Here is a 230686-nt window from a genome sequence, read left to right as displayed (position 1 = left end):
GAGTTTTAGCGGTTTGAAGACGCGCGTAGTCATCGCCTCTTCGTAATTCATTCCAGAAGGTTTAACCGCCAACGCGCCAAACAAGCCGATGCTGGCATTGGCATACAGACGCTTGCTGCCCGGCGTCCACTCCGGCTGCCAGGTTTGATAGTAGTGAAGCAGCGAGGCTTCATCCGTCACGCTATCCGGCACCTGAAGCGGTAAGCCCCCTGCGGTATAGGTCGCCAGATGTAGCAAGCTGATGCCCTGCCACTGCTTAGTGTTCAACGCTGGCCAGTATTTTGTTGCCGGATCGCTGAGTTTGATTTCACCGCGAGCGACAGCATCGCCCGCCAGCACGCCGGTGAAGGTTTTACTCACGGAGCCGAGTTCAAACAGGGTTTGTGGGGTGACGGGCCGGTTTTTGGCGATGTCGGCATTACCCCAGGTAAAGTATCTTGGCGTGCCCTGGTAAATCACCGCAACCGCCATGCCCGGAATCGCCTGCTCTTTCATTAAGGGTGCAATGGTGCGGTTTACAACATCAGCGATCTGTTGCTCAGTGTGCGGCGTGGCAAGCGCTGAACCAGAGGCAGTAAGGAGTAACATACTGCAGAGGATTTTGTTCATCATGGCGTATTTCCGTAACAGAGAACCCGAGGGATGTCCGGGGCAGATTGCGGCAGTAGATTACACTATTTGCGATGATGGCAGGGAAAAGAGGCGGTAGAAATAAAACGGCCCGCCAGTGGCGGGCCGGAATAACGATGGTACTAATCAGAGCGAGACGATAGCAATCAGCGTCACAACGGTCAGAATAGCAGCCAGACCGTAGAACACCCACTTGCCAGCCGGCACGTGGATTTTCAGGTCATGCATTGCGTGGTGCATACGGTGTAAACCACACCACAGCGGCAGAACGATCATCAGGAACATGAACGCGCGGCCAATAAAGCTTTGCGCAAAGGCCAGAACACGTTCAAAGCTCAGAGCATCGCCCGGAAAAAGTCCCAGTGGCAGCATAATGCCGACCAACAGAACCATGACCGGCGCAATGATCGCGCCCCACATACCACCTGCACCAAACAGTCCCCAGAATACGGGTTCGTCAGAGCGTTTTGGATTTGGATTAATCATCCCGGACTCCTTACCAGTACAGGGCAACATACAGAATAACTACAGTCGCAACTGCAGTAACCGCCCAGAGACCTTTGATGATCGGCTCTGGCCCCATTTTTTCGTCTTTTACGATGATATTGGCAGCTTTTGGCGCCAGCTCAAACCAGGTCTTGGTATGCAGCAAGGCTGCAGCCAGGGCGATCAGGTTGAGGATCACCACCACTGGGTTTTGCAGAAAACCAACGAATCCCATCCAGGATTCTGCGCCGTGTTTGAGGGCAAACAGGCCGAAAATCAGTTCAATGCTGAACCAGACTGCCGGCACCGCTGTGCCTTCGCGCAGCATGTAAAAGCGATAAAACGGCAGCTTTTTCCACCAGGTGGACGTCATTGGCCGCACATAGGCTTTGCGTTTAGTCGTCATGTTGCACTCCTTAGCGTGGTTTCAGGGTAGCGATAAGAAAGTCTTTCGAACTTTCTACTTTACCCTGCTGGATGGCCGCAGCCGGATCGACGTGTTTCGGACATACTTCGGAGCAGTAGCCCACGAAAGTACAAGACCAAACGCCGTTCGGGCTATTCAACTGAGCCATACGCTCTTTCTTACCGTGGTCACGGCTATCTTCGTTGTAACGATGCGCCAGCGTAATCGCTGCCGGGCCGATGAACTCAGGGTTCAGGCCGAACTGCGGGCACGCGGCGTAACACAGACCACAGTTGATGCAACCGGAGAACTGGTGATACTTCGCCATTTGCGCCGGAGTCTGGGTATTTGGACCCTGATCCGGTGTGCGCGGGTTACCGATGATGTACGGTTTGATGGCTTCCAGGCTTTCGATAAAGTGCGTCATGTCGACGACCAGATCGCGCTCAATCGGGAAGTTGCCCAGCGCTTCAACCTTCATGCCGTTGGTGTATTCACGCAGGAAGGTTTTGCACGCCAGTTTTGGTACGTTGTTGACCATCATGCCGCAAGAACCACAGATAGCCATACGGCAAGACCAGCGGTAGCTCAGGTCTGGTGCCAGGTTATCTTTGATGTAGCCCAGCGCATCCAGCAGCGACGTTGTTTCATCATAAGGTACATCATAGAAAGCACTGTGCGGCGCGGTATCCACTTCCGGGTTATAGCGCACCACCTCAACTTTCAGATTTTTCATCTCAGCCATTCGCCTTCTCCTTCTTATCGGCTGCTTCCGCTTCGCCACCATATACACGTTTTGCTGGCGGCAGAGTGGTGATTTTCACGTCGCTGTAGTCCAGGCGTGTGGTGCCATCAGCATCGCGGAAGGCGAGGGTGTGTTTGAGGAAGTTGACGTCGTCACGCTCGGTGCAACCTTCATCCAGACGCTGATGCGCGCCGCGCGATTCTTTACGCGCCAGCGCGGAGTGCGCCATACATTCAGCAACATTCAGACCGTGGCCCAGTTCGATGGTGTACAGCAGGTCGGTATTGAAGACGCTGGAGGTGTCGGTAATACGCACGCGCTTGAAGCGTTCCTGCAGTTCAGCCAGCTTATCAACCGTTTTCTGCATGAGTTCTGGCGTACGGTAGATACCGCAACCTTCTTCCATGGACAGACCCATTTCATCACGGATCTTCGACCAGTTTTCGGTGCCTTCCTGATTCACCAGATTTTTCAGACGCTGTTCAACGCCTGCAACCTGCGCATCAAGCGCGGCGCTGTTGGCAGCACCTGCCGTAGAAGCACGTTCCATCGCTTGCTCACCCGCCAGACGGCCAAAGACCACCAGTTCTGCCAGGGAGTTAGAGCCCAGACGGTTGGCGCCATGCAGACCCACAGAGGAACATTCGCCAACGGCAAACAGACCTTTGATGCGGCTTTCGCAGTTTTGATCGGTTTCGATACCGCCCATGGTGTAGTGCGCGGTCGGACGAACCGGGATCGGCTCTTTAACTGGATCAACGCCGACATAGGCTTTTGCCAGTTCGCAGATGAACGGTAAACGTTCGAGCAGTTTTTTCTCGCCGAGGTGACGCAGATCGAGGTGAACCACATCGCCACGCGGAGTGGAGATGGTGTTGCCTTTACGCCATTCGTGCCAGAACGCCTGAGAAACTTTGTCGCGCGGACCCAGTTCCATGTATTTGTTCTTCGGCTCACCCAGCGGGGTTTCCGGGCCCATGCCGTAGTCTTGCAGATAACGGTAACCGTTTTTGTTAACCAGAATACCGCCTTCACCACGGCAGCCTTCGGTCATCAGGATACCAGAGCCTGGCAGACCGGTCGGGTGATACTGAACGAACTCCATATCACGCAGCGGAACGCCGTGGCTCAGCGCCATGCCCATACCGTCACCGGTTACGATGCCGCCGTTGGTGTTGTAACGGTATACGCGGCCAGCGCCGCCCGTTGCCATCACCACCGCGTTAGCACGGATTTGCATCAGCGTGCCTTCCATCATGTTCATCGCTACCAGACCACGGGCATGACCGTCGTCTACCAGGATGTCCAGAACGAAGTGTTCGTCAAAACGCTGAATTTGCGGGAACTGCAGGGAAGTCTGGAACAGAGTGTGGAGCATATGGAAGCCGGTCTTATCCGCGGCGAACCAGGTACGCTCAATTTTCATCCCGCCGAAGCGACGTACGTTGACGCTTCCGTCTTCACGACGGCTCCACGGGCAACCCCATTGCTCCAGTTGCGTCATTTCAGTTGGGCAGTGGTGAACAAAGTAGTCCACGACATCCTGCTCACACAGCCAGTCTCCGCCCGCTACCGTATCGTGAAAATGGTAGTCAAAGCTGTCATGATCCTGCGCGACAGCAGCAGAGCCACCTTCGGCAGCAACGGTATGGCTGCGCATTGGGTACACTTTTGAGATCAGTGCGATTTTAGCGTTGGGATTTGCTTGTGCGGCAGCAATTGCAGCACGTAATCCCGCGCCACCGGCGCCTATAATGGCAAGATCGGCTTGAAAGGTTTGCACGACATTCCTCCAGATTGTTGTTATTTCGCCCACCACGCAGTCAGTTTAGTCTCTGAGGTATGCGGATGGCGAATGCGATTCCACTGCTCCTTTATAGGTACAGTAGTATAGTCGCAGGTATAGAAGGGAAATTTGACGTGTTCGATTTTTTTAGCGTATCAATGGCGCTAATTATCATTGATTTTGATTAATTTAATTACTAAAGCATCTATCTCCAGTTTTTTAACCCTCGATTCAACATAAGTCGCTCCCGCACAAAATTTGTCTCCCTGACAGGTTACGAGTAGACTTCGTGCCCTTGTCATATATCGGAGAAAGAACCATGAGCGAAACGGCCACCTGGCAGCCGAGCGCGTCCATCCCCAATCTGTTAAAACGTGCGGCAATTATGACGGAAATTCGTCGTTTCTTTGCCGATCGCGGAGTGCTTGAGGTTGAGACGCCTTGCATGAGTCAGGCGACGGTAACAGACATTCATTTGTTCCCGTTTGAGACGCGTTTCGTTGGACCTGGTCATTCGCAGGGGATGAACCTCTACCTGATGACCAGCCCGGAATACCACATGAAACGCCTGCTGGTGGCAGGATGTGGCCCGGTCTTTCAGCTATGCCGTAGTTTTCGTAATGAAGAGATGGGGCGTCACCATAACCCGGAATTCACCATGCTTGAGTGGTATCGTCCTCACTACGATATGTACCGCCTGATGAATGAAGTGGATGATCTGCTGCAACAGGTGCTCGATTGCCAGCCCGCAGAGAGCCTCTCTTACCAGCAGGCGTTTCAACGCCATCTCGAAATTGACCCGCTGTCAGCCGATAAAACCCAGTTACGTGAAGCCGCGGCTAAACTGGATTTAAGCAATATCGCGGATACAGAAGAAGACAGGGACACGCTGCTGCAACTGCTGTTTGTCATGGGCGTCGAGCCGCATATTGGCAAAGAGAAGCCTACGTTTGTGTACCATTTCCCGGCAAGTCAGGCATCTCTGGCGCAAATCAGCACTGAAGATCACCGCGTGGCTGAGCGCTTTGAGGTGTATTTCAAAGGTATTGAGCTGGCGAATGGTTTCCATGAGCTGACGGACGCTCGCGAACAGCAGCAACGCTTTGAACAAGACAACCGTAAGCGCGCGGCGCGCGGCCTGCCGCAGCAGCCTATCGACACGAATTTGCTCGAAGCCTTAAAAGTGGGTATGCCGGATTGCTCCGGTGTGGCGCTGGGTGTGGATCGTCTGGTGATGCTGGCATTAGGGGCTGAAAGCCTTGCCGAGGTGATTGCTTTCACCGTCGACCGCGCATAACAGCCTTTTTGCAAGGCGGCGGCTAAATCGCCGCTTTGCAGCTTCTATGTTCATTTTACCTCTAATAGCCACAATTGGGTTCTGGATATCTGCTATCGTTCCGGCCTTAATCCTGTTTTGATTTACGTATTGCTGACCTCTACAGGGGACAGCGCAAATGGGTGAGTGACGTTTGAAAAACGTTCTCCCCGGTGAGGAAGATTTTAATGCCCCAAACAATAAAAAAAATGAGCCTGATTGGCCTCATTCTGATGATATTTACGTCAGTTTTTGGTTTCGCAAATAGCCCCTCCGCTTTTTATTTAATGGGGTATAGCGCCATCCCGTGGTATATTTTTTCTGCATTATTATTCTTTATTCCCTTTGCCTTAATGATGGCAGAGATGGGTTCCGCGTATCGAAAAGAAGAGGGCGGTATTTACTCGTGGATGAATAATAGCGTTGGGCCACGCTACGCATTTATCGGCACCTTTATGTGGTTCTCCTCCTATATTATCTGGATGGTGAGCACCGCCGCCAAAATTTGGGTTCCTTTTTCGACATTCTTATTTGGCGCAGACATGACGCAGCACTGGCAGTTTGCCGGGCTTGAACCTACCCAGGTCGTTGGACTGCTCGCCGTGGGATGGATGATTCTGGTGACGGGCATTGCCGCCAGAGGGATCAATAAAATTGCACGTATTACCGCAGTAGGCGGTATTGCCGTGATGTGCCTTAATTTAGTTTTGCTGTTGGTGAGTGTCGCTATTTTGTTATTAAATGGTGGGCATTTTGCGCAAGATATTAATTTTGTTGCCTCACCGAACCCTGGATATCAGTCCGGTCTGGCAATGTTATCGTTTGTTGTTTTCGCTATTTTCGCTTACGGCGGTATTGAAGCCGTCGGCGGGCTGGTCGATAAAACTGAAAAACCGGAAAAAAACTTTGCCAAAGGAATTGTCTTTGCGGCCATTGTGATTTCAATTGGCTATTCTCTGGCGATATTTTTGTGGGGTGCCAGCACGAACTGGCAGCAGGTATTAAGTAATGGTTCTGTGAACCTCGGTAACATTACGTATATTCTGATGGAAAGCCTGGGGATGACGCTGGGCAATGCGCTACATCTCTCACCAGAGACGGCAATGACGCTGGGCGTCTGGTTTGCCCGCATTACCGGGCTTTCGATGTTTCTTGCTTATACCGGCGCTTTCTTCACATTGAGTTATTCACCGCTGAAAGCGATTATTCAGGGGACGCCAAAAGCGCTGTGGCCTGCGTCTGTCACGAAACTGAATTCGACGGGGATGCCCGCCAATGCGATGTGGGCGCAGTGTCTGCTGGTCAGCCTGTTTATTCTGCTGGTCTCTTTTGGCGGCGATACCGCGTCGGCGTTTTATAACAAACTGACGCTGATGGCCAACGTATCGATGACGCTACCGTATCTGTTCCTCGCGCTGGCATTTCCCTTCTTCAAGTTTCGCGAGGGGCTGGAGCGACCGTTTGTTATCTTCAAAACGAAGGTTTCTACACTACTGGCAACCGGGACGGTTGTGCTGGTGGTGGCGTTTGCCAATGTGTTCACCATCATTCAGCCAGTGATTGAAGCAGGGGACTGGAATAGCGCCTTATGGATGACAGGCGGTCCGGTGTTCTTCTCGTTACTGGCGATGATGATTTACCAGAACTACACGCGTCGGATGGAAAAACTGCCGCAGTGGGTGACGGAGTAATCGGGATGCCGGGCCAGCATTAGCGCCGCCCGGCATCGTTAACGCTTACAAACTCCCCGCCGGACGTCCCTTCTTACCTGCAGACGTCAGCGTTTTACCTGTCCTCGTACCGTTCAAACTTTCCAGGCGCATCTGGAACGGTGGGAATGGCATATCAATACCGTGTTCATGGAAGCCCGCCAGAATTAACTGGTGGATTTCATGGCGCAGCGGCATACGGTGCCCCATCTCTGCGGCATAGATACGCAGTTCGAAGATCTGAATCCCTTGCTGGAGATCGACCAGGAACACTTCCGGTGCCGGGTTATCGATAACCAACGAGCAACGTTGCGCCGCCGTCAGCAGAATTTGCGTGACCTCTTCGCTGTTCGCGCTGGAAGGCGCCGGAATGGTCAGCACCACACGCGTCACGGAGTCAGAGAGCGACCAGTTAATAAACTGCTCGGTGATAAACGCTTTGTTGGGCACGATGATCTCTTTACGGTCCCAGTCGCTGATGGTGGTCGCTCGAGTATTGATTTTCGTCACGCTGCCCGTCAGGTCACGAATGGTCACCGTATCGCCAATACGAATCGGCTTTTCGAACAAAATGATCAGGCCCGAGATAAAGTTGGCGAAGATTTCCTGCAAACCAAAGCCCAGACCGACACCGAGCGCCGCAACCAGCCACTGTAATTTTGACCACTCAATCCCAATCATTGAGAAACCGACCAGTCCGCCAATCAGCATCAGCAGATATTTGGTAATGGTGGTGATGGCATAACCCGTGCCCGGGGTTAAATCCAGATGCTGAAGCAGCGCCAGTTCCAGCAGCGCGGGCAAATTACGAACCAGTTGCGTGGTGATGATAAACACCAGAATCGAAATTAATACGGCGCCCAGCGTGATCGGCTCCAGGCTCTCTACACCCTGCACCGTGGACGTGACATCCCACAGCGAAATATTTTCAAGGAACCCAAAGGCGGAATGGATTTCTGACCACAACACGATGACGGATAACAGGGCGATGAGCATCAGAATCGAACGCACCAGGCGCAGCGACTGGGCGCTGATGGTGTCGAGATCCACTTCGCTTTCATCGACCTCAACGGTTCCCTCAAGGCTGGTGGAATGCGCCTGTTCTTCTTCACCCCGCGCACGCTGCGCTAGCATTTCAGCGCGGCGGTGTTTGGCGCGATCAAAGGCTAACCGGCGGCGCTGAATCAGCATCCAGCGGCGGATGACGTGATAAATCACCAGCAGCAAGAACCAGATGGCGACCGAGGTTTCCAGTCGCGCCAGCAGCGCCTGCGCGGTCGCCAGATAGCCCACGACGGCAGCAAAAATCGCGACCAGCGGCGCGCCCATCAGCAGGTTCCACAGCATTCTGTTGACCATGTTTTCGCCGCTGCCCTCTTTATCGAGATACAGCGGGATACCGGCACGTTTCAGGCTGAGGGTCACTATCGCCAGCGCTCCGCAAATGAGCATGAAGCAGAGACGTCCCAACGAGGCGGAGAACTCCCGGTCATTGAGATTATCAAACATAATCAATGCCATAATAAGCGGCACGATGAATCCGATACTCATCAGGTAATAGCGCATCGCGCGCGCCACGCGGTGACGTGGCCAGCCAAAGTGCGCCACAAACAACCCGTTTGGACGCGCGAAGGCGGCGCAAATCATCACCACCCACAACAGGGGAACGGTCGCGGTGACGCCATCGCCTATCGCAACGGCCAGCGGGTAAGGCCACGCTTCCCGCAGCCCAAACCCTAATGTGGCCCACAGCACCGGAAGCGGCGAGGCGACCAGTATTGACCAGAACACGGTGCGCAGTGTTAGCCAGAAGTGATCCTGGGTGACTTTTCCAACGCGGGCGGATGAACGCTCCAGGAAACGGGTGAAATGCTTACGCGAGTAAAGACTAAAGCCCACCAGAATCAGTGCGCCAAACAGTGGCAGCAGCGTCTCTTTACTGGTCAGCATCATGATGCTGGCCTTGCCAAGTTGGTTAAAGGTATCCAGTGAAATCAGCCGACGCAGATCCTGAACGAGCTCTATCGGCCAGGTGAGCGACATCGGACTTACATCGGAAGTCCAGAACAGGTAGCGGTGCGTCGCTTCGTTGACTTCTTTGAGCGCATCTTCCAGTTGGCTGTTGGAGACTTTCAGCTTGGTCAGCTCAAGGATCAGCGTATCTCCGCCCTGTAGCAGGGAATTCAACAGCTCGCGCTGGGTGCGAAGCTGCGCATCCAGAATCCGGTTTTGTTCGGCGGTGAGCGGCTTGCCGTCAGCCTGATGGATCTGGCGCAGTTGAGGCTGCTTATTAAGCAGGTCTTCGTAGCGCATACGGTGCACACGTAGCTGCGCCATTTCTGTATCTAACTGCTGCGGTTTGGGCATTTCCGGCAGGCGTGAAACCTGAGCACGTAGCGCTTCGCCAAGCATATTGGAAACGCCCAGCCATTGTGCCTGTTCCCGCAGTGTATTGAGCGCCTGGCGTACCTGCAGGGTTTGGCTGGTGGCCTGACGCTGCTGTGAGGCCACCAGATCCATGCGCTGCGCTTGCTGGTTGAGCGCTTGCGACAATTCCCGGTTTACTTTGAACTGTTCGACGATACCCGTGGGCAGACCATCACTGTTTTCCGCCAGCAGTTCGGTACTCTCCAGCGCGCGCTCGGCTTCACGTTGGCGCTGGCTGTTTAATTGATTGCGTAAGGCTTGCAGATAAGCGTCAAGTTGTTGGCTCTGCTTTTCCGCCAGTTCTGAGCGCATACGCGCCAGTTCCTGACGATTGTTTGCTGAAAGCTGCGCCAGTTCGAGTTCATCCACCTGGGCTTTGAGTTTGGCGGATTCGGCCTGCATACCAAAAATTTGCGCCTGATTCAGCGGGGTATTGCCGCTAACGGTGCCGAGTCGTCGTTCAATATCATTCAACTGGCGGCGGGCATCGGTTTGTTGCTGCGGAAGTTGACTCAGTGAGTCGGCAATTTCCCGGGCGCGTTCCTGCTCCTGCTGGGCCTGGCGGCTTTTATCCAGCAATTGACTACTGACCTGGAGGATCTCCTGATTCAGCGCCTCGGTGGACATCCCCGGTGGGACGTCGCGTGGTTCGTCGCGCAGGTTATTAAGCTGGGCGCGTAATGTCGCAGACAGCTTCGGGAAATTGTCGATAACTTGCTGGTATTGCTGGGCGCGCTCGAGGGAGCCTTTACGTTCCTCAAGCGCGTTCAGGGCAGACTGGAGTGCCTCAACGGCCTCTGGCTGGGCGGGTTTCGCCGCTTTTGCCTGCTCCAGTTCCTGGGTGATTTGTTTGGCGTCGGGGGCCGTCGCGGCGTACGCCCCCTGGCTGAGGCACCAGGCCATCAGAAAAGTGATAATCAGGCGCACGTCAGTCTACCCTTGTCGTTAGCTTTGTTCTGTCTTGTCGTCAACCGGCGGGTTGGCGTCGTGTTCTTCGGCGATCTCCGCTTGTGCAACCGGCGCAGTTGCCGCGTCTGACGAGGTGAAAATCTCGGTAGAGGTGGCCAGTGGTTGACCAATTTTGGTCGCGGACAGACTTTGCAGTTGCTCGACCAGATTCACTTTACCTGGCGCAAACAAGTTGATGACGGTGGAACCCAGCTTAAAGCGGCCCATTTCCTGGCCTTTCAACAGCGCAACGGAACCTTCGCTTTCGCCCGCAGGCCATGTCCAGCGTTTGATGACGCCTTCACGTGGCGGCGTGATGGTTCCGGCCCACACGGTTTCAATGCTACCGACGATGGTTGCGCCGACCAGGATCTGCGCCATCGGACCAAATTCGGTATCAAACAGACAAATGACTCGCTCGTTACGGGCAAACAGGTTTGGGACGTTTTGCGCGGTCAGATGGTTGACGGAGAACAGATCGCCCGGCACGTAAATCATTTCACGCAGAATACCGTTACACGGCATGTGTACGCGGTGATAGTCACGCGGGGAGAGGTAAGTGGTGACAAACGAACCGTTACGGAACAGGTCTGCCATCAGATAGTTGCCAGCCAGCAGCGCCTCGAGGCTGTAGTTATGTCCTTTGGCTTGCAGAATTTTGTCTTCTTCGATACGACCTAACTGGCTGATTACGCCGTCAGCCGGCATTACCAGAATATTCGGGTCAGTATCTACCGGGCGCACATCGTCACGCAGTGGACGTACAAAGAAGTCGTTAAACGTGCGATAGCTGGCGGTGTCCGGCTTCTGTGCTTCATTCATGTCGACCTTGTAGCACTTCACGAACAGGTCGATAACCAATTTGGTCAGCCATCCCGCCCGTTTGCTTGCGCCCCAACCCGCCAGGCGAGTGAGCCATAGTTTCGGCAGAATGTACTGTAGCGAAAGTTTAAATGAGTTTAACAAGGTAGCCTCCAGGCCATTGTTTTGTCGTTCCTGATCCGGCATATGAGCCGGATCCTGAAAAAGGGGGACGATTCTAGCGACGCTTAGCTTAGTTGTCAGTTATCCGAATCAGAAAAGTTTTTACGCGTTTTTACCTGCGCCATGCTTTCGAGGATACGGTGATAATTTTCGAAGCGGGTCTCGGCGATCGTCCCTTTCTCTACGGCTTCACGGATAGCACAGCCTGGATCCGCATCATGTTTGCAGTCGCGGTATTTGCAATGCCCTAAATAGTCATGAAATTCGACAAAGCCGTGCGTGATTTGTTCCGGCTCAAGATGCCATAACCCAAACTCACGCACGCCGGGGGAATCGATGACATCGCCACCGTGCGGGAAGTGGTACAGGCGAGACGCGGTGGTCGTGTGCTGACCAAGACCGGAGTTGTCGGAGACATCGTTGGTCAGGATCTCTTTTTGCAGGCCGAGCAGGTTATTGAGCAGACTGGATTTCCCTACGCCTGACTGACCGGCAAAAATGCTAATACGATCGGTCAATGCCTCTTCAAGCGGTTCCAGCCCATTTTTCGTATGGCTTGATACCATCAATACGCGATAGCCAATGTTGCGATAGATATCCATCTGTTCGTTAACGAAGGCCATGCCTTCATCGTCCAGCAGATCGATCTTGTTGAGTACGATAATCGGTTCAACCTCTAACGTTTCGCAAGCCACCAGATACCGGTCGATAATATTGAGCGACAGCTCCGGCAAAATGGCGGAGACAATGACGATTTGGTCGATGTTGGCGGCAATCGGTTTTACGCCGTCATAAAAGTCAGGGCGCGTCAGCACCGAGGTACGTTCATGCACTGCTTCGACAATGCCTTTAACGTTTACGCCTTCCGCCGCCGCTTTTCCTGGACGCCAGACCACGCGATCGCCGGTGACCAGCGAACGGATGGTTCGACGAATATTGCAACGGTGTACTTCACCGTTGGCGGATTCGACGTCGGCATGCATACCAAAGCGGCTGATGACAATACCTTCAGCGGTTTCACCAAACAGATTGTCATCGTAATCGGCCTTCTCCGTGGACGTTTTAAGACGACGCTGGTGATTGGCGTTCACGCGGCGCTGTTGGCCTTTGGAGAGTTTATTTTTACTCAATCGTACTGGCTCCTGGTCGCCCATTGTGGGCAAAACATCTATGATACACGCTATTTTAGATGAATATAGTCACACTGAACGTGACCTCTGAAGGGTGGAAAATAGCATGAGTGCCAATGAAAACAACCTCATTTGGATAGATCTTGAAATGACGGGGCTGGATCCCGAGCGCGATCGCATCATTGAGATCGCGACACTGGTGACCGATGCCAACCTGAACATCCTGGCAGAAGGGCCGACGATTGCAGTGCATCAGTCCGACGAACAACTGGCGCTGATGGATGACTGGAACGTGCGTACCCATACCGGAAGTGGTCTGGTGGATCGTGTGAAGGCAAGTACCGTGGGCGACCGTGAAGCGGAACTGGCGACGATTGAATTTTTGAAAGCGTGGGTGCCCGCCGGAAAATCGCCTATTTGCGGTAACAGTATCGGACAAGATCGTCGCTTCCTGTTTAAATACATGCCGGAACTGGAGGCGTACTTCCACTACCGCTATCTGGATGTGAGTACGTTAAAAGAGCTGGCGCGTCGCTGGAAGCCGGAAATTCTCGATGGTTTTACCAAGCAGGGCACACACCAGGCGATGGATGATATCCGTGAGTCGGTGGCGGAACTGGCGTACTACCGCGAGCATTTTATTAAGCTGTAATTGTGTGGGCCGGATAACGCAGATATCCGGCCAACGAACTTGCGCTATGGCTTTTTTGCCGCTAAATTGTGCGCTTTGGCGAATAATTCGGCACTTGAACGAAAAAATAAAAAAATCGCTTTTAGGGGGGTTGCAGCTGGAAGGATTTCTCGTATAATGCGCCTCCCGTAACGACGCAGAAATGCGAATTACGACAGCAACAAATTTAATCGAAGAGTTTCGAGTTGCAGCAAGACGGCAGCTAGGAAAACGAAGATTTTGCGGGAATAGCTCAGTTGGTAGAGCACGACCTTGCCAAGGTCGGGGTCGCGAGTTCGAGTCTCGTTTCCCGCTCCAAAATTTGAAAGTATCGCAAGATACGCGCAGCATCAGCTTCACCTAAGCGGGAATAGCTCAGTTGGTAGAGCACGACCTTGCCAAGGTCGGGGTCGCGAGTTCGAGTCTCGTTTCCCGCTCCAAAATTTGAAAGTATCGCAAGATACGCACCACCCAAGCGGGAATAGCTCAGTTGGTAGAGCACGACCTTGCCAAGGTCGGGGTCGCGAGTTCGAGTCTCGTTTCCCGCTCCAAATTCTTACCTCAATAAAATTATCCACAACGCGTTATCACGTTGGGGACGATTTCTTTTGCTTCTGACATACTCTTGTAAACAGACTTATCCACAGGACAGGGCATTATTCCTGGAATGCGAAAAACTTCGCCGGGTGAATAGTAACTTTGCAATTTGTTGAAAATATTGGATTAATTATCATTTTGAATTGCTAGTGCGATCACTTGACGATTTTTTCCCTCTTGAATCACAATGCATTTTTATTTTTATACACAAGCTGTGGATGATTCAGGCGTCGCGTGGCAGACCTTTTTCAACCACTCTGATCAGTCGTTGTTTCTTCGGTAATTGCACCTCTACCACACACGCGTTGCGCCTCTCAATTTGCCGGGCGACCGCCCATTCTATGTGCTCATCAAGAAGTGGGTGCTCACCTCGGCGACTTTCCAGCGCCTGAATCACCGCGTCATCCCACGGCGCATTTCCGAGTGCGACAGCAATATTTCGCAGCCAGCGTAAGTGACCAATGCGCCGGATTGCAGAACCCTCTGTGACTTTCAGAAATTTGGCTTCGTTCCAGGTGAACAGTTCAATCAGTTCCGGGGCGTGTAGCGGTTTACGCGGACTGAAATCATCCTCGACGGTCAGTTGCGAGTAGCGATTCCACGGGCAAATAAGCTGACAGTCATCACAACCATAGATTCGGTTGCCTATCAGTGGGCGAAGTTCTTCAGGGATCGCACCTTCCAGTTCGATGGTGAGATACGAGATACAGCGGCGGGCATCGACGGTGTAAGGTTCTACAATCGCACCGGTCGGACAGATAGTCATGCAGGCCACACATTTTCCACATCCCTCTTCCTGAGGGGCGTCGATGGGCAGAGGCAAATCGATCAGTAGCTCGCCAAGGAAAAAGAATGAACCTGCCTCGCGATTAAGTGTAAGTGAGTGCTTACCTGTCCAGCCGAGACCGGCTTTTTCAGCCAACGGGCGTTCAAGAATGGGCGCAGAGTCGACAAACGGTCTAAAATTCAGCGAAACACAATGTTGCTGAATCATCTCCCCCAGCTTTTTGAGGCGGTTACGTAAGAGTTTGTGGTAATCGCGGCCCAAAGCATAACGGCTGACGTAGCCCAACCGGGGATTTTTCAGCGTGCTGGCGAAGGCGGCGTTAGCGGGCAGATAGTTCATGCGTACGCTGATCACGCGCAGAGTACCGGGCAATAATTCGTGTGGCCTGGCGCGCATCATGCCGTGGCGGGCCATCCAGTCCATCTCGCCGTGGTATTGTTTGTCCAGCCATGCCTGCAGTTTGGGTTCGGCTTCGCTAAGGTCGGTATCGGTAATACCAACCTGCTGAAAGCCCAGTTCCAGCCCCCACTGTTTGATATTGTGCGCTAACTGATTGAGATCGAGGGGCTCTGACATGACGGACCATACAATGAAGAAATACCCCACAAGTATACCACACTCCATTTGGCCCGCCGATGACATCAAGAGCGTGGAGCGCGAAGCGGCAGACGCTTTCGGATTGACGCTGTACGAACTGATGCTGCGTGCGGGCGAGGCGGCGTTTCTGGTTACCCGCAGTGCGTACCCGGAGGCCCGCCACTGGCTGGTGCTCTGCGGGCACGGCAATAACGGCGGTGATGGCTATGTACTGGCAAGGCTTGCGAAAGCCGCAGGCATGACTGTCACGCTGTTGGCACAAGAAAGCGATAAACCGCTCCCCGAAGAGGCTGCGCAGGCTCGCGAGTCCTGGCTAAATGCGGGTGGCGTTACCCATGCGCCAGATATCGTCTGGCCTGTGGGAATTGACGTCATTATTGATGCGCTGTCAGGTACTGGCCTTAAGCAGGCCCCGCGCCAGTCTCTTGCCGCACTGATTGAACATGCCAATGCGCATCCCGCTCCCGTGGTGGCGGTGGATATACCTTCTGGCCTGCTGGCGCAGACAGGCGCGACGCCTGGCGCGGTGATTAACGCCGCACATACGGTCACGTTTATTGCGCTGAAGCCCGGCTTGCTGACGGGAAAAGCGCGGGATGTCACCGGGCATTTGCATTTTGATGCGCTGGGTCTGGAGAACTGGCTGTCGAGGCAGGAAAGGCAAATCCAACGCCTTGATGCTTCGCAACTCAGGTGCTGGTTGACGCCGCGTCGCCCGACGTCGCACAAAGGCGATCACGGTCGGCTGGTGATTATTGGCGGGGATTATGGTACTGCCGGGGCGATTCGTCTGGCGGGCGAGGCGGCGCTACGAACCGGCGCCGGGTTAGTCCGGGTGCTGACGCGCGGTGAAAACATCGCGCCGCTGCTGACGGCCCGGCCAGAGTTGATGGTTCATGAACTGACCCCGCAATCTCTTGAGGAAAGCCTGGCATGGGCAGATGTGGTGGTGATTGGCCCAGGGCTTGGACAACAGGCGTGGGGTAAACAGGCGTTGCAGAAAGTTGAGAATTTTCGCAAACCAATGCTCTGGGATGCGGATGCGCTCAACCTGCTGGCAATCAATCCCGATAAACGTCACAATCGCGTGATCACTCCGCATCCGGGGGAAGCTGCCCGGCTGCTGGGCTGTTCTATTGCAGAAATAGAAAGTGATCGCTTACTTTCAGCACGCCGTCTGGTAAAACGGTACGGTGGTGTTGTGGTGCTAAAAGGCGCGGGAACGGTTGTTGACGCAGAGTCAGCGGTGCCAGCGATTATTGATGCCGGTAATGCGGGAATGGCCAGCGGCGGTATGGGCGATGTGCTCTCCGGGATGATTGGCGCATTGCTCGGACAGAAGCTTACCCCGTATGATGCAGCGTGTGCGGGATGTGTTGCCCACGGCGCGGCAGCGGATGTGCTTGCTGCGCGTTTCGGCACTCGCGGCATGCTGGCGTCCGATCTCTTTTCCACGCTCCAGCGTATTGTTAACCCTGATGTGATTGACGTAAACCATGATGAATCGAGTAATTCCGCTACCTGATGAACAGGCGACATTAGACCTGGGACTGCGGGTCGCTAAAGCCTGTACGGGTGCGACTGTTATCTATTTGTACGGTGATTTAGGCGCGGGTAAAACCACCTTTAGCCGTGGGTTCCTGCAGGCGTTAGGCCATAAAGGCAACGTGAAAAGTCCAACCTACACGCTGGTGGAACCTTATTCACTCGATAACCTAATGGTATATCACTTTGATTTATACCGTCTTGCGGACCCTGAGGAGCTGGAATTTATGGGGATCCGTGATTATTTTGCCAATGATGCCATCTGCCTGGTGGAATGGCCGCAACAAGGTAAAGGTGTACTGCCTGACCCGGATGTCGAAATACACATAGATTACCAGGCGCAAGGTCGTGAGGCGCGCATTAGCGCGGTCTCCTCATCAGGTAATTTGTTGCTGGCGCGTTTAGCCGGTTAACCTTAAGGGTGGCGGGATGATTTTTCGCATCAGAAATTGGTGGGTGGCTACGCTGGTCTTGCTGTGCGCGCAGGTCGGGGCTGCCAGCCTCTCCGATATTCAAGTTTCCAACGGTGAACAACAGGCGCGGATTACGCTGAGTTTTATCGGCGATCCGGATTATACCTTTTCGCAGGACAGTAAACGTACCGTTGCGCTGGATATCAAACAGAGCGGTGTGATTCAGGGATTACCCCTGCTGTTTAGCGGCAATAACCTGGTGAAGGCGATCCGTTCGGGAACGCCGAAGGATGCGCAGTCACTGCGACTGGTTGTGGATTTAACCGAAAACGGGAAAACCGACGCCGTGAAGCGGCAAAACGGCGGTAATTATACCGTCGTCTTTACGATTAACGCCGATGCCCCGCCTCCACCTCCGCCACCCCCGCCGCCGGTGGTGGTAAAACGCGTTGAGACGCCGGAGATTGCGCCACGCCCGAGTGAGCCTGCACGTAACCCGTTTAAATCCAGTAACGATCGCACGACGGCGGTGGTGAGCAGTAACACGCAAACGCGTCCTGCGACGCGCGCTCCGGTGAGTAATGGCGACAAAGTCGTCATTGCCATTGATGCCGGTCACGGTGGGCAAGACCCAGGGGCTATTGGCCCCGGCGGTGTCCGTGAGAAGAATGTCACAATCGCCGTCGCCCGCAAACTGCGTACGCTGCTCAACGATGATCCGATGTTCAAAGGTGTCTTGACGCGTGACGGAGACTACTTCATCTCGGTGATGGGGCGTTCGGACGTCGCGCGTAAGCAAAATGCCAATTTCCTGGTGTCTATCCATGCGGATGCCGCGCCAAATCGCGATGCGACAGGGGCGTCGGTGTGGGTATTGTCAAACCGACGCGCCAACACAGAAATGGCGGGCTGGCTGGAGCAGCATGAAAAGCAGTCCGAACTGTTAGGCGGTGCGGGCGATGTACTGGCAAACAGCCAGTCCGATCCTTACCTGAGTCAGGCGGTGCTGGATTTGCAATTCGGTCATTCACAACGCGTAGGGTATGATGTGGCGACCAATATGATCAGTCAGTTACAGCGTATTGGTTCGATGCATAAACGTCGTCCTGAACACGCCAGCCTCGGCGTATTGCGCTCACCAGATATTCCCTCGGTGCTGGTTGAGACTGGTTTTATCAGCAACCATAGCGAAGAGCGTTTGCTGGCAAGCGATGATTATCAGCAGCAACTGGCTGATGCCATCTATAAGGGGCTGCGTAACTACTTCCTGGCGCATCCGGTGCAATCCGGGCCGCAGGGAACGCCTGCGCAAACGGCCAGCGCGACTGCGCCGGGCGAGACGCTAACAAACTAAGGAATAGTCATGCCGATTCAGGTTCTTCCGCCGCAACTGGCGAACCAAATTGCCGCAGGTGAAGTGGTGGAACGACCTGCGTCGGTGGTCAAAGAGCTGGTAGAAAACAGCATTGATGCTGGCGCGACGCGAATTGATATCGATATTGAACGCGGCGGCGCAAAGCTTATCCGTATTCGCGATAACGGCTGTGGCATTAAAAAAGACGAACTGGCGCTGGCGTTAGCGCGTCACGCGACCAGTAAAATCGCCACGCTTGACGATCTTGAGGCGATTATCAGCCTCGGGTTTCGCGGTGAAGCGCTGGCGAGTATCAGTTCGGTGTCGCGGTTAACGCTCACCTCCCGCACCGCAGAACAGCCCGAAGCCTGGCAGGCGTATGCTGAAGGGCGTGACATGGACGTGACGGTTAAACCCGCCGCGCATCCGGTGGGCACGACGCTGGAAGTGCTGGATCTGTTCTACAATACCCCGGCGCGGCGCAAGTTCATGCGCACCGAGAAAACCGAATTTAACCATATTGATGAGATTATCCGGCGCATTGCGTTGGCGCGTTTTGACGTCACGATCAATTTGTCGCACAACGGCAAAATGGTGCGTCAGTATCGTGCGGTAGCGCAGGACGGGCAGAAAGAGCGTCGACTGGGCGCAATATGCGGTACTCCGTTTCTGGAACAGGCGCTGGCGATTGAGTGGCAACATGGCGATTTGCTGCTGCACGGTTGGGTGGCTGACCCTCGTCATACGACGGCGGCGCTGGCGGAAATTCAGTACTGCTATGTGAACGGCCGTATGATGCGCGATCGGTTGATCAATCATGCCATTCGTCAGGCCTGTGAAAACAAACTTGGCGCCGATCAGCAGCCTGCGTTTGTGTTGTATCTGGAAATCGACCCCCATCAGGTTGATGTCAACGTGCATCCCGCCAAACACGAAGTGCGGTTTCATCAGTCGCGCCTGGTCCATGATTTTATCTATCAGGGGGTTCTCAGCGTGCTGCAACAGCAGCTTGAGGCTCCGTTGCCGTTGGCTGAAGACGATGAGCCGACGCCAAGGCCTATCCCCGAAAACCGTGTGGCGGCTGGACGCAATCACTTTGCTGAACCCGCCGTCGCGCGTGAACCGGCGACACCGCGTTATTCGACGCCTTCTCCGGAGAGTCACACTGGCCGTCAGGCAACCGCACAGTGGCCACAGGCTCAACCGGGTTATCAAAAGCAGGAGGGGGAGGTTTATCGTCAATTGCTACAGACGCCTGCTCCGGCACAGAAAAAACAACGTCCTGATGCTGTCGAGCCTGCGCTGGCCGGACACAGCCAGAGTTTTGGTCGCGTACTCACCATTATTGGCACCGATTGCGCGTTACTCGAAAGCGAGGGTCGCATCCAGTTACTGTCGCTGCCAGTGGCTGAACGCTGGCTGCGACAGGCACAACTGACGCCCGGAAAAGCGCCGGTTTGCGCCCAGCCGTTGCTGATCCCGCTGCGCTTAAAAGTGGCGGTGGATGAAAAAACGGCGCTGCAAAACGCGCTCCCCTGTTTGGCGGATTTAGGGATTGAATTTCAGCTGGATGCGCAGCATGTGACCATTCGAGCTGTGCCTTTACCCTTACGCCAACAAAATTTACAAATCTTGATTCCTGAACTGATAGGCTACCTGGCGCAGCAATCTGGCTATGAGGCAGACAATATTGCCCAGTGGATTGCGCGTAATCTGATGAGTGAACATCCGCAGTGGACTATGGCGCAGGCCATTACCCTGTTGGCTGATGTTGAGCGGTTATGTCCGCAACTTGTGAAGACGCCACCGGGTGGTCTATTACAACCTGTTGATTTACATTCGGCGATGAACGCCCTGAAACATGAGTGATATCTGTAAGGCAAGCCTGCCAAAGGCGATTTTTTTGATGGGGCCGACGGCCTCCGGCAAGACGGCATTAGCAATTGAATTGCGTAAAGTTTTGCCAGTAGAGTTGATAAGCGTTGATTCCGCCCTTATCTATCAAGGGATGGATATTGGTACGGCCAAGCCCGACGCTGAAGAGTTAAAGGCCGCTCCGCACCGATTGCTGGATATTCGCGATCCTTTGCAGGCGTATTCCGCGGCGGATTTTCGTCGTGATGCCCTGGCGGAGATGGCTGACATCACTGCGGCGGGACGTATTCCGCTGTTGGTGGGCGGTACGATGTTGTATTTCAAGGCGTTGCTTGAGGGATTGTCGCCATTACCGTCGGCGGACCCAGAGGTCAGAGCCCGAATTGAGCAACAGGCGGCAGAGCAGGGATGGGACGCGTTGCACCGACAGCTTCAGGAGATTGATCCTGTTGCGGCCGCGCGAATTCATCCAAATGATCCGCAAAGACTTTCCCGGGCACTGGAAGTTTTTTTCATTTCGGGTAAAACTTTAACGGAACTGACGCAAACGTCAGGAGACGCTCTACCGTACCAGGTGCATCAGTTCGCCATCGCCCCGGCGAGCCGTGAACTGCTCCATCAGCGAATTGAGCAGCGTTTTCATCAGATGTTAGCTTCAGGTTTTGAAGCAGAAGTGCGGGCGCTTTTTGCCCGTGGAGATTTGCATACGGATTTGCCTTCCATTCGTTGCGTGGGATACCGCCAGATGTGGTCATACATTGAAGGCGATATATCATACGATGAAATGGTTTATAGAGGTGTTTGCGCCACGAGGCAGTTGGCGAAGCGTCAGATAACCTGGTTACGAGGTTGGGACGGTGTGCACTGGCTTGACAGTGAAAAGCCGGACCAGGCGCGAAACGAAGTATTACAGGTTGTTGGTGCTATCGCAGACTGAATGTGTACAATTGAGACGTATCGTGCGCAATTTTCAGAATCGAAAGATTCAAAGTACAAATAAGCATATAAGGAAAAGAGAGAATGGCTAAGGGGCAATCTTTACAAGATCCGTTCCTGAACGCATTGCGTCGGGAACGTGTTCCGGTTTCTATTTATTTGGTGAATGGTATTAAGCTGCAAGGTCAAATCGAGTCTTTTGATCAGTTCGTGATCCTGTTGAAAAACACGGTCAGCCAGATGGTTTATAAGCACGCGATTTCTACTGTTGTCCCGTCTCGCCCGGTTTCTCATCACAGCAACAATGCCACCGGCGGCACCAGCAGTAACTATCATCACGGTAGCAGCGCGCAGGGTTCTTCTGCGCAACAGGACAGCGAAGAAACCGAATAAGGTTTGTTGCTGTTTATCCATGTCGGGGGCGCCATAATAGCGGCCCCCGCTGGTTATTTATGAGGGTTTACGCTTGTTTGACCGTTATGATGCCGGTGAGCAGGCGGTACTGGTACACATCTATTTTTCGCAAGACAAAGATATGGAAGACCTACAGGAGTTTGAATCTCTTGTCTCTTCCGCCGGTGTCGAAGCAATGCAGGTGATTACCGGTAGCCGTAAAGCACCGCACCCGAAGTATTTTGTTGGTGAAGGTAAGGCAGTTGAGATTGCGGAAGCCGTGAAAGCGACTGGCGCTGCGGTCGTGATTTTTGATCATGCTTTAAGCCCTGCCCAGGAACGAAACCTGGAACAGTTGTGCCAGTGTCTTGTTATCGACAGGACCGGTCTGATTTTAGATATTTTTGCCCAGCGTGCGCGTACCCATGAAGGTAAGTTGCAGGTTGAGCTGGCGCAGTTGCGCCATCTGGCCACACGTCTGGTTCGTGGCTGGACCCACCTTGAAAGGCAGAAAGGCGGGATTGGTTTACGCGGTCCAGGGGAAACCCAGCTCGAAACCGACCGTCGTTTGCTGCGTAATCGTATTTTGCAAATACAGTCGCGCCTGGAGAAAGTTGAGAAGCAACGTGAGCAGGGGCGGCAGTCGCGCAAGAAAGCGGATGTCCCAACCGTATCTCTGGTGGGGTATACCAACGCCGGAAAATCCACCCTGTTCAACCAGATAACCGAAGCCCAGGTCTATGCAGCAGATCAACTGTTCGCGACCCTGGACCCGACGCTGCGTCGCATTGACGTTGCGGATGTCGGTGAAACCGTGCTGGCGGATACCGTTGGTTTTATCCGTCATTTACCGCATGACCTGGTGGCAGCCTTTAAGGCGACTTTGCAGGAGACACGTCAGGCCACGCTGTTGTTGCACGTAGTGGACGCGGCTGACGTACGCGTACAGGAAAACATCGAGGCAGTGGATACGGTGCTCGAAGAGATCGATGCTCACGAGATCCCGACTCTGATGGTGATGAACAAGATCGACATGCTGGACGACTTTGAGCCGCGTATCGACAGAGATGAAGAGAATAAACCAATCCGCGTCTGGCTTTCCGCACAGACCGGTATTGGCATACCACAGCTTTTTCAGGCTTTGACTGAACGGCTTTCTGGTGAGGTTGCGCAGCACACGTTGCGTTTGCCGCCGCAGGAAGGTCGCCTGAGAAGTCGGTTTTATCAACTTCAGGCAATAGAAAAAGAGTGGATGGAGGAGGACGGCAGCGTAAGTTTGCAAATTCGTATGCCGATCGTTGACTGGCGTCGCCTCTGTAAACAAGAACCGACCCTGGTAGATTACGTAGTCTGACCAGGACGAAAGGCCTGAAGATTTTTGCCCAATACTTATCGGATTTTGGGGTGCAGGACGGCGGCAACGCCCCTGTAGTGCAAAAAACGGGGTATATCACCGCATAACAAATATGGAGCACAAACATGGCGTGGAATCAGCCCGGTAATAACGGACAAGACCGCGACCCGTGGGGGAGCAGCAAACCTGGCGGCAACCCTGAGGGAAATGGAAACAAAGGTGGCCGCGATCAGGGGCCTCCTGATCTGGATGATATCTTCCGCAAACTGAGTAAAAAACTCGGTGGTCTGGGTGGCGGTAAAGGTACTGGCTCTGGCGGCGGCAGCTCATCGCAAGGCCCGCGCCCGCATTTGGGTGGTCGTGTCGTCTCCATCGCGGCGGCAGCTATCGTCATTATTTGGGCGGCCAGTGGTTTCTATACCATTAAAGAAGCGGAACGCGGCGTGGTGACACGCTTCGGTAAATTCAGCCATTTGGTTGAGCCGGGTCTGAACTGGAAACCGACATTTGTTGATGTTGTCACCCCGGTGAACGTTGAAGCGGTGCGTGAACTTGCGGCGTCCGGCGTGATGCTGACGTCTGACGAAAACGTCGTCCGTGTTGAGATGAACGTGCAGTACCGCGTAACCGATCCGCAGCGTTACCTGTTTAGCGTGACCAGCGCCGACGACAGTTTGCGCCAGGCAACCGACAGCGCCCTGCGTGGGGTTATCGGTAAATACACCATGGACCGCATTCTGACCGAAGGCCGTACCGTGATCCGTAGCGATACCCAACGTGAACTGGAAGAGACGATTCGTCCTTACAACATGGGTATCACGCTGCTGGACGTCAACTTCCAGGCTGCACGTCCGCCGGAAGAGGTGAAGGCCGCGTTTGACGATGCTATTGCAGCGCGTGAAAACGAGCAGCAATACATCCGTGAAGCAGAAGCGTACATCAACGAAGTTCAGCCGCGTGCAAACGGTCAGGCGCAGCGTGTTCTTGAAGAAGCGCGTGCTTATAAGACACAAACCATCCTGGAAGCGCAGGGTGAAGTGGCTCGCTTTGCCAAGATCCTGCCGGAATATAAAGCCGCACCGCAAATTACTCGCGAGCGTCTGTATATCGAAACGATGGAAAAAGTGTTGAGCCATACCCGCAAAGTACTGGTCAACGACAAAGGCGGTAATCTGATGGTTCTGCCATTGGATCAGATGCTGAAAGGTGGGAACACCTCCGGGGCAAAGAGCGATAACAGCGGGGCGAACAACCTGCTGCGTCTGCCGCCGGCGTCTTCCTCCAGCAACAGCGGAGCAAGCAACACCTCGTCCACCAGCCAGGGCGATATTATGGACCAACGCCGCGCTAACGCGCAGCGTAACGACTACCAGCGTCAGGGGGAATAACGATGCGTAAGTCAGTTATTGCGATTATTATCATCGTGCTGGTAGTGCTGTACACGTCTCTCTTTGTGGTTAAAGAAGGCGAGCGCGGGATCAAGTTCCAGTTCAGCAGCGTCGTGCGCGACGGCGACAAGAAACCGCTGATTTATGAGCCGGGCCTGCACTTCAAGGTTCCGTTCATTCAGTCGGTTAAAATGCTCGACGCGCGTATCCAGACCATGGACAACCAGGCCGACCGTTTTGTCACCAAAGAGAAGAAAGACCTGATCGTCGACTCTTACATCAAGTGGCGCATCAGTGATTTCAGCCGCTACTTCCTGGCAACAGGCGGTGGTGATGTTTCTCAGGCCGAAGTGCTGCTGAAACGTAAATTCTCTGACCGTCTGCGTTCTGAGATTGGTCGTCTTGACGTGAAAGATATCGTCACCGATTCGCGTGGTCGTCTGACCCTGGAAGTGCGTGACGCACTGAACTCCGGTACTGCGGGCACCGATGACGAAGTGGCGACGCCAGCCGCGGATAACGCGATTGCCGAAGCCGCTGAGCGCGTGACCGCTGAAACTAACGGTAAAGTGCCGGTCATCAACCCGAACAGTATGGCGGCGTTGGGTATCGAAGTGGTCGATGTGCGTATCAAGCAGATCAACCTGCCTGCTGAAGTGTCTGAGGCGATTTACAACCGTATGCGCGCTGAGCGTGAAGCGGTCGCGCGTCGTCATCGTTCGCAGGGCCAGGAAGAAGCGGAAAAACTGCGTGCAACCGCGGATTATGAAGTGACGAAAACGCTGGCGGAAGCCGAGCGCCAGGGCCGCATTATGCGCGGTGAAGGCGATGCCGAAGCGGCGAAACTGTTTGCGGACGCCTTTAGCCAGGATCCCGATTTCTACGCGTTCATCCGTAGCCTGCGTGCTTACGAGACGAGCTTTGAAGGAAATCAGGACGTCATGGTGATGAGCCCGGACAGTGATTTCTTCCGCTACATGAAGACACCGAGCACCACGGCACGTTAAAATAACGTCAGGTTATAGATGAGTAAAACCACCGGCATCTCCAGGGATGCGGTGGTTTTCTTTTTTTAAGGATAACGGATGAACTCAACAATTTGGCTGGCGCTTGCCCTGGTTTTGGTGTTTGAAGGTCTGGGGCCGATGCTTTATCCCAGGGCCTGGAAGAAAATGATCGCTGCCATGACGCAATTGCCCGAAAATATTTTACGCCGTTTTGGTGGAGGTCTTGTGGTTGCGGGCATTGTTGTCTACTACATGTTGAGGAAAACGATTGGCTGATCAAAAAGTGGGCTGATTACCCGATTTTAGCCCGCAAAAAGTGCTGTATATATAAAAAAGCGATGGTAGAATCCATTTTTAAGCAAACGGTGATTTTGAAAAATGGGTAACAACGTCGTCGTACTGGGCACCCAATGGGGTGACGAAGGTAAAGGAAAGATCGTCGATCTTCTGACTGAACGGGCTAAATATGTTGTGCGCTACCAGGGTGGTCACAACGCAGGCCATACTCTCGTAATCAACGGTGAAAAAACCGTCCTCCACCTTATTCCATCAGGCATTCTTCGCGAAAATGTTACCAGCATCATCGGTAACGGTGTTGTGCTGTCTCCGAGCGCGTTGATGAAAGAGATGAAAGGACTGGAAGACCGTGGCATTCCTGTTCGTGAGCGCCTGCTGCTGTCTGAAGCCTGTCCGCTGATCCTGGATTATCACGTTGCGCTGGATAACGCGCGTGAGAAAGCTCGTGGTGAGAAAGCGATTGGGACTACAGGTCGCGGTATTGGGCCGGCGTATGAAGATAAAGTTGCTCGTCGCGGTCTGCGCGTTGGCGACCTGTTCGACAAAGCCACCTTCGCTGAAAAACTGAAAGAAGTGATGGAATATCACAACTTCCAGTTGGTGAATTTCTACAAAGTTGAAGCGGTTGACTACCAGAAAGTGCTGGATGATGTCATGGCGATTGCCGACATCCTGACTTCGATGGTTGTTGATGTTTCCGACCTGCTGGATCAGGCGCGCAAGCGTGGCGATTTCGTCATGTTCGAAGGTGCGCAGGGTACACTGCTGGACATCGACCACGGTACTTATCCGTACGTAACTTCCTCTAACACCACTGCGGGTGGCGTCGCGACCGGTTCCGGCCTGGGTCCGCGTTTTGTGGATTACGTTCTGGGTATCATCAAAGCTTACTCCACGCGTGTGGGTGCGGGTCCGTTCCCGACAGAACTGTTTGATGAAACTGGCGAGTTCCTGTGCAAGCAGGGTAACGAATACGGTGCGACCACCGGTCGTCGTCGTCGTACTGGCTGGCTGGATTCCGTTGCTGTGCGTCGCGCTGTACAGATCAACTCCCTGTCTGGCTTCTGCCTGACCAAACTGGACGTACTGGACGGTTTGAAAGAGGTGAAAATCTGTGTGGCTTACCGTATGCCGGATGGCCGTGAAGTCACGACCACTCCGCTGGCAGCTGACGACTGGAAAGGCATTGAGCCGATCTACGAAACCATGCCTGGCTGGTCTGAAACCACGTTTGGCGTGAAAGAGCGCAGCGGTCTGCCGCAGGCAGCGCTGAACTACATCAAGCGTATTGAAGAACTGACCGGTGTGCCGATTGATATTATTTCTACCGGCCCGGATCGTACTGAGACCATGATTCTGCGCGACCCGTTCGACGCGTAATCTATGGCAATGCCCGGTGGCGCTGTGCTGGCCGGGCCTACGGTTTATCCGTTATCCCAGGCCGGATAAGGCGCATAGCGCTGCCATCCGGCTTAATTATTTGCAAGATCCTCGCTTTTTTCCTTCCCACACTGAAATAAATTAGCGGCCTGGCTGTTGGCTGGTTTATCATCAATATAATTAATACTACCAGGTCTATCCCGTTTTCCCCTTTTCCTGAGGTTGATGTGCAGTTAACAAGTTTCACCGATTACGGATTACGCGCGCTAATCTATATGGCGTCGCTACCGGATGGACGTATGACCAGTATTTCTGAGGTGACAGAAGTCTACGGCGTGTCCCGTAATCATATGGTCAAAATAATTAATCAACTTAGCCGGGCGGGCTATGTGACTGCTATTCGAGGAAAAAATGGCGGTATACGCCTGGGCAAACCCGCTGATAAAATTCGTATTGGTGATGTGGTGCGCGAGCTGGAGCCCCTGTCGCTGGTGAACTGCAGCAGCGAATTTTGCCACATAACCCCAGCCTGTCGACTCAAACAGGCACTTTCTAAGGCAGTGCACAGTTTTCTCACGGAACTGGACAACTATACGCTTGCCGATTTGGTTGAAGAGAATCAGCCACTTTATAAATTATTGCTGGTGGAGTGACGTAAAACTCCACTGGAGCTGACTACGGAGGAACCGAGATGTCACATGATCCTTTCCAGGAACGCGAAGCTGAAAAATACGCGAACCCTATCCCGAGCCGGGAATATATCCTCGAACATTTAACGAAACGCGAAAAACCGGCCAACCGTGATGAACTGGCCGTTGAACTGAATATTGAAGGCGAAGAGCAGTTGGAAGCCCTGCGCCGCCGTCTGCGCGCTATGGAGCGTGACGGACAGCTGGTCTTCACTCGCCGCCAGTGTTATGCGCTGCCGGAACGTCTCGACTTACTGAAAGGCACCGTTATTGGTCATCGCGATGGCTACGGTTTTTTACGCGTCGAAGGGCGTAAAGATGATTTGTACCTTTCCAGCGAGCAGATGAAAACCTGCATCCATGGCGATCAGGTGCTGGCGCAGCCGTTGGGCGCTGACCGTAAAGGTCGTCGTGAGGCGCGTATCGTGCGCGTACTGGTGCCGAAAACCAGCCAGATTGTGGGTCGTTACTTCACCGACGCTGGCGTGGGATTCGTTGTGCCGGACGACAGCCGCCTGAGCTTTGACATTCTGATCCCACCTGAAGAGGTGATGGGCGCGCGCATGGGCTTTGTGGTGGTGGTGGAACTCACGCAACGCCCGACTCGCCGCACCAAAGCCGTGGGTAAAATTGTCGAGGTTCTGGGTGACAATATGGGCACCGGCATGGCTGTCGATATGGCGCTGCGTACCCATGAAATCCCTTATATCTGGCCTGCAGCGGTTGAAAAACAGGTTGCCGGGTTGAAAGAAGAAGTGCCGGAAGAGGCGAAAGCGGGCCGTGTCGATCTGCGCGACTTACCGTTGGTGACTATCGATGGTGAAGATGCGCGTGACTTTGACGATGCCGTCTATTGCGAGAAAAAACGCGGCGGCGGCTGGCGTTTGTGGGTCGCGATTGCTGACGTTAGCTATTATGTGCGTCCGCCAACACCGCTGGATCAGGAAGCGCGCAATCGCGGAACGTCGGTTTACTTCCCGTCGCAGGTCGTGCCAATGCTGCCGGAAGTGCTCTCGAACGGTTTGTGTTCGCTGAACCCGCAGGTTGATCGCCTGTGTATGGTCTGTGAAATGACCGTCTCTACCAAAGGGCGTCTGACCGGCTATAAATTCTATGAAGCGGTGATGAGCTCTCATGCGCGACTGACCTATACCAAGGTTTGGCACATGTTGCAGGGCGATCAGGATCTGCGTGAGCAGTATGCGCCGCTGGTGAAACACATCGAAGAGCTGCACAACCTTTACAAGGTGCTGGACAACGCGCGTGAAGAACGCGGCGGTATCTCTTTTGAGAGTGAAGAAGCGAAGTTTATCTTCAACGCCGAACGCCGTATCGAACGCATTGAGCAGACGCAGCGCAACGATGCACACAAACTGATTGAAGAGTGCATGATTCTGGCAAATATCTCAGCGGCACGCTTTGTTGAGAAAGCCAAAGAACCTGCGCTGTTCCGTATCCACGACAAGCCAACGACGGAAGCGATCACCTCTTTCCGTTCGGTACTGGCGGAACTGGGGCTGGAACTGCCTGGCGGTAACAAACCCGAACCGCGTGACTACGCGGAGCTGCTGGAGTCGGTCGAAGGCAGACCCGACGCAGAAATGCTGCAAACCATGCTGCTGCGTTCAATGAAGCAGGCGATTTACGATCCGGAAAACCGCGGGCACTTTGGTCTGGCACTGCAACAATATGCGCACTTTACGTCGCCTATCCGCCGTTATCCTGATCTCTCATTGCACCGTGCAATCAAGTATTTGCTGGCGAAAGAGCAGGGCCATAAAGGTAACAGCACCGAGACGGGCGGCTACCATTACTCAATGGAAGAGATGCTGCAACTGGGCCAGCACTGCTCCATGACCGAACGCCGTGCAGATGAAGCCACGCGTGACGTTTCTGACTGGCTGAAGTGCGACTTTATGCTGGATCAGGTTGGTAATGTCTTTAAAGGCGTGATTGCCAGCGTGACAGGCTTTGGGTTCTTTGTCCGTCTTGATGAACTGTTTATTGATGGTCTGGTGCACGTCTCTTCCCTGGATAACGACTATTATCGCTTCGATCAGGTTGGGCAACGTCTGACCGGCGAATCCAGTGGTCAGATGTATCGTCTGGGCGATCGCGTGGAAGTGAAGGTCGAAGCGGTCAATATGGATGAGCGTAAAATCGACTTTAGCCTGATCTCCAGCGAGCGCGCACCGCGCAACGTTGGGAAAACGGCGCGTGAGAAAACCAAAAAAGGCGATAACGGAAAACCTGCGGGCAAACGCCGTCAGGCTGGCAAAAAGGTGAATTTCGAGCCGGACAGCGCCTTCCGTGGTGAGAAGAAAGGCAAACCCGCTAAACCTAAAGCTGAGAAAAAAGGCGATAAAAAAGCGAAAAAGCCGTCGGCAAAAACGCTTAAAATCGCTTCAGCCACCAAGGCAAAACGCGCGGCAAAGAAGAAAGTCGCTGAATAACGATATGACACTGTAGGCCGGGCGCGCGCATCGCCGCCCGGCGTTACATGCCGATGACGGCAACATTAACCATTAACGAGTACATTCATGAGTGAAATGATTTACGGCATCCACGCGGTGCAGGCCCTGTTGGAGCGTGCTCCTGAGCGTTTTCAGGATGTCTTTATTTTGAAAGGCCGTGAAGACAAGCGCCTGCTGCCGCTGATCCATGCTCTGGAAGCGCAGGGTGTTGTCATCCAGTTGGCGAACCGCCAGTTCCTGGATGAGAAAAGTGAGGGTGCGGTACATCAGGGAATTATTGCGCGTGTGAAGCCTGGCCGTCAGTATCAGGAAAACGATCTGCCGGATCTGATTGCCTCACTCGAACAGCCGTTTCTGTTAATTCTTGACGGCGTGACCGACCCACACAACCTGGGTGCGTGTCTGCGTAGCGCCGATGCGGCTGGCGTCCATGCGGTGATTGTACCGAAGGATCGCTCCGCGCTGTTGAATGCGACGGCCAAAAAAGTCGCCTGTGGTGCAGCCGAGAATGTGCCGCTGATCCGTGTGACTAACCTGGCGCGCACTATGCGCATGTTACAGGAAGAGAACATCTGGATCGTCGGTACCGCTGGTGAAGCTGACCATACGTTGTATCAGAGCAAAATGACCGGTCGTCTGGCGCTGGTCGTGGGCGCGGAAGGCGAAGGTATGCGTCGTCTGACCCGTGAGCATTGCGATGAGCTGATCAGCATCCCAATGGCGGGTAGCGTCTCGTCACTTAACGTTTCCGTTGCGACGGGGATTTGCCTGTTTGAGGCCGTACGCCAACGCGGTTAAGGCTATTTTTGCAGAAAAACCATCCAAATTAGGGATGGTTTTTTTTTATCTGAAACGGATAATGTGAGGCGTAAATTCGAGCTTTATCGTATTCATCATTAAATAGTCAATTTATGGAAGAATATATGGCATGGACAGCACCGGCGCGAATCGAGGCGCTACGGAATTTCCCTTCTAAGAATATGGTTACAGTAAATAATGAGCATGCTTTACTTATTATAATAAGTCATTGCGGCAATCGCCTTGCGTAGCTAACGCCCGGTAACGAGACGTTGAGAGAGTAACGATAGTGGAAAATCAGGTGTGAAATCTGTCTGTCTGTCTGCTGTTGTTATCTTATTGATATTAAAGCGTGTTATTGATTAATTTCAGGAAGAATATAATGCATATACTGGATTCATTAGTGGCTTTTTGCGCGTATTTTTTTATCGGTGCAGCCATGGTGATACTTTTCCTTTTTATCTATTCAAAAATTACGCCTCACAATGAATGGCAACTGATTAAAAACAATAATACGGCAGCAGCGCTGGCGTTTAGCGGTACGTTGCTCGGCTACGTCATTCCATTATCCAGTGCGGCAATCAATTCGGTCAGCATACCGGACTATTTTGCCTGGGGTGGAATTGCGCTGGTTATCCAACTGATGGTTTACGGCGGCGTGCGGTTGTATATGCCGACACTGAGCGAAAAAATAATTAATCACAATACTGCGGCGGGAATGTTCATGGGCACGGCCGCGCTGGCAGGGGGAATTTTCAACGCCGCCTGCATGACATGGTAATGGACGATCATGGCGAAAAAACGAAAATCCAGGCAGAAAAAAACGGCGGCGGGGCGTATTGATACTCTGCAAAGCGGCAATCCGGTTAGCGCCTCCCAGCCAAAACAGAACCGCTATGGGGGCAAATTTCTGACGCTGGCGATCATGGGTGGCGCCGCATTTTTCGGCCTCAAAAGCTGTGGTGATGAGGGGAGTGCGGATGATGATGGCGACGGCGTTTATTACTCTACAGTGAGCGATTGCATCGATGACGGGAATAGCGCCACCGTGTGTGCAGATGGCTGGAATAACGCAAAGGCCAGCTTTTACGCGGATGTGTCCGCGAACATGAGCCAGGAACTCTGCCAGTCACTCTATTTAAACTGCTATTTTGACAGCGTTGATCATAGCTGGCTCCCCGTGATCTCCGGTTTTCTGCTCAGTCGTTCGATTCGTAATGAACGCGATGAACAGTACGTTTACAGCAGCGGCGGTTCCTCGTATGTCTCTCGCCCAGCATGGCGGGTTGCCTCGGGTAATTATGTCTGGAGCGGTAAAAGAAATGCCACCAACTATCGTGATACCTCCCACCATGCCATAGCGCCGAGGGTCCCGACGGAATCTCGTGGGGGATTTGGCCGCTTCTTTAGCTCACATGGTTCCAGGGGAGGTTAACCATGCTGCGACATGCTGTCCCTGTGCGCAGAGATCTGGACAAGATCGCCTGCGATCACGGTTTCGATTTTCATATTATCGACAACGAAATTTACTGGGATGAGAGCCGGGCATACCGGTTTACCCTGCGGCAGATTGAAGAGCAGATCGAAAAACCGACCGCTGAACTCCATCAGATGTGCCTGGACGTGGTCGAGCGGGCGGTGAAGGACGAACACATTATGCAGCAACTGGCGATCCCGCCGCTGTACTGGGATGTTATCGCCGAAAGCTGGCGCAGCCGCGATCCTTCGCTGTACGGGCGGATGGATTTCGTCTGGTGCGGTAACAACGTCCCGGTCAAACTGCTGGAATACAACGCAGATACGCCAACCTCGCTGTATGAGTCTGCCTATTTCCAGTGGCTGTGGCTGGAAGATGCCCGGCGCAACGGCATGATCCCGCGCGATGTCGATCAGTACAACGCGATTCAGGAAAGGCTTATCGCCCGCTTTGGCGAGCTTTACAGTCGGGAGCCGTTCTACTTCTGCTGTTGTCAGGAAAGCGATGAGGATCGCTCCACGGTGCTCTATCTGCAGGATTGCGCGCAGCAGGCGGGGCAGGAGACGCGGTTTATCTATGTTGAGGATCTTGGCCTTGGCGTCGGCGGCGTGCTGACCGACCTCGACGATAACGTGATTAAACGTGCTTTTAAGCTCTACCCGCTGGAGTGGATGTTGCGCGACGATTACGGCCCACTCCTGCGTAAACGCCGTGAACAGTGGATTGAACCGCTGTGGAAGAGTGTTCTCAGTAATAAAGGGTTGATGCCGCTGCTGTGGCGCTTTTTTCCCAACCATCCCAACCTGTTACCGGCCTGGTTCGACGGTGAAAAGCCGTGTATTCAGCCCGGTGAAAGCTACGTGCGCAAACCCATCTACTCCCGTGAAGGCGGTAACGTCACCCTCTTTGATGGCAAGAACAACGTGCTTGAACACGCTGATGGCGATTATGCCGACGAGCCGATGATCTACCAGGCGTTTCAGCCATTGCCGCGTTTTGGCGAGAGTTACACGCTAATCGGCAGTTGGATTGTCGATGATGAGGCGTCAGGTATGGGAATCAGAGAAGATAATACCTTGATTACGAAAGATACTTCGCGTTTCGTCCCCCATTATATCTCGGGGTGATCCCGCTTTTGTGATCTCCCTCCGCAGTCGCTGACGTGGTACTGACCATACTTACAGTCACTGCCACTGGAGGAGGGAGACATCATGCACTGGCAAACGCATACCGTTTTTAATCAACCCGTTCCACTCAATAACAGCAATTTATTTCTGTCTGATGGCGCGCTCTACGAAGCCGTCGCCCGGGAAGGCGCTGGCTGGGATAGCGATCTGCTCGCCAGCATCGGCCAACAGCTAGGCACCGCAGAATCGCTGGAATTGGGGCGTCTGGCCAACATGTATCCGCCTGAATTATTGCGCTACGACCCACAGGGACAGCGTCTTGATGATGTGCGTTTTCACCCTGCCTGGCACCTGCTGATGCAGGGATTGTGTGCGAACCGCGTCCATAATCTGGCCTGGCAAGACGATGCCCGCGCAGGGTCGTTTGTCGCCCGGGCGGCGCGCTTTATGCTGCATGCTCAGGTGGAAGCGGGGACGCTTTGCCCCATTACGATGACCTTTGCCGCGACGCCGCTGCTGCGACAGATGTTGCCCACGCCCTTCCAAAACTGGCTGACGCCTCTTGGTAGCGATCGCTACGACTCTCATCTTCTCCCCGGCGCGCAAAAGCGTGGTTTGCTGATTGGCATGGGAATGACGGAAAAGCAGGGCGGTTCTGATGTTCTGAGCAATACCACTTTTGCGGAACGCCTTGACGATGGCGCATACCGACTGGTGGGGCACAAATGGTTCTTTTCCGTTCCGCAAAGCGATGCGCATCTTGTTTTGGCGCAGGCAAAAGGCGGACTCTCTTGCTTCTTCGTACCGCGCTTTTTACCTGATGGGCAGCGAAATGCCATCCGTTTTGAACGGCTGAAAGACAAGCTGGGCAATCGTTCGAACGCCAGTTGCGAAGTCGAGTTTCAGGACGCAATTGGCTGGCTGTTAGGCGAAGAAGGCGAGGGGATCAGGCATATCCTGAAGATGGGCGGGATGACCCGTTTTGATTGCGCGCTGGGCAGCCATGGAATGATGCGCCGGGCATTTTCTGTCGCTATCTATCACGCCCATCAACGGCAGGTATTTGGCAAACCGCTGGTTGAACAGCCCATGATGCGTCAGGTGCTGAGCCGTATGGCGTTACAACTTGAAGGCCAGACGGCGCTGCTGTTTCGACTGGCACGCGCGTGGGATCGTCGTCGCGATGAGAAAGAAGCGCTCTGGGCGCGTTTATTCACGCCTGCCGCGAAGTACGCGGTGTGCAAAAGCGGTATTTCATTTGTCGCGGAGGCGATGGAAGTGCTCGGTGGAATAGGGTATTGCGAAGAGAGCGAGTTGCCACGTTTGTACCGGGAAATGCCGGTGAACAGTATTTGGGAGGGGTCTGGCAATATCATGTGCCTTGACGTGCTTCGGGTGTTGAGCAAACAAAGCGGCGTATACGAGTTGTTGGCCGATGCTTTTGCCGACGTCAAAGGCCAGGATCGCTATTACGATCGCGCAGTGCGTCAACTCCAGCTACGACTGCGCAAGCCTTCAGAGGAACAAGGGCGGGAGGTAGCGCAGCAACTCTTTCTGCTTGGCTGTGGGTCGCAAATGCTGCGGTATGCATCTCCGCCGGTGGCACAGGCCTGGTGTCAGATGATGCTGGACACGCGCGGCGCGGCGCGTTTGTCCACTCAGGTACAGAATGATTTGCTGCTGAGAGCAACAGGGGGATTGCGTTAGAGGCGAGACTCCCAGGCCGGGTTAAGCGCAAACGCTGTCACCCGGCATACAGGGACAATCAGGCGTACAGTATGGCTTGTACGCGCCAGTTATCTGGCTGCTGATCTTCGTACATCTGAATAATGCGGTACCAGGAGGCGCCTTGCTCATCGGCTTTTAACGCCACGATACGTTCCACATCCTGCGGGTTCCCTGCAATATTGCTGACGGAAATCTGGCCAATTTCATTCAGGCCTGTGACGCAGTCAGCACTGGCGAATTCGGCAGACTGAGCCGTGGTACTCACCAGTCCGGCAGGAACCAGCAGTGAGGATAAGGCAAGTGATTGTTTCATCGTCAGCTCCATTATACGTTTCCCCACCTGGGTAGGGCATTCCGTCGCGGTAATAAACCTCCAGCACCCTGCTGTCGGTTTATTGTGCACAGGTAAACGCATAGGCACGCAAAGCAATGTAAAACTGACTAAAAATCAATCTACTGTTATTTACGATATAAAATGGCCTGTGAATACCACTGACCTGTCACGATGGTTTCATCGACCAACACAATAACGTAATAATCTGCTTTGGCGGCGATGGCCTTTGCTCTGATTTCCGCCACGGCGTCATCCGGGGAACCCCTAACCAGGGCACTCACCGCCCCCATTCGTTGCAACCCATGTGACTGGTCGCGGCGAATTTCCTGAGGTTGGTCAGTGACGGGTGGTGCAGGTTGCGGCGTACCCTGAAGTACACTGCAGCCGCTTAAGAACAAAACCAGCATCAAAGAGGCAAACCGGCGCATAACTCTATCTCGTTTCCTGATAGCCATAGTGTAGTGCCTTATTAATTTCCCTTTAGGGGGAATGTTCCCGAATTGTTATCTCTCACGCGATTTTCGAATGAAAATGTTGCGAAAGCGTAACCCAGTTCTCAACATTGTGAATCACTGTCGAACACATAAACTTGTGCTATGAATTTTGCCGTGGCATACCAGAATAAAAGAGGTGTAAAAATGATAGAGATTGAAACACGGTATCTGGCAGAGAATCCCGTTCTACATGCGTTTCCGCAGGGAAAACGTGAGACACCGCTACCTTGTCTCATTTTTTATCATGGCTTCACCTCTTCCAGCCTCGTGTATAGCTACTTCGCTGTTGCACTGGCACAGGCCGGGTATCGGGTTATTATGCCTGATGCGCCGGAGCACGGCGTGCGATTTACTGGTGATGCACAGTGGCGAACCTGGCAATTCTGGCAAATTCTGCAGCAAAATATGCAAGAATTCGCTGCGTTACGTGCGGCGGCGCAGGCGGAAAACTGGATTCTGAACGAACGCCTGGCGGTGGGAGGGGCGTCGATGGGCGGCATGACGGCGTTGGGCATTATGACGCGTCATCCGGAAGTGAAATGCGTCGCCAGCCTGATGGGATCGGGGTATTTCACCCAACTGGCACAGACGCTCTTTCCCCCGTCCTCACTGGAAACACCTTCGCAGCATGCCGAATTTGACAAGATCCTTGCCCCGCTGGCCGGGTGGGAAGTGACCAGTCAACTGACTCATGTGGCAAATCGACCGCTGCTGCTGTGGCATGGGCAGGAAGATGATGTGGTTCCTGCCTCGGAATCATTACGCTTGCAGCAAGCATTGAGCCAACGGGGGCTGGATAAGAATCTGACCTGTTTATGGCAAGCGGGAGTACGCCACCGCATTACGCCAGAAGCGCTGGCAGCCACGGTCTCCTTTTTTCACCAGCATCTTTAAACACGCAGAACGTTAACCCCTTATGCTCCAGGTTATTGCAGGAACATGGGGGCGACAGCGCCCAAAAAAAGCCCCCTCAAGAGGGGGCAAATCAAACTATGGCAATGTTCTCGTTGGTTGTTACTGAATGGCTAGCGATAAATGTCTGCGCTGGCATGCATGTTACCGTTGCTACCTGGCTCCCGGATCAGGATGACGTGGTAGTACGTTGCGCCTTGCGCATCTGTTTCTTCGTTCAGAGCTTGATCTGCTTCACTTTCAGTGGCGAAGTTATGGTTAATGTAAATCACGCCTAAGCTCTGCACATCATCCATATTCCTGGCTTGATGATTATCGATTTTAATGGCTGCCGTCGCATTTGCACTGAGCAAAAGTGCAGCCAGAAGGGTAAAAACACGGGCTCGCATACTGTACCTCCTCGACTGCTGTGTCTGGTCGGCGATATCTCCTGTGAATGGATAACGTCTGATTTAATTCTAATCGCTACTTGAGAAGGGGATGGCGACCATTTCTGATGCAGTTGTTCAAAAAATTACCGCATTGCCTTCTTCACCTTCATTTATAAGCCACTTGTGCATGTCGTTACGCTCAAAAAAATACCTGTTTTTTAAGAATGAACTCTTACGCAATAATCAATTTTAATGCAGAAATCCGCCCCTTATAGTGATCGCCAACATAAAGATAACTTTATGATATTAAGGCAGAAACTAATGGATACTTCATTCATGGATTTCAGCTATTTCACGATCATGTTTATGGTTGCGCTAATAGCCGGTTTTATCAATGTGGTTTCAGGCGGCGGTGGTTTTCTCTCCATCGGCGCGTTGCTGATTTCCGGTTTGCCGCCCGCCAATGCATTAGCGACGAATAAACTTCAGGCACTGGGCAGTTCACTCACCTCTGGTATTTACTTTTTGCGTCAGGGCCATATTAACGTTCAACAACATAAATATGTGTTTTTATCCGCTTTTGCCGGTTCAGCAGTGGGAACCACGCTGATCCAGTTTATTGAGCCGGAGTTACTGAGAAAGCTGTTGCCGGTGTTAATTATCGCCGTTGCCATTTATTTCATTTTTGCCCCCAACCTGAGTGAGCCAAAACAGCGGCAGAAAGTATCGCTGTTTCTCTTTTCGTTGGTGTGCGGTGTCGGCGTCGGATTTTATGATGGGTTTCTCGGGCCGGGGGCCGGTTCGTTTTACACGCTGTGCTACATCCTGATGTGGGGATACAGCATTGATAAGGCGCAGATCCACTCTAATTTCATTAATCTTGCGTCTAACATTGCCTCCATTCTGTTCTTCATCGCCGGAGGGAAAATGATTTGGTCACTCGGGTTGGTGATGTTTGTCGGGCAGTCTCTCGGCGCTCGCCTGGGCGCGACGGTTGTGCTGACGCGCGGTAAGAAAGTCATCAGGCCGATGATTGTGATTGTCTCCATCTGTATCAGCGTCAAGATGCTGCTGGACATGTACTGACGGCACTGTCATGACGCGCTGATAAATAATCGTACAATCACCTTGAGTTTACCGGCCACCGCCAGTATTATGACGCGTCATTTTTCAGCCGACCTTTAACACGTTCCTTGCCTCCATGGGCCTCGGCTGACCCAGACAGGAGGCTGAATAATCCGTAAGGAGCAATTCGATGCGTCATTACGAAATCGTTTTTATGGTCCATCCTGACCAGAGCGAACAGGTTCCGGGTATGATCGAACGCTACACTGGTGCAATCACTGCAGCAGAAGGCACGATCCACCGTCTGGAAGACTGGGGCCGCCGTCAGCTGGCTTACCCGATCAACAAACTGCACAAAGCTCACTACGTTCTGCTGAACGTTGAAGCACCGCAGGAAGTGATCGATGAGCTGGAAACAAACTTCCGCTTCAACGATGCCGTTATCCGTAGCATGGTAATGCGTACTAAGCACGCTGTTACCGAAGCATCTCCAATGGTTAAAGCGAAAGACGAGCGTCGTGAACGTCGCGATGATTTCGCAAACGAAACCTCTGATGATGCTGAAGCTGGGGATTCTGAAGAGTAATTTCTGATGACCAACCGTTTGGTGTTGTCCGGCACAGTGTGCAGGACGCCGCTTCGCAAGGTCAGCCCATCAGGAATTCCTCATTGCCAGTTCGTGCTTGAGCATCGTTCTGTGCAGGAGGAAGCCGGTTTTCACCGGCAGGCGTGGTGTCAAATGCCCGTTATTGTTAGCGGACACCAAAACCAGGCCATTACTCACAGTATAACGGTCGGTAGCGCAGTGACCGTTCAGGGGTTCATCTCTTGCCATAAGGCAAAGAACGGCCTGAGCAAAATGGTTCTGCATGCCGAGCAGATTGAATTGATAGATTCTGGAGACTAGCCATATGGCACGTTATTTCCGTCGTCGCAAGTTCTGCCGTTTCACCGCGGAAGGCGTTGTTGAGATTGATTACAAAGACATCGCAACGTTGAAAAACTACATTACCGAAAGCGGTAAAATTGTCCCGAGCCGTATCACCGGTACTCGTGCAAAATACCAGCGTCAGCTGGCTCGCTGCATCAAGCGTGCTCGCTACCTGTCCCTGCTGCCGTATACCGATCGTCATCAGTAATCGGCCGCTGTCTATTAACGACTTTAAGAGGATAAGGTAATGCAAGTTATTCTGCTTGATAAAGTAGCAAACCTGGGTAGCCTGGGTGATCAGGTTAACGTTAAAGCGGGCTACGCTCGTAACTTCCTGGTACCACAGGGTAAAGCTGTTCCTGCTACCAAGAAAAACGTTGAATTCTTCGAAGCGCGCCGCGCTGAACTGGAAGCTAAACTGGCTGACGTTCTGACCGCTGCTAACGCACGTGCTGAAGCAATCAACGCACTGGAAACCGTAACCATCGCGTCTAAAGCAGGCGACGAAGGTAAACTGTTCGGTTCCATCGGTACTCGCGACATCGCTGACGCTGTTACTGCAGCTGGCGTTGCCGTTGCTAAGAGCGAAGTTCGTCTGCCGAACGGCGTTCTGCGTACCACTGGTGAGCACGAAGTTGACTTCCAGGTTCACAGCGAAGTCTTCGCTAAACTGGTTGTAAACGTTGTTGCTGAGTAATTAATTACTCATCACCACGACAAATCGCCGGCCTTGTGCCGGCGTTTTGCTTTTCAGAAAACCCCTCTGTTTCTCTCTGGCTATTCTCTATCCTTTTCGGGATAATCAAAAAATAAAACATAATTTCAAAGTGATACTGGAATGGACGTTACCCACCCACAGCCTCTGTTTGCCCGCAAAAATGTGGTTTACCTGAGTGCCGCCTTGTGTTGTTTGCTATGGGGAAGCGCGTACCCGGCGATAAAGAGCGGGTATGAGATCTTCCAGATTGCCACGGATGATATCCCCTCAAAAATTGTTTTTGCTGGTTACCGATTTTTATTTGCGGGCGTGTTACTGCTGTTGCTGGCGATGATGCAGCGAAAACCTATCGCCCGCTTAAGCCCACGACAGTTTGGTCAGTTAACCCTGCTGGGGCTGACGCAAACGTCGCTGCAATACATTTTTTTCTATATCGGCCTCGCCTTCACGACGGGCGTAAAGGGGTCGATCATGAATGCGACGGGCACCTTCTTTAGCGTGCTGCTGGCGCACTTTATCTATCAGAATGACAAACTCAGCTACAACAAAACGGTAGGCTGTATTCTGGGCTTTGCTGGCGTAATGGTGGTCAACTTCAACAGCGGTCTGATGGACTTTAACTTTAGTTTGTTAGGCGATGGCTCGGTGGTGATGGCGGCCTTTATTCTTTCCGCCGCGACGCTTTACGGTAAACGTATTTCTCAGACGGTAGACCCGACGGTCATGACGGGCTATCAGTTAGGGATAGGCGGCCTGGCGCTGGTTATTGGGGGTTATGCTTGCGGTGGCTCACTGACCGTACACGGACTCTCTTCCGTGGCGATCCTCGGCTATCTGACGTTGCTCTCATCGGTGGCATTTGCGCTGTGGAGCATTTTGCTCAAATACAACCGCGTGGGAATGATTGCCCCGTTTAATTTTCTGATCCCCGTTTCCGGCGCGGTTTTGTCGGCGACCTTCCTCGGCGAAAATATCCTCGAGTGGAAATACGCGCTGGCGCTGGTGCTGGTGTGCTCGGGGATTTGGTGGGTGAATAAGATTCGTAAGGGCTGAACGTTATAGGCCCGGTAAGCGCTAGCGCCACCGGGCACGCATTTACCGTACGCGTATAAAACTGCCATTTGGCTGACGGGTAAACAGAACCTGCTGGTTATTACCGGTATCAATGGTTAAGCCCGTGACCACGCCGTTAGCATTCTGGCGGATCTGCACCATCTGACCATCTTTAAGGTTGCTGAGTGGTTTACCTGCGCCCTCTGCCTGCGCCATGGCGTAGACATCCGTTGGCGGCAGGCCATGGTCGCGAAACACTTGCGCCAGCGTTTTACCTGAATCCACGCGATAAGAACGCCACTGCTGGTCAATCCCGCTATCCTGCTGGAAGGGTTGGGATTGCGTCGGTGCTTGTGTCTGCGGCGGCGTTTGTTCCTCTGGCTGCTCGTCCTGAATAGGTTCAGGGGCGACGGGGGCGACTTGCCCGGGATCATTTTGCGGGGCAACTAACTGCGCCTGAAGCTGGGCTTCCGTGGGCGGTTGTGACTGCGACTGGAGATCCAACTGGGCATTTCGCGTGACGACTGGCGTCTCGCGGGTGTCATTTGAAGGAAGCAGGAAGCCAATCACCAGCACAATGGCTGCGGCGATGATGCCACGACGATGCATAGGTGGCAGTGGGTCCATGATGCGAAAATTGTCCGGTGCATGCCAGATTTTCGCCAGGGTTGGTTTTAGTTCAAAGCGCCCGGGCATGGCTTTCCTCCTGCTCCGCTTATCGTTCCTCGATCATAGAGTATAGATGGCTAACGCTATGATGTTCGTCATAATGCCCGCTTTCGTGACCTCAGCGCGGGATACACCTATTGTTTATGTTTCCCTGCGATTTGTCATCTCTTCCCGAGACAAAGTTTTACCGGATGCGGTGTGGCTGATATGCTTCCCGCTTCTTGAAATCCGATGAAAGGAAATATGATGGCAACCCCGACTTTTGACACTATCGAAGCGCAAGCAAGCTACGGCATTGGTTTGCAGGTAGGCCAGCAACTGAGCGAATCTGGTCTGGAAGGGCTGTTGCCTGAAGCGCTGGTTGCAGGTATTGCTGATGCGCTGGAAGGCAAACACCCGGCAGTGCCTGTCGATGTGGTTCACCGTGCGCTGCGCGAGATCCACGAACGTGCTGATGCGGTACGTCGCGAACGTTTCCAGGCCATGGCCGCTGATGGTGTGAAATTCCTGGAAGAAAACCGTGAGAAAGACGGCGTGAACAGTACTGAGTCCGGTCTGCAATTCCGCGTGATCAACCAGGGTGAAGGCGCAATCCCGGCGCGTACCGATCGTGTACGTGTGCATTACACCGGCAAACTGATTGACGGTACCGTGTTTGACAGCTCTGTTGCGCGTGGCGAACCGGCTGAATTCCCGGTAAATGGCGTGATCCCAGGCTGGATCGAAGCGCTGACGCTGATGCCGGTCGGCTCCAAATGGGAACTGACTATTCCTCAGGAACTGGCATACGGCGAGCGTGGCGCTGGCGCGTCCATCCCGCCGTTCAGCACGCTGGTGTTTGAAGTGGAACTGCTGGAAATCCTGTAAGCAGTGACTTCTGTTCCCCTCTTCATTGAGGGGGACAGAAAAAAGAGTGAAAAACCTTCAGTTAGCGAGAAGTCGACATTTTATTTTGCAAATGTGCCCACAGCGTGTATTTTTGTGAACTGATTCTCGTTGTCAGAGTGATATGACACTCACTTTAAACATAAAATTAACATTATATTTAAATCTTAGTATTCATCCCGCCAATTCTTACCTAATATCGATGAGTCCCGATAACGGGTTCGTCGTAGCATAGATGTACGACAGACGCATTAAAGGCCGTAGAGCCTAACAACACAGACAGGTACAGGAAGAAAAAAACATGGTAGATCAGGTAAAAGTCGTTGCCGACGAAGAGGCATCGTCTGAACAGTCGCTACGGCGCAATCTTACAAACCGCCATATTCAGCTTATCGCCATCGGCGGCGCTATTGGCACTGGCTTGTTCATGGGGTCCGGTAAAACCATCAGCCTTGCAGGGCCGTCGATCATTTTCGTTTATATGATCATCGGTTTTATGCTCTTTTTCGTGATGCGCGCAATGGGAGAATTGCTGCTCTCGAATCTCGAGTACAAATCATTTAGTGATTTCGCCTCCGACTTGCTCGGGCCGTGGGCGGGATATTTTACCGGCTGGACCTACTGGTTCTGCTGGGTGGTCACCGGAATGGCCGACGTCGTCGCCATTACGGCTTATGCGCAATTCTGGTTCCCTGGGCTATCTGACTGGGTGGCCTCGCTGGCGGTGATTGTCCTGCTGCTGAGCCTCAACCTCGCCACCGTAAAAATGTTCGGCGAGATGGAGTTCTGGTTTGCGATGATCAAAATCGTGGCCATCGTGGGGCTGATCGTCGTCGGTCTGGTGATGGTGATGATGCACTTCCAGTCGCCAACCGGAGTAGAAGCCTCGTTTACTCACCTGTGGAATGACGGCGGCTGGTTCCCGAAAGGCTTAAGCGGCTTCTTTGCTGGTTTCCAGATAGCCGTATTTGCCTTCGTGGGTATTGAGCTGGTGGGGACGACGGCTGCGGAAACTAAAGATCCGGAGAAATCCCTGCCGCGAGCAATCAACTCGATTCCGATTCGTATCATCATGTTCTACGTCTTTGCGCTGATCATCATCATGTCAGTGACGCCGTGGAGCTCAGTCGTACCGACCAAGAGCCCGTTTGTGGAACTGTTTGTGCTGGTCGGTTTGCCTGCTGCTGCCAGCCTGATTAACTTCGTGGTACTGACGTCTGCCGCATCTTCCGCGAACAGCGGCGTGTTCTCCACCAGCCGTATGTTATTCGGTCTGGCGCAGGAAGGGGTTGCACCGAGCGCGTTTGCGAAGCTGTCTAAACGTGCTGTTCCGGCAAAAGGGCTGACCTTCTCCTGTATCTGCCTGCTGGGCGGTGTGGTGATGCTGTATGTTAACCCGAGCGTGATTGGTGCATTCACCATGATCACCACCGTGTCGGCCATTCTGTTTATGTTCGTCTGGACTATCATTCTGTGCTCGTACCTGGTGTACCGCAAACAGCGCCCGCAACTGCATGAGAAATCAATTTACAAGATGCCGTGGGGCAAGGTGATGTGCTGGGTGTGCATGGCGTTCTTCGTGTTTGTACTGGTGCTGCTGACGCTGGAAGAAGATACCCGTCAGGCGCTGATCGTCACTCCGCTGTGGTTCATCGCGCTGGGTCTAGGCTGGCTGTTTATTGGCAAGAAACGTATGGCTGGCGTGCGTTAAGTCTGTTGCCGGATGGCGCTATCGCTTATCCGGCCTGGAAAGGCTCGAAATGTAGGCCCGGTAAGCGGTAAGCGCCACCGGGCTTTTTTTTATTCCCCGGAAAGAGCGCGCGGGAACAGTACGTTGTTTTCCAGACTGATGTGTTCCATCAGATCGTCAATCAGTTCGTTAATACCGTTGTACATGGCTTTCCATGTCGTGCAGGCTTCCGGCGGTGGCGTCACGTTGTTGGTGGTGTGCTTGATCACTTCCAGCAGTTCACCCGCGTCATCGTGCTCGCTTTCCATGACGCTTATCGGGCCCATCGCCTGGCTTCCCATTCCCTGTTTGATCATCGGGAACAGGATCTGTTCTTCTTTCATCATGTGGCTGGACAGTTCCTGATGCAGCATCGTCAGATATTTCGCCAGACCTTTCGGTACGCTGGGTTTATCTGCGTGTACGCGTTCGACTTTGCTCGCCTGCAGAATAAGTTCCGGCAGTTGCTCACGGTGGCGATCATGATAACGCACGATGATGTGGTCGATGATGTCGGGGAGTTTTGCGGTACGCCAGTCTTTCTCAATCGGCTGTTCAGCAAGCGTTGCCAGTTGCGCTTCGATAGCGTCGACATCCAGCTCTTTACGCGCGGCTGCGCGCGCCAGCGTCTGCTTACCGCCGCAGCAGTAATCCATATCGTACTTACGAAACAGCGCCGAAGCGCGAGGGATCGAGAGCGCCAGTTCACCTAAAGGTTGATCGCGATAAGACATAGCTGTTACCTCATTCTCAGTAATATAAAGTGCATTTTAAATACATCTTTAAGGCGAAGCTATACCTCTTTCGAGTCACAACGAAACGTGATGACTGTCACGAAATTTTCTTATTCTCTTAAGGTGCTGAATCTTATTAAAAAGAGCTGAGGATCTGCGTTAGTCGTCGACGGCTGGATTAAATAAGCTGGCGGCACTGCCGATAGTTAGACCTCAGGCAATACTTGCATAAGAAAAGGCAACAGATGTTCAAACGGATCAAAGTCATCACCTTACTGATTATCGTGCTACTCGCCCTCGGCGCGATGCAGATCATTTCCGCAGGCGTTTTTATCGGCGCGCTCAACCACGACAAACAAAACTTCACCGTGTCACAGCTTTCCAGCCAGAACGTGGCTGAATTTACCGACGCGTGGATAAGCCTGAACCAGGCGCGCGTGACGCTCAACCGGGGTATGCTACGGCTGCAAGGTAACATGGCCAATCAGATCAATGGCGGGCAGTTGAATGAACTGGTGAATGCTGCGAACCGTATGCTGGCAGAGGCAAAGCGCCATTACGACAACTACTACGCATTACCGGAAACGCCGGGCCTGGATGAACACCTGGCCGACAGGCTGGAGGAGCAATATGGCCTCTACTCGGCAACGCTGGCGAAAATGAACGTACTGCTGGCTGAAGGCAAGCTGGAAGAGATGTTCAGGCAGAATGCCGAGCAAAAACAGACTGCTATGCAGGCAGTTTACCATGAGTGGCGTACCGCACAGGCTGAACTGGCGAATGCAGGAATGCGGGATAACGAAAACGACTATCAGCGTATCCTGTGGATTATGACCCTCATTATGCTGGCGGTTGTGGCGATTATCGTCATCAGTTGGATTGCTATGCAGCGTGTATTATTGAAACCGCTGCATGATGTGATGGCGCACATTCGCCATATTGCGGCAGGCGATCTGACCCACCGTATTCAGACGGACGGCAGCAATGAAATGGCACTGCTGGCGCGCAATCTTCACGAGATGCAGCAGGCGCTGGCGACCACCGTCAGCGTGGTACGCGACGGGGCCGATACCATCTACACCGGTGCTGGTGAAATTACAGCGGGTAGCAACGATCTCTCTTCACGGACAGAACAGCAGGCGGCATCGCTGGAAGAAACGGCAGCCAGTATGGAGCAGCTTACCGCGACCGTGAAACAAAATGCGGACAATGCGCGTCAGGCGACTAATCTGGCGCGAAATGCTTCTGAGACGGCGCAGAAAGGCGGCAAGGTGGTGGATGGCGTGGTGCGTACCATGGATGAAATTGCTACCAGTTCCAGCAAAATTGCCCAGATAACCAGCGTGATTGACGGCATTGCATTCCAGACCAATATTCTGGCGTTGAATGCGGCCGTGGAGGCGGCGCGGGCGGGAGAGCAGGGGCGTGGGTTTGCGGTGGTTGCGGGTGAAGTGCGTACCCTGGCACAGCGTAGCGCGCAGGCGGCAAAAGAGATAAAGGCGTTAATTGATGACTCGGGCAATCGGGTGAGCGCAGGCGCGGCGCTGGTGAATGAAGCCGGTGAAACCATGGCCGAGATTGTGAGTGCGGTCAGCCGTGTCACCGACATCATGGGCGAAATTGCCTCTGCTTCCGATGAGCAAAGCCGGGGCATCGATCAAGTCGGTCAGGCTGTTGCAGAAATGGATCGCGTGACGCAACAGAACGCCTCGCTGGTGGAAGAATCGGCCTCCGCTGCCGCGGCGTTGGAAGAGCAGGCTGCGCGTCTGAACCAGACGGTAGCGGTGTTTAACGTCTCGCGCCAGACGGCGGCGTAAACATCTTATACGGCCTGCACGCTATAACGTCGTAGGCCGTATATACGCAGCACCCTTTTGGTAACATCACGACTCTGTAACCGCGACAATACCTGGCTTCTCTGGTTTTGCCCGCACCGCAATCACCACTCCAACCACCAGCAGAGCAATCCCGCTCAGTGTCAGCAGTGGGGGCATTTCTTCACGCAGAATAAAGGTGTACAGCAGGCCTGCCAGCGTCTCGAAGACAATCAACGGGCCGAGGATAACCGTTGGCAAACGCTGGCTGGCGACGTTCCAGCATAACGCGCCTACCCACGAACAGAGGATCGCGATGGCCACCATCAGGCAAAGAAACACTGCCGGGCGCGGCCCAAAGGGCAGATCAAACAGGGGCGTTTGTCCCTTCAGCCAGAGGCAGGCGGCGACATACCCAAGCAAAGAAACCGGCAGAGTGACCAGCGCCTGCGCCGTTGCCCACATCATCGGGTGTTTATCCGGATTCTCGCGCAACCAGCGGGCGTTACGCAGCGCATACCATGCCCAGCACACCACGGAGATTAGCGCCAGTGCGATGCCTGAACCATAGCGCCAGCCGTTAAAATCGGGAATTCCCTGATCAAGCTCCGCAACATTCACGCAGAGCAGCCCAATGGCGATGAGTACCAGCGCGGGCGTTAAGCGTAGCCAGGATAATTTGCCGTCGCGCTGACTGTAAAGCAGGTTGGCAAATACCGGGATCACCACCGGCAGCGTTCCGATGATCATCGTTGAGACGGGGGCGCCGGTGCGCTGGATCGCGCTCGCCAGGCAGAAGTAATAAATCAGATTGCCCATCATCGTCAGCGCCAGCGCAGTCAGCCAGTCTTTACGCGTTAACTGGCGAAGCCGCACGCGCCCAAGCCAGGCCACGGGTAACGCGATCAACCCGAGTGCCAGATAACGCCCCATCGCCTGCAATACTGCCGGGTATTCCGGCACGATCAACGGCCCGACAAAAATCAGTCCCCACATCAGCCCCGCCAGCAGGGCATACAACACACCGCTAATCATTTTTACATCCACATTATTGAACGTAATGAGAAGTGTAGGCAGGGAATCCACGCCCGTATTGTATGAGGTTGCTGATTAACCGGAAAACACCTGCTTTTGGTAGCGTACCGGGGTGATGCCGTAGCGATGGGTAAAGCTACGGGTGAGATGGGATTGATCGGTCAATCCGGTGGCCGCCGCCACTTCTGCTGCAGGCATACCGTGGGTGAGAAACGTCTTTGCCCGCCACAGTCGAATCGCCATCAGCATTTGATGCGGCGTCACGTGGAAATGGGCTTTGAACTGACGCTGAAAATGCCAGGGGCTTAGCGACGCGACGCCCGCCAGTTCCTCCAGCGTGACAGAATGCATATAGTTATCATGCAGATACTCGCGCACGCGATCAAAACGGTGTGCGCCTTCGCGCAGCGTCGGGGCATGACGCGCCAATGGCTGGAACGTGTCGATAAGAGAGAGCAGCAGACCTTTTTGCGCCAGCGGATCGTCCGCGTGCCAGAGTCCCTGGATCAGCGAACAAATTTGACTCTGTCGTAACGGATCGTGGCGCGTAACGTCCTGAAACCACCAGTGACGGATCCCGGTCACCTCTTCCAGCAGGTCGGGCTCGAGATAGATCATTCGGTAACGCCAGCCGTCGGCTGTTTCGGCCTCGCCGGTATGCAACTCATCGGGATTCATCGTGACGACGGACTGGGCGGGAGCAACATATTGCGTACCGCGATAGCGAAAGCGTTCGGCTCCGGCTTCTATCGCACCGATCCCGAACGCTTCATGGGTGTGGGGTTCAAAGGCGTAACGCGAAATATGGGCATGGTAAAGTTCAACGCCGGGAACCTGCGCCAGATGGCGAAAACGGGCGCTGTCTTTCTCATCAATAAACTGTTCGGGTACGCCTTGCACGGTGTCTCTCCCCTGGAACCATCGTTTCATTATCAGAGATGACTCCCGGGGATGCCACTGCAATTAACGAATTTTTAACACCTACAGGATGCTTTTGACGCTCTCTGCCAGCGGGGTGGTCGAACGTCCAGTCAGTTTGCTCAATGTCTTGCTGTCGTCAAACAGGCCACCGTTTGAGGCGCCCACATCGGAATCCGCCAGCATATCCGCCAGCCCTGCAGGCAGACCTACGCTTTTTAGCGCTGAGGCAAAATCCGCCTGGCTCAGATTCTGATACACCACATTTTTCCCGCTCTGTTTTGCCAGTTCGGCGGCCAGTTGGCTGAGTGTCCAGGCTTCATCGCCCGCCAGTTCGTAAACCTGACCGGCATGGCCCTCTTCGCTTATCACGCGTGCAGCCGCGGCGGCATAATCAGCACGGGTGGCGGAGGCGATTTTGCCTTCCCCTGCGGCACCGATAAACACGCCGTGTTCAAGCGCTGCGGGCGCACTGGCCAGGTAGTTTTCGGTATACCAGCCGTTACGCAGCAAAGCGTGGGGAATGCCGGAGTCTGCCAGCATTTTTTCGGTTTCAACGTGCTCGACATGCAGTCCCAGCGGGGAGCTATCGGCATGAAGAAGACTGGTGTAGGCGATGAATTTTACATCGGCTGCCAGCGCGGCATTAATCACATTGCGATGCTGCGCGCTACGTTGCCCGACTTCGCTCGACGAAATCAGCAGCAGTTTATCGATACCCTGTAGCGCGGTGGTGAATGCCGCTTCGTTGTTGTAATCCGCCTCACGCACGGTAATGCCTTGCTGACGCAGGGCCGTGGCTTTCGCCGCGTGACGAACGATTGCCACAATCTGGCTGGCAGGAACGGTTTTCAGTAAGGATTCGATAACATGGCGGCCCAGTTGGCCGGTTGCACCGGTAATTGCGATCATGAGAAGTCTCCATCGGTTTGTCTTGTGTTTGACTACGCTAACACCTAAACTTACTTTTAGTAAGTACGCACAAAAAGGTAAGTATAAAAATGACAAACTCAACGCTTTCTCAGCAATTGCGCGAGGGGAATTTGTTTGCCGAACAGTGCCCGTCCCGTGATGTGTTAAAGCACGTGACCAGTCGCTGGGGGGTATTGATTCTGGTGGCGCTGCGTGACGGAACGCACCGCTTCAGCGATTTGCGCCGCAAGATGGGCGGCGTGAGCGAAAAGATGCTGGCGCAATCGTTACAGGCGCTGGAGCTGGACGGTTTTGTCAATCGGGTGTCGTACCCGGTGGTTCCACCACACGTAGAATACAGCCTGACGCCGTTGGGTGAGCAGGTCAGCGATAAAGTGGCCGCGCTGGCGGACTGGATAGAACTGAATTTACCGCAGGTTCTGGCGATACGGGATGAGCGTGCGGCGTGAGTATTTGCAGGATGGCGGCTGACGCCTTTCCGGCCTACAATTTCGCATTGACCCGTAGGCCGGATAAGACGCTGTGGCGTATTATCCGGCAATGAAGGGCGCGTTATTGACGCAAATCCACCTGATAAATCGCAAAACCAATCTCATCGGTGGCGACGTTCTTCAGCGGATACTGTCCTTTCTCTTTGATAAACGCGGCGGCTTTATCGGTCGGGGATGTCTCAAAACGGATATCCAGCGTCGTTTTACTGCTGATGGGCGCCAGACGCCAGTTATTGTCCGCCGCCGGATGGATTGCGCCTGCGCGCTTCGTTTCTGCGCCTATCCAGGCGGCCAGCACCGAACGGTTCTCATCCGGTGAAGCAAAAGCAATGTGATTTTCGCCGGTGCCCGCAAACTTGCCACCGTAAGCGCGATAGTTATTGGTGGCGACCAGGAACGTCGCGTTCGGGTCAATCGGTTTGCCGTTGAAGGTCAGATTCTTGATACGTTCTGCGTTGGGGTTGATGGTCTGACATTCGCCGTCATAGCGAGCGGGCTGCGAAACATCCACCTGGTAATTAACCCCATCAATCACATCGAAGTTATAGGTGCGAAATCCCTCCCAGTTAATCAGCGACTGCGGCTTGCTGCTGTGGATATCAATCTGGTTAAACTGCCCTGCCGAGCATTCCAGCCACTCTTTTACCTCTTTGCCGCTGGCTTTGACGACCACCAGAGTATTGGGATAAAGGTAGAGGTCGGCGGCGTTACGGAAGGTGAGTTGCCCTTTTTCCACCTCAACAAAGCTGGCGGGATCGTTTTTACGACCACCGACTTTAAACGGCGCGGCGGCAGAAAGCACAGGCAGTTTTGCTAAGTCCGGATCGCCCTGAATAAAGTGTTCAACGTAGGCTTTTTGCGCCATATTCACGACCTGCACGGTCGGATCATCTTGTACCAGCGCCAGATAGCTGTACATGTTATCTGCGGATTGACCAATCGGTTTACCGACAAATTTGCGCGTAGCGTCATGATCGGCTTTCAGGATATCGACCAGCTTACGGTCTTCCGCTGCCAGCGATTTTTTCGCCGCCGCGTCATAAATCGGGCGCGCTTCGGCTTTCGCCTGTGTCACCTGCCATTTCCCGCTGTCGTTATTCAGCACCAGATCCACCACGCCCAGATGATCGCCCCATATGCCCGGCATAACGGCCGGCACACCGTTAAGGGTGCCTTTGGCGATATCCGCGCCTTTAATGCTGGCGAAATCTTTGCCCGGGAAGACGGCATGCGCGTGGCCAAACATAATGGCATCCACGCCCGGAACTTCGCTGAGGTAGTACACCGAGTTTTCCGCCAGGCTGTGGTACGGGTCGGCTGAAAGACCGGAGTGCGCAATCACGACTACCACATCGGCGCCGTTGGCGCGCATTTCGGGGACATACTTGCGGGCGGTTTCGGTGATGTCATTCACCGTCACTTTGCCGCTGAGGTTGGCTTTATCCCAGGTCATGATTTGGGGCGGCACAAAACCGATATAGCCGATTTTGAGCGTTTGCTTATTTCCGTCCTTATCGATGACGTCTGTCTCTTTGATAAGATAAGGGGTAAACAGCGGTTTCTGGGTTTTAACGTCGATGATATTGGCGTTAACGTAAGGGAATTTCGCGCCAGACAGCGCCGCGTGGAGATAATCCAGACCATAATTGAATTCATGGTTGCCAAGGTTTCCGACGGCATAATCCAGCGTATTCAGTGCCTTGTAGACAGGATGAATATCGCCTTTTTGCAGTCCTTTGTCTGCCATGTAATCGCCCAGCGGGCTCCCCTGAATCAGATCGCCGTTATCGACCAGCACGCTGTTTTTCACTTCATTTCTGGCGGCATTAATCAAACTTGCCGTGCGTACCAGGCCGAATTTTTCCGTCGCGGTATCTTTGTAATAATCGAAATCCATCATGTTGCTATGCAAATCAGTGGTTTCCATGATTCGCAGATCGACGGTCGCCGCATTCACGCTGGCAGCGATCAGCGTGGCCAGGAGCGTTGCGCTAAACTTAATCATCAGGGGCATCCTTTTAAGATCTAAGCCACAAAAGAAAATGTATCTAAATCTTCTTGCTTACAGAATCGTGAATCATGCCATGAATTTACCCGCCAAAACCGCAGTCATTATCACAGTTAGCGGATCCCCTGACGATCGGGTATAAGTAAAACAACGAGTTAACGCCACGGCCACAAATGAGGTGGAGAATGTTAGAACATGTATGCCAGCTTGCACGGAATGCGGGTGATGCCATTATGCAAATTTACGATGGAGTCAAACCGATGGAGATCACCAGCAAGCAGGATGATTCTCCGGTCACTGCGGCGGATCTTGCCGCGCATGCCGTGATACTCGAAGGATTACAGGCACTGACGCCAGATATTCCGGTTCTTTCGGAGGAAGACCCGCAGGGTTGGGACGTGCGCCAGCACTGGCAGCGTTACTGGCTGGTAGACCCACTGGATGGCACGAAAGAGTTCATTAAACGTAACGGGGAATTCACCGTTAATATTGCGCTGATCGACAAAGGCAAGCCGGTATTGGGCGTGGTTTACGCACCCGTCATGAAGGTGATGTACAGCGCGGCGGAAGGAAAAGCCTGGAAAGAAGAGGGCGGTACGCGCAAACAAATTCAGGTACGCGACGCCCGCCCGCCGCTGGTGGTGATTAGCCGCTCACATGCAGATAACGAAATGAAAGAGTATTTGCAGCAGTTGGGCGAGCACCAGACAACCTCGATTGGGTCTTCCCTCAAGTTTTGCCTGGTGGCAGAAGGGCAGGCGCAGTTGTATCCACGCTTTGGCCCTACTAACGTCTGGGATACCGCTGCGGGCCACGCGGTTGCCGCTGCCGCCGGGGCGCATATTCACGACTGGCAGGGTAAACCACTGGATTACACGCCGCGCGAATCCTTCCTTAACCCCGGCTTCCGGGTCTCTATTTACTGAGTAATTTATGCAGCAGGGCGATCACCTGCTGCACCTCTTCCTGCGTTAATGCGCCATCTTTTGCCCACTGAATTCGTCCTTCTTTGTCGAGTACGGCGATCGCTGAACTCTCTTCATCCAGTTGCCAGGTTTTACGCGCAATGCCGTCGCTGTCGACAATAAACTGCGACCACGGGTAGAGCTTCTTATTACTCTCAAGGCTACTGCGCACGAACATACCGGAGCCAGGAATGGCGTCATCCGTGTTGACGATAGTGGTGGTCTGGTATTTGTCGTGCGGTAATTTTGCCGCTTTGATGGCCTCGATCAGCGTCGCGTTTTTCTCTTTGGCTGAAGTGCGTCCGGCGATGTGTTGCAGCACGCGAACTTTTCCAGTCAACTGCGCGCTATTCCAGCTTTTGTAGCTAAACTTATCATTATCAAGAATCAATTCACCGCGATCGGCGATCCCCACGGGCGACACGCGCTGGTGCGTTTCGAAGTTATGGGCGGAGGCCATCATCGGCAGTAACAGGCATGAGAGCGCCAGAAGCTTACGTAAGGTCATGGTGTTTCCTTATTAATTGCAGGTGATCCGACCACTTGGGTCTGAGATTTAATCATATGTGCGAATAATGCTTTTTCCCGCAAGCGCAATGCCAGTTTGCGGACGGGCGCACAAATCCTGCGAAAAATGAAGGCTTATACTGAATCCAGCGTATCAGTGAAGAGATAATTCTGAATAAGTGTAACGGAAAGGTAAATAAACTTATACGCGCTGGAAACAGCGTCGAGATAGTCTATAGTCATATGGCATTAAAATTTGCGCCTTAGAACAGTTGGGCTGATTGTGGCACCGCAAAGGCGTAATGCTCAGCAGGAGACAACAATGAAAATTTTCCAACGGTACAACCCGCTGCAGGTGGCGAAGTACGTGAAGATCCTGTTTCGTGGACGGTTATATATCAAGGACGTAGGCGCTTTTGAGTTTGATAAGGGTAAGATTCTTGTCCCAAAAGTGAAGGACAAACAGCACTTTTCTGTGATGTCCGAAGTTAACCGTCAGGTTTTGCGTCTGCAAACTGAGATGGCTTAACCGAAGTGCTATGCGATAGTTAAAGCAGTATAAAAAACGGCTCCTGAAACAGGGGCCGTTGATGTTTCTGAGGCTTACTTATCTTGATGATTCGGTGCAGGACGCTCACGGACTTTTTGTTCCAGTTCTTTGCTGACTCTGTCCAGCACATCCGGGATGAAACGCTCAGAGAAGCCACAGGCGATGGACAGTAGAATAAATTCAGCGACATCTTTGAGTGAGTTAAATTTCAGGTCATAGATTATCGACATTGTTGTGCTCACATTCGTGGGTTTGCTGCCCAGACATTTTTCAAATGCGCTTTCAATTTGTGGGAGAAGATTAAAGTCGCCAATCTTTAGCGCCGTGTTTTGAAACATGATTAACAGGAGTAATAGAACGAACGGCGCAAGCGTACCAAGAATAATCGATAAGAAAATCCCCCACTTCCCGTTAACGAGTTTCAACAGCAAGTCTTCCCGGTCAACACCATCCACACTTTTTTCTGCAATGCATTGAATACGCCTGACAACGCTGATTACCGCGCCAAAATATCCGGCACAGATCATCGCAATGACGAGCATGACGGCATTGCTGGTCATGGCGATTCTTGAACACTCGAGAAATGTTTTGGCAACAACGGAGAAAGCAAAAGAAATCGCTGAAACTGCAAACATAATGAGAAGGAGTAAGATAAATAGCATTTTGTATTTTGCTATAACCTTCTCTTTATTATCGAGAAAATGATAATACTTGTGCAGCAACCCTGAAATATAGAGCGTCTCTTCCCTTAGATGCAATATTTCAGTGGCATTGAGTATTTTACCAGAAAAAAAGTCTTCTTTACTTAGGTACTTGCTTGATTCTTTAGGTAAAATTTCTTTGTAGCGTGATGTTAGCTGGAGATAATACTTTTTCAGGCAAACGTCTGGTGCAATGCCAATCAGTTTTTTTTCGATATAACATAAATCTTCGAGCGTATCGTTGTGATTGAGAAAATGGATTTTTATGTCCCTGACTTTCTCCAGATACATTCGACTGGTATTTTGCTCTGTTGCATAAAGATCAACGAGTTGCAGGAGTTGATTTATCTTAAATCTGAACTCATCAACAATAACGTTTTTATGGGTACAGAACGCCATGATGACTCTCTCCTGAAAACCCGGTAGGTAAAGAGATCATTGATTACGGTATTAATGTTATCACTACTTATTTATTCGTATTTTAATCATGCTAAATGCAATGCCAGGTTGCCTGATGTTTTTTATAGAATAAATTCAGTGAATTATGTCAACATCAGGTAATAAATGCTGGTGATGGATGAAAATCAGGGGCAACGCAGGGCCGCCCCTTGAGGGTGCTTATTCCGCGTGCTCTTCTTTGGCGTCGGGCAGCTTCGGCGTCAGCGTCGTGGGTTTGGTGCCGAGTCGCGTGACCAGCAACTGATCGATACGGTAGTTATCAATATCCACCACTTCAAACTTGTAGCCGGAAAACTTCACCGAGTCGGTACGTTTCGGGATTTTTCGCAGCATAAACATCATAAAGCCGCCGATGGTTTCGTAGTTACCCGACTGTGGAAACTCGTCGATATCCAGCACGCGCATGACGTCGTCGATAGGCGTACCGCCATCAACCAGCCATGAATTCTCATCACGGGCGACAATCTGTTCTTCCAGACCCTGGCCCACCAGGTCGCCCATTAATGTCGTCATCACATCATTGAGGGTGATAATACCCACCACCAACGCGTACTCATTCATGATAACGGCAAAATCTTCGCCCGCGGTTTTGAAGCTTTCCAGCGCTTCAGAGAGGGTTAAGGTGTCCGGAACGATCAGCGTATTGCGGATCTGGACGCCGCTGTTTAGCGCCATGCTCTGGTTCGCCAGCACGCGGTTGAGCAGGTCTTTTGAGTCAACGTAGCCAATGATATGGTCGATGTCTTCGTTACAGACCAGGAATTTCGAGTGCGGATGCTCCGCCACTTTGTTTTTCAGACTTTGTTCATCTTCATGCAGATCAAACCAGATCACGTTTTCACGCGAGGTCATGGAAGACGGCACGGTACGAGATTCCAGTTCGAACACGTTTTCAATTAATTCGTGTTCCTGTTTACGCAGCACGCCGGCTAATGCACCGGCTTCAACGACGGCATAAATATCATCAGACGTAATATCGTCTTTACGTACCATCGGCAGTTTGAAGATGCGAAAGATGGTGTTTGCCAAACCGTTGAAGAACCACACCAATGGGCGAAACACAAACAGGCAGAAGCGCATCGGGTTGATGATACGCAAAGCAACAGCTTCTGGCGCAATCATACCGATGCGTTTCGGGGTTAAATCTGCGAACAAAATAAACAGACCGGTGACCAGCGAGAAAGAGAGAATAAAGCTCAGTTGCTCGGACAGCTCCGCTGAAAAGTAGCGAGAGAACAGGGAATAAAATGCCGGAGAAAAGGCGGCGTCGCCCACGATACCGCCGAGAATGGCGACCGCGTTCAGGCCAATTTGCACCACGGTAAAGAACATCCCCGGGTTTTCCTGCATTTTCAAAACGCGCTGGGCGTTGATATTGCCATCATCAGATAACAACTTAAGTTTAATTTTACGTGAGGCGGCAAGCGAGATCTCGGATATCGAGAAGAACGCACTCACAGCGATCAAGCAGAGTATGATTAAAATACTGTTTAACATATCTTATCCGGCGTTATGCCAGATCCTCGGAAGGGAGAAGAGTATAAATCCATATGAAATACACATTGAAAACCGGCCCGAAGGAAGTGAGCCGGTAATTTCAGTCGCTAGTATAGCGTAAGGTACTGTAATGCCGCCAGAGGGTCAGATTTCGACACTCCCGAAGATCTGATACGCGTCGTGCCATCAGGCCATCAAATTAACTGCCTGCGAATAAAATCATGCATCAGGCGGCAGACATACCCCAATTCCGCCAATGCCGCAGTAGCCGTACGGATTTTTGTGCAGATACTGCTGGTGGTCATCCTCGGCGTAGTAGAACGGGGTGGCGTGGCTAATCTCGGTAGTAATGTGGCGATCGTCATTTGCTGCGGTCATCGCCGCCTGAAAGCGTTCAAGACTGGCGCGGGCGGCGGCGTCCTGTTCCGGTGTTAGCGGATAGAGAGCGGAACGATACTGTGTCCCCTGATCGTTGCCCTGACGCATACCCTGCGCCGGGTCGTGGTTCTCCCAAAACACCTGTAGCAACTGCTCATAGCGGATGACCTGGGGATCGTAGACCACACGAACGGCTTCGGCGTGACCGGTTTGCCCGGAGCAGACTTCCCGGTAGGTGGGATTTGGCGTATAGCCGCCGGTATACCCCGCCGCCGTGCTATATACCCCGGGTAATTGCCAGAACAAACGCTCAACGCCCCAAAAGCAGCCCATGGCAAAGAGGGCAATTTCCATCCCTTCGGGCACATTTGTCATGGAGTGTTCGTTTACCGCATGAAGAGTGGCTACCGGCATCGGGGTATTGCGCCCGGGTAGTGCATCTGCTTGAGTAACCAGATGCTTTTTATCAAATATGTTCATGGTGCGGGCCTCCCAAAAACTGTCATTTGGTTTAAGGTTGTAACAAGACGCTTCTTTGCACACAATAACTACCGTGAATGTGTCTAAAGTAAACATAAGAAATATTTGGGTTGTCGTCTGTTTTTCAACCTTTATTGTTGAATTTTTGTTAAGCCATTGGATGGTGTAGTGTTCTTTTTCCAGGGCCAGGAAAAAAAGGATATTCAGGAGAAAATGTGCCACATATCCGTCAGTTATGTTGGGTCGGCTTGCTTTGCTTGAGTGGCTCTGCCGTCGCCGCGAATGTCCGTCTACAGGTTGAAGGTTTGTCGGGAGCGCTGGAAAAAAACGTCCGTGCTCAACTGTCGACGATTCAGGGTGACGAAGTCACGCCGGATAGACGTTTTCGCGCGCGCGTTGATGATGCTATCCGCGAAGGGTTAAAAGCGCTGGGCTATTACGAGCCGACCATTGAATTTGATTTGCGTCCGCCTCCGGCGAAAGGGCGTCAGGTATTGATTGCCAAAGTCACGCCGGGTCAGCCGGTGTTGATTGGCGGTACTGAGGTCATTTTACGCGGTGGCGCGCGGACCGATAAAGATTATCTGACCTTGCTGAAAACGCGGCCAGCGCTGGGAACCGTGCTGGATCACAGTGACTATGATGACTTCAAAAAGTCGTTAACCAGCGTCGCGTTGCGTAAAGGGTATTTCGACAGCGAATTCAAAAAGAGCCAGTTGGGTATCGCGCTGGATCGCCATCAGGCGTTCTGGGACATCGACTATGATAGCGGCGAACGTTACCGCTTCGGGCATGTCACGTTTGAAGGTTCGCAGATCCGTGACGAATACCTGCAACATCTGGTGCCGTTCAAAGAGGGCGATGAGTACCAGTCAAAAGACCTGGCGGAGCTGAACCGCCGCCTCTCCGCCACCGGATGGTTTAACTCCGTCGTGGTTGCGCCGGAGTTCGATAAGGCCCGCAAAACGAAAGTTCTGCCGCTGAAAGGCGTTGTGTCACCGCGTGTAGAAAACACCATCGAAACCGGTGTGGGCTATTCAACCGACGTTGGGCCGCGCGTGAAAGCCACGTGGAAAAAACCGTGGATGAACTCATACGGCCACAGCCTGACGACCAGCACCAGTATTTCAGCGCCGGAACAGGTGCTTGATTTCAGTTATAAAATGCCGCTGCTGAAGAACCCGCTGGAGCAATATTATCTGGTTCAGGGCGGCTTTAAGCGCACGGATCTCAACGATACCGAATCAGACTCCACCACGCTTGCCGTCTCCCGCTACTGGGATCTTTCCAGCGGCTGGCAGCGCGCCATCAATCTGCGCTGGAGCCTTGACCACTTTACCCAAGGGGAAGTCACTGACACCACCATGCTGCTTTATCCTGGGGTGATGATAAGCCGGACGCGCTCACGCGGCGGTCTGATGCCGACGTGGGGGGATTCGCAGCGTTACTCTATTGATTATTCCAATACGGCCTGGGGTTCCGACGTCGATTTCTCGGTCTTTCAGGCGCAAAACGTCTGGATCCGTACGCTCTACGATCGCCATCGTTTTGTGACACGTGGCAATTTCGGTTGGATCGAAACGGGTGATTTTGACAAAGTGCCGCCGGATCTGCGTTTCTTCGCCGGGGGCGACCGCAGTATTCGCGGTTATAAATACAAATCTATCTCGCCAGAATACAGCAACGGCGACCTGAAAGGGGCCTCGAAGCTGGTGACCGGCTCGCTGGAGTACCAGTACAACGTTACCGGGAAATGGTGGGGCGCGGTGTTCGTTGATAGCGGCGAAGCGGTCAGCGATATTCGTAAAAGCGACTTCAAAACGGGTGCTGGCGTGGGTGTACGCTGGCAATCTCCCGTCGGGCCAATCAAGCTCGATATCGCTGCTCCCGTCGGCGATAAAGAAGAGAGTGGTATGCAGTTTTACATCGGTCTGGGGCCAGAATTATGAGTCTATGGAAGAAAATAAGCCTCGGCGTACTGATTTTTATTCTGCTGCTGTTGGGAACAGTGGCGTTTCTGGTGGGAACCACCACGGGTCTGCATCTGATCTTCAATGCGGCGAATCGTTGGGTGCCGGGGCTGGAGATCGGTCAGGTCACGGGAGGCTGGCGTGATTTGTCGCTGAAGAACCTGCGCTATGCGCAGCCCGGTGTGGCGGTGAATGCGGGCGAGGTGCATCTGGCCGTCAAACTCGACTGTCTGTGGCACAGCAGCCTGTGCGTTAACGATCTGTCGCTGAAAGACATTCGCGTTGCCATCGACAGTAAAAAAATGCCGCCTTCTGAAGCGGCGGTGGAAGAAGAAGACAGCGGCCCGCTGAACCTTTCCACGCCTTATCCAATCACGCTTTCACGCGTGGCGCTCAATAACATCAACCTCAAAATTGATGACACAACAGTCTCGGTGCTGGATTTTACTTCCGGCCTGAACTGGCAGGAGAAAACCCTGACCCTGAAGCCGACATCGCTTCAGGGACTGCTCATCGCCTTGCCAAAGGTGGCGGAGGTCGCGAAGGAAGAGGTGGTTGAGCCGAAGATCCAGAACCCGCAGCCCAATGAAAAACCGCTGGGCGAGACGCTGAAAGATCTCTTCTCCAGACCGGTGCTGCCGGAAATGACCGATGTGCATTTACCGCTCAATCTTAACATTGAAGAATTTCGCGGCGAGCAGGTGCGCATTACCGGTGATACCGATCTGACGGTAAACACGATGCTGCTGAAGGTGAGCAGTATCGATGGCAACATGAAGCTGGATGCGCTGGATATCGACTCCAGCCAGGGGAGCGTCAACGCTACCGGTAGCGCGCAACTGAGTGACACCTGGCCGGTAGACTTCACCCTTAACAGCACGCTGAATATCGACCCGCTCAAAGGCGAAAAGGTGAAGCTAAAAGTGGGCGGCGCGCTGCGCGAGCAACTGGAGCTTGGCGTTAATCTTTCCGGCCCGGTCGATATGGTTCTGCGCGGTCAGACGCGTCTGGGGGAAGCGGGATTACCGCTGAATCTGGAGATCGTTAGCCAGCAACTCGCCTGGCCGTTTACCGGCGATAAGCAGTTTCAGGCAGACGATCTTAAACTCAAGCTCACCGGCAAGATGACCGACTATACGCTGTCGATGCGTACGGCGGTGAAGGGGCAGGATCTTCCACCGGCCACCATTACTCTGGACGCGAAAGGTAACGAGCAGCAGATCAATCTCGATAAACTCACCGTCGCGGCGCTGGAAGGGAAAACCGAACTGAAGGCGTTGCTCGACTGGCAGCAGGCGATTAGCTGGCGCGGTGAACTGACGCTGGATGGCATCAATACGGCAAAAGAGATCCCCGACTGGCCATCTAAGATCAATGGGTTGATTAAAACCCGGGGGAGCCTGTACGGCGGAACCTGGCAGATGGAAGTGCCAGAACTCACGCTGACCGGTAACGTGAAGCAGAACAAACTTAACGTGAACGGTTCACTGAAAGGCAACAGCTACCTGCAATGGATTATTCCGGGGCTGCATCTGGAACTGGGGCCAAACAGTGCGGATGTGAAAGGCGAGCTGGGGGTAAAAGATCTCAATCTTGACGCCACCATCGATGCGCCAGGGCTTGATAATGCGCTGCCGGGACTGGGCGGGACGGCAAAAGGGTTAGTGAAAATACGCGGTACGGTTGACGCGCCGCAACTGCTGGCGGATATCACGGCACGCGGTCTGCGCTGGCAGGAACTTTCGGTGGCGCAGGTTCGTGTGGAAGGCGACGTCAAATCCACCGACCAGATTGCCGGAAGTCTCAACGTTCGCGTTGTACGGATCGTGCAGCCTGACGTCAATATCAATCTTGTGACGCTGAATGCCAAAGGCAGTGAAAAGCAACATGAACTGCAACTGCGGATTCAGGGGGAGCCAGTTTCCGGGCAGCTTGATCTGGCGGGCAGCTTCGACCGTAAGGAAGAACGCTGGAAAGGCGCTCTCAGCAATACGCGCTTTCAGACGCCGGTTGGCCCGTGGTCACTGAACCGCGCCATCGCGCTGGATTATCGTAATCAGGAACAGAAGATCAGTATTGGGCCGCACTGCTGGACGAACCCGAATGCTGAACTGTGCGTACCGCAAACCATTGATGCGGGCGCAGAAGGGCGAGCGGTGGTCAACCTTAACCGTTTTGACCTCGCGATGCTGAAACCGTTTATGCCGGATACCACGCAGGCCAGCGGCGTATTTAGCGGCAAGGCCGATGTGGCCTGGGACACCACCAAAGAAGGGTTACCTCAGGGGCAGATAACGCTCAACGGTCGTAATGTGAAGGTGACGCAAACCGTCAATGACGCGCCGCTGCCGGTGGCGTTTGAAACGCTGAACCTGACTGCCGATCTCCACAACAATCGTGCGGAACTGGGTTGGTTGATTCGCCTGACCAACAACGGTCAGTTAGACGGGCAATTGCAGGTGACTGACCCGCAGGGTCGACGCAATCTTGGCGGCAACGTCAATATCCGTAATTTCAACCTGGCGATGGTAAACCCCATTTTCTCGCGGGGTGAGAAAGCATCGGGAATGTTGAATGCCAACCTGCGGTTAGGCGGCGATGTGCAAAGCCCGCAGATGTTTGGTCGATTGCAGCTCAGCGGCCTGGACGTCGACGGCAACTTTATGCCGTTTGATATGCAGCCGAGCCAGCTTTCGATGAACTTCAACGGGACACGCTCCACGCTCGCCGGGGTGGTAAGTACCCACCAGGGGCAAATTAACCTGAGCGGCGACGCTGACTGGAGTCAGATCGACAACTGGCGTGCGCGTGTTGCGGCGAAAGGCAGCCGGGTACGGATAACCGTACCGCCAATGGTGCGCCTCGATGTCTCGCCGGATGTGGTGTTTGAGGCGACGCCGAGTCTGTTCACCCTGGATGGCCGGGTGGATGTGCCGTGGGCGCGTATTGTCGTGCATGACCTGCCGGAAAGTGCGGTGGGCGTCTCCAGTGATGAGGTGATGCTCAACAATAACCTGCAACCAGAGAACCCGCAGAGTGCCTCGATTCCGATCAACAGCAACCTGACTATCCATGTCGGTAATAACGTTCGTATGAGTGCTTTCGGGCTGAAAGCGCGTCTGACGGGCGATCTTAAAGTCGCGCAGGACAAGCAAGGTCTGGGGCTGAACGGGCAGATCAACATTCCGGAAGGTCGCTTCCATGCCTACGGTCAGGATTTGATTGTGCGTAAAGGTGAGCTGTTGTTCTCGGGGCCGCCTGATCAGCCGCTGCTCAACATCGAAGCCATCCGTAATCCGGAGGCCACCGAGAACGATGTGATCGCCGGTGTGCGTGTTACCGGAACGGCGGATGAACCGAAGGCGGAGATCTTCTCTGACCCGGCGATGTCCCAACAGCAAGCGCTCTCTTATTTGTTGCGCGGCCAGGGTCTGGACAGCGATCAAAGCGACAGTGCGGCGATGACATCGATGCTTATTGGTCTGGGGGTTGCACAAAGTGGTCAGGTTGTGGGTAAAATCGGGGAGACATTTGGCGTAAGCAATCTGGCACTGGACACGCAAGGGGTAGGTGACTCATCCCAGGTGGTGGTCAGTGGGTATGTACTGCCAGGTCTACAGGTGAAATATGGTGTGGGGATATTTGACTCTTTAGCGACACTCACGCTACGTTATCGTCTGATGCCCAAGCTATATCTGGAAGCGGTGTCTGGCGTAGATCAGGCACTGGATTTGCTCTATCAGTTCGAGTTTTAGCTATGCGAATATTTGTCTACGGCAGTTTACGACGCAAACAGGGCAACAGCCACTGGATGACCAACGCCCAGTTGCTGGGCAACTACAGTATCGATAACTACCAGTTGTACAGTCTGGGCCACTATCCAGGCGCAGTTCCGGGAAACGGGACGGTACACGGTGAAGTTTATCGTATTGATAATGCTACGCTGGCCGAGCTTGATGCCTTGCGCACCAGGGGCGGTGAATATGCACGCCAGTTGATCCAGACGCCGTACGGGAGTGCATGGATGTATGTGTACCAACGTCCGGTTGACGGTTTAACGTTGATTGAGAGCGGCAACTGGTTAGATAAAGACCAGTACTAAGATGAACACGCCACCTTCGGGTGGCGTTGTTTTTTGCGCGTACTGCTTCCGCATGCATAAAAAAAACACCGCCGAAGCAGTGTTTTTTAATTCGCGGTAGGAATTACTTCTTCGCAGCGCGCTCGAAGGAGGCCACGATTTCAGCTTTCGCTGCTTCTGCGTTATCCCAACCGTCAACTTTAACCCACTTGCCTTTTTCGAGGTCTTTGTAGTGCTCGAAGAAGTGAGTGATTTGGGCTTTCAGCAGTTCCGGCAGATCGTTCACATCTTTGATGTGATCGTATTCTTTGCTCAGCTTGGTGTGCGGTACTGCAACCAGTTTCGCATCTTCACCCGCTTCGTCGGTCATTTTCAGCACGCCAACCGGACGGCAACGAATGACAGAACCCGGCTGCAGCGGGTACGGCGTCGGGACCAGAACGTCTACCGGATCACCGTCCAGGGACAGGGTGTGGTTGATGTAACCGTAGTTGCACGGATAGAACATCGCGGTAGACATGAAACGGTCAACGAACAGTGCGCCGCTCTCTTTGTCAATTTCGTATTTGATCGGATCGGCATTTGCCGGGATCTCGATAACAACGTAGATATCTTCAGGCAGGTCTTTACCCGCTGGGACGTTGAGTAAGCTCATGTCTGTTTCCTTTAAAATGTATGGCAAACAAGTGGCAAGTATTATAGCCAACTCGTGGCGAAAGTCTTCGCTTGTTTTCGTTTCCATCCATGATCCCTCGCCGTTTTTAGTCCGTTTGCATGACAGAAAAATCCATAACAACAGCTGCATTTTTCATAAGCGAATGGAAGCGATTACAAACTTGTGATTAACGTTTTATTTACTTTTTTGAAGTGTGATGTAACGCAATTCGTTACATGTTCCATTGTCTATAGTTTTTCCGCGACTGTTTGTTAATCAACGATAACTTACCCGACGAGGACGCACTTATGTGGAAGCGCTTACTTTTAGTCACAGCAGTTTCGGCAGCTATGTCGTCTATGGCGATGGCAGCCCCTTTAACCGTAGGATTTTCGCAGGTCGGCTCTGAGTCTGGCTGGCGCGCCGCTGAAACAAACGTGGCGAAAAGTGAAGCTCAGAAACGCGGCGTTACGTTAAAAATCGCCGACGGTCAGCAAAAACAGGAAAACCAAATTAAAGCGGTGCGTTCGTTTGTGGCCCAGGGCGTGGATGCGATTTTCATCGCGCCGGTGGTGGCAACGGGTTGGGAGCCGGTGTTGAAAGAAGTCAAAGATGCCGGGATCCCCGTGTTTTTGCTCGATCGTTCCATTGATGTCAAAGACAAATCTCTCTATATGACCACCGTGACTGCCAACAACGTGCTGGAAGGGCAACTGATTGGTGACTGGCTGATTAAAGAGGTGAACGGTAAGCCGTGTAACGTGGTGGAACTGCAGGGGACGGTCGGCGCCAGCGTGGCGATAGACCGTAAGAAAGGGTTTGCGGAAGCCATCGCCAAAGCGCCAAACATCAAAATCATTCGCTCGCAGTCTGGCGACTTTACCCGCAGTAAAGGTAAAGAGGTGATGGAAAGCTTTATTAAGGCGGAAAACAACGGCAAGAACATCTGCATGGTTTACGCTCATAACGATGACATGGTGATCGGTGCGATTCAGGCGATTAAAGAAGCCGGTCTGAAACCAGGCAAAGATATCCTTACCGGATCTATCGACGGGGTGCCGGATATCTATAAAGCGATGATTGACGGAGAAGCGAACGCCAGCGTGGAGCTGACGCCGAACATGGCGGGGCCTGCATTTGACGCGCTGGAGAAATATAAGAAAGACGGCACTATGCCTGAGAAGCTGACCATTACTAAATCGGTTCTCTACCTGCCGGATACCGCCAAAGAAGAGTTAGAGAAGAAGAAAAATATGGGCTACTGATTTAGCCCCAGGTCGCCCGTAGGCCGGATAAGGTGTTTACACCGCCATCCGGCATAACATTGCCTGATGGCGCTTCGCTTATCCGGCCTACGGGGCGCCACGCGTTGTACCGGAGGAACCATGACTATCGAACAACATCAGGAAATCCTCCGTACAGAGGGATTAAGCAAATTTTTTCCCGGCGTTAAAGCGCTGGATAATGTCGATTTTAGTCTGCGTCGTGGCGAAATTATGGCGCTGCTGGGGGAAAACGGTGCGGGGAAATCGACGCTGATCAAGGCGTTGACCGGCGTGTACCATGCGGAACGCGGCACTATCTGGCTGGAAGGTCAGACTATCTCGCCTAAAAATACCGCCCATGCCCAACAGCTCGGGATTGGTACGGTCTATCAGGAAGTGAACCTGCTGCCGAACATGTCGGTGGCGGATAACCTGTTTATCGGACGTGAACCTCGTCGTTTTGGCCTGTTGCGGCGCAAAGAGATGGAAAGGCGCGCCACCGAGCTGATGGCCTCTTACGGATTTTCTCTCGATGTTCGCGAGCCGCTCAACCGCTTTTCAGTGGCGATGCAGCAAATCGTAGCCATTTGTCGGGCCATCGATCTTTCGGCGAAGGTGCTGATCCTCGACGAACCCACCGCCAGTCTGGATACCCAGGAAGTCGACATGCTGTTTGGGCTGATGCGCCATCTGCGCGATCGCGGCGTCAGCCTGATTTTCGTGACGCATTTTCTCGATCAGGTGTATCAGGTTAGCGATCGGATCACCGTACTGCGCAATGGCAGCTTTGTCGGCTGCCGTGAAACGCGCGAACTCCCGCAGATCGAACTGGTGAAAATGATGCTGGGGCGTGAGTTAGATACCCATGCCTTGCAGCGTGCAGGCAGAACCCTGTTGAGTGACAAACCGGTAGCGGCATTCAAAAACTACGGCAAAAAGGGAACCATCGCTCCCTTTGATCTCGAAGTTCGCCCTGGTGAGATCGTTGGTCTGGCGGGGCTTTTAGGATCGGGGCGAACGGAAACCGCAGAGGTGATCTTCGGGATCAAACCGGCAGACAGCGGCAGCGCGATGTTCAAAGGCAAACAGCAAACGCTACGCTCACCGCACCAGGCATCGTGTCTGGGAATCGGCTTCTGCCCGGAAGACAGGAAAACGGACGGCATTATTGCCGCCGCCAGCGTACGGGAAAATATTATTCTGGCATTACAGGCGCAGCGTGGCTGGTTACGACCGATTCCCCGCAAAGAGCAAAATGACATTGCCGAACGCTTTATTCGCCAGTTGGGTATTCGTACCCCGAGCGCCGATCAACCGATTGAATTTCTTTCCGGCGGCAATCAGCAAAAAGTGCTGCTGTCACGCTGGCTACTGACCAAACCGCAGTTTCTGATCCTCGATGAACCCACGCGCGGTATTGACGTTGGCGCACATGCCGAGATCATCCGCCTGATCGAAACGCTGTGCGCAGACGGTCTGGCATTGCTGGTGATTTCGTCCGAACTGGAAGAGCTGGTGGGATACGCGGATCGCGTCATTATCATGCGCGATCGCAAGCAGGTGGCGGAGATCCCGCTGGCAGAACTGTCCGTACCGGCGATCATGAACGCCATTGCGGCCTAAGGAGATAATCGTGATGCCTCAATCTCTCCCTCAGTCTTCTCCGCCGAAAAAGCGCTTTCGCTGGTCGACGGGGATGCCGCAACTGGTGGCGTTAGCGTTGGTGCTGCTGGTGGATAGCATTGTGGCACCGCACTTCTGGCAGGTGGTATTGCAGGATGGGCGTCTCTTCGGTAGCCCGATTGATATTCTGAACCGCGCCGCGCCGGTGGCGCTGTTGGCGATCGGTATGACGCTGGTGATTGCCACCGGGGGCATCGATCTTTCTGTCGGAGCCGTGATGGCGATAGCCGGGGCGACCACCGCCGCCATGACGGTCGGCGGGCACAGTTTACCTGTCGTTCTGCTTGCCGCGCTGGGAACGGGGGTTCTGGCGGGGTTATGGAACGGCATTCTGGTGGCGATCCTTAAAATCCAGCCCTTTGTCGCGACGCTTATCCTGATGGTCGCCGGGCGCGGGGTCGCGCAACTGATTACCTCCGGGCAGATCGTGACCTTCAACGCGCCGAATCTCTCATGGTTTGGCAGCGGCTCGCTGCTGCTGATGCCGACGCCGGTCATTATCGCCGTGTGTACGCTGGTGCTGTTCTGGCTGTTGACCCGCAAAACGGCGCTGGGGATGTTTATTGAAGCCGTGGGGATCAACATTCGGGCGGCCAAAAATGCCGGGGTAAACACGCGGGTCATCGTCATGCTCACCTATGTTCTGAGCGGCGTGTGCGCGGCCATCGCCGGGATCATTGTTACCGCTGACATTCGCGGAGCAGATGCCAATAATGCCGGATTATGGCTGGAACTGGACGCCATTCTGGCGGTGGTGATTGGCGGCGGATCGCTGATGGGCGGGCGGTTTAATCTGCTGCTTTCGGTGATAGGTGCGTTGATTATCCAGGGGATGAATACCGGGATTTTACTGTCCGGCTTTCCACCGGAGATAAATCAGGTCGTTAAAGCTGTCGTCGTACTGTGTGTGCTGATTGTGCAGTCTCAGCGTTTTATTAGCGTGATAAAAGGAGTGCGTGGTCATGATAAAACGTAATTTACCGTTAATGATCACCCTCGGGGTCTTTGTGCTGGGCTATCTCTGGTGCCTGACGCAGTTTCCCGGTTTTGCCTCTACGCGGGTTATCTGCAACATCCTGACTGACAACGCCTTCCTGGGGATTATTGCCGTCGGGATGACTTTTGTGATCCTCTCCGGCGGGATCGATCTTTCCGTCGGGTCGGTGATCGCCTTCACCGGCGTGTTCCTGGCAAAAGCGATCGGTGACTGGGGGATTTCGCCGCTGTTGGCGTTTCCGCTGGTGCTGATGATGGGCTGTGGGTTTGGGGCATTCATGGGACTGCTGATTGATGCACTGAAGATCCCGGCATTTATCATTACTCTCGCGGGGATGTTCTTTCTGCGCGGCGTCAGCTATCTGGTTTCCGAAGAGTCAATTCCGATCAACCATCCCGTGTATGACACGCTCTCGAGTCTGGCGTGGAAAATCCCTGGCGGCGGTCGCCTGAGCGCGATGGGGCTGCTGATGTTGGCGGTGGTGGTGATAGGGATTTTTCTGGCGCATCGTACGCGGTTTGGTAATCAGGTTTACGCCATTGGTGGGAGTGCGATTTCGGCGAACCTGATGGGGATTTCAACGCGCAGCACGACCATTCGCATCTATATGCTCTCGACCGGGCTGGCGACGCTCGCCGGTATTGTGTTCTCTCTCTATACCCAGGCCGGTTACGCGCTGGCGGGGGTTGGCGTCGAGCTGGATGCTATCGCCTCGGTGGTGATAGGCGGCACATTGCTGAGCGGCGGCGTGGGCACGGTGTTAGGCACACTCTTTGGTGTGGCAATCCAGGGGCTGATTCAGACCTACATTAACTTTGACGGTACGCTCAGTTCCTGGTGGACCAAAATCGCCATCGGCATTTTGTTGTTTATCTTTATTGCATTGCAGCGAGCGCTGACGGTGTTGTGGGAGAATCGGCAGAATGCGGTGGTGACGCGCGTAGCGACGAAGCCATAACGTGTCGGGCGGCGCTAACGCTTAGCCGACCTACCGTTCGACATCAGAGACAGGCCCGATAAGCGAAGCGCTATCGGGCCTTTTCAACGACAGGGATTACGCGTCCGGGTACTCGCGGATAAAGCGTTCGACGTCTTCAACCATGTGGTTGTTACCGACGAAGAACGAACGACGCTGGTGCAGGCTTTCCGGGGTGATATCCAGAATGCGCTCTTTGCCGTCACTGGCTTTGCCACCGGCTTGCTCAGCCAGGAACGCCATCGGGTTGCATTCGTACAGCAGACGCAGTTTCCCGTCCGGGTGGCTGGCGGTGCTTGGGTAGAGGTAGATCCCGCCTTTGAGCAGGTTACGATGGAAATCCGCCACCAGGGAACCAATGTAGCGCGAGGTGTACGGGCGCTGTGTTGGCTTGTCTTCTTCCTGGCAGAACTTGATGTATTTCTTCACGCCCATCGGGAAACGAATGTAGTTGCCTTCGTTAATGGAATAGGTGCTGCCTTTTGCCGGAAAGCGCATACGCTCCTGGCTGAGGCAGAAAACGCCGAGAGAAGGATCGTAGGTGAAGGCATGTACGCCGCAACCGGTGGTATAGACCAGCATGGTTGAGGAACCGTAAACGACGTAACCCGCAGCGACCTGCTTGTTGCCAGGTTGCAGAAAGTCTTCTTCGGTCACCGGTGTGCCAACAGGCGTAACACGGCGGTAAATGGAGAAGATTGTGCCGACAGAGACGTTCACATCGATGTTGGAAGAGCCGTCCAGGGGGTCCATCAGGACAACATACTTCGCGTGTTCACACCCTTCAAAGACGACAATTTCATCTTCTTCTTCAGAGGCGATACCGGCAACAATATCACGCGCCTTCAGTGCAGCTTTCAGTTTTTCGTTCGCGAACAGATCGAGTTTTTGTTGAACTTCGCCCTGTACGTTCTCAGCACCGCTGGCACCCAGAATATCGACCAGTCCGGCTTTGTTGATATCGCGGTGGATGATCTTGGCGCCCAGTTTTATCGCCGACAGCAAAGCAGTGAGTTCACCCGTAGCATGAGAAAACTCGTGCTGCTTTTCGACAATAAATTCACCTAACGTTTTCATAACACTTTCCCTGCAATCAATGTGGAGTAAAGCGACCGAGGCAATCTTAACAAATATTCGCGGGGCCGCGCTTAGGTGAATCGCGCCAGCAAACTACGGAATCGCCTGAAATACATTTCTCAGTCGCATAACATGTGCGTAAAATGGCTCCCAGATTAAAAAAGGATAGTGACGTATGCGCATTCATATTTTGGGAATTTGTGGCACTTTCATGGGCGGTCTGGCGATGCTGGCGCGCTCGCTCGGTCATGAAGTTACCGGTTCGGACGCCAATGTGTATCCGCCGATGAGCACCTTACTTGAGAATCAGGGCATCTCTCTGATTCAGGGATACGATGCCAGCCAGCTCGACCCGCAGCCGGATCTGGTCATCATCGGCAATGCCATGACCCGTGGTAATCCCTGCGTTGAGGCGGTGCTGGAAAAAAACATTCCTTTCATGTCTGGCCCACAGTGGCTGCATGACTTTGTTCTGCGCGATCGCTGGGTGCTGGCGGTGGCGGGGACGCACGGCAAAACCACCACGGCGGGGATGGCGACCTGGATTCTGGACGTCTGCGGTTACAAACCGGGTTTCGTGATTGGCGGCGTGCCGGGAAACTTTGACATCTCCGCTCGCCTCGGCGAGAGCGAATTCTTCGTCATCGAGGCTGACGAGTACGACTGCGCGTTCTTCGACAAGCGCTCCAAGTTCGTTCACTACTGCCCGCGTACGCTGATCCTTAATAACCTCGAGTTCGATCACGCGGATATCTTTGACGATCTGAAAGCGATCCAGAAACAGTTCCACCATCTGGTTCGTATCGTCCCGGGACAAGGGAAGATCATCTGGCCGGAAAACGACATCAACCTGAAGCAGACGATGGCGATGGGATGCTGGAGTGAACAGGAACTGGTCGGCGAGCAGGGCCACTGGCAGGCGAAAAAACTGAACACCGAAGCGTCTGAGTGGGAAGTGTGGCTGGACGGCGAGAAAGTGGGTGAAGTGAAGTGGGCGCTGGTTGGCGAACACAACATGCATAACGGGCTGATGGCGATTGCCGCCGCACGTCACGTAGGCGTGCTGCCGGCTGACGCGGCTAACGCGCTGGGATCGTTTGTCAATGCGCGTCGCCGTCTGGAACTGCGCGGGCAGGCCAATGGTGTGACGGTGTATGATGATTTTGCGCATCATCCAACGGCCATTCTCGCGACCCTTGCCGCTTTGCGCGGTAAAGTGGGCGGCACAGCACGGATCATCGCGGTACTGGAACCTCGCTCGAACACCATGAAGATGGGGGTTTGCAAGGACGATCTGGCACCGGCGTTAGGACGCGCGGATGAAGTGTTCCTGCTGCAACCGCAACACATTCCGTGGCAGGTCGCGGAAGTCGCAGAAGCGTGTGTACAGCCTGCGCACTGGCATGCCGATGTGGATACATTAGCGGATATGGTGGTGAAAACTGCCCAGCCAGGCGACCATATTCTGGTGATGAGTAACGGTGGGTTCGGTGGGATCCATCAAAAACTGTTAGACAAACTCGCGGCGAAAGCGCAGCAGTGATCGACCGAATGTAATGTCATAATGGCCAGCGTAATCCTGCTGGCCTTTTTTATTCCTTCGCCCTGGCTGCGAAGGCTTTTTTTACTCGTTTTACGATGATTAACGGATCCCGGAACCCCCTTCATGATGCCTGACTCCCTGAATCCCGATGTGATTTACCATAACGGTAAAATTTATACGGCAGATAAGTCCGATCAATTTTGTGAAGCTATCGCCATCAAACAAGGCTATATCACCGCTGTCGGCAGCAGTCATGAACTGCTGGCGCTGGCGGGGGCGCAAACGGACGTGATCGACCTGGAAAAAAGGGTCGTGCTGCCAGGACTTATCGATAGTCATATGCATCCATTCTGGGGGGGAAAGCAGCTTCGCGGCTGTAATCTGAACTATGCGGCGCTGACCGTGGAAGAGACGCTGACGCTTCTCCAGCAGCACCTTGATGAGGATCCGCTGAAGGAAGAAGACGACTGGTTATCCGTGCGCGCGTGGCAGCGCCAGGCGATGATCCCGGCCGGTGCTGACATGTGTCGCCAATCGCTGGATACGCTGAACACGCGCCGCCCGGTGGTGCTTTTTTCCAATGACTGCCATACGCTGGCAGCCAACAGCCGCGCGCTGGAGATGCTGGGCATCACCGAAGAAACCCCGGTTCCTGCGGATGGCAAAATCGGCCGGGATGAAGAGGGGCGTTTAAACGGGATTCTCGAAGATGCGCCAGCCATGCGCGCTTTCGATAGCATTCCCACCGGTACGCCGGAACAGTGCGTGCTGATTGCCCGTCATGTTCAGCGGGTGCTGAATCAGCAGGGCGTGACCACGGTCATGGATACCCGGGTTTACGAAGAGCAACTGAAGGCGTTTGCCGTGCTGCGTGATAGCGGCGAGTTAACCCTTCGAATGTGCGGCGCGCGTGAAATTACGCCGGACAGCGTTGCGGGCCCACAGGATGCCGCCCGCGCACTGGATGAACTTGTCGACTTTAACCAACGCTGGAATGATCCGGTGTGGCAGCCCGCGCCTGGCTTTGGCGTCAGCCATGTGAAGTTCTTTGTCGATGGCGTGCTCCAGCCCCCGACCATGACCGCATCGCTGCTTCAGCCTTACCGTAAAAACAGAGGGACGCACGCACACCCTGACTGGCAGCCGACAGAAGACTATGGCGATCTCTACTTCACCCCCGAGGTATTTACTGCGCTGGTGAAAGAGTGCGGACGTACCGGCGTTCACCCGCATATGCATACGGTGGCGGAAGGGGCGATAGAGATGGCGCTTGATGCGTTGCAGGAGATGCGTCAGGCCTGGCCGCAGAAAGACGTCCGTCCGGGTCTTGCGCACAATGAGCTTGCGGCGGCGCATCAGTATGCCCGTTTTGCGAAGCTGGATGTCACGGCGGTACTCTCCTATCAGTGGGCGGGATTACCCGCAGTGTTGATTGAGGAAGAGCGCGCCATGCTGGGTGAAGAGCGATTCCCGCATCTTGAACCGCAAGGGCGATTCCTTGATGCTGGCGCACGTCTGGCGTATGGCAGTGACTGGCCAATCGACCGCCTTGATGAGTGGTATAACCTGCAAATTGCCATGACGCGCCGGGCGTGGGATGCCGAAGGCAACCCAGCGGGGCCACGTCTTGATAATGACCGCAATTTAACACTGACCGAAGTATTGCGCTCTGCCACGATCGATGCGGCCTACATGATTGCCCGTGACGATGAGGTCGGCTCTCTCGAACCGGGCAAACTGGCCGATCTGATTGTTCTGAAAGACGATATCTTCAGCAATCCACCGGAAACCTTATTCAAAACGCGCGTGTTGCGTACGGTTGTCGGCGGCAAAGTGGTTTGGCAGGACGCCTGATAGTGTGAAATAAACAGCCTGTTTCTGTTACGCAAACAGGCTTATCTATTTATAAAGTTGTATTTAAACAGAATAAATACCCTCGAATTCATTTTGTTTTCGGCGTTCTACAGATTTACATATGAAATAAATTAATAAAATTAATGTAAACAATTTTATATGAATAGAACGCTTATTATGCTTTTCAAAATTCAACTCATATGTAAAAATTCGCGGTCTTTTTTTTATTATAAATAAACCTTTCAACGGTGCCTTTTAACAGCGCCAGGAGATGATACGGGAATGCCACAAAAACATCAGCTACGAAGAGTGCTTAAAACACCGGCCCTGGTCGCATTTGGTCTGGCGTATATGGTTCCGCTGGGAGTATTTACCACCTACGGACAGGTGACTGTCCTCAGTGAAGGGCATTTGCCCGTTGCTTACCTCGTGACGATTGCGACGATTCTGTTTACTGCGTTGAGTTACTGTCGTATGACCAGCGCGCTGCCGCTGGCAGGTTCTGCTTATTCCTATGTTCAGCGCAGTTTTGGCGGCAGAATGGGATTCTTAGTGGGATGGGCGCAGATCCTTGATTATTTATTCCTGCCAATTCTGAATTATCTTGTTTTAGGCATCTTCCTGCACGAAGCATTCCCGGCGATCCCGGCTCCTGTCTTTGTTCTGGCATCTATTATCTCGGTCAGTCTGCTGAATATTCTTGGCGTACGACTGATGACATCCGTTAATTTCACATTAATCGCGGCACAGTTAATTTTTATCGTGCTGTTTATCGCCCTTTCTTTTAGCCAGGCCGATTTAAGTCCGGATGCGCTGCTGCGTCCTCTGTTAGTAGACAGTGGGCATCTGGGCGGATTACTGGCCGGTGCGGCGGTGCTCTGTCTGGCGTTTTTGGGGTTTGACGCTATCGCGACAATGGCGGAAGAGGCCGATGATGCGAAACGGACGTTACCTCGCGCCATTATCATTACCGTCCTGCTGGCGGGCGTCATCTTTATTGCCGTGTCGTATGCCGCGCATTTGATCTACCCGGACTGGCAATCGCTGATCCCGGTTCAGGATACCGCAAGTCTGGTGGTGTCAGAAAAAGTGGGTGGCAAATGGATGTACAACTTCTTTATGGCGGCTTACCTGACCGGCGTTTATGCCTCTGCCATGACGGCGCAGACCGGCGTATCGCGTATCTTCTATGCCATGGGACGTGAAGGCGTATTGCCGAGAAAAATCTTTTTCCATCTGCATTCGCGTTTCCATACGCCGTATCGGGCGATTATTTTTGTGGCGCTGGTTTCCCTGACGGCGCTGGAGCTGAGTCTGGATCTTGTTGTCTCGATGATCAGTTTTGGGGCGCTCGTCGCGTTTACTTTTGTGAATCTCAGCGTCATCAAATACTTCCTGATCAACCAACAACGCCGTGGTGTCGCTGCGCTGTTTCACTATGGTCTGCTGCCGTTACTGGGCGTAGGGATGTCGGTGTGGCTGTGGACGAACTTAGCGCCGGATGCGTTAAAAGTGGGCCTTGTGTGGCTGGCGGTTGGATTTGCCTGGCTGCTGTATATGACGCGGGGGTTGCGCCAGTCGCCGCCGTCAGTCGATTATGATGAAATCGCGCACCTGATTAATTAATCCTCTCTCCCGCGCACGGCAGTGCGCGGGTTGTCATTCACTTTTTCAACACCTGATATGCTGACCTGTAAAAAAATAACATCAACAGAATCGACGCTCTTTCAGCGTCTGGACGCGCTGTACTCAACGGCTTTCCCCTGGCATGAACAGCGGGAGATGCACGCGAAGCAACAGGCGATTGCCAGCCCGCATTACGCCCTGGAAGGGTGGTTTGAAGAGGATTTGTTTGTGGGTCTGAGCGGATGCTGGACGTTTGACGACTACGTTTACGTTGAACATCTGGCGATTGACGGGGCCTTGCGCTCGCAGGGGTATGGCAAAATCATCCTAGGGCACATTCTTGCGCGTTCACCAATGACGATTCTGGAAATTGATCCACTGACGACGGAAATCGCCGAAAAACGGCTGCGGTTTTACGAATCGATGGGATTTTTTGCGAATCCATGGCCGCACACGCATCCGGCGTATCATTCGGGCGTGGCCGGGCATGCGTTAATGGTGCTGAGTTACCCTGAGCCGCTAGCGGAATCTCACTATGCGCGCTTCAATGCGGATTTATGCCAGCGCGTCATGGCGCCATAAACAATAATGCCCCAGCGTTGCTGAGGCATTCTGAACGGAATTACGCTTCGTTTTCTGCCAGCTCACGCAGATACTGGAAGATCTGACGAGCCGACTTCGGCGGCTTGTTACCTTCTTTCTCTTTTTTGGCATTGCGAACCAGAGAACGAAGTTGCTGACGGTCGGCGTTTGGCCACAGGTTCAGTACTTCCGCTACTGCCTCATCCCCTTCATCAATCAGACGATCGCGAAGGTGTTCAAGCTTGTGAAACAGCACAACCTGTTGGTTGTGGCGATTCTTCAGCTTATCCAGTGCCTGGCGGATCGGATCGACATCGCGCTGGCGCAACATTTTACCAATCAACTGCAACTGACGGCGGCGGCCTTCCATTTTAATACGCTGGGCCAGTTCAATGGCTGCACGCAGGTCCGCATCGAGCGGGATTTTATCCAGCGCGTTTTTCCCTAATTCCACCAGTTCCACACCCAGGCGTTTTAACTCCTCGGCGTCACGTTTAATTTCACTTTTACTGACCCAGATAATTTCATCGTCTTCGTCTTCGATGTCATCACCGGGAACGTCGTCGAGCCAGTCTTCGGGCTGCTTAGTCATGTCAGGCTCCTTTAAAAAAAGAGGCTAATGTTACCAGTTAAGATGCGCACTGAAAAACGGTTCTCTGTTAGACTTCAGAGAAACTCTCTCTACATTATGGCATTTGCGATGAAAGTAATCTCACAAGTTGAAGCGCAGCGTAAGATTCTGGAAGAAGCGGTATCGACAGCGCTGGAGTTAGCGTCAGGCAAATCGGATGGTGCGGAAGTCGCCGTCAGTAAGACTACCGGTATCAGCGTAAGCACCCGTTATGGTGAAGTGGAGAACGTAGAATTCAATAGTGATGGCGCTCTGGGCATCACCGTGTATCACCAGAACCGTAAAGGCAGCGCGTCATCCACCGATTTAAGCCTGCAGGCAATTGCGCGTACCGTTCAGGCGGCGCTGGATATTGCCCGCTATACGTCGCCGGATCCGTGTGCAGGCGTGGCAGACAAAGAGCTGCTGGCTTTTGACGCGCCAGACCTCGATCTGTTCCATCCCGCTGACGTCTCCCCGGATGAAGCCATTGAACTGGCGGCGCGTGCGGAACAGGCTTCCCTGCAGGCGGATAAACGCATTACCAATACCGAAGGCGGCAGCTTTAACAGCCACTACGGCATTAAAGTGTTTGGCAACAGCCACGGCATGTTGCAGGGCTATTGCTCCACCCGTCATTCGCTTTCAAGCTGTGTTATCGCGGAAGAGAATGGCGAAATGGAGCGTGATTACGCGTATACCATTGGCCGTGCCCTGGGCGATTTACAAACGCCGGAATGGGTGGGCGCGGAGTGCGCACGCCGCACCTTATCTCGTCTGGCGCCGCGCAAACTGTCTACCATGAAAGCGCCGGTTATCTTTGCCAATGAAGTGGCGACCGGGCTGTTTGGCCATCTGGTTGGCGCCATTGCGGGCGGCTCGGTGTATCGCAAGTCCACCTTCCTGCTCGACTCGCTGGGCAAACAGATCCTGCCAGAGTGGTTGACCATCGAAGAGCACCCGCATCTGCTGAAAGGGCTGGCCTCTTCACCGTTCGACAGCGAAGGCGTACGTACGGAACGTCGTGATATCGTTAAAGATGGCATACTGACCCAGTGGCTGCTGACCAACTATTCGGCGCGTAAATTAGGGCTGAAAAGCACCGGGCACGCGGGCGGCATTCACAACTGGCGTATTGCCGGACAGGGCCTGAGTTTTGAGCAGATGCTGAAACAGATGGGTACGGGTCTGGTGGTTACTGAGCTGATGGGACAAGGCGTGAGCGGCATTACCGGCGACTATTCCCGTGGTGCGGCGGGCTTCTGGGTCGAAAACGGTGAAATTCAGTACCCGGTGAGCGAAATCACCATTGCCGGTAACTTAAAAGAGATGTGGCGCAATATTGTGACCGTCGGTGATGATATTGAAATGCGTAGCAATATACAGTGTGGTTCAGTGCTGTTACCGGAGATGAAAATCGCCGGGCAGTAGTCTCAAATGGCGCGACCTGCCGCGCCATAAACTTCAATAATAAAAAGGAAGTGAGCAATGCGTAAAAACCTGTTAGCGATGCTGGCTGTGTCATCTCTCGTGCTGAGCTCGGCCAATGTGTTTGCGGCCGATCTTGAAGATGACATGGGGATCCTCAACGACAATTTGAAAGTGGTCGAGAAAACGGATAACGCAACGGAATTGAAAGATGCGTTAACCAAAATGCGCACCGCCGCGCTGGATGCCCAAAAAGCCACGCCACCGAAACTGGAAAACAAATCCCCTGACAGCCCGGAAATGAAAGATTACCGTCAAGGCTTAGAGACGCTGGTCGGTCAGATCGACGGTGCGCTTAAACTGGCAAATGAAGGCAAAGTGACAGAGGCGAAAGCCGCGGCAGAAGCGCTAAAAACCACGCGCAACGAGAACCATAAGAAGTTTCGTTAATTGTCTTATCCTGGCGGGGGAAATGTTTTCTCCCGCTGAACGATGATTCAGATACCTTATCTACTCAGATAACGGTACGGAGAGTCGGGATGGGTAAGAGAAAACCTCGCCGTTTACCACCATGCGGATAAACGGCTTTCAGATTAACGCAGGTGATGCACAACCTGATTACTACTACCGCGCCAGATAAGCGCCGGGTCTTTTAAATCCTGCACAAACTTACCGTCAACCAACACGTTGATAAGATCCACAACCTCCCTTTGCGCGGCGTCGAGTTCATCGAGCTTATAGCCAGTCCACACCCAGATATCTTTACCCGGGCACTCCGCGTGGATACGTTTCACCAGCTTGAGAATGTCCGGTACGTTTTGTGGATGCAGCGGGTCACCGCCGGAGAGCGAAATGCCCTGGCGTTTGACGCGCGTGTCGTTAAGATCGGCGATAATGCGGTCGGCCATTTCTGCGGTGAACGGCATTCCTGAGTTCACGCGCCAGGTGCTTTTGTTGTAGCAGCCGGGGCATTCATGGACGCACCCTGAAACAAACAGGGTGCAGCGTGTGCCGGGGCCATTAACGATATCGACAGGATAATATTGATGGTATTGCATTTTCGCTTCTCAATTGACGCCATTACTGCGGTGGCTGCTCTCACTCACCCGGGTCACTTACTTAAGTAAGCTCCCCGGGATTCATTCGTTTGCCGCCTTGTCCTGGCGCCAATTGCTTTGCGAAAAACGTATTAATATGTGAAAGCGTTAAGCCGGGTCGTTGTAGTCGTTGTAGGCCGGATAAGGTGCTTGCACCGCCATCCGGCATCTACGTATTGCAAACGGAAGATTAACCGAGCTGCCCGTTACCCAAATGTTTAATGCGGCGCTTCACTTCTTCCTGCTTACCGGCGTTAAACGGACGTGCATCCGGGCTACCTAAATAACCGCATACGCGACGCGTCACTGAGACGCGCGCGGCATCGTGGTTGCCGCATTTCGGGCAGGTAAAGCCTTTGCTGGTGCACTCAAACTCACCGGTAAAGCCGCACTCGTAGCATTCGTCGATCGGCGTGTTGGTTCCGTAATATGGCACGTGCTGATAGCTGTAATCCCAGACGTCTTCCAGCGCCTTCAGGTTGTGCTGAATGTTCGGGTACTCGCCGTAGCAAATGAAACCCCCGTTCGCCAGCGGCGGGTACGGCGCTTCAAAATCGATCTTATCGTACGGGTTGACCTTCTTCTCGACGTCGAGGTGGAAGCTGTTGGTGTAGTAGCCTTTGTCCGTCACGCCAGCAATCACGCCGAACTCGGCGGTATCCAGACGGCAGAAGCGGTCACACAGGTTTTCACTCGGCGTACTGTACAGGCTGAAGCCGTAACCTGTTTCTTCTTTCCACTGATCGACAGCCTGACGCAGGCGTTCCACAATGGCGATACCTTTGGCACGTAGTGCTTCGCTGTCGTACAGATGCTCGTTGCCAAACAGGGCATTGATGGTTTCATGGATACCGATATAGCCCAGTGAGATGGACGCCCGGCCATTTTTAAAGATTTCAGAAACGTCATCGTCTGCTTTCAGGCGCACACCGCAGGCACCTTCCATATAGAGGATGGGCGCGACGCGTGCTTTAACCCCTTCAAGACGGGCGATACGGGTCATCAGCGCTTTACGCGCCAGCGCCAGACGGCTCTCCAGCAGTGTCCAGAATGTCGCTTCATCACCGTGGGCTTCCAGCGCGATGCGCGGCAGGTTCAGGCTAATGACGCCCAGATTGTTACGACCATCGTGGATCTGCTCGCCGTTTTCGTTTTCCCAGACACCGAGGAAACTGCGGCAACCCATCGGGGTTTTGAACGAGCCGGTGACTTTCACCACCTGATCGTAGTTCAGGATGTCCGGGTACATGCGCTTGCTTGCGCACTCCAGCGCCAGTTGTTTGATGTCGTAGTTAGGATCGCCAAATTTGTGGTTCAGGCCATCACGAATCGCAAACACCAGTTTTGGGAATACCGCGGTTTTGCGGTTTTTGCCCAGACCCGCAATACGGTTGCGCAGAATGGACTGCTGAATCAGACGCGATTCCCAACTGGTGCCAAGGCCAAAACCAAAGGTCACGAACGGCGTCTGCCCATTGGCAGTGTGCAGCGTGTTCACTTCGTACTCCAGAGACTGGAATGCGTCATAGCACTCTTTCTCGGTACGGGAATGCGCATAGCCGTCTGCATCCGGGATTTGCCACTCTTCAGCGGTTTTGCGGTGCTTAGTGAAGCTGGCGGTAACAAACGGGGCCAGCACTTCATCAATACGGTTAATGGTGGTGCCGCCATAAATATGGCTGGCAACCTGGGCGATGATCTGCGCGGTGACCGCCGTGGCAGTGGAGATGGATTTTGGCGGTTCTATCTCCGCGTTACCCATCTTAAAGCCCTGCGTCAGCATGCCTTTCAGATCGATCAGCATACAGTTGAACATCGGGAAGAACGGGGAGTAGTCGAGATCGTGATAGTGAATATCACCACGCTCATGCGCCTGTACCACATCGCGTGGCAGCAGATGCTGACGCGCATAGTGTTTAGCCACGATACCGGCCAGCAGATCGCGCTGGGTCGGGATCACTTTGCTGTCTTTGTTGGCGTTTTCGTTGAGCAGTGCGGAGTTGGTTTGCTCGACCAGACCGCGGATTTCCTGGTTCAGGCGACCACGCTTCTCGCGCTGAATATCGCGATCGTGGCGATACTCTATATAGGCGCGGGCGAGTTGTTTGTACGGACCCGACATCAGTTGGTTTTCAACCGCGGTCTGGATGTCGTTGATATCGACCTGACTGCGCTCATTCATTTGGTTGCTAACGACTTCTGCGACGGTGGCGCAGTAATCTGCGTCATCGACTCCCGCTGCTTTAGCTGCACGCAGAATGGCTTCCTTGATGCGCTCTGATTTAAACGGCACTTTACAGCCATCACGTTTCATCACATGCGGTGTCATGATCACTCCATATTTATAAGAACAGGTTATCCACAGAGGCTGGGGAAGCATGCCTTGGTTTATTCATCTCTCTATCCAAAGACTTCCCGCAATCCTGACCCATTTTATCCACAACAGCTGCACTATACGGTCAGTTGTGGTTGATGCAATTGTAGACGATAAATACAACATATTGGGTCGGCGTGCATTTTAAGTTCTATATGTAGTGATTTGCATCAAGGATGTTTACGATTTTATTGACGTAGGACAAAGTAAAAACCAGAGCGTACAGATGACGGGCACTACAGCCTTTGTAAATTATTTCCAGAAAATTCTGATTAATTATCCAACAAAAACAGCAGGGTAAATTCAGGCAAACGCAGCGCTGCCCGGCGCGGTTTCCCGCTGCGTTAGCCGGATTATCCCGCGGTAGAGAGCCGCACCGGATATTCCTTCCCTCTTGCCACTGCCGCTGCCGCCATCTTGTAAGGCGACCGTGATTTTGCCCGTGTGGCGGTTTTACGTTCCGGTGAAATACGTTTCATCTGTCACGCCATCGCCCACAGATTCATTTTCAGCGAGGGAAACCACGGCCCTGGTACTAAGAGACATAATCCAAAGTAATTAATTTTTATGTCGCATATAACATTGTTGATTGTCAGGCGGGAAGTGTCATTCTGATAAAGTTGTGTGGCATTTTCAGTGGGCTTGAAATATTACAACTGCTTACACAATACCGGTTAAAAACAAAATAAACGAACACAGGATTTAATCCTGCATTTTTGTTATTGACTTGCTTGTTATTCCATTGAAAAAGCAAAACACATTTATATTAAATTGTTTTTCTCCTGCTTTTCCATTTGTTTTGTTCGTTAAACTATTTATTAATATTCAACATTGCATTATTTGCAAGAATGACTGTTTGTTCTATCATGAAAATAGTTTGGTAAATTAAACGTAAAATAAATTCATTCATATCATTAAATTATCTTTCATCTCTTTTAATGTAATGCCCGCTATTTATTGGCCTGCTTTTAATTTTGCAAGGTCGGGATAACTGCGTGGTTACAATCAATTGGAATAACGTCATCATGGAAATTAACGAACTATCCACGGTCATTGAAAAAAGACTCGTTGCCAGATTTCTGGATATGTTCATCAAGCTTGGGCTGATCCTGGCACTGGGTTCCTTCTGCTTTACTGTCATGTCCCCTTTTATGAATATGTTGCTGTGGGCGCTTATTTTGGCGGTCACGCTGTATCCATTGCATCAGCGTTTTGCTGTCCGAATGGGAAAAAAACAGGGCAGGGCGTCGACAGTCATTGTGTTATTGGGGGTGTTGTTAATCGTCGCACCAACCGTTGCCATGCTGAGTTCTCTGGGGGATAGCGTAAGCAATCTTGTGGAGAATGTGGGCAGCGATAGCCTGGTCATTCCAACACCATCGGAGAAGATTGCCTCTATTCCGCTGATTGGTGGAAAAGTGTATGCCGTGTGGCTCAAGGCGTCGACGGATTTACCCAGCCTTATCAGCAGTTATCGTCCGCAGTTGGGCGATATTGCTAAGCAGGTTGTGGGGGTTCTGGCGAGCATGGGCGGCGGATTAATTGGCTTCGTCTTCTCCTTCATCGTTGCGGGTATCATGATGGCCTGGGGTGCGCCCGGCGCGCGCAGCGCCGAGAGTATCGCCATCCGTATCACCGACACACAGCGCGGCCTTGCGCTGACCAAACTGTGTACCAGCACCATTCGTGCCGTCGCGATGGGCGTTATCGGGGTTGCCTTCATTCAGGCGCTGCTGGCCGGTATTGTCATGGCAATTGCCGGTATTCCTGCGGTTGGCATCTTCTTCGTCCTGGCGTTGATTCTGGGGATTGCTCAGGTACCCGTTATCCTGGTGACTGCACCTGCGATTGCCATCATGTGGATGTCAGGCGATCACGGTACGGCGCTCAATATTGTCTACACCGTGCTGCTGCTGGTTGCGGGTATGGCAGATAACGTGCTTAAACCTTTGTTGCTGGGACGTGGTGTTGATGCGCCTATGCCCGTGGTGCTGTTGGGCGCGCTGGGGGGAATGGCGGCCAACGGTATTCTCGGCATGTTCGTTGGGGCGACGTTGCTTTCCATCGGCTATCGCATCTTCATGGCCTGGGTTAACCAGGGGCCAGATGGCGTAGCGGCGAGTGGAAAAGATGTTCAATGATCGTCGCGTTGGGCGTCTCCTGTTGACAGGAGGCGCCTGCCTGCTGTTGAGCGCGTGTACCACCCTGGGGCCAGACTATAAGTCGCCGCAAGTCCCGGAACTGAACCAGTGGCAGGCGGCGACCAAAAGTACGGCCGCCAACGCCGCCACACAAAATTATGACCAGTGGTGGACGCAACTCAATGACCCCACGTTAACCGCACTTATCAACGAAGCGCTGCGCAAAAACCCGGACGTTAAGATTGCCGGTCTGCGCTTGCTTGAGTCTCGCGCACAATTAGGCATTGCCGAAAGCCTGTTGGGGCCGCAGGCGACTGTCGGTACGGGTGAAGTGATAACGGGCGGCACGCGTCGTGATGGTCGTTATAATGACACCACCAGCTATAGCGCCGATTTTAATCTGGGCTGGGAGCTAGATTTTTGGGGTAAGTTCCAGCGCGGCGTGGAATCTGCCGATGCGAGTTACTTCGCGACCCTCGCGCAGTATGACGATATTCAGGTGCTGATGGCTGCGCAAGTGGCGCAACTGTATGTGAATATCCGCACCTTAGAAGCGCGGCTGCAAATTACCCGCAGCAACGCTGAAATTCAGCAACGCAGCCTGCAAATCACCGAGCGTCTGTTCCTCAGCGGCAACAGTGCTGAACTCGACGTGCAGCAAGCGAAAACCCAATACCTCTCAACACTCTCCAGTATCCCGCAACTGGAAACCAGCCTGCGTCAGAGCCAAAACGCGCTCAGTGTGTTGCTTGCGCGTAAACCCGGCCCATTGCCTGAGATGGCGGGTAATACCGGGGTGCTTCCACAGGGCAATCTGGCGTTGGTGTCTGAATTGCCTGCCGATCTGTTGCGCCGTCGGCCTGATGTGCGGGTTGCGGAACGGCAACTGGCTGCCCAGTCGGCCCTTATCGGGGTGGCCGAAAGCGAGCTCTATCCTTCTATTTCACTGATTGGCAGCGTGGGAATCAGTGCGCGCAGTGGGACGAGCAGCACGCTGTCCTGGGTGGCTGGCCCTACATTTAGCTGGAATTTGCTCGATCAAGGGCGGCTTGGCAACCAGGTTTTGGTGCAGGATTCCCGCTTCTTGCAACTGCATGAACGCTATCGTGACGTCGTGTTTCAGGCCGCACGTGAAGTCGATGATGCCGCGATCGCCTACGCCAATGGCAAAGACGAGATTGAGCTTCTGACCCAAACAGGAGAGGCGGCTACCCGCTCACTGGAGATCGCGAATACGCAATACCGGGAAGGGATGGCCGATTTCCAGCGGGTACTGGATTCGCAACGCGCCTTGTTCAATCAACAAGAGCGCCTGGTGAACAGTCGTGGTGCGCTGATGCGCGACCTGGTCACGCTGTACAAAGCGCTGGGCGGCGGTTGGGAAAGTGGGCGGCAACGTCCGCTGGTTGATCAACAAACCGATGCGCATTTACGTCAGAGGGAGGAGTGGGTCCCTCTGCTGGACGCGCCTCTGCCAGCAGCAACTGATCTCAAAGAAGGTAAAAAGCAATGACCGAACCCTCATCCCCGGCGGGACAAGCGAGTCGTCGTGGCGTGATAAGTCTCCTCGCCGTGATCGTGGTGCTGCTGTGCTGGTATTTAGCGGCCGACCGACTCACGCCCTATACCTCGCAAGCCAGAATTCAGGCTTTTGTTATTCCTATCTCTTCTGAGGTTGCCGGGCAAATTCAAAAAGTCTATGTGCGTGACAATCAGCAGGTGGCGCCAGGAGATCCGTTATTTGAACTTGATCCCGAGCCTTATGACATCGCCTTGTCGCGCGCGCGTTCAGATTATGAAACGGTATTAAGTTCGGTCAAGGCAAACAATGAAGCCATTGCCGCTGCCAAAGCGGGTTTGCAGGCCGCGACTGCCGCTTACCAGAATGCCGCGAAAGACGCGGAACGCCAGGAGCGTTTGTATCGCGAAGATCCCGGCACCATTTCAGTCCGCCGTCTTGAAGTGGCGCAAGCCACACGTGAAACCGCGCGTAGCCAAATGGCGGCGGCAGCGGCTGATGTGCGCCGTGTAACCGAAATGGCGGGGGTGGAAGGCGACAATAATTCACAACTGCTCAGCGCGCGTTCGGCGGTTCGTAAAGCCGAACTTGACCGGAAAAATACCGTGATTGTGGCGACCAACCGTGGCCTGGTGACTGATTTGCGCACCGATGTGGGACAGTTTCTTGGCGCAGGAGCACCGGTAATGACCCTGGTTGCCATCAACGATGTCTGGATCAGTGCGGACATGACAGAGAACAACCTCGGCAATGTGAATCCTGGCGATGAAGTCGCCATTCTGCTCGATAGCCAGCCGGGGCACGTTTACAAAGGGCAGGTGCGCAGCATTGGCTATGGCGTCAGTGCCACGCAAAGCCAGCCGGCGGGGGTATTGCCGACAATCGACAATAACCGTGACTGGTTACGTCAGGCTCAGCGTTTCCCGGTCAAGGTGGCGTTCTCTAAAGATGATTTTCCCCCGGTCGACAGTTTACGGGCGGGTGGGCAAGCAGATGTGCTGGTGTACGCGAATGGCAGTGGCTTGATGAGCGTTTTAGGTAGCGTCTACATACGGTTGATGAGCGTGTTCTCGTATATCTACTAAGGTGCTGCGCTATGCATAACGGAGATCGTGCGGTACTGAGGATCAGTTGCGGAACCGCGATTGCCGCGCTGGCCTGTTATAGCCTCGCGCTGCCGATGCCCCATCTGGGGTGCATCATGGCCTGGATTGTACTCTGTCAGGGCAAACCGTTACCTATCAAGAAAGGGATAGTGGCGGGCCTTGGGCTAATGGCAACCATGATGGGGGGCGTGTTGATAGTGCCTTTGTTAACGCACTATCCGATGCCCGCACTCCTGCTGACCGCGCTGTTGCTTTACCTGCTGATGCTGATGTGGCTTGCAGGGAAGGGCACTCAGGCGATGTTGCTTACCACGGCGGTCACCATCATTCCCATTGCCGGGCTGATTGAACAAACCCTTGCCGTTGGCATCGCTCAGATGATGGGGCTTGGCATCATTATTGGCACGGTGGTTAACCGGATTGCTCTGACCGTCTTTCCACCGCAGGCAACACCCGGCTCGGCGGGAAAAGCCTATGTTGCGCCGCAGTCGCCTCATTATCTGGCCCTACGCGCGGTACTTATTGTGCTGCCCGTCTGGCTGCTGGCGTTGAGTAATCCCGCTTTCTATATTCCGGCGGTGATGAAAACAGTGATGCTTGCACAGCAAACCAACACGCTGGCGGCAAAACAGGTGGGTCGTGAGTTGGTGTTGTCGACCCTGATGGGTGCGCTGTTAGCCGTGGTGTTGTGGTTTGGCTTAAGTCTGTGGCCTTCGCTTTTGATGCTGGTGCTGTGGCTTGCGCTGGTCAGCCTTTGGGTGGCACGGCGGATGGTGCGCCTGGTTGCAAACCGGTTTATCCCCTCTTTTTGGAGCAACGCCTGGGTCACCTGCCTCATCTTGTTTGGCCCGGCTATCCAGGATAGCGCTGCCGGCAAAGATGTTTGGTTGGCGTCTGCGATGCGTTGCGCTTTGTATGTTGCCGTTGCCCTCTATGGTTGGGCATGTGTTGTGATTCTTGAACGCTGGCGCCCGAGTGGTCGGCCTGCGTCAGAAGCCACTTCAGGAGATTAATATGTTGCTGGTTTTAGTCACAGGGATGCCCGTCATCCTGCTGAATATGTTATTACAGTCGTGGGTTTCGATTGGCTGTATCCGTTTTTACATCAAACGTTTTCACCATCGCGAAGGGATGATGGCCGGGGTGCTGGCGCTGTTTGGCATCATTACCATCGTGCTGATGGGCAATCTGCTGCAAATCCTGCTCTGGGGGATTTTATTCCTGTGGTTGGGGGAGTTTTCAACGCTCAAAGAGGCTGTTTACCATTCAGGCGTTAACTTTGCCACGCTCGGTTATGGCGATATCGTGATGAGTGCAAAGTGGAAGTTATTTGGCGTACTCGAGGCCGTGAATGGGGCGATGATGATTGGTCTGTCTGGCGCCAGTATGCTGGCGGTCTTACAGCATCATATTCGCAAACTGCTCGGGCAAACTAAATAGCACATCCCTGCGGATTCCACTGGGCTTACGAAAACACGTCGACGATTTTCCCGCCGGGAGCCAGGGTTGCAAGGGAGGCGGCGGGGAGCCTCCCTTGCGCGTTCACGGGTAGGGTGATTACAGAGAAGCAGTGGACATAAGGTGAACGTCACCCTTCACCAGAGTGACAGGTTCTCCCTGATTTCTGAACTGACCAGCATCAGCGTATCTGCATCCCCTATTTTTATTTCAACAACCACCAGACCGCTTCAAAAGGCCGTAGCGTCATGGGGCCGGGAAGCTGGGCGACCTCATCGTAGTTATGCAGCAAAACCTGCCAGTTTCCGCTGAGTGGCGCAGGTTGCCAGTCCTGACATTCATGGCTCAGATTGGCGATCACCAGCAGTTGCTGCCCCTGCCATTCACGACGATAACACCACAAATGTGGGCTGTTCGGTAACAGATCCTGGTAATCGCCCCAGGTCAGAATCGGCTCTTTTTTGCGCAGCGCGATCAGTTGCTGATAGGTGTAAAAGACGGAGTTTTTATCCGCCAGCGCCGCCGCGACGTTAATCTTCGCCGCGTTGTCGCACAGGTTTATCCACGGCGTGCCGTGCGTGAAACCGGCATTTTCACTGTTATCCCACTGCATTGGCGTGCGGCTGTTGTCGCGCGATTTACTGGCAAGAATGGCCAGCAGTTCATCAGCATCCTGATGTTGGGCAAGGCGCTCGGCAAACATGTTGTGACTTTCTACGTCACGGTAGTCGGTGATGTGGCTGAAATGCGGATTGGTCATTCCGATCTCTTCGCCCTGGTAAATGTAGGGCGTGCCCTGCATACCGTGAAGCACCATCGCCAGCATCTTCGCGGCCGGAACCCGGTATTCGTTTTCATCGCCAAAACGCGAGACAATGCGCGGCTGGTCGTGATTACACCAGAACAGCGCATTCCATGCGACGTTGTGCATCCCCTGTTGCCAGTGGCGGAACAGCGCTTTTAATGCCACATAATCAGGCTTCGCCAGCGTCCATTTTTCACCGCCGGGGTAATCGACCTTCAAATGATGAAAATTAAAGGTCATCGACAGTTCGCTGCCATCCAGCGCGGCATAGCGTTGGCAGTGTTCCAGGCTGGTGGAAGACATTTCGCCAACGGTCATTAATCCACGCGGAGTAAATACATCGCGATTCATCTCGTGTAAAAATTCATGCGCGCGCGGGCCGTCGGTATAAAAACGGCGGCCATCGCCGTCGGGATCGTGCGGGAATTCCTGATTTTTCGAAATCAGGTTCACCACGTCCAGGCGCAGGCCATCGACGCCGCGATCGGCCCAGAATTCGCAGACTTTTTTCAATTCGGCGCGAACCGCAGGATTCTCCCAGTTCAGGTCGGCCTGTTCTGGCGCAAAGAGGTGCAGGTAGTATTGCTCACTGTCGGCGTGCCAGTCCCAGGCGTAACCGCCAAACTTTGAGCGCCAGTTGTTGGGCCGCTCATCCGGCGTTCCGTCGCGCCAGATATAGAACTGGCGATACGGACTCTCTTTATTGAGTGCTTCGCGAAACCAGGCGTGCTGCGTCGACGTATGGTTAAACACCATATCCAGAATAATGCGGACGCCGCGTGTTTTTGCCTGCGCGACCAGCTCATCAAAGTCATCCAGTGTGCCGTAGGCGGGATCAATCGCCATATAGTCGGCCACGTCATAGCCGTTATCAATCTGCGGAGATACGTAGAATGGCGTCAGCCAGATGGCGTCTACGCCCAGTGTTTGCAGATAGTCGAGACGCTGCGTGACGCCGCGTAAATCGCCCGTGCCGCTTCCGGTTGTGTCCTGAAAACTGCGGGGATAGATCTGATAAATAACGCCGTTTTGCCACCAGTGGGGAAGGGTGTTCATTATTTTTTCCTGGAACAAATGCGATGGGGCGCAACGGCGCCCCACAAAAAATTAGACGATCTGCAACGTGCCCTGACGGTATTTGCGCTGATAGACAACAGAGGTCAGCACCATCGGAATAACGATTGCGACCACCATCGCCATACTAAACACCTGCCAGTAACTTGGCTGAATCGAGAGAATGCCCGGCAAGCCGCCGACGCCGATGCCATTCGCCATGACGCCGTTCAGGCCGCACAGCAATCCGGCAAGACCGGAGCCAATCATCGCGCACAGCATGGGGAAACGGTATTTCAGGTTGATGCCGTACATTGCCGGTTCCGTAACCCCAAGATAGGCGGAGATCGCGGCAGGAACGGAGATCTCACGTTCGTTGTGTTTACGGCTGGAAATAATGATCCCGACCACGGCAGATGCCTGTGCGATATTCGACAGCGCAATCAGCGGCCAGACGGGCGTACCGCCCATGCTCTGGATCATCTGCATGTCGATAGCCAGCGTGGTTTGATGGACGCCCGTTATCACCAGCGGGGCATAAAGGAAGCCGAACAGCGCCGCGCCAATCGGTGCAAAACTGCCGGTCATCAGGTGACGCACAGCGAACGCAACGCCGTCGCCAATCATGCGGCCAAACGGGCCGATCAACGCGTGCGCGAGGAAGACCGCCAGAATCAGCGAACATACAGGCACCACCACCAGATAGAGGTAGTCCGGCACGATGCGCTTCAGACGTGTTTCAATCAATCCGAGCGCCAGGCCTGCCAGTAACGCCGGGATCACCTGCGCCTGATAGCCCACTTTCGCTATGCTGAACATGCCAAAGTCCCACACCTCTGGAACCTGTTGTCCCAGCAGATAGGCATTCATCAATTGAGGAGAAACCAGCGTCACACCGAGGACGATCCCGAGGATGGGCGTTCCGCCCATTTTCTTCACCGCAGACCAGCAGATCCCCACCGGCAGATAGAAGAAGATCGCTTCGCCGATAAGCCACAGGAAGTCATAAAGGGTTTTCAGTGACGGATGCATTTGCGCCAGCGTTTGACCGTTACTCATCGGCAGATCGCCAATCACGTTACGGAAACCGAGGATCAGACCACCGCTGATTAACGCGGGCAGCAGCGGGAAGAAGATCTCGGCGAAATGGGAGATCAGTTGTTCGTGCCATTTCATGTTCTGGCGGGCGGCTTTTTTCGCCTGCTCTTTGTCGGCGCTGGCCTGTCCGGTGGTCGCCAGCAGGGCTTTGTAGTAGTCGCCAACGTCGGTGCCAATCACCACCTGGAATTGACCCGCATTGGTGAAGCAGCCTTTAACCATCGGTAATTGTTCAATTTCTTTCGGTTTAGCATCTGCTGGCTGATTGAGGACAAAGCGCAGGCGAGTAATGCAGTGGCTTACCGTGGCGATGTTATCGCGCCCGCCCACCAGCGCTATCAACTGGTCGATATCAGCTTGTTTAATTTTACTCATCATTTAGCCCCGTGGCAGATGAAGTGATGTTGTGTTGTAACCTGCCGCAAGAGTATATCTTCGTTACATTTTCTAAAATGGGAACGTTCCCGAAACGCAGCGAAGATCACAAATTACCGTGCAAAAAACGCGCGTGTTGTCTTCAGGAGAGGGCGGAGGGGATCACTATCTGACGGGGATCGCTGCGTCCGTTGATCTGCTCGATCAGTTGCAAGGCCGCCTGGCGTCCCGCTTCGGCATAGCCTGGATCGACAGTGACGATCTCCGGGTGGAGAAATTTCATCAGCGGCGTACTGCCGACGCTGGCCAGTTGTAGCGCCTCAATGCGCTGTTCCTGCAAATATTTACTGGCGCCTAACGCCAGCGTGTCCGTTGCACACACCAACGCAGTGGTGTCCGGGGTAATGACATCCACCGCATGATCGTAGCCTTGCTTCATGGCAAGACCTGGTAGCGCCGCTACAGGATGCAGTTTATGTTTTTTACAGAAGGCCAGATAGGCGTCATGGCGACGTTGACCGGTGGTGATGTCGCTATGCGGAACCCCCAGAAAACTGATATGCCGGTGACCCTGATCGTACAGGCGCTGCATCAGGGTTTTGATGGCGCCGTCATCGTCATAACACACGGAGGCAAAGCCTTTGGCATCACGGGCCAACAGCACCAGCGAAGGCTGCCAGGGCGTGAGCGTCTCTTCATTAATACCGGTAAAACCAAACAGCACGACGCCATCAATGTTCCGCCGCCGGAGCATACCCAGATGTTCTTCTACCAATGCCGGTGAAAACTGACTCTCCATCATAATGGGGTCATAGCCTTGTTCATAAAAGGCGGGGAGCATGGTTTGTACCGCGAGATTTTCAGACAACGAGTCCAGACGCGTGACGATAATGGCGACCACTTTGTCGCTCTGTCCACGCATGGCGCGCGCGGAACGAGAAGGGGAAAATCCGTGCTGATTCATCACCGCTTCGACACGCTCGCGGGTCCGTTCGCTGACGCCGCTTTCGTTATTGAGCACGCGGGAAACGGTTGATTTCCCAACGCCGCTTAAGCGGGCGATGTCTTTAATGGTCAGCCGATTTTGCATCCTGTTTTCCCGTGATACGTCTGGTCTTTGAAAAGGAATCACTTTACTCAAGTGAGCGGCAATGGGCAAAGTCTGGTTTACGTCTGGTTTAGTCACCTTCAGTTATCATACCGCCATAATATACACAAACCTTATGGTTTTCTGCGCATTGCGCGTCATTCACTTACCGGAGGCTGTATGGATCCCGATCCCACCCCTCTCTCGCGAGGGCGACGTATTTCTTTCCGGTAAGCCTGCTTTTCACTGTCTTACCGGAGACGTAAGACAGTGACGTTCTGACGTCCCTGTTAGCACTTTACATTACCCTCAGGTAAGGCATTGCCGCGCCTGACGGATTTTCTGCGCCTGTGTTATCGGGCGCGGAGGGACTGCCCATGTTTAAAAATATCACCCGTTTACTCTTTGTCCGGCTAAGCCGCCATTTGCCTTATCGTCTGGTGCAGCGTGATCCGTTGCCCAACGCGCAGACCGTGGCCAGTACGCCCGTTCCCCCTTCATTAAGTGAGCGCTGTCTGAAGGTCGCCGTGATGGAGGAAGAGACGCTCTGGCAGACATTCGACGCGCACCCGGAAGGGCTGAATCATGCCGAGGTTGAGCACGCCCGTGAAAAATATGGCGAGAACCAGCTTCCGGCTCAGCAGCCCGCACCGTGGTGGCGACATTTATGGATGTGCTATCGCAACCCGTTCAATATTTTGCTCACTATTCTGGGCGGGATCTCCTATGCCACGGAAGATCTGTTCGCCGCCGCGGTGATCGCCCTGATGGTCGTCATTTCCACGCTATTGAATTTTGTGCAGGAGGCGCGTTCGACGAAAGCGGCGGATGCCCTGAAGGCGATGGTCAGTAATACGGCGACGGTACTGCGTGTGACAAGCGACACCGGAGAGAACGGCTGGATTGCGTTGCCCATTGACCAACTGGTGCCGGGCGACATCATCAAACTGGCGGCGGGCGATATGATCCCGGCCGACCTGCGCGTCTTCCAGGCGCGCGATCTGTTTGTCGCCCAGGCCTCTCTGACGGGCGAGTCGCTGCCGGTCGAGAAAGTGGCGACGACGCGTGACCCGCAGCAAAGCCATCCGCTTGAGTGCGACACGCTGTGTTTTATGGGCACCAATGTGGTGAGCGGCACGGCGCAGGCAATCGTCATGGCGACGGGTGCCAATACCTGGTTTGGCCAACTGGCGGGAAGCGTCACCGAACAGGAAAGCGAGCAAAACGCTTTTCAAAAAGGCATTAGCCGCGTCAGTATGCTGTTGATTCGCTTTATGTTGGTGATGGCGCCAGTGGTGCTGATCATTAACGGTTACACCAAAGGCGACTGGTGGGAGGCGGCGCTCTTTGCGTTGTCGGTGGCCGTTGGCTTAACGCCGGAAATGCTGCCGATGATTGTCACTTCCACGCTGGCGCGGGGCGCGGTGAAGCTTTCAAAGCAGAAGGTGATTGTCAAACATCTCGACGCCATCCAGAACTTTGGCGCGATGGATATTCTCTGCACCGATAAAACCGGCACGCTGACGCAGGATAAAATTGTGCTGGAAAATCACACCGATATCTCGGGAAAACCCAGCGAACGCGTGCTGCATTGCGCATGGCTGAACAGCCATTACCAGACCGGGCTGAAGAATTTACTCGATACCGCCGTGCAGGAAGGGGTCGATGAAGCCTCTGCGCGCCAGCTTTCCGGTCGCTGGCAGAAAATTGACGAAATCCCGTTTGATTTTGAACGCCGCCGGATGTCAGTCGTGGTGGCAGAAGACACCAGTGTGCATCAACTGGTGTGCAAAGGCGCATTGCAGGAGATCCTCGGTGTCTGCACTCAGGTGCGGCACAACGGCGACATTGTGCCGCTGGACGACATTATGCTGCGCCGTATCAAACGCGTGACGGATACGCAGAACCGCCAGGGTCTGCGCGTGGTGGCGGTGGCAACGAAATACCTGCCCGCGCGTGAAGGGGACTATCAGCGTATTGATGAGTCCTCTCTGATCCTTGAAGGCTATATCGCGTTTCTTGATCCCCCGAAAGAAACCACTGCACCAGCGCTGAACGCGTTGAAAGCCAGCGGGATAGGCGTAAAAATCCTTACCGGAGACAGTGAGCTGGTGGCGGCGAAAGTCTGCCACGACGTCGGGCTGGATGTGGGGGACGTGGTCGTCGGCAGTGACATCGAACGGCTCAGCGATGATGAACTGGCGACGCTGGCGCTGCGCACCACGCTGTTTGCGCGCCTGACGCCGATGCACAAAGAGCGTATCGTCACGTTGCTGAAACGCGAAGGGCATGTGGTCGGTTTTATGGGCGACGGTATCAATGACGCGCCTGCACTGCGTGCTGCCGACATTGGTATTTCCGTTGACGGCGCAGTGGACATTGCCCGCGAAGCCGCAGATATCATCCTGCTGGAAAAAAGCCTGATGGTACTGGAAGAAGGGGTAATAGAGGGGCGGCGCACCTTCTCTAACATGCTGAAGTACATCAAGATGACCGCCAGCTCTAACTTCGGTAATGTCTTCAGCGTACTGGTGGCGAGCGCTTTCCTGCCGTTCCTGCCGATGTTGCCGCTGCACTTACTGATTCAAAACCTGCTGTACGATGTATCCCAGGTGGCAATCCCGTTTGATAACGTTGATGATGAGCAGATCCAAAAGCCGCAGCGCTGGAATCCCGCCGATCTTGGGCGCTTTATGCTGTTCTTTGGGCCGATCAGTTCGATCTTTGACATTCTGACGTTTTGTTTAATGTGGTGGGTCTTCCACGCCAATGTGCCGGAAGCGCAAACCCTGTTCCAGTCAGGCTGGTTTGTGGTGGGGCTGCTGTCGCAAACATTGATTGTGCATATGATCCGTACCCGCCGCGTGCCGTTTATTCAGAGCCGCGCCGCATGGCCATTAATGCTGATGACCTTACTGGTGATGGTCGTGGGGATTGCGTTGCCGTTCTCACCGCTGGCAAGTTATCTGCAATTGCAGGCGTTACCGCTGAGCTATTTCCCATGGCTGGTGGCGATTTTGGTGGGGTATATGACGCTGACGCAGTGGGTGAAGGGGTTTTATAGTCGGCGTTACGGTTGGCAGTGATCTGTTTTGCCGGAGTGTTAGCGCCATCCGGCAATCGTAATCCGGGCATTAGCGCCCGGATTTTTATCGCTTAGCGACGAACGGCAATCGCTTCGATTTCAATCTTCACGTCTTTCGGCAGACGTGCCACTTCGACGCAAGAACGCGCAGGGAAGGTGGCATTGTGCTCAGTGAAGAACGCTTCGTACGTGGCGTTCACGGTGGCAAAGTCGTTCAGATCTTTGACGAACACGGTGGTTTTAACGATGTCGCCTACTTTCAGGCCTGCCGCTTCGACGATAGCTTTTACGTTATCCAGCGACTGACGCGCCTGAGCGGACACGTCTTCCGGTACGCTGCCGGTTTTTGGATCAACCGGGATCTGACCGGAAGTGATGATCATGCTGCCCAGGTCTACGCCCTGAACATATGGGCCGATTGCTGCTGGTGCATTTTCCGTCGCGATAGTTTTGCTCATGATATCTCCTGAATTACAGCGGTAATTGAGGCTGCCTCAAGCCACTTGAGGGATGCAGCCTCATGTCCCGGTCATTATAGGGAGCCGGGAATCCATAACCAACCCCAATTAGTTGGCGAGCACCACATAATGAGAAAACTCTTTTTCACAGTATTTGCATTTGAGTGCAATGTCGTCTACGCGTTTTTTCACTGAAAAACTGGAAGAAACCGGTTCTGCATGGCTGATGCAGTTGCTGTTCGGGCAGACCAGTACGCTTTCAATACGCTCCGGCAGACTGGGGCGGGATTTGCCCACAACGTCATAATCATCAATGCGATTCACGGTGGCTTGCGGGGCGTACAGCGAGAGTTGGTTTACCTGCTCATCGGTCAGAAACGTGTTCTCGATTTTGATAAGGTCTTTGCGGCCCATTTCGCCAGACGGCAGGTTAAGGCCGATGGTGATGCGCTGGTCAGTTTCGGTCAGCTTGAACAGGGTCAGTAGCTTAAAACCGACCTGAGCGGGAATGTGGTCAATCACGGTGCCGCGTTTGATTGCTTCAACCTGAAGTTTGTTATCGTGTGTCATCTCTTTTCCCCTTACAGTGCCAGATCGCGATTCAGAACCAGTGCCAGTAACGCCTGGCGAGCGAAAATGCCGTTCCCAGCCTGCTGGAAATACCAGGCGTGCGGTGTTTTGTCGACGTCAGTGGTTATCTCATCAATACGCGGCAGCGGGTGCAGAACCTTCATGTTTTCACGCGCGCCGTTCAGGTCGCTGGCGCGCAGGACAAACTGCGCTTTGACGTTGGCGTATTCAGAGGGGTCCAGGCGCTCTTTCTGTACGCGGGTCATATACAGAATATCCACCTCAGCCATCACCTCTTCGAAGTTGCCGTGCAGACTCCAGGCAATGCCTTTCTCATCGAGCATATCGAGAATGTACTGCGGCATGGCCAGCGCATCCGGGGCGATAAAGTAGAAGCGATTACCTTCAAACTTTGCCAGCGCCTGCGTCAGAGAGTGTACGGTACGGCCATATTTCAGGTCGCCAACCATCGCGATGTTCAGGTTATCCAGGCGGCCTTGTGTCTCCTGAATGGTGAACAAATCCAGCAACGTTTGAGTCGGATGCTGGTTAGAGCCATCACCCGCATTCAAGACCGGTACGTTGCCGGAAAACTCGGTGGCCAGACGCGCCGCGCCTTCCTGCGGGTGGCGCATGACGATAGCGTCAACGTAGGTACTGATAACGGAAATGGTGTCCGCCAGCGTCTCGCCCTTTTTACCCAGCGAGGTGTTGCTGCTGTCGGAGAATCCGACCACGCTGGCGCCCAGACGGTGCATTGAGGTTTCGAATGACAAGCGGGTACGGGTTGACGCCTCAAAGAAACAACTGGCGATCACTTTGTGCTTCAGCAGCTCCGGCTGTGGGTTGGTTTTTAATTTCGCCGCGGTCGCCAGGACCAGACTGAGGTCATCGCGACTAAGGTCGTTTATGGAAATGATGTGTTTTTGATATAGCGGGTTAGCCATGTTTATCTCCTGACGCCTGGGCAAAAAAAAAGCCCCTCAATTGAGGGGCTGGGAATAGGTGAGCAACGGAAAGAAAAACGGCAGTCCGGCGCCTGTTTTCAGACGCGGTAAGACAGAATGTCGAACACACTGGACCATACTTCCTCCCGGCAAATTGTCCGCGATTATACTCAGCTCCGTTATGGGATCAAGCGATTAATGCACAATTTTAATAAAGAAAACGATTGAGGTGAGTGGAATGGCGTTTTTACTGCATTTTTATTCGTTGCTGGCGCGACTACCGATCGCCACGAAAAACATGCGCTGTCGCAAAATATGATGAAATAGCAATGGTGTGGCAGTCGATTTTTCCGTATAACCACTAAAATGAAACGACGTTTTAATTAATGGGGTGTAGGATGATCACAGGTAATATCCACAATCTGCAATCCTGGCTGCCGGAAGAACTGCGCCAGGCGATTGAATATATCAAAGCAAACGTGACGGATGCGACCGAAAAGGGTAAGCATGATATCGACGGCAGCCGCCTGTTCTATCTGATCTCAGAAGATATGACGGAACCGTTTGAGAAGCGCCGTGCCGAATTCCACGCCCGTTACCTCGATATTCAGATCGTGTTAAAGGGACAGGAAGGGATGACGTTCAGTACGCTACCTGCGGGTACGCCGGAGACGGACTGGCTGGCGGACAAAGACATTGCATTTTTGCCCGAAGGCATTGAGGAAAAAACCGTCGTGCTGAGCGAAGGTGATTTCGTGGTGTTTTATCCGGGTGAAGTGCATAAGCCGCTGTGCGCGGTGGGCACACCAGCGACAGTGCGTAAGGCTGTCGTGAAGATGCTGGTGGCATAATTTCCCCACATTTGCCGGATGGCACAGCGCCATCCGGCAACTCAACTTACTGGCTTAACGTCGCCACCATGACCGCTTTGATGGTGTGCATACGGTTTTCAGCCTGATCAAAGACAATGCTTGCCGGAGACTCAAATACTTCATCGGTGACTTCCATACCGCCATGCAAACCATACTCCTGTGCCATTTTCTTACCGAGGGTGGTCTGGTCATCGTGGAACGCGGGCAGGCAGTGGAGGAATTTCACCTGCGGGTTATCGGTCAGCGCCATCATCGCGCTATTCACCTGATATTCACGTAGCAGCGCGATACGTTCTGCCCACTTCTCTTTGGCTTCCCCCATCGACACCCACACATCGGTATAGATAAAGTCAGCGCCTTTTACGCCTGCCGCAATCTCTTCGGTCAGTGTGATATCACCGCCGTTTTTCTGCGCCATCGCCTTGCATTCCGCCACAAGGGACGCTTCCGGCCAGCAGGACGTTGGCGCAACCAGGCGTAGATTCAGCCCCGTTAATGCCGCCGCTTCCAGCATCGAATTGCCCATGTTGTTGCGCGCATCGCCTGCATACACCAGCGTCATTTCATTGAACGCTTTGCCCGGCAGATGCTCCTGCATGGTCAGCAGATCAGCCAGTAATTGCGTCGGGTGAAATTCATTGGTCAGGCCGTTCCACACCGGCACGCCAGCATACGCCGCCAGTGTTTCGACAATATCCTGGCCGTAGCCGCGATACTGGATGCCGTCGTAGATGCGCCCCAGCACGCGCGCGGTATCTTTGATCGATTCTTTATGGCCAATCTGGCTGCCGCTGGGGCCGAGGTAAGTCACGCGGGCGCCTTGATCGTATGCGGCAACTTCGAAAGAGCATCGGGTACGGGTCGAGTCTTTTTCGAAGATGAGCGCGATATTTTTACCGGTCAGTTTTGGCGTTTCGCTACCGTTTTTTTTATCGGCTTTTAGCTGCGCGGCGAGTTGCAGCAGAGTGGTAAGTTCAGCGGAGGTGAAATCAAGCAACTTCAAGAAATGCTTCTGATATAACGCAGACATGGTTCCCTCACATGGTTAAGACCACTTGTTGAATATAAATTCAATTTATATGGATGGTTATTCATTTGCAACCCTGTTTAACAAATCTTTGCTGGAAAGGTGGAGGCAATGTCAGCGGTATGTGACAATAAGAGTATCGGCAGGACATTATGAGGAATCAGCCATGGCAAACCCGGAACTACTGGAAGAGCAGCGTGAAGAGACGCGCTTGATTATTGAAGAATTACTCGAGGATGGCAGCGATCCCGACGCGCTGTACACCATTGAGCATCACCTTTCCGCAGATGACTTCGAAACGCTGGAGAAAGCCGCGGTCGAAGCGTTCAAACTCGGCTATGAAGTGACCGAGCCGGAAGAGCTGGAAGTGGAAGAGGGCGATACCGTCATTTGCTGCGATATCCTCAGCGAATGCGCGCTGAACGCTGAGATAATAGATGCTCAGGTAGAGCAACTGATGAATCTGGCAGAGAAGTTTGAAGTGGACTACGACGGCTGGGGAACCTACTTTGAAGACCCTAACGGCGAAGACGGCGACGATGAAGATTTCGTCGACGAAGACGACGACGGTGTGCGCCACTAAGTTCCAGATGCTATACGGTACGACAGCGCCTGCTGTCGTACCTTAATGATAGGTTGCCAATGGATTACCCGCAAATACTCTCCCCGGTTCTCTCTTTTCTGCAATGCCCAACGCCAACGGCGTGGCTCGATAAAGCCCGCGATCCGGCGAATCTCCCGCTGCTGTTAACTGACCACCTGGTGTGTGAGCTGAAAGCCGCGCAAACGGCGATGCTGCTGGTGCGTAAATATGTTGCGGATAAACAAGGCGCTGATGCGTTGCTCGCCTGGTTACAGCCCTACGAAGCGTTTGCCTTCCGCGAAGGGCCGGAGCCCGATTTCGTCGCCCTGCATAAGCAGATAGGCAAAAGCGCGATGCCGCAGACGGACGATCCGTGGGGGCAGGCGTTGATCGACAGTATGGTGCTGCTTATCAAAGAGGAGTTGCATCACTTCTGGCAGGTGCGCGAGGCCATGACCGCGCGCCAGATCCCGTATGTGAAGATCACCGCCAGTCGCTATGCCAAAGGGATGCTGAAAGAGGTGCGTACCCACGAACCGCTGACGCTGATTGATAAGCTGATTTGCGGGGCGTATATCGAAGCGCGTTCCTGCGAGCGTTTTGCCGCGCTGGCTCCCTTTCTCGATGAGCCGTTGCAGAAATTTTATCTCTCGCTGCTGCGTTCAGAGGCGCGTCACTATCAGGATTACCTGGCGCTGGCGCAGCAGGTGTCAAAAGCGGATATTACGCCGCGCGTGCGCTTCTTTGGTGAAGTGGAGGCGGCGTTAATCACCTCGCCGGACGACGAGTTTCGCTTTCACAGTGGAATCCCCTCTCCCTGAGGAGAGGGAAACATTATAGCACTTTCAGCATTCGCACTTCGCAATCGACATGGCCGGTGCAGCCAAGCGGCCCGTCGATATGCTCAAAGCCGAGATGTTCATACAGCGCAATCGCTTCTTTCAGAAAGGCAGTGGTTTCCAGATAACAACGCTTAAAACCCTGCGCACGGGCGTGATCGAGCGCCATCAGCGCCAGCTTTTTCGCCATCCCTTTGCCGCGGGCAGAAGGCAGGAAATACATCTTCTGCAATTCACAAATATCCGGCTCGCTACAGGAGAGTGGCGCAATGCCGCCGCCGCCCACAATTTTCCCCTCCTGCTCGAGCACCCAATAGGCATGGCCTGACTGGCTGTAGAGTTGAAAGAGCTCATCTAAATTCGGATCGGCAACGGTGTAGCCTTTGTCGGCGGTCAGACCGTATTCGGCAGAGACTGTGCGGATGACGCTGGCAATGGCGGCATTATCCCCAAGCGTAAGGGTGCGCAAGGACAATGACTGGACTGGGGCTGCATTCATTTAATTGCTCAATATAAAATCTCTATTCATTATTTTCATTTAATACCACTCTCAAACGTTGGGTGCAAGATCCGATTCCAGGAATTCCTGATGTTGTGGTTAACTTCAACGGCGCTCATACTAGGTAATCAGTTAATCAAAATTGTTTGTTATTCATTGGTGTTATATTTAAAAATAAAATGGAGATTTATGAGTATGGTTAGGGATACAGGTGCGCAGCACCGTTTTGTTTTTCACGGTAACGTCGGAAGGTTTTTCCTCATTTGCCTGGTTAACATGCTGCTGATAATTATTACGCTGGGTGTTTATTTGCCGTGGGCTTTTGTCAAAAGTCGTCGTTATATTTATGAGAATATGGAACTGAATGGCGCTCGCTTTAAATATGATGTGACCGGCGGGGCTATTTTTTGCAGTTTATTTTTGCTGGGACTTTTCTTTTTGCTGGCCAGTATTGTGTGCGACATGATTAATCCGATGCTCTCTGCGCTCCCGATGCTGGCTTTCGTGATTCTGATGCCGTTGATGATAGTGAAGGGCGTGCGTTATCAGGCGATGATGACATCGCTCAATAATGTGCGTTTTGGTTTTCAGTGCGCTTCAGGGCAAGCGATGTGGGTGCTGCTGGGCTTACCAGTGTTGATGTTGCTGGCCAGTGCGATAGTGATTTTTGTCTTCAATGCGATGTTAGGTACGCCTTCTGACATGACCGGGTTGATTGTTCATGGGGTTATCGTCACGGTCGCGGGTTTGCTGCTGATGGGGATTATCAATGGCATCAGCTATGGTAAATGGATGCAACTGCTGGGGAATAATGCGCGTTTTGGTCTCCATTTATTTTCCATCACGCTTTCCATTAAGCGTTGCATTATAGCCTGTATGCTGTCGATGCTCATTTTGCTTCCCTTTATTATTGTTATCGGGAAATTAATCTGGCCGCTGTATATGGATTTGATGGTTGCTGCGGCGACCGGTGGGCTTGATGAAGCGGCAAAGTCAGCAATCATGTCACACTATCTGGTAGAAATTATCGTTGGTTATCTGCTTTATTTTGTCGGTATTATTTTGTCGGCAACGTTTATTATGACGTCCCTGCGCAATATTTTTATTAATGGTTTGCAATTGGGCGAGGGGGTGCGCTTTCATTCATCAATGACCTTTATTGGAATGCTGACGCAAATTCTGGTGTTGGCCATCGTTTCTGCTGTGACGATGGGTCTGGCTTATCCCTGGGCAAAAATTCGCTTCATTCGCTATCTGGCAAACAATACGGTTGTTATCGGTGATTTGGATGCTATTGACCTGGCGGATTCTGAAGAACAACCTGACAAAGGGTTCTTCGCTTTGCTTTGTCGTGGTGTTGTACCCGCGATGCCATTTATCTGAGTAAAAAAAAGCCGGAGAAATCTCCGGCTTTTCCGTCATACCATCACGATCACAGCGCGGCGATAACCGCCTGCTGCTCAACCAGTTTCGCTTTCGCTTCCGCGTAACCGTCCAGCTTCTCACGCTCTTTGGCAATCACCGCTTCCGGTGCGCGCGCCACAAAGCCTTCGTTAGACAGTTTATTTTCGATGCGGCTGATTTCGCCTTCGATTTTCGCCACTTCTTTCGCCAGACGCGCCAGCTCATCTTCTTTGTTGATGAGGCCAGCCATCGGGATCAGCAACTCAGCGCCGTCGATGATTTTGGTTACCGATACCGGGCCTTTATCATCGGCTGGCAGCACTGTGATGCTCTCCAGACGCGCCAGGTTCAGCAGGAAGCTACGGTTGTCGTTCACACGACGCTCCGCGTCCTTGCTGCAACCGCGCAGCAGCAGCTCCAGCGGTTTACCCGGGGCGATGTTCATTTCTGCGCGAATATTACGTACCGCAATGATGGCCTGTTTCAGCCACTCGGTGTCAGAAGCCGCTGCTTCATCAACCTGAGACGCATCGTACTGCGGGAACGGCTGCAGCATGATGGTGTCAGCGGTGATACCGCAAATCACTTTCACGCGCTGCCAGATGGTTTCCGTGATGAACGGGATGATCGGGTGCGCGAGGCGCAGCAGACCTTCCAGTACGGTCACCAGCGTGTGGCGGGTGCCGCGCAGTTCAGACTCAGAACCGCCGTTCATCACCGGCTTGGTCAGCTCCAGATACCAGTCGCAGAACTGGTTCCAGGTGAACTCGTACAGGATGCCTGCAGCGATATCGAAGCGGTAGTTATCCAGCGCTTCGCGGTACGCTTTGATGGTCTGGTTAAACTCCGCCAGAATCCAGCGGTCTGCCAGCGACAGGGTCATTTCGCCGCCGTTGAAGCCGCAATCCTGATCTTCGGTGTTCATCAGCACAAAACGGCTGGCGTTCCACAGCTTGTTACAGAAGTTACGGTAACCTTCCAGGCGCTTCATATCCCAGTTGATATCGCGACCGGTAGAGGCCAGTGCCGCCAGCGTGAAACGCAGGGCGTCGGTGCCGTGCGGTTCGATGCCATCCGGAAACTGCTTCTCGGTGCGCTTACGGATTTTCTCTGCTAGCTGCGGCTGCATCATGTTGCCGGTACGTTTCTCCAGCAGGTCTGCCAGGGAAATACCGTCGACCATATCCAGCGGGTCAATGACGTTACCCTTGGATTTGGACATCTTCTGGCCTTCGTCGTCACGAATCAGACCGGTCATGTAGACGGTATGGAACGGAACCTGCGGCTTGCCGTTTTCATCTTTGATGAAGTGCATGGTCATCATGATCATGCGGGCAATCCAGAAGAAGATGATGTCGAAGCCGGAGACCATCACGCTGGATGGGTGGAACTGACGCAGGGCGTCGGTGTTTTCCGGCCAGCCGAGAGTGGAGAAAGTCCACAGCGCGGAGGAGAACCAGGTGTCGAGAACGTCTTCGTCCTGACGGAGCGCAACGTCGGCACTCAGGTTGTTTTCCTGACGGACTTCATCTTCGGTGCGACCCACGTAGACGTTGCCCGCTTCGTCGTACCACGCCGGGATACGGTGACCCCACCACAGTTGACGGGAGATACACCAGTCCTGAATATCGCGCATCCAGGAGAAGTACATGTTTTCGTACTGCTTCGGCACGAACTGAATGTCGCCATTCTCAACCGCTTCAACCGCCGGTTTCGCCAGCACGTCAGCACGCACGTACCACTGGTCGGTCAGCATCGGTTCGATAACCACGCCGCCACGGTCGCCGTAAGGAACGGTCAGATCGTGCGGTTTAATTTCTTCGAGCAGGCCGAGCGCGTCAACGGCAGCTACCACCGCTTTACGGGCGGCAAAGCGCTCCAGATTCTGGAACTCCGCCGGGATGTCGCTGGCGTAGACGTCAGATTCTTCGCCTTTGGTATCAAAGACCTGAGCGCTTTCACGGATATCGCCGTCAAAGGTCAGAATGTTGATCATTGGCAGGGCGTGACGTTTACCGACTTCATAGTCGTTAAAGTCGTGCGCCGGGGTGATTTTCACGCAGCCGGTGCCTTTTTCCATATCGGCGTGTTCATCGCCCACAATCGGAATGCGGCGGTTTACCAGCGGCAGCACCACGAATTTGCCAATCAGATCTTTATAACGCGGATCTTCCGGGTTTACGGCCACGCCGGTATCGCCCAGCAGGGTTTCCGGGCGGGTCGTCGCAACCACCAGATAATCTTTACCGTCGGCGGTTTTTGCGCCATCGGCCAGTGGATAGCGGATATGCCACATTGAGCCTTTGGACTCGCGGTTTTCCACTTCCAGGTCAGAGATGGCGGTGCGCAGTTTCGGATCCCAGTTGACCAGGCGCTTGCCACGGTAAATCAGGTCTTCTTTGTAGAGGCGTACGAAGACTTCTTTCACGGCATTGGAAAGACCTTCGTCCATGGTGAAGCGCTCGCGCTCCCAGTCCACGGAGTTACCGAGGCGGCGCATCTGACGGGTAATGGTGCCGCCGGATTCCGCTTTCCACTGCCAGATTTTGTCGATGAACGCATCGCGTCCGTAATCGTGACGGGTTTTACCTTCTTCAGCGGCAATCTTGCGCTCAACCACCATCTGGGTGGCGATACCGGCATGGTCGGTCCCCGCCTGCCAGAGGGTGTTTTTACCCTGCATGCGCTGGTAGCGGATCATGGTATCCATGATGGTTTGCTGGAAGGCGTGACCCATATGCAAACTGCCGGTGACGTTCGGCGGCGGGATCATGATGCAGAAGGATTCTTTACTTTCATCACCGTTTGGCTTGAAGTAGCCCTGCTGTTCCCAGTGCTCGTAAAGCGGCTGTTCGATATCTTGTGGGTTGTATGTCTTTTCCATTATTTCCAGGTTGCCGTATTCAGGTTAAAACCAGCCACGCGGTAGGCTTTGTAGCGTTCACGTGCCAGTTGTTTCAGAGAATCTTCGTAAGGTACAAAGTCTATCACTTCTGTGAAAGCGGTGGCAAAATCTGCAAAGTTTGTTCGCAGGCTGATCAAGATATCCCGCGGGCTACTGTTGCGTTTTTGCGGCCAGGCAATTTCAACCGGCGCGCCGCCTCTCGGGCCTTCACCCGCCAGATTATGCGGAACAAAACGGTCAGCCGGTCTTGCCCACAGCGCTTCATCCAGACGAATGGCCTGCTGCTCATCTTCACAGGCAATCAGCACGCGCTTGCCACTGCGCCAACGTTCTGCGGCAACGTCGCACACCAGTTGTTCGACGGCGCTTAAGCCATCGACGTGGGTGTCGTTGTCCAGAAGGTAGAACGTTGCATTCTTCATATATGGGGCTTCTTGTTGTGGATTTAAATGCAAAGCCGGATGACCCGGCCTTATTGCCTGATGGCGACGCTAACGCGCCTTATCAGGCCTACAATCGTATTTCATTCATCGACAAATTACGGCTTGTAGGCCGGATAAGCGCAGCGCCATCCGGCAAACAAACTTACTCTTCGCCGTTAAACCCGGCGCGGTTCAGCAGGAACTGCGACAGCAACGCGACCGGACGACCGGTTGCGCCTTTCGCCTTGCCGGAACGCCATGCGGTACCGGCGATGTCCAGGTGCGCCCAGTTGTATTTACGGGTAAAGCGCGACAGGAAGCAGCCTGCGGTGATCGCCCCGCCAGGACGCCCGCCGATGTTGGCCATATCCGCAAAGTTGGACTCCAGTTGCTCCTGGAACTCATCACCCAGCGGCAGACGCCATGCGCGGTCACCCGCCTGCTCGGACGCGCTGATAAGCTCGTGCGCCAGCGGATTATGGTTCGACATCAAACCGGTGATGTGATGGCCCAGCGCAATCACGCAGGCGCCAGTCAGGGTTGCCACGTCAATCACCGCTTCTGGCTCAAAACGTTCAACGTAGGTTAACACGTCGCACAGCACCAGACGGCCTTCGGCATCGGTGTTCAGCACTTCAACGGTCTGGCCGGACATGGTGGTCAACACGTCGCCCGGACGATAAGCTCGCCCGCCCGGCATGTTTTCACAGCCCGCCAGCACGCCGATGACGTTAATCGGCAACTGCAGTTCCGCCACCATGCGCATCACGCCGTACACTGCCGCCGCGCCGCACATGTCGTACTTCATCTCGTCCATGCCTTCGGCAGGCTTGATGGAGATACCGCCGGAGTCAAAGGTCAGCCCTTTACCCACCAGTACGATCGGGCGTACGTCTTCGGACGGATTGCCTTTGTATTCGATAACCGACATCAGCGATTCGTTTTGCGAACCGTTGCCCACCGCAAGGTAGGAGTGCATGCCCAGCTCTTTCATCTGCTGTTCGCCGATGACGCGGGTAATGACGTTTTTGCTGTAGGAATCGGCCAGTTGACGCGCCTGCGAAGCCAGATAACCGGCGTTACAGATGTTCGGCGGCATATTGCCAAGATCTTTTGCTGCCTTGATACCGGCGGCAATCGCCAGACCGTGCTGGATAGCGCGTTCGCCGCTGGTCAGCTCACGGCGGGTCGGTACGTTGAAGACCATTTTACGCAGCGGACGACGCGGTTCGCTTTTGTTGGTTTTCAGTTGATCAAAACTGTACAGCGTCTCTTTGGCTGTCTCGACCGCCTGACGCACTTTCCAGTAGTTATTGCGACCTTTGACGTGCAGTTCGGTCAGAAAGCAGACGGCTTCCATTGAGCCAGTATCATTCAGTGTATTGATGGTTTTCTGAATGACCTGCTTGTACTGGCGCTCATCAAGTTCGCGCTCTTTGCCACAACCAATAAGGAGAATTCGCTCGGACAAAACGTTCGGCACATGGTGCAACAATAGCGTCTGCCCCGGTTTTCCTTCCAGTTCGCCACGGCGCAGCAGTGCGCTAATATAACCGTCGCTTATCTTATCGAGCTGTTCTGCAATCGGAGAGAGGCGACGCGGTTCAAAGACGCCCACGACGATGCAGGCACTCCGCTGTTTCTCCGGGCTACCGCTTTTTACACTGAACTCCATGCACTACACTCCTGATTCTTAAAGACAACGGCGGTGGCTACGGATAGAATTGCAAGCTTTCGTAACTCATGTCCGCTGTTGCGGTGACTTCGTGTTAATCTTAACGTTATTACGGTATTGGCACGTCAGAACAATTTTCTGAGAGGTGAATCCGTTGAGTATAATAGTCTTAGCGACGATTTCGACGACTCAAGAGAATAAATGACGTTTAAGCCATGAAACAAGCTAAAATCCTGCAAAAGACGAGTTTTTACGGGCGTATTTAAAGTGATAATCATAAGATATCTGGTACGGGAGACGCTCAAAAGCCAACTTGCGATCCTATTCATCTTGCTTTTGATTTTCTTTTGTCAAAAGTTAGTGAGGATCCTCGGTGCGGCGGTTGACGGTGATATTCCGGCAAATCTGGTGTTCTCGCTACTGGGGCTGGGCGTGCCTGAAATGGCGCAGCTCATTCTGCCTCTCAGCCTGTTCCTCGGGCTGCTGATGACGCTGGGCAAACTGTATACTGAAAGTGAAATTACGGTCATGCACGCCTGCGGGTTGAGCAAAGCCGTCCTGGTAAAAGCCGCCATGGTACTGGCGTTGTTTACTGGCATTGTCGCTGCGGTCAACGTCATGTGGGCGGGACCTTTATCATCTAAACATCAGGATGAAGTGCTGGCGGAGGCGAAAGCCAACCCCGGTATGGCTGCGCTTGCGCAGGGGCAATTCCAGCAGGCAACCAATGGCAGCTCGGTTCTGTTTATCGAAAGTGTCGATGGCAGCGACTTCAAAGATGTATTTCTCGCGCAAATCCGTCCGAAAGGCAACGCCCGACCTTCCGTGGTGGTGGCTGATTCCGGGCATTTGACGCAGCTTCGCGACGGTTCTCAGGTGGTCACCCTGAATCAGGGAACACGCTTCGAAGGAACCGCGTTATTACGTGATTTCCGCATTACCGATTTCCAGAACTATCAGGCGATTATCGGGCATCAGGCGGTTGCGCTGGATCCTAATGATTCCGAGCAGATGGGGATGCGCGCGCTGTTGTCGGCCAATACCGACCGTGCCCGGGCGGAGCTGCACTGGCGCCTGACGCTGGTGTTTACCGTATTTATGATGGCGCTGATGGTCGTGCCGCTGAGCGTGGTGAACCCGCGCCAGGGACGTATCCTTTCAATGCTCCCGGCGATGTTGCTGTATCTGCTGTTCTTCCTTGTGCAGACCTCCCTGAAATCCAATGGCGGCAAAGGCAAACTGGACCCGGCTCTTTGGATGTGGGCGGTGAACCTGGCATATCTGGCGTTGGCGATAGGCCTGAACTTGTGGGATACGGTGCCGGTACGCCGTCTGCGTGCCCGTTTTATGCGTAGAGGAGCGGTGTAATGCAGCCATTTGGTGTACTTGACCGCTATATCGGTAAAACCATTTTCACCACCATCATGATGACGCTGTTCATGCTGGTGTCGCTCTCCGGCATCATCAAGTTCGTCGACCAGCTAAAAAAAGCCGGGCAGGGGAGCTACGATGCGTTGGGCGCTGGGATGTATACCCTGCTCAGCGCGCCAAAAGATGTGCAGATCTTCTTTCCGATGGCGGCGCTGTTAGGTGCGTTGCTGGGGCTGGGGATGCTGGCGCAGCGCAGCGAGTTGGTGGTCATGCAGGCTTCTGGCTTCACCCGTATGCAGGTGGCGCTGTCGGTCATGAAAACGGCCATTCCACTGGTGCTGTTGACGATGGCAATTGGCGAGTGGGTTGCCCCGCAGGGCGAGCAGATGGCGCGTAACTATCGTGCTCAGCAAATGTATGGCGGCTCGCTGCTCTCTACCCAGCAAGGGTTGTGGGCAAAAGACGGCAATAACTTTGTGTATATCGAACGGGTTAAAGGCGATACGGAGCTGGGCGGGATCAGTATCTACGGTTTTAACGATCAGCGCCGTTTGCAGTCGGTGCGTTATGCCGCTTCTGCGAAATTCGATGCTGAGCACAAAGTATGGCGTCTGTCGCAGGTCGATGAGTCCAACCTGACCAATCCGAAGCAAATTACCGGTTCACAGACGGTGAGCGGTACCTGGAAAACCAACCTGACGCCGGACAAACTCGGTGTGGTCGCGTTAGATCCGGATGCGCTCTCCATTAGCGGCCTGCACAGCTACGTGAAGTATCTGAAGTCGAGTGGTCAGGACGCCGGACGCTACCAGCTCAATATGTGGAGTAAAGTGTTCCAGCCGCTCTCTGTGGCCGTCATGATGCTGATGGCGCTGTCGTTCATTTTCGGCCCGTTGCGTAGCGTTCCGATGGGGGCGCGTGTTGTCACCGGTATCAGCTTTGGTTTTGTCTTCTATGTGCTTGACCAGATCTTTGGTCCACTGACGCTGGTTTATGGTATTCCGCCGATTATTGGCGCGCTGTTGCCGAGCGCCTCGTTCTTCCTGATTAGCCTCTGGTTGATGTTGCGGAGATCGTAATCCTGTCGCCCTCCCGTGACGCGGGAGGGCATTTGTCGCACCTTAGCGTTTTCTTCCGCCCAACAAACTCCCCAACATCCCGCGTATAATTTGATTGGTGACCTGGCGCGCTGCGCTTTTGGCAACACTCTGTACGACACCATCACGTTTACCGCCGCGTGGCCCGGTACTGCCAAACAGAATGTCTTTCAACCCGCCGAGAATACCATCGTCAACCGCGACCTCTTTGCCTTTCACCGTCGGGTTGTTCTGTTGTTCTGTGCTGGCCTGCACACCCTTTTGCAGCCTCTCGTAAGCGGATTCGCTATCCACCGCTTCCTCATACTTGCCGTACAGGGCAGAGTGATTAATTAACCCGTTGCGTTCATCGTCGGTGAGTGGCCCCATCCGCGAGCAGGGCGCAATGACCATTGCGCGTTCCACCACCGACGGACTGCCTTTAGCATCAAGAAACGAGATGAGCGCTTCACCAGTACCCAACTCCTGAATGGCTTTTTCGGTATCAAATGCCGGATTTGCCCGCATCGTCTGCGCTGCGGTTTTCACCGCTTTCTGATCTTTTGGTGTAAAGGCGCGCAGGGCATGTTGCACACGATTACCCAACTGCCCGAGCACGTTGTCGGGTATGTCGGACGGGTTCTGTGAGACGAACCAGACGCCCACGCCTTTTGAACGGATCAGGCGGATAACCTGTTCGATTTTATCCAACAGCACCTGTGGCGCGTCGTTGAACAACAGGTGCGCCTCGTCGAAGAAGAACACCAGCTTCGGCTTCTCCAGATCGCCCGCTTCCGGCAGTTGCTCGTAAAGTTCGGAGAGCATCCAGAGCAGGCTGGCGGCATACAGTTTTGGCATCTGGTAAAGTTTTTCTGCGCTGAGGATGTTGATAATCCCTTTGCCGTTTGCGTCGACGCGCATCCAGTCGGTGATCTCCAGCATCGGCTCGCCAAAGAAGTGGGTCGCGCCCTGTTGCTCAAGGGTCAACAGGCCACGCTGTATCGCCCCCACCGAGGCGCTACTGATATTGCCGTACTGATTCTGGAAGGATTTGGCGTTATCGCCAATGTATTGGGTAATGGCCCGCAGGTCTTTGAAATCCAGTAGCAACAGCCCCTGGTCATCAGCGATACGAAAAATAATATCAAGGACGCCGGACTGTACCTCGTTCAGGTTCAGCAGACGCGCGAGCAATAACGGCCCGAGATCGGAGATGGTCGCTCGTACCGGATGGCCTTTTTCGCCGAAAATATCCCACACCACCACCGGATTGGCGTGGGGCTGCCAGTCGGCGATACCGATATTTTTAAGCCGGGTAAGCAGTTTTTCCGAGGCTACGCCCTCTTCAGCCACGCCCGTCAGATCGCCTTTCACATCCGCCATAAACACCGGAACGCCGATTTCCGACAGCGACTCGGCCAGCTTTTGCAAGGTGACCGTTTTACCCGTCCCCGTCGCGCCGGTAATCAGCCCGTGACGGTTCGCCATGCCTGGCAGTAAGAACAACTCGGTTTCTGGCGTGCGGGCAATTAATAAGGGTGCGCTCATTAGATTTCCTCCATTTATCCTGCCTGGAGTATAGGCAATGGGAATGAAAGAGAATATGCGCAGGGGAGAGAAAATAACTTATAGCGTATTGCCGTGATAAATCTGGTATCCCAAATCAATCGTATTGTGGTTGTGGTCGTTGTTCTTGATTTTGCTCAGTAACATCTGAGCCGCCATGCGCCCGATGTCAAAGCGTGGCGTTATCACACTGGCGAGGCTTGGGATCATCTGTCGGCCCATCTCCAGCCCGTGGAATCCAGCAATGGAAATTTGATCCGGTACGGACAGCTCGTGTTCGCGACAGAACAGCAACGCACCCATCGCAATATCATCATTGGTGCAAAAGACACCGTCTAAATCTGCATGTGCGATCAGCGCGTCGCGCATCATCTGCGTGCCCAGATGAATCGAGGAGATGGCCTTTGGGTTGATACGCAAGGGCGTCAGACCCCGTTGTGTCATAGCATCGCAGTAACCGTGAAAACGTTGTTCGTCACGGATATCGTCTTTTGAACCGAGATAGAGGATCTTCCGCCGCTGGCGCTTATCCAGCATAGTGCTGACCATATCAAACGCGGCCTGGCGATTATCAAACCCGACTTCCATGTCCAGACGATCGCCCTGAATATCCATCAGTTCCACCACCGGAATGTTGGCCGAACGCATAAATTTAACAGTACGCAGGGTGTGATATTTCTCGGAAAGAATAATGCCGTCGATATTATACGAGAGCAGGTTGATCACCGACTCTTCCTCGGATTCCCGATCGTAATTGTAGTTGGCGATCAGCGTTTGATAGTTATGGTCTGAGGTCACCGACTCTATACCGGCGAGAATATCGGCGAACAACTGGTTTTGAAAAGAGGGGATCAGCACGCCGAGCGTATAGCTTTGCGCATTCAACAGCATGGCTGGTGCGCGGTTAGGGATATAATTAATTTCCTCCATAATCTGCGCAATACGTTCGCCGGTTTCCTTTGCGACCTTTTTCGGTGAGCGAATATAGCGGCTCACTGTCATTTTGGTTACGCCCGCGAGCGTGGCGATATCCTGCAAAGAAATTCTGTGATTCCTCATTTTCTCTCCAGTACCGGGGCGCGCCGGCGATATCGCCCCCGGTGGTTAATCGGGTCTTTTCTGACACCTTAATGCAGAATGGCGTTCAGCGTAAGGACACCCAGCAGCCCCATAATCGAAATCAGCGTTTCCATCACTGTCCACGTCCGCAGCGTTTCACCCACGCTGAGGTTAAAGTAACCTTTAAACAGCCAGAATCCCGGGTCGTTAACGTGTGAGGCAATAACACTACCCGCTCCGGTTGCCAGCACCATCAGCGCTGGATCGGCATGGGTAACATTAATAATCGGCAGCACTACACCTGCAGTGGTGATCGCCGCGACGGTCGCTGAACCGAGCGCGATACGTAGCAATGCTGCTACTGTCCAGCACATCAGCAGCGGAGAGAGCGAAGTGCCGGTCATCAAGTGCGAGATATATTGACCCACGCCGCTGTCCACCAAAACCTGCTTAAATGCACCGCCGCCCGCGATAATAAACACAATCATAGCGATGGCGCCGATAGAGTCGCCAATAATATCCATAATTTGTTCTATCGTACGTCCGTTACGTCGGCCAAGGGTAAAAATGGCGATGACAATGGCGATAAACAGTGCGACCGCAGGGTTACCGATAAACTCAAAGAATACCCGCACGGTGTTGGTTTTTGGCAGTGTAATTTCACAGACCGCCGCAACAGCCATCAGTATGACGGGGATCACCGCAGCAAATATACTGTTCCAGAAGGACGGCATCTCCTCTTCGGTGAACAGGTGCGGGTTAAACAACCCCGTCGGCGGCGCTTTTTCAAAGCGGGTCAGCAGTTTTGAAAATAGTGGGCCTGCTACAATAACGGTCGGAATGGTGATAATGAATCCATACAACAGTGTGGTACCGAGATTGGCTTCAAAAATCGTCGCAATGGCGGTCGGCCCTGGATGCGGCGGCAAAAAACAGTGCGTGACCGAGAGTGCGGCCACCATGGGTACGCCAACGTACAGCAGCGGCAAGCCTGAAGAGGCCACGACCGTAAAGACCAGCGGCAGCAGTAGAACAAAGCCCACTTCGAAGAACATCGCCAGGCCGACAACCAGCCCGGTGATGACCAGCGCCCACTGAACGCGCTTTGTACCAAACGTATCGATAAGGGTGGTGGCGATGCGTTGCGCGGCTCCGGTATCGGAAATCAATTTACCCAACATTGCGCCAAAACCGAGGATCATCGCCAGCCCGCCGAGGGTGCCGCCAATCCCGTTCTGAATAGAATGTAAAACGGCCTGTGCGTCCATCCCTTCGGCAAACCCTACGACGGCGGCTACCAGGACCAGGGCGATAAAGCCATTGACCTTAAAACCAATCATCAGAACCAGAAGCAGCGCGACACCTGCTGCAATTATGATTAATGGCATAATCTTATCTCTTATGTGTGCCAAAAAGGCAGCGCTTGCACGCTGCGTAGTGTTGTTCAGCGTTTATACAGCGACCAGCATGCCGCCATCGACGAAGATCAGGTGTCCGTTTACGAAGTCAGAAGCTTTGGAAGAGAGGAACACGGCTGCGCCAATGAGTTCTTGCGGATCCCCCCAGCGTGCGGCCGGTGTACGTTTGCACAGCCACGAGGTGAAGGCTTCATCTTCAACCAGCGCTTTGGTCATCTCGGTTTTGAAGTATCCCGGCGCGATGCCGTTCACCTGGATATTGTGGCGTGCCAGCTCAACGCACATTCCGCGGGTGAGCATTTTCACTGCGCCTTTCGAAGCGGCATACGGCGTAATGGTGTCTCGTCCCAGTTCGCTCTGCATGGAGCAGATGTTGATGACTTTCCCGGCCTGACGCTCCACCATCCTGCGGGTCACTGCCTGTGATACCAGGAACACTGCGGTTTGGTTTACCGCGATCACGTCGTTCCACTCCTGCTCCGGGAACTCGGTAAATGGATGGCGGCGCTGAATACCGGCGTTATTCACCAGCACATCAATCGGGCCAATATCCTTTTCGATATGTTCGATGGCGGTATCAATATCCTGTTTATGCGTAACATTGAAAGGCGCGGCAACGGCGCGAACACCTTCCTGCAGTAGCCTTGCGACAGCGGTTTCCGCGCGTTCTGGCGTAATATCATTGACGATAATCTGCGCGCCAAATTTGCCCATCCCGGTTGCCAGTAAATAACCAATACCCTGAGCAGAACCAGTGATCAGAATGTTTTTGCCATCCAGTGAAAAAAGATCGTTCATCGTGTTATTCCTTATTTTGTTTCTTCAAAAACGAGCTGGACTTTTGCCGCCTGGGTTTTATCTCCGGCGAAGATCAGTGCCTGTTCGAGGTCGGTAAACAGATATTCGGCGCTCAGTAACGGCAGCGGGTTGATAACGTTATTTGCCAGCCACGACACCGCAGTGTTGAACTCGGTGGTAAAACGGAACGAACCTTTGAGCGAGATTTCTTTCCCGATAAGCATCATCATCGGGAATTCCGGCACTGCGCCGCCCATGCCGACCTGCACCATCACGCCTTTTGCGCGGGTCACTTCCAGACAGGTGGTGATCGAAGAAGGGTGCCCCGAGACTTCGAAGCTGACGTCGAAATAGCCTTTCTCTTTTTTCCATTCATCGAGCGAGTTCTGCTGCGGGTTAATGAGTGTATCGGCGCCCATCTGCTGAGCCAGTGTGAGCGAACGCGGGCTGATGTCTGCGCAGACGATTTCTGCCGCGCCGAGCGTTTTCACCGCGCTGACAATCAGGCAACCAATAGGGCCTACGCCGGAGATAAACACGCGTTTGCCCTGCAGATCGCCCGCTTCGTGTGCAGCATGGATTGCCACGGCCAGCGGTTCGGCAAAGGCCATTACTTTCTCGTCGGCCTGTTGTGGGTAAGGAATGCACTGCGCGGTATCGACGATTTTAAACTGAGTAAAGCCGCCGTCGACGTGGGGAAAATACATGGCGCTGCCAAAAAAACGCATTTCCGTGCACTGGTTTTCTTCATGCTGCAAACAGTATTTACAGTGACCGCAAGGCTTAGATGGATTAATGGCAACCGACTGACCTTCATGTAATTCTGTCGAATCGCTATGAACTACTTTACCAATCACTTCATGGCCTAAAATCATGGGTGCTTTGACGGTGAAATTACCGACTTTTCCTTCCTGATAATAATGTAAATCGGAACCGCAAATTCCCCCTCGGGTAATTTTAACCAACGTTCCTTTATTATTATCCCATTCAATATTTTGGTCTGTAATGGCAACGGTTTTCTTGCCCGCGACAACGCAGGATTGTGTTTTGACTTGCATAAATGCCTCACTGGTCAGGTAGTAACCTCGGCAGCATTTAAACGGTTTTGTTTGTTATCATTTGTGACGCAAGTCACGCTGGGAAATTGTTACACTACAATGTTACGCATAACGTGATGCGCCTTGTAATTCTCATCAGCGGTGCTAAAAAAGCGTGAATTATCCAAACCAGAGGGCGTAGTATCGCGCCATAGAATATGAATCTGGAGTTTTCGATGGCCGGGGAAAGTTATATTTTGATGGGTGTTTCGGGTAGCGGTAAATCATTAATTGGCAATAAAATCGCCGCATTATTATCAGCGAAGTTCATTGATGGTGACGATCTCCATCCCGGCAAAAATATTGATAAAATGTCTCAGGGAATACCGTTAACTGATGAGGACAGACTACCCTGGTTAGAACGATTAAATGATGCTTCTTATAGTCTTTATAAAAAAAATGAGACAGGGTTTATTGTTTGCTCATCATTAAAAAAACAGTATCGCGATTTTTTACGTAAGGGTAGCCCTAACGTGCATTTTCTCTGGCTGGATGGAGACTACGACATTATTCTGGCGCGGATGCAACGCCGGGCAGGGCATTTTATGCCCGTTGGTTTGCTGAAAAGTCAGTTTGGCGTGTTGGAATGTCCGAAGGCGGATGAGACGGATATCGCCCGAATCGATGTCAATCATGATATCGAACATGTAACGGAACAGTGCCGCCAGGCGGTGCTCGCTTTTCGCAAGGCACAATAAGCTCAGTCCCGTTAGGGACTGAGCCACATCATCAGAAGTCGGCTTTCAGCACCACGCGGTAGCGCGCTTTGCCGTCGCGAACGTGCTGGATGGCTTCGTTGATTTGCGACATTGGGAACAGCTCTGTCGTCGGCGAGACCTTGCTGCGCCCGGCAAATTTCATCAGCTTGCGCAGCTCATAAGGCGTACCCGTCGCCGAACCGGAGATGCTGCGATCGCCAGCAATCAAGGTAAACGCCGGAACCGGCAGCGGCTTCATCACTGCACCGACGGTGTGGAAATGGCCGCCATAGGCCAGCGCTTCAAAATAGGGCTGCCAGTCGAGATCGACATTAACGGTGTTGATGATGAGATCAAACTGTCCTGCCAGCGCATTTAACGCTTCTGGATCGCGGCTGTTCACGACTTTATCAGCCCCCATCGCCAGCACTTCCTGCTCTTTCGACGGATTCGAACTAAATGCGGTCACTTCACAGCCCATCGCGTGCAGTAGCTTAATAGCGATGTGCCCAAGACCGCCGATGCCGATCACCCCCACGCGACTGGTCGCGGTGATGTGGTGCATCAGCAGAGGTTTAAAGACCGTAATACCGCCGCATAACAGAGGGCCCGCGGACTCAATATCGATGCTCTCCGGAAGCGGGATCACCCACTGCCAGTCTGCCCGCAGTTTTTCGGCAAAACCACCACGGTTGAGAATGGTGGCGACGGCGCCTTCCAGACAGTTAATCTGATTGCCGCTGATACAGGCATCGCAATGCCCACAACTGCGTGCCGTCCAGCCAACGCCCACGCGCTGGCCAACTTTCAACCCTTTTTCCTGCGCGGCACTGCCGAGCGCCGCCACGCGACCAATCACTTCATGCCCGGCAACCAGCGGGTACTGAGAGAATCCCCATTCGTTGTCGATCATGGAAAGATCGGAATGGCAGATACCGCAGTAGTCGACCTGTACCTCGACATCTTCCGGCCTGAGTTCACCGGCATCATATTCAAAAAGTTCGAGTTCGCTGCCCGCCTCTTTTGCGGCATAGCTTTTTATAATGGACATCATGTTTCCCTCGATGGGTGTTGAACAGGAAGTGTAGAGCATGGTCGGCAGGGGCGCTTCGCAGAAGGGGGGCTCAAGGCGCGAGAGGAGAGGGAGAAATGTGATGAATACTGGTTTTAACGTGCGTAATGCTGAAAATTTCGACACTTAGCGAGTGAGGCACACGCTGCCGCTTGCATGGTGGCGCGTGACAGGTATAATCCACAACGTTTTCCGCATACCTCTTCAGTGCCGAAGTGGCGAAATCGGTAGACGCAGTTGATTCAAAATCAACCGTAGAAATACGTGCCGGTTCGAGTCCGGCCTTCGGCACCATACAAAGCTTTTTTCAAGTCTACTAACGTCTACTTTAGTCCATAAAAACAGTAAGTTAAGCAGGTTTCTGGCTTTTCTTAGTCTGTCCACGTCTACTCAATTCCTTGAACATATACCAACTGATGATGGTATAACTGTTGGTATTCCCGGTTCGATAGATTTTGATACCAACACTGGAGGTATCAACTGATGGCTCTCACCGATATCAAAGTTAGAACTACCAAGCCCTCCGACAAACCTTTCAAACTCACTGATGGGCAGGGGATGCACTTGCTGATCAACCCCAATGGCTCAAAATACTGGCGACTTCAATACCGTTTCGATGGCAAACAGAAAGTTTTAGCATTGGGTGTTTATCCAATGGTCTCTCTTAGTGAAGCCCGCAAGAAACGAGATGAAGCCAAAAAATTAGTATCGCTTGGTCTCGACCCCTCAGAAAAGAAAAAAGCAGACAAAATCGAGCAAAGCGAAGCCCTGACATTCGAAGCTGTTGCAAGGGACTGGCATACTGCCTGTAAAAGGAAATGGTCAGATTCCCATAGTGAGAGGGTTTTAAAGAGCCTTGAAGATAACCTTTTCTCTTTCATAGGAAAGAGAAAAATAGCCGAGCTTAAAACCAAGGATCTACTCGTTCCGATCAAGGTTGTTGAAGCTTCTGGACGGTTAGAAGTAGCAGCCCGTCTACAACAACGAACCACAGCAATTTTGCGATATGCCGTCCAGAATGGCTTAATTGACTATAATCCGGCCCAAGAAATGTCTGGGGCTATTGCTGTAGCAAAAAGAATCCACCGACCGGCATTACCGTTTGATCGCTTCTCTGAACTCCTAGAGCGAATTGAAATATTCAAAGGTAGAAAGCTCACGAAGTTAGCCGTAAAGCTTACATTGCTCATTTTTATTCGTTCGAGTGAACTCAGGTTTGCTCGTTGGTCAGAGATAGATTTCGACAATGCCATGTGGACTATTCCTGCAGAGCGAGAGCCATTACCCGGAGTGAAACATTCGCATCGTGGTTCGAAAATGCGAACTCCACACCTTGTTCCTTTGAGTTGTCAGGCATTGGCTGTGTTGACGGAAATTAAAGAGATCAGCGGTGACCATGAACTCGTGTTCATTGGCGACCATGATTTCAGAAAGCCCATGAGTGAAAATACGGTAAACAAGGCTTTGAGGTCTATGGGCTATGACACAACCGTGGAGGTCTGTGGACATGGATTCAGAGCTATGGCTTGTAGTGCTTTAATTGAATCCGGTTTGTGGTCGAAAGATGCTGTTGAACGGCAAATGAGCCATCAGGAGCGGAACTCAGTTCGTGCTGCGTACATACATAAAGCAGAGCACCTTGATGAGAGAAAGCTTATGTTGCAGTGGTGGGCCGATTACCTTGACCTCCTTAGAATACGACAAGTTTCACCATTTGATTTTAAAAAGATTTAACTATGAATAAGTAGATGATCAATCGCTCTCCCTTATCAATCTTGTTAAGGGAGAATTAATTCAAATAAGCAGTGTTAACTCATTCAAGCTTTGAATACAGTGGAGGGATTAATGAAAGTAGTAAGCCCTTATGAAGAATTAAAAAGCTGGTTTAGTCTCGAAAACTATGAGCAGTTAAAATCACTTACAATCAAAGAACTGCATACTGAGCTTGCCTTTAGAGAAGCAATTTTCGACAGTGTAAATTTTGGATGGGAAGATGATAATCAAAATTTAAGGTCTATCCTTGAAGGTAATCCTATTTTAAGCAGACAAGATAATAATCATGGTCATTTTGGCAAGGGCCAAAGGCATGTTGCGCAGGTTAGCTTTGGTGATATAAAAAAATTAGAGAACAAGTTAATAATGTTTAGCATGGATTTTTTTGAAGAAAATGGCGATTTCAAAAAAGAGTTGAAAAAGAAACCAATTACAAAAACTATGAGGGACTTTTTTCTTAACCAAAATAGCAGCAAGATGTATGTTTCATTTGATTTAGGAATGTCCAGCGATGAAGAAATTATAACAGCCTTACAAACGATGCTACCAGATCTTAGAAAAGAATATGAAATTGAGCCAGTGAAAACAGAAAAAATTGGACTTGCAAAAATAAGAAAACTTGTCGATTACAATATTATCCCAATGATGGATTTATTGATTTGGGCAAAGTTTAAAAAAGTAAAAATCTCAAATATGGTCTTGTCTCGTGTCTTGTATCCCGACTTTACAAATGAGATCAGAGGAGAAGATCACATTAAAGATACAGACAGGCCTGTTGCAGAGAAGTCATTGAATGGCGAAACAACCCGTAGTCTGGAATATTTTATCAGCAAAAACAGCCATCTCCGCAACATACCGATTTCGGAACTCGGATCTTTCTAGTTGTAAATCATCATGTTAATTGTCAAGGGGAGGGCGTAAATATTTTTCTTCCCCGGAATTTCCTTTCATTCTTCCCTCATCTAACTTTTCAGTTATCAGCATTCCCTTCATAGATACGAATCTGTGTGGCTAATATCTTCGTAACGGAAGCGGAGGAGACAGCCAAATGAGTACAACTAATCAAAGCTTAATTCGTTTACCAGAAGTCTTGAAACGAACTGGTTTCGGCAAGGCCTGGATTTATCGTCTGATCAGTGAAGGTCGGTTTCCGGCCCCCGTTAAGATCGGTGTTCGTGCCGTTGCTTTTGTCGAGAGTGAAGTTGACGAGTGGATTCAATCAGTTATCGAAACAAGCAGAATTAAAGTTGCTTAATTAAACTTGGGAGAGATTTTTATGAATATCGAAGAATTTGTGAGTGAAGATAACCATATGTGCAATTTATGCGGAGATCGGTTTTACAAGATCTTTGACCAAGAAGTGATTTATGACTTACCCAATAACGAGTTTAATAAAGAAATAATTTACTGGCTCAGTCAGTACCTTGTAGGAAATTTGAGAGAACCTTTAGACTCGATCTCTGAGCTTAATGCTTCCAAACAGATATATGTTTACGAGACCTGGTTCTCGCTAATTAAATGCCCTGATGAAATGAAACTCTTGGCGAAGCGGATAATTCTATATCTGTTGGATTAAGAAATATTTATGAAAATGTAAAGTTTGGCTGCATATTTTTGCTTAAAACTTTACAGAATAACTTACATTATTTTTATGATCGTTTATTAGCAAGGCAGTGAGATAGTTTTCGAGGTATTAGGTGTACATAATTCTAACTAGATCTACCAGATGATAATTTGACAGGAATAATCGTCTATCTCACTGTTTTAATTTAAATAAATATCTTAATCGATCCAAATAAATTTGTAAATCTACGAAATGCTTATTATTAATATATTGGAATTATACTTTTTGTAAGGTTTAGGAGGGAAATATGTGCAGTATTTGTGTAGATTCGTTTATGTTGGAAAATGGTGAGAGGTATTGCCATGTTGTAAATAAAAAAACTGGTGAGCCATTGTATTATCCAAATTTGTATATAACAACACAAGTCAGAAATCGGTCAGAGTCTATATCAACAATGAAAGTTATTGCCGGTAGCCTTTCATTGTTATATCGATTCTTTATGAGGAAAGAGATCAATGTTGATGAAAGAATACAGAAAAGGATATTTCTGGCTCCTCATGAAATTGATGATTTGATTGAGTTTACTTCATTCAATTTTAAAAGTGGTATGGATAATGATTTTTGCGTTTCAAATGTCAAAAAACCAACTAAGTATTTTAGGATTACAACAATAGCTAACTATCTGGAATGGCTATGTAAAATACTTCTTTCTCATACAGGTCAGAAAGATACAATCAAAGAGATACTTGTTTTCATTAACAACATAAAAAGAAAGAAACCAAGGAACAATGACAAATATGTTATGGATATCGAAAAGAGCTTAGACAAAGCTCAACTGGATTCTTTGTTTAGCATTCTTTCGCCAGGAAGTAACTTGAACCCGTTTACGGAAACAGTACAAAAAAGAAATAACCTAATATTCCTATTATTACATTGCTTTGGCATGAGAGCCGGTGAACTTTTGAATCTGCGAATTGGTGACATAGATTTTGCAGAATCAACAATAGCAATAAGGAGGAGAGCAAATGATAAAACAGATCCACGAGTTTATCAGCCATTAGTGAAGACTTGTGAGAGAAAATTAATTGCTGATGCGAACCTTATATATGAAATTTCAGATTATATCTTGAATGATCGTAGAAAAGTTAAAAATGCTAATAAGCATGACTTTCTGTTTATTACCTATAAGGAAGGGAAGACACAAGGACAACCGCTATCATTTTCTTCATACCATAAAATAGTGAGTGTTGTTCGTCAATCATCCTCGCTTCTAAGTGGATTAACAGGCCATAAATTACGACACACATGGAATTATGATTTCTCGAAAACAATAGATAAGGCTAAGGACATATCCGACGAAAAAGAGCAACAAATCCGTTCTTATCTAATGGGATGGCTACCAGGTTCAGACACTTCAATAATCTATAATCGCAGGCATATTTTTGAGCTATCGAAAAAAACTGCACTTGAGCAGCAAGAGCAACTATTCAAAGGAGGATTTGATGAATAATTTAATTAAACAAAACTATGATAAAATGTCAATTCATGAACAAAAAATCGTCACTTTGATTGAGAGCAATGGAATCAATATTAGAAACTTAATATGTGTTATGGACGAAAGTTTGGTTTGTGGGTTTGTGAATACATTACAATATTATTTTTGTAATAAAAGCCATTCGCATGTAAAAACAATAATTAAAAGCATTAGGGATTTTATTAGCATTGTTTCTCCTAATTATATTGATGATAAAATAATAATCCAATATCAAAATATAAAATTATCAAAAGCCGCAGCATCATTTCGCGTTTTACGACCATTTTTGATTAAATGGTTTGAGTTAGGATATTCAGGAATAGATGAAAGTGCGGTAGAACTGTTAAAGCATTTGGACCTAAAAAAGAAAAAATCTGGTCAGTCTGTACTACAAGGTGATCCAACAGAGGGGCCACTAACTAAAGAAGAACATAATTCTTTAATTAAGGCTATGAATCATGCATATAGAAAAGGTGAACTGTCACTGCCACATTATGCAATATCACTATTGATCAGCCTTACTGGTAGAAGACCGCAACAATTAGTTTTTTTGAAATATAAAGATATACTTCAAAGGGATTTAGGTGATGGTGAAATAGAATATGTGATTTCAGTACCACGAGTTAAACAACGGAGTAAACAGCTACAATATCGAGAACTTGCAATAATATCAGAGGTCGCATCAATTGTTCAACTGCAAGCTAATCAATCAGTGAAACTTGTTGAGCAAGCTCTTGGAAAAACTCTTGATGATTATTCTAAAGGAGAAGTTCCTATTTTCTTAAATGAGGAGAAACTCTCTGAGTTATCCATAACAGATTCAATTCATCTGGAATTTAATACATTACATGCAAAACCTACAATTTCTAATGTAGCATTGAAAAGTATTGTTAATATTGGGAATGTAATCTCCAACCGTACCGGCGAGATACTAAATATTACTCCTCGTCGGCTTCGTTATACAATAGCAACTATGCTGTTTAAGGATGGGTATAATGATAACATTATAGCTGAGTTATTGGACCATTCCTCTACTTCATGTATAGGGATTTATATTAAAAATATTGCTGATAGTGTTGAAAGGATCGATTCCGCTGTTTCAGAACAATTGTCATTTGTCGCTGATATTTTTATGAATGGAATCAAATCGAAAAAGATTAATCATTTCAAATTTTGTTCTTCAAGTAGATGCCCGAATCAGAATTCAGGATTTCCTTGTAATCAATGTGTTTTTTTTATTCCATTTGAACGTAGTGAGGCGAATCATCTATGAATAATATCATTTTGTTCAAATCAAAAAAACATCTTCTTGTAGAAGAAAATTATAATGAGTTTATAAAGTTTTGTCGCTATCAACTGACCGGACTAACCCAAACTCAGGATTGGGACCAGTATGCCTGGGAAGGATATGTCACATTCAGAAAAATAGGGATTGGGAATAAAGTCTTTGATTCCAATGATGCAATGCACGAAGATTTTATAAAGTTTGCGAAAGCATATATCAGATATCAACACTCATTGAAACCATTGAAAAATTATGGGTCTATTATGATGGCCTTGCGATGTCTCGAACAGGCTCTTTTGCAGGTTCTGAACAATGCTCTGATTTATAATGTAACAGCCGTTGTTTTCGATGAAGCAATGCAGATCGGAAGTAAATATTTTAAAGGTAACGTTTTGGCTAAATGTGGAATACAGCTTGAAAAAATATCAAAGTTTCTATATGAACATAATCTTCTGAAGTCAGGATATATCTCATGGAAAAACCATGTAAAACAGAAAGTCAAAAACAATTATCTTCCTGAGATTGAGGATTATCACCGAAGCGATAAGTTACCAGATGAAGAAGCATTACTCGCTATTGCTGATATTTTTTCTAAAAATGATGAGTTACTGAGCCCAAGGGATAAGTTCACCAGTTCAGTATTTGCACTTCTACTTTGTTGTCCTAGCAGAATTTCTGAGATTTTAGCCTTACCTGCTGATTGTGAGATTACACAAATAGATGGCAAGGGTATCGAAAGATATGGTCTGAGATTTTATTCGGTTAAGGGTTATGGACCTAATATCAAATGGATTCCACGGGTTATGGCACCAGTTGCAAAGAAAGCAATTAGAAGATTACTTTCCTTATCACAAAATGCAAGAGCACTTGCTCAATGGTGCGAAAAATACCCTGATAAATTTTACCGGCATGAACTTTGTCCAAAAGTTGATGAAAATTCAAAGTTGACAGTTGTACAGGTTTGTCATGCACTTGGCTACCATTTACATGATCATAAATCATGCGTTCTAAAAATTAAAAGAACGAGTTTGGATGGTGGGAAAAGTTTCTTAAATTCCAATGATTATAACTATTCATTGAGTGAGTTATGGGAAATGATTAGCTCTGGTTTTAGCAGAGATTTTCCATGGTATGATGAAGAAAAATCCATAAGATTTAGCAATGCCTTATGTTTACTGAATTATCGCCAATTCTCGTTATCCCGAATGAGTGATATCTATTCATTTTATAAACCTACTAAAGCATTCTTTTTTGGTGACATACAAAGTAAAAGAAGTTTTGAAGTGGGGTATAAAAATATTTTCGCCCGACACGGATATTATGATACTGAAGGTCAGCCACTGCTTATTCGCTCACACCAACCACGACACCTTTTAAACACTATAGCCCATTATGGCGAAATGTCTGAACTTGATATTGCTAAATGGTCTGGTCGTGTCAATGTGAATCAGAACAGAGTTTATAACCACGTTTCGGAAGAAGATATGTTAGATAAAATCAAAGCTATTAAATTGAGTAGGAGTAATTATTGTCGAAGGGAGTCAATACCGACAAATGAATTGACAATTGATTTTGATAACCTTCATCAAGGTGCAATACACTTAACAGAATTTGGTTACTGTGTACATGACTACTTAGTTAAGCCTTGTGCAAAAATCAATGAATTTATAGAATATGATAATGAAGCCCTGGGAATAAAATCAATAGATAGAATTAGACTTGAATCTATCCGAGAAAAAGTAACAAAACTGAAGTGTATAACGCAGACCGCTTATGAAAATGGTGATTATGGTGCAGACAAATGGCTGCAACACCATGAAAAAAATTTGGAAAGAATTAATAAGCTTTTGAATAATTAAAATAGGAGATACTTATGGCGAAACATTTGATCAGGAGTGAAATAAAGGCAATTACGCACATTATATTGACTTGGGACGGCAAAATTACATGGAGTGATTTATGTGAATCAGTTTATAAGAATTTAAACAGAACTATCACAAGGCAATCTTTAAGTGCTCATGATGAAGTTGTTGAAGCATATAGATCAAAGAAAAATTTGTCTAATTTGAAAAAATCTGGCCTTAAAAAGCCAGCTAACTTAACGATTGCGGCACAACAAATAATAAATCTTAAAGCCGAAAATGAAATGCTGAAAAAACAGAACAATAGATACAAAGAGCAGTTTAGCTATTGGCAGTATAATGCTTATAGACATGGTCTCACTATGGAACAATTGAATAGACCATTTAATAAAAAATAATATTTGATAGGTTACACCTATTGACAAGTTAAATAAATACGATAAATATAAACATATGGTCAGGAAGACTATTTCAATTATGCAAGGATGCATTTTATGGACAAAAACATCATCAATTCAGAGTTTACTCTGGAAGAGCAACTTATCATTATTGTCGATAAGTATATCTCAAAAAGATACCATCCCGGAGATAAAAGTTTCTCATATCAACTTTACCTAATTTTTGTGGGATACCATTTAAAATATTTCTACCCTAAAAGGATTTATTCCAAATCCAATCGTAATATTGATAACATAATGACTATGTTTAGCTCGGTATACAAAAGTCTGACAAGCAATCTTCTACAACGATTAAATAACAAGGAAGGAGTTATTAGGGAACTAAACTCGCTTGTTAATTACATAGATAACAATCAAGAAAAAGCAGAGGAAATCTATGATACTGTCAGAGCACAATATGAAATGAAAGTAATTGAGAAAGAGTTAACCCGTGAAGTTCGCGTAAGAACCGTCAGGTTATAGGCAATAAAAAGCCCCTGAGCAGGGGCTAAAAAAGACTTATTGATACAGGCTACTACTGAACTTCTTTCCAGATACCATCTGCTTTCACAAGCTTAACAGGCCTTGTCTGTTTCATATTACTAATAGAGGCATCGACAATGCAGTTATAAACATTGTTTGCTTCTTCTGTGCAGCTAACTTTCTTCACATAATCGATTTTTAAAAGATCCTTTTCTGAAACTCTTGAATCAAAAGCTTTCATACTGGCATTTGATTTATCTACAACACTTTTGAAAGCATTGTATATATCGTCTTGCGATGGTTCACTGTTACATGCGGTTAAAATAAAAGAGGTAAGAATAACTGTGAGGATTGAGTATATTTTCATTTTCTTATCCAAAAATAATTAATTAAGAATACCAGTTTTGGTGTTGTTGTTATCAGAGGAGAAAGTCCATTTACTTACGGTCTCTCCCTTGAAGTCGATCTCAAGAGTTTTAGACTGAGTCTGAGAACCGCCAGTAAACAGCCCCACAACAGGAATGAAAGTCGTTGCATTGAACTGATTGTTAGACATGAAATATTTCCATTGCTCATGTCCGTCATCGAGTGTGGTTCTTGTATCAGGCTCACCTAACTTAGTGAGTAATTCCGTCTTAGTTGTTTTGTTTTTAATGATCTTTGACTGGAGACTTTGTGGTGTTTCGTTTTTAAGGTTCTGGTTCCCTGATGTTGAACAGCCAGAAAGCAGGAAGACAATAATAAAAAAAGAGGACGTTATAAATCGGTTCATTTACTTTCTCATTTTATGTTTGCGGTTGTGTGAAATTAATTTCACCGTATAAAAACAACTCTGTCTGCATACATTCTTTTGATTTTATAGATAAGAATAATGATGCTTACGAAAAACGTAATGACTGATACAAGAGTGCTGCCGGTCCACGAAAATGCTAACCACGCGAGACCAAATGCCACGAATTGAAACAGGAATGCCACACTGAGCGGGCTTTCACCGTAAGCGACCTTTGCATGACAGCCTTTGCAAATCCGCACACCATGAGGACTTTGTGTAAAGCAGAACGGGCACTTTATTGTTTCGTTTTCCATAGCTATCCCAATCTGGAAGATTAAATGGTGCGTTTACAGAGATTCTCGATGACCGACTCGCTTTAGTAAAATTGCTTGTACCGATCGATGGTTGTTACTTGATAGGTGTTATCTATCATAACTAGCTTATCGATCTGTAATAACGATCAATATTATCTTGACTAAACACAAATTTATTACTCAGCAATTGAGTTATGTTACGAAAGGTGTTTACAACTAGCTGTCTATAAACGAATTTTTCTTACAGGTTTAAGATGATGTGTTGAATAGATTTCTGAGATGTTTGTGGGAGTCTTATGAAGAATGCTCTTACCATAGCTTCGAAGAAGCTCTACGAGCCTCCTTAGAAATGGAATCCAGCCGATGAGCCTGAGATGCTTTTGCTGTTTGACGGCATTCTTTTGAAGAATCTTTTCTACGATTTCTTTTCTTCTGTCTTCTCTGAGCCGTAATTCCAGTTCGGCAATTTTTTCACTTATGCTTTCCCTTGGAATATCCGTTGTTGCAACATCTTTTGCAGGAGCAGGAGCAGGAGCAGGAGCAGGAGCAGGAGCAGGAGCAGGAGCAGGAGCAGGAGCAGGAGCAGGAGCAGGAGCAGGAGCAGGAGCAGCAGGGGGGGCTTTTGTTGGTGTGTTGGTTCGTATCGCTTCTAAGTGGTCAGGGTTGTAGCTAAGTTGCTTTTGAAGATTTGCCCAAGAGTAACCCTTGCCTAACTGCGAAGCTTTGAAAGCTATATCGCGGTAAGAGAATGAGAAGCCGTTCATTTTACCGGTAGAGGCAATATTGGCCTTCCAAGATACTTCCGCTTCTTCCAGCCGTTTTGTGAAAGTTAAAAGGTCAGGTGTATCTGCCAAACTTTTATCAATGATCTGTTGAAGAAATTTCTTGGGGCAGGGAACACTAGTCCGAGCCGATAGCATTTGTTCGTTTCGAGAGATTCTCTTCCGCTTCGGTTGTGCTTGCGAGTGGGGAGATGCAGTTTTGGTCACTGTCAGGCCATGAGCGACTTCGAGTTTACTGATGATTTGTGTGCTGATGAGATTTTCATTCCTACCCAAGTAGAGCTTCCCACCATTGAGATCTATGCGACTTGCGATAATGTGTATGTGCTGACCAGCCGGATCGTCATGAAGCACATAACAACGAAGATGAGTATCACTGAACCCCATCCTCTTAATGTAGTCATCTGCGATGCTGGACCATTTTTTAGTCGTTAGTGATTCACCTGCTGGTAAGCGGAGGGAGTTATGCCATACTGGTTTCTGAACATCTGGGCGAAGCTGTTTAGTGCCATCAAATTCAGAGATCAGTTCAAGTGCTGCATCACCTAACATGTTCCCGCCAATGACGACTGGATCACTTTTGTGGTGTGCTCCCGGTTTCAATGCGTATTGGACCACACCAGCAAAGTTCTTACCCCTGCGAATCTTCCGCATACCCTTCATTCGGGAGGCTCCATATACTGTCACTTAAAAGATTCGTGCGAAGCTCTTCAAGTTGTCGCTTCACAGCGAAAAGCTCTGTATGAGTAAGGTGACTATCTTTGCTCTTACCATCTATGTGGGCCGCAATGCGATTTAGTTTTTGCGATATGTCGGTTAAAGCTATCCATGCTTTGGTATTAATCGCAGGTATAACGGGAGGTAACTTTTGAAGGGAAGCCATACGAAGCCACTCTCCTTTTTTATAAGAGCCTCGCTTTATATTCAGGAGTTGCAGTTCTTCAACATTCAATCGGACACTGACACAATAGCTTCTTACTGCTTCTAAAGGAATTTTACTTTTATTAAAGCTACCACGGCGGGAAGTTTTGGATAGATCTATGTTATCTGTATAAATACTCTCTTTCATGTAAACTCCATTTTATATGTTACTGATTGATAAGCATAATCCGTATGCTTCATATATCATTTATACAATTAATTAGTAGTTTGTCAATCAGCAGCCTTGATTGTGTAGGTGTTCTTTTATTGTCTGACTGAAAGGAAGCAAGAAAAGCAAGAGCTTTATAGAACGGTGCAACCGCTTCTATAAATTAGCTCTTGCTTTTTTATTATTAATTATCCTTAGTGTTGACGTGTTAGGGAAAATAAATTAAATAAATAATAAACAGGAGGATTTATGAATAAATGGGTTATGGCGAAATTAGGCAAGGTTGTTGAAAGATATAAAAATGATAAAATCTTCTTGCTATTGGATCTAATACTTTTCGGTTGTGTAATAAAAATATTTATTATAATTGCAGTTGAATAACCCCCTACTTTTTAGAGGTAGGGGGTAAGATTATTTTATTCTATTATACTGACCATAATCATTTACAGGATATGAAACATGGTTATACCAAGTTTGCTTAAATTCATATGCGTTTATAAATAATAAAAAAACAAGCGCACATAAAATGCTCTTTCTAATCGATGACAGTTTATCATCGCTAAGACGTTTAACTGAGTTTATGGGTAAGAAATAATATACTAAAGAGAATGTTATTATTATCAAAATAGCAAACAAAAAGAAATGCTCTGAAAGATATTTAAAAAATACAAATTTTAATATATCAAAAAAATTCTCATTGGCACTTATTAAATTGGAACTGAACATTACAAATCTCCTTTACCGTAAAACATTTGTGTATTAACACTAAGCATTATAAATGTTCACCGCAATGTAATAAATAGGTATGCTTACATTGACCTACTGGCATTAATCCAAAATAAATTCTTGAATGGTGTTTTAAATTATCAGCAAGGTTACTTGCATTTATCTTCATATGGAACTCACAGTTGATCTGCCTTTCAGTTCCATCATCAAGTTGGATAGTAGGAAAGAGGTGTCCCTTATTTGCTCCCTGTGGAGAACATTCAAACCCTGATTCTGTATGTATCCAATGCATTGCTTCTTGAATATTTCTTATGGCTGGGTCTAATCTATTTAAGATGGTAAGAGCTTTCGTAATTGGTATAGAAAAATCAGTAATCCCCTGATTGTTACCTAAAGTTGAAAGTGTATTAGAGAAATTATCGGAGAATTTAACTTTATCAAAAATATACACACATCTTAATGCATAATCTTCATTTGATTCTGGACATAATGACAAGTGCTTTTCATGTATACGATTATAATCATCTGGTGTTGAAACAGTCTCACATTCTTCTAAGTCTTTAATGGTATCAACAGGTGATATTATAGAATAATAAAAAGAATCATCATATTTTTTTAATGCACACTCAGTAGCATTGTTATTATCAATATCATCAGTGGCATAAAGACCGAATACTTGACTTAATTTTCCAATAATAGCGGAGCGGAGTTGCATATCACTGATTTCATCTGATAAAATGTCAAAGACAGTAATTTCAGGTGCCATTTCATACCAATTAGATGTAGAAACGACTTCTGTGATATCTCGTGGAGAATGTTGGCCTATTAGCTTTTCCAAATGAAGAACATTATCTAAATCGCAAATGTCTTCGTGTTTGAGTAAAAAGTTCAGAGATATAAAATTGCGACTTTTCATTATTTTCAGCCCTTGATTATCGTTTCCATATCGATAACAGTTTGATCGAAGAAACCTTCTGGCCATTGATCTAAGCTGGCTCTCTTATCCGATTTTATTTGTTTTATTATTGGTGAGATTGTATTTAATGGTTTTTCGAAATAATAAATAAATAATTTATCGTGTTGCAATATATTTTTGCGAACCGCTATCCTTGCTCCATTAATGATGTGCTCACTATGGGTTTCAACTAATAATTGGATACCAGCTTCTGCTGCACAAGCTATCAACTGCCCCAGCTTGCTTTGACCTCTGGGATGAATATGAGCTTCGGGGTTTTCAATTAATAAGACATCTCCTTTTTTTGCACCTATAATAGCTGCAATAATACTTAATGAATAGCTAATTCCGAATCCTATATTACCTGCTCTATATTTTTTAGAGTCGCCTCCATAGTTGAACATTCCCCACCCTATATGAGCCTCTTTATAGACATTAATATCGAATGCTACACCAGGGGAAATTTCCCCAAGCCATGCTTCAATCGATGAAATTATCGTTGAGCTTGAAGCCTCGGCATGAATACGAGGATCGTTCTCAGGCAAGTTAATCTCGCTTGCAGTTGCTTCGTTTATCAATGAGTATAAATAATCAATAAGATGCTCTCCATTCTTACCTAACCAACCCTTACGGTGACTTTGAATTACAGGAACATTATCGCGCGGTCCCCAACGTTCAGCAGATATGAATTGAAAGTTATTTTTTAATTCTTTAACCCACGAATTTTCGCCATGAAGTAACGGTAGACTGAATTTTGGCAGTCCGTTATTGACATAACCTTTTTCAAATCCCCAGGTACAAGATTCATCATTGGTTTGTATATTTATACGAATACTATCATCGGCAGCTTCGATGTTAAGTATGTCATTATGGTCACCAAGATTAATTAATGGGCCATTTAACTCTATGTCTGTATCATGGACGGATTGAAGCGGTAAAAGTATTGACTGAATAATACTACTCTTACCTACACTATTAATACCGACTAGAAAATTGAGTTGGTTAATCTCAATGTCGCAATCGATGAAACATTTGAAATTTTCTAAATGAATCCTATTAATTATCATTTTTAATCAAACCCTCAATTAACACTTCTTTATTTGTAATATCTTGGATTAAAGAAATAAAGTTATCAAATCTATATAAGATAGTCGCTTTTTTACCAGTGGACTGGCTAATTGCATAATCAAAGTCTTTATCACTGTCGTTATAGCTTTCAGAAATCCAATCGACATAGCTGGGGATGTCACCACTAATTAGACCATCAAATTTGGCTATAAATTCGTTTTTAGTGCTTATTAATTCAGCAACAATATCGTCGTCGAGTAATGCAAAAACTGAAACCATCATGATTAGCAATTGCTTATTTATCGATGGAGAGTTCTTTTTCTTGAATCGATGGGTACCGAAAATATTGTTGGAAATTGAAATTCCTTTCTTGAATTTCTCGAAAAGAGTGTAAAAAACTTCCGAACACTCATCATTTTTCCATTGTGGCAGACTATGCCCTTCTTCATCAGAGAATGTCCCGTTAAGTTTAAAATTAAACTTATTTAGGTATTTCATTGTATGAACAAGAAAATCATCTTCCCTGTTATATTTATAGTCTCGGTAGCTAAAAAGAATGAATGAAATAATTCCAAGAACATATTCCATATCTTTCATTCGTTTTGGATTGACTTTGCCAAAAGTTGAATCTATAAATTCTGGTGTTTCTGCTAAATATCGGATGAATGGTATCGAACTTCCGGGGTTCAATGCACATCTTATTTCTTGCGGGCTTAATGCTCGACCGTAGGTGTTTATTCTCTGGAATAATTCTCTGACCATTTCAAAATCGTTCTTTTCAACAGATATCAAATGTCCATTAATTTGATATTCACGGATCTTTCTTTGATATTGTCGAGGTAGATCTTGAAATGATTTTTTGTAAACAGAATCATTTGGGTCGTTAAAATATTTTAGATCTGTTAAAATAAATTTACCGCGCATATAGTCGAAAATTGTGGTTGTTCGTTGAAGACCGTCAACGATTAACCAAGTACCATTTTCCCTTTCAGCAAAGTAAAACATTGGTATTGGTAGCCCCAAAAGTATGGACTCTATAAGTAAACTTTTTTCTTTCTGGCTCCATACTCGTTCCTTTCTCTGAAAATCAGGCTGTAACTCAATTTCATTATACTGAATGCGATCATAAATTAAACTGAAGCTCATAGTGAGCTGTCTGATCTTTAAATTTTTACGATCAAAACTGGCTTTTTCGTTATAATCGGTATCCTCTTCATCATTATCTAAATCTTCTTCCAAGTTATCATTGTCAGTTTGTGAATTGAGGGATAAGGAATCCTCGAATAATGGTTCTACCCTTTTATTTGTTTTGAAAAATATCTGGGAAAAACTCTCTTCAAGTAAGGTTAATGATTGTAAACATTCTGTAATTCCTTCCTGTCTAATCTCACCGGGATATTTTGTGCTGACTTCTTGCAAAGAATAACTTATTTGATTGTTAATCTGATTAAGTTTTTTGTGTATTTCATAATAATTAAGAGTGTCTTTAGCTGTTAAAGCTGCTTTAACCTTTCTTAACTCAATACCACTGGCTTCTTTTAATGTTCCATAATCATGAGTAGGATTATCTAATAAAAGAATATGTTTTTTGTTCTTATATTTAAAATGTTCTATATAAGGAAGGTTAGATAAAATTGTCTCTGGATGATGGCGACTGCTACCACTTCCACCTAACGAAGACTCCACATTAGCATAGCCAAACTCTAAAAGATCTTTTAAAATATGTTCAAACTCATGGATGTTTCTAGATACTTTTTTTCCAGACACTGGTTTGACATAATATTTACCGGAATCTTTGTCCAGTTCAATTAAAGTAATTGTTTCTGAATTAGAGTTAACTGGGGCTAAAGTAAGCCCAATTAATTTCAAGATGTCGTTAAGTAATTCCTTTAGATTCATATCAGACTTTACTCAATGAAGTTAGATATACTTTGTGCTATTTCTTTTGCAAGAACAACAGGCACACCGTTGCTGATAGTCTTAAATTTGCTTGAAAGAGTCATGTTATCAGGTAACTCAAATTTATCCGGCACAGATTGTATCCGCATGACTTCACGTACTGACAACCGTCTTGGTTTATAGGGGTGTAAATGAACCTCATTGTTACCATAAGCTGCAGTAGGGCTGAATCGCCATCTGTGTAACCGTTTAAAACTTTTGCCTGTTATATCGCCCTCATCAATTATATTGAATTTATCGCTATACGCTTTAAAAACGTCGTTTTGATTTGGAAGGTTTTCTATAGATGAGGTGAAAACGACATCTTGTACAAGCAAGCTATTAGGTAAATCATCAGGTTTGGTTGGATTTCCGCCATAAGGTGTTCTTTGGGGCCAAGGAAATCTTCCCCTTGCATTTGTATAAAGAGGATTTACAGGCCAGCTAAACCAGTTAAACTTTTCTAAACTTGAGCTTTTTTCTTTTTTTAGCTCAATTATTAGTTGTAAATTAATTTTCTCAATTTCAATCAAGCTTGCATAACCCAGTTTGTCAAAAATGAAGCTTTTTTTGAAACCAACAACAAATAGCCTTTCTCGATCTTGAGGAATGCCATAATCTAATGAGTTTAGTACCTTAATATCAAAGCAGTATTCTTTAGATAATTTATATAACAAGTCAGCAAGATATTTTCTGTGTGTGCTTTTCTGAATTAAACCTTTAACATTTTCCAATGTGAAAAATTTAGGGTGAAAATCATTTATGATATCTACAAAGATACCTGTAAGTTTCCCATTTTCACCATCTTTACCTAAGTTTTTACCTGCATTAGAGAAATCTGGGCATGGAGGGCCGCCAATGATACCAAAATCATTATTATCTATTAATCCAGACGAGACATTTTCTCTGACAATTGATTTACTTATTGTTTCTATGGAGCCCTCGAAAAGATTGATGTCTTGTGGATTAACTCCATACAGTTTGCTATGACCATGCTTAAAACCAGTGATGAAATCGGTGTTGATTTCATTATGCCAGACGATGTCAAAATCGGCTGATCGGAAACCCATATCGAGTAACCCGACACCAGTGAAAAATGAAAGAACCGATTTAGTCAATTTCTCGCCTTTAAAGATAGTTATAATACTTATCTTTATTATATCATATGTCGAACCATTTTCCTATAGGTATATGTATTTATTGTGGATTTACATATAAGTATCAATAATATTATTTGTCAAAATGTTCCTAATATGTGATTTAAGTAATATTTCATTTGATTTTTGGATAAATTATCTTGTATTTCCTTTAGTAAGCGAAGTTGGGTTTCAAAAATTCAATGAGTTATCATATGGAATAGAGAATATATTCTATACTTTATAGATGAAATTTTATCATCATAATGAAATAAGTTGCACTTTGTTTAAGAAAGGATTAAAACAGTAACGTTGGTTTTCTAAGATGTTGTTTATAATCATTCTCATTATTGGTTGTTCATTATGAATTTTTTAAACTTTAAAATATAGGAACTACATACATGAGCTACGAGAACGAAAGTCAAGTAACCAAATGGTTAAAAGAAAATACAAAACTGTCTTGGACCCGTACTGGAAGCGACACTCCAGCAGTTAAACTTGATAGACTATATACAAATCGAAGCGAAGGTTATGAAATCCGCGATGTAATACTTCGATTTTTTAAAGATAATAATGTCGGGCATAAGGATGAACATTATAAAATTATATATGACGGCATTATTAATTACAAAAAAGGTCATCGTGTAGAAACATCAGACTTACTTGAACACTTAAAAACCTACTTGAAAAAATAACATCTACTAAATTAATATAGAGCGAGTTTATTCTCGCTCTGCTGATGCATCTTTTTCTTTTATTTTTTTCGTTAATTCAAGCACTTCTTTTAGATATTGCAAATGATTTGCAATATTTTTAAGTGCTAATGCTCCAAGTGATAACCCTAAAAGAAAAGCCAACCCAAATACAATTAGTGTATTTGTTGTGCCAGAGTTGAAGAGCCCTTTTGATATGGTATCACCTAATTTGTCTAACCCACCAAAACCTTGAACTGCAGAGTATGCTAATCCTATTATTGATAAAACAGCAGTTTTTTCTCCAAAGAAATCATTTATCCTTGATTTTACTCTTTGTATCTTTATATTTAACCAATCTATTGAATAGTTTAATTCAGTCAACGAGTAAGGCATCAGTTTTTGTATGTTTTGTTCATCATTATCAATTTCACAAATCAGGTCATTGAAAATTTCCTTTTTGAAGTTGAGCATGAACTTCACGCCAGGAATTATAGGGGTAAATAAGTATATTATACCGGCAATTGAATTGAGGGCATACAGGATGAATGCAGGTAAAATAAATGGTTGTTTGGGAAGGTCAAAGACTTTGTAGATAACAGCCATTATGACCATTAAAATAAGAGAAAAGAGAGATGTAAGGAATGAATATACTTGAATCTTTCTAAGTAAGTTACTTTTTTTATTTATCTGATTATAGGGGGCATAGGAGTTCATTTTGCTTATAGTTTTGATGATTTGATTTACTCTATACATTGTTTATAATTCCATTAATAAACTATTGCTTATGACAGTTGATTACACTATGTATAGATTTTACACTATCAATCTGTAATGACGAATGCATTCTGTTCGATTATCACCAATAGGGACTGATGGTATCAATGATGGTATCATGACCAATATAGTAATTTTTAATCCATTAAGATCATAAGGATAGTTGCGATGTTCGAGTCCGGCCTTCGCACCATCGATATGCAATCAAGTCGCTCAAGGGCGGCTTTTTTTGTACCTGAAATCCAGTATCCGCAAGGCTTTCCTCGCTTTTTCACTCAACCTAAGTCAACCTGATTCAATCTACATCAACTTACTGATGCGGGTACATCTGTGGGTATATCCCGGTTCGATAATGTTTGTACCCACAAAGAACCCTTGAAATGATACTCATCATGGCTCTGAGTGATGTGAAGGTTCGTTCGGCAAAGCCTGAAGCAAAATCCTACAAACTGACTGACGGTGATGGCATGGTTTTGCTTGTTCACCCGAACGGTTCGAAATACTGGCGGCTGCGTTATCGTTTTGGCGGTAAGGAGAAAATGCTGGCGCTGGGGAAATACCCTGAGGTTTCGTTGGCGGATGCCAGGGCTCGTCGCGATGAAGCCCGTAAGCTGTTAGCTAATAGTGTCGATCCCAGTGAGAACAAGAAAGCCGTTAAGGTAGAGCAGGAGCAAGAGGCGATAACGTTTGAAGTGGTCGCCAGAGACTGGCATGCCAGCAATCAGAAATGGTCTGCATCGCATAGCGCGCGTGTATTGAAAAGCCTTGAAGATAATCTCTTTGCTGCCATCGGTAAGCGGAACATTGCGGAGCTTAAGACTCGGGATCTTCTTGTACCCATCAAAGCGGTGGAGTCATCTGGGCGTCTTGAAGTCGCCGCCCGTTTACAGCAGCGGACTACCGCGATTATGCGTTTTTCCGTTCAGAGCGGCTTAATCGATTACAACCCCGCGCAAGAGATTGCTGGTGCGGTTGCTACGGCGAAAAGACAGCACCGTGCTGCCCTGGAGCTTAACCGCATTCCTGAATTGCTTCACTGTATCGATCACTATTCCGGAAGACCATTAACCCGACTTGCTGTCGAACTTACCTTGTTAGTTTTTATCCGTTCAAGCGAGCTGCGATTTGCCCGTTGGTCAGAAGTAGATTTCGAAACGGCCATGTGGACGATTCCCGGTGAACGTGAACCGCTGGAGGGTGTTAAGCATCCTCAACGTGGTTCAAAGATGAAGACGCCGCATCTTGTTCCCTTGTCGCGACAAGCTCTCGCAATTTTGGAAAAGCTCAAAAGCATGAGTGGAAACCGTGAGCTAATTTTCATTGGTGATCACGATCCGCGTAAACCGATGAGTGAGAACACGGTGAATAAGGCGCTGAGAGTGATGGGTTATGACACGAAAACGGAGGTCTGTGGGCATGGATTCAGGACGCTGGCTTGTAGCTCATTGATTGAATCTGGTTTGTGGTCGAGAGATGCGGTGGAAAGGCAGATGAGTCACCAGAAGCGTAACACTGTGCGTGCGGCTTACATTCATAAGGCCGAGCATCTGGGAGAGCGCAGGCTGATGCTGCAGTGGTGGGCGGATTATCTTGATGCGAATCGCAATGAGGCCACATCACCTTATCTCTATGCAAAGATTAATGAACCCTTATCTTGATTGAATATAAGCAGCCATTCAGTTACTTATCAATGAAATGGTTGTTTATACCCGTGTTGCGCGCTGTATCGTCAACGGCATTACGACCGCCAGGCAACCTTTCTCCTTAAAGGCGGAATTCAACATGTTTTTATAATACTCTTTTTTGATGACTTCGCTGCGCCGGAGGCCATGTGTAACGTGGTTTAGAGTAAGTAATGTTGATGATCTACCCCGAGATAGATTCTTCTAGCCTTTAATTTAAATTTATAACTGTTGGCTAACAACGCTGAACGGTTCTCTGCCAACGGCGGTGATCTCCCCCCAATAAACAGTGCCAGCCTAAACCGCAGTAGCCAGTCTTTCCTTCCACTCACAAAGAAACGCATTGCCATGAAAAGATACTGTACCCAGGAACCGATTGTTGTTCGGGGAGAAGACATTTTCTGCATCAGATGGCTGATGCGGTCTGGCGAAAAGGATCTAAAAAAACGCTCACTTCCGGTGCGGCGCTGGAAAAAAGCGACACAATGTCCTGCACTGCTTTTCCGTGATGATCTTTGCGCCAGGCGAGGCTCAGCGGCGAAGGGGGGCGCATCATCGGGATCTGGCGACTGACCAGCGCACCTTTTTCAATAAGCGGCAGGCATAAGTATTCAGGTAAAAAACCGACCCCGACGCCGGCGAGATGCGCGGCCAGTTTCGTCTCAATATCCGGCACGACAATTTCTTTCTGCCCGGGTAAACGCCAGGCCACGCGTTTGGTCAACCTTCTGGCGCTGTCTTCAATATTGACCGCCGGGTAGCGGCGAAGCTGCGCTTCTGTCAGTGGGTCGGTGTGTTGTGTCAGTGGATGATGTGGAGCCATAACAAACAACCAGGAAATATCTCCCAGCGGTGCAAGGGAAATAGTGTCTGATAGCGTTTCCGTTCCAGTTGCACCAATGGCCATCGAAAAATCGTCATAAAGCAGAGAATCCCATACACCCATGTAGATATGCCGGGAAAAATAAAATTGTGTAAATGGGTAGCGTTGCGACAGCCAGGCTAACAGGCTGGATACAGCGTGTGGGCTGTACAATAAATTGTTGACGACGATATTGACCTGCCGCTCGACGCCATTGTTTATCTGCTGAAGTTCGCCAGGCATGCTGTCTACCCACCCCAGCCATTCTCTGGCCTGTGCCAGTAAGTGCTCTCCGGCGGGTGTCAGTGAGACGCTACGCGTCGTGCGGTTTAATAAAGAAACTCCCGTGTTGTCTTCCAGCAGTTTGATGCGATAGCTGATGGTTGCCGTGGTTTTATACATCTTTTCTGCGGCCCTGGAAAAGCTGCCAGTTTCGGCAATACAGACAAATGTACGTAGGGTTTCGGGGTCCAGCATGATGGGCGCCTCAATGAATTATCGAACAATTTTCCCTTTATTTTTAAGTATTTTTTCACAATATCATTTTAATTAATGTGGTCTTTGTCTGGTTTTGGAAAAATATTCCAACTTTGTGTTGATGTTCATTTTTGTAGGTTCTAAATTAGCCGATATGGACACCACAGACCCTTTTTTAGGTGGCGGTGTAAAGGATTTTGCTTAAAGGATACTGTCATGAAACTTGAAGTATTACCGTTGACGCGTGAGGCGTTCTTGCCTTATGGCGACGTAATTGAAACGCAAGGGCGCGATTTTTTTCATATTAATGAAGGCAAAGTGAAGCGTTTTCACGACCTGGCTAACGTCGAGATCCTGCAGCAGGATCGTACGTTAATCAGCATTAACCTGGCGCAACCGGCAGCGCTGCCCATTGTTGTCACTGAACTGGAGCGCCATCCATTGGGCACGCAGGCGTTTATTCCGATGAACGGTGAAGCCTTTGTGGTGGTCGTTGCACTGGGAGAAGACTCACCGGACTTAAATACGCTGCGCGCTTTTATTACTGATGGTAAGCAGGGCGTGAACTACCACCGCAGTATCTGGCACCACCCGCTGTTTGCATGGCAGACCGAAACCAGCTTTTTAACAGTGGATCGCGGAGGGCTGGACAATTGTGATGTGATGAGTATTCCAGCCAGCGAGTTGGCCTTTGTGTGACGTAGCACATGACGTTACTGATTATCTTGCTTAATATGTTCGTATTTTCAAACTATTAACGTTCATGTTAGAGCCGGGGATGATTGGAGTATGACAGAGGTCAAACGCCGTGGCAGGCCTGGGCAAGCAGAGCCCGCCGCGCAGAAAGGTGCTCAGGCGCTGGAGCGAGGGATTGCCATCTTACAGTATCTGGAAAAAAGCGGGGGGAGTTCGTCGGTAAGCGATATATCCATCAATCTGGATTTGCCGTTATCGTCAACTTTTCGGTTGCTAAAGGTGCTGGAAGGTGCGGAATTTGTTTATCAGGACAGTCAGTTAGGTTGGTGGCATATCGGGCTTGGCGCATTTAATGTCGGCACTGCCTACATCCACAACCGGGATGTGTTGTCCATCGCGGGGCCTTTTATGCGCCGACTGACGTTGATGTCTGGCGAAACCGTGAATGTCGCCATTCGCAATGGCAGTGAAGCGGTGCTGATTGGTCAGCAAGAGTGCAAAGCAATGGTCAGAATGTGTGCCCCGCTGGGGAGCCGGATGCCGCTTCATGCTTCCGGGGCCGGGAAAGCGTTGTTGTACCCCTTACTGCCGGAAGAGCTGGTTAATGTGCTTCTGACGACCGGGATGCAGCGCTTTACACCCAAGACGATTGTTGATTTGCCGGCGTTGCAGCGAGATCTGGAAGACGCGAAACATCGGGAATATTGCCTTGATCATGAAGAGCATGTCACCGGCCTGAACTGCATTGCTTCCGCTATTTACGATGGTTCCGGTACTGTGGTTGCTGCGATTTCCATTTCAGGCCCGGCGTCACGTTTGACGCCCGACCGGTTCGACAGCCAGGGGGAGTTGGTGCGCGATTGCGCGAGGGATATTAGTATCGCCCTTGGACTCAAAGTCTGATCATTCGTATTACGAAATAGCCCGCTCACCGGAGCGGGACTTTTTTAACAAATTTTAATATTGGAAAAATTTTCCAACATCATGAGGTAGGAAGAAAATGGCAAAAATGCGAGCCGTGGATGCGGCAATGTATATTCTGGAAAAAGAAGGCATCACCACGGCATTCGGCGTACCCGGTGCAGCCATCAACCCGTTTTATTCTGCAATGCGCAAGCATGGCGGCATCCGCCACATTCTGGCCCGTCATGTTGAAGGGGCTTCACACATGGCGGAAGGCTACACCCGTGCCGTTGCGGGTAATATCGGCGTGTGCCTGGGCACTTCCGGGCCTGCCGGAACGGACATGATCACCGGTCTGTACTCTGCCTCAGCCGATTCTATTCCTATTTTATGTATTACCGGTCAGGCACCGCGTGCACGACTGCATAAAGAAGATTTCCAGGCAGTAGACATTGAATCTATCGCCAAGCCAGTGACCAAAATGGCCGTAACGGTTCGCGAAGCGGCACTGGTTCCGGGTGTGTTGCAAAAGGCATTTCATCTGATGCGCTCCGGCAGACCCGGCCCGGTGCTTATCGATCTGCCTTTTGATGTTCAGGTCGCAGAAATTGAATTTGACCCGGAACTGTATGCTCCGTTACCCGCCTATAAGCCGACCGCTACACAAGCGCAGGTAGAGAAAGCGCTGGAGATGCTGATTCAGGCCGAGAGCCCGGTCATCGTCGCAGGTGGTGGTGTTATCAATGCGGATGCGGCGGCATTGCTGCAACAATTCGCGGAAATCACTCAGGTGCCAGTGATCCCGACCCTGATGGGATGGGGTTGTATCGCCGATGATCACGAGCTGATGGCCGGGATGGCTGGATTGCAGACCGCGCATCGTTACGGTAACGCGACCCTGCTGGCTTCTGATCTGGTATTCGGCATTGGTAACCGCTTCGCTAACCGCCATACCGGTTCGGTAGAGAAATATACTGACGGTCGTAAGATCATTCACATCGACATTGAACCGACGCAGATTGGCCGCGTTCTGTGCCCGGATCTGGGCATCGTGTCTGATGCAAAAGAAGCGCTGTTGTTACTGATTGAAACGGCGAAGCAGATGCAAAAAGAAGGGCGCCTTCCTTGCCGCGAGCGTTGGGTGGCGGAATGCCAGCATCGCAAAGGGACGCTGCTGCGTAAAACTCACTTCGATAACGTCCCCGTCAAACCACAACGCGTGTACGAAGAGATGAACAAAGCGTTTGGCCGCGATGTTTGTTACGTCACGACGATCGGGTTGTCACAAATCGCTGCCGCGCAGATGCTGCACATCTTTAAAGATCGCCACTGGATCAACTGTGGCCAGGCCGGGCCGCTGGGCTGGACTCTTCCGGCAGCACTGGGGGTTTGCACTGCGGATCCGCAGCGTAATGTGGTGGCCATTTCGGGCGACTACGACTTCCAGTTCATGATCGAAGAGCTGGCTGTCGGCGCGCAGTTCAATATTCCGTACATCCATGTTCTGGTCAATAACGCCTATCTTGGTCTGATTCGTCAGTCTCAGCGCGCGTTTGATATGGATTACTGCGTACAACTGGCGTTTGAAAATATTAACTCCAGTGAAGTTAACGGCTATGGCGTGGATCACGTGAAAGTGGCTGAAGGCCTGGGTTGTAAAGCGATCAGGGTCACCACGCCGCAGGAGATTGCTCCGGCGCTTGAACAAGCTAAAGTCCTGATGAATCAATACCGTGTGCCAGTCGTCGTGGAAGTGATCCTTGAGCGCGTGACCAACATCTCGATGGGTAGCGAACTGGATAACGTGACGGAGTTTGAAGAAGTGACGGACAGCGCACTCGATGCGCCAACTGAAACCTGTTTCATGAAATATGAATAAGTGAGGTCAACGATGTTGCGCTTTTCTGCCAATATTTCCATGCTTTTTCAAGAGTACGATTTTTTAGAACGCTTTGAAAAAGTCGCTGCCAGTGGATTTCACGGTGTTGAATTCATGTTTCCTTATGACTACGACATCGATGTACTGAAGCAAAAGCTCACGGAAAACAAGCTTGAAATTGTTCTGAATAATTTACCGGCCGGAGACTGGGCGGCGGGTGAACGCGGTATCGCCTGTATTCCTGGACGTGAAGAAGAGTTTCGCGAAGGCGTTATGGCGGCCATACGTTATGCCAAAGTATTAGGCACGCCTAAAATTAACTGTCTGGTCGGGAAAACGCCGCAGGGGATTTGTGAAGAAGAGGTTCGTCGCACGCTGGTGAATAACTTACGCTTTGCGGCCATGGCCCTGGCGAAAGAAAATATTCTTCTGCTGATTGAGCCGATTAATACCTATGACATCCCTGGTTTTTATTTGACGGGAACGCAACAAGCGCTTGCACTTATTGCGGAGGTTGGCAGCGATAACCTGAAAATTCAATATGATATTTATCATATGCAACGAATGGAAGGTGAATTAACTCAGACCATGCAAACCTATGCTAACAGCATCGGACATTTGCAAATTGCAGATAATCCACATCGTGGTGAACCGGGTACCGGGGAAATTAATTACGAATATATTTTTAACCGTATTGCAGAATCAAATTATGACGGTTGGGTGGGATGCGAATATAAACCGCAGACTACCACTGAAGCCGGTTTAACATGGTTTGAACGTTATCGTTAATACGTAATCCATAATTGGGCAGTATTTATTATTCCGCAATGGGGAAGGGATAACTATTGCCCAAATCTGTAAATGTATAAATTAAGAGGTTGATGATGAAACTGGGATTTATTGGTCTGGGTATTATGGGAACGCCGATGGCCGTTCGTCTCGCCAGCGCCGGACATGATTTACACGTTGCGACAATTGGACCGGTTGCCGACACCCTGCTTGCACTGGGTGCCAAACATGTCGAAACCGCAAAACAGGTTACTGAACATTCTGACATTATCTTCATTATGGTTCCTGACACGCCACACGTGGAAGAAGTGCTGTTCGGTGCCAATGGATGTGCCAGTGTGAGTCTGCAGGGCAAAACAATTGTCGACATGAGTTCTATTTCGCCAATTGAAACCAAACGTTTTGCCAAACAGGTTCAGGAAGCAGGCGGTGATTATCTTGATGCGCCAGTATCCGGTGGGGAAATCGGCGCGCGTGAAGGTACGCTCTCCATTATGGTTGGTGGTGAAGAAGCGGTCTTTGAACGTGTTAAACCGTTGTTTGACATTATGGGTAAAAATATCACCCTGGTGGGGGGGAATGGCGACGGCCAGACCTGCAAAGTGGCGAATCAGATTATTGTCGCCCTGAATATCGAAGCCGTGTCAGAAGCTCTGGTCTTTGCTTCAAAAGCGGGCGCCGATCCTGCTCGCGTACGTCAGGCATTAATGGGTGGATTTGCTGCCTCACGTATTCTGGAAGTTCATGGCGAACGCATGTTAAAGCGCACGTTTAATCCGGGCTTTAAGATTGCATTGCATCAGAAAGATTTAAATCTTGCGCTTCAGAGCGCCAAAGCGCTGCAACTGAATTTGCCGAATACGGCGACCTGCCAGGAACTCTTTAATACCTGTGCGGCGAATGGCGGTAGCGAAATGGATCACTCAGCCCTTGTTCAGGCGCTGGAATTAATGGCCAATCATAAACTTTCTTAATGGAAAATCGCTGCTCTCAGCGCAGCGATTTTAGTAATGCGTAGATATTGCAATAAGCAGGCGAGATTATGAGTCAGAATAATAAAGCGGCGGATAATTACTGGAAGAAGATCATCGTCGTTATGAGTCTGGGGTGGGTGGCAATTTGGATCTATCGAACAATATTGACTCCAGTTTATCCTGAAATACAGGCGTCACTGGGTAATATCAGTAATTCAGAAGTCGGTGCGATCGCCAGTTTTTATTTTCTTGCCTACTGCGGTATGCAAATTCCATGCGGAATACTGGTGGATAAAGTAGGGCAGAAAATCATACTGATGTGTGGTTTTTCGGTCTTCATACTGGGCACGTTATGTATCGCTAACGCTAATACACTGAAGTTGATTTATATCGGTTCAATGTTAGCCGGAGCGGGATGTGCCTCTTTTTTCAGTTCTGCCTATTCGCTGTCGTCGGCCAATGTTCCGCAAGAACGGCGCGCGCTGGCTAACGCCATTATTAACAGTGGGGCGGCGATTGGCATGGGCATCGGTTTGATAGGCTCCAGTTATCTGGTCAAAAGCCTGCACATGCCGTGGCATAACCTGCTGTACATTGTGGCTGCGATTCTGGTGGTTATGCTGTGTGTTTTTATGCTGGTTATCCGTCGCAAAGTGAACACCAGCGTGGCGGCAGATAATGTGTCTGCTCAAACGAAAACCGTGGCAAAGGAGGAAACCCCCGGGTCATTGTATTCCCCGCTGTTATGCAGCGTGTACTTTCTCTATTTCTGTACCTGTTATGGCTACTATCTGATCGCGACATGGCTGCCGTCGTTTCTGCAGACCGAGCGCGGATTTGATGGAAGCACCATTGGCCTGGCTTCAGCGATGGTGGCCGTCGCGGGCGTACCTGGTGCGCTGTTCTTTAGCCACCTGGCGGATAAGTTTCGCCAAAGTAAGGTGAAAGTGATTCTGGCGCTGGAAGTCCTGGCGGCTGTCATGCTGGTCGCCACCGTGTTGTCGCCCACCGCGACGACGCTGATGGTGAGTCTGGTGTTGTACGGATTACTGGGGAAAATGGCGGTTGACCCGATTCTGATTTCTTTTGTATCAGAACAGGCATCGGCAAAAAATATGGGGCGCGCCTTCAGTCTGTTTAACTTTTTTGGAATGAGTTCCGCCATCATTGCACCGATGCTGACAGGGTTTATTTCTGACCTGACAGGCTCGAAAGAACTGAGTTTTATGATTTCTGCGGGTCTGGTCACCACGGGAACACTTTTATTTGCAGTAGCCACACTCTATAAAAGAAAGCCGATAGTCAGTTGTTCGCTTTCGCAGTCATAATTATAAATTTATTAATTGTTATTATTATTTGATTTGTTCCGCTTAGCTAAACCTGTAAACGTAATCTGATGCGTAAATAGAGGGTATTATGGAACAACGTAGAAAGTTATACCAGGACAGAGGTTATAGTGACGACTTGCTGCCCAAAGGCGAGTCGCAACGTAACTGGAAAGCATTTAATTATTTTACCCTATGGATGGGCTCCGTACATAATGTGCCAAATTATGTCATGGTGGGCGGATTCTTCATTCTTGGGTTATCAACGCTCAGTATTATGATGGCCATTATTTTTAGTGCGTTCTTCATTGCGTTGGTTATGGTATTAAATGGTGCCGCCGGAAGTAAATATGGCGTTCCGTTCGCCATGATATTACGTGCTTCTTATGGTGTCCGCGGTGCATTATTACCGGGCATTCTGAGAGGCGGTATCGCTGCCATTATGTGGTTTGGTTTGCAATGCTACGCCGGATCGTTAGCATTTTTAATCTTGCTCGGAAAAATATGGCCGGAATTCCTGAATCTGGGAGGGGATTTCAAATTGCTGGGTCTGTCATTACCGGGACTGATCGCCTTCCTGATTTTCTGGCTGGTTAACGTCGGTATCGGTTTTGGCGGTGGCAAGGTGTTAAATAAGTTCACCGCCATCCTCAACCCGTGCATTTACATCGTGTTTGGCGGCATGGCAATTTGGGCTATCTCGCTGGTAGGTATTGGTCCAATTCTCGATTACCTGCCTCAGGGTGTCGAGAAATCACAGAACAGCGGTTTTCTGTTGCTGGTGGTGATCAACTCGGTAGTGGCGGTGTGGGCAGCGCCTGCGGTGAGTGCTTCAGACTTTACCCAGAACGCGCGTTCGTTTAAAGATCAGATGCTAGGGCAGACGCTGGGATTTATCGTCGCTTATGTCCTGTTCGCGATTGCCGGGGTTTCGATTATCGCGGGTGCCAGTATCCACTATGGTGTTGATACCTGGAACGTGCTGGATATTGTGCAAAAATGGGATAGCCTCTTTGCTTCCTTCTTTGCGGTACTGGTTATTTTGATGACCACTATTTCAACGAATGCGACGGGGAATATTATTCCGGCAGGCTACCAGATTGCGGCAATTGCGCCGACGAAACTGACGTACAAAAATGGCGTGTTAATTGCCAGTATTATCAGTCTGTTAATTTGCCCGTGGAAATTAATGGAAAACCAGGACAGTATTTATCTGTTCCTCGATATCATTGGTGGTATGTTGGGGCCAGTGATTGGCGTGATGATGGCGCATTATTTCGTCGTGATGCGTGGTCAAATTAATCTTGACGAGCTTTATACAGCGCAGGGTGATTATAAGTATTTCGATAATGGATTTAATCTTACGGCTTTCTCGGTAACGTTGGTGGCAGTAGTTATCTCTTTGGGCGGGAAGTTTATTCCTATGCTGGAGCCGATTTCTCGCGTGTCATGGTTTGTTGGCGTTATCGTTGCCTTCGGTGCTTATTCTTTATTGAAAAAAGTGCCTAAGCCAGCAGTGCAACAATGCAACAATGCAACTAAATAACATCATAAATTAAATAAGTTTTTACCATGGCGTATAAGGCCATGAAAGAGAACATTAAACATCTGTATATCTATAAGGAACATCATATGTCATTTGATTTAATTATTAAGAACGGCACTGTCATTTTAGAAAATGAAGCCAGAATTATTGATATTGCGGTGAAAGACGGAAAAATCGCGGCCATCGGTGAAAACCTGGGCGAAGCAGCGCAGGTTATGGACGCCACTGGACTGGTCGTTTCACCGGGTATGGTTGACGCCCACACGCACATCTCTGAACCGGGCCGTACCCACTGGGAAGGTTATGAAACCGGCACTCGCGCGGCGGCTAAGGGCGGCATCACGACGATGATCGAAATGCCGCTGAACCAGCTGCCAGCGACCGTTGATCGCGAAACCATTGAACTCAAATTCGATGCGGCTAAGGGCAAACTCACTATCGATGCAGCACAACTGGGCGGTCTGGTTTCTTATAACCTGGATCGTCTGCATGAGCTGGATGAAGTCGGCGTGGTTGGGTTTAAGTGCTTCGTTGCCACCTGCGGCGATCGTGCGGTTGATAATGATTTCCGCGACGTTAACGACTTTCAGTTCTTCAAAGGGGCGCAAAAACTGGGCGAGCTGAATCAACCGGTTTTAGTCCACTGTGAAAATGCGCTGATTTGTGACGAGCTTGGTGACGAAGCGAAGCGCGAAGGCCGCGTAACCGCTCACGATTATGTGGCGTCCCGTCCGGTATTTACCGAAGTTGAAGCCATTCGTCGCGTGCTGTATCTGGCGAAAGTTGCCGGTTGCCGTCTGCACGTTTGCCATATCAGCAGCCCGGAAGGCGTAGCGGAAGTCACCCGCGCCCGTCAGGAAGGCCAGGACGTAACCTGTGAATCCTGTCCGCACTATTTCGTACTGGATACCGATCAGTTTGAAGAAATCGGCACCCTGGCGAAGTGCTCTCCACCGATCCGCGATGCAGAAAACCAGAAAGGCCTGTGGGACAAACTGCTGGGCGGCGAAATCGACTGTCTGGTCTCCGACCACTCACCGTGCCCTCCGGAAATGAAAGCAGGCAACATCATGCAGGCATGGGGCGGCATCGCCGGTTTGCAGAGCTGCATGGATGTAATGTTTGACGAAGCGGTACAAAAACGGGGTATGCCATTAACTCAGTTTGCGCGTCTGATGGCGACCAACGCGGCAGATATTTTTGGTCTGCAGCATAAAGGCCGTATCGCGCCGGGCAAAGACGCCGATCTGGTCTTTATCCAGCCGAACAGCAGCTATGTTCTGACGGCAGAAGATCTGGAATATCGCCATAAAGTTAGCCCGTACGTTGGCCGTACAATTGGAGCGCGTATTGCGAAAACGCTGCTGCGCGGCGATGTGATTTATGACATCGAGCAAGGCTTCCCGATTGCACCGAAAGGCCAGTTTATTCTCAAACACCAGCAGTAATTCACGCCCTGCGCCCGTCATTTGACGGGCGCTTTTTCAGGAGCATCGGATGGCTGTATTTCCTGTTAATCGACGCAATACCCTGGCTGGTTTTCAGTGGTTTTTCTTTATCTTCTGCAATACCGTCGTGATCCCGCCTACTCTTCAGTCTGCGTTTCAACTTCCGGCCAGCGCCCTGATTACCCTGACGCAATACGGATTTCTTTCAACAGGACTGGCGTGTCTTGCTCAGGCGTTGTTCGGGCACCGTCGGGCGATTATGGAAGGCCCGACCGGACTGTGGTGGAGTACCATTCTGACGGTCACGGTGGGGGAAGCCGCACGCGGTACCGGGATAGACAGCATCGCCACCAGTCTGGCCGTCGGTATTTTTTTGTCATCGCTGCTCACCATCCTCATTGGCGTAAGCGGTGCAGGGCATCGTCTGGCGAGGCTCTTCAGCCCCACGGTGATGGTCTTTTTTATGCTGTTACTGGGTGCGCAACTCACTTCTATCTTTTTTAAGGGCATGCTTGGGCTACCGTTCGGTGCGGTACCGCCACAGAGCACCCTACAACTGGCGCCGTTTGGTTTGTCGCTGCTGGTTATGTTTTTCATCCTGTGGATGATTATTTTCCTGCCTGACAAAATTGCCCGCTATGCCTTGTTGATTGGCGCGTTGGTCGGGTGGGGCGGGTGGTATCTGTTATTTCAAACGCCACCTGCGACGGTGGCATCAGGGCATATCCACTGGCAGTGGTTTCCACTGGGCAGTCATGGCGCCCTACGACCCGGGATTATTCTGACCGCCTTGCTGGCCGGTTTGGTCAACATTACCAATACCTATGGCGCGCTACGTGGAACGGACGTCTTCTACCCAGAACAAAAAAATGGACGTTCGCGTTATCGTCGCAGCTTTGTGGTTTCAGGATTAATGACCTTACTCACCCTCCCGTTGAGTGTGGTGCCGTTTTCTCCTTTTGTCTCCTCCATTGGACTATTAACGCAAACCGGGGAACGTTCGCGCGTGCCGTTTATTCTGGGGTGCCTTTGCTGTCTGACTGTTGGCCTGTTTACGCCGCTAACCCATTTTTTCACCACCTTGCCGTTACCGATCAGCAGCGCCGTGATGCTGGTTTCTTATTTGCCGTTGCTCTATTCCAGTTTGTCTTTCAGCAAACAAATCACCTTCACGGCCAGGAATATCTACCGCCTGGCGCTGCCGTTATTTGTGGGACTTTTTTTGATGGGTTTGCCGCCGGTGTTTCTACAGGAACTGCCGTTGGCCCTGCGTCCTCTGCTCAGTAACGGATTGTTGGTCGGCATTTCGTTAGCGCTGGTCATGGAAAATCTCATTCCCTGGGATCGAATTAAATAATTGCTCAACAATAGGATTAACAATGAAAATTGTAATTGCTCCTGACTCATTTAAAGAAAGTGTCAGTGCGGAAAAATGTGCTGCCGCGATTAAGGCTGGTTTTCTGTCGGTATTTCCCCAGGCGGATTGCGTGTGTTTGCCCATTGCCGATGGTGGGGAAGGGACGGTCACTGCGATGGTAGAGGCGACCGGGGGGCGTGTTATCTCCCTGCTGGCGACGGGGCCGATGGGAGAGACCGTTCCGGCCTTTTATGGACACAACGGTGCGGGTGATACCGCATTTATCGAAATGGCTGCCGCCAGCGGTTTAATGCTGGTACCCGCTGAAGCCCGGGATCCTCTTCTGGCCACAAGCTACGGCACCGGGGAGATTATCCGTCATGCGCTGGATGCGGGTATTCGCCACTTGATCCTGGGGATTGGCGGTAGTGCGACGGTGGATGGCGGAATGGGAATGGCGCAGGCGTTAGGCGTGCGATTCCTTGATGCCAGTGGCGAGAGTCTGGGCTACGGCGGCGGAGAGCTGGCGCGGCTGGCGCGTATTGATATGAGCCAAATCGACTCCCGCCTGGCGGAGTGCCGAATTGAAGTGGCGTGCGATGTAGATAATCCTCTGACGGGGCCACGTGGCGCTTCTGTGGTGTTTGCGCCGCAAAAAGGTGCCAGCCCTGCGATGGTTGAAACACTGGAACGGGGTATGGAGAACTATGCCCGGGTTATCCAGATGACGACCGGGCAGGAGGTGCAGACGTTGATTGGCGGTGGCGCGGCGGGCGGTATGGGCGTGGCGGCGCGGATTTTCCTCAACGCGACCCTGAAACCCGGAATCGATATTGTTATTGATGCCGTTCATCTTGATGACGCTATCAGAGAGGCGGATTTGGTTATCACCGGCGAAGGACGTATTGACTCACAAACCACCGGTGGGAAAGCACCGCTTGGCGTGGCGCGCGTGGCCCAAAAATATGCGGTTCCGGTGATTGGTATTGCAGGTGTTCTGAGCGAAGACGTTGAGGTTGTGCATCAACACGGTATCGATGCGGTATTCAGTATTCTGCCGGCTCTGGCCTCGTTGCCAGAGGTTCTGGCGAAAGGAGAACAAAACCTGTATCACTGCGCGCGCAACATTGCTTGCGTAATGAAAATGGGTCAGCAGGTTCGTCGCTGAAACAATAAAAAAAGCCACGGTTTACACCGTGGCAAAATCCAACATAGCTAAACAAAAGTGGTTAGACCGATTTCATATTTAGATTTCAACGTCGCGGTTGCAGTCTTTCGAATAGATATAGCTGAAGGTTTCCCCTCCCACGCCATAACCGGCCTGTAACGAATATGCGCCCATGAAAATGTAATCGCCTTTCTTCACTGGCACCCACTGATTATCCAGGTTGTAGACGCCCTGACCTGAAAGAATATAGGCACCGTGTTCCTGAACATGTGTTTCGATATACCCGTGGCTGGCGCCTGGCTCGAAAGCGAGAATATGCATATTCATATCAAAGCCGAGCTCTTTGGGTAAAAAGTCGATCAGGATGACATTCTCCATCCCTTCGTAATGAATACGCTCCAGTTGGCTGACATTGCCAGAAACCAGATACGGTGCGTGGTTTTCTGTCGGCACATAGCGGCGCTTATAGAGAAATACCTGGCTATCGGTCGCGAGATTATTGGTAAACGTGACGAGATCGCCCGGCGGGCAATACAGATAACCGCCTTGAGTCAGGGTAAATGTTTGTCCCTGCGCACCGGCCGTGATTTCACCGCTGATAACATATAAAAATGTCTCAATGCCTTCACCGCCAAAACCCTGAGTATTACCGCCCTTTTCATGCAGGGTGACCAGGTAATCGACAAACGACGCCCCCAGTTTCGGCGTGGACAAAATCGTGGCATCGCAATTTTCAAAACCGGGAATGATATTTTTCACCAGGCCATCTGGCGTCAGCAGTGCAAAATTGCCATGCCGGACGATAGAGCGGCTGCTCAGTAAATCTTCACGATATCCCACAACATTATTTAAATATCCCATTTCAGTTTCCTTATTCAGTCCAGGCCAGTTGGTGAAGCATTAACGCCAGTGTTTTTACGCCCTCTGCAAGATCGTCAATCAACGTTTCTTCCAGTGGGTTATGGCTGATCCCGTTGATGCTGGGCATGAAAATCATGCAGGTCGGAATGGTCGGTGCAAAAATTTGCGCGTCGTGTCCGGCTCCGCTGTGCATCAGACGGTAATTCAGATTCTCTTTCTCGCAAAGCGCCGTGAGCTGTTGAACCAGCCCTGCATCCATCGGCACTGGAGCTTCATCCATCCATAAGTCGATATCGATGCCGATTGCCATCTCCTGGCAAATGCGTTGCATATCGGCTTCCAGCTCAGCCGTAAACGCTTTCAGGGCGTCGGCGTCGGTATGGCGGCAATCAATGGTGAAGAGTGTTTTACCCGGCACCACATTGACCGTATTGGGCTGGGGATCGACCTTACCGAACGTCAGCACCAGCGGGTCGCCGTGAGCGTTGGCTTTGGCGATGGATTCGCAGCAGATGCGACTGAATGCATGCACGGTATCACGGCGATAACTCATCGGCGTGGTTCCGGCGTGGTTCGCTTCGCCGGTCAGCGTAATGGTGTAGCGGCGTTGACCAACAATGGCATTCACCACGCCGATCGGTTGTTTATTCGCTTCAAGCACGCGGCCTTGCTCGATATGCAGTTCGACGAAGGCGCGAAGATCTTTACGTGCCGGTACCGGTGAGCTGGGCAGGGTAAAGCCGCAGGCGTTCATCGCCTCGGTGAAACCGATGCCTTTGGCGTCTGTGATGTTTTGTACATCAGACGGATTGGCTAGACCGACAATATTTTTGCTGCCCCAGAAAACGTAGGGGAAGCGGCTGCCTTCTTCTTCCGCCAGCGCCACCACTTCGAACGTACGCAGCGGCGGGCCGTAGGTTTCTTTCAACCAGCTCGCGGCAAGCCAGGCTGCCAGCGCGCCAAATTGACCATCGAGATTGCCGCCGTTAACCACGCTGTCGATATGGGAGCCGCTCAGGATAACCTCATCCGGATAGCGGGTACCGGTCAGTCGGCCATACAAATTACCGACATCATCAAATCGGGTTTCCAGCCCGCTCTCACTCATCCGTTTTTTAAAAGCGAGCTGAGTCTCCAGCCATTCGTCAGAATAAAGTAAACGCGTCAGTCCACCTGCCGGATCGGCGCCAAATGAAGAAAGCCAGGGTAATGTCTCCTCAATTGCCTGACGGAAATGATTAGTCATGTACAACTCCTGATTCTGAATTTATTGGGCAAATGGGGAATTGGTTTCGTAAGAGCGGAGATAAATGGCGTCCGAAACCAGATATTCATAAATATCGTCAACAATATCGATGCCATCTTTGGCACTCAATTTTTCATTGATATCCAGGTTTTGCCCCGGGTAATACACTTGTGAAAAACCTGGCGCTGGTTTTATTGCATTTAATTCACGCATGGTTTCACTGATGTGTTTACGGAATAAATCACTGGAAGAGAAAAATGCCGGATTAATAACGATATGCAGTTGGCCTAATTCACGACCCTTACTCAGGTTTTCATACATGGAGCTGACTTGACGACCAAACGGAAGATTCATCAGAATCCCGGAAAGTACGTCGATCATCATCATTAATCCATACCCTTTAGGGCCCGCAGCCGGGAGCAGCGCATTCACCGCAAAAGGATCGGTGGTTGGCGCGCCATGCTTATCGACAGCCCAGCTATCCGGGATATTTTCCTGGCGTGAGCGGGCATCGAGAATTTTTCCCCATGCCTGTACGGTGGTCGCCATATCGAAGGTGATGATATCGTCATTTTCTCCCGGCGCGGCAAACGCTAACGGGTTCGTACCGTAGTAGACCTCCGCACCGCCAAAAGGCACTACCATGGGGTCTGACTGACAGACCGATAGCCCGATAAAACCGGCCTGCGCTGCCTGATTGACAAAGTAGGAAATCGCACCGCTGTGACCCATTCGGCGAACACCGACCACGGCCACGCCATTTTCACGCGCCATGTCGATGGCTTTTTCCATCCCCATTTTTGCGGCGACCTGACCTGCAGCGTTGTCTGCATGCAGAATGGCGCTGCAGGGGCCGGTTTGTTCGTATTCGAATTGCGGACTTCGGTTGGTTCCGCCTTTCGAAATACGTTCTGCGTAATACTCAACACGCACAGCGCCATGAGAATGAATGCCCCTGGCATCGGCATAAGCTAATACATCGGCGACAGTCGTCGCGTGGTCATGCGTAAGCCCTGCCTTGGTTAGCTTATTGATAATTAGCTGCTGAAGTGTTTCCCGACTGATTCTCATCTGCCTTCCTTTTAACGACGGTGTAAAGCTTAAAGCGCTATTGGCGACGAATATACCGGGAAAATAAAAGCAAACTGTGATCCGTCAGCGTAAAACTATATAGTTAGATTTTATTTGATAATCCTGCGTAATTTATTGCGGTTAATTAAATGAATCCATTAATTGAAAAAATACACTAATTTCATCGGGACTGTTTGAATTCTTCTGGTAATAAATTGCATGTGATTTTAGTCACGCTAAAAATTACTTTGTGGCGCTAGCCTTACCACAGAACAATCACGCTCATTCAATTGCAATGGGTGCAATTATTGGGGAGTTAATATGATTCATGCCTTTATCAAAAAGGGCTGTTTTCAGGATTCTGTCAGTTTGATGATTATTTCGCGAAAACTGAGCGAATCTGAAAACGTTAATGATGTTTCGATTATGATGGGAACGCCTGCCAATAAATCTCTGCTGGAGGCGACAGGATTCTGGCATGACGATTTTACGACTGCGACACCCAATGATATCTGTGTAGCGATCCGCACGGATGATGCCGATGACGCGATCACTGGCATCATCAACGCCCAACTGGAGGCGGCGTTAACTGCGCTGGCGCAGGGGAGTCATCAGGGCCAGTCGTTGTCAGTGGTACGTCGCTGGGAGAGCGCGACCCGGACGCTGCCTCAGGCTAATTTAACCCTGATCTCTATTGCCGGTGAATACGCGGCTGAACTGGCGCATCAGGCGCTTGATGATGACAAGAATGTCATGATCTTCTCCGATAACGTTTCTCTGGCAGATGAAATTACATTAAAAACCCGCGCCAGAGATAAAGGGTTGCTGGTGATGGGGCCGGATTGCGGCACCGCGATGATTGCCGGAACGCCGCTGGCGTTTGCCAACGTTGTCCCGCACGGCAATATCGGCGTCATTGGTGCTTCCGGCACCGGTATTCAGGAACTGGTGTCGCAAATCGCTCTCGGCGGTGAAGGGATTACCCACGCTATCGGTCTTGGCGGTCGTGATTTAAGCGAAGATGTCGGTGGCATTAGCGCCCTGAGCGCGCTGGAAATGCTGACGAATGATGAGCAAAGCCAGTTGATCGCCTTTGTCTCCAAACCGCCTGCCCAGTCTGTACGCCAGCAGATCATTACCACCATGAAGCAAAGCGGAAAGCCGGTTGTGGCGCTGTTTTTGGGCTATGTTCCGGCCGCGATGCGGGATGAAAATGTCTGGTTTGCCCGTACGTTGGATGAGGCGGCGCGACTGGCGTGTCTGTTGTCCCGCGTGATACGCCGACGCGAATCACTGGCCAGCGTGGCCGACCAACGAATTCTCGGCCTGTATACCGGAGGTACGCTGGCGGCAGAAGCTGCCGGTCTGCTTGCTGAGCGTCTCGCTATTCAGACCGATTCCGATCATCCCAACGGCATGATGCTCAACCACGACGGCCATCAGATTATCGACCTCGGTGATGATTTTTACACCGTCGGGCGTCCGCATCCGATGATTGATCCCTCCCTGCGCCACCAACTGATTACCGCGCTGGCTGATGACAGCCAGGTCGGGGTATTGCTGCTGGATGTGGTGATTGGTTATGGCGCCACGCCGGAACCCGCGGAGTCGCTGGTAGAGGCGTGTCAGCGCGCTACTGCCGGGCGCACAGAAGACCAGCCGTTGCACATTATTGCCACCGTTACCGGTACTGACAGCGATCCGCAATGCCGTTCCCGCCAGATAGCCATACTCGAGGACGCGGGGGTGATGGTGGTGGATACCCTGCCGGAGGCCACGCTCCTGGCGGCAGAACTGATTAGCGCAACGCAGGCCGTGGAACGCGGGCAACCTGCCAGCTTGTTGGAGGGGGTGGCGGTGATCAATGCCGGTCTGCGCAGCTTCGCTCTGGATCTACAGTCTGCCGGCACGCCGGTTGTTCACTATCAGTGGGCACCGATCGCGGGCGGAAATAAAAAACTGGCACGTTTATTAGCACGTTTGCAATAAGAGGACATTATGTTTACATCACTGGCTCAAGCCAATGCTGCAGTAATTGAACAGATCCGCAATGCACGCCCGCACTGGCTGGATGTCAAGCCTGCCGGTTCATTGATTCCGGCGTTGAACGAGACAAAAACCTTGTTGCATGCCGGCCCGCCTATGCGCTGGCAGGATATGACCGGCCCGATGAAAGGGGCCTGTATCGGTGCCTGTCTCTTTGAAGGCTGGGCGCAGGATGAGATAACGGCAACCGCAATGCTGGAAAGCGGTGAGATCACCTTTATCCCTTGCCACCATGTGAATGCGGTCGGGCCGATGGGCGGTATCACCTCGCCGGGAATGCCGATGTTGGTTGTGGAGAATCTCAAGCAGGGAAACCGTGCTTACTGCAATCTTAACGAAGGGATCGGCAAAGTCATGCGCTTTGGCGCCTACGGCGAAGATGTACTGCAACGTCAGCGCTGGATGCGTGATGTGCTGATGCCAGTATTGAGTGCCGCGCTGCATCGTATGGAAAACGGCGTGGATCTCACCGCCATGATGGCGCAGGGCATCACCATGGGTGATGAATTTCACCAGCGTAATATCGCCACTTCCGCATTACTGATGCGCACCCTGGCGCCTCATATGGCGCAACTCGACCACGATAAACAACAGATCTCCGAAGTCATGAGCTTCCTGGCGATCACCGATCAGTTCTTCCTGAACCTGGCGATGGCCTATTGCAAAGCCGCGATGGACGCCGGGGCGCAAATTCGCGCCGGAAGCATTGTGACGGCCATGACGCGTAACGGCGACATGTTCGGGATCCGCGTCAGCGGCCTTGGCGATCGCTGGTTTACCGCACCAGTGAATACGCCTCAGGGCCTGTTCTTTACCGGTTTTTCGCAGGAGCAGGCTAACCCGGATATGGGCGACAGCGCGATTACGGAAACATTCGGTATTGGTGGCGCAGCAATGATCGCCGCACCGGGCGTCACGCGGTTTGTCGGCGCGGGCGGGATGGATGCGGCGAAATCCGTTTCCGAAGAAATGGCGGAAATCTTCCTCGAACGCAATATGCAATTGCAGATCCCGGGCTGGGATTTCCAGGGCGCGTGTCTGGGTCTTGATATCCGCCGGGTTGTGGAAACGGGGATCACTCCGCTCATTAATACCGGTATTGCCCATAAAGATGCGGGCATCGGACAGATCGGTGCCGGGACTGTCAGAGCACCGCTGGCCTGCTTTGAGCAAGCGCTGGAAGCTCTGGCTGAAGAGATGAGCGTGAGCTAAGGGCTACGTGATGCATGATATCCATCCACTTTTGGGTTGCCAGGACACGGTTGATTTTCGCCAGGCATGGCGTACCGGCGGCGTCTGGCGCCGGACGATCACCCTCTATGTTGAGGACGGCGCTTTACTGACCTTGCATCATGCCGGTCGGGGGATAAGCCCAGGTGGATGGGTATTACGTCATCACGACTTTACGCAACTGAGCCGGGAAATTATCGCGGGAGCGATGCCCGTGGTGACAGAGTCCGGGATTCAACTGGGCAGATCGTTGCTTTTGCCGCCCGTCAGACAGTGTTCGTTGCGGCTGACGGCTGGCAAAAAGGTCAGCCTTCTCCCGGCATCGTGTGTCGACCGGGCAGACGAGACGGGATTGTTTGGCCCTTTATCGAAGGCCACGCGATTACCGCTGCTCCCTGAACTGAGACAGATGTTGCACTGTTTTGCTGCGTCCCTCGCCGGAGAGGATATCGACTGGACGTTATGGCTGGGGCGAGGCCCGGGTCTGACGCCCAGCCAGGATGACATGCTGATCGGCATGATGCTGGCTGCCTGGGAGGCGGGATGGCTCAACGCGCATAACAGCAACGCTTTTTTTCGTGCTTCAGGTTCTCTGCATACGGCGACGACTCAGGTCAGTGCCAATTACCTGCAATACGCCGCACGGGGATGTTTTGCCTCCCCGCTGTTGCACTTTGTCTTTGCGCTACGTTCCGGTCGTCGTATGACGGCGGCAACGGCGTCGCTGTTGGCGATGGGACATACCTCAGGCGCAGATACGCTGTTGGGGTTTTGGCTAGCGCAACACTTTATTAGAGGATAGCGAATGAAAACGCTGGTCGTTGCCCTTGGCGGCAATGCGTTACTACAGCGCGGCGAAGCGCTGACGGTCGAAAATCAGTACCGTAATATCGACAGTGCCGTATCGGCTCTGGCTCGTCTGGCGCAAGAATACAGGCTGGCGATTGTGCACGGCAACGGCCCTCAGGTCGGATTGCTGGCTTTGCAAAATCTCGCTTATCGGGATGTGACCCCTTATCCGCTGGATGTGCTGGTGGCTCAAACTCAGGGCATGATCGGCTTTATGCTGGCGCAGCGCCTGATGTGTCAACCCGGTATGCCTCAGGTGACGACGGTGATGACACGCATTCAGGTGTCTGAACAGGATCCTGCTTTCGCCAAACCGGAGAAGTTTATCGGCCCGGTGTATCGTCCTGAACAGCAGTCAGAACTGGAAGAGCAGTACGGCTGGACATTGAAGCGCGATGGTCAATATCTGCGTCGGGTTGTGCCGTCACCGATGCCGGTAAGCATCCAGGAAAGCGACGCGATTCGTCGTCTGCTGGGACAAGGCGATGTGGTGATTTGCTGCGGTGGCGGCGGTGTTCCCGTGACGGAAAACGGACGTGGAGCAGAGGCGGTGATCGATAAAGATCTGGCCGCTGCGTTGCTGGCAGAACAGATTGATGCTGACGGTTTGGTGATCCTGACAGATGCGGATGCGGTGTACGAACATTGGGGAACCCCGATGCAACGACCGATTCGTGAAGCGACGCCGGAAATGCTGCTCCCGTTTGCCAAAGAAGACGGATCAATGGGGCCGAAAGTGACGGCAGTCAGTGGTTATGTTAACCGCCGACAAAAACCTGCCTGGATAGGCTCCTTGGCTCGTATCGACGATACGCTGGCGGGTCTTGCCGGCACCTGCATCAGACCGTAACCACTGCGGTCTGTCTATGAAGTGTATCGGGCGTGCGCCCTTGCAGGCCCGATACACCACATGCCAGTCATCCGTATTACGGCAGTTCTAGCGAAAGCGCGGTTTCGCGCAACCCATGATATTTTAACAGACTAAGATGAGTACTATTATGAGTGGTTACAATGCAGTATTAGCAAGAAATACGGAAAATGCGCCAAAAGATTTAGGGCCTTATTCGCAAACGGTGGCTTTCTCTCATTATAATCATATTTCTGCTCAATTACCTGTTGATCCAATATCGGGGATACTGGTTTCTGGCGGGATAAAAGCTCAGGCTGAGCAATGCTTTAAAAATATTAAAGCCATTGTGGAAAGCATTGACCATGTTATGAATGACGTCGTCAGAATCACGGTATTCGTGAAGAATATTAAAGATATGGGCGTGGTCAATGAGGTCTATAAATCCTATTTCCCGGTCTATGTTCCTGCCCGCACGACGGTTGCCGTTGCTGCATTGCCGATGGACGCGTTAGTGCAAATTGAAGCGCTGATTTCCCACGGTGAGGGTACGATCCCGGGTGCGCCGCAATCAGGCGATCTTATCAAACTGACCAATAACACAGTCAATGCGCCGGTATGTCCTCTGTCGACACAAACCGTGGCATTTTCTCATTACAATAATATTTCCGCACAATTGCCGATAGACGCAACATCAGGAAAACTGGTCACCGGTGGTATTAAAGAGCAAACCAGACAATGCTTAAATAATATTAAAGCGATTCTGCACAGCATTGATGTTCCTTTTGACGATATCGTTAAAATTAATCTCTATCTTAAAGATCTTGCCGATATTGATGCCGTCAACGACGTGTATACCACCTTTTTCCCTGATTCATCGATTGCCCGTAGTGCCGCCTATTTTCCGGCACGTACCACCATCGCCGCCAGTGCTCTGCCAATGGATGCGTTAGTACAAATTGAAGCGGTAGTTTCTCATGGCGATGGTACACCGCCTCAGGCGGTTGAAGACCGTCACGGGATCGTCATTAAGGCGAATAATACAGTTAACGCCCCAACCAGTTCACTGCATACACAAACCGTTGCGTTCTCTCATTACAATCATGTTTCCGGGCAATTACCGTTAGATCCAAAAACAGGGGCGATGGTCAGCGGAGACATCAAAGCGCAGACCGAACAATGCCTGAACAATATTAAAGCCATCGTGGAAAGTATCGACCACGCGATGACGGATATTGTGAAGGTTAATATTTTCCTGAAGAACATCGCAGAAAGTCAGGCTGTCGATGAGGTTTATGCGTCCTTCTTCCCAGGTGGAACCCCGGCCCGCCGCACCGTGGGGGTTGCAGCACTGCCTCATGATGCGTTAATCCAGATTGATGTCGTGCTGTCCAATGCGGAAGGTACGCCGCCAACCGCATAATAGACCATCGAGGAACACGGCGTGTTAACGGGAAACCGCTGACAGCCGTTGTTCCACACCCGTTAATACACCAATTTTCCCTCTGCCAACAGGTTCAACGCCACTGGCGTACGAACTCCCCAATAGCCTGATAGGTTGCGCTGGCTTTTCCCGGTACTTTGTCTTCGAGCATGAGCCAGGCGTGAACCAGACCTGCGAAGTGGCGGTGCTTCACTGAGACTCCTGCGCCTTTCAGTCGGGCAACTAAAGCAACGCCTTCATCACGTAGATTATTTTTTAGCTATTCTTGCTTATTTTCTTTTTTATCTCGCTCAGGATTTGCGAAATTAACCCTTACTTTTTTAAATGTTATTTGGGATAACAATGTGAATTAATACAAGTTATTCCAAAAGTCTTTACATGCGGCATTGCTTATCAAGAAAACAGATATCGATAAGTTAAATTATGGGTTTCATCATATTTAAAACTTGAATTACATTTCCTTTACATTTTTAACTGTCTGGCAGGAATATAAATTTCAGCATCTAATACACAGGGTTAACTCTATATGGAAGGAAATAACAAATTATTGTATTTGAAAAAAGCGTCATTACTGACACTTTCGCTGTTTTTTTCTGTCAATGTACTGGCTGCCGGGTTGCAGTGCGAAAATAAGGATTTCACGTTGCAAACGCTGGGGACTGGCGGGCCGATTACAGATGATCAGCGTGCTTCATCGGGAGAAGTTATTTGGCTAAATGGGAAGTCGGCCATTCTTATTGATGCTGGTGGCGGTATTTTTTTACGTTTTGGCCAATCGGGCGCCCGTCTGGAGGATTTGAAACTCATCGCCATCAGCCATTTCCACACTGACCATGTCTCGGATCTGGCGCCGATTTTAAAAGGCGGTTATTTCCTGAAGGAGAAGGAAACCATTAATATTGCGGGGCCAGAAAGCGGCGGCGTATTCCCGTCAATGACGCAATATTTTAACGCACTCTTTAAAAAAGAAGATGGCGCGTATTCCTATCTGAATGGACTGTATAACGCGACAGATGGTTTACAACTCGCAAGTCACGTTAAAGATATTAGTTACACCGCCACTGAGCCGCAATTGGTGTATCAGGACGATGAAATGAAAGTGACCGCCCTGGGGATCCCTCACGGCGATGTTCCTTGCCTGGCGTTTCGTATTGAAACGGCGAAAGGCACTATTGTGGTGTCAGCCGATCAGAATGGCAGTAATAAAGCGTTTGCCGGTTTTGCCAAAGGCGCGGACATGCTGGTGATGCCGTTAGCCATTGATGAAGATACCGATGACACCTCGAAATTTATTCATGCCTCCCCGGATGTCGTGGGCAAGGTGGCTGCCGAAATCAATCCCAAAGTGCTGGTACTCAATCACTTTATGGGCAAGGGGTTGCGCCTTAAAGAGCAGTCCATCGACATTGTGAAACAGTATTACCACGGTTCGGTCTATAGCAGTCGCGATCTCTCCTGTTTCCCGATCTCATTAGCCAATGCGAAGGAATAACCGATGAAAAAAGATATCGTACTTTCAATCGTCGTGGGTTCCCTGATGGCCGCTGGAATGGTTAACCCCGCCAGTGCGACAGAGGCGAGCGGCAACGCCAGTCAGGTGCAGAAGAAAGCGCCAACCAGTAGCGGTAAATGTGCCAGTGGTAAATGCGGTACCGAGAAAATCTATAGTCAGGCCGCGCTTAAGCATGATCCTCAGGATCAACTGGTGCGCGCCAGAGACGGTAAATGTGGCCTGACGGGGGAAGGTATCAATAAGCCTGACTCCGCCCAACTGGCGAGCGCCGAAAAATGTGTTAGTGGCGTATGCGGGAAATAACCGCAAAGGGAGCCGGAATCGGGCTGCGCGGCGAGCATATAACGGCACTGCTGCAACAGCCCCGCCGTCAGGATATCGACTTTCTCGAACTGGCCCCAGATAACTGGATGAATATCGGCGGCGCGAAGAAAGAGCAGTTAGCCGATATCAGCAAAAAATATCCGTTAATTGCGCACGGACTGAGTTTATCCATTGGTGATAGTTGCCCCTTAAATAAAGAATATATCAAGGATGTTCGCCGTTTTCTCGACGAATACCATATTGATATTTACAGCGATCATTTGTGTTTTTCTCGCGATCGCCAGGGGTATCTCTACGATCTACTACCCGTACCCGGTTTTACCGATGTGTTGCCTTATTTAGCCGCGCGTATTGACCAGGTGCAAAATATGATGGGGCGGCAGTTGGTTCTGGAAAACATCTCTACTTATCACCGCTACGTTGGTGAAATGCCGGAGGCGGAGTTTTGGGGCGAACTCCTTAACCTTAGCGGTTGCGGAATGCTGCTGGATATTAATAACGTCTTTGTGAATGCCTGTAATCATGGGTTTGATGCCGTTGAGTATATTCGCAGCATTCCGTCGTCGTCGATTATCTATTACCACATCGCAGGTCACCTGGAGTATGAGGAGTTTCGCCTCGACACTCATGGAATGCCAGTACCAGAGGAGGTATTAACACTGGCAAAACAGACCGTGCAGTTTCATGGCGCGAAACCGTTGCTGCTGGAGCGTGATAACAACGTGCCACCCCTGGCGGCGTTGTGTGCGGAATTAACGCAAATCAGGGAATACCTTTTATAAAAGCGAGTGCCTGTGACGACACATGATTTAGCACCTGCATTATTGGTCGAGATGGAAACAACATTTTCGGCTCAACTTCGGGCCAGAACGACAGCGGGCGACACCTGTTCTCGCGGTATGTCGCTATACCGGAAAATTGTCAGAGAGAATATTGACGGCGTGTTGCAACGTGTTTTCCCTTTATTTTGTCAGCGTATTAAAGAGGCAGATATTCAGGATCTGACGGAGGCTTTTCTCCATCAGCATCAGGCCAGCCAACCGGAATTTCATCAGGTGGCGACAGAGTTGCTGCTTTTTATGCGTCAGCAACGTCAGCGGTCGCCTTATGATTTGGCGCTAATCGAATATGAATGGCTGCTGTACGCCGTGGAAATCGATGACAGTCACGTTCCACCGCCTCAGAAAACGTCGTTGCGGTTGGTACAGACTGGCGATGTGGACGTGGCGCGAAATCCCACGCTGAAGCTGGTGGCTTTACCGTTTCAGATCCACGAGGGAGAGCCTTGTTCTGAGGATGAAGGGCGCCTGAATTATTATGCGTTCTTTCGAAAGCATAATAATGCGCTGTATCAGAAGAGGCTCAGTCAGGTTGATGTGAAACTGTTGTCAGCGATGGATCATCAGATTATTTCAGCCGAACGATTGCTCAATACCGTCTCACCGGGTTTAGCTGATTTCTGTTTGCACTCGTGGCTGGAAACCAACAATAACGACGAACTTTTGTCTTTAAAATACAAAGGGTGATGCTATGTGGATAAACGTAATTTCGTGGTACAAGCTCGTTATATCAAAAATAAAGAAAGCAGACTTTATTGCGCTGCTGCTTATCCGTCTTTTTTTAATTCCGGTGATTTTTGCTGGCGCACACTCCAAGGTCATGGGATTTAGCGGCACGGTGGCCTGGTTTTCGCAATCGACAGCAGAAGGCGGGCTGGGGCTACCGTTTCCCTGGCTGCTGGCGTTTCTGGCAACGTCGACTGAAGTGCTGGGGTTGATTTGTATTACGCTGGGGCTTTTCACCCGGATCATCGCCATCCCAATGATCGTCGTGATGAGCGTCGCCAGCCTGATGGTTCACTGGTCGCACGGTTGGCTGGCTATCGCCAGTAACAGCATGGAATCCAGTCAGCGAATGACGGCGTTTCTCCAGTGGTTGATGGAAAACTACCCCGGTCGTTATAACTATATTACGCAACTGGGTGACCCGATTATCCTCAACAACGGTATTGAATTCTCAGCCACTTATTTCATCATGCTGTTAGTTCTGCTGATCTACGGTGGCGGAAAATATGTCAGCGTGGACTATTGGCTGACAAAAGCGACACCTGTCTGGCGCAATCAGAACAGTAATACCGCGCTTAAATCCTAAAACGACGCCGTATTTCTGAGAGAAAAAATGGCAGCGGGATGACCCGGCTGCCATTTTTAATGGTTAAAACTGACGACGCTTATTTTCTTTTTCCCGTTGTCGGTGTCTTGACGGTCGGGGAAGATAACGCATCGATCATGCCATTATGCTGACGTTGCTTCTAACGCCATTTTTTGTTGCTTAATCCTTTTGGCCAGAATAGTGGAGCACACGAAGCCCAGCAGGCTGAATGCCACCATCACGCTGAAGACATAGTTATAGCCGGTAATGCCTTTGAAGTTATCCAGAAGCGCGCCGTACAGAGTGTAGGCAAACATGGCCGGCATGTAGCCGATGATGCAACCAAATGCCATCGCAGAACCACTGTACTGGCGTGAGATGCCGATCTCATCCATCGGTGCAAAGAAGATTGCGCGCTGGGAGAAAATAATGGCGCCAAATCCTAACGTCACCGCCATCCCGACATACACATTCATCGACTCGTGAGGCAACTGAATGAAGAGGATCATGGCAATTGCCGCGATCAGGAACGTCCATTTCAGATAGACCGTTGGCGATTTAGTGACTTTATCGGCAAGGAATCCGCCAATCGGGCCGCCGACCATTTTTAACGCATACTGGTTGATGATACCGTACGCCCCAACAAGGGCTACCGGTAACATATAGATATCCTTTAAGAAAGGGATGAAGTAGGTTAATCCACAGTACGCGGCGTACACAAAGAAGATACCAAATGCGGCCAGCCATACGTTAGCGCAGGTCAGAACATGTTTGATGCCCTTGAGAACTTCCAGATTTGCACTGCTGTTATCGCGAGCGGTGACTTTGTCATCATCGCCCACAATGAAATAGGTAATAACTCCGACGGTGAGCGTAATTAACGTGTAGAAAAGCAGACCCGCCTGCATACCTGCTTTACCTTCGCCGAACTGCACAAAAATAAACAAGGCACCGGAGGCGACAATCACATCGACAACACCACGGCCGGCTTCCAGGAAACCAAACATTCGTCCCTGTTCTTCCTGTTTCCCCAGCAGGCGTACGGCTTTCAACAATACGGGCCAGAAAATGACATCGCCAAAGAAGGCCATTGCCGCAAAACAGAGCAGATAACCGGTGAACGAAGGCAGTGTGGATAAATACAATCCACAGAGTCCCACACCAATCAACCCAAAGGGTAAGAGTATTTTCTTGGAATAACGGTCAGCAATATACAGGGAAAGAAACAGTCCTGTTGTCTGGATAATGGTATATACAGTGAAGCCGAGACCAATTTGTGTATTGGTTAAACCCCAGTCATTTTGCATCGGAACGTAAAATACGTCCTTCATGCTGGAAAGTTTAAATATCGTTCCACCACCGAGGACTAAAAAGCACAGTCGTGCCCACTTGTTCATGAACATAGTTATACCTTCACTTACATAAAAGCATAGAGGGAATAACCTTCCATATCCGCGATTGATAAATATCAAAGCGATAAGAAAGTTGATGTAATTATCGTTGTGTAAGATTAATTTATAATATTTAAATTAATTTTCGTTAATAAACTTATTGCATATGTTTCTGACATAGTGAATTTGTTCTATTGCATGTTCTGATTCCTGAGCAAGGCGTGCATCAACCTTATCGGCATCAGGTAACGGTGTATAACTCGCGGTTCTCCAGGGGATCCACGGGTTATCTCCCTCATCGTCGAAACGGAAAGCGGGAGCAAAGTAATCGACTTCTTCCTCAAGGCCGAAAGAGATGACCTGCGGCTTGTCTTCGCCCAGCAACAATAACGCTCTGAGCATCTCTTCCATGGGTAAATCCCCATGCCCGGAGCGGCACGCTTCATGTGCCCAGCCGGAACCATCCTGGATGATTTTGGCATCTTTTACATGTACTTGCGTTATGTACGGTGCCATGACTTTCAGGGCGTCGAGCGGCTTTTCATTGGCATTAATCATATTGCCGAAGTCAAAAAGAATTGAAAGATTCTTCATCCCGCTCTGTTTTACTAAGCTGACCAGTTCTTCCCCTTTGAGATCTTCATGCTGCTCGATTGTGAATGTCAGGCCGCAATCATCGAACTGAGATAAATATTCGATATCTAACGCTATCTTTTCCATGACGTCGTGCAGATGTCCCTCATAGCGAGGATAAAAACGGACGGATGACGCGCCTGTCGCACGGGCAATCCTGATAGCATCATCCAGCGTTTTTTTATCTGATGCGCTGGTTTCAATGTTTACATCCAGGCCGTAGTCTTCTGCTTTTTTCCTGAAATCAAATAACTGATGGTCACTCAACATTTGTAAAGCCTGAGTTTCACCATCCTCAACATGAATCTTCACGCCCTGTAATTGATGCTGATGCGCAATATCCAGGAGATCGCCTGGCAGGATCCGTTCGTAGCGCATATTTAAATGAAATGCATAGGCATGCAAATATAGGGGAATATTGCTGGCTCGCTCAGCGAGGCACACCCTGTCTGTCGTTTTCATTTTCACCCTCATTCATTGATATAGAGTTCAACGGACTCTAGTCTCCAGTACTCAAAGTCAACCTGAACCACTCTTTTCTCTCGTGTAGCCCGATGTTTTTCGACCAGAATGACGAAAGAATTTGGCGCAACGCCCAACTCTTTGCATGCCTGATCAGGTATTTTTACGGGTTTAAATACCATGCTTTTTATACTCAAAAACTGACTGAATTCTCTTTCCCAGACTTCGGCAAATGACTGGTTGTTGATTTTATTCACAAAGCCAGGGGCGAAGTCGGCGTCAATGTAGGACTCATGATAAAAAACCTTATGCCCGTCAAGACCACACCAGCCCGTGATGAGATAGCTGCTGGTATTTTCAGAGAACGCCTTTGTGACGCTGGAAGGCGGCGCTTCGCACAATTCTTCTTCCAGATACCCCCAAAACGGAAGCCGTCCCTGGGCGCGGGCTTCGGCATTAAAGCTGGACTGCGCTTTTGGGTTATAGATGAAACGTTTGGGCGCAATAAACCAGCCGCTACGATTTTTCCTGAAGATGAGAGAAGCCACCTCCAGTTCCAGCAACACTTGTCTCAACGTCATCCTGCGGGTATCCAGCAATTCACAGAGCTCCCGCTCTGAAGGAAGTCGTGAACCCGCAGCCAGATTTGTCTCAGATAACCACTTTTCCAGGCGCTCCCGGATGATATCTACATAGCTTTTGTCTTTCATGCTCACCAATCTGGTATAAACCAATTTTTCGCTACGTTAAGGGATTTAGGTTAAACAGCAAGTTTTTTCGCCAATGGTGGTTAAATTTTGTGTCCCTTATCGCAAATAATAGGATGCGCATTCATTTGAAATACGTCTTATTGGTGATATCGGTGGCATTCAAAATAAAACGACGATCTTTGGTTTCACAGACATTGAGTTTTATTGTTGTTGTTTTGTTAATTATTTTATTTATCTAAAGTCAGGGTCGGGTAAAGGGGGATCGTTATGAAAGAGTAAACTGTTCGGAGAGTGGGATTATTTAGCGTACAAAAATTTATGGAGTGAAAGAGTCACAACACCCTCGTACAATGATAATTAGCTGTATGCATCATCAGGAAAAAACAATAAACATAATTCGAATATAAAATATAATCGACGCCTTTAAATATATTTCCAGAAAATAAGATTGTCGAAAAATAGACATTGCATGTCATTAAAAACCATTCCCGCTCATTGTCTCACGCGTCAGATCTGGCATTGCAAAACCATTGCATAAAAACGTGAACCAGATCGCTGTCGTAAATTGTGATTTCTGAAAGTACGCTGTTTTGTACAAATTACTTTACGACTTTAGTGATATTAATCACAAAATTAACCGTGGAGGGTGATCGTAATCCCACAATATCCACTCTCAAAAATAGAGAATGTGAGCTGAAAAGGGGCTGGAAAGTTATGTTTTCAGTGCGTTCTTGCTTTTACCGTGTCTGAAGGGACGTTGCAAATCACTGCGTGGTAAATAACTTGTTGAATATGAAAAGCTAAGAAAAGAACGTGTGATTTATATCACGCGCATTTACACTTTTCTTTATCATTTGAAATGATTAATGGTGCGGAAGCTATTTTCTTCAGTAATTAAATCTTGCATAGTGCCAACACATTATTTCCACCCCCTGGTTCAGGCGGTGAATAGTTATATCTCCTCAGAGCCTGTTGATGAGATAAGGGTGCTTTACTTCACATTAATACGAACATGAAAACTGTGTACTGGAGAAACAAAATGAATTATCCGGCAGAACCCTTCCGTATTAAAAGCGTTGAAACTGTATCTATGATCTCGCGTGATGAGCGCATTCAGAAAATGCAGGAAGCGGGTTACAATACTTTCCTGTTAAATTCGAAAGATATCTATATCGACCTGCTGACAGACAGTGGCACCAACGCAATGAGCGATAAACAGTGGGCCGGTATGATGATCGGTGATGAAGCTTATGCGGGTAGCGAAAACTTCTATCATCTGGAAAGAACAGTTCGCGAACTGTTTGGTTTTAAACATATTGTGCCTACTCACCAGGGGCGCGGCGCAGAAAACCTGCTGTCAATACTGGCAATTAAACCGGGACAGTATGTCGCCGGGAACATGTATTTCACCACCACGCGTTATCACCAGGAAAAAAATGGTGCGATCTTTGTCGATATCGTACGTGACGAAGCGCACGATGCCGGTCTGAATATTGCGTTTAAAGGTGATATTGATCTTAATAAACTGCAAAAACTGATCGATGAAAAAGGCGCAGAAAATATTGCCTATATTTGTCTGGCGGTCACGGTTAACCTCGCGGGCGGTCAACCTGTTTCTATGGCGAATATGCGCGCCGTCAGAGAATTAACTCAGGCTCATGGAATTAAAGTGTTCTACGATGCGACCCGTTGCGTAGAGAACGCCTATTTCATCAAAGAGCAGGAGCAAGGGTTCGAGAATACCAGCATCAAAGATATCGTGCATGAAATGTTCAGTTATGCTGATGGTTGCACCATGAGCGGCAAAAAAGACTGTCTGGTGAATATCGGCGGTTTCCTGTGCATGAACGACGATGAAATGTTCTCCGAGGCCAAAGAACTGGTGGTGGTTTACGAAGGGATGCCATCCTACGGCGGCCTTGCGGGCCGTGATATGGAAGCCATGGCCATTGGTCTGCGTGAATCCATGCAGTACGAATACATTGAGCACCGTGTTAAGCAGGTTCGCTACCTGGGCGATAAACTGAAAGCGGCGGGTGTGCCTATTGTTGAGCCGATCGGCGGTCATGCGGTGTTCCTGGACGCGCGTCGTTTCTGTGAGCACCTGACGCAAGATGAGTTCCCGGCGCAAAGCCTGGCAGCCAGCATTTTCGTGGAAACCGGCGTTCGCAGTATGGAGCGCGGTATTATCTCTGCCGGTCGCAGCAAAGAGACGGGTGAGAACCACCGTCCAAAACTGGAAACGGTGCGTCTGACGATCCCACGCCGCGTATACACCTATGCACATATGGATGTGGTGGCAGACGGTATTATCAAACTGTATCAGCATAAAGAAGATATTCGTGGGCTTAAGTTCATTTATGAGCCTAAGCAGTTACGCTTCTTCACTGCGCGTTTTGACTATATTTGAATTTTTCGTGGCCCCAGGTAACTGGGGCCTTTTTGTTTTTATTTTCACAGAACAGGAAGCCTTTACCGTATCGGCGATTCTTTGCTGACTAATAAAAATGCAAACCTGACTTCAACACGTTCATTATCCGAAGATGTAAAAATGACAGCCGTAATTATAAATAATAGTCAACAGGAACATTTATTATGGATATTAATGCCATTGAAAGACAGAGTACCCCCGGATTAATTAGCGGGACAATGCTTGTCATTGCGACCGTTGTGGGAGGGGGGATGTTTTCTCTTCCGATTGCGATGGCTGGCGTATGGTTTCCCGGCGCTTCTGTCATTCTGATTGTTATTGCCATCATGATGTTGTTAACCGGCCTGATGTTGGTTGAGGTTAACCTTCACTATGGTGCTGGAGCCAGTTTTAATACGTTTACACAGGATTTGCTAGGGCAAAAGTGGAATGTCGTCGTTGGGATTGCCTTTGGCTTTGTGCTGTATATCTTAACCTACGCTTATATTTCCGGCTCCTCGGCGGTGATGGCGCAGACCGTGTTCAAATACAGTGGCGTTCGTTTCCCAGCGAATATTTCAGTGGTTCTTGTCAGTATGCTGGTCGGCGTGATCGCCTGGTACAGTTCATTGCTGGTCGGGAGAATTACGACCGTTCTTATCATCGGTAAGTTTTTGGCGTTTTTTGCCACTTTCTCCGGGCTGGTCGGTCATATTGAGGTGGCGAAACTGGTCGATAGCGCTGAGATCGCGCTACCGAATGCCCAGTACCTTCCGTACATCCTGATGACGCTGCCGTTTTGCATTATCTCTTTTGGTTTTCATGGCAACGTGCCGAGCCTGGTTAAACTCTACGGAACACAAGGTGTACCTCACATCACGCGCTCCATCATCATCGGTACGCTCTTTGCCGTATTGCTGTATGTCTTTTGGCTGGCGGTCACGATGGGGAATATCAGTCGTGCGGACTTTCCTCCGATCATTGCCAAAGGGGGGAATATCGATGTGTTTGTGGAAGCCATTAGCGGGTTATTTACCAGTCGGTATATGGACTTGATCCTGACATTCTTCGGTAATTTCGCGGTTGCCAGTTCGCTGTTAGCGGCCACGTTGGGTCTGTTTGATTATATCGCCGATCTGTTCCACTTCCCGGATGACAATATGGGACGTATGAAAACCGCGCTGGTGACCTATTTCCCGCCTGCGGCCGTGTGTTTCTTCTTCCCGAATGGCTTCGTGCATGCGATTGGTTACGCGGGTCTGGCGTTTACCATCTGGAGCGTGATCTTACCGCCTATTCTGGTCAAAGCCGCACGTAAACGTTTTGCGACGGCGCATTACACCTCTCCGTGTAACAACACGGTGCTGAATCTGGTGATTGTGGGAGGGGGGATTGTCTATCTGACTGTCGTGCTGGATGTGTTTGGCTTGCTGCCGACATTCCGTTAGGTCTTCAGGCAAGAAAGGAGTCGCTATGTTTCTGACATTACTCAGTTGGCAGCATCCGCTGGTGTATCGATATACCTGGCTACGGATGTGGGTGGTGGTGTTAAGAACATCCGGATTGCGTAAAAGCAAAGAAGGGAAAGGGAATCAGGCCTGTCGGTGACAGGCCTGCCTGGTTTTACACCCGGAAGTAGGCTGGTGGGAGCAACATGGCGAACGCGTCGATTTTTCTCACCATCTTTTTCCAGAACAACATAACAACAATCCTCTATTTGAAACATCGGCGCTATTTTATTCTGCTCTGGAGGCGCTTAAAAGATAGTCTACGCGTTCTCTCTTTTGTGAAGGTGTAAAGCTTTTTGTTCACAGTGGCAACCGGCCGTCGTCGGGAAGAGGGGGCTATGATTTTTACGCATAGCCGCTAATAAAACGGCATTTTTTACCTAAACATCATGCTGATAGTGTGTTTCTGAACTCAAGCTGAGCAGTGAGAAAGCGATGAAACATACGATTGGGATCTTAGGTGGAATGGGGCCAGCAGCGACGGCGGATATGCTGGAAAAGTTTGTTTACTTACGCGACGCCAACTGCGATCAGCAGCATATTCCGCTGATTGTGAGCTCTATCCCGGATATCCCCGATCGCACGGCCTGTTTATTATCCGGTGGCCCTTCACCCTATCTCTATCTTGAGCGTTATCTGCATATGCTGGAAGAGGCGGGGGCGGAATGTATCGTGATCCCCTGCAATACCGCGCATTACTGGTTTGAGGATCTGCGGGCCGTGGCAAAGGTTGAGATGATCAGCATTCTGGATGCGACCCTGGGTGAAATCCCTGCGTCAGTCAAACGCGTGGGTCTGCTGGCGACAAACGCCACGCTGGCGACAGGGTTGTATCAGAAAAAAGCGACGGCACGAGGACTCACCCTGATCCCGCCGGAAGCAACGGGGCAGGAACAGGTGATGCAGGCCATTTATGCTCTGAAAAGCGGTGATAAAGCGGCGGCAGAAAAGCTGTTATTTCCGCAAATCGAACGACTGATTTCCCGTGGCGCGCAGAGGATCATCATGGGGTGTACCGAAATTCCACTTATCGTGTCCGGGCATGAGGACGCGGCTGGTTGCCGCTTTATCGACTCGACTGCGTCACTGGTGCGTGCCGCCATTCGTTGGTATGAGTCCTGGCCGGATACGCAGACAGCGCTGGCATCGGAACAGTTTGCACATGCCTGAATGACGTTCAGGGGGCGGCGTGAAGGTTATGCAGTTCCCGCCAGAAACGCTCCGCTAAAGGATTCATGCGCGTGTCCATGCGGTACGCGTAAGCCTGGATTGGGATCACCAGCGCGTCATTGTCCAGCACGATCAACTGTCCGCTGCTGAGTTCCTGGCGAATGGCATACTCCGGCAGCCAGGCGATGCCGCAGCCGTCCAGCGCGACCTGCTTTAACAACTCACTCATTGAAGAGACAAAAAACGTGCTGAAACTGAGCTCGGCGTGGCGGGTCAACGTGCGATTTATCAACCTGCCCATATAGGAGTTGCGGCTATAGTTCAGCAAGGGGAAGTGAGGCTGGTCAAGGGTATAACGGGGTTGCCCCTGTTCGTTGCTGGCGCAGACGGGAAAGAGTTGCGACTCGAACAAACGAATGTTGGCAAACGGCGCCTGCAACAGATTTTCGTCGTGATAAGAAAAGATAAAATCGCTTTGTCCTTCCCGCAGCATATCGACAGCTTGATCGACATCGATCGCCTCAACCGACCAGGTAAACTGCGTGGGCATCGCTCTGACAACGCCCGGCAACAGGCCGAGGGAAAGCGAATGCGCCGCGGCAACTTTGATTTTACGCAGTGTGAAATCGCTGCCGCCCCGCAGTTCCGTCAGGTTGCTTTCCAGTTGTTGCAGCAAATGACGAATTTGAGAATGAAAGATTTTTCCCTGCTCAGAAAGCTGTAGCGGAGAGATTTGGCGATTAAACAGTTCGACGCCCACGGCGCTTTCCAGCGCGCGGATCCGCCGACTGAACGCAGGCTGTGAGACATTACGGATGATCGCCGCCTGAGAGAAGTTACGGCACTTTTCCAGGGTCAGAAAATCATAAAGCCATTTCGTTTCAATGTTATGCAAACCTGCACCACTCTCGTCCATTCCTGTATACCTGTCAGCCGCTCGTTTGCGCATTCTACGTTCATTCGAACGGCTGACAACCGTTTCGACCTACTCAAACGTCCCTTTTACGCAAGCTTTACCGTCCACGACCATCCGTTTCCCGCGCGCGTAAACCTGCTCAATGCGCAGTTCCGGCGTCATCACCAGCAGGTCGGCGTCGCGACCGGGGAGGATTTCGCCTTTACTGGCAAGGTTCAGAAACGTCGCCACGCTGGTGGTAAGGGGGCGCAGCGCATCGGTCAGCGTAAAACCGTAGTCGTTAACCAGCGCGTGCAGGGTTTGCAGCAAACTGTCGAAACCGGCAACGCCAATGCCCGTCAGATTGCCCGCCGCGTCAAACAGCGGTTGGCTGCCGTTGCCATCAGAGCTGAGCGTGACCTGGGTAAGCGGCACGCCCGCTTTCACCGCGCGCGCGATCCCTTCTGGCGGCGTCACCGGGCCGGGAATACCGCTGGTGATATCGATAGTGCCGCCTTTAAGTGCGAAGGTCAGCGCCTGATCGAAGAGGAATTCGCTGCGGTTTACGTGGGTCGGGAGCAACTTGCCCATCGGCACATCGCTGTTTTCCAGAATGTCATACAGCGGTTGCAGCCCTTTTTTACTGCTGCCCATGTGGAACACGCTGACGCCAGGCTTGCCGCCGAGCAGCCCGCCAACGCGGGATGCCGCCGCCATGCTGGCCAGTTGATAATCGCCTGGCGCGGCAGAGCGATGATCGGAGACCGCGCATTTCACGCCGATAACGCGATCGATCAGCGCCACATCTTTCTCCACGGAACCGGTGATGGTCGGCGAAGGAACATGATAAGCGCCAGTCAGCATCCAGGCGGTGATCCCTTCTTCATTTAGCGCCCGGGTTTTCGCCAGCAGGGATTCAGGATGGCGGGTGACGGAGTCGGTGCCCAGCAAGCCTATCACCGTGGTGATCCCCGCTTCGGTCAGGCGGCTCAGCGTGACTTCCGGCGTCCGTGTGGTGGGGCCGGCTTCACCGCCGCCGCCAATCAAATGAACGTGCTGATCGATAAAACCCGGGCACAGAATGCGCCCGTGTAAATCGATGACCGTACAGTCCGGTACAATGTCTGCCGGGATCGTGCTATCAACGGCAATAATCTTGCCGTTGGCCAGCAGCACGTCGCAAATTCCCCGGTCTTCTGGCGCATACAGATGCGCCCCCTGCAACAGAGTAAACTCTGCGGCGGATAAATCAGACATGATGACTCCTTACTAAACAATAAGCTGCATAACCCAGATTGAAAGTAATGCGTTAATAGCGCATACCGCGATGATATGGGGATAGTATTTGGCATTCACTTCGGCAGTCCCGAGACAGCGACCGACGTTCTGTACCGGATTCCCCATCAGATAGATGGCCGGGAGCAAAACCGTGACGTCGTGGCCGCTTAGGGCTCCGGCCATGAGCAGGCTTGCAGAGACGCCGACGGCGCCGCCCATGCTCATCAGCGAGGCTAACAGAACGGTTGCCGCTTCGCCGGGAAGTCCCCACAGCGCCATGACAGGCTGGCAGATTTGCCCCACCCAATCGAGTAAGCCCGTAATTTTTAAGGCCTGAATAATCACGAACGCCATGACAACGTTAGGCAGCAGGTTGGTGGTGGCGATGGTAAAACCGCGACGGGCGCCATCGATAAACATATCCATGACGTTTTTGCGAACCTGAGTGGTCATGATTGTGCTCCTTGCAGAGGGTGGCGACGTTCTTCGAAGTTAATCCAGAGACGCAGCAGGTTCGCGCCGACAAATTTAAAGACCAGGATCACCGCCAGTGGGACGATCACGGAGGTGCCGAGAAACGCGAATACGGCGACGCCGGAGGAAAAATAGTTGGTGATAATGGCACTGCCGCTGGTCTGGTACGCCGCAAAAATGACTTTATCCCGCTCGGTAATTTCCCCTTCCTGTGCAAGCTCTTTGGTCATCCCGGCTGCCGCATCGGTGTTTTGCAGGTTAGCGATGAGCGCCAGTGAACAAATACCGGGAATACCCAGCAACGGTTTAAGAATCGGGGTCATCAGTTGTTGAGCCGCCCGCAGACCGCCCAGACCGTCGGTGACGGCAATGATGCCCAGAGAGAGAATGACCGACGGGGCGAGTTCAAGCGCGAACAGAAAGCCATCTTTTGCCCCTGTGCCACCCGCACCGCGAAATGACGTAGTAGCGTGTCCTGCACTGCCGGGAAGTTGACCAAACCCGCCATTCAGCACGGTAAAATCAAAAACGCGCCACCATCCGTCACTCCCTGAAAAAACACCTGAAAAGAAAATGATGGTCAGAAAAAATGCCAGATAGCCTTTAATTCCAACCTTTTCCGTTGCAAGCGGTATGGCCGCTTGTTCCGCTTGTTCCGCTTGTTGCGCCATAGTGAACCCCGTTATATTTTTTTGATAATGTGTGTTTGCAGCGACAGGCCATATTGGGCCTGAAACTGAATGACCTTATCAGTCATAGGGAAATGGGGAAAATGCAAGTATGTTTCGAGCTATGCGTTTCTTGCATAGCTTAGGGAGAGGGGGAGGGTATTGATCCGTTTACGCCGTGGCGGGCGCTAACGTTTATACAGCTGTATTGCGCTGATGGTGGCTGCGAAAAACAACGCGGCGGCGCCCCACAGCGTGGCGTAAGTCAACGCTTCTGAACCGCTGCCCAGCATACTGGTTAACATCGGGCCGACGATCTGACCGATGCCGTAGGTCAGCGTCACGACGCCTAACAGATTGATGTTGCCCGGAACGCTCAACTGGCGTGCCAGTGGCATCACCAGAGAGGTGGTGCCCATAAAAGTGGCGCCAAAGCCAATGCTGCTCACAATAAGCAAAAGCGGCGCATTGCTGGCAAGGGTCAGCATCACGCAGACGCCCTGGATAATCAGATTCGCCGTCAGGCATTGCAATACTCCCCAACGTTTTGCCGCCCACAACCAACCGAAACAGCCTGGAATAATCGCCAGACCCACCAGTGACCAGAGATGTAAGGCGATTTGCGGTGAGCCCGCATCACGCGCCATCAGCGGTAAATAGGTGGCGACGATGATATAGCCGAATCCGGCAAGGCCGTACAGCAGCGCCAGTTGCCACCAGCGCATGACGGGATTTCGCGACGTCGCCAGTGGCGCAGGGGGCAACGCGTGAGCGCGACCGGGCATCAGCCAGGCCAGCAACAGCAGTAACAGGCCGGAGAACGCGCCCGCCCCAAGCCAGAGTGCTGGAGAGGCTAACGACCTTTGGATCCCGGCGATCACATACTCATTACCCAGAATAATCCCCGCGCCAACGCCGGAAAAAAGAGACGCAATAACAAACGGATGGCGCGTATGGTGCAGCACAGTCATGGTGCCGAAAATCATCATTCCGGCACTGGCGACCCCCGCCAGAAAACGTATCAGCATCACCAGGGCGGGTTGCGTGAACACCGACATGGCGACGATCAGCCCTCCGGTCGCAACGGCCGAGGTCAGCAGCATGGGGCGTAAACGCGAGGGAAGATGGAACAGGCCGAAGGAGAACAACAGGCTTCCCGCCAGATACCCGGCATAGTTGGCGCTGGCAATCCACGACAGTTGGCTGAACGAGAAATGACCTTCCGTCAGCAGCAGCGCCAGCATTGGCGTATACAGAAAGCGACCAATCCCCATGCCCAGCGCCAGCACCAGCAGGCCAAAAAGCGACGTCCTGATGGAATAGCGATCCGAATCCGTGTTCCCCTGAATCATGCCGTCTTCTCTTTCCTTCTCTCATGACTGTTTTGTTATCATACATAGGCAAATGATAATAAAAAGTAAAATAATTAACGATTGCTAAATCCAGTGCGGCGACATCCATAATTAACGGTAAGCACAGGTTCTGAAAGAAGGGTGATATCGTGCGGTGTCAGCGCACAAGCGCGTTGTTCTATGCTATCTATACGGGCGAAAACGTGTGGTAGAGGTAAACGAAGATGTGGCAAACGCGAGCGCTGGAGCTTAACAATCAGGCGTACTGGAACTGGGAAAAAGCCTGTGAACTGGTCGAATGGGCCGTCGCGCATGATTTTAATACCCTTATTGTTGGGCAGGTCGATCTGTTCGACAAACTGGTTTCCCCCAAAGGCTACACGCCGCATCAGTATAACGACCGCCTTTCCAGCCAGCAGCGCGCCCGCTGCGTCTACCTCAACCGACTGGGAAAACTCTGTCAGCAAAAAGGGCTGCGCTTTTATCTGCAAGCCAAAGAATTTAACTTTCCGACCGATCTGTTGCTGGCGCATCCGCAACTGTTTGAACCGGGTCGCGGCGTCCGGTTTGACGTCGATTTCTGGTGCGGGTATCTCGCCGACAAAGTCTCGCTGATTTGTCAGCGCATTCCGGCGCTCACCGGTTTACTGGTGGCGATTTCCAACACCGACGGCCTGTTGCCGGTTTCGCGTCCTAACTGGGAGTTACCGTCGGATGACGACACAACCCAGCCCCAGCGCGATGAGCGCAGTTTTGCCATTTACAGCCGCTGTTTCAATACGTTATCCCGCGTGATGCAGGCGGAAAACAAACATCTGGTTCTGCGCGTATTCCCTGCCGGGAACCACGATCTCGGCAATGTGCTGGCGGCGATCCGCCCGTTGCCGGAGAGCGTCAGCGTCTCCATCAAACTCACGCCAGAACGATTCTGGCCCTCCTTTCCCAACAACCCGGCGCTGTTGCAGGTTCGCGAACGTGAAGTGTGGGCCGACATCGACCTGGTCGGCGAAGAAGTCGGCTGGGGCGTTTTTCCGTTCCCGCGTATCAATGAATTGCAGGGAAGACTGTTGTGGTGTCGCAGCAACCCGGCGATTCGTGGCGCGGTCTGTAAAGCCAGTTGGGAAGGCGTCGATAACCACTGGATTATGGGCACCCTGAGCGCCTGTAATCTGGTGGCATGTAGCCGGATGCTGGCCAATAGCGCAACGCACTATAGCGAAGCGCAACTGATGACCTGGTGGCTGGATGAAACTTACGGCTGGCGCCCCGACGCACAAACGTTTGAGACGTTCTGTTCGCTGATGGAGCAGGCGGGGCAGGTGCTGTACAAGGCCACCTACGTACGTGACCATGTTTTTCACCGCCACAGCCAGGTGCCGGAAAGCTACGGCCAGGCGGTCTGGAGTTTGTACGGGCAGCTTAACCGTAACCACTGGCTACCCGGCTCAGAGCGGGACATCACTTTCGATCGCAGCGATGTCGAAACCTCCGCCGCCTGCCTCTCCCGTATCGCCAGTGAAAAAGACGAAGCCCGGGAGGCTGCGGCAGCGCTGCGTGAACAGGCGCTGAGTTTTGCGCAAACGGCGGCCTTCCCTTACGCGCTAAAACGTCGCTGGCTGGAGGAGTGGCAAGGGTTTGCGCTCTACTGCCACCTGTTTTTACATGCCCAGAAAGCCTTTTTCACCCTGCGTTTTGCCCACGAAGCGGAGAATAGCTGGAGTATGCGCGAGATCTGCCAGATCAACATTCAGGAGCTGTACCGCAGTGCGGCTGAGCTGGAAGATTACTGCGCGAAACACGCGGATGCGTCGCCTGGTCTGCACGTTTTGTTCGACGCTTCGCGGGTGCGGTCGCTGGCAGACAGCCTGAGCGAAGAGCTTAAAATCCTGAAAGGGTGATTTTTATGTGATGCAGATCACTCAAATTGAGGGTGTCTCAAATTTGGCGTGATCTGCGTCACACAGCATGCTCATCACCCACAATATTATGTGATCTAAATCACGCTCTATCGCCTGGTATTTTCCGAATTGTGAGTTGTCAGGCATATCCCGATATTCCCCAAAAACGGTTGCTCGCCTCAAAAATCAAACCCGCTGATGATACCGCCCATCGCATGAATCCTGCTGGAGATGAGGAAATATGTCACAGGGTGACTGGAAAGTGGTACAGGGAGACGCACTGACGCGTTTCCTGTTTTCAGCGGCAAAAACAGAACGCTTTGCCGAGTTTTACACGGGCGAAGGTGCAGACCCGGCGGCCAGTGAATCATTTTGTCGCGACGTGTTTCGCCAAAACCTGGCGCAGCGTGCGGTCGACTCCGCGGCGGCCCTGACCTGCAATGAAGCCGTTATTGCCGACGAGCACGGCGTCGTTTCTTTTCCTGACTTCCGCCCGCTGCCGTTTCACATTCAGCGCTGGCTGGCGATTGATCTTTACGCGCCGTCCACCGGAACCTTCGCGTTTCGTCTGGGCACCTGCGGCGGCGTGCGAGTCTGGTGTGAGGGCGCTCAGGTCGTCTGTTTCACGCCGTTTACGCGCAATCTGATGCAGCATACCGACGTTGAAATCCCGTTACGCGTAGGAAAAAACAGTCTGCTTATCCACCTGGATGAGCTGGCGGAGCGCGAGGTTTTCTGCGCTCTGCACATGGTTTATCTGGGCGCGGAAGCCCTGAGCGCGGCGTTTCCCCACACTCAGGTGCTGGCTGAACATCAGTGCGTGTCGCAGCATCCGGTGGTTTCCCCTACCAACGTCTGCGCCAGCCACCTGCTGACGCTGATGCAACAGCGCGAATACGGCCCTCAGGCGGAAACGCTGCTGTACAGCGCTCTTAAGCGCATCAGCGCACGCGAAGAAGGTTCGGTGTTCTCTGTACTGCCGCTGCTGCAAATCTGGCGTTGTCACCAGGGCGAATACTTTTCTGAGGTGCTGTTTCGCCGCATAAAATCCACGCTGATGGGCTACCGCTACTGGCGGGATGAGCGCGGATGCGACGCGATGTGCTTCGACACCGAAAATCACGCGCTGGCTTTCCATGCCGCGCAGTATCTGGCGGGGCAGAGTTTCCCGGATGAATTGTTTATCGCTTCGTGCCGCAAAGGGCGCGAGCAGCAGGCGATCGCCAACGCGCGGCTGGAACACTGGCTGAGCGTGGTTGAAACACAGGGGCTGGCTGAATTGAATGCAAGCGTAAGTTATCCCGTTGATTATCGCGGGCTGTCTGCGCTCGCCCTCATGGCAGACGATGCGAGCCTGCGCGATCGTGCAACCAGACTGATGAAAGGAGTTCAGGCATGAATCGTGATGCACTGATGGGAACGTTGGATCGGGTGGTTCGCGGATTTTGCCGACTGAAAAACCTGGATGAAGTGGGCACCAGCGACGGTTTTTCGATCCACTTTGAAGAGTGGGAATGGGAGATCGGCGTGGGGCTGTACGGCTTCTGGCGTTTTGCGGATTTCCAGCAGGACACGGCGCTGCAACAGTCGATCCTCACCTGGTATGAAACGCAGATCGGCAAAGGGTTGCCGGAGATGCAGATCAACACCACGGCGCCGATGATCGCGCTGGCGCTGGTGGCGAAACACCATCAACGCCAGGATCTGTTAGCCGTCGTCAATGACTGGGCGGATGCGCTGCTGCGTGATTTGCCGAAAACGGAAGAGGGCGGTTTTCAGCATGTGGTGAAAGAGCAAGCCAATACCGGTCAGTTGTGGGACGACACGCTGTTTATGACCTGTCTGTTCCTTGGCGTGGCGGGCATTGCGCTAAAACGTCAGGATCTGATTGATGAAGCGGGATATCAGTTCCTGCTGCACACGCGTTATCTCAGCGATCCGGCGAGCGGGTTGTGGTATCACGGCTGGACGTTTGTGGATAAACACCATTACGCCGGGGCATTTTGGGCGCGGGGCAACGCGTGGATCACCGTGGCGATCCCGGAGTTTATCGAGCTGATGGGCGAGCATCTCGACACCAGCGTGCGGCGTTTTCTGTCGCAGGTGGTGGCGCGCCAGGTACGTACGCTTTGCGAGTTACAGGCCGAGAACGGCATGTGGCATACGGTGCTTGACGATCCGCTGTCACCGCAGGAGTCGTCCGCCACGGCGGGCATTGCCTACGGGATGCTGCGCGGCGTGCGGATGGGGATTCTGGATGATTCCGTCAGCGCCAGTGCGCTGCGCGCGTTCGACGCCGTGATGGCGCGGGTGGACGACGGCGGGCTGGTGCTGGAAGCCTCACGCGGGACGATGCTCGGCTGGGATATTCAGTATTATTGTGACATCGCGATAGCCCCGGTGCCGTATGCCCAGGCGCTGACCATGCTGCTGCTGCTGGAAATGGACCAGGGAAACTGGCTCGACGTCACGCGATAGCGTTTTTGCCGGATGGCGGCATAAATGCCTTATCCGGCCTACAGACTCGGCGCAGGGTTTTGTAGGCCGGATAAGGCGAAGCCGCCATCCGGCAAGGCCAGGCAAACCGCCAGCACTAAAAATTAGGCAGCGTCAGCAGAGATGGAATTTGCGAAAGCAGATACAGCACCAGGCCAATAGAGCCGCCGACCAGCGTGCCGTTGACGCGGATAAACTGCAAATCTTTGCCGATATTCAGCTCAATTTGCCGTGACATATCCCGCGCATCCCAGCTTTTGACCGTGTCGCTGATGTGGCGCGTCAGGAACGCGGCGAACTCTGGCGCGACCTTACGCGCGGCCTGTTCCAGATGACCATTCAGCGATGCGCGCAGCGCTTCGTCGGCGACCAGCGTTTCACCAAACCATTGTCCGGCATGTGCGATCCGCTGCTTCACGCGGGAATCCGCGGCATTAATATCTGCTTTCAGCCACTGACGGACATCGCCCCACAGTTCGCCGAGATAACGGTTAAACGCCTCATCTTCTTTCAGATACGCTTTGATGTTCTCTGCCCGCAACGCCATTTCCGGATCGTGTTTGAGCTTGTCGATCAGCGTAAACGTCGCGCGATCAAAGGCATGGCGGATCTGATGGGCGCGATCGTGACTGATATCATCAAGTAGCGAGTTGACGGCCTCTGAAACCAGTTCGGCGCTGTGTTCTCCCAGCCATTCGGTCGGCAAAATCTTCGCTTTAAGCGGGTGCTCCGTCTCCAGCCAGCGCACAATCTGCTGGGCGATAAACGCCCGCGAGCTGTCGCGCTGGAGCAGGGAAATAAGCTGGGCAATCAGCGTATCGAGCAACGCCTGATGGCGATCGTTTTTGGTCATACTCTCCAGCATTAATGCGCTGGCGCCGGAAAGATCCACCTTATCAATGGCTTTATGCACCGCGCGCTTGATCAGCCGTTGAATGCGGGCGTCGTCGGTCAGCTCCAGAAAACCGCTCACTATCTGCAACAGATGCTGCCCTATCCGCTGGGCGTTTTCCGGCTGGCTGAACCAGTTCCCGAGAAGGCTGGCCGGTTCGTGGCGGCGGATCAGCGCCACCAGTGACTGCGTATCGAGAAACTTCTCCTGGACGAACTGGCCAAGATTTTCGCCGATCCGGTCTTTATTGCGCGGGATAATCGCCGTATGGCGAGAAATAAACGGAATCGGCACCCGGCGAAACAGCGCCACCACCGCAAACCAGTCGGCCAGCGCGCCGACCATCGCGGCTTCGGCAATCGCCTTAATGCCCAGCACCCAAAAGTTGGGCGGCAAAAAGAGTGTAATGACAAACGTTGCCGCCGCCATCAGCAGCAAAGAGAGCGCCAACAACTTGGCACGTTTGAGTTCAGCGATTTTATTCATAAGGGTAAGGATAGAGGGAGGCGGGGGAAAAGTGCAAAAGGCAGTGAGGTAAGACACGCTGTTCACGATTTTAATGTGTTCATGAATCATGAACGAAAAGTTATCGTGAACACATTATTGAGCGTTGTACTTTGAAACGCGTAACGGTTGATGACAAAGCCACAGCGTGTCTGCCCCCGTTTCGTACATACCCAGCGCCGACATCGGATGCGAGGAGGGGAGTCCGTAATCAAGGTTAATGCTATTTCCCTTGATCCTGTTGGCGGGTAAGACAGGTGTGTGCCCACACACAATCCATTCGATATTCTCTATTGGTCGCGTGTCCACCGTTTTGTGACGTCTTCTGCCTGAGAGGCAACTGCGGAGCGCTGCGGGTTCTTCATTCAGCAAGCCCATCAGGAAGTCATTGATATCCTCATATTCCTGGGCCACTTCAGCATGGATAACGCAATAGCGTTTTCCGCGTGATGAAAGCAGTATAGCCAGCGGCAAGTCGGCGATTTTACGGCATAGAGGGTTTTGCTCATGCTCCGGTAATGAAAAAAACCATGCACCGCCTGCATTGACGATTTGCATCCGCGCAGCCTGCTTCTGTTCGGGTGGCGCAGCCATGTCCCAAAGGAGCAGGTTGTGTTCATGATTACCGCGAACCGCATGGAACCATGGTTGGTCGAGTAAGGAGAGACAATCGTGTGGGAACGCGCCGCGATCGAAAAGATCGCCCACCGCGATAAGTCGGTCTTTCCTCGCATCAAATTGAACATGTTTCAGTAAAGCGTTCAGCTCTGGAAAGGCACCGTGCAGATCCCCCACGATGAAATCCCGGCCGAGGTGATTATAAAGGAGTGTGGTAATCATGTGGCTTCCCTGCGTTGAGTCTCTGAATAATAAAACAGCGGTTGCATGAAATAACAGTTTGTTCATAAAATCACATTGTTCATGAATCATGAACAGAGAAAAAGGCGTGAACAAATGAACAATGAAATTGAGATCGTTGAGAGTGCTCTTAACCAGCTACCCAAAGAGTTGGGGCAATTCGAGTATGCCTCTCTACCCGAGCAACATCCCCTGGACGGTACACTGTTGCTGAACATGCCTGACGGGAGAAAAACCGTTTTTTACACTGAGGTTAAATCACAGCCGCGCAAAGAGTGGCTTGAAAGGTGGAAGACAACATTAACCAGTGAGGGGCCACAGCATGCCGGGCTATTGGTTTGCTTATATTTGTCCCCCGGGCAACAGCAATATTGCATCGATCATAGCCTTAATTTTATTGATGCTGCGGGTAATGCCTTTATCTCTGCTCCAGGTTTGTATGTGTATATCACAGGGAAAAAAAACGAACGACGTGTTGAACGTTCAGATTCGCTTTCCATTGGCATCATGAAATTACTGTTTGTATTGTTGTCAGATGAAAAGGCAATCAACTACACCTATCGGAAACTTGCTGAATTAGCAGGTATTTCTCTGGGAATGGTGAGCAAAGGTTTTGATTATCTGTCCGGCAAAAAATGGTGTCGTGAGAGTAATGACGGGCGGCGCTTTACGCGGGTCAACGATCTTTACTGGTTGTGGGTGCAGGAATACCCCATTGTTCTGCGACCGAAACTCAAAACACTCGGGTTGACGGGCGATTTGCACTGGCATAACGCGCGCTTGTTGCCTGGGGAATGCTGGGCGGGGGAAGTCGCAGGGAATGAACTGAGCGACGGATATTTGCACCCTGAAAAAATCCAGTTTTTCACACCCTATTCGTTTACTGAACGATGGAAGGCGATGGGGTTGCGTCCGTCGCGGGAAGGCCACTGGCAGCTCATTGAGAACTTTTGGGGAGAAGCATTCACGATCAATAAACGTGCTTATGCGTTATTGACCATCGCTGAACTGCTGGCCTCCAGTGACGATCGGAACATTGAAACCGCGAGGCGAATTAATGCTCAATATCTACACATTGCAAAGCCCACTTTCTGAGGATATTCGCGCCACGCTGGAGCGCATTACCCGTATATGTCAGGTTGCCGGAAGCGAATTTTTTGTTGCCGGAGCGATGGCGCGCGAAGTGCTGTTGACGCATGTGCATGGCAGAAGCACAGGGCGACATACGCGTGATATTGATATTGCTGTACTGATAGAAGACTGGCCGCAGTTTGACTTACTGAAAAACAACATGTTGGCACAAGGCGCAACCGAAATTTCCGGCAATGTGCAGCGAGTACTGTGGGAAGGGGTTGAGATCGATATTTTACCTTTTGGGGGCGTTGCACAGGGAGACGAAATTCGCTGGCCACCAGAGCTGGCGGTGGCGATGTCAGTAGAAGGCTTTGCAGAAGCCTGGGCGAATACGCTGATTATTGAGATACCCGGATGCGGCGAAGTGCGGTTCAGTTCATTGCCAGGCCTGCTGTTGTTGAAACTGTTCGCCTGGCGAGCGCGCGGGGACGAATTCACCAAAGATGCGGTCGATATTTACAAAATCCTTCACGAGTACCAGCATGTCGAAGATTCACGACTTTATGACAATGCTGAGTGGGGGGCGCGCGTCGACTGGGACCCGGAGCGTCTGGGAGCTTTGCTGGCGGGAGGCGATGTTGCGGCTCTAATGTCAGAGGACAATCGTAAAAGTCTGCGCCAGTTTGATATGCAAAAGCTGGTGGACATTATGGTCAGACAACGGGTTGATGCTTCCGAAGAACGCATCGAGCTGCTGGTGGGGGACTTCTGGGATACGCTTTTGAGGTAAGCCGATGATGTTTAGCCGAAGGTATTTTTACTCCGCTCAACCAGGGCGATAAACTCCAGGAGTTGCCGTTGCCTGCGCACCGCCATCAGCAGCAAAAAGAGCGCCAACTACCTGGCGCGTCAAATTACTGCATTCCCTGCCTGACAGCGACAAACGTGAACGCTACGACATTCCCCGTACCGGGGCCATTCTTCTGGCGGTCAGATAATGCTCTTGCCAGTAACTGCCTGACAAATGAGAGAGCATCACGCCCTGGGAACTCGACGCATGGATAAATTGGTCATTACCGACAAAGACACCGACATGGCGAACATTGGGTTTTGTCATAAAAAAGACCAGATCCCCAGGTTTCAGTTGTGCCTGTTGAACGAGGTAGCCAATATGACTCTGCTCAGCGGCGGTTCTCGGTAAATTCAGATGAGCGACGGAGTGTATTACTCTTCGGGTGAACGCCGAACAGTCAATACCATTATGGCTATTTCCGCCCCAGAGATAACGGGTGCCTTTCCATTGGGCATATTCATCCATAATACGTTGCTTTAAATTCCCTTCTTTTAATATATATGTTGGCGGAGTCGGTGATTTAAAAGTAAAAACAGGATCGGCTCCCCATTCTTCAGGAATAATATGTTCGAAAGCAAAGGTGGTTGAAGAAGAAAGTACAAAAACAATAAATAAAATTAAACGAAGCATAACTCATAAATTAATTTATAGGGTCACATCCTTACATTTTGCGCAAAAGAAACCCATCAACCATGATGGTTTAAAATTATAGTTTTAACGACGGAATGAATAATAACACCGATGAATGAATCGATCGTTAACTATACGGTCTAAAATTGGACTGATACATCCATTCTATTGATTTTGGCGCTTTCCCTCACGCGGGAGCCTCACCGCGCAGCGCCTCCAAAAAGCGTGTGAACAGTTCCGGTAACGGCTCGTCGTACCACAACGCATACAGGTCGGCCGGGATCGTCTCTTCCAGCGGGAGAAAGGCCACGCCGGGCCAGTAGATCAGCCCGCAGGTTTCCGGCAACAGCGCCACGCCGCTGCCGGTGCTGACCAGCGCCAGCGCGGTTTGCGGCTCGAAAACCTGATGGGTGATCAGCGGCGAGACGCCCAGTTCGAGACAGCGTTCGTACACCTGATGGGCAAAATCGCTGCGGGTAAAAGAGAGAGAAATAAACGCCCGATCCGCCAGATCGACCAGCGAGACTTTTCCGCGACGGCACAGCGGATCGCTTTCATGCACGGCGACATGCACCCTTTCACGGGCGATCAACTGGCAGCGGATCTTCGCGCCCGGATGCGGGATCACATTGCGGTTGACGGCGATATCAATGGTGCGGGCGCGCAGCGCTTCGGTTTGCTCGTGCTGCCCCAGTTCATGCAGCGTCCAGTTTACATCGGGGTTGGCTTCCCGAAACGCTTTCATCCTTTCCAGCAACGGCCCCCACATTGCGCTGCCAATCACCCCAATATTGATGTGTTGCTTTTCGCTGCGACCGATCTGACGCACATAGTTCAGCGACTGTTCGGTGGCGTTGAGGAGGCGGTCGACTTCGGTTTTCAGCACTTTTCCGGCGTGGGTCAACGCGACTTTGCGACTCGATCGTTCGAACAACTCTACGCCGAGGATCTCTTCCAGCTCTTTGATTTGTACGCTGAGCGGCGGCTGGGAGATGTTCAGCCGTGCGGCGGCGCGACCAAAATGCAGTTCGTCGGCAAGGGTCTGAAAATAGCGCAGCATCCGAAAGCGAATGCGGCTGTTGGCCTGAGGATCGATCATGCCGGGCACCGTGAAGGAGGAGGGTGGCGGTATCATGCAACCCTCCCTGAAGGCTGTCAAACCGCGACCGCCTCGCCCTGATGCAGCCGTTCGGCTTTGCTACAGGCAATGCCTGCCAGCAGGGTTATCATCAGCAGCGCGTAGGCAACGGTAGACGCATTCACCGCGCCGTGCAGACCGAAGCGGCTGTTGACCAGCGAAGACACCGTCGCGAACAGCAGTGTGCCAACGGTGCCGCTGGTGAGCAGCGCGGAAATCAGCGTCGGCGAACTGCGGCTGACCTGCAACGAACCGTAGCTCATCAGCCCGGAGAACAGCCCGGAGTTGAAGAAGCCAAACGCGCCGCAGGCAATCAAAATCAGCGTGGTGTTGCTGCTGTTACTGATAAGCGCTATCGACACCAGGCCGACGGCGGTGCAAATGAGCAGAAAGGTGCGCAGCTTCATCCACCTGACGGTGAACTGGTTGAGGAACAACCCTGTCGCCTTCGTCACCCAGTACACGGTGGTGTACAGCGCCGCCTGTTCTGGCAGCATCTGGAAACGCCACATCAGATAGCCCGGCGTCCACATGGTGAAAATCGGCTCCGCCAGCAGAAACAGGAACAGCGCCCCGCACAGCAGCCACACCGGGCGCCCCCACGGCTCTTTGCTGGCGGTTTCCTGATGCGTCGGTTCCGGTGATTCGGTCGCCGGGTAGCGACTGCGCAGGGTGAGGATCAGCATCATCACGCCGAGCGCGCCCATAATGGCGTACATCGCCATCCAGCTCGCGCCCATTTTAAACAGCCACGCCAGCAGGAAAGAGAGCGTTGCGCCCGCCAGACTGAAGAAGAAGTCGGTAAAAATCAGGCTCGATGAGCGGCTTTTTTCGTCCGGGTTGATGCGCACCACCAGGTAGCTGCCGATGGTCATAAAAATCCCGCCGCAGGCGCCAATAATGGCGACCGCGATGCTGAACATGGTCAGCGTTGGGGTGACGAACAGCAGGGCGCTGATCAGAATGGTCAGCGCGGCGGCGATCGCCAGCGGCTTTTGCAGACCCCACTTTTTCATCAGAATACCGCCGAGCATGATCGGCACGAACATGCCGATATTCATCAGCGTAAACACCTGGCCGATAAAGCTCGGGTCTTTGTTGAACGCCGCACAGAGCGGGCCGAGGACGATGCCGAGCGTCGACACCAGCGCGCCGACAAAGTAATAGCTCAGATACGAAATCGCGTTCAGGCTGCCGCGAGAGTAATTTTCTGACATCTGCGTTTCTCCTGGCGGGCAATACACCCGCCGCTGGACGGGAACTTAACGGTAGTTCTTCACGAACTGGCTAATCAGGCGAATGAAATCGTCGGTGACCATCGCCGCGCATTTCAGGGTTTGTTCGTGGGAGAGTTCCACGTCGCTTAAGCCTTCCGCCATATTGGTGATCGCCGACACCGCCAGCACTTTCAGGCCGCAGTGGCGCGCGACGATCACTTCCGGCACCACCGACATGCCCACCACGTCGCCGCCGATTTTCTGCATCATGCGGATCTCCGCCGCCGTTTCGAAGTTCGGGCCAGGGTAGGAGACGAACACCCCTTCGTGGAGTTTCAGACCCAGATCGCGGGCGGTGTGATGCAGTTTTTCACGCAGGTCTTTGTCGTAGGCGTTGGCGAGGCTAAAGAAGCGCGGGCCAAAGCGGTCGTCGTTTGGCCCGACCAGCGGCGTCGACGGCATGGTGTTGATGTGATCGTTAAGCGCCACCAGGCTGCCCGCCGGAATAGCCGGATTGAGCGAGCCCGCCGCGTTGGTGCAGAACATAAATTCGCAGCCGAGCAGTTTAAAGGTGCGCACCGCGTGGGTCATGATGCCCATCCCGACGCCCTCGTAAAAATGGCCGCGCCCTTTCATGCAGATAATGTCCACGCCGTGCAGCGCGCCCATCACCACCTCTCCCGCATGCCCAATCACGGTGCTGACCGGGAAACCCGGCAGTTTTTCATAAGAGATAACGGTTTTGTTTTCGAGCTTATCGGCCAGCGCCCCAAGGCCCGATCCGAGAATAAAGGCGATGCGCGGGGTAAAGCCCGGCTTCGCGTTGCGGAGGATTTCAACGGCGTCGAACGGGGTATCGTTAATCACGGAATGAGACATAAAAACTCCTGAATGCGTAGGTTTATGCCCATTCTGCGAAGCGGATGATTGCTAATCCAATTGGATAAACGCGGTTATTGATTCGATTTTTTGAATGGATGGCGTGCACACATTATCGGACTGACGAAACTTCAACGGGTTATGCAGAAGAGCACGCGGCACTGGCGGCTGGCTGGCGAAAATGGGCGAGTTGAAGTGTGATGAGGCTCACTGATGGTCAGTTCGGGTTTGGGCGGTGTCTTTGCTGGCGCACTATTGTATTCATGAACGCAAGGCATCGCGCACGGTGTTTCTGCCGGATGGCGGCGCAACGCGCCTTATCCGGCCTACGCTATGGCAGGTCGGATAAGCGCAGCGCCATCCAACAGGCTTAGATTGGTTTTTGCGTTTTACCCGCAATCACCCCAATAAATTCCTGCACCTGCTTTTGCTTACGCGCCGATAACTTACACACCTGGCGCAGCGACTGCATTAATTCGCTCTCTTCGACGGCGGGCGGCAGCGCGGTCAGCACAATACAGCCGTCCATCACTTTCACGTCTACTTCCGTACCGGTGGTAAAACCGGCCGCCTCCAGCCACTGACCTTTCAGGGTGAGCGCGGGGATGGGCGTATAATCAGGGGAACGACTCGCATAACTCACCGTCAGACGACGGTTATTTACCGGGGACACTTCTGGTTCAAACTGTTCTGCAATACAATGCGCGGTAGTCATATTCTCTATTCTCGTGGTAATAGGGATTGTGATAAGCGATGCGGGTGTGTTCGAGCACATCCGCATCGCGCTAAAAACCTGTACATATCATCAGCAAAAAAACAAAAAGTCCAGATGAAAATCAATGAAAATAAGAAACCTGATGTGGGTAAATATAATTTTTGGTGATAAAAATAAAGCGGCTATTTAGCCGCTTTATTGATTTATGAAGATGATTAAATTTAATTTATTGCCGCATCGGTGAGCGCATCAGCCAGATGCAGTTGGGTCTGCTGGGCGGATTGGATTTTGGCATTAAGTTGATTGCAGAGCTCAAGCAAAATATTAACTTTATCAATTATTCTATACTGCTCATTTAAAGGGGGAAGAGGGATGTTTAGATTTTCAACATCTCCTACTCGCAAATGCTTAACAGTCAGGCCTACAGCATTTTTCGATGCCCTTTCAAGTAAATGAGGTTCTGTAAGTGCAAGTAAGAGAAATTCATTAGAAACGAATTCATGCATAACCCGAATAAGCATTGTCCGTTGCCCTAAACACCATTTAACATTTGGCGGTATAATCAATGCTTCACCCATAGGAGCCTCACGGGTAAATATAATATCTCCAGGTAAAGGTGGGCAGCGCTTGGACCAAAAATCATATGTTTCCTGGTTAATAAACTTTAAGTCTTGTTCCAAGAATTTACGTTCACGAATATTAGTTGTCCTGATAATAGGTATGCCAGTGCTTGTATAGGGCGCTGTTTTATTGTGGCAATCAACTAAGTATTCGCAAAGCTCAATAAGATGAACCGGGATCCAATTATTAGGTAATTTAAAGGGCGGTTTTGCCTTTTTTAATTTGTTTATTTTACGAAGCATTGTGTCTGCTTCTTTATTATTGGTTTGTTTTTTGAATTTATTATTTCTTGATGTGCTTAGTTGTTCTAGTAGAACATCAGCTGAAATATCATTCGGATCCTGAGGCACCAGTTTGCCCATCACCGCCAGTTGCAGAATGGTCTGTTTTAAGGCATCAACGCTGGCTTCGGTGGTAAACAGCGTGTCGAAATGCTCGCTAATACGCGCCCAGTTTTCCGCCAGTTCCTCGGCGTTTTGGCTTTCCGTCAGCGTGCCCAGCAGGGTTTCAACCAGTTGCTGATGGGCGTCCAGACTGGTTAGCGAGTGCTGTTCCAGTTGGTCGCAGAGGGTATTCAAAATTGTTAACTTTGCAACTATTCGATATTGTTCACTCAGTGGGGGAAGAGCCATTACTGTATTACGTAGAGTGCCTAGCGAAACAAATGGTTGAACACCACCACTCGAAGTTTCTTTTAAATATATAGATAGAGATTCTAATACATATTTTAGATAGCTCGGAACGGAAGTCTGTTTGTTGTAATATTTGAACAGAGCAATATTTTTTATGGAGAAGTCTTCATGCACATCTACAATTACAGGGTTGCCAATACTACCAATCATAGCAAATAAAATATCATTGAACTCTACGTTAGAACGTTCTTGGATTTTATTATGAGCTTCAGTGCTTATATATTTGACATCATCAAAATTAAGCTTTCCAGAAGATAAATTTTTGCTTGTTACTAATGGATACCCTTGGGATTGATATTTAGGGGTGTCATGAGTACCGTCTCTGACATCATATACGTCTGCCAATCGCACCCACTCCCATCCCTCCGGCAATTCGAATGGCTTCTCTTCTTCGCTAATTTCCGGCAGTGGCTTCGGCTTTTTAATTTTTCCCTGTTTCACCAGTTCCGCTTTTTCTGCCGCAATACGCTTCAGCAGTTCCGACGCCGGTTCATCGTTCGGATCCTGCGGCACCAGTTTACCGCGCACCGCCAGTTCCAGAATCAGCTCACGCAGTTTCTTAATGCCATACAGATCAATTTTACCGGAACTGCCGCGCCCGGCGGTGGAACGGGTTTGCAACGCCGTGGTCCAGGTGTCGATATTCTCAACGATCAGCTTTTCCACGCTCATCCGTTAATCTCCTTGCCGGAGAGCGCCGCGCCGAGGATATCGCGCAACTGATGGCGCAGGGTCTGGATCTCTTGCTGCTGCTTCGCGTACTGTGCCAGCAGTTCGTCCGGGTCGTGGCTGACGGTTTCTGCCTGATGCGGGTTCTTGATGTCGAGGTTAAAGTTACGCGCAATCACCTCATCAATGCTGACCTTCCACGCCTGTTCGTTCTCGACACGGCTGGCGAAACCGTCGGCTTCGTTGCCCCACCAGTCGATCTCCGCCTGGAACTCTTCAAACTTCATCGGTTTGGTTTTGCTGTAGTTTTTCACTCCCGCCGGATACGGATGCTCATAGAACCAAATCTCTTTGGTTGGCTGGCCTTTGGTGAAGAACAACAGGTTGGTTTTAATGCCGGTGTACGGGTTAAACACGCCGTTGGGCAGACGCACGATGGTGTGCAGGTTGCACTCCTCGGTGAGCAGCTTTTTGATTTTGGTTTTGACGCCTTCGCCAAACAGCGTGCCGTCCGGCAGCACCACCGCCGCGCGGCCCTTTTTCGCCAGCACTTCAATAATCAGTTGCAGGAACAGATCCGCCGTCTCGCGGGTCTGCATTTCGGACGGGAAGTTTTTCTCGATGCCGTCTTCTTCCGTGCCGCCAAACGGCGGGTTGGTGACAATCACATTGAGCTGCTCATCCCAGGAGGAAAGCGGCTTGTTCAGGGTGTTGTCGTGACGGATTTGCACCGGCACTTCAATGCCGTGCAGCAGCATATTGGTGGTCGCCAGCAGATGCGGAAGCTGTTTCTTCTCCACGCCGTGGATCTGCTGTTGCAGCGTCTGGTGATCGGCCACGCTTTGCACATAGCGGGTTTTTACATGATCGAACGCGCAGGCGAGGAAACCGCCGGTACCGCAGGCCGGATCCATGATCGACTCGCCGAGTTTCGGGTCAACGCGATCCACCATAAAACGGGTGACGGCGCGCGGGGTATAGAATTCACCGGCATTTCCCGCCGATTGCAGATCTTTGAGGATCTGTTCGTAAATATCGCCAAACAGATGGCGTTCGCTGGCGCTGGTGAAATCAATTTCATTCAGCTTGTTGATCACCTGACGCAGCAGGGTGCCGTTTTTCATGTAGTTATAGGCATCGCTGAACGCCTGTTTGACCACAAAGCCGCGCGGGTTTTTGTCGATAGGCGCGGTGAGGTTTTTCAGCGTCGGGAAGAGATCGTCATTGACGAATTCCAGCAGGGAATCGCCGGTGATCCCTTCACTGTTCGCCGCCCAGGTGCGCCACAAATAGCGTTGCGGAATGGGGAACTGGTAGTTGTCCTGTTCCAGCTCCAGCGTCTCTTCCTGAGCATCGAAGATTTTCAGAAACAGCAGCCAGGAGAGCTGGCCGAGGCGCTGCGCATCGCCGTCCACACCGGCGTCTTTACGCATAATGTCCTGTAAGGATTTGATAACTGAACTGATTGACATGTTGTCTTCCATTAAAAACAAGGCCTTCTGCAACCGCGGGGTTGCAGAAGGCGCAAAAGAGAGTGGTTATGCGGAGCGGGGCGCTATTTGGTAGATTTCGTTCTCCAGCTCGCTGATGGCCTGATTATACCCGTTACGGTCGCCAAATCCGGTTTTAATAATTTCCGGTAACGTCCCCATACTGTCGAACGGCTTGAGCTTCAGCACCTGAATGCTTTCGATCTCCTGCACCCCCACATCGGCGTATTTATCGAGCAGATTATCCAGCACCGTTTGCGCCGCTTCGGAGTATTTGGTGAAGTAATTCCGCTTGCGCACGTTGTCGGCGCGCTCTTTGCGCGTTAACGGCGGCTGACCATATACCACATGGCAAAGCATGTCGAACGGGTCAAGGTCTTTGCCGATTTCTTCCGCCAGCACTTCCCAGATGATCCCCTGTTGTTCCAGTTCCCTGATGATCGCTTCTTTGCGATCGGCATCTTGCCATTTGCGGGTAAAGTCATCCAGCGAGGCATACTCTTTGAGCAAGGTTTTGCGGGTGTAATCTTTAAAGGATTCGGTGACCAGCTTACCGTCGGCATCGTAATACTGAACGCGCTGGGCAATAACACCCACCGCCACGCCGTTGACGTGAAACTTGCGTACTTTGTTCTCGTCGTCTTCCGGCAATGGGCCGATATCACCGGAGCCGGTGGTGTCATACGGCGCGGGATCTTCATCTGCGCCCGTCACCTCATCTTCAGCGTCTTCTGTTGTATCGTCGAACTGTTCTTCAAAGTCGGAATCCGGGTTGGCGATATCATCCGGCGTGGTGTCCATGACCTTTTCCGGGATGCCGTCAAAGCGTTCATCGGCGAACAATTCGGTGGCTTTTTTGAAGTCGAGAATGGTAAACCACAGTTTGCCGTAGCGTTCGTCGATACGCGTGCCGCGCCCGATGATCTGCTTGAATTTGGTCATCGACTGGATGTTTTGATCCAGAACGACCAGTTTGCAGGTTTTAGCATCGACGCCGGTGGTCATCAATTCGGAAGTGGTGGCAATAACCGGATAGTCTTTCTTGGGGTTAATAAAGTTATACAGTTGGGCTTTGCCAGTCTCATCATCACCGGTGATTTTCATCACGTACCTGTCGTTCTTTTTCACCTGTTCCGGGTTGAGATTGATCAGCGCACGTCGCATCCGCTCGGCGTGATCGATGTCGTTACAGAAGACGATGGTTTTATCCATCGGGTTGGTGCGTTTCAGGTAGTCCGTGATGGTTTTTGCGACCAGTTCGGTGCGTTCATCAATGACCATGGTGCGATCAAAATCTTTCTGGTTATAGATGCGATCGTCGATCAGTTCACCGTTTTTATCCGTCTGATTTTTTGTCGGACGCCAGCCTTGCAGATCCACATCAATATCGACACGCACGACTTTGTAAGGCGCAAGGAAGCCATCTTCGATCCCCTCTTTTAACGAGTAGATATAAACCGGATCGCCGAAGTAATCGGTGCTGGAGACGTCGTGCGTCTCTTTTGGCGTGGCGGTTAAACCAATTTGCGTGGCGGAACTAAAGTAGTCGAGGATTTCGCGCCAGGCGCTGTCTTCCGAGGCGCTGCCGCGATGGCATTCGTCGATCACAATCAGATCAAAGAAATCAGATGCAACATCCTTAAATGCTTTTTGCTCTTCATCCTGACCGGTAATGGCCTGGTAAAGTGCAAGATGGATTTCATAAGCAGGATCGATAGTGCGCCCGGAAACTTTGGTCATTGCCGAACCAAACGGCAGGAAATCGTTATTCTTTGACTGATCGACCAGAATGTTGCGGTCGGCCAGAAACAGGATCCGCTTTTTACTTTTCGCTTTCCATAAGCGCCAGATTATCTGGAACGCGGTATACGTTTTCCCCGTTCCGGTCGCCATGACCAGCAGAACGCGGTTTTGCCCGCCTGAGACGGCTTCGATGGTTTTGTTGATGGCCTGAAGCTGATAATAACGCGGCGATTTTCCGCTGCCGTCGTCGTAGTAGTCCTGCGTAATGACCGGAAGCTGAGCCTGCGTGTAGCCTTTCCACTGGCAGAATTTTTGCCAGAGTTCAGCAGGAGAGGGAAAATCATCTAAGGTGATTTGCTTTTCAAGGCATTCCCCTTCGGCGGCGGTGGCGTCGCGGAAGATAAAACCATCGCCGTTGGTGGCAAAGACGAAAGGAACGTCCAGCAGTCGCGCATACTCGATGCCCTGCTGCATTCCTTTACCGATTTCGTGTTTATTGGCTTTCGCTTCAACCACGGCCAGTGGAATGCCCGGCTTGTGATACAGCACGATATCGGCGGATTTCACCGTTCGACGCGCCGCGACTTTACCGCGCACGATGACTTTGCCGTCCCGGAGTTTGACCTCTTGTCTGATTTGCGTCGTGTCGTTCCATCCCGCATTCAGGATGGCAGGCATAACGCGTTTGGTAATGATATCCGCTTCCGTCAGGTTACTCAGGTTCAGGCCAGCCATAGCATATTCTCTACCAATAGTGGATTGCTCTGATTTTACACAAATTTGTTACGTAAGCCATGAACAGATATGGCGGCACGGCATCAGAATGAAATGACTTACTCCATCTCAAACTCATCAAACAACTGTAAATCCACGTCCAGTAATTCCACCGCATTGCTGCGACGAATACCGACATTGTTTTCAATCAGCAGCTCAAGCAGACGGTCGCCGTCGATAAGCGTAATCGGTGCGGCGCCTGGAAACAGCGCGGCTTCTGCGCACTTCGCGGCAAATTTCCCGGTGGTGATAAGCGTACCGCGAATCGCTTTGTGGTAAGGCAATGCGCCGCGTAGCTGGTCGATAAACGGGCGAGTAATGGTGTTCTGCATTCTTTTCACCTGCACCACTTCGGTGATGGTGGTAATGCCGACCTGCACCTGACCAATCACGTCCACGCCTTTATCGCCGGAGGCTTTCGTCACTTCCACCTGCTCATAGCCCATGGCTTCCAGCAGTTGGCCGACAAGATGCTCAAACTTATACGGATTCATGGTGCTGATTTGTTCGCGCAGCAGCTCTTTTTGCTGTTCGTTATAGCGTTTCACCGCGTCCAGCAGCTCTTTACGCGGATCGCTTTTCCGCGCCGGTAAGGCTTTGCCCAGCCAGTCACGCCCGGCGTCGGTGATCAGATAGCTCATGCCTTCGCGCGCAACCATGTCGCGGTCGATCAGGTTATTGAGGCGAGAGTAAAGCGTGCTTTTTACCGAACTGGCAGAGGCAAATTTGGAATGCTGGTGGAGGAATGCCTGCCATTCTGGCAGTAAATCGGCACGACGCGACATTTCGCGGCCAGCTAACAGTTCCAGCAGTTGCAGGATGCCTTCCTGATCGTCCAGCGAACGCAGCGTTTTGTCGTCATCATTGAGGAATTGCTGCCCGCGGGCGGTCGGTTCCCAGACGTCATTCGCGGTGCTAACCATCAGATCAAATTGCGGATAGTTGAGGAATAAGTAGCAGCCATAGCTGTGGCGCGGGTTGAGAACGTGGTTATCCATTTCCCAAATGCGGCGGGCGATTTCTGCGTCTTCGCCCGTTAGGCGTTCACTGATCCACAGGTCGGGTTCTGACCAGTCGACGGGCTTTTGCGGTGTGCCGGTTTGCTCATGGATGGCGTTAATCATGTTGCGCACCGCTTTCAGGGAATAACCCGACACGGCTTTCATCATCGCTTTAACCTGAGAATAGGTGGGAAAAAGCGGGGTAATGACTTTGTAATTTTTCACGATAATCCCTTAACGATAGCAATGGCGATAGCTTGCCACAGTATTTGAAACATTCCATGGTATGAATCACTTAACCGCGAAAAGGAAGGCTCGTTATGGTCATTTTTATGCCGTCTACGGCTTAAAACCCCAAAAAGATCTTTCCAAAATGTGATGCTATTTCCAACAATATCGTTATACTCGTAAGATAATTGTCTATACATTTTTGTATATACAATAAAGGAAGATACAATGCCGATGGAGTATGAATGGGATGCTAACAAGGCCAGAAGCAACCAGATAAAACATGGCATTCGCTTTGAATATGCCGTTCTGGTGTTCGATGATCCGTGGCATCTCTCAAGGCAGGATCGCATAGAGAACGGTGAGCACCGCTGGCAAACCCTCGGGCTTGTGCATGGGATTATTGTCATTCTCGTTGTCCACACCGTTCGTTTTGAAAGTGGCAGCGAAGTCATGCGGATCATTAGCGCCCGAAAGGCAGACAGTAAAGAGAGGAATCGTTATGAGCATGGTTAAACATAAACGCGGCAGCGTATCCGCGCTGAGTGCTCAGCATGAGGCTGAACTTAAGGCGCTGGCGAAGAAATCCGATGCGGATATTGATTACAGCGACATTCCTCCGTCGGAGGACGGACAGTGGGCTGAGGCGGCACGGGGTAAATTTTTTCGCCCATTGAAAACGCAAGCTTCTGTGCGGATTGATGCTGATGTCATGGAATGGCTGAAACGTCCGGGGAAAGGCTATCAGACGCGGCTTAACGCCATTTTGCGCGAAGCCATGTTGCGGGAGCAAAACAAAAAATAGTGAGTGTTTACTCGCGTGTAGATGGCGGATGTCGGATGTCGGATGTCGGATGTCGGATGCCGGATGGCGGCTACGCCTTATCCGGCCTACAAATCGGCACAGGCCTGAGGCACAGGCCCGATAAGCGCAGCGCCATCGGGCATCAGGAGGGTTTACTTCTTCAAGCCCGCAAACGCGGCGCGGATCTCGTCTTCGGGGAGTTGGATCCCAATGAACACCAGCGTGCTGTGCGGCTGTTCGTCGCCCCACGGGCGATCCCAGTCGGCGCTGTAGAGGCGTTGCACGCCCTGGAACAACAGGCGATTTGGTTCGCCGTCAATCCACAGCATCCCTTTGTAGCGCAGGAGTTTGTCGGCGGATTCCAGCAGCAGATTTTCCATCACGCGGGAAACGTCGCCGATGTCGACCGGGTAATCCAGCTCCACCACAATCGATGAAATATCGTTCTGCTTGTCGGCGATAAAGTGGAAACGCGGTGCGGCGCTGACCACGTTCTCTTCCAGCATAAAGCCGTTGGTGTTGAACAGCAGGGCGAGGTCGATGTCGCCATGGGTAACGGTGTAAACCGGGGCGCGGGCGTTGATACGCGCCAGGCGTTCACGCAGTTTTTCGCTTTCTCCCGCCACATCGGTTTTGGTCAGCAGGATGCGGTCGGCGTAGCCAATCTGCGACTGGGCGATGGTGAACTGGTTCATCTGCTCGTCGGCATGGACTGCATCGACCAGCGCAATCACGCCGTCCAGCAGGTAGCGTTCGCACAATACTTCATGCGAGAAAAAGGTCTGAATAATCGGGCCGGGATCGGCCATGCCGGTGCATTCAATCACCAGACGGTCGAACTGGATGTTGCCCTTGTCGAGGTTGTCGAGCAGGTCTAACAGCGCGTCTTCCAGCTCGCTGGAGCGGGTGCAGCAGATGCAGCCGTTGGTGAGGGTTTTGATCTGGGTGGCGCGATCGCCAATCAGTTGATCGTCAACGGACACTTCACCGAATTCGTTTTCGATAACGGCAATTTTGTAGCCGTGCTGTTCGTTGAGAATATGGCGCAGCAGCGTGGTTTTACCGGCGCCAAGAAAACCGGTGAGTAGGGTAACTGCAATCGGGGTCATTCATTTCTCCTTCTAACAGCAACTGCTTCCGCCGCTACCGTAGCGGGCTTCCTGGCGCTCGCGGAAGAATTCTTCGTAAGTCATATAGGGCAGGTCGGGATGGTTGGTCTTCATGTGCTCGACGTAGTTGTCGTAGTCTGGAATGCCAATCAACATCTTTGCCGCCTGACCGAGATATTTTTTTGCCTGACCTAAAGTACCAAACATTATACCGTCCAGATAGAAAAAGCCCGGTGGCGCTACGCTTACCGGGCCTACAGGATCTGTGTAGGGCGGGTTAGCGTAGCGCCACCCGCCAGGTTTTTAGTGGTGTGAAGAGGTCTTCACGCCGCCTTCCGGAATCGGTACGTACGGAGTTTCTTTGTCGGTACGACCGTTGACGTTACGCACGTTCAACCAGGTTTTGATAGCGTAGAAGATGATGCTGTACACCACAATCAGGAACAGAATACTCAAACCTGCGTTGGTGTAGTTGTTCACCACGATATGGTTCATGTTGGCAATCTGCTGTGCAGTCAGTTCACCGCCATTCGCAATCTTCTCTTTGTACTGGCTGGCCATGTAGAAGAAGCCTTCCATCTGCGGGTTGGTGCTGAACAGTTTCATACCCAGCGCCCAGGTGGTGCAGAGAAGCAACCATGATGCCGGAATAACAGTAACCCAGATATATTTGGTGCGCTGCATTTTAATCAGTACCACGGTGCCCAGAACCAGCGCCACGGCAGCCAGCATCTGGTTAGAGATACCGAACAGCGGCCACAGGCTCTTAACGCCGCCCAGCGGATCAACCACGCCCTGATACAGCAGGTAGCCCCACAGACCAACACAACCAGCAGTGCCCAGTACACCGGCGACCAGAGAGTCGGTTTTCTTCAGGAACGGCACGAAGTTACCGAGCAAATCTTGCAGCATAAAGCGGCCAGCACGGGTACCGGCGTCCAGCGCGGTCAGGATGAACAGCGCTTCGAACAGGATCCCGAAGTGATACCAGAAGCCCATATCCGCCATCGGCAGCACTTTGTGGAATACGTGTGCGATACCCACAGCCAGCGTCGGTGCGCCACCTGCGCGGTTCAGTACGGACGGTTCGCCGATGTCTTTCGCGGTTTGCAGGATCTGCTCAGGCGAAATCACGAAGCCCCAGGAGCTGACGGTCGCGGCGGCGTGTGCCGTCACGTCTTTCAACTGCGCCATAATCAGCGGCGCGTTTTCACCACCCATTTCATGCAGGTTCGGCATGGTGATGCCAAGGCCTGCTGGCGGGGTGTTCATCGCGAAGTAAAGACCCGGTTCGATGATGGACGCAGCAACCAGCGCCATAATCGCAACGAAGGATTCCATCAGCATGGCACCGTAACCGATAAAGCGAGCGTCGGTTTCGTTGGCCATCAGCTTCGGCGTGGTGCCGGAAGCAATCAGCGCGTGGAAGCCAGAGACGGCACCACAGGCGATGGTGATAAACAGGAACGGGAACAGCGCGCCTTTCCACAGTGGCCCGGTACCGTCAATGTACTGGGTTATGGCAGGCATTTTCAGTTCCGGGTTGATGATAACGATACCGATCGCCAGACCGACGATAACACCGATTTTCAGGAACGTTGCCAGGTAGTCACGCGGGGCCAGAATCAGCCATACCGGCAGCAGCGCGGAGATAAACGCGTAGCCGATCAGTGCGAAGGTAATGGTGGTGTCTTTAAAGGTCAGCGCCGGGCCCCAGTACGGGTCGTGGGCAATCACGCCGCCGAAGTAAATAGAGGCAACCAGCAGAACGATACCAATCACCGACACTTCGCCCACACGACCCGGACGCAGGAATCGCATGTAGATCCCCATGAACAGCGCGATAGGCACAGTAGAGCACACGGTGAACACGCCCCACGGGCTTTCGGCCAGCGCTTTTACCACGATCAACGCCAGTACCGCGAGGATGATGATCATGATTAAGAAGCAGCCGAACAGCGCAATGGTACCCGGCACGCGGCCCATCTCACCTTTGATCATCTCACCGAGAGATGCGCCGTTACGGCGGGTCGAGATGAACAGTACCATGAAGTCCTGTACCGCACCGGCCAGTACCACACCTGCCAGCAGCCACAGCGTACCCGGCAGATAACCCATCTGGGCGGCCAGTACAGGCCCTACCAGCGGACCCGCACCGGCGATGGCGGCGAAGTGGTGACCGAACAACACGTAGCGGTTGGTCGGCACGTAGTTCAGGCCGTCGTTATTGATGACCGCAGGCGTTGAACGCGTCGGGTCAAGTTTCATCACCTTTTGAGCGATGTACAGGCTGTAGTAGCGGTACGCTACCAGATATACAGAGACGGAAGCGGCCACAATCCACAGGGCGCTGATGTGCTCGCCCCGACGTAATGCCACTACCGAGAGGCAGAGCGCCCCGATGATTCCGAGAATCACCCAGGGTATGTGCTTGAATATCTTTTTGGTATCCATAGTAAAACCTGGTTTCTTTAGATTAATAATTGGCCGAAGCCGTTTGGGTTCAAGTGTGTGTTTGAGGAGGTATATGACTGTTATGCTGGCGACGATCTTGCCAGAGAAACGCGCGCGTAAAGTAAGGTAAATAGGCGAGTGGTTATATGTCAGCGTAAGCGGTCAGGAGTGTCAGCGAGCGGTAAAGAGAAGGCGTAAGCGGCGGAGATTGTGTGACTTAGGTCACAATGAAAGCGGGCGGCAGCGCGGCCGCCCGTGGGCTTTATGGGGTTAGACGGTGGTTTCCATTTCCGTCATTACCGGATGGAAACGACGCTTGAAGTAGATTAGACCGTGACCGTCCTCGCCCAGGATAATATTTTTGATCTCAACCAGATAAACCAGATGCGTGCCAATCGCCTGCACATCGCGGATCTCCCCTTCGAGGCTGGCCAGCGCGCCTTTCAGCACCGGTTGCGCCAGCGGCCCTTTTTGCCAGCAGGAAAGGTTGAAACGTTCTTCCATCGCCATTCCGGTCATGCCAGCGAAGTGGCGCGCCATCAGTTCCTGCTCGTGGTTCAGCACGTTGACGCACAGCTTACCGTTGTCCTGAAACACCGGATTCATGGCGCTGTTGGCGTTAAGGCAGACCATCACCGACGGGGGCGTATCGGTCACCGAGCACACGGCGGTCGCGGTGATCCCGCAGCGTCCGCCGTCGCCTTCGGTGGTCACAATATTGACCGCCGCTGACAGGCTAGCCATCGCATCACGAAAACGCAGACGTTGTTCATCTAATTGCATTTTGACCTCCGACTGCGTTATTTCAGCAGCGTATCCAGCAGGTTGATATCGTTGTTGTTGTGCAGGTGTGGCACCGTCCAGCCGTTCTGGTCGTACTCAGACAGGCAGCGGTCAACCATCGCCATCATTTTGTCCATGTTGCCGGAGGTCTGCGCCTGACGCAGACACTGCAGGCGGATCTCGTCCTGGCTACCGGAGTAGTTGATTTCATATAACTCGTGGCGTCCACCAAATTCGCTGCCGATGGCGTCCCACATTAGTTTTAAAATCTTAATGCGTTCAACGTGATCCATTCCGTTGGAGCCGCGCACGTATTTTGCCAGATACTGATCGATCTGTGGATTATTCAGATCACGCGCGCTGGAAGGCAGATAGATCAGACCGCTGGTGACGTTACGCTCAATAATGTTTTTGATCTTTGCATAGGCCATCGGCGCCATCACGCGGTAGGTTTGCAGCGCCGCGTGATCCGGCAGCCAGGCACCGTTGACCCACGGCGTCGCCTCAGAACACATGGAGTCGCTCAGCGCCCAGAACATGTTACGCCAGGCCACGACTTCCCCGAGATCGGCCTGCACGCCGCGGAACTCCGCGGTGCCGGTACATTCGAGCGATTTTTTCAGCAACGCGGTGATAAAGTCGAGTTTGACCGCCAGACGCACACACGCCTGCAACGGATACATGCGGGCGAAACCGCCTTCCATCGTCCAGCGACGGCAGCGATCAAAATCGCGGTAGATAAGCACGTTTTCCCACGGAATGAGCACTTTATCCATCACCAGAATGGCATCGTTCTCGTCAAAACGGCTGGAGAGCGGGTAGTCATACGGAGAACCGGTCGCGCCTGCCACCAATTCATAAGAGGCGCGGGAAATCAGTTTCACGCCGTCGGCGTCCATTGGGGCGACGAACATCAGCGCGAAGTCCGGGTTTTCCCCCATCACCTGCGCAGAGCCAAAGCCGATCATGTTGTAGTGGGTCAGCGCTGAGTTGGTTGCCACCACTTTTGCGCCGCTGACGATGATCCCGGCGTCAGTCTCTTTTTCCAGTTTGATGTAGACGTCTTTCACTTCGTCGGCCGGTTTGTGGCGGTCGATCGGCGGGTTGACGATGGCGTGGTTAAAGTAGAGTCCGGTTTCCTGAATGCGGGTGTACCAGTTGCGGGCGTTCTGCTCAAACTGACCGTAAAACGCCGGATTCGCCCCCAGCGCGCAGCCAAACGCGGCTTTATAATCCGGCGTACGTCCCATCCAGCCGTAGCTCAGACGGGACCACTCCGCGATGGCGTCACGCTGCTGGCGCAGGTCGTTGGCGCTTTTCGCCACGCGGAAGAATTTGTGGGTGTAGCCGCCGCTGCCGGTGTCGGTGCCCCAGCAGAGGGCGTCTTGCATCTCCGGTTTGTGCAATGCGTCGTAGAGTTGGGCAACAGACGCCGCCGCGTTGCGAAACGCCGGATGGGTGGTGACGTCTTTCACGCGTTCACCGTAGATGTAGATCTCGCGGCCGTCCTGTAGACTTTTTAAGTACTCTTCACCGGTTAAGGGGCGTTTGGCGTCAGCGCGGAAATCTTCAGGTTTCATAGTCAGACTCTCTTTTCGTATCGGATGGAAAGCCTGCGCCAGCGGGCGTCTTAGGCTTTAATGTTAAATTTATGTTTTGTTTTTGTTGTTCAATTGAAGCGTGATAAGGCGACGGCGTGAAGGGACGATTGCGACAACGGCGGGTACTTTTCAGACGGGATTGCGTTTTGTGATCCAGGCGGCTTTTTGGCGGGCGGCGCTGCGCTTACCCGCCCTGCGGTGAGGGAAAATTCACGATACCGGTACTTTACTCGCCCGGTACGCACTCGGCGAACATCCCACCAATCGGTTAAAGAAGCGGGCAAAATAGGCGGGATCTTTAAACCCCAGTTGCCAGGCTATCTCATTGACCGCGCTGTCAGAAAAGAGCAGCAGCCGTTTGGCCTCGCGCAGTTGCCGGTCGAAGATCAGGCGTTTAGGGGGGCGGTTGGCGAAGCGGCGACAGATATCGGTCAGGCGGGACTCCGTGAGATGCAGCTCACGGGCGTAGTCCGGTACGCTCCAGTGCTGGTGGAAGTGGGTGTCGATCATCTGGGTGAAACGCTGGAACAGCTTCAGTTCGCCGCGCATCCCGCTTGCCGCATGGTCATCAAGTTTGGCGTTACGCAGCAGCAGGGTGAAGACCGCCTGCGCCAACAGAACCAGCGTGTGTTCGCACCCCGGCAGTTGTTCCGTCGATTCCCGCTCAATCAGCCGCCAGTAATGGGCCAGCGCTGCGAGTTCGTCCGGTTTGTCTGCCAGCGAAAGGCAAATCCCCGGCAGGCCGAATGTCTCCCGCGTGCCGGGGTAAAGCACTTCTAACAGCGGCCAGATCAGCGCTTCCCGCACCGTGAGTACGTGACCGTCGCTGTCTGATTCGGTAATAAACGCATGCGGTACGGAGGGCGGCGTCAGGACAAACAGCGGCGCCTGCACCGAATAGCGGTGATCGTCGAGCTGGAGTTCGATCTGCCCGGTATCAAGAAAGTGCATCTGAAAAAACTGGTCGTGGCGATGCGCCTGCATATCCCGGCCAAAAAACGCCGCCATGCGGGCGAATGACTGGTAATGCACATCGTCGCTGCCGAGGCTTTCGTCATACTCTTTGCTGATGTCGATATTGGCGATCGAACTCTGGCACATACTCGCTCCTTACGGGGTGGCGCGTGGGCGCGATGACTGCATGGGAATTAACCAGACAATGACGGCGCCGACAACCAGCAGCGAGGCGACAAACCACAATCCGCTGTTAAAGCTGCCGGTGACATCTTTCAGCCAGCCGATCATAAAGGGGCTGAGCGCCGATCCAATATTGCCCGTCGCGTTGATTACCGCAATCCCGATCGCTCTCGCCCGCAGGCTGATCGACTGATCCGGCGTGGTCCAGAAAATAGCCATCGCGCAGAACGATCCGGTCGAGGCCATGACGATCCCCAGCATCTGGAGCAGATTGTTGCCGGTAGCGGAGGCCAGCAGCCAGCCCGCGGCGGCGAAGAGATACGGCAGGGCGGTGTGGTGCTTACGCTCCTGACGGCTGTCCGAATGGCGGCTCCAGAAGATCATCCCGAAAATGGTACACACCTGCGGAATGGCGGCCAGCAGCCCGATAGTAATGTTGCTGCTGCCCTGATTAAAACTTTGCAGGATCTGCGGCGTCCAGATGCCAATCGCGCTGAGGGTATTGGTCAGGCAGAAGTACGCCAGCGTATACATCATCACAATCGGGGTGAAGATTTCGCGCCACAGACTGCGTTGCTGCATGGCGTGATGACTGACAGCGCCTTCCGGCTGCACCAGCGTCAGACGGTCGTTGTCCATCATCTCTTGCAGACATTTTTTGTCTTCTGCGGTGAGCCATTTGGCCTTCGACGGGGAGTCATCCAGCCAGAACCAGACCAGGACGCCCAGCAGAACCGACGGGAACCCTTCCAGCAGGAATAACCACTGCCAGCCGCGAAGATCAAACAGGCCGTCCATCGCCAGAATATAGCCGGAGACAATCGAGCCGAGCGCGGTGGTGACGGGCATGGCTATCATAAACAGGGCGTTGGCGCGGGCGCGGAAAAACGCCGGAAACCAGTAGGTTAAATAGAGCAGAATGCCCGGTAAAAAACCGGCCTCGGTGATGCCGACCAGAATACGCAGGATGTACAGGCTGTTCGGCCCGGTGGCAAACAGGGTCGCGGTGGAGGCAATTCCCCACAACACCATAATGGTCGCAATCCAGCGGCGAGCGCCGACGATGCTGAGCATGATGTTGCTGGGAATACCGAAAATAACGTACGCGGCGTAAAACAGGGTGGTCGCCAGGCCAAACATGGTGGCGTTTAGCCCCAGATCGCGGCCCATTGTTAATCCGGCAAAGCCAATGTTGATGCGATCGAGGAATGAAAAAATAAACAGCACGAACAGAAACACGATCAGGCGGCGAAACAGTTTGTTGATCACCGACTGTTGCTGCACCGTCAGTTGTTTATGCTGACTGGCAGGGTTTTGCTTCTCAGGGATTGCAGATGAGGTGTCGCTCATTTTTTTTCCTCTAATGGGAATTTTGTAGGGTACGACATGGATTATGCCGGAGGAGGGCTAACGCCTTATCCGACCTGTGTTTTGGTACTGCTGTCTGCCGGATGGCGGCGATGCCTTATCCGGCCTACGGTTCGGTACTGCTGTCTGCCGGATGGCGGCGATGCCTTATCCGGCCTACGGTTCGGTACTGCTGTCTGCCGGATGGCGGCGATGCCTTATCCGGCCTACGGTTCACTACTGCTGTTTGCCGGATGGCGGTGATGCCTTATCCGGCCTACGGTTCGTTACTGCTGTCTGCCGGATGGCGGCGATGCCTTATCCGGCCTACGGTTCGGTACTGCTGTCTGCCGGATGGCGGCGATGCCTTATCCGGCCTACGGTTCACTACTGCTGTCTGCCGGATGGCGGCGATGCCTTATCCGGCCTACGGTTCGTGCCCTATCCGGCCAGCGGGATGCGTTGTAGGCCGGATAAGCGCAGCGCCATCCGGCGTTAATACACGCCGGGTGCTGCCGGTTTGGCATCAGTGTGGACGCCAAACCGTGCGGCCAGCGCTTCGGCGGCGCGGGCGAGCAGGGTGGTGTCGACGCCGACGGCGACAAACAGCGCGCCGAGTTCAAGATAGCGTTTCGCCAGTTGTTCATTGGCCATCAGAATGCCCGGTGCTTTACCCGCTGCCCGAATCTGCGCAATGGCGTGCTCAATGGCGGCCTGCACGTCCGGGTGCTGCGGATTACCGGCAAAGCCCATATCGGCGCTCAGATCCGCCGGGCCGATAAACACCCCATCGACCCCTTCAACGTCCAGAATCTGTGGCAAATTCTTCAGCGCTTCGCGGGTTTCGATCTGCACCAGCACGCACATTTCATCGTTCGCTTTTTGCAGATAATCCGGGATGCGATTCCAGCGAGAGGCCCGCGCCAGAGCGCTGCCGACACCGCGAATACCGGCGGGGGGATAGCGTGTCGCGCTCACTGCCAGACGGGCTTCATCGGCGTTTTGTACCATCGGAACGAGCAGCGTTTGCGTGCCGACGTCCAGCAACTGTTTGATCTGCACCGGATCGTTCCACGACGGGCGAACGATCGGCTGGCTGGCGTAGGGGGCAATCGCCTGCAGTTGCGTCAGCACCGTTTGCACGTTATTCGGCGCATGTTCACCGTCGATAAGCAGCCAGTCGAAACCCGCACCCGCCAGCAACTCCGCGCTGTAGTTGCTGCACAGTCCCAGCCACAGGCCGATTTGCGGACGGCCCGCTTTCAGAGCTGCTTTGAATACATTTTGCATGGTCGTCTCCTTATACAAAGCGGCAGCTAATCGAACCCATGTTGCCGTAGTCCACATGGAAGGTATCGCCTTTGCTGGCTGTGACCGGGCGAGTGAACGAGCCACCGAGAATGACCTGCCCTGGCTCCAGCTGTACGTCGTAAGGCGCCAGCTTGTTCGCCAGCCATGCCACGCCGTTGGCCGGATGATTCAGAACACCTGCTGCAACGCCCGTCTCTTCGATCACGCCGTTGCGATAGAGCAGGGCGGAGATCCAGCGCAGATCCAGCGCGTCGGGTTTGATCGGACGTCCGCCGAGGATCACCCCGGCATTGGCGGCGTTATCCGAGATGGTGTCGAACACTTTGCGCGGGCGCTGCGTTTCCGGGTCGATGTTGTGACAGCGGGCGTCGATCAGCTCCAGCGCCGGGATCACGTAATCTGTCGCGTTGTAGACGTCGAACAGGGTGCAGTTCGGGCCGCGCAGCGGTTTTGCCAGTACGAAAGCCAGCTCGACTTCAATGCGTGGGACGATAAAGCGATCGGTTGGGATATCGCTGCCGTCATGGAAAAACATGTCGTCGAGTAACGCGCCGTAGTCCGGTTCGCTTATCTGCGAGCTGGCCTGCATCGCTTTTGAGGTCAGGCCGATTTTGTGGCCTTTCAGCACGCGTCCTTCGGCGATTTTCAGGCTGACCCATTCGCGTTGAACGGCGTAGGCGTCGTCGATGGTGATCGCCGGATAATCCAGCGAGATCTGGCGGATCTGCTCGCGGGATTGTTCCGCCTGATGCAGGCGCTGCGCAATCAGGGTATGGGTGTGTTTATCGAGCATGATAGTTTCCTTTGTGCTGCTGTTGCCGGATGGCGGCTTCGCTTATCCGGCCGACGGTTCGGTGCTGCGCCTTATCCGGTTTACGGTTTTGTGCTGTTGTAGGCCCGGTAAGCGCAGCGCCACCGGGCAAAAAGCGCGTTACTTAAATAACGCGTGCACATTGTTTTGTTTGTAATTCAGCGTCGGATGCAGCTCGTCGAGTTCAAACGACAGCGCCAGATAGCGGTTTGCCATCAGGTCGGCGAAATGGGTTTTAATCAGCGCAAACAGCATCTCGCCCACTTCCTGACGGCTCTCCAGACTGCGCCCGGTGCCGATTTTCAGCGTCATATGCACAAACGCGTAGTCGTGTTGACCGTCGGCCATCTGCCAGGTATCCAGCCAGTGTGCGCGGCTGCGGATACCGCCGAGCGGGAAAATACCGGTGGCGGCAAGCGCGGCGTTAACTTTGGCGAACAGCCCCGGCAAGTCGGCCTGTTCACGGATGTTGTCGGTACATTCAGCAATAAAGTGCGGCATAATTTCTCCTCAGGCGGGCAGCGGGAAAACGGCGTTGACCTGGCCGGTGCCGGAACTGGCGAATAATTCGGTGAGGAACTCCACCTTGCCGTCGTATTTGTCCCAGCCGAGCATCCCCAGCAGCATCACCGTGTCGTGCATGTTGCCTTCGCCGTAGCAGTAGTCGGCGTACTCCGGCAACATGCTGCAAAATTCTTTAAACTTCCCTTCGCGCCACAGCTTGACCACCCGTTCGTCCATCTGACGATCAAACTCGCGGGTGTAGCTGTTCATCCCTTCTTCCGCGCGCTGGTCGTCGATGAAACGGTGCGACAACGAGCCGCTGGCGAGCACCGCCACGGTGCCGTCGTATTTTTCAATCGCGCTGACGATCGCCTCGCCAAGCTTGCGGCTGTCGGCAAAGTCATGAACGGTACAAAAGGCGGAAATCGACACCACTTTGAACTGCTTGTCGCTGTTCATGTAGCGCATCGGCACCAGCGTGCCGTACTCCAGTTTGAGGCTCGGAATGTTGTGCGCTTTCGCCCGCACGCCCAGCTTTACCGCTTCGTCGGCAATCAACTGACCCAGCTCCGGGTTGCCGTCGTAGTCGTAGGTCATGTCGCGGATAAAATGCGGCAGTTCGTTACTGGTATAAATGCCGGAAAAATGGTCCGCGCAGTTGATGTGGTAGGCGCTGTTCACCAGCCAGTGGGTGTCGAACACGATAATGGTGTCGACGCCCATTTCGCGGCAGCGATGGCTGATCTCTTTGTGTCCGTCAATCGCCGCCTGGCGGCAGCCGTGGTTTTTCCCCGGCAGCTCAGACAGGTACATCGACGGGACGTGGGTGATTTTTGCGGCTAACGCTAATGTGCCCATATCAGACTCCCCATTTCGGGATCGGATGGTCGCCCATAGAAATGCAGACGTTCTTCATTTCGGCGAACACCTCAAAGCTGTATTCCCCGCCTTCACGTCCGGTGCCGGAGGCTTTGACGCCGCCAAACGGCTGGCGCAGATCGCGTACGTTCTGGGTATTCACAAACACCATGCCCGCTTCGATATTGCGCGCCAGACGCAGCACTTTGCTGACGTCCTGAGTCCAGATGTAAGACGCAAGGCCGTATTCCACGTCGTTGGCCAGACGCAGACCTTCCGCCTCGTCTTTGAACGGCATCAGGCAGGCGACCGGCCCGAAGATCTCTTCCTGGGACACGCGCATCCGGTTGTCGACGTCTGCCAGCACCGTTGGGCGCAGGAAGTTGCCGTTTCTCAGATGAGCAGGCAGATCGGTCGGTTTGTCCGGGCCGCCCGCCAGCAGAGTTGCCCCTTCTTCAATGCCGAGGCGAATATAGCCGGAGACTTTTTCCCAGTGCTGCTGGCTAATCAGCGCGCCGACCTGAGTGTTCGGATCGTTCGGATCGCCTACGCGCAGGCGGTTGGCGCGTTCGGCAAAGCGTTTGACGAATTCCGGGTAGATGCTCTGCTGAATAAAGATGCGCGAGCCCGCGGTGCAACGCTCGCCGTTGATTGAGAAGATGGTGAACAGCGCGGCGTCCAGCGCGCGCTCGATGTCGGCGTCTTCAAAAATCAGCACCGGCGATTTGCCGCCCAGTTCCATTGAATATTTCTTCAGCCCGGCGTTTTTCATGATGTTGCGCCCGGTGGCGGTGCCGCCGGTAAACGAAACCGCCCGCACGTCGTGATGACGCACCAGCGCGTCGCCCGCAGTCGCGCCGTAGCCCTGCACCACGTTCAGCACGCCCGCCGGAATGCCCGCTTCCAGCGCCAGTTCGCCCAGACGGTCAGCGGTCAGCGGCGAGAGTTCAGACATCTTCAGCACCGCCGTGTTGCCCAGCGCCAGACACGGCGCGACTTTCCAGGTGGCGGTCATAAACGGCACGTTCCACGGCGACACCAGCGCACAAACGCCCACCGGCTGCACCAGCGTGTAGTTGAGCATCTTGTCGTCGACCGGATAGGTCTTGCCGTTCATCTGCTGGCAGACTTCGGCGAAAAATTCGAAGTTGTGAGAGGCGCGTGGGATCAGGACGTTTTTGGTCTGATGGATAGGCAGACCGGTGTCGGCGGTTTCCATCGCCGCGATCTCTGGCACGTTCTGGTCGATCAGGTCACCGAGGCGGCGCATCAGGCGCGCGCGCTCTTTCATCGGCAGGTTGGCCCATTTCGGGAACGCTTCTTTCGCCGCCGCTACCGCCTGGTTAATCTCCGCTTCACCGCCGGAAGCCACTTCCGCCAGTACTTCCCCGCTGGCCGGATTGGTGGTGTGGAAGTAGTCGGTACCCGCCACATTTTTGCCGTTGATCCAATGGTTTATTTTTTTCATTTCGCGCTTTCCTCACTCACAATTCGGTTGACCAGGCGGCCCACGCCTTCCACTTCCACGACGACTTCATCGCCCGGCACCACGTCGGACAGCCCTTTTGGCGTGCCGGTGGCGATCATGTCGCCCGGTTGCAGTGTCATAAATTCGCTCAGGTAAGCGATCAAAAACGGGATGTTGAAGATAAGATCGGCAGTGGTGCCCTGCTGGCGCAATTCGCCGTTGACGAAGGTGCGCAGGGCTAAGTTGTGCGGATCCGGGATGGCTGCTTTATCAACGATCCACGGCGCAATCGGGGTCAGACCGTCGCGGCTTTTCACCCTCAGGTTGGGGCGGTAGTAGTTTTCCAGGTAGTCACGGATGGCGTAGTCGTTGCAAATCGTATAGCCCGCCACATAGTCCATCGCGTCGGCTTCGGCGACGTTGCGCGCCGTTTTGCCAATCACCACCACCAGCTCCGCCTCGTAGTGCATGTACTCGACGTTGTTCGGGCGCACGGAGGTTTGTCCGTCACCGGTAAATGAGTTTGGCGCTTTGATAAACACCAGCGGCTCTTCCGGCGGCGTAAATTCCAGTTCGCTGGCGTGGTCGGCGTAGTTCAGACCCAGCGCGAACAGGGTGCCGTGAGGGTGCGAAAGCGCAGGCCGCGTTCGGGTTTCCGTGATGTCGCGTGCGTCCACCACCGGGTTTTCCAGCGGCGGGAAACCCTCTGCCAGAATACGCACCTGGTCGCCGGGGCGAATTTCCACGCGTGCCTGCGGAGTGCCTACCAGGATGGCGTCGCCCGGGTTAAGGGTGGCGAATTCGCTGAGCGCGCTGAGCAGTTCGGCAGCGCTGCGTTGCAGGTCGGCAGTGTTCCAGCGATCGGCTTCGCGACCGCTGATTTCAGTGATAATCGTCAGGTTATCGACGTTTTTCAGCGCCACTGTTTCGCCCAGCGGGCAGAAACCGTCGCGGCATTTGGCTTTGATGGCCGGGCGGTAGAAACTCTCTTCCGGCAGGCTGACCTCGTTGGCCAGTGCGTAACCGGCGATGTAATTCGCCGCCGCTTCAACCGGGACGTTACGGGCTGTTTTGCCGACCACCAGCGCGACCGTCGCACCGCTTTGCACCTTCTCGCCCTGTGGATGCGGGATGGCTTCGCCGTGACGAATCACGGTGTTTTGCGGTTTGATAAACCAGACAGCCGTCTTCGGCGGTGCTTTATACGGGGCCTGCGTAAACGCGTCGCGCCAGGCATCAAGCTGGCTGCGGTGGTTTAACGCGACGGCAAAAACAGTACCTTTCATACACAAACTCCTCAGGGTGAAATACCACACTGTGATTTCATTAATATATTAATGATTTGGTTGTATGCTTTTGCTTCTCGTTTGGCAAATGGAAGTGAAATATTTGTGATGATAATAACAATAAATTTACATATGAAATTTAATGTTTATACTTATCATGTGATTAAGAAAATGGTGTGGTTTCTGTTAGACTTTTTCGCCTAAAACATCTTGTTTATAAAAACATCAATAACGAATTGTTTATCTGTTAATGATTTTTCCAGGGGAAGACCATGCATGACTCTTTAACCATTGCACTGTTGCAGGCACGGGAAGCGGCAATGTCTTACTTTCGGCCCATCGTGAAGCAACACAATCTGACGGAACAACAGTGGCGCATCGTGCGCGTACTGGCGGAACATCCGTCTATCGACTTCCACGATCTGGCGTTTCGTACCTGCATTTTGCGCCCGAGCCTGACCGGCATTCTGACGCGGATGGAACGTGATGGGCTGGTGTTGCGATTAAAGCCGGTGAATGACCAGCGAAAACTGTATGTGTCGCTGACGAAAGCCGGAAATGCGCTGTATGAACATGCGCAGGCGCAGGTGGAAGAGGCGTACCGGCAAATTGAAGCGGAATACACGCCAGAGAAGATGCAACAACTGACGGCGCTGCTGGGCGAGTTTATTGCGCTCGGCAACCGCCATATTGCCGAACGTGGGGAAGAAGAGTAACTACGCGTCCGGGTTCGCCAGATGAATCAGCGTTTCGGTTCTGGCGGGGGAAAGCGGTTCACGTGGCTGGGGCAGCGGCCACTGATAGAGCCAGCGGGCGCTGGTGGCACAGGTTTTTCCCTGACAGGCGCCCATACCGCAGCGTGAGGCCAGCTTTGCGGTTTGCCAGTTTTTCGCCCCGGCAACGTCGCCGCAGCGCACATCTTCACAGCGGCAGAGCAATGTTTCTGGCGTGACCACCTCTTTCAGCGTGTCGGGCAGGGCAAACGTGGCATTCAGCGCGTCGGCAAAACGTTGCCAGCGATCGCGTTTTTTGAGCGCGTCGATCGCGCTGTCCGGGCGCTGTGCCGCGATATACCCGGCCACTTCCCCTTCCGCCAGCGCCAGTTCGCTGCCGCCAAACCCCGTACACTCTCCAGCGGCGAAAATATCGGGCTGACTGGTGCGCTGCTGCGCATCCACGGTGATGGCATTGTTTGCTGTCGCACAGCCAAAAATCAGCGCCGGTTCAAGGTTGGGCACCAGGCCATAGCCAATGGCGAGACGGTCACAGGCGATTTCCCGAATTTTACCGTGTTGGCGCACGGTGACCGCCCGCAGTTTGTCATCGCCCAGCGCCTGCGTGACCTGGCTTGCGGTGGTGTAACCTGCTGGCGCAATGCCAAAAAGTTGGCGCAGTTTGTCTGGCCAGCGCCACAACCCCATCGCAAAGCGAACCAGCGCACTACGCGGTGCCTGTTCCACAATCGCAACAACATTGCCGCCCGCTTTGCGCACCGTATCGGCAACCGCCAGCAGCAACGGGCCGCTACCGGCAATAACCACCCGTTCGCCGTTAAGCGGTAAACCCTGCTTGATCTGCGCCTGTAAACCGCCTGCGCCAGTGACGCCAGGCAGCGTCCAGCCGGGAAAGGGCAGCGAGAGCTCGCGCGCGCCGCAGCATAAAATTAATCGCTGCCAGTGGACAATCCCGCAGTTTTCGGCGGTTTCAAACAGCACGCTGTGTGAGGAGGGACGGGCAATCAGACGGGCTGCGGACAAATGCGTGATCCGCGATTCGCGTGCCACGGCGTCACGGTAGCGTCTGGCGAGCGGCGGGAGTGCGACCTGTGGCCCGTCGCGCCAGATTTGCCCGCCGGGTCGGGGGTTATCATCCAGAATGACCACCTGTTTGCCGCTTTGCGCTGCCGCCAGCGCGGCCGCCAGCCCGGCAGGCCCGGCGCCCAGGATCAGAATGTCACAATGCAGTGTGCGCATGGCAGCTCCTTTCTATTTTCATCTCCGGCTGGCATTCCGTCTGGCAGGCCAGCACCCGGCGTCCATTCACCGTCACGCGGCACTCCTGACAGACGCCCATTCCGCAAAACGGGGCGCGTGGGCGGTCGTGTACCGAGCGGCGCGTCACGGGGCTGCCGCTCATTGCCAGCGCGGCGGCGACGCTGATGTCCGCCGGAACCTGGCAGGGCAGGCCGTCAATAAACAGGGTAATGATTTTCATGCGCTGGCCTCCTGGCGTATCAGGCGTGCGGGCAGCCAGGCGTCCGGCGCGAACGCGGGTCGCTCGCCGAGGATCTGCGCACAGAGAAGCTCGGCGGTCGCCGGGGCGGTGGTCACGCCCAGCCCCTCATGACCGAGCGCCAGCCAGACGCCGGGGCGAGAAGGGTGCGGGCCGATAAGCGGATTGCCGTCTTCGGAGGCGGCGCGAAAACCGCTCCAGCAACGGATGATGTTCAGACTGGCGATGGCCGGTAAGAAATGGTGCGCGCGCTTGAGCATCATCGCCAGCAGCGGCAGATCCAGCTCACGATCGAGGGTGTCGAACTGGCGTGAAGAACCAATCAGCCATTGTCCGGTCGGGCGCGGCTGGACATTAAACGCCACCGACGTTCCCCCGGCGTGGGCGCTGGCGCCGTAGCCCAGTTCCACCAGTTGATGGTTGAGCGTTGCGCCGTAACGGTCGGTAATCGCCAGTTGGCCTTTTTTGGGGCGCAGCCAGTTTTCCTGCAACAGCGCGTTGGCGCCCAGGCCGCAGGCGACCACAATCGCGCGCGCCCGCAGACGTTTCCCGCTTTCCAGCACCACCTGGGGCGCATCGATTGAAACGGCCCCTTCGTTGACACAGGTGATGGCCTGCGCCGCATCGTCAATAAACCAGCGCGCCACGTTGGGGCGTAAACAATGCCGTCGCCCGGCACCCATAAACCGCCCGCCAGATTCGGCGTCAGCAGCGGTTCACGCGCGGCAACCTGCGCACGGGTCTGCATTTCGCTGGCGACCTGGTACGCTGCCATGCGCTGTTGTTTTTCCCCGGCGAGAGCCAGTTCTTGATCGTTTTCCGCCAGCCATAAGGTTCCGCAGCCGCGCCAGGCGCAGGTTTGCGGCATTCGTGACGTGAGTTCCCGCCAGCGCGCCAGCGACCAGGCCGACAGCGCCAGTTCGGCGGGATCGTCATCCATACAGACCAGATGCCCCATTCCGGCGGCGGTTGCCCCAGCGTGCCCGTCGTCGATAAGGGTGACGCGTTGCCCGCGCTTCGCCAGTTGCCAGGCACAGGCTGCGCCAATGATCCCGGCACCGATGACAATGACGTCGCTTTCTGTCACAGGGTTATCCCCCAGCGGAAAGGATCGTCCGCATTGAGGATCAACCGGTTGTCGCCGCACACCCACGCTTCACCGCGGATCGTCGGAATGACCTGAGCGCCTTTGCGGGTAAAACTGGCCGTAAACTGACTGCCGATGATGCTCGCCTGTCGCCAGATTTCTCCGGGATTCAGTTTGCCGTCATCGGCGAGGCACGCCAGTTTGGCGCTGGTGCCAGTGCCGCACGGCGAACGGTCCCACGCTTTGCCTGGACAGAGAACAAAGCTGCGACTGTCGGCACGGTAGTCACTGGCAAACAGCTCAATATGATCGATAACGCCATCATTTTCGCCACGGATCCCTGCCGCTTCCAGTCCTTCACGGATCGCCCACGCAAACTCGGTGAGGGCGGGGATCTGCTCTGGCGTGATATCGAAGGGATGATCGTTAACGAGGAAAAACCAGTTGCCGCCCCAGGCGATATCGCCAGTGACGGTGCCGTGTTGCGTGACCACGCTGACCTGTTTGCGCCAGCGATACGACGGCACGTTTTCGACCGACACGCTGCCGTCATCGTGGAGAGTGGCGGTGACATCACCCACCGGGGTTTCAATGCGGTGCTGGCCGGGCTTGATGCGCCCAAGCCAGGCCAGAGAAGCAATCAGCCCTATCGTGCCGTGACCGCACATATTCAGGAATCCGGCGTTGTTGAAAAAGATAACCCCGGCGGTGGCCTCGGGGGAGACGGGTTCGCACAGCAGCGCGCCGACCAGTACGTCATTTCCGCGAGGCTCCAGGATGATGGCTTTGCGCCACGCATCGTAATCGTTAGCAAAGCGTTCCCGACGCTGCGCCATCGTGCCGTTACCGAGATCCGGAAAACCCGCAACCACCAGGCGCGTCGGTTCGCCGCCGGTATGTGAGTCAATCACTCTGAGTTCGCTTTCCTGCTGTGTCGTTGTCATGAGATCTCCGAAACGTTAAAAGTTTGTTTCTAAATGCTGGCGCAACCCTGGCATTCCGGCTTGACTGCTTTCACCACGCCAGATGACGAAATCAGCACAGTACATCCGCATGTTTTTGCATGGTCTTCATATTTATTTCTTATTAATCATTTTGTTATGCCTGTGGTAAACCAAAAGACGCCCCTGCGCCAGTGCGTGAAACAGGGGAAATCGTAAACCACAGGCAGGATCGCAAAACGCGTCACTGGCGCTTGATGAGTTAACAAAAAGTTAATAAACATCCCTCGTCACTTATTGTGAGGAAGCGTTATGTCCTGTGTTTCTGATGACGTGTCGGGGAAAGCCCCGGCGCAAGAAATGGGGCTGGAGGTGGGTGAACTCAGCCAGATTTGCGAAGGGCTGGCCCGCCAGCGCCCGGAAAATATTCAGACTTTGTTGAATGCGATGGCGCTGATTGCGCCGTTACTCAACGCCATTCCCAACGTGGTCTTTTTTATCAAAGATGTGCAGGCAAGATACCTGCTGGTCAATATGACGCTGGCCCGTCGCTGCGGGTTCAAGAATGTGGTGTCGTTGCTGGGGAAAACCTCGGCGGATGTGTTTCCTTCTGCGCTGGGACAGGGTTATACCGAGCAGGATCTGCGGGTTCTGCGCGACGGCGTGACGCTGCGCGATCAGCTGGAGATGCATCTGTATAACGGTCGCGAGCGAGGCTGGTGCCTGACGCAGAAGCTGGCGCTGCGCGATATCCATGGGCGGGTGATCGGGATGGCCGGGATCTCCCACGATCTGCTGGAGACGCAGGCGCGTCATCCCGCATGGCAACGGCTGGCGATCGTCGACGATCATATCCGCAAACACTACCACCGCCCGATCGCAATGGAAGAGTTGACCGTGTTGAGCGGGATGTCGGTGGCGCAGATCGAACGCTACTGCAAACGCATTTTTCACCTGACGCCGCGTCAGATGATCCACAAAGTTCGCCTCGAAAAAGCCACCGAATTACTGGCCGGCACGACCCCCATCACCGATATCGCCTTGCAATGCGGCTATACCGATCACAGTGCGTTTAGCCGCCAGTTCAAAGCGATGACCGGCTCCACGCCACGGGATTTTCGCCTGACGCTGGCGGGCTGATCCTCCGTTTGCGACCTCCCTCAGGGAAGAGGGGAGAATCGCCACTGTGCTAATTTCGTCATCCTTGCAAAGGAAAACCCACAAGCCGCCGAACGCCTTAGCCGTCAATCTGTCAGTGAATATTCACCATTCGTTCACCAATGTTTAACAAATTGACGACAAGGAATCGAAAATGAGCAAAAAAGCTATTCACTGGAGCGGCGTATTTCCGGCCGTCAGCACACAGTTTCGCAGCGATTACTCACTGGATTTGGACGCCACCCACACGGTGATGAAAAACCTGGTCAAGGATGGTGTTTCAGGCCTGGTGGTTTGCGGCAGCGTGGGGGAGAACACCTCACTGACCACTCAGGAAAAATTACAAATTATCGAAGTGGCGAAAGACGCCGCTGGCGGCCAGATCCCGGTGATTGCCGGGGTGGCGGAGTTCACCACCGCGTTTGCTCAGAAGATGGCGAAAGAGGCCGAGAAGGTGGGCGTCGATGGCATTATGGTGATGCCTGCGCTGGTCTACTCTTCAAAACCGCATGAAACTGCCGCTCACTTTCGCTGTGTAGCGACCGCCACCGACCTGCCGATTATGGTTTACAACAACCCGCCGATTTACAAAAACGATGTCACGCCAGACATCCTGGCGACCCTCGCCGACTGCGACAACATCGTCTGTTTTAAAGATTCTTCCGGCGATACCCGTCGCTTTATCGATCTGCGTAATGCCGTAGGCGACCGCTTTGTGCTGTTCGCCGGGCTGGACGATGTGGTGGTTGAGAGCATTGCGGTGGGCGCTGAAGGCTGGATCTCCGGGATGTCGAACGCCTTCCCGCGTGAGGGCGAGACGCTGTTCCGTCTGGCAAAACAGCAACGTTACGAAGAGGCAATGGCGCTGTACCGCTGGTTTATGCCGCTGCTGCATCTCGATGCGCGCCCGGATCTGGTGCAGTGCATCAAGCTGTGTGAAGAGCTGCTGGGACGTGGCAGTGCGGTGACGCGTCCGCCGCGTCTTGCGCTGGAAGGCGAAACCCGCGCGCAGGTGGTGGCGGTGGTTGAACAGGCGCTGGCAACCCGTCCACAGTTGCCGGATGTCGGCCTCTGAACGCAGGAGTGAACATGACATTACGACAGTCTGAACAGGGTTTGCAGTTTATTGCCGGTCAGCGTGTTGGGGGTGGCGATGCCACCCTGCTCAGCCTGCGCGCCGAAGATGGCGAAGCCACCGGTTATCGTTTCCTGTCGGCCACCCGCGAGGAGGCCGCACAGGCGGCGCTGGCGGCAGAACGGGCATTCGCAGTGTATTCACAGACCACGCCTGAAGCACGGGCGCGGTTTCTCGAGGCTATCGCCAGTGAACTGGACGCGCTGGGCGAGGCGTTCTTTGCTATCGCGCATCAGGAAACGGCCTTGCCTCTGGCGCGTTTGCAGGGCGAGCGGGCGCGTACCAGCGGCCAGTTGCGGATGTTCGCCGGAGTATTGCGTCGCGGCGATACGCATGGCGTGCGCATTGATACCGCGTTACCCGATCGCCAGCCGCTGCCGCGTGCGGATTTGCGCCAGTATCAGGTGGCACTCGGGCCGGTTGCTGTCTTTGGCGCCAGTAATTTTCCGCTCGCCTTTTCGACCGCCGGAGGCGACACCGCCGCGGCGCTGGCCGCGGGTTGTCCGGTGGTGGTGAAAGCGCATCCAGGTCATATGGCGACGGCAGAATACACCGCACTGGCGGTATTGCGCGCGGCAGAGGCGTGCGGCATGCCAGCAGGCGTTTTCAATATGATTTTTGGCACCGATATTGGCGCAGACCTGGTGAGTCATCCGGCGATTCAGGCGGTGGGTTTTACCGGTTCTCTGCGCGGCGGGAAAGCGTTGCAACAACTGGCGCAGCAGCGCCCGCAGCCGATTCCGGTGTTTGCGGAGATGTCCGCCATTAATCCGCTGATGATTCTGCCTCAGGCGCTGGCGAAAAATGCCGAAACGCTGGCACGCGATTTGGTGGCTTCGTTCACGCTGGGCAGTGGTCAGTTTTGTACCAAGCCGGGGCTGATTCTGGTGATGCAGGGAGAAGGGGAGAGCCGTTTCTCTGATGCGTTGGTCGAGGCGGTGGAGCGCGCCCCGGCGCAGGTGATGCTCAATGCCACAACGCTTGCGCATTATCAGCAAGGCGTTAGCGCGCTGGATGCCCATCCGAATATTCAACGTATTGCGGGCCGCAATGAGAACGTCGTCGGACGTGCGCAGGCACGCCTGTACAAAGCACCTGCTTCGCTGCTGCTGGCAAAAGATCCGCTGTTGCAGGAGGAAGTGTTCGGGCCGCTGGCGGTGTTAGTGAGCGTGGCGGATGAGGCTGAACTGTGCGCCATTCTGCGAGTGATTCAGGGACAGCTCACCGCGACGGTGCATGCTGAAGCCGATGACCGACAACTGGCGGCGCGGTTGCTGCCAATGCTGGGCGAGAAAGCCGGGCGCGTGCTGTTTAACGGTTATCCCACCGGCGTGGAAGTGTGTGACGCGATGGTACACGGCGGCCCGTGGCCGGCGACCACCGATGCGCGCGGCACGTCGGTCGGCACCAAAGCCATCGAGCGTTTTTTGCGCCCGGTGTGTTTGCAAAACGTCCCTGGCGCGCTGTTGCCGCCTGCCGTGCAGGATGCCAATCCATTAAACCTGCTGCGCCTGGTGAACGGGCAGTGGACCCGGGAAGCGATTTCCCCCTCTGTTAACTGAAGGGCACAATCATGACGATTCACTCTACACCTCAATCTCAGACCCGGGTTGTTGAGTCGGGGAAATTTAAAAAGCAGCTAACGTTAACGGATCTGACGTTTATTGGACTGGGGGCGATTTTTGGTTCTGGCTGGCTGTTTGCCGCCAGCCATGTCGCCTCAATTGCCGGGCCTGCCGGTATCGCCTCGTGGGTGATCGGCGGTATCGCCGTGCTGCTGCTGGGCATTGTTTATTGTGAGCTGGGCGCGGCGTTGCCGCGTGCCGGGGGCATTATTCGTTACCCGGTGTTTTCTCACGGCGAGCTAATGGGGTATCTGCTGGGTTTTATTACGCTTATCGCGTTTTCCAGCCTGATCTCCATCGAAATCGTCGCGGCGCGTCAGTATGCCGCGGCCTGGTTCCCGGCTCTGACACAGCCCGGTTCCAGCGACCCGACGTTGCTCGGCTGGGTGGTGCAATTTTTGCTGCTCTGCTTTTTCTTTGCGCTGAACTACTACAGCGTGAAAACGTTCGCCCGCTCGAACAACATCATCAGCGTCCTGAAATTCCTGGTACCGCTGGTGGTGGTGATCACCCTGTTTGCCTTCTTTAAACCCGAAAACCTGCACGCGCAGGGGATTGCGCCGTTTGGCATGTCGGGCGTCGAGGCGGCGATAAGCGCAGGCGGGATAATCTTTGCCTATCTGGGGCTAACGCCGATTATCTCGGTTGCCAGTGAAGTGCAAAACCCGCAGCGAACCATTCCGGTGGCGCTGATTTTGTCGGTGGTGCTTTCGACGATTATCTATGTGCTGCTGCAAGTGGCGTTTCTGGGCAGTATCCCGACGGAGATGCTGAATGGCGGCTGGGCGGAAGTCAGTAAGCAGTTCTCTTTGCCGTATCGCGATATCGCCATTACGCTGGGGATGGGCTGGCTGGCGTTTATGGTGGTCAGTGACGCGATTGTTTCCCCGAGCGGAACCGGCAATATTTATATGAACGCGACGCCGCGCGTGATTTACGGTTGGGCGAAAGCGGGCACTTTCTTTAAAGCGTTTACCCACATTGATAAAGAGTCCGGTATTCCGCGTCCGGCGTTGTGGCTGACGTTTGGTTTATCGATTTTCTGGACGCTGCCGTTCCCGTCGTGGGAGCAGTTGATCAGCGTCGTTTCCGCCGCGCTGGTACTCAGTTACGCCATTGCGCCGGTCACGGCGGCAGGGCTGCGCCGGAATTCGCCGGATTTGCCGCGTCCGTTCCGCGTTCGCGCATTTCATATTATTGGCCCACTGTCGTTTGTTATCTCCGCGCTGATTGTCTTTTGGTCTGGCTGGGGAACGCTGTCGTGGTTGTTAGGGCTGCAGATCGTCATGTTTGTGGTGTATGTGCTGTGTAAATCCAAAGTGCCGGTGCATACCGTCAGTCTGGCGCAGCAGGTGAAGTCTTCGCTGTGGCTGGTCGGTTTTTACGCGCTGATTATGCTGTTCTCCTGGTTAGGCAGTTTTGGCGGTACAGGGGTGATTGGTCATCCGTGGGATACCGTGATTGTTGCGGTGATGTCGCTGGGAATTTACTACTGGGGCGAGCGGACTTGTCTACCACAAGCTAACTTTACTGGAGACGAAGAAGAGTAAAGGAGAAAGTAATGACAATGGTAAACCTCTCATTAACAGAGGCTTACTCGCTGGCGCATCAGGTGCTACGCGGGAATGGATTCAGTGAAGAGCATGCCGCTGTTGTGGCGCGCAACGTGACCAACGGGGAGCGCGATGGCTGCGCTTCCCACGGTTTATGGCGGCTGTTGGGGATTGTCGACACCTTACGCAAAGGTAAAGTGTCGCCAGACGCCATGCCGGTGGTGACCGATAACGCCCCGGCGATTGTGAAGGCAGATGCCGGCGGCGCGTTTTCGCTGCTGGCATTTGAACAGGCGTTACCGTTATTGATTGAGAAAACACGGCATTGCGGTATCGCGGCGCTGGCTATCAATCGCTGCGTTCATTTTTCGGCGCTGTTTGCCGATATTGAACCGCTCACAGACGCCGGACTGGTGGGTTACGCCTGTACGCCAAGTCACGCCTGGGTGGCGCCTGCCGGGGGCACGCGCCCGCTGTTTGGCACTAACCCTATTGCGTTTGGCTGGCCGCGTGGCGAAAGGCCGCCGTTTATCTTTGATATGGCAACCAGCGCGGCGGCGCGGGGAGAGATCCAGCTTCATTTACGCGCCGGAAAACCGATCCCCGAAGGCTGGGGGGTAGACAGCGATGGGCAGCCGTCTACCGATCCGCAGGCGGTGCTGGATGGCGCGATGCTGACCTTTGGCGGGCATAAAGGCTCGGCGTTTGCGGCGATGGTCGAGCTGTTGGCTGGCCCGTTGATTGGCGATATGACCAGCGCGGAGTCGCTGGCCTGGGATAACGGCGCGGGTGGCTTACCTTATGGCGGCGAACTGATCCTGGCGTTTGATCCGACCCGTTTTCTGGGTCAGGAGGCGCATGTTCATCTGGCGCGGGCGGAAACGCTGTTTGATGCGATGCAGAGTCAGGGGGCGCGTTTGCCTGGCGAGCGGCGTTTTGTGGCGCGGGAAAAGGCAGAGCAGGAAGGCGTGGTCATTACCCGTACCTTGTACGATGACATCTGCGCGCTCAGGTAAGGTCATCAGGCGGTAGTCTGTCATGGCGTTTTTTGCCAGCATTTTGCACAAAATACCTGTGACAGACGTCGCTATTGCATAAAGTTTTCTCATTCCAGGCCGACAACCAGAGTATCTGTCTAGCGGAATGAGAAAACATGTTAAAACGAATTAAGATTGTGACCAGCTTACTGCTGGTGTTGGCAATATTTGGCCTTTTACAACTGACCTCGGGCGGTTTGTTCTTTAACTCATTGAAAAATGACAAAGAAAACTTCACCGTTCTACAGACCATTCGCCAGCAGCAGTCCACGCTGAATTCCAGTTGGGTTGCGCTGCTACAAACACGTAATACCCTCAACCGGGCGGGTATCCGCTACATGATGGATCAGAACAATATCGGCAGCGGCGCCACCGTTGTCGATCTGATGCAGATTGCGAGCACCTCCCTGAAACAGGCGGAAAAACACTGGGCCGATTACGAAGCACTGCCGCGCGATCCGCGTCAGAGCGAAGCGGCGGCTGTTGAGATCAAACGTAGCTACGATATCTATCACAATGCGTTGGCGGAACTGATCCAGTTGTTGGGCTCGGGTAAGATCAACGAGTTCTTTGATCAACCGACGCAGGGCTATCAGGACGGTTTTGAAAAACCGTATATGGCCTATATGCAGCAGAATGATCGCCTGTATGACATTGCGGTCGAAGACAATAATAGCTCTTACAGCCAGGCGATGTGGGTGCTGGTCAGCGTATTAATCGCGGTGCTGTTGGTGATTGTCGCCGTCTGGTTCGGTATTAAGTTCTCTTTACTCGAACCGATGAACCGCCTGATCGAGAGTATTCGTCATATCGCCGGGGGCGATCTGGTGAAGCGTATTGAGGTGGAAGGCTCTAACGAAATGGGCCAACTGGCGCAAAGCCTGCGCCATATGCAGGGTGAGCTGGTGCGTACCGTCGGCGATGTGCGCAACGGCGCTAATGCGATTTACAGCGGTGCCAGCGAAATCGCGATGGGCAACAACGATCTTTCTTCCCGTACTGAACAGCAGGCCGCCTCCCTGGAGGAAACCGCAGCCAGCATGGAAGAGCTGACCGCCACCGTGAAACAGAACGCCGAGAACGCCCGTCAGGCCAGCCATCTGGCGCTGAGTGCGTCAGAAACCGCGCAGAAAGGCGGTAAAGTGGTGGATAACGTGGTGCAAACTATGCGTGATATCGCCTCCAGTTCGCAGAAAATTGCCGACATTATCAGCGTGATCGACGGTATTGCTTTCCAGACTAACATTCTGGCGTTGAACGCGGCGGTAGAAGCGGCGCGTGCGGGCGAGCAGGGGCGCGGTTTTGCGGTGGTTGCCGGTGAAGTACGTAACCTGGCGCAGCGCAGTGCTCAGGCGGCGCGTGAGATTAAGAGCCTGATTGAAGACTCGGTCAGTCGCGTGGATGTTGGTTCGACGCTGGTCGAGAGCGCGGGCGAAACCATGGATGAGATTGTTAACGCAGTCACCCGCGTGACCGATATCATGGGCGAAATCGCTTCTGCCTCTGATGAGCAGAGTCGCGGTATCGACCAGGTCGGTCTGGCAGTCGCAGAGATGGATCGTGTGACGCAGCAGAACGCCTCGCTGGTGGAAGAGTCCGCCGCTGCGGCTGCTGCGCTGGAGGAACAGGCCAGCCGTCTGACTCAGGCGGTCGCCGTATTCCGTATCCAGCAGGAGCAACAGCGTTCTCGTGATGTTGTCGCCGCGAAAAGCGTTTCTGCGCCGGTACCGCCGCGTAAAGCCGCAGCTACCGATACCGGTGAGAACTGGGAAACGTTTTAATCGTGTGTTGTCGCGCCCTGTTGAGCAGGGCGCGACACATTTTTACAGCGCGGGCAGGAAGGTTGTCAGGGCCGGAATAAACGTCACCATCAGCAACACGACGATCAGCGCCGCTAATAGCGGTAACACTTCACGCAGGAAATCAGAAATTTTTGTTCCGGTAATCGACGTCGCGACGAACATCACCGTTCCCATGGGTGGCGTCAGGCAACCGATGGCCAGGTTCAGGATCATCATCACACCGAAGTGAATCGGATCGATACCCAGCAAACGTACTGTTGGCATTAATAGCGGAACCAGTACGATGATGGCGGCGTTTCCTTCAATAAACATCCCCAGAAACAACAGAACCAGGTTCACGATCAGCAGGAACATGTAAGGATTATCAGAGAATCCTGTCATCACCACGGCCAGATCCTGCGCAATCTGTTCGTTCGTTAATACCCATGCCAGCGCCGAGCAGGTCATGATGATGAGCATGACGCTTGCCGTTGAGCGTGCCGTTTCCAGTAACGATGCCGCGATATCTTTCAGCGTCATTTCACGATAGAAAACGGTTCCGATAATAATCACAAACACTGCGGCAATGGCGCCTGCTTCCGTCGGGGTGAAAATCCCAAAGCGGATCCCGCCGATAATCACCAGAATCAAAATTAATGCCGAGGTGGCACCTTTACCCGTTTCCCAAAGCTCGCGGCATGTCGGGCCATGGGCTCTGGCAGGGCGATAACCACGTTTTTTCGCGATTAAATAGATAGTGAACATCAGCGCGACGCAGCACAACAGTCCCGGAATGATCGCAGCCATAAACATTTTTCCGATGGAGACATCGGCGACAAAACCGTAAATGATCAGGGCGATTCCCGGGGGAATGATTGGCGTGATAAGCGACCCGGCCGCGGTGACGGCGGTAGAGAAACTTTTGCTGTAGCCGAGTTTGGTCATTTCCGGCACCAGCATTTTTGACAACATCGCACAGTCAGCCAGGTTAGATGCCGACAGGCCTCCCATCATGGTACTGAGCAGAACGTTGGACTGGGCTAGCCCGCCCGGATAGTGGCCAGAGAGCACCCCGGTAAATCGCAGCATACGGTGCGTAATACCGGTGTAATTCAGCAAGTTACCGAGCAGGATGAAGAACGGAATTGCCAGTAACGTGACGTTTTCGCCCGCGCCAATAATACGTTGCACAGCGATCAGCGGCGAAATGTCGCCCGCCATATAAAAGTAAGTCAGTATCGCGACCAGTACGCTGATGAATATCGGCGTGTTCAGAATAAACAGAAACAATAAGACAATACACGCGATCGCTACTGACATACGACCTCCCTGCGTTTCAGTTTTTGAATGTCTTGCCAGAGGTGTTGCAGGCAAAACATCACCATGATCCCAGCGCCTGTCGGCACAGCAAAATCGATGTACAGATAGGAAACCCCAAGAATGGGGGTGATTTTATCGACGGCGATGAGTGAAAGCTCATAGCCGAGATAGCCAAATGTTGACAGTGAGACAATGGAAATCATATGGGTGATGATGGCGCAGGATAGACGCCAGTTTTCCGGCAGCATGGAGGTGAAGGCATCAATACTGACGTGCATACGATGGCCCATTGCTGAGGCCGCACCAAGCATAATCAACCAGATGTAACAGATGATCAGCGCTTCCTCACCCCAGATCAGTGGGGCGTTAAGCAGCCAGCGCATCAGTACGGCCGCTACCGTAATGAGCACAATCCCACCTGCCATCAGGCAGGCCAGAATATCGCTGAATTTATTGAGAAACCGAAACATAGTCATACCTATACGGCGATACTTTTTCAGAGAGAGGAAAACGCGCAGGCAATGTGCTGCGCGATTGTTCCGTTACTGTGCAATGATTTCCTGTGTTTTTTCATACAATCCTGGCGTCCATTCCGGGAATTTTGTGTAGAACGGTTTTGACGCTTCGCGGAACAGATTGCGATCAACTTCGACGACGGTGACACCTTCTGCCTTCATCTTCTCAATCAGCTCTTGTTCTTCCTTTTGAACGAGCTCAGTCAAGTATTTCCCTGCTTGATCGCCGGAGTTCACCAGGGCGGTCTGAATTTCTGGCGGCAGTTTTTTGTAGGTATTGCTTCCCATCACCAGGTTAGTCACGTTTTCGACATGGCCGGTGAGGATCAGGAATTTAGCCGCTTCATGATGTTTTTGTCCGTACAACACCGGAATCGGGTTTTCCGCGCCATCAATAACTTTCAGGTTCAGCGAGGTGTAGACTTCAGCGAGAGGAAGTGGCGTCGGGGTTGCGCCCATCGCTTTCATGCCTTCAATTTGAATGCGGTTGTTCGGAACGCGAATTTTGAGGCCTTTCAGATCTTCTGGTTTGGTGACCATTTTGGTGGTCAGCATATGACGCGTACCATACAGCCAGTCTTTAGAGACGATGTGCAGGCCTTTAGCATCCAGTTTGTTTTCCAGATCCTTGTACCAGTCTGACTGGTTGAGTTTGAAAATGTCCTTATAGCTGTTGCCAACGTAAGGACCAAACATAATGCCAAAATCAGGCACATAGTCAGAGAAGAATGCGCCATCAGCGAGGGTAATCAGTGGACTACCCAGTTTCATTTGTTCAATGACATCTTTTTTCGAGCCTAATTGTGAACTGGGATAAACAACAAGCTCACCTTTACCACCGGTTTGTTCATTAAATAAGCGTGCCCATTCACGGATCGCCTTATCAAAAGGTTCTCCTGGGTTGTTTTCGTAGGCAACTTTTAACGTATATTCGGCAGCGGCTAATGCGGAATTGCTAAAAGAGACAGTGGCGAGTATAGAGCCAACGGCGAATGCTAGTAACGTATTTCTTTTTTTAGACATCAGACTCATTATTACTCTCCATTTTTTTAGTGGGTACTGAGGGTATTATTATCTTTCCCGGTTTTTCGGGATATATTACAGAGTTTCTAAACTATTTATTTTTATGCGTATTGATTGTCTTAAAATGTTTATCAGAGCCTAAAATGTCTTATTAATGGATGGTTATTTTTATTAAGAAATTGTGGCTACGGTAATGGTTTGCTGTTTTTAATCGGTATTTAAAGTCTTCTGGGTTTGCTACTCGTCGTGTTGATGGAGTGGATCATGGTCTGCCGGGCGGTTTGCAGGTGCTGGCGTAATGCCGCTGTGGCGCTGAGGTCGTTTCGGCAGATTAGGGCGCTGAGAATCGTCATATGCTCATTGACAGCAACGATATTTCTTTGCTTGAGATCGCTCTCATCCCATTGATAATGAAAGTGAAAAATAACGGAAATAATCTCCAGCGATTGATCGAAAAAGACATTTTCGGCGGCGCTGAGAATCAGGTTGTGAAAGTCCCGGTCTAGCAGGGAAAACATGCGATAGTTGTCACTGATCGTGTCGCGTAATGCGCGGTGACGATCGAGTAAATCTCGCGCTTTCTGCCAGCGGATATCCGTGACAGGGAGATTCAGGAAGTGTT

General features: G+C 51.9%; 211 protein-coding genes, 4 tRNA genes and 2 pseudogenes (2 of these 217 cut by a window edge). 117 read left to right on the top strand and 100 right to left on the bottom strand.

All coding sequences use genetic code 11. From position 1 onward, the window contains the following. The 5 genes from ampC to frdA form a co-directional block, all read right to left on the bottom strand. Window positions 1-612 carry the 5' portion of a CMY2/MIR/ACT/EC family class C beta-lactamase gene (ampC, locus tag ACO7SM_RS19580; RefSeq protein ID WP_490468886.1) on the bottom strand. The gene continues 534 nt to the left of window position 1, outside the view, so 612 of the gene's 1146 nt are visible here — the first part of the coding sequence; it begins with the start codon at window positions 610-612; its stop codon lies beyond the left edge, outside the window. 144 nt (window positions 613-756) lie between these two features. After that, the gene (frdD, locus tag ACO7SM_RS19575; RefSeq protein ID WP_490468885.1) at window positions 757-1116 is read right to left on the bottom strand and encodes a fumarate reductase subunit FrdD; all 360 of its coding nucleotides are present in this window, start codon (window positions 1114-1116) and stop codon (window positions 757-759) included. Window positions 1117-1126: 10 nt separating this feature from the next. After that, window positions 1127-1522 carry a fumarate reductase subunit FrdC gene (frdC, locus tag ACO7SM_RS19570; protein WP_203359187.1) on the bottom strand — a complete coding sequence of 132 codons (396 nt, stop codon included), beginning with the start codon at window positions 1520-1522 and terminating at the stop codon, window positions 1127-1129. A 10-nt stretch (window positions 1523-1532) separates the two neighbouring features. Continuing rightward, window positions 1533-2267: a fumarate reductase iron-sulfur protein gene (gene frdB / locus ACO7SM_RS19565; RefSeq protein ID WP_203359186.1), complete on the bottom strand. Its 735-nt coding sequence runs from the start codon at window positions 2265-2267 to the stop codon at window positions 1533-1535. After that, window positions 2260-4050: a fumarate reductase (quinol) flavoprotein subunit gene (gene frdA, locus ACO7SM_RS19560; protein WP_490468884.1), complete on the bottom strand. Its 1791-nt coding sequence runs from the start codon at window positions 4048-4050 to the stop codon at window positions 2260-2262. The genes frdB and frdA overlap by 8 nt, the downstream gene beginning before the upstream one ends. A gap of 322 nt (window positions 4051-4372) precedes the next feature. Here frdA and epmA point away from each other — a divergent pair, with 322 nt between their 5' ends. Both epmA and yjeM read left to right on the top strand, forming a co-directional pair. Continuing rightward, the gene (gene epmA / locus ACO7SM_RS19555) at window positions 4373-5350 is read left to right on the top strand and encodes an elongation factor P--(R)-beta-lysine ligase (RefSeq protein WP_490468883.1); all 978 of its coding nucleotides are present in this window, start codon (window positions 4373-4375) and stop codon (window positions 5348-5350) included. 206 nt (window positions 5351-5556) lie between these two features. After that, complete coding sequence (gene yjeM / locus ACO7SM_RS19550; RefSeq protein ID WP_490468882.1) at window positions 5557-7059, top strand: glutamate/gamma-aminobutyrate family transporter YjeM; 1503 nt, start codon at window positions 5557-5559, stop codon at window positions 7057-7059. Between the two features lie 45 nt (window positions 7060-7104). Here the strand turns inward: yjeM and mscM are convergent, their stop codons facing one another. The 3 genes from mscM to rsgA all read right to left on the bottom strand — a co-directional run bounded on the left by mscM (window position 7105) and on the right by rsgA (window position 12566). Further along, window positions 7105-10431: a miniconductance mechanosensitive channel MscM gene (mscM, locus tag ACO7SM_RS19545; RefSeq protein ID WP_490468881.1), complete on the bottom strand. Its 3327-nt coding sequence runs from the start codon at window positions 10429-10431 to the stop codon at window positions 7105-7107. Between the two features lie 18 nt (window positions 10432-10449). Continuing rightward, a complete protein-coding gene (asd, locus tag ACO7SM_RS19540; RefSeq protein WP_490468880.1) occupies window positions 10450-11418 on the bottom strand; it encodes an archaetidylserine decarboxylase in 969 nt (322 codons plus the stop codon). A 95-nt stretch (window positions 11419-11513) separates the two neighbouring features. Beyond that, on the bottom strand, window positions 11514-12566 hold the full coding sequence (rsgA, locus tag ACO7SM_RS19535) for a small ribosomal subunit biogenesis GTPase RsgA (RefSeq protein ID WP_490468879.1): 1053 nt from the start codon (window positions 12564-12566) through the stop codon (window positions 11514-11516). A 106-nt stretch (window positions 12567-12672) separates the two neighbouring features. On the opposite strand from rsgA, the gene orn reads away from it, so the two are divergent. The 4 genes from orn to ACO7SM_RS19515 all read left to right on the top strand — a co-directional run bounded on the left by orn (window position 12673) and on the right by ACO7SM_RS19515 (window position 13787). Further along, a complete protein-coding gene (gene orn, locus ACO7SM_RS19530) occupies window positions 12673-13218 on the top strand; it encodes an oligoribonuclease (RefSeq protein ID WP_490468878.1) in 546 nt (181 codons plus the stop codon). A gap of 260 nt (window positions 13219-13478) precedes the next feature. After that, a tRNA-Gly gene (locus ACO7SM_RS19525) sits at window positions 13479-13554 on the top strand. Window positions 13555-13600: 46 nt separating this feature from the next. Continuing rightward, window positions 13601-13676 (top strand) — tRNA-Gly (locus tag ACO7SM_RS19520). 35 nt (window positions 13677-13711) lie between these two features. After that, a tRNA-Gly gene (locus ACO7SM_RS19515) sits at window positions 13712-13787 on the top strand. A 269-nt stretch (window positions 13788-14056) separates the two neighbouring features. On the opposite strand, the gene queG is transcribed toward ACO7SM_RS19515, so the two are convergent. Then, complete coding sequence (queG, locus tag ACO7SM_RS19510; RefSeq protein WP_490468877.1) at window positions 14057-15196, bottom strand: tRNA epoxyqueuosine(34) reductase QueG; 1140 nt, start codon at window positions 15194-15196, stop codon at window positions 14057-14059. Here queG and nnr point away from each other — a divergent pair. The 18 genes from nnr to ACO7SM_RS19420 all read left to right on the top strand — a co-directional run bounded on the left by nnr (window position 15195) and on the right by ACO7SM_RS19420 (window position 35431). After that, window positions 15195-16742, top strand: a complete 1548-nt coding sequence (gene nnr / locus ACO7SM_RS19505) for a bifunctional ADP-dependent NAD(P)H-hydrate dehydratase/NAD(P)H-hydrate epimerase (RefSeq protein ID WP_490468876.1) — start codon at window positions 15195-15197, stop codon at window positions 16740-16742. The genes queG and nnr overlap by 2 nt on opposite strands. Continuing rightward, the gene (gene tsaE / locus ACO7SM_RS19500; RefSeq protein WP_490468875.1) at window positions 16714-17175 is read left to right on the top strand and encodes a tRNA (adenosine(37)-N6)-threonylcarbamoyltransferase complex ATPase subunit type 1 TsaE; all 462 of its coding nucleotides are present in this window, start codon (window positions 16714-16716) and stop codon (window positions 17173-17175) included. Before nnr ends, tsaE begins: the two co-directional genes overlap by 29 nt. 16 nt (window positions 17176-17191) lie before the next feature. Then, window positions 17192-18529: an N-acetylmuramoyl-L-alanine amidase AmiB gene (amiB, locus tag ACO7SM_RS19495; protein ID WP_490468874.1), complete on the top strand. Its 1338-nt coding sequence runs from the start codon at window positions 17192-17194 to the stop codon at window positions 18527-18529. Between the two features lie 9 nt (window positions 18530-18538). After that, a complete protein-coding gene (gene mutL / locus ACO7SM_RS19490; protein WP_490468873.1) occupies window positions 18539-20398 on the top strand; it encodes a DNA mismatch repair endonuclease MutL in 1860 nt (619 codons plus the stop codon). Next, window positions 20391-21341: a tRNA (adenosine(37)-N6)-dimethylallyltransferase MiaA gene (gene miaA / locus ACO7SM_RS19485; protein ID WP_490468872.1), complete on the top strand. Its 951-nt coding sequence runs from the start codon at window positions 20391-20393 to the stop codon at window positions 21339-21341. Before mutL ends, miaA begins: the two co-directional genes overlap by 8 nt. Window positions 21342-21424: 83 nt before the next feature. Next, window positions 21425-21733, top strand: coding sequence for an RNA chaperone Hfq (gene hfq / locus ACO7SM_RS19480; protein WP_162383027.1), 309 nt, complete (start codon window positions 21425-21427; stop codon window positions 21731-21733). A gap of 73 nt (window positions 21734-21806) precedes the next feature. Further along, window positions 21807-23087 carry a ribosome rescue GTPase HflX gene (hflX, locus tag ACO7SM_RS19475; protein WP_490468871.1) on the top strand — a complete coding sequence of 427 codons (1281 nt, stop codon included), beginning with the start codon at window positions 21807-21809 and terminating at the stop codon, window positions 23085-23087. A gap of 125 nt (window positions 23088-23212) precedes the next feature. Continuing rightward, the gene (gene hflK, locus ACO7SM_RS19470) at window positions 23213-24475 is read left to right on the top strand and encodes an FtsH protease activity modulator HflK (RefSeq protein ID WP_490468870.1); all 1263 of its coding nucleotides are present in this window, start codon (window positions 23213-23215) and stop codon (window positions 24473-24475) included. 2 nt (window positions 24476-24477) lie between these two features. Beyond that, on the top strand, window positions 24478-25482 hold the full coding sequence (gene hflC / locus ACO7SM_RS19465; protein WP_490468869.1) for a protease modulator HflC: 1005 nt from the start codon (window positions 24478-24480) through the stop codon (window positions 25480-25482). A gap of 78 nt (window positions 25483-25560) precedes the next feature. Then, window positions 25561-25758 (top strand): DUF2065 domain-containing protein, encoded by a 198-nt coding sequence (locus ACO7SM_RS19460; protein WP_490468868.1) that lies wholly within the window; start codon window positions 25561-25563, stop codon window positions 25756-25758. 102 nt (window positions 25759-25860) lie between these two features. After that, on the top strand, window positions 25861-27159 hold the full coding sequence (gene purA / locus ACO7SM_RS19455) for an adenylosuccinate synthase (RefSeq protein ID WP_162383032.1): 1299 nt from the start codon (window positions 25861-25863) through the stop codon (window positions 27157-27159). A 227-nt stretch (window positions 27160-27386) separates the two neighbouring features. Beyond that, the gene (gene nsrR, locus ACO7SM_RS19450; protein ID WP_192610827.1) at window positions 27387-27812 is read left to right on the top strand and encodes a nitric oxide-sensing transcriptional repressor NsrR; all 426 of its coding nucleotides are present in this window, start codon (window positions 27387-27389) and stop codon (window positions 27810-27812) included. A gap of 38 nt (window positions 27813-27850) precedes the next feature. After that, window positions 27851-30301, top strand: coding sequence for a ribonuclease R (gene rnr, locus ACO7SM_RS19445; RefSeq protein WP_490468867.1), 2451 nt, complete (start codon window positions 27851-27853; stop codon window positions 30299-30301). Between the two features lie 87 nt (window positions 30302-30388). Next, window positions 30389-31120 (top strand): 23S rRNA (guanosine(2251)-2'-O)-methyltransferase RlmB, encoded by a 732-nt coding sequence (rlmB, locus tag ACO7SM_RS19440; protein WP_490468866.1) that lies wholly within the window; start codon window positions 30389-30391, stop codon window positions 31118-31120. 382 nt (window positions 31121-31502) lie between these two features. Next, entirely contained in the window at window positions 31503-31901 is a 399-nt protein-coding gene (locus tag ACO7SM_RS19435; protein ID WP_192614280.1) for a DUF350 domain-containing protein, read from the top strand. A gap of 9 nt (window positions 31902-31910) precedes the next feature. Next, entirely contained in the window at window positions 31911-32555 is a 645-nt protein-coding gene (locus ACO7SM_RS19430) for a DUF1190 domain-containing protein (protein ID WP_490468865.1), read from the top strand. A 2-nt stretch (window positions 32556-32557) separates the two neighbouring features. Then, on the top strand, window positions 32558-33724 hold the full coding sequence (locus tag ACO7SM_RS19425) for a glutathionylspermidine synthase family protein (protein WP_490468864.1): 1167 nt from the start codon (window positions 32558-32560) through the stop codon (window positions 33722-33724). An 84-nt stretch (window positions 33725-33808) separates the two neighbouring features. Next, window positions 33809-35431 carry an isovaleryl-CoA dehydrogenase gene (locus ACO7SM_RS19420; RefSeq protein WP_490468863.1) on the top strand — a complete coding sequence of 541 codons (1623 nt, stop codon included), beginning with the start codon at window positions 33809-33811 and terminating at the stop codon, window positions 35429-35431. Window positions 35432-35489: 58 nt separating this feature from the next. Here the strand turns inward: ACO7SM_RS19420 and yjfN are convergent, their stop codons facing one another. Both yjfN and bsmA read right to left on the bottom strand, forming a co-directional pair. After that, window positions 35490-35765 (bottom strand): DUF1471 family protease activator YjfN, encoded by a 276-nt coding sequence (gene yjfN, locus ACO7SM_RS19415; protein ID WP_192610833.1) that lies wholly within the window; start codon window positions 35763-35765, stop codon window positions 35490-35492. A gap of 146 nt (window positions 35766-35911) precedes the next feature. Next, window positions 35912-36241 carry a biofilm peroxide resistance protein BsmA gene (bsmA, locus tag ACO7SM_RS19410; protein WP_192610834.1) on the bottom strand — a complete coding sequence of 110 codons (330 nt, stop codon included), beginning with the start codon at window positions 36239-36241 and terminating at the stop codon, window positions 35912-35914. A gap of 183 nt (window positions 36242-36424) precedes the next feature. On the opposite strand from bsmA, the gene yjfP reads away from it, so the two are divergent. Beyond that, window positions 36425-37174 (top strand): esterase, encoded by a 750-nt coding sequence (yjfP, locus tag ACO7SM_RS19405; protein WP_490468862.1) that lies wholly within the window; start codon window positions 36425-36427, stop codon window positions 37172-37174. Window positions 37175-37305: 131 nt separating this feature from the next. Here the strand turns inward: yjfP and yjfY are convergent, their stop codons facing one another. Next, window positions 37306-37581, bottom strand: coding sequence for a DUF1471 family protein YjfY (gene yjfY, locus ACO7SM_RS19400; RefSeq protein ID WP_490468861.1), 276 nt, complete (start codon window positions 37579-37581; stop codon window positions 37306-37308). A 303-nt stretch (window positions 37582-37884) separates the two neighbouring features. Here yjfY and ACO7SM_RS19395 point away from each other — a divergent pair, with 303 nt between their 5' ends. The 6 genes from ACO7SM_RS19395 to ACO7SM_RS19370 all read left to right on the top strand — a co-directional run bounded on the left by ACO7SM_RS19395 (window position 37885) and on the right by ACO7SM_RS19370 (window position 41330). After that, complete coding sequence (locus tag ACO7SM_RS19395) at window positions 37885-38649, top strand: TSUP family transporter (RefSeq protein ID WP_490468860.1); 765 nt, start codon at window positions 37885-37887, stop codon at window positions 38647-38649. A 169-nt stretch (window positions 38650-38818) separates the two neighbouring features. Further along, window positions 38819-39214 carry a 30S ribosomal protein S6 gene (gene rpsF, locus ACO7SM_RS19390; protein ID WP_035893279.1) on the top strand — a complete coding sequence of 132 codons (396 nt, stop codon included), beginning with the start codon at window positions 38819-38821 and terminating at the stop codon, window positions 39212-39214. Between the two features lie 6 nt (window positions 39215-39220). Next, window positions 39221-39535: a primosomal replication protein N gene (gene priB, locus ACO7SM_RS19385; protein ID WP_490468859.1), complete on the top strand. Its 315-nt coding sequence runs from the start codon at window positions 39221-39223 to the stop codon at window positions 39533-39535. A gap of 4 nt (window positions 39536-39539) precedes the next feature. Further along, on the top strand, window positions 39540-39767 hold the full coding sequence (gene rpsR, locus ACO7SM_RS19380) for a 30S ribosomal protein S18 (RefSeq protein ID WP_002210155.1): 228 nt from the start codon (window positions 39540-39542) through the stop codon (window positions 39765-39767). A 39-nt stretch (window positions 39768-39806) separates the two neighbouring features. Continuing rightward, window positions 39807-40256 carry a 50S ribosomal protein L9 gene (gene rplI / locus ACO7SM_RS19375; RefSeq protein WP_192610838.1) on the top strand — a complete coding sequence of 150 codons (450 nt, stop codon included), beginning with the start codon at window positions 39807-39809 and terminating at the stop codon, window positions 40254-40256. A 141-nt stretch (window positions 40257-40397) separates the two neighbouring features. After that, entirely contained in the window at window positions 40398-41330 is a 933-nt protein-coding gene (locus ACO7SM_RS19370; RefSeq protein ID WP_490468858.1) for a DMT family transporter, read from the top strand. A 42-nt stretch (window positions 41331-41372) separates the two neighbouring features. On the opposite strand, the gene ACO7SM_RS19365 is transcribed toward ACO7SM_RS19370, so the two are convergent. Beyond that, a complete protein-coding gene (locus ACO7SM_RS19365) occupies window positions 41373-42026 on the bottom strand; it encodes an OapA family protein (RefSeq protein ID WP_490468857.1) in 654 nt (217 codons plus the stop codon). A 219-nt stretch (window positions 42027-42245) separates the two neighbouring features. On the opposite strand from ACO7SM_RS19365, the gene bamJ reads away from it, so the two are divergent. Together bamJ and cycA are read left to right on the top strand one after the other, a co-directional pair. Further along, on the top strand, window positions 42246-42866 hold the full coding sequence (gene bamJ / locus ACO7SM_RS19360; protein WP_490468856.1) for a BamJ family beta-barrel-assembly machinery protein: 621 nt from the start codon (window positions 42246-42248) through the stop codon (window positions 42864-42866). Between the two features lie 319 nt (window positions 42867-43185). Further along, the gene (cycA, locus tag ACO7SM_RS19355) at window positions 43186-44595 is read left to right on the top strand and encodes a D-serine/D-alanine/glycine transporter (protein WP_490468855.1); all 1410 of its coding nucleotides are present in this window, start codon (window positions 43186-43188) and stop codon (window positions 44593-44595) included. An 89-nt stretch (window positions 44596-44684) separates the two neighbouring features. Here cycA and ytfE read toward each other — a convergent pair whose 3' ends face one another. Further along, window positions 44685-45347: an iron-sulfur cluster repair protein YtfE gene (gene ytfE / locus ACO7SM_RS19350; protein WP_490468854.1), complete on the bottom strand. Its 663-nt coding sequence runs from the start codon at window positions 45345-45347 to the stop codon at window positions 44685-44687. Between the two features lie 245 nt (window positions 45348-45592). Here ytfE and ACO7SM_RS19345 point away from each other — a divergent pair, with 245 nt between their 5' ends. Next, entirely contained in the window at window positions 45593-47164 is a 1572-nt protein-coding gene (locus ACO7SM_RS19345) for a methyl-accepting chemotaxis protein (RefSeq protein WP_490468853.1), read from the top strand. Window positions 47165-47230: 66 nt separating this feature from the next. On the opposite strand, the gene ACO7SM_RS19340 is transcribed toward ACO7SM_RS19345, so the two are convergent. The 3 genes from ACO7SM_RS19340 to ACO7SM_RS19330 form a co-directional block, all read right to left on the bottom strand. Further along, window positions 47231-48196 carry a DMT family transporter gene (locus ACO7SM_RS19340; protein ID WP_490468852.1) on the bottom strand — a complete coding sequence of 322 codons (966 nt, stop codon included), beginning with the start codon at window positions 48194-48196 and terminating at the stop codon, window positions 47231-47233. A 75-nt stretch (window positions 48197-48271) separates the two neighbouring features. Next, the gene (locus tag ACO7SM_RS19335) at window positions 48272-49096 is read right to left on the bottom strand and encodes an AraC family transcriptional regulator (RefSeq protein ID WP_490470986.1); all 825 of its coding nucleotides are present in this window, start codon (window positions 49094-49096) and stop codon (window positions 48272-48274) included. 81 nt (window positions 49097-49177) lie between these two features. Then, window positions 49178-50026 carry an SDR family oxidoreductase gene (locus tag ACO7SM_RS19330; protein WP_490468851.1) on the bottom strand — a complete coding sequence of 283 codons (849 nt, stop codon included), beginning with the start codon at window positions 50024-50026 and terminating at the stop codon, window positions 49178-49180. A gap of 89 nt (window positions 50027-50115) precedes the next feature. Between ACO7SM_RS19330 and ACO7SM_RS19325 the strand changes: the two genes are divergently transcribed. Then, entirely contained in the window at window positions 50116-50496 is a 381-nt protein-coding gene (locus ACO7SM_RS19325) for a winged helix-turn-helix transcriptional regulator (RefSeq protein WP_490468850.1), read from the top strand. A gap of 103 nt (window positions 50497-50599) precedes the next feature. Here ACO7SM_RS19325 and ACO7SM_RS19320 read toward each other — a convergent pair whose 3' ends face one another. Then, entirely contained in the window at window positions 50600-52543 is a 1944-nt protein-coding gene (locus ACO7SM_RS19320) for a bifunctional 2',3'-cyclic-nucleotide 2'-phosphodiesterase/3'-nucleotidase (RefSeq protein ID WP_490468849.1), read from the bottom strand. Between the two features lie 188 nt (window positions 52544-52731). Between ACO7SM_RS19320 and cysQ the strand changes: the two genes are divergently transcribed. After that, window positions 52732-53472 carry a 3'(2'),5'-bisphosphate nucleotidase CysQ gene (cysQ, locus tag ACO7SM_RS19315; RefSeq protein WP_490468848.1) on the top strand — a complete coding sequence of 247 codons (741 nt, stop codon included), beginning with the start codon at window positions 52732-52734 and terminating at the stop codon, window positions 53470-53472. On the opposite strand, the gene ACO7SM_RS19310 is transcribed toward cysQ, so the two are convergent. Next, window positions 53462-54019 (bottom strand): YtfJ family protein, encoded by a 558-nt coding sequence (locus tag ACO7SM_RS19310; protein WP_490468847.1) that lies wholly within the window; start codon window positions 54017-54019, stop codon window positions 53462-53464. The two genes, cysQ and ACO7SM_RS19310, sit on opposite strands and share 11 nt — an antisense overlap. Window positions 54020-54340: 321 nt before the next feature. Here ACO7SM_RS19310 and ACO7SM_RS19305 point away from each other — a divergent pair, with 321 nt between their 5' ends. Beyond that, entirely contained in the window at window positions 54341-54547 is a 207-nt protein-coding gene (locus ACO7SM_RS19305; RefSeq protein WP_192610851.1) for a DUF1107 domain-containing protein, read from the top strand. A gap of 74 nt (window positions 54548-54621) precedes the next feature. Here the strand turns inward: ACO7SM_RS19305 and ACO7SM_RS19300 are convergent, their stop codons facing one another. From ACO7SM_RS19300 to msrA, 3 genes are all read right to left on the bottom strand, one after another. Next, window positions 54622-55668, bottom strand: coding sequence for a hypothetical protein (locus tag ACO7SM_RS19300; RefSeq protein ID WP_490468846.1), 1047 nt, complete (start codon window positions 55666-55668; stop codon window positions 54622-54624). A gap of 219 nt (window positions 55669-55887) precedes the next feature. Further along, window positions 55888-57225 (bottom strand): polyamine export protein PaeA, encoded by a 1338-nt coding sequence (paeA, locus tag ACO7SM_RS19295; RefSeq protein ID WP_490468845.1) that lies wholly within the window; start codon window positions 57223-57225, stop codon window positions 55888-55890. Between the two features lie 219 nt (window positions 57226-57444). Continuing rightward, entirely contained in the window at window positions 57445-58083 is a 639-nt protein-coding gene (msrA, locus tag ACO7SM_RS19290; protein ID WP_490468844.1) for a peptide-methionine (S)-S-oxide reductase MsrA, read from the bottom strand. A gap of 215 nt (window positions 58084-58298) precedes the next feature. Here msrA and tamA point away from each other — a divergent pair, with 215 nt between their 5' ends. The 3 genes from tamA to ACO7SM_RS19275 are packed head-to-tail and all read left to right on the top strand — an operon-like array spanning window position 58299 to window position 64155. Next, entirely contained in the window at window positions 58299-60032 is a 1734-nt protein-coding gene (gene tamA, locus ACO7SM_RS19285; RefSeq protein WP_490468843.1) for an autotransporter assembly complex protein TamA, read from the top strand. Then, a complete protein-coding gene (gene tamB / locus ACO7SM_RS19280) occupies window positions 60029-63808 on the top strand; it encodes an autotransporter assembly complex protein TamB (RefSeq protein WP_490468842.1) in 3780 nt (1259 codons plus the stop codon). Before tamA ends, tamB begins: the two co-directional genes overlap by 4 nt. Window positions 63809-63810: 2 nt before the next feature. Then, complete coding sequence (locus ACO7SM_RS19275) at window positions 63811-64155, top strand: gamma-glutamylcyclotransferase family protein (RefSeq protein ID WP_192610856.1); 345 nt, start codon at window positions 63811-63813, stop codon at window positions 64153-64155. 103 nt (window positions 64156-64258) lie between these two features. Here ACO7SM_RS19275 and ppa read toward each other — a convergent pair whose 3' ends face one another. After that, a complete protein-coding gene (gene ppa / locus ACO7SM_RS19270) occupies window positions 64259-64789 on the bottom strand; it encodes an inorganic diphosphatase (protein WP_203359148.1) in 531 nt (176 codons plus the stop codon). A gap of 308 nt (window positions 64790-65097) precedes the next feature. Here ppa and ytfQ point away from each other — a divergent pair, with 308 nt between their 5' ends. From ytfQ to yjfF, 4 genes are all read left to right on the top strand, one after another. Beyond that, the gene (gene ytfQ, locus ACO7SM_RS19265; protein WP_192610860.1) at window positions 65098-66054 is read left to right on the top strand and encodes a galactofuranose ABC transporter substrate-binding protein YtfQ; all 957 of its coding nucleotides are present in this window, start codon (window positions 65098-65100) and stop codon (window positions 66052-66054) included. A gap of 120 nt (window positions 66055-66174) precedes the next feature. Further along, window positions 66175-67677, top strand: coding sequence for a galactofuranose ABC transporter, ATP-binding protein YtfR (gene ytfR / locus ACO7SM_RS19260; RefSeq protein ID WP_490468841.1), 1503 nt, complete (start codon window positions 66175-66177; stop codon window positions 67675-67677). 13 nt (window positions 67678-67690) lie between these two features. Further along, complete coding sequence (ytfT, locus tag ACO7SM_RS19255) at window positions 67691-68713, top strand: galactofuranose ABC transporter, ATP-binding protein YtfT (protein WP_490470985.1); 1023 nt, start codon at window positions 67691-67693, stop codon at window positions 68711-68713. Further along, window positions 68700-69692, top strand: coding sequence for a galactofuranose ABC transporter, permease protein YjfF (gene yjfF, locus ACO7SM_RS19250; RefSeq protein WP_490468840.1), 993 nt, complete (start codon window positions 68700-68702; stop codon window positions 69690-69692). The genes ytfT and yjfF overlap by 14 nt, the downstream gene beginning before the upstream one ends. 96 nt (window positions 69693-69788) lie before the next feature. Here the strand turns inward: yjfF and fbp are convergent, their stop codons facing one another. Next, the gene (gene fbp, locus ACO7SM_RS19245; protein ID WP_192610863.1) at window positions 69789-70787 is read right to left on the bottom strand and encodes a class 1 fructose-bisphosphatase; all 999 of its coding nucleotides are present in this window, start codon (window positions 70785-70787) and stop codon (window positions 69789-69791) included. 175 nt (window positions 70788-70962) lie between these two features. Between fbp and mpl the strand changes: the two genes are divergently transcribed. From mpl to ACO7SM_RS19225, 4 genes are all read left to right on the top strand, one after another. After that, entirely contained in the window at window positions 70963-72330 is a 1368-nt protein-coding gene (gene mpl / locus ACO7SM_RS19240; RefSeq protein ID WP_490468839.1) for a UDP-N-acetylmuramate:L-alanyl-gamma-D-glutamyl-meso-diaminopimelate ligase, read from the top strand. Between the two features lie 123 nt (window positions 72331-72453). Next, window positions 72454-74184 (top strand): amidohydrolase, encoded by a 1731-nt coding sequence (locus tag ACO7SM_RS19235; protein WP_490468838.1) that lies wholly within the window; start codon window positions 72454-72456, stop codon window positions 74182-74184. A 282-nt stretch (window positions 74185-74466) separates the two neighbouring features. Further along, complete coding sequence (locus ACO7SM_RS19230; RefSeq protein ID WP_490468837.1) at window positions 74467-75810, top strand: APC family permease; 1344 nt, start codon at window positions 74467-74469, stop codon at window positions 75808-75810. Between the two features lie 57 nt (window positions 75811-75867). Next, the gene (locus ACO7SM_RS19225) at window positions 75868-76392 is read left to right on the top strand and encodes a GNAT family N-acetyltransferase (RefSeq protein WP_490468836.1); all 525 of its coding nucleotides are present in this window, start codon (window positions 75868-75870) and stop codon (window positions 76390-76392) included. A gap of 40 nt (window positions 76393-76432) precedes the next feature. Here ACO7SM_RS19225 and yjgA read toward each other — a convergent pair whose 3' ends face one another. After that, the gene (gene yjgA / locus ACO7SM_RS19220) at window positions 76433-76984 is read right to left on the bottom strand and encodes a ribosome biogenesis factor YjgA (protein WP_490468835.1); all 552 of its coding nucleotides are present in this window, start codon (window positions 76982-76984) and stop codon (window positions 76433-76435) included. Between the two features lie 96 nt (window positions 76985-77080). On the opposite strand from yjgA, the gene pmbA reads away from it, so the two are divergent. Further along, on the top strand, window positions 77081-78433 hold the full coding sequence (gene pmbA / locus ACO7SM_RS19215; RefSeq protein WP_490468834.1) for a metalloprotease PmbA: 1353 nt from the start codon (window positions 77081-77083) through the stop codon (window positions 78431-78433). 57 nt (window positions 78434-78490) lie between these two features. Further along, window positions 78491-78880, top strand: coding sequence for a cytochrome b562 (cybC, locus tag ACO7SM_RS19210; RefSeq protein WP_490468833.1), 390 nt, complete (start codon window positions 78491-78493; stop codon window positions 78878-78880). 143 nt (window positions 78881-79023) lie between these two features. Here cybC and nrdG read toward each other — a convergent pair whose 3' ends face one another. From nrdG to ACO7SM_RS19195, 3 genes are all read right to left on the bottom strand, one after another. Continuing rightward, entirely contained in the window at window positions 79024-79488 is a 465-nt protein-coding gene (nrdG, locus tag ACO7SM_RS19205) for an anaerobic ribonucleoside-triphosphate reductase-activating protein (protein ID WP_490468832.1), read from the bottom strand. A gap of 229 nt (window positions 79489-79717) precedes the next feature. Further along, a complete protein-coding gene (gene nrdD / locus ACO7SM_RS19200) occupies window positions 79718-81856 on the bottom strand; it encodes an anaerobic ribonucleoside-triphosphate reductase (RefSeq protein WP_490468831.1) in 2139 nt (712 codons plus the stop codon). A 398-nt stretch (window positions 81857-82254) separates the two neighbouring features. Further along, window positions 82255-82380 carry a hypothetical protein gene (locus ACO7SM_RS19195; protein ID WP_490468830.1) on the bottom strand — a complete coding sequence of 42 codons (126 nt, stop codon included), beginning with the start codon at window positions 82378-82380 and terminating at the stop codon, window positions 82255-82257. 546 nt (window positions 82381-82926) lie between these two features. Between ACO7SM_RS19195 and ACO7SM_RS19190 the strand changes: the two genes are divergently transcribed. Genes ACO7SM_RS19190 through ACO7SM_RS19170 form a run of 5 tightly spaced genes read left to right on the top strand, consistent with a single transcriptional unit; the run spans window position 82927 to window position 88107 of the window. Continuing rightward, the gene (locus ACO7SM_RS19190; protein WP_490470984.1) at window positions 82927-84042 is read left to right on the top strand and encodes an AI-2E family transporter; all 1116 of its coding nucleotides are present in this window, start codon (window positions 82927-82929) and stop codon (window positions 84040-84042) included. Next, on the top strand, window positions 84032-85555 hold the full coding sequence (locus ACO7SM_RS19185) for an efflux transporter outer membrane subunit (protein WP_490468829.1): 1524 nt from the start codon (window positions 84032-84034) through the stop codon (window positions 85553-85555). Before ACO7SM_RS19190 ends, ACO7SM_RS19185 begins: the two co-directional genes overlap by 11 nt. Further along, window positions 85552-86646 carry an HlyD family secretion protein gene (locus tag ACO7SM_RS19180; RefSeq protein ID WP_490468828.1) on the top strand — a complete coding sequence of 365 codons (1095 nt, stop codon included), beginning with the start codon at window positions 85552-85554 and terminating at the stop codon, window positions 86644-86646. Before ACO7SM_RS19185 ends, ACO7SM_RS19180 begins: the two co-directional genes overlap by 4 nt. A gap of 11 nt (window positions 86647-86657) precedes the next feature. Next, entirely contained in the window at window positions 86658-87680 is a 1023-nt protein-coding gene (locus ACO7SM_RS19175) for a DUF2955 domain-containing protein (protein ID WP_490468827.1), read from the top strand. A 1-nt stretch (window position 87681) separates the two neighbouring features. Beyond that, a complete protein-coding gene (locus tag ACO7SM_RS19170; RefSeq protein ID WP_203359133.1) occupies window positions 87682-88107 on the top strand; it encodes an ion channel in 426 nt (141 codons plus the stop codon). Window positions 88108-88330: 223 nt separating this feature from the next. On the opposite strand, the gene treC is transcribed toward ACO7SM_RS19170, so the two are convergent. From treC to treR, 3 genes are all read right to left on the bottom strand, one after another. Next, window positions 88331-89986: an alpha,alpha-phosphotrehalase gene (treC, locus tag ACO7SM_RS19165; protein WP_490468826.1), complete on the bottom strand. Its 1656-nt coding sequence runs from the start codon at window positions 89984-89986 to the stop codon at window positions 88331-88333. Between the two features lie 51 nt (window positions 89987-90037). Continuing rightward, on the bottom strand, window positions 90038-91456 hold the full coding sequence (treB, locus tag ACO7SM_RS19160; RefSeq protein WP_490470983.1) for a PTS trehalose transporter subunit IIBC: 1419 nt from the start codon (window positions 91454-91456) through the stop codon (window positions 90038-90040). 142 nt (window positions 91457-91598) lie between these two features. Beyond that, entirely contained in the window at window positions 91599-92546 is a 948-nt protein-coding gene (treR, locus tag ACO7SM_RS19155; RefSeq protein WP_490468825.1) for a trehalose operon repressor TreR, read from the bottom strand. 374 nt (window positions 92547-92920) lie between these two features. On the opposite strand from treR, the gene mgtA reads away from it, so the two are divergent. Continuing rightward, on the top strand, window positions 92921-95629 hold the full coding sequence (gene mgtA, locus ACO7SM_RS19150; protein WP_490468824.1) for a magnesium-translocating P-type ATPase: 2709 nt from the start codon (window positions 92921-92923) through the stop codon (window positions 95627-95629). A 70-nt stretch (window positions 95630-95699) separates the two neighbouring features. Here the strand turns inward: mgtA and ridA are convergent, their stop codons facing one another. From ridA to pyrL, 4 genes are all read right to left on the bottom strand, one after another. After that, entirely contained in the window at window positions 95700-96086 is a 387-nt protein-coding gene (gene ridA / locus ACO7SM_RS19145; RefSeq protein WP_000047540.1) for a 2-iminobutanoate/2-iminopropanoate deaminase, read from the bottom strand. Between the two features lie 108 nt (window positions 96087-96194). Beyond that, entirely contained in the window at window positions 96195-96656 is a 462-nt protein-coding gene (gene pyrI / locus ACO7SM_RS19140) for an aspartate carbamoyltransferase regulatory subunit (protein WP_192610888.1), read from the bottom strand. An 11-nt stretch (window positions 96657-96667) separates the two neighbouring features. Beyond that, window positions 96668-97603 (bottom strand): aspartate carbamoyltransferase, encoded by a 936-nt coding sequence (gene pyrB, locus ACO7SM_RS19135; protein WP_490468823.1) that lies wholly within the window; start codon window positions 97601-97603, stop codon window positions 96668-96670. A 36-nt stretch (window positions 97604-97639) separates the two neighbouring features. Continuing rightward, complete coding sequence (gene pyrL, locus ACO7SM_RS19130) at window positions 97640-97741, bottom strand: pyr operon leader peptide (protein WP_490468822.1); 102 nt, start codon at window positions 97739-97741, stop codon at window positions 97640-97642. Between pyrL and ACO7SM_RS19125 the strand changes: the two are divergent. Continuing rightward, window positions 97721-97810: pseudogene (locus tag ACO7SM_RS19125) on the top strand (hypothetical protein); the annotation flags it as partial. The gene pyrL and the pseudogene ACO7SM_RS19125 sit on opposite strands and share 21 nt — an antisense overlap. A 191-nt stretch (window positions 97811-98001) precedes the next feature. Then, window positions 98002-98454, top strand: coding sequence for a YhcH/YjgK/YiaL family protein (locus ACO7SM_RS19120; protein ID WP_490468821.1), 453 nt, complete (start codon window positions 98002-98004; stop codon window positions 98452-98454). Window positions 98455-98500: 46 nt separating this feature from the next. On the opposite strand, the gene argF is transcribed toward ACO7SM_RS19120, so the two are convergent. Next, window positions 98501-99505 (bottom strand): ornithine carbamoyltransferase, encoded by a 1005-nt coding sequence (argF, locus tag ACO7SM_RS19115; protein WP_490468820.1) that lies wholly within the window; start codon window positions 99503-99505, stop codon window positions 98501-98503. A 163-nt stretch (window positions 99506-99668) separates the two neighbouring features. Between argF and rraB the strand changes: the two genes are divergently transcribed. Both rraB and miaE read left to right on the top strand, forming a co-directional pair. Beyond that, window positions 99669-100085, top strand: a complete 417-nt coding sequence (gene rraB, locus ACO7SM_RS19110; RefSeq protein ID WP_490468819.1) for a ribonuclease E inhibitor RraB — start codon at window positions 99669-99671, stop codon at window positions 100083-100085. Window positions 100086-100144: 59 nt separating this feature from the next. Beyond that, window positions 100145-100906 (top strand): tRNA isopentenyl-2-thiomethyl-A-37 hydroxylase MiaE, encoded by a 762-nt coding sequence (gene miaE / locus ACO7SM_RS19105; protein ID WP_490468818.1) that lies wholly within the window; start codon window positions 100145-100147, stop codon window positions 100904-100906. A gap of 13 nt (window positions 100907-100919) precedes the next feature. Here miaE and ACO7SM_RS19100 read toward each other — a convergent pair whose 3' ends face one another. After that, window positions 100920-101423, bottom strand: coding sequence for a GNAT family N-acetyltransferase (locus ACO7SM_RS19100; RefSeq protein WP_490468817.1), 504 nt, complete (start codon window positions 101421-101423; stop codon window positions 100920-100922). Between the two features lie 276 nt (window positions 101424-101699). On the opposite strand from ACO7SM_RS19100, the gene ACO7SM_RS19095 reads away from it, so the two are divergent. After that, the gene (locus ACO7SM_RS19095) at window positions 101700-102806 is read left to right on the top strand and encodes a YjgN family protein (RefSeq protein ID WP_490468816.1); all 1107 of its coding nucleotides are present in this window, start codon (window positions 101700-101702) and stop codon (window positions 102804-102806) included. Between the two features lie 49 nt (window positions 102807-102855). On the opposite strand, the gene valS is transcribed toward ACO7SM_RS19095, so the two are convergent. The 3 genes from valS to pepA form a co-directional block, all read right to left on the bottom strand. Then, complete coding sequence (gene valS / locus ACO7SM_RS19090) at window positions 102856-105711, bottom strand: valine--tRNA ligase (protein ID WP_490468815.1); 2856 nt, start codon at window positions 105709-105711, stop codon at window positions 102856-102858. Beyond that, window positions 105711-106154, bottom strand: coding sequence for a DNA polymerase III subunit chi (gene holC, locus ACO7SM_RS19085; protein ID WP_490468814.1), 444 nt, complete (start codon window positions 106152-106154; stop codon window positions 105711-105713). Before holC ends, valS begins: the two co-directional genes overlap by 1 nt. Before the next feature lie 163 nt (window positions 106155-106317). Continuing rightward, entirely contained in the window at window positions 106318-107829 is a 1512-nt protein-coding gene (pepA, locus tag ACO7SM_RS19080; RefSeq protein ID WP_192610898.1) for a leucyl aminopeptidase, read from the bottom strand. 154 nt (window positions 107830-107983) lie between these two features. Between pepA and ACO7SM_RS19075 the strand changes: the two genes are divergently transcribed. The 3 genes from ACO7SM_RS19075 to lptG all read left to right on the top strand — a co-directional run bounded on the left by ACO7SM_RS19075 (window position 107984) and on the right by lptG (window position 110279). Next, window positions 107984-108034, top strand: coding sequence for a hypothetical protein (locus ACO7SM_RS19075; RefSeq protein WP_223307023.1), 51 nt, complete (start codon window positions 107984-107986; stop codon window positions 108032-108034). 62 nt (window positions 108035-108096) lie between these two features. After that, window positions 108097-109197 carry an LPS export ABC transporter permease LptF gene (gene lptF / locus ACO7SM_RS19070; protein ID WP_490468813.1) on the top strand — a complete coding sequence of 367 codons (1101 nt, stop codon included), beginning with the start codon at window positions 108097-108099 and terminating at the stop codon, window positions 109195-109197. Further along, entirely contained in the window at window positions 109197-110279 is a 1083-nt protein-coding gene (gene lptG, locus ACO7SM_RS19065) for an LPS export ABC transporter permease LptG (RefSeq protein WP_192610900.1), read from the top strand. The genes lptF and lptG overlap by 1 nt, the downstream gene beginning before the upstream one ends. Before the next feature lie 42 nt (window positions 110280-110321). Here lptG and ACO7SM_RS19060 read toward each other — a convergent pair whose 3' ends face one another. From ACO7SM_RS19060 to idnD, 5 genes are all read right to left on the bottom strand, one after another. Continuing rightward, window positions 110322-111824: a helicase HerA-like C-terminal domain-containing protein gene (locus ACO7SM_RS19060; RefSeq protein WP_490468812.1), complete on the bottom strand. Its 1503-nt coding sequence runs from the start codon at window positions 111822-111824 to the stop codon at window positions 110322-110324. Window positions 111825-111902: 78 nt separating this feature from the next. Then, window positions 111903-112901: a DNA-binding transcriptional regulator IdnR gene (idnR, locus tag ACO7SM_RS19055; RefSeq protein ID WP_490468811.1), complete on the bottom strand. Its 999-nt coding sequence runs from the start codon at window positions 112899-112901 to the stop codon at window positions 111903-111905. Between the two features lie 68 nt (window positions 112902-112969). Continuing rightward, window positions 112970-114289, bottom strand: a complete 1320-nt coding sequence (gene idnT, locus ACO7SM_RS19050) for a gnt-II system L-idonate transporter (protein ID WP_490468810.1) — start codon at window positions 114287-114289, stop codon at window positions 112970-112972. 63 nt (window positions 114290-114352) lie between these two features. After that, on the bottom strand, window positions 114353-115117 hold the full coding sequence (gene idnO / locus ACO7SM_RS19045; protein ID WP_490468809.1) for a gluconate 5-dehydrogenase: 765 nt from the start codon (window positions 115115-115117) through the stop codon (window positions 114353-114355). An 11-nt stretch (window positions 115118-115128) separates the two neighbouring features. Continuing rightward, window positions 115129-116175, bottom strand: coding sequence for an L-idonate 5-dehydrogenase (gene idnD / locus ACO7SM_RS19040; protein ID WP_490468808.1), 1047 nt, complete (start codon window positions 116173-116175; stop codon window positions 115129-115131). A 215-nt stretch (window positions 116176-116390) separates the two neighbouring features. Between idnD and idnK the strand changes: the two genes are divergently transcribed. After that, window positions 116391-116912 (top strand): gluconokinase, encoded by a 522-nt coding sequence (gene idnK / locus ACO7SM_RS19035; RefSeq protein WP_490468807.1) that lies wholly within the window; start codon window positions 116391-116393, stop codon window positions 116910-116912. Between the two features lie 31 nt (window positions 116913-116943). Here idnK and ahr read toward each other — a convergent pair whose 3' ends face one another. Beyond that, window positions 116944-117963: an NADPH-dependent aldehyde reductase Ahr gene (gene ahr / locus ACO7SM_RS19030; RefSeq protein WP_490470982.1), complete on the bottom strand. Its 1020-nt coding sequence runs from the start codon at window positions 117961-117963 to the stop codon at window positions 116944-116946. A gap of 230 nt (window positions 117964-118193) precedes the next feature. Here ahr and ACO7SM_RS19025 point away from each other — a divergent pair. The 10 genes from ACO7SM_RS19025 (at window position 118194) to ACO7SM_RS18980 (ending at window position 126922) form a co-directional block, all read left to right on the top strand. Continuing rightward, window positions 118194-118278, top strand: a tRNA-Leu gene (locus ACO7SM_RS19025). Window positions 118279-118467: 189 nt separating this feature from the next. Next, the gene (locus ACO7SM_RS19020; RefSeq protein ID WP_435346391.1) at window positions 118468-119718 is read left to right on the top strand and encodes a tyrosine-type recombinase/integrase; all 1251 of its coding nucleotides are present in this window, start codon (window positions 118468-118470) and stop codon (window positions 119716-119718) included. Between the two features lie 111 nt (window positions 119719-119829). After that, window positions 119830-120639 (top strand): DUF6387 family protein, encoded by an 810-nt coding sequence (locus ACO7SM_RS19015; RefSeq protein WP_045307597.1) that lies wholly within the window; start codon window positions 119830-119832, stop codon window positions 120637-120639. A gap of 166 nt (window positions 120640-120805) precedes the next feature. Continuing rightward, window positions 120806-121012 (top strand): helix-turn-helix transcriptional regulator, encoded by a 207-nt coding sequence (locus ACO7SM_RS19010; protein WP_248058280.1) that lies wholly within the window; start codon window positions 120806-120808, stop codon window positions 121010-121012. A 21-nt stretch (window positions 121013-121033) separates the two neighbouring features. Further along, window positions 121034-121333 (top strand): hypothetical protein, encoded by a 300-nt coding sequence (locus ACO7SM_RS19005; protein WP_024170864.1) that lies wholly within the window; start codon window positions 121034-121036, stop codon window positions 121331-121333. Window positions 121334-121628: 295 nt separating this feature from the next. Continuing rightward, the gene (locus tag ACO7SM_RS19000; RefSeq protein ID WP_490468806.1) at window positions 121629-122831 is read left to right on the top strand and encodes a tyrosine-type recombinase/integrase; all 1203 of its coding nucleotides are present in this window, start codon (window positions 121629-121631) and stop codon (window positions 122829-122831) included. After that, window positions 122824-124128, top strand: a complete 1305-nt coding sequence (locus ACO7SM_RS18995) for a tyrosine-type recombinase/integrase (protein WP_490468805.1) — start codon at window positions 122824-122826, stop codon at window positions 124126-124128. Before ACO7SM_RS19000 ends, ACO7SM_RS18995 begins: the two co-directional genes overlap by 8 nt. Next, window positions 124125-125999: a DNA-binding protein gene (locus tag ACO7SM_RS18990; protein WP_490468804.1), complete on the top strand. Its 1875-nt coding sequence runs from the start codon at window positions 124125-124127 to the stop codon at window positions 125997-125999. Before ACO7SM_RS18995 ends, ACO7SM_RS18990 begins: the two co-directional genes overlap by 4 nt. 14 nt (window positions 126000-126013) lie before the next feature. Next, window positions 126014-126400 carry a hypothetical protein gene (locus ACO7SM_RS18985; RefSeq protein WP_490468803.1) on the top strand — a complete coding sequence of 129 codons (387 nt, stop codon included), beginning with the start codon at window positions 126014-126016 and terminating at the stop codon, window positions 126398-126400. A 96-nt stretch (window positions 126401-126496) separates the two neighbouring features. Further along, window positions 126497-126922, top strand: a complete 426-nt coding sequence (locus ACO7SM_RS18980; protein ID WP_088546538.1) for a hypothetical protein — start codon at window positions 126497-126499, stop codon at window positions 126920-126922. A gap of 52 nt (window positions 126923-126974) precedes the next feature. Here the strand turns inward: ACO7SM_RS18980 and ACO7SM_RS18975 are convergent, their stop codons facing one another. The 5 genes from ACO7SM_RS18975 to ACO7SM_RS18955 form a co-directional block, all read right to left on the bottom strand. Beyond that, the gene (locus ACO7SM_RS18975; RefSeq protein WP_490468802.1) at window positions 126975-127289 is read right to left on the bottom strand and encodes a cell wall-binding protein; all 315 of its coding nucleotides are present in this window, start codon (window positions 127287-127289) and stop codon (window positions 126975-126977) included. An 18-nt stretch (window positions 127290-127307) separates the two neighbouring features. Beyond that, window positions 127308-127694 carry a hypothetical protein gene (locus tag ACO7SM_RS18970; protein WP_490468801.1) on the bottom strand — a complete coding sequence of 129 codons (387 nt, stop codon included), beginning with the start codon at window positions 127692-127694 and terminating at the stop codon, window positions 127308-127310. Window positions 127695-127735: 41 nt separating this feature from the next. Continuing rightward, window positions 127736-128008: a hypothetical protein gene (locus ACO7SM_RS18965; protein ID WP_007666384.1), complete on the bottom strand. Its 273-nt coding sequence runs from the start codon at window positions 128006-128008 to the stop codon at window positions 127736-127738. A 224-nt stretch (window positions 128009-128232) separates the two neighbouring features. After that, on the bottom strand, window positions 128233-129453 hold the full coding sequence (locus ACO7SM_RS18960) for a relaxase/mobilization nuclease domain-containing protein (RefSeq protein WP_490468800.1): 1221 nt from the start codon (window positions 129451-129453) through the stop codon (window positions 128233-128235). Further along, complete coding sequence (locus tag ACO7SM_RS18955) at window positions 129422-129859, bottom strand: hypothetical protein (RefSeq protein WP_490468799.1); 438 nt, start codon at window positions 129857-129859, stop codon at window positions 129422-129424. The genes ACO7SM_RS18960 and ACO7SM_RS18955 overlap by 32 nt, the downstream gene beginning before the upstream one ends. Before the next feature lie 270 nt (window positions 129860-130129). On the opposite strand from ACO7SM_RS18955, the gene ACO7SM_RS18950 reads away from it, so the two are divergent. After that, window positions 130130-130261, top strand: coding sequence for a hypothetical protein (locus ACO7SM_RS18950; protein ID WP_258231263.1), 132 nt, complete (start codon window positions 130130-130132; stop codon window positions 130259-130261). A gap of 391 nt (window positions 130262-130652) precedes the next feature. Here ACO7SM_RS18950 and ACO7SM_RS18945 read toward each other — a convergent pair whose 3' ends face one another. The 4 genes from ACO7SM_RS18945 to ACO7SM_RS18930 are packed head-to-tail and all read right to left on the bottom strand — an operon-like array spanning window position 130653 to window position 135637. Further along, on the bottom strand, window positions 130653-131522 hold the full coding sequence (locus tag ACO7SM_RS18945) for a hypothetical protein (RefSeq protein ID WP_490468798.1): 870 nt from the start codon (window positions 131520-131522) through the stop codon (window positions 130653-130655). A gap of 5 nt (window positions 131523-131527) precedes the next feature. Further along, complete coding sequence (locus ACO7SM_RS18940; protein WP_103791581.1) at window positions 131528-132628, bottom strand: DUF3696 domain-containing protein; 1101 nt, start codon at window positions 132626-132628, stop codon at window positions 131528-131530. Further along, window positions 132618-134528, bottom strand: a complete 1911-nt coding sequence (locus ACO7SM_RS18935) for a GmrSD restriction endonuclease domain-containing protein (protein ID WP_490468797.1) — start codon at window positions 134526-134528, stop codon at window positions 132618-132620. Before ACO7SM_RS18935 ends, ACO7SM_RS18940 begins: the two co-directional genes overlap by 11 nt. Before the next feature lie 8 nt (window positions 134529-134536). Then, window positions 134537-135637 carry a DNA cytosine methyltransferase gene (locus ACO7SM_RS18930; protein WP_001667820.1) on the bottom strand — a complete coding sequence of 367 codons (1101 nt, stop codon included), beginning with the start codon at window positions 135635-135637 and terminating at the stop codon, window positions 134537-134539. A gap of 467 nt (window positions 135638-136104) precedes the next feature. On the opposite strand from ACO7SM_RS18930, the gene ACO7SM_RS18925 reads away from it, so the two are divergent. Further along, window positions 136105-136398, top strand: a complete 294-nt coding sequence (locus tag ACO7SM_RS18925; RefSeq protein WP_000119679.1) for a hypothetical protein — start codon at window positions 136105-136107, stop codon at window positions 136396-136398. A 27-nt stretch (window positions 136399-136425) separates the two neighbouring features. On the opposite strand, the gene ACO7SM_RS18920 is transcribed toward ACO7SM_RS18925, so the two are convergent. Continuing rightward, window positions 136426-137001, bottom strand: a complete 576-nt coding sequence (locus ACO7SM_RS18920; RefSeq protein ID WP_490468796.1) for a hypothetical protein — start codon at window positions 136999-137001, stop codon at window positions 136426-136428. Between the two features lie 563 nt (window positions 137002-137564). On the opposite strand from ACO7SM_RS18920, the gene ACO7SM_RS18915 reads away from it, so the two are divergent. Continuing rightward, window positions 137565-138830, top strand: coding sequence for a tyrosine-type recombinase/integrase (locus ACO7SM_RS18915; protein WP_490468795.1), 1266 nt, complete (start codon window positions 137565-137567; stop codon window positions 138828-138830). A 430-nt stretch (window positions 138831-139260) separates the two neighbouring features. Here the strand turns inward: ACO7SM_RS18915 and allS are convergent, their stop codons facing one another. After that, window positions 139261-140193 (bottom strand): HTH-type transcriptional activator AllS, encoded by a 933-nt coding sequence (gene allS, locus ACO7SM_RS18910; protein WP_490468794.1) that lies wholly within the window; start codon window positions 140191-140193, stop codon window positions 139261-139263. A gap of 216 nt (window positions 140194-140409) precedes the next feature. On the opposite strand from allS, the gene allA reads away from it, so the two are divergent. The 10 genes from allA to glxK all read left to right on the top strand — a co-directional run bounded on the left by allA (window position 140410) and on the right by glxK (window position 152278). Then, window positions 140410-140892: an ureidoglycolate lyase gene (gene allA, locus ACO7SM_RS18905; protein WP_490468793.1), complete on the top strand. Its 483-nt coding sequence runs from the start codon at window positions 140410-140412 to the stop codon at window positions 140890-140892. Between the two features lie 90 nt (window positions 140893-140982). After that, on the top strand, window positions 140983-141792 hold the full coding sequence (allR, locus tag ACO7SM_RS18900) for an HTH-type transcriptional repressor AllR (RefSeq protein WP_490468792.1): 810 nt from the start codon (window positions 140983-140985) through the stop codon (window positions 141790-141792). Window positions 141793-141889: 97 nt separating this feature from the next. Continuing rightward, window positions 141890-143671: a glyoxylate carboligase gene (gene gcl / locus ACO7SM_RS18895; RefSeq protein WP_490468791.1), complete on the top strand. Its 1782-nt coding sequence runs from the start codon at window positions 141890-141892 to the stop codon at window positions 143669-143671. 12 nt (window positions 143672-143683) lie between these two features. After that, window positions 143684-144460 (top strand): hydroxypyruvate isomerase, encoded by a 777-nt coding sequence (gene hyi / locus ACO7SM_RS18890; protein WP_490468790.1) that lies wholly within the window; start codon window positions 143684-143686, stop codon window positions 144458-144460. A 95-nt stretch (window positions 144461-144555) separates the two neighbouring features. Then, a complete protein-coding gene (glxR, locus tag ACO7SM_RS18885; protein ID WP_490470981.1) occupies window positions 144556-145434 on the top strand; it encodes a 2-hydroxy-3-oxopropionate reductase in 879 nt (292 codons plus the stop codon). Window positions 145435-145502: 68 nt separating this feature from the next. Further along, window positions 145503-146762: an MFS transporter gene (locus ACO7SM_RS18880; protein ID WP_490468789.1), complete on the top strand. Its 1260-nt coding sequence runs from the start codon at window positions 145503-145505 to the stop codon at window positions 146760-146762. An 88-nt stretch (window positions 146763-146850) separates the two neighbouring features. After that, the gene (locus ACO7SM_RS18875; protein ID WP_490468788.1) at window positions 146851-148305 is read left to right on the top strand and encodes an allantoin transporter; all 1455 of its coding nucleotides are present in this window, start codon (window positions 146851-146853) and stop codon (window positions 148303-148305) included. Window positions 148306-148391: 86 nt separating this feature from the next. Beyond that, window positions 148392-149753: an allantoinase AllB gene (allB, locus tag ACO7SM_RS18870; RefSeq protein ID WP_490468787.1), complete on the top strand. Its 1362-nt coding sequence runs from the start codon at window positions 148392-148394 to the stop codon at window positions 149751-149753. Window positions 149754-149802: 49 nt separating this feature from the next. Continuing rightward, window positions 149803-151110: a uracil/xanthine transporter gene (locus ACO7SM_RS18865; RefSeq protein WP_490468786.1), complete on the top strand. Its 1308-nt coding sequence runs from the start codon at window positions 149803-149805 to the stop codon at window positions 151108-151110. A gap of 22 nt (window positions 151111-151132) precedes the next feature. Further along, on the top strand, window positions 151133-152278 hold the full coding sequence (glxK, locus tag ACO7SM_RS18860; protein WP_490468785.1) for a glycerate 3-kinase: 1146 nt from the start codon (window positions 151133-151135) through the stop codon (window positions 152276-152278). A gap of 78 nt (window positions 152279-152356) precedes the next feature. Here the strand turns inward: glxK and allE are convergent, their stop codons facing one another. From allE to allD, 3 genes are read right to left on the bottom strand one after another with little or no spacing between them, the layout of a single operon-like run. Continuing rightward, window positions 152357-153139, bottom strand: a complete 783-nt coding sequence (gene allE, locus ACO7SM_RS18855; protein WP_490468784.1) for a (S)-ureidoglycine aminohydrolase — start codon at window positions 153137-153139, stop codon at window positions 152357-152359. A 10-nt stretch (window positions 153140-153149) separates the two neighbouring features. Beyond that, window positions 153150-154385, bottom strand: coding sequence for an allantoate deiminase (gene allC / locus ACO7SM_RS18850; protein WP_490468783.1), 1236 nt, complete (start codon window positions 154383-154385; stop codon window positions 153150-153152). 21 nt (window positions 154386-154406) lie between these two features. Further along, window positions 154407-155456: an ureidoglycolate dehydrogenase gene (allD, locus tag ACO7SM_RS18845; protein WP_490468782.1), complete on the bottom strand. Its 1050-nt coding sequence runs from the start codon at window positions 155454-155456 to the stop codon at window positions 154407-154409. Window positions 155457-155777: 321 nt separating this feature from the next. Here allD and ACO7SM_RS18840 point away from each other — a divergent pair, with 321 nt between their 5' ends. The 10 genes from ACO7SM_RS18840 to ACO7SM_RS18795 all read left to right on the top strand — a co-directional run bounded on the left by ACO7SM_RS18840 (window position 155778) and on the right by ACO7SM_RS18795 (window position 165860). After that, the gene (locus ACO7SM_RS18840) at window positions 155778-157445 is read left to right on the top strand and encodes an acyl-CoA synthetase FdrA (protein WP_490468781.1); all 1668 of its coding nucleotides are present in this window, start codon (window positions 155778-155780) and stop codon (window positions 157443-157445) included. A 9-nt stretch (window positions 157446-157454) separates the two neighbouring features. After that, window positions 157455-158714 (top strand): YlbE family protein, encoded by a 1260-nt coding sequence (locus ACO7SM_RS18835; protein WP_490468780.1) that lies wholly within the window; start codon window positions 157455-157457, stop codon window positions 158712-158714. Between the two features lie 10 nt (window positions 158715-158724). Beyond that, entirely contained in the window at window positions 158725-159534 is an 810-nt protein-coding gene (locus ACO7SM_RS18830) for an oxamate carbamoyltransferase subunit AllH family protein (RefSeq protein WP_490468779.1), read from the top strand. Window positions 159535-159537: 3 nt separating this feature from the next. After that, the gene (locus ACO7SM_RS18825; protein ID WP_490468778.1) at window positions 159538-160431 is read left to right on the top strand and encodes a carbamate kinase; all 894 of its coding nucleotides are present in this window, start codon (window positions 159538-159540) and stop codon (window positions 160429-160431) included. A gap of 148 nt (window positions 160432-160579) precedes the next feature. Beyond that, window positions 160580-161851 carry a RidA family protein gene (locus ACO7SM_RS18820; RefSeq protein WP_490468777.1) on the top strand — a complete coding sequence of 424 codons (1272 nt, stop codon included), beginning with the start codon at window positions 160580-160582 and terminating at the stop codon, window positions 161849-161851. 547 nt (window positions 161852-162398) lie between these two features. After that, window positions 162399-163364: an MBL fold metallo-hydrolase gene (locus ACO7SM_RS18815; RefSeq protein ID WP_490468776.1), complete on the top strand. Its 966-nt coding sequence runs from the start codon at window positions 162399-162401 to the stop codon at window positions 163362-163364. 3 nt (window positions 163365-163367) lie between these two features. Further along, window positions 163368-163688, top strand: coding sequence for a hypothetical protein (locus tag ACO7SM_RS18810; RefSeq protein WP_490468775.1), 321 nt, complete (start codon window positions 163368-163370; stop codon window positions 163686-163688). Then, window positions 163676-164491: an MbnB/TglH/ChrH family RiPP precursor modification enzyme gene (locus ACO7SM_RS18805; RefSeq protein ID WP_490468774.1), complete on the top strand. Its 816-nt coding sequence runs from the start codon at window positions 163676-163678 to the stop codon at window positions 164489-164491. Before ACO7SM_RS18810 ends, ACO7SM_RS18805 begins: the two co-directional genes overlap by 13 nt. 12 nt (window positions 164492-164503) lie before the next feature. Then, a complete protein-coding gene (locus ACO7SM_RS18800) occupies window positions 164504-165235 on the top strand; it encodes an HvfC/BufC family peptide modification chaperone (protein WP_490468773.1) in 732 nt (243 codons plus the stop codon). Between the two features lie 4 nt (window positions 165236-165239). Beyond that, on the top strand, window positions 165240-165860 hold the full coding sequence (locus ACO7SM_RS18795) for an HvfX family Cu-binding RiPP maturation protein (protein ID WP_490468772.1): 621 nt from the start codon (window positions 165240-165242) through the stop codon (window positions 165858-165860). Window positions 165861-166003: 143 nt separating this feature from the next. On the opposite strand, the gene ACO7SM_RS18790 is transcribed toward ACO7SM_RS18795, so the two are convergent. The 3 genes from ACO7SM_RS18790 to ACO7SM_RS18780 form a co-directional block, all read right to left on the bottom strand. Next, window positions 166004-167257: an MFS transporter gene (locus ACO7SM_RS18790; protein ID WP_490468771.1), complete on the bottom strand. Its 1254-nt coding sequence runs from the start codon at window positions 167255-167257 to the stop codon at window positions 166004-166006. A 132-nt stretch (window positions 167258-167389) separates the two neighbouring features. Continuing rightward, window positions 167390-168346: a sugar phosphate isomerase/epimerase family protein gene (locus ACO7SM_RS18785; protein WP_490468770.1), complete on the bottom strand. Its 957-nt coding sequence runs from the start codon at window positions 168344-168346 to the stop codon at window positions 167390-167392. Between the two features lie 8 nt (window positions 168347-168354). Beyond that, window positions 168355-169056 carry a GntR family transcriptional regulator gene (locus ACO7SM_RS18780; protein WP_490468769.1) on the bottom strand — a complete coding sequence of 234 codons (702 nt, stop codon included), beginning with the start codon at window positions 169054-169056 and terminating at the stop codon, window positions 168355-168357. A 1039-nt stretch (window positions 169057-170095) separates the two neighbouring features. Between ACO7SM_RS18780 and ACO7SM_RS18775 the strand changes: the two genes are divergently transcribed. The 4 genes from ACO7SM_RS18775 (at window position 170096) to cuyB (ending at window position 174144) form a co-directional block, all read left to right on the top strand. Continuing rightward, window positions 170096-171466, top strand: a complete 1371-nt coding sequence (locus ACO7SM_RS18775; RefSeq protein WP_490468768.1) for a tyrosine phenol-lyase — start codon at window positions 170096-170098, stop codon at window positions 171464-171466. A gap of 185 nt (window positions 171467-171651) precedes the next feature. Then, window positions 171652-172914, top strand: coding sequence for an aromatic amino acid transporter (locus tag ACO7SM_RS18770; protein ID WP_490468767.1), 1263 nt, complete (start codon window positions 171652-171654; stop codon window positions 172912-172914). 25 nt (window positions 172915-172939) lie between these two features. Continuing rightward, window positions 172940-173074: a hypothetical protein gene (locus ACO7SM_RS18765; RefSeq protein WP_490468766.1), complete on the top strand. Its 135-nt coding sequence runs from the start codon at window positions 172940-172942 to the stop codon at window positions 173072-173074. A gap of 335 nt (window positions 173075-173409) precedes the next feature. Continuing rightward, on the top strand, window positions 173410-174144 hold the full coding sequence (gene cuyB, locus ACO7SM_RS18760; protein WP_490468765.1) for a cysteate racemase: 735 nt from the start codon (window positions 173410-173412) through the stop codon (window positions 174142-174144). Between the two features lie 7 nt (window positions 174145-174151). Here the strand turns inward: cuyB and hypT are convergent, their stop codons facing one another. The 5 genes from hypT to ACO7SM_RS18735 form a co-directional block, all read right to left on the bottom strand. Further along, complete coding sequence (hypT, locus tag ACO7SM_RS18755) at window positions 174152-175060, bottom strand: hypochlorite stress DNA-binding transcriptional regulator HypT (RefSeq protein WP_203359061.1); 909 nt, start codon at window positions 175058-175060, stop codon at window positions 174152-174154. Between the two features lie 69 nt (window positions 175061-175129). Then, a complete protein-coding gene (iadA, locus tag ACO7SM_RS18750) occupies window positions 175130-176296 on the bottom strand; it encodes a beta-aspartyl-peptidase (RefSeq protein WP_490468764.1) in 1167 nt (388 codons plus the stop codon). Between the two features lie 12 nt (window positions 176297-176308). After that, window positions 176309-176770, bottom strand: coding sequence for a YjiG family protein (locus ACO7SM_RS18745; RefSeq protein ID WP_490468763.1), 462 nt, complete (start codon window positions 176768-176770; stop codon window positions 176309-176311). Continuing rightward, a complete protein-coding gene (locus ACO7SM_RS18740; RefSeq protein ID WP_490468762.1) occupies window positions 176767-177462 on the bottom strand; it encodes a nucleoside recognition domain-containing protein in 696 nt (231 codons plus the stop codon). Before ACO7SM_RS18740 ends, ACO7SM_RS18745 begins: the two co-directional genes overlap by 4 nt. A gap of 185 nt (window positions 177463-177647) precedes the next feature. Beyond that, entirely contained in the window at window positions 177648-178811 is a 1164-nt protein-coding gene (locus tag ACO7SM_RS18735; protein WP_490468761.1) for an MFS transporter, read from the bottom strand. 224 nt (window positions 178812-179035) lie between these two features. Here ACO7SM_RS18735 and ACO7SM_RS18730 point away from each other — a divergent pair, with 224 nt between their 5' ends. The 3 genes from ACO7SM_RS18730 (at window position 179036) to bglB (ending at window position 183187) form a co-directional block, all read left to right on the top strand. After that, window positions 179036-180709 carry a hypothetical protein gene (locus tag ACO7SM_RS18730; protein ID WP_490468760.1) on the top strand — a complete coding sequence of 558 codons (1674 nt, stop codon included), beginning with the start codon at window positions 179036-179038 and terminating at the stop codon, window positions 180707-180709. 241 nt (window positions 180710-180950) lie between these two features. After that, a complete protein-coding gene (locus tag ACO7SM_RS18725; RefSeq protein WP_490468759.1) occupies window positions 180951-182108 on the top strand; it encodes a hypothetical protein in 1158 nt (385 codons plus the stop codon). Further along, window positions 182105-183187 carry a beta-galactosidase BglB gene (bglB, locus tag ACO7SM_RS18720; protein WP_490468758.1) on the top strand — a complete coding sequence of 361 codons (1083 nt, stop codon included), beginning with the start codon at window positions 182105-182107 and terminating at the stop codon, window positions 183185-183187. The genes ACO7SM_RS18725 and bglB overlap by 4 nt, the downstream gene beginning before the upstream one ends. Before the next feature lie 115 nt (window positions 183188-183302). Here bglB and ACO7SM_RS18715 read toward each other — a convergent pair whose 3' ends face one another. Together ACO7SM_RS18715 and ACO7SM_RS18710 are read right to left on the bottom strand one after the other, a co-directional pair. Next, window positions 183303-184583, bottom strand: a complete 1281-nt coding sequence (locus ACO7SM_RS18715) for a DUF445 domain-containing protein (RefSeq protein WP_490468757.1) — start codon at window positions 184581-184583, stop codon at window positions 183303-183305. Window positions 184584-184697: 114 nt separating this feature from the next. Further along, a complete protein-coding gene (locus ACO7SM_RS18710) occupies window positions 184698-185507 on the bottom strand; it encodes a metallophosphoesterase (RefSeq protein WP_490468756.1) in 810 nt (269 codons plus the stop codon). Window positions 185508-185555: 48 nt separating this feature from the next. On the opposite strand from ACO7SM_RS18710, the gene ACO7SM_RS18705 reads away from it, so the two are divergent. After that, window positions 185556-186554 carry a type IV toxin-antitoxin system AbiEi family antitoxin gene (locus ACO7SM_RS18705; RefSeq protein ID WP_490468755.1) on the top strand — a complete coding sequence of 333 codons (999 nt, stop codon included), beginning with the start codon at window positions 185556-185558 and terminating at the stop codon, window positions 186552-186554. Next, complete coding sequence (locus ACO7SM_RS18700) at window positions 186517-187323, top strand: nucleotidyl transferase AbiEii/AbiGii toxin family protein (protein ID WP_490468754.1); 807 nt, start codon at window positions 186517-186519, stop codon at window positions 187321-187323. The genes ACO7SM_RS18705 and ACO7SM_RS18700 overlap by 38 nt, the downstream gene beginning before the upstream one ends. A 162-nt stretch (window positions 187324-187485) precedes the next feature. Here ACO7SM_RS18700 and ACO7SM_RS18695 read toward each other — a convergent pair whose 3' ends face one another. The 9 genes from ACO7SM_RS18695 to ACO7SM_RS18655 form a co-directional block, all read right to left on the bottom strand. Further along, the gene (locus ACO7SM_RS18695) at window positions 187486-188016 is read right to left on the bottom strand and encodes an NlpC/P60 family protein (RefSeq protein WP_490468753.1); all 531 of its coding nucleotides are present in this window, start codon (window positions 188014-188016) and stop codon (window positions 187486-187488) included. 187 nt (window positions 188017-188203) lie between these two features. Further along, on the bottom strand, window positions 188204-189151 hold the full coding sequence (locus tag ACO7SM_RS18690) for a LysR family transcriptional regulator (RefSeq protein WP_490468752.1): 948 nt from the start codon (window positions 189149-189151) through the stop codon (window positions 188204-188206). 20 nt (window positions 189152-189171) lie between these two features. Beyond that, entirely contained in the window at window positions 189172-190371 is a 1200-nt protein-coding gene (gene tsgA, locus ACO7SM_RS18685) for an MFS transporter TsgA (protein WP_490468751.1), read from the bottom strand. A 45-nt stretch (window positions 190372-190416) separates the two neighbouring features. Then, on the bottom strand, window positions 190417-191250 hold the full coding sequence (gene xapA, locus ACO7SM_RS18680) for a xanthosine phosphorylase (RefSeq protein ID WP_490468750.1): 834 nt from the start codon (window positions 191248-191250) through the stop codon (window positions 190417-190419). Window positions 191251-191620: 370 nt separating this feature from the next. Beyond that, on the bottom strand, window positions 191621-191965 hold the full coding sequence (symE, locus tag ACO7SM_RS18675) for an endoribonuclease SymE (protein ID WP_490468749.1): 345 nt from the start codon (window positions 191963-191965) through the stop codon (window positions 191621-191623). A 221-nt stretch (window positions 191966-192186) separates the two neighbouring features. Further along, window positions 192187-193950 (bottom strand): restriction endonuclease subunit S, encoded by a 1764-nt coding sequence (locus ACO7SM_RS18670; RefSeq protein WP_490468748.1) that lies wholly within the window; start codon window positions 193948-193950, stop codon window positions 192187-192189. After that, window positions 193947-195419 carry an N-6 DNA methylase gene (locus tag ACO7SM_RS18665; protein ID WP_490468747.1) on the bottom strand — a complete coding sequence of 491 codons (1473 nt, stop codon included), beginning with the start codon at window positions 195417-195419 and terminating at the stop codon, window positions 193947-193949. Before ACO7SM_RS18665 ends, ACO7SM_RS18670 begins: the two co-directional genes overlap by 4 nt. Window positions 195420-195485: 66 nt before the next feature. Beyond that, window positions 195486-197915 (bottom strand): EcoAI/FtnUII family type I restriction enzme subunit R, encoded by a 2430-nt coding sequence (gene hsdR / locus ACO7SM_RS18660; RefSeq protein ID WP_490468746.1) that lies wholly within the window; start codon window positions 197913-197915, stop codon window positions 195486-195488. 98 nt (window positions 197916-198013) lie between these two features. After that, on the bottom strand, window positions 198014-199180 hold the full coding sequence (locus tag ACO7SM_RS18655; protein ID WP_490468745.1) for a restriction endonuclease: 1167 nt from the start codon (window positions 199178-199180) through the stop codon (window positions 198014-198016). A gap of 231 nt (window positions 199181-199411) precedes the next feature. Here ACO7SM_RS18655 and ACO7SM_RS18650 point away from each other — a divergent pair, with 231 nt between their 5' ends. Both ACO7SM_RS18650 and ACO7SM_RS18645 read left to right on the top strand, forming a co-directional pair. Then, the gene (locus tag ACO7SM_RS18650) at window positions 199412-199699 is read left to right on the top strand and encodes a BrnT family toxin (RefSeq protein ID WP_490468744.1); all 288 of its coding nucleotides are present in this window, start codon (window positions 199412-199414) and stop codon (window positions 199697-199699) included. Further along, entirely contained in the window at window positions 199686-199988 is a 303-nt protein-coding gene (locus tag ACO7SM_RS18645; RefSeq protein ID WP_490468743.1) for a BrnA antitoxin family protein, read from the top strand. Before ACO7SM_RS18650 ends, ACO7SM_RS18645 begins: the two co-directional genes overlap by 14 nt. A gap of 152 nt (window positions 199989-200140) precedes the next feature. Here the strand turns inward: ACO7SM_RS18645 and yjiA are convergent, their stop codons facing one another. The 7 genes from yjiA to hpaX form a co-directional block, all read right to left on the bottom strand. Continuing rightward, window positions 200141-201097, bottom strand: coding sequence for a GTPase (yjiA, locus tag ACO7SM_RS18640; RefSeq protein WP_490468742.1), 957 nt, complete (start codon window positions 201095-201097; stop codon window positions 200141-200143). Between the two features lie 12 nt (window positions 201098-201109). After that, window positions 201110-201304: a YbdD/YjiX family protein gene (locus ACO7SM_RS18635; RefSeq protein WP_490468741.1), complete on the bottom strand. Its 195-nt coding sequence runs from the start codon at window positions 201302-201304 to the stop codon at window positions 201110-201112. A 96-nt stretch (window positions 201305-201400) separates the two neighbouring features. Beyond that, complete coding sequence (gene btsT, locus ACO7SM_RS18630) at window positions 201401-203551, bottom strand: pyruvate/proton symporter BtsT (protein WP_192610941.1); 2151 nt, start codon at window positions 203549-203551, stop codon at window positions 201401-201403. Between the two features lie 270 nt (window positions 203552-203821). Next, window positions 203822-204334 (bottom strand): 4-hydroxyphenylacetate 3-monooxygenase reductase subunit, encoded by a 513-nt coding sequence (locus ACO7SM_RS18625; protein WP_490468740.1) that lies wholly within the window; start codon window positions 204332-204334, stop codon window positions 203822-203824. 17 nt (window positions 204335-204351) lie between these two features. Next, a complete protein-coding gene (hpaB, locus tag ACO7SM_RS18620; RefSeq protein ID WP_276292925.1) occupies window positions 204352-205914 on the bottom strand; it encodes a 4-hydroxyphenylacetate 3-monooxygenase, oxygenase component in 1563 nt (520 codons plus the stop codon). A 231-nt stretch (window positions 205915-206145) separates the two neighbouring features. Further along, window positions 206146-207036, bottom strand: a complete 891-nt coding sequence (gene hpaA / locus ACO7SM_RS18615) for a 4-hydroxyphenylacetate catabolism regulatory protein HpaA (protein ID WP_490468739.1) — start codon at window positions 207034-207036, stop codon at window positions 206146-206148. Window positions 207037-207045: 9 nt separating this feature from the next. Further along, the gene (hpaX, locus tag ACO7SM_RS18610) at window positions 207046-208422 is read right to left on the bottom strand and encodes a 4-hydroxyphenylacetate permease (RefSeq protein ID WP_490468738.1); all 1377 of its coding nucleotides are present in this window, start codon (window positions 208420-208422) and stop codon (window positions 207046-207048) included. A 36-nt stretch (window positions 208423-208458) separates the two neighbouring features. Between hpaX and ACO7SM_RS18605 the strand changes: the two genes are divergently transcribed. Beyond that, window positions 208459-208683, top strand: coding sequence for a hypothetical protein (locus ACO7SM_RS18605; RefSeq protein ID WP_490468737.1), 225 nt, complete (start codon window positions 208459-208461; stop codon window positions 208681-208683). 231 nt (window positions 208684-208914) lie between these two features. Here ACO7SM_RS18605 and hpaI read toward each other — a convergent pair whose 3' ends face one another. From hpaI to hpaG, 6 genes are all read right to left on the bottom strand, one after another. Further along, complete coding sequence (hpaI, locus tag ACO7SM_RS18600; RefSeq protein WP_490468736.1) at window positions 208915-209709, bottom strand: 4-hydroxy-2-oxoheptanedioate aldolase; 795 nt, start codon at window positions 209707-209709, stop codon at window positions 208915-208917. 10 nt (window positions 209710-209719) lie between these two features. After that, window positions 209720-210523, bottom strand: a complete 804-nt coding sequence (gene hpaH, locus ACO7SM_RS18595; protein WP_203359040.1) for a 2-oxo-hept-4-ene-1,7-dioate hydratase — start codon at window positions 210521-210523, stop codon at window positions 209720-209722. Window positions 210524-210661: 138 nt separating this feature from the next. Next, window positions 210662-211042, bottom strand: coding sequence for a 5-carboxymethyl-2-hydroxymuconate Delta-isomerase (locus tag ACO7SM_RS18590; protein WP_490468735.1), 381 nt, complete (start codon window positions 211040-211042; stop codon window positions 210662-210664). A 9-nt stretch (window positions 211043-211051) separates the two neighbouring features. Then, entirely contained in the window at window positions 211052-211903 is an 852-nt protein-coding gene (gene hpaD / locus ACO7SM_RS18585) for a 3,4-dihydroxyphenylacetate 2,3-dioxygenase (protein ID WP_490468734.1), read from the bottom strand. Window position 211904: 1 nt separating this feature from the next. Next, complete coding sequence (hpaE, locus tag ACO7SM_RS18580; RefSeq protein ID WP_490468733.1) at window positions 211905-213371, bottom strand: 5-carboxymethyl-2-hydroxymuconate semialdehyde dehydrogenase; 1467 nt, start codon at window positions 213369-213371, stop codon at window positions 211905-211907. Next, on the bottom strand, window positions 213368-214657 hold the full coding sequence (gene hpaG, locus ACO7SM_RS18575) for a 4-hydroxyphenylacetate degradation bifunctional isomerase/decarboxylase (protein WP_490468732.1): 1290 nt from the start codon (window positions 214655-214657) through the stop codon (window positions 213368-213370). Before hpaG ends, hpaE begins: the two co-directional genes overlap by 4 nt. Window positions 214658-214929: 272 nt before the next feature. Here hpaG and hpaR point away from each other — a divergent pair, with 272 nt between their 5' ends. Beyond that, window positions 214930-215373, top strand: coding sequence for a homoprotocatechuate degradation operon regulator HpaR (gene hpaR, locus ACO7SM_RS18570; protein ID WP_490468731.1), 444 nt, complete (start codon window positions 214930-214932; stop codon window positions 215371-215373). Here hpaR and ACO7SM_RS18565 read toward each other — a convergent pair whose 3' ends face one another. The 4 genes and pseudogenes from ACO7SM_RS18565 to ACO7SM_RS18550 form a co-directional block, all read right to left on the bottom strand. Next, window positions 215374-216630, bottom strand: a complete 1257-nt coding sequence (locus ACO7SM_RS18565; protein ID WP_490468730.1) for an FAD-dependent oxidoreductase — start codon at window positions 216628-216630, stop codon at window positions 215374-215376. It lies immediately after the preceding gene. Next, window positions 216611-216871 carry a (2Fe-2S)-binding protein gene (locus ACO7SM_RS18560; protein WP_490468729.1) on the bottom strand — a complete coding sequence of 87 codons (261 nt, stop codon included), beginning with the start codon at window positions 216869-216871 and terminating at the stop codon, window positions 216611-216613. The genes ACO7SM_RS18565 and ACO7SM_RS18560 overlap by 20 nt, the downstream gene beginning before the upstream one ends. Continuing rightward, window positions 216868-217976 (bottom strand): annotated as a pseudogene (locus ACO7SM_RS18555) (NAD(P)/FAD-dependent oxidoreductase). The gene ACO7SM_RS18560 and the pseudogene ACO7SM_RS18555 overlap by 4 nt, the downstream one beginning before the upstream one ends. After that, on the bottom strand, window positions 217973-218920 hold the full coding sequence (locus ACO7SM_RS18550) for a 4-hydroxyproline epimerase (RefSeq protein ID WP_490468728.1): 948 nt from the start codon (window positions 218918-218920) through the stop codon (window positions 217973-217975). Before ACO7SM_RS18550 ends, ACO7SM_RS18555 begins: the two are co-directional and overlap by 4 nt. Window positions 218921-219229: 309 nt before the next feature. Here ACO7SM_RS18550 and ACO7SM_RS18545 point away from each other — a divergent pair, with 309 nt between their 5' ends. From ACO7SM_RS18545 to tsr, 6 genes are all read left to right on the top strand, one after another. After that, window positions 219230-220057 carry a helix-turn-helix domain-containing protein gene (locus tag ACO7SM_RS18545; protein ID WP_490468727.1) on the top strand — a complete coding sequence of 276 codons (828 nt, stop codon included), beginning with the start codon at window positions 219230-219232 and terminating at the stop codon, window positions 220055-220057. Between the two features lie 172 nt (window positions 220058-220229). Next, the gene (locus ACO7SM_RS18540) at window positions 220230-221150 is read left to right on the top strand and encodes a dihydrodipicolinate synthase family protein (RefSeq protein WP_490468726.1); all 921 of its coding nucleotides are present in this window, start codon (window positions 220230-220232) and stop codon (window positions 221148-221150) included. A 14-nt stretch (window positions 221151-221164) separates the two neighbouring features. Further along, a complete protein-coding gene (locus tag ACO7SM_RS18535; RefSeq protein ID WP_490468725.1) occupies window positions 221165-222772 on the top strand; it encodes an aldehyde dehydrogenase (NADP(+)) in 1608 nt (535 codons plus the stop codon). A gap of 11 nt (window positions 222773-222783) precedes the next feature. Beyond that, complete coding sequence (locus ACO7SM_RS18530; protein ID WP_490468724.1) at window positions 222784-224385, top strand: APC family permease; 1602 nt, start codon at window positions 222784-222786, stop codon at window positions 224383-224385. A gap of 11 nt (window positions 224386-224396) precedes the next feature. Next, window positions 224397-225404 carry an Ldh family oxidoreductase gene (locus ACO7SM_RS18525; RefSeq protein WP_490468723.1) on the top strand — a complete coding sequence of 336 codons (1008 nt, stop codon included), beginning with the start codon at window positions 224397-224399 and terminating at the stop codon, window positions 225402-225404. Between the two features lie 137 nt (window positions 225405-225541). Beyond that, complete coding sequence (tsr, locus tag ACO7SM_RS18520) at window positions 225542-227206, top strand: methyl-accepting chemotaxis protein (protein WP_490468722.1); 1665 nt, start codon at window positions 225542-225544, stop codon at window positions 227204-227206. 42 nt (window positions 227207-227248) lie between these two features. On the opposite strand, the gene ACO7SM_RS18515 is transcribed toward tsr, so the two are convergent. From ACO7SM_RS18515 to ACO7SM_RS18500, 4 genes are all read right to left on the bottom strand, one after another. Continuing rightward, a complete protein-coding gene (locus ACO7SM_RS18515) occupies window positions 227249-228526 on the bottom strand; it encodes a TRAP transporter large permease (RefSeq protein WP_490468721.1) in 1278 nt (425 codons plus the stop codon). Continuing rightward, window positions 228517-228996 (bottom strand): TRAP transporter small permease, encoded by a 480-nt coding sequence (locus ACO7SM_RS18510; RefSeq protein ID WP_490468720.1) that lies wholly within the window; start codon window positions 228994-228996, stop codon window positions 228517-228519. Before ACO7SM_RS18510 ends, ACO7SM_RS18515 begins: the two co-directional genes overlap by 10 nt. 72 nt (window positions 228997-229068) lie before the next feature. Beyond that, entirely contained in the window at window positions 229069-230064 is a 996-nt protein-coding gene (locus tag ACO7SM_RS18505) for a C4-dicarboxylate TRAP transporter substrate-binding protein (protein WP_490468719.1), read from the bottom strand. A 218-nt stretch (window positions 230065-230282) separates the two neighbouring features. Continuing rightward, on the bottom strand, window positions 230283-230686 hold the 3' end of the coding sequence (locus ACO7SM_RS18500) for a GntR family transcriptional regulator (protein WP_490468718.1). Its footprint extends 517 nt past the window's final position; the window shows 404 of its 921 coding nt (coding positions 518-921); its start codon lies off the right edge, out of view; the stop codon is at window positions 230283-230285.

The organism is Citrobacter sp. LJND-P06 (genome assembly GCF_058188415.1).
Note: the sequence above shows the minus strand (reverse complement) of the source record. Positions and strands in the feature narration are given on the sequence as shown.

What these genes read in the sequence shown, in the direction of transcription:
- frdD (WP_490468885.1), bottom strand. Translation starts at nt 1,116, where the DNA reads ATGATTAATCCAAATCCAAAACGCTCTGACGAACCCGTATTCTGGGGA.
- frdC (WP_203359187.1), bottom strand. Translation starts at nt 1,522, where the DNA reads ATGACGACTAAACGCAAAGCCTATGTGCGGCCAATGACGTCCACCTGG.
- frdB (WP_203359186.1), bottom strand. Translation starts at nt 2,267, where the DNA reads ATGGCTGAGATGAAAAATCTGAAAGTTGAGGTGGTGCGCTATAACCCG.
- epmA (WP_490468883.1), top strand. Translation starts at nt 4,373, where the DNA reads ATGAGCGAAACGGCCACCTGGCAGCCGAGCGCGTCCATCCCCAATCTG.
- yjeM (WP_490468882.1), top strand. Translation starts at nt 5,557, where the DNA reads ATGCCCCAAACAATAAAAAAAATGAGCCTGATTGGCCTCATTCTGATG.
- orn (WP_490468878.1), top strand. Translation starts at nt 12,673, where the DNA reads ATGAGTGCCAATGAAAACAACCTCATTTGGATAGATCTTGAAATGACG.
- nnr (WP_490468876.1), top strand. Translation starts at nt 15,195, where the DNA reads ATGACGGACCATACAATGAAGAAATACCCCACAAGTATACCACACTCC.
- queG (WP_490468877.1), bottom strand. Translation starts at nt 15,196, where the DNA reads ATGTCAGAGCCCCTCGATCTCAATCAGTTAGCGCACAATATCAAACAG.
- tsaE (WP_490468875.1), top strand. Translation starts at nt 16,714, where the DNA reads ATGATGAATCGAGTAATTCCGCTACCTGATGAACAGGCGACATTAGAC.
- amiB (WP_490468874.1), top strand. Translation starts at nt 17,192, where the DNA reads ATGATTTTTCGCATCAGAAATTGGTGGGTGGCTACGCTGGTCTTGCTG.
- mutL (WP_490468873.1), top strand. Translation starts at nt 18,539, where the DNA reads ATGCCGATTCAGGTTCTTCCGCCGCAACTGGCGAACCAAATTGCCGCA.
- miaA (WP_490468872.1), top strand. Translation starts at nt 20,391, where the DNA reads ATGAGTGATATCTGTAAGGCAAGCCTGCCAAAGGCGATTTTTTTGATG.
- hfq (WP_162383027.1), top strand. Translation starts at nt 21,425, where the DNA reads ATGGCTAAGGGGCAATCTTTACAAGATCCGTTCCTGAACGCATTGCGT.
- hflK (WP_490468870.1), top strand. Translation starts at nt 23,213, where the DNA reads ATGGCGTGGAATCAGCCCGGTAATAACGGACAAGACCGCGACCCGTGG.
- hflC (WP_490468869.1), top strand. Translation starts at nt 24,478, where the DNA reads ATGCGTAAGTCAGTTATTGCGATTATTATCATCGTGCTGGTAGTGCTG.
- ACO7SM_RS19460 (WP_490468868.1), top strand. Translation starts at nt 25,561, where the DNA reads ATGAACTCAACAATTTGGCTGGCGCTTGCCCTGGTTTTGGTGTTTGAA.
- purA (WP_162383032.1), top strand. Translation starts at nt 25,861, where the DNA reads ATGGGTAACAACGTCGTCGTACTGGGCACCCAATGGGGTGACGAAGGT.
- rnr (WP_490468867.1), top strand. Translation starts at nt 27,851, where the DNA reads ATGTCACATGATCCTTTCCAGGAACGCGAAGCTGAAAAATACGCGAAC.
- rlmB (WP_490468866.1), top strand. Translation starts at nt 30,389, where the DNA reads ATGAGTGAAATGATTTACGGCATCCACGCGGTGCAGGCCCTGTTGGAG.
- ACO7SM_RS19435 (WP_192614280.1), top strand. Translation starts at nt 31,503, where the DNA reads ATGCATATACTGGATTCATTAGTGGCTTTTTGCGCGTATTTTTTTATC.
- ACO7SM_RS19430 (WP_490468865.1), top strand. Translation starts at nt 31,911, where the DNA reads ATGGCGAAAAAACGAAAATCCAGGCAGAAAAAAACGGCGGCGGGGCGT.
- ACO7SM_RS19425 (WP_490468864.1), top strand. Translation starts at nt 32,558, where the DNA reads ATGCTGCGACATGCTGTCCCTGTGCGCAGAGATCTGGACAAGATCGCC.
- ACO7SM_RS19420 (WP_490468863.1), top strand. Translation starts at nt 33,809, where the DNA reads ATGCACTGGCAAACGCATACCGTTTTTAATCAACCCGTTCCACTCAAT.
- yjfN (WP_192610833.1), bottom strand. Translation starts at nt 35,765, where the DNA reads ATGAAACAATCACTTGCCTTATCCTCACTGCTGGTTCCTGCCGGACTG.
- bsmA (WP_192610834.1), bottom strand. Translation starts at nt 36,241, where the DNA reads ATGGCTATCAGGAAACGAGATAGAGTTATGCGCCGGTTTGCCTCTTTG.
- yjfP (WP_490468862.1), top strand. Translation starts at nt 36,425, where the DNA reads ATGATAGAGATTGAAACACGGTATCTGGCAGAGAATCCCGTTCTACAT.
- yjfY (WP_490468861.1), bottom strand. Translation starts at nt 37,581, where the DNA reads ATGCGAGCCCGTGTTTTTACCCTTCTGGCTGCACTTTTGCTCAGTGCA.
- ACO7SM_RS19395 (WP_490468860.1), top strand. Translation starts at nt 37,885, where the DNA reads ATGGATACTTCATTCATGGATTTCAGCTATTTCACGATCATGTTTATG.
- rpsF (WP_035893279.1), top strand. Translation starts at nt 38,819, where the DNA reads ATGCGTCATTACGAAATCGTTTTTATGGTCCATCCTGACCAGAGCGAA.
- priB (WP_490468859.1), top strand. Translation starts at nt 39,221, where the DNA reads ATGACCAACCGTTTGGTGTTGTCCGGCACAGTGTGCAGGACGCCGCTT.
- rpsR (WP_002210155.1), top strand. Translation starts at nt 39,540, where the DNA reads ATGGCACGTTATTTCCGTCGTCGCAAGTTCTGCCGTTTCACCGCGGAA.
- rplI (WP_192610838.1), top strand. Translation starts at nt 39,807, where the DNA reads ATGCAAGTTATTCTGCTTGATAAAGTAGCAAACCTGGGTAGCCTGGGT.
- ACO7SM_RS19370 (WP_490468858.1), top strand. Translation starts at nt 40,398, where the DNA reads ATGGACGTTACCCACCCACAGCCTCTGTTTGCCCGCAAAAATGTGGTT.
- ACO7SM_RS19365 (WP_490468857.1), bottom strand. Translation starts at nt 42,026, where the DNA reads ATGCCCGGGCGCTTTGAACTAAAACCAACCCTGGCGAAAATCTGGCAT.
- bamJ (WP_490468856.1), top strand. Translation starts at nt 42,246, where the DNA reads ATGGCAACCCCGACTTTTGACACTATCGAAGCGCAAGCAAGCTACGGC.
- cycA (WP_490468855.1), top strand. Translation starts at nt 43,186, where the DNA reads ATGGTAGATCAGGTAAAAGTCGTTGCCGACGAAGAGGCATCGTCTGAA.
- ytfE (WP_490468854.1), bottom strand. Translation starts at nt 45,347, where the DNA reads ATGTCTTATCGCGATCAACCTTTAGGTGAACTGGCGCTCTCGATCCCT.
- ACO7SM_RS19345 (WP_490468853.1), top strand. Translation starts at nt 45,593, where the DNA reads ATGTTCAAACGGATCAAAGTCATCACCTTACTGATTATCGTGCTACTC.
- ACO7SM_RS19340 (WP_490468852.1), bottom strand. Translation starts at nt 48,196, where the DNA reads ATGATTAGCGGTGTGTTGTATGCCCTGCTGGCGGGGCTGATGTGGGGA.
- ACO7SM_RS19330 (WP_490468851.1), bottom strand. Translation starts at nt 50,026, where the DNA reads ATGATCGCAATTACCGGTGCAACCGGCCAACTGGGCCGCCATGTTATC.
- ACO7SM_RS19325 (WP_490468850.1), top strand. Translation starts at nt 50,116, where the DNA reads ATGACAAACTCAACGCTTTCTCAGCAATTGCGCGAGGGGAATTTGTTT.
- ACO7SM_RS19320 (WP_490468849.1), bottom strand. Translation starts at nt 52,543, where the DNA reads ATGATTAAGTTTAGCGCAACGCTCCTGGCCACGCTGATCGCTGCCAGC.
- cysQ (WP_490468848.1), top strand. Translation starts at nt 52,732, where the DNA reads ATGTTAGAACATGTATGCCAGCTTGCACGGAATGCGGGTGATGCCATT.
- ACO7SM_RS19310 (WP_490468847.1), bottom strand. Translation starts at nt 54,019, where the DNA reads ATGACCTTACGTAAGCTTCTGGCGCTCTCATGCCTGTTACTGCCGATG.
- ACO7SM_RS19305 (WP_192610851.1), top strand. Translation starts at nt 54,341, where the DNA reads ATGAAAATTTTCCAACGGTACAACCCGCTGCAGGTGGCGAAGTACGTG.
- ACO7SM_RS19300 (WP_490468846.1), bottom strand. Translation starts at nt 55,668, where the DNA reads ATGGCGTTCTGTACCCATAAAAACGTTATTGTTGATGAGTTCAGATTT.
- paeA (WP_490468845.1), bottom strand. Translation starts at nt 57,225, where the DNA reads ATGTTAAACAGTATTTTAATCATACTCTGCTTGATCGCTGTGAGTGCG.
- msrA (WP_490468844.1), bottom strand. Translation starts at nt 58,083, where the DNA reads ATGAACATATTTGATAAAAAGCATCTGGTTACTCAAGCAGATGCACTA.
- tamB (WP_490468842.1), top strand. Translation starts at nt 60,029, where the DNA reads ATGAGTCTATGGAAGAAAATAAGCCTCGGCGTACTGATTTTTATTCTG.
- ACO7SM_RS19275 (WP_192610856.1), top strand. Translation starts at nt 63,811, where the DNA reads ATGCGAATATTTGTCTACGGCAGTTTACGACGCAAACAGGGCAACAGC.
- ppa (WP_203359148.1), bottom strand. Translation starts at nt 64,789, where the DNA reads ATGAGCTTACTCAACGTCCCAGCGGGTAAAGACCTGCCTGAAGATATC.
- ytfQ (WP_192610860.1), top strand. Translation starts at nt 65,098, where the DNA reads ATGTGGAAGCGCTTACTTTTAGTCACAGCAGTTTCGGCAGCTATGTCG.
- ytfR (WP_490468841.1), top strand. Translation starts at nt 66,175, where the DNA reads ATGACTATCGAACAACATCAGGAAATCCTCCGTACAGAGGGATTAAGC.
- ytfT (WP_490470985.1), top strand. Translation starts at nt 67,691, where the DNA reads ATGCCTCAATCTCTCCCTCAGTCTTCTCCGCCGAAAAAGCGCTTTCGC.
- yjfF (WP_490468840.1), top strand. Translation starts at nt 68,700, where the DNA reads ATGATAAAACGTAATTTACCGTTAATGATCACCCTCGGGGTCTTTGTG.
- fbp (WP_192610863.1), bottom strand. Translation starts at nt 70,787, where the DNA reads ATGAAAACGTTAGGTGAATTTATTGTCGAAAAGCAGCACGAGTTTTCT.
- mpl (WP_490468839.1), top strand. Translation starts at nt 70,963, where the DNA reads ATGCGCATTCATATTTTGGGAATTTGTGGCACTTTCATGGGCGGTCTG.
- ACO7SM_RS19235 (WP_490468838.1), top strand. Translation starts at nt 72,454, where the DNA reads ATGATGCCTGACTCCCTGAATCCCGATGTGATTTACCATAACGGTAAA.
- ACO7SM_RS19230 (WP_490468837.1), top strand. Translation starts at nt 74,467, where the DNA reads ATGCCACAAAAACATCAGCTACGAAGAGTGCTTAAAACACCGGCCCTG.
- ACO7SM_RS19225 (WP_490468836.1), top strand. Translation starts at nt 75,868, where the DNA reads ATGCTGACCTGTAAAAAAATAACATCAACAGAATCGACGCTCTTTCAG.
- yjgA (WP_490468835.1), bottom strand. Translation starts at nt 76,984, where the DNA reads ATGACTAAGCAGCCCGAAGACTGGCTCGACGACGTTCCCGGTGATGAC.
- pmbA (WP_490468834.1), top strand. Translation starts at nt 77,081, where the DNA reads ATGGCATTTGCGATGAAAGTAATCTCACAAGTTGAAGCGCAGCGTAAG.
- cybC (WP_490468833.1), top strand. Translation starts at nt 78,491, where the DNA reads ATGCGTAAAAACCTGTTAGCGATGCTGGCTGTGTCATCTCTCGTGCTG.
- nrdG (WP_490468832.1), bottom strand. Translation starts at nt 79,488, where the DNA reads ATGCAATACCATCAATATTATCCTGTCGATATCGTTAATGGCCCCGGC.
- nrdD (WP_490468831.1), bottom strand. Translation starts at nt 81,856, where the DNA reads ATGACACCGCATGTGATGAAACGTGATGGCTGTAAAGTGCCGTTTAAA.
- ACO7SM_RS19195 (WP_490468830.1), bottom strand. Translation starts at nt 82,380, where the DNA reads ATGAAACGTATTTCACCGGAACGTAAAACCGCCACACGGGCAAAATCA.
- ACO7SM_RS19190 (WP_490470984.1), top strand. Translation starts at nt 82,927, where the DNA reads ATGGAAATTAACGAACTATCCACGGTCATTGAAAAAAGACTCGTTGCC.
- ACO7SM_RS19185 (WP_490468829.1), top strand. Translation starts at nt 84,032, where the DNA reads ATGTTCAATGATCGTCGCGTTGGGCGTCTCCTGTTGACAGGAGGCGCC.
- ACO7SM_RS19180 (WP_490468828.1), top strand. Translation starts at nt 85,552, where the DNA reads ATGACCGAACCCTCATCCCCGGCGGGACAAGCGAGTCGTCGTGGCGTG.
- ACO7SM_RS19175 (WP_490468827.1), top strand. Translation starts at nt 86,658, where the DNA reads ATGCATAACGGAGATCGTGCGGTACTGAGGATCAGTTGCGGAACCGCG.
- ACO7SM_RS19170 (WP_203359133.1), top strand. Translation starts at nt 87,682, where the DNA reads ATGTTGCTGGTTTTAGTCACAGGGATGCCCGTCATCCTGCTGAATATG.
- treC (WP_490468826.1), bottom strand. Translation starts at nt 89,986, where the DNA reads ATGAACACCCTTCCCCACTGGTGGCAAAACGGCGTTATTTATCAGATC.
- treB (WP_490470983.1), bottom strand. Translation starts at nt 91,456, where the DNA reads ATGAGTAAAATTAAACAAGCTGATATCGACCAGTTGATAGCGCTGGTG.
- treR (WP_490468825.1), bottom strand. Translation starts at nt 92,546, where the DNA reads ATGCAAAATCGGCTGACCATTAAAGACATCGCCCGCTTAAGCGGCGTT.
- mgtA (WP_490468824.1), top strand. Translation starts at nt 92,921, where the DNA reads ATGTTTAAAAATATCACCCGTTTACTCTTTGTCCGGCTAAGCCGCCAT.
- ridA (WP_000047540.1), bottom strand. Translation starts at nt 96,086, where the DNA reads ATGAGCAAAACTATCGCGACGGAAAATGCACCAGCAGCAATCGGCCCA.
- pyrI (WP_192610888.1), bottom strand. Translation starts at nt 96,656, where the DNA reads ATGACACACGATAACAAACTTCAGGTTGAAGCAATCAAACGCGGCACC.
- pyrB (WP_490468823.1), bottom strand. Translation starts at nt 97,603, where the DNA reads ATGGCTAACCCGCTATATCAAAAACACATCATTTCCATAAACGACCTT.
- pyrL (WP_490468822.1), bottom strand. Translation starts at nt 97,741, where the DNA reads ATGGTCCAGTGTGTTCGACATTCTGTCTTACCGCGTCTGAAAACAGGC.
- ACO7SM_RS19120 (WP_490468821.1), top strand. Translation starts at nt 98,002, where the DNA reads ATGATCACAGGTAATATCCACAATCTGCAATCCTGGCTGCCGGAAGAA.
- argF (WP_490468820.1), bottom strand. Translation starts at nt 99,505, where the DNA reads ATGTCTGCGTTATATCAGAAGCATTTCTTGAAGTTGCTTGATTTCACC.
- rraB (WP_490468819.1), top strand. Translation starts at nt 99,669, where the DNA reads ATGGCAAACCCGGAACTACTGGAAGAGCAGCGTGAAGAGACGCGCTTG.
- miaE (WP_490468818.1), top strand. Translation starts at nt 100,145, where the DNA reads ATGGATTACCCGCAAATACTCTCCCCGGTTCTCTCTTTTCTGCAATGC.
- ACO7SM_RS19100 (WP_490468817.1), bottom strand. Translation starts at nt 101,423, where the DNA reads ATGAATGCAGCCCCAGTCCAGTCATTGTCCTTGCGCACCCTTACGCTT.
- ACO7SM_RS19095 (WP_490468816.1), top strand. Translation starts at nt 101,700, where the DNA reads ATGCTGCTGATAATTATTACGCTGGGTGTTTATTTGCCGTGGGCTTTT.
- valS (WP_490468815.1), bottom strand. Translation starts at nt 105,711, where the DNA reads ATGGAAAAGACATACAACCCACAAGATATCGAACAGCCGCTTTACGAG.
- holC (WP_490468814.1), bottom strand. Translation starts at nt 106,154, where the DNA reads ATGAAGAATGCAACGTTCTACCTTCTGGACAACGACACCCACGTCGAT.
- pepA (WP_192610898.1), bottom strand. Translation starts at nt 107,829, where the DNA reads ATGGAGTTCAGTGTAAAAAGCGGTAGCCCGGAGAAACAGCGGAGTGCC.
- lptG (WP_192610900.1), top strand. Translation starts at nt 109,197, where the DNA reads ATGCAGCCATTTGGTGTACTTGACCGCTATATCGGTAAAACCATTTTC.
- ACO7SM_RS19060 (WP_490468812.1), bottom strand. Translation starts at nt 111,824, where the DNA reads ATGAGCGCACCCTTATTAATTGCCCGCACGCCAGAAACCGAGTTGTTC.
- idnR (WP_490468811.1), bottom strand. Translation starts at nt 112,901, where the DNA reads ATGAGGAATCACAGAATTTCTTTGCAGGATATCGCCACGCTCGCGGGC.
- idnT (WP_490468810.1), bottom strand. Translation starts at nt 114,289, where the DNA reads ATGCCATTAATCATAATTGCAGCAGGTGTCGCGCTGCTTCTGGTTCTG.
- idnO (WP_490468809.1), bottom strand. Translation starts at nt 115,117, where the DNA reads ATGAACGATCTTTTTTCACTGGATGGCAAAAACATTCTGATCACTGGT.
- idnD (WP_490468808.1), bottom strand. Translation starts at nt 116,175, where the DNA reads ATGCAAGTCAAAACACAATCCTGCGTTGTCGCGGGCAAGAAAACCGTT.
- idnK (WP_490468807.1), top strand. Translation starts at nt 116,391, where the DNA reads ATGGCCGGGGAAAGTTATATTTTGATGGGTGTTTCGGGTAGCGGTAAA.
- ahr (WP_490470982.1), bottom strand. Translation starts at nt 117,963, where the DNA reads ATGTCCATTATAAAAAGCTATGCCGCAAAAGAGGCGGGCAGCGAACTC.
- ACO7SM_RS19020 (WP_435346391.1), top strand. Translation starts at nt 118,468, where the DNA reads ATGGCTCTCACCGATATCAAAGTTAGAACTACCAAGCCCTCCGACAAA.
- ACO7SM_RS19015 (WP_045307597.1), top strand. Translation starts at nt 119,830, where the DNA reads ATGAAAGTAGTAAGCCCTTATGAAGAATTAAAAAGCTGGTTTAGTCTC.
- ACO7SM_RS19010 (WP_248058280.1), top strand. Translation starts at nt 120,806, where the DNA reads ATGAGTACAACTAATCAAAGCTTAATTCGTTTACCAGAAGTCTTGAAA.
- ACO7SM_RS19005 (WP_024170864.1), top strand. Translation starts at nt 121,034, where the DNA reads ATGAATATCGAAGAATTTGTGAGTGAAGATAACCATATGTGCAATTTA.
- ACO7SM_RS19000 (WP_490468806.1), top strand. Translation starts at nt 121,629, where the DNA reads ATGTGCAGTATTTGTGTAGATTCGTTTATGTTGGAAAATGGTGAGAGG.
- ACO7SM_RS18995 (WP_490468805.1), top strand. Translation starts at nt 122,824, where the DNA reads ATGAATAATTTAATTAAACAAAACTATGATAAAATGTCAATTCATGAA.
- ACO7SM_RS18990 (WP_490468804.1), top strand. Translation starts at nt 124,125, where the DNA reads ATGAATAATATCATTTTGTTCAAATCAAAAAAACATCTTCTTGTAGAA.
- ACO7SM_RS18985 (WP_490468803.1), top strand. Translation starts at nt 126,014, where the DNA reads ATGGCGAAACATTTGATCAGGAGTGAAATAAAGGCAATTACGCACATT.
- ACO7SM_RS18980 (WP_088546538.1), top strand. Translation starts at nt 126,497, where the DNA reads ATGGACAAAAACATCATCAATTCAGAGTTTACTCTGGAAGAGCAACTT.
- ACO7SM_RS18975 (WP_490468802.1), bottom strand. Translation starts at nt 127,289, where the DNA reads ATGAAAATATACTCAATCCTCACAGTTATTCTTACCTCTTTTATTTTA.
- ACO7SM_RS18970 (WP_490468801.1), bottom strand. Translation starts at nt 127,694, where the DNA reads ATGAACCGATTTATAACGTCCTCTTTTTTTATTATTGTCTTCCTGCTT.
- ACO7SM_RS18965 (WP_007666384.1), bottom strand. Translation starts at nt 128,008, where the DNA reads ATGGAAAACGAAACAATAAAGTGCCCGTTCTGCTTTACACAAAGTCCT.
- ACO7SM_RS18960 (WP_490468800.1), bottom strand. Translation starts at nt 129,453, where the DNA reads ATGAAGGGTATGCGGAAGATTCGCAGGGGTAAGAACTTTGCTGGTGTG.
- ACO7SM_RS18955 (WP_490468799.1), bottom strand. Translation starts at nt 129,859, where the DNA reads ATGAAAGAGAGTATTTATACAGATAACATAGATCTATCCAAAACTTCC.
- ACO7SM_RS18950 (WP_258231263.1), top strand. Translation starts at nt 130,130, where the DNA reads ATGAATAAATGGGTTATGGCGAAATTAGGCAAGGTTGTTGAAAGATAT.
- ACO7SM_RS18945 (WP_490468798.1), bottom strand. Translation starts at nt 131,522, where the DNA reads ATGAAAAGTCGCAATTTTATATCTCTGAACTTTTTACTCAAACACGAA.
- ACO7SM_RS18940 (WP_103791581.1), bottom strand. Translation starts at nt 132,628, where the DNA reads ATGATAATTAATAGGATTCATTTAGAAAATTTCAAATGTTTCATCGAT.
- ACO7SM_RS18935 (WP_490468797.1), bottom strand. Translation starts at nt 134,528, where the DNA reads ATGAATCTAAAGGAATTACTTAACGACATCTTGAAATTAATTGGGCTT.
- ACO7SM_RS18930 (WP_001667820.1), bottom strand. Translation starts at nt 135,637, where the DNA reads ATGGGTTTCCGATCAGCCGATTTTGACATCGTCTGGCATAATGAAATC.
- ACO7SM_RS18925 (WP_000119679.1), top strand. Translation starts at nt 136,105, where the DNA reads ATGAGCTACGAGAACGAAAGTCAAGTAACCAAATGGTTAAAAGAAAAT.
- ACO7SM_RS18920 (WP_490468796.1), bottom strand. Translation starts at nt 137,001, where the DNA reads ATGGCTGTTATCTACAAAGTCTTTGACCTTCCCAAACAACCATTTATT.
- ACO7SM_RS18915 (WP_490468795.1), top strand. Translation starts at nt 137,565, where the DNA reads ATGGCTCTGAGTGATGTGAAGGTTCGTTCGGCAAAGCCTGAAGCAAAA.
- allS (WP_490468794.1), bottom strand. Translation starts at nt 140,193, where the DNA reads ATGCTGGACCCCGAAACCCTACGTACATTTGTCTGTATTGCCGAAACT.
- allA (WP_490468793.1), top strand. Translation starts at nt 140,410, where the DNA reads ATGAAACTTGAAGTATTACCGTTGACGCGTGAGGCGTTCTTGCCTTAT.
- allR (WP_490468792.1), top strand. Translation starts at nt 140,983, where the DNA reads ATGACAGAGGTCAAACGCCGTGGCAGGCCTGGGCAAGCAGAGCCCGCC.
- gcl (WP_490468791.1), top strand. Translation starts at nt 141,890, where the DNA reads ATGGCAAAAATGCGAGCCGTGGATGCGGCAATGTATATTCTGGAAAAA.
- hyi (WP_490468790.1), top strand. Translation starts at nt 143,684, where the DNA reads ATGTTGCGCTTTTCTGCCAATATTTCCATGCTTTTTCAAGAGTACGAT.
- glxR (WP_490470981.1), top strand. Translation starts at nt 144,556, where the DNA reads ATGAAACTGGGATTTATTGGTCTGGGTATTATGGGAACGCCGATGGCC.
- ACO7SM_RS18880 (WP_490468789.1), top strand. Translation starts at nt 145,503, where the DNA reads ATGAGTCAGAATAATAAAGCGGCGGATAATTACTGGAAGAAGATCATC.
- ACO7SM_RS18875 (WP_490468788.1), top strand. Translation starts at nt 146,851, where the DNA reads ATGGAACAACGTAGAAAGTTATACCAGGACAGAGGTTATAGTGACGAC.
- allB (WP_490468787.1), top strand. Translation starts at nt 148,392, where the DNA reads ATGTCATTTGATTTAATTATTAAGAACGGCACTGTCATTTTAGAAAAT.
- ACO7SM_RS18865 (WP_490468786.1), top strand. Translation starts at nt 149,803, where the DNA reads ATGGCTGTATTTCCTGTTAATCGACGCAATACCCTGGCTGGTTTTCAG.
- glxK (WP_490468785.1), top strand. Translation starts at nt 151,133, where the DNA reads ATGAAAATTGTAATTGCTCCTGACTCATTTAAAGAAAGTGTCAGTGCG.
- allE (WP_490468784.1), bottom strand. Translation starts at nt 153,139, where the DNA reads ATGGGATATTTAAATAATGTTGTGGGATATCGTGAAGATTTACTGAGC.
- allC (WP_490468783.1), bottom strand. Translation starts at nt 154,385, where the DNA reads ATGACTAATCATTTCCGTCAGGCAATTGAGGAGACATTACCCTGGCTT.
- allD (WP_490468782.1), bottom strand. Translation starts at nt 155,456, where the DNA reads ATGAGAATCAGTCGGGAAACACTTCAGCAGCTAATTATCAATAAGCTA.
- ACO7SM_RS18840 (WP_490468781.1), top strand. Translation starts at nt 155,778, where the DNA reads ATGATTCATGCCTTTATCAAAAAGGGCTGTTTTCAGGATTCTGTCAGT.
- ACO7SM_RS18835 (WP_490468780.1), top strand. Translation starts at nt 157,455, where the DNA reads ATGTTTACATCACTGGCTCAAGCCAATGCTGCAGTAATTGAACAGATC.
- ACO7SM_RS18830 (WP_490468779.1), top strand. Translation starts at nt 158,725, where the DNA reads ATGCATGATATCCATCCACTTTTGGGTTGCCAGGACACGGTTGATTTT.
- ACO7SM_RS18825 (WP_490468778.1), top strand. Translation starts at nt 159,538, where the DNA reads ATGAAAACGCTGGTCGTTGCCCTTGGCGGCAATGCGTTACTACAGCGC.
- ACO7SM_RS18820 (WP_490468777.1), top strand. Translation starts at nt 160,580, where the DNA reads ATGAGTGGTTACAATGCAGTATTAGCAAGAAATACGGAAAATGCGCCA.
- ACO7SM_RS18815 (WP_490468776.1), top strand. Translation starts at nt 162,399, where the DNA reads ATGGAAGGAAATAACAAATTATTGTATTTGAAAAAAGCGTCATTACTG.
- ACO7SM_RS18810 (WP_490468775.1), top strand. Translation starts at nt 163,368, where the DNA reads ATGAAAAAAGATATCGTACTTTCAATCGTCGTGGGTTCCCTGATGGCC.
- ACO7SM_RS18805 (WP_490468774.1), top strand. Translation starts at nt 163,676, where the DNA reads ATGCGGGAAATAACCGCAAAGGGAGCCGGAATCGGGCTGCGCGGCGAG.
- ACO7SM_RS18795 (WP_490468772.1), top strand. Translation starts at nt 165,240, where the DNA reads ATGTGGATAAACGTAATTTCGTGGTACAAGCTCGTTATATCAAAAATA.
- ACO7SM_RS18790 (WP_490468771.1), bottom strand. Translation starts at nt 167,257, where the DNA reads ATGAACAAGTGGGCACGACTGTGCTTTTTAGTCCTCGGTGGTGGAACG.
- ACO7SM_RS18785 (WP_490468770.1), bottom strand. Translation starts at nt 168,346, where the DNA reads ATGAAAACGACAGACAGGGTGTGCCTCGCTGAGCGAGCCAGCAATATT.
- ACO7SM_RS18780 (WP_490468769.1), bottom strand. Translation starts at nt 169,056, where the DNA reads ATGAAAGACAAAAGCTATGTAGATATCATCCGGGAGCGCCTGGAAAAG.
- ACO7SM_RS18775 (WP_490468768.1), top strand. Translation starts at nt 170,096, where the DNA reads ATGAATTATCCGGCAGAACCCTTCCGTATTAAAAGCGTTGAAACTGTA.
- ACO7SM_RS18770 (WP_490468767.1), top strand. Translation starts at nt 171,652, where the DNA reads ATGGATATTAATGCCATTGAAAGACAGAGTACCCCCGGATTAATTAGC.
- ACO7SM_RS18765 (WP_490468766.1), top strand. Translation starts at nt 172,940, where the DNA reads ATGTTTCTGACATTACTCAGTTGGCAGCATCCGCTGGTGTATCGATAT.
- cuyB (WP_490468765.1), top strand. Translation starts at nt 173,410, where the DNA reads ATGAAACATACGATTGGGATCTTAGGTGGAATGGGGCCAGCAGCGACG.
- hypT (WP_203359061.1), bottom strand. Translation starts at nt 175,060, where the DNA reads ATGGACGAGAGTGGTGCAGGTTTGCATAACATTGAAACGAAATGGCTT.
- iadA (WP_490468764.1), bottom strand. Translation starts at nt 176,296, where the DNA reads ATGTCTGATTTATCCGCCGCAGAGTTTACTCTGTTGCAGGGGGCGCAT.
- ACO7SM_RS18745 (WP_490468763.1), bottom strand. Translation starts at nt 176,770, where the DNA reads ATGACCACTCAGGTTCGCAAAAACGTCATGGATATGTTTATCGATGGC.
- ACO7SM_RS18740 (WP_490468762.1), bottom strand. Translation starts at nt 177,462, where the DNA reads ATGGCGCAACAAGCGGAACAAGCGGAACAAGCGGCCATACCGCTTGCA.
- ACO7SM_RS18735 (WP_490468761.1), bottom strand. Translation starts at nt 178,811, where the DNA reads ATGATTCAGGGGAACACGGATTCGGATCGCTATTCCATCAGGACGTCG.
- ACO7SM_RS18730 (WP_490468760.1), top strand. Translation starts at nt 179,036, where the DNA reads ATGTGGCAAACGCGAGCGCTGGAGCTTAACAATCAGGCGTACTGGAAC.
- ACO7SM_RS18725 (WP_490468759.1), top strand. Translation starts at nt 180,951, where the DNA reads ATGTCACAGGGTGACTGGAAAGTGGTACAGGGAGACGCACTGACGCGT.
- bglB (WP_490468758.1), top strand. Translation starts at nt 182,105, where the DNA reads ATGAATCGTGATGCACTGATGGGAACGTTGGATCGGGTGGTTCGCGGA.
- ACO7SM_RS18715 (WP_490468757.1), bottom strand. Translation starts at nt 184,583, where the DNA reads ATGAATAAAATCGCTGAACTCAAACGTGCCAAGTTGTTGGCGCTCTCT.
- ACO7SM_RS18710 (WP_490468756.1), bottom strand. Translation starts at nt 185,507, where the DNA reads ATGAACAAACTGTTATTTCATGCAACCGCTGTTTTATTATTCAGAGAC.
- ACO7SM_RS18705 (WP_490468755.1), top strand. Translation starts at nt 185,556, where the DNA reads ATGAACAATGAAATTGAGATCGTTGAGAGTGCTCTTAACCAGCTACCC.
- ACO7SM_RS18700 (WP_490468754.1), top strand. Translation starts at nt 186,517, where the DNA reads ATGCTCAATATCTACACATTGCAAAGCCCACTTTCTGAGGATATTCGC.
- ACO7SM_RS18695 (WP_490468753.1), bottom strand. Translation starts at nt 188,016, where the DNA reads ATGCTTCGTTTAATTTTATTTATTGTTTTTGTACTTTCTTCTTCAACC.
- ACO7SM_RS18690 (WP_490468752.1), bottom strand. Translation starts at nt 189,151, where the DNA reads ATGATACCGCCACCCTCCTCCTTCACGGTGCCCGGCATGATCGATCCT.
- tsgA (WP_490468751.1), bottom strand. Translation starts at nt 190,371, where the DNA reads ATGTCAGAAAATTACTCTCGCGGCAGCCTGAACGCGATTTCGTATCTG.
- xapA (WP_490468750.1), bottom strand. Translation starts at nt 191,250, where the DNA reads ATGTCTCATTCCGTGATTAACGATACCCCGTTCGACGCCGTTGAAATC.
- symE (WP_490468749.1), bottom strand. Translation starts at nt 191,965, where the DNA reads ATGACTACCGCGCATTGTATTGCAGAACAGTTTGAACCAGAAGTGTCC.
- ACO7SM_RS18670 (WP_490468748.1), bottom strand. Translation starts at nt 193,950, where the DNA reads ATGAGCGTGGAAAAGCTGATCGTTGAGAATATCGACACCTGGACCACG.
- ACO7SM_RS18665 (WP_490468747.1), bottom strand. Translation starts at nt 195,419, where the DNA reads ATGTCAATCAGTTCAGTTATCAAATCCTTACAGGACATTATGCGTAAA.
- hsdR (WP_490468746.1), bottom strand. Translation starts at nt 197,915, where the DNA reads ATGGCTGGCCTGAACCTGAGTAACCTGACGGAAGCGGATATCATTACC.
- ACO7SM_RS18650 (WP_490468744.1), top strand. Translation starts at nt 199,412, where the DNA reads ATGCCGATGGAGTATGAATGGGATGCTAACAAGGCCAGAAGCAACCAG.
- ACO7SM_RS18645 (WP_490468743.1), top strand. Translation starts at nt 199,686, where the DNA reads ATGAGCATGGTTAAACATAAACGCGGCAGCGTATCCGCGCTGAGTGCT.
- yjiA (WP_490468742.1), bottom strand. Translation starts at nt 201,097, where the DNA reads ATGACCCCGATTGCAGTTACCCTACTCACCGGTTTTCTTGGCGCCGGT.
- ACO7SM_RS18635 (WP_490468741.1), bottom strand. Translation starts at nt 201,304, where the DNA reads ATGTTTGGTACTTTAGGTCAGGCAAAAAAATATCTCGGTCAGGCGGCA.
- btsT (WP_192610941.1), bottom strand. Translation starts at nt 203,551, where the DNA reads ATGGATACCAAAAAGATATTCAAGCACATACCCTGGGTGATTCTCGGA.
- ACO7SM_RS18625 (WP_490468740.1), bottom strand. Translation starts at nt 204,334, where the DNA reads ATGCAATTAGATGAACAACGTCTGCGTTTTCGTGATGCGATGGCTAGC.
- hpaB (WP_276292925.1), bottom strand. Translation starts at nt 205,914, where the DNA reads ATGAAACCTGAAGATTTCCGCGCTGACGCCAAACGCCCCTTAACCGGT.
- hpaA (WP_490468739.1), bottom strand. Translation starts at nt 207,036, where the DNA reads ATGTGCCAGAGTTCGATCGCCAATATCGACATCAGCAAAGAGTATGAC.
- hpaX (WP_490468738.1), bottom strand. Translation starts at nt 208,422, where the DNA reads ATGAGCGACACCTCATCTGCAATCCCTGAGAAGCAAAACCCTGCCAGT.
- ACO7SM_RS18605 (WP_490468737.1), top strand. Translation starts at nt 208,459, where the DNA reads ATGGATTATGCCGGAGGAGGGCTAACGCCTTATCCGACCTGTGTTTTG.
- hpaI (WP_490468736.1), bottom strand. Translation starts at nt 209,709, where the DNA reads ATGCAAAATGTATTCAAAGCAGCTCTGAAAGCGGGCCGTCCGCAAATC.
- hpaH (WP_203359040.1), bottom strand. Translation starts at nt 210,523, where the DNA reads ATGCTCGATAAACACACCCATACCCTGATTGCGCAGCGCCTGCATCAG.
- ACO7SM_RS18590 (WP_490468735.1), bottom strand. Translation starts at nt 211,042, where the DNA reads ATGCCGCACTTTATTGCTGAATGTACCGACAACATCCGTGAACAGGCC.
- hpaD (WP_490468734.1), bottom strand. Translation starts at nt 211,903, where the DNA reads ATGGGCACATTAGCGTTAGCCGCAAAAATCACCCACGTCCCGTCGATG.
- hpaE (WP_490468733.1), bottom strand. Translation starts at nt 213,371, where the DNA reads ATGAAAAAAATAAACCATTGGATCAACGGCAAAAATGTGGCGGGTACC.
- hpaG (WP_490468732.1), bottom strand. Translation starts at nt 214,657, where the DNA reads ATGAAAGGTACTGTTTTTGCCGTCGCGTTAAACCACCGCAGCCAGCTT.
- hpaR (WP_490468731.1), top strand. Translation starts at nt 214,930, where the DNA reads ATGCATGACTCTTTAACCATTGCACTGTTGCAGGCACGGGAAGCGGCA.
- ACO7SM_RS18565 (WP_490468730.1), bottom strand. Translation starts at nt 216,630, where the DNA reads ATGCGCACACTGCATTGTGACATTCTGATCCTGGGCGCCGGGCCTGCC.
- ACO7SM_RS18560 (WP_490468729.1), bottom strand. Translation starts at nt 216,871, where the DNA reads ATGAAAATCATTACCCTGTTTATTGACGGCCTGCCCTGCCAGGTTCCG.
- ACO7SM_RS18550 (WP_490468728.1), bottom strand. Translation starts at nt 218,920, where the DNA reads ATGACAACGACACAGCAGGAAAGCGAACTCAGAGTGATTGACTCACAT.
- ACO7SM_RS18545 (WP_490468727.1), top strand. Translation starts at nt 219,230, where the DNA reads ATGTCCTGTGTTTCTGATGACGTGTCGGGGAAAGCCCCGGCGCAAGAA.
- ACO7SM_RS18540 (WP_490468726.1), top strand. Translation starts at nt 220,230, where the DNA reads ATGAGCAAAAAAGCTATTCACTGGAGCGGCGTATTTCCGGCCGTCAGC.
- ACO7SM_RS18535 (WP_490468725.1), top strand. Translation starts at nt 221,165, where the DNA reads ATGACATTACGACAGTCTGAACAGGGTTTGCAGTTTATTGCCGGTCAG.
- ACO7SM_RS18530 (WP_490468724.1), top strand. Translation starts at nt 222,784, where the DNA reads ATGACGATTCACTCTACACCTCAATCTCAGACCCGGGTTGTTGAGTCG.
- ACO7SM_RS18525 (WP_490468723.1), top strand. Translation starts at nt 224,397, where the DNA reads ATGACAATGGTAAACCTCTCATTAACAGAGGCTTACTCGCTGGCGCAT.
- tsr (WP_490468722.1), top strand. Translation starts at nt 225,542, where the DNA reads ATGTTAAAACGAATTAAGATTGTGACCAGCTTACTGCTGGTGTTGGCA.
- ACO7SM_RS18515 (WP_490468721.1), bottom strand. Translation starts at nt 228,526, where the DNA reads ATGTCAGTAGCGATCGCGTGTATTGTCTTATTGTTTCTGTTTATTCTG.
- ACO7SM_RS18510 (WP_490468720.1), bottom strand. Translation starts at nt 228,996, where the DNA reads ATGTTTCGGTTTCTCAATAAATTCAGCGATATTCTGGCCTGCCTGATG.
- ACO7SM_RS18505 (WP_490468719.1), bottom strand. Translation starts at nt 230,064, where the DNA reads ATGTCTAAAAAAAGAAATACGTTACTAGCATTCGCCGTTGGCTCTATA.